The following is a 228,219-nucleotide window of genomic DNA, read 5'->3' as shown; positions in this document are numbered from 1 at the left end:
CAGCCAGCCGGAGCCGCCGGCCTGCACGAACAGAAAGCCGAAGACCGCGCCCAGCGGCACATAGCCCATGGCGACCGGCGCGGTCAAGCTGGGGATCGAAAGCGGATTCGAGGCGGTGGACATGATCGGGACGCAGGGTGGGACGGCGGGCGCGCCGGGCACGCGAGCCTACAATTATAGGGATTTCACACACGGCGCCCGTGGCCCGCGCCTGCCGGGTCACGGGCCACGGGCGCCGGGACCGGGATGGGGAAGAGGGATGGACGAATCGAAGGAATCCAGCGAGTCGAGGTGCCCGGCGCGGCCGGCGGCGTGGACGCCACCCGGGCCCTGGGCGCCGCGGGCCGGCTTCATCGGCGCGGGTCGGCTGGCGCGGGCGCTGTCCCTGGCTCTGCGGGGGGCCGGCGTTCCCGTCGTCCGGGTCGCCAGCCGTTCGGACGCCAGCGCCCGGGCCCTGGCTGAATCGTTGCCGGACTGCCGGACCGGTGATCCCGAAGCCGTGGCGCGGGATTGCGACCTGGTGTTTCTCACGTCGCCCGATGCCTCGATCGCCGACATTGCGCGCGTCGTACCCTGGCGCGCGGGCCAGGCGGTGGTGCATTGCAGCGGAGCCACTCCCGTCGCCGCGCTGCGGCCCGCCGCCGAGGCGGGCGCGCTGATCGGCGGCTTCCATCCCATGCAGGCCTTCGGCGCGGACCCGGGGGCGGCGCTCGCCAGCCTGCCGGGCTGCACCGTGGCCGTCGAGGCGGAGCCGCCGCTGGACGCCCTGCTGCACGAACTGGCTCGCCGCCTGGGCTGCGTCGGCCTGAGCCTGCCGCCGGGCGCGCGCGTGCGCTATCACGCGTCGGGCGGCTACGCGTCCCAGCACGTCCACGTCCTGTTGGCCGAGGCGGTGCGCCTGTGGCGGTCCTGGGGGGCGACCGAACAGCAAGCCCTGGACGCGCTGCTGCCGCTCTTGCGGGGCACGGTGGAGTCCCTCGCGCGCAGCGGGGTCGCGGCGGGCATGCCGGGCCCGGTGTCGCGCGGGGACGCGGGGACGGTGAGCCTGCACCGCCAGGCGCTGCAGGCGGTCGATCCGGACATGCGCGATCTGTACGATCGCCTGTGCCGCCGGGGCGTGGCCCTGGCGCGCCAGGCCGGGCGGCTGGGCGCGGCCGGCGCCGAGGGTGTCGAGCGGGTGCTGGACGCGCTCCCCGATCCCTGAATCGTGGCGGCCGCCTGGCTCGCGCCTCAGGCCAGGCGCAGCAGGATGGCGCCCAGTACCAGGATGCAGGCGCCCAGGATGCGGGACGGCCCCAGGCGCTCGCGCAGGTACAGGCCCGCGATCAGGGTGCCGAACAGGATCGATGTCTCCCGCAGGGCGGCGATGACGGCGATCGGCGCCAGTGTCATGGCCCACAGGGCGACTCCGTAGGACATCACGGACCCGAAGCCGCCCGTCAGGCAGGACCGCCAGTGGCCGCGCAGGTAGGGCGGCAGTGCGCCGGGGCGGGCGCGCAGGCCGATCAGGGTCATGGCGCATCCCTGCAGCAGGAAGATCCACAGCGTGTAGCTGGCCGGCGCGCCCGACAGGCGGACTCCGACGCCGTCCACCAGGGTGTAGCCGGCGATGACGGCGGCGTTCAGCAGGGCGAGCCGCAGGCCGGAGGACGTTCGAGGCGTGCCGGAGGGGCGCAGTCCGATGCACAGGATCCCGCCGCAGATGGCGGCGACCCCGGCCAGGGCGGTGGGATTCAGGGACTCATGGAACAGCGCGGCGGACGCCGCGGCTACCAGCAGAGGCGCGGTGCCGCGCATCACGGGGTAGCTCGCGCTCATGTCCGCGATCCGGTAGATCCGGGCCAGGAGCCTCATGTAGGCGATCTGCAGGACCAGGGATGTGAGGATGCAGGGCCAACTCGCCGCGGCGGGCGCCGGCAGCCAGGGCAGAGCGGCCAGGGCTATGGAGGCGGACGCCGCCGCGATGCCGGTGGTACTCAGCAGGGTGTCCGCGCTGCGCTTGATGAGGGCGTTCCAGCCGGCGTGCAGCAGTGCGGCCGCCAGGACGGCGCCGTAGACGAGGTCGGGCCGGACTGTCATGGAGGGAGGGCAGGGCGGTCAGGCGCCCGCCGGCGCGGCGGCCTGGCACACGTCCACCCAGGATGCGCCGGTCAATCGGGCCAGGCGTTCGGGGTCGATGCGCACGGCGCTGCGGGTGGAGCCTGCCGCCGGCATGACGACGTCGAAATCGCGCAGGCTGATGTCGCAGTAGACCGGCAGCGGCCGGGTCAGGCCGAAGGGGCAGACGCCGCCCACCGGGTGTCCGGTCAGGTCGGCGACCTCTTCGGCTGGCAGCATCTTGACGCGGCCGCCGAAGGCCTGCTTGAGCTTGCGGTTGTCCAGGCGCGCGTCGCCCCGCGCCACGACCAGGACGACGGAGTCGCCCGTCCGCAGGGACAGGGTCTTGGCGATCTGGCCGGGTGCCACCCCGTGGGCTTCGGCCGCCAGGGCGACGGTGGCGGTGCTCCGCTCCAGTTCGAGGATGTCCAGATCGGGGGCATGCTGGGCGAAGAATCGCCGGACGGATTCGATCGTCATTCAGGGCCTGTTCACACTGATCAGGGAGATCGCGTTGGGCCTGGGCGCTGTCGAGCGCGAGGCGTCCACCGCGGCAAGGCTCAATGTCTTGCGAAGATGAGTCCGGACAGCGGGCAGTTCCTGCGGACCGCCCGGCGCCTGACGAATCCGGGCCGCTTGCAAGCGGCTCGGTGGGGCGGCAACGCGGCGGGCGGCGGCACCCAGGCAACTCCGCGGGAAGCCATGAAGAATCCGTCTGCCCCGCGTTGCCTGTCTTGCGCGTATGGACATACGCGCCGCGCCGTGCGCCTCGTTCAGCCAGATTTTCATGTCTTCGCGGCTCCTTGATCGATGTGAACAGGCCCTAAAATTCCAGGGTTATTCCGTCTACCATCATAGGCATTTCAGGTGTGAAATGCTTTGAAACAATCCGGGTTCTCCGGACAGGAAAGAAAGGCGATGGCCCGATGCTGAACCTGGATGCCCGCACCTTGCTGATCGTCGAATCCTTCGTGCTGTTTCTCGTGGGGGGGCTGATGCTGCTGGCCGCCTTGCTGGGGCGGCGCGACCGCACGCTGCTGTGGATGTCGGGCGCGCTGCTGATCGGTGGGGTGGGTTTCGTGATCAGCATCGCGCGCGGGCTGCCGGGCTGGCGCGATCTCGTGATCGTGCTGTCCAACATGCTGCTGGTCACGGCGCATGCCTGCGTCTGGGCGGGCCTGCGGGTCTATGCCGGCCGGCCCGTGCGCCCGCAGGTGCTGCTGGCGGGTGCGGCGGCCTGGTTCACGCTGTGCCTGTGGCCGTGGTTCATGGACTCGGATGCCGCGCGGCTCCTGGTCTTTTCCCTGCTGGCGATCGGCTACCTCGTGGCGGCCGGTCGGGAAATATGGCCTGAGCGGCGCGGGGATGCCGGATCGGTGTTTCCCTTGCTGATCGTGTTGATCGCCCATGGTCTGTTCTACCTCTATCGCGTAGGTTCGGCCGTCCGGGTACCGGGCATGTCCTGGCTGCTGTGGCCGGATTTCGCCGTGACCATGCTGGAAGGCATCCTGTTCAGCATCAGCCTGTCCTTCGGCATCCTGATTCTGGTGCGCGCGCGGGAGGAACGGCGGTACCGCCATGCGGCCCTGCACGACGCGCTGACCCGGTTGCCCAATCGGCGCGCCCTGTTCGATCAGGGCGCTTCGGCCATGGCGCGGGCGCACCGGGAGGGCCGGGACATGGCTCTGCTGATGTGCGACCTGGACTGGTTCAAGCGCATCAATGACGAGCGCGGGCACGACGCGGGCGACCGGGTCCTGGCTCTGTTCGCCGACATCCTGCGCTCCCAGGTGCGCGCGGGCGACCTGTGTGCCCGTATCGGTGGCGAGGAATTCATCGTTCTGGCGCCGGACCTGGGGCCCCTGAGCGCCCAGGCCCTGGCGGACCGGATCCGTCGCGGCCTGGCGGAACGCACCTCCCGGACGACCGGACGCTTGAGCGTGAGCATCGGCATCGCTTGCGCGTCGGTGGCCGGCCACGAGCTCGACCGCCTGCTGGCTTGCGCCGACCGGGCGCTGTACGAGGCCAAGGCCGCGGGGCGGGACTGTGTCCGTCAGTCGGCCAGCCGGATCGCGGCCGGCCGGCCGGGCGCTCCCGCCGCGCGGGCGCGCGCCGCCGGGGCCGCCACGCCTTCCGCCGAGGTCTGAGCATGGGCGGTCTGGACCCGCGCACGCTGCTGATCGCGGAAATCCCGATCCTGTCGCTGGTGGGCGGGCTGATCCTGGCGGCGGCCCTGCTGGGCCGCCGCGACCGGACGCTGGGATGGACCGGGGCCGCGCTGCTGCTCGTCGGGGCGGGGTTTCTGCTGGGCGTGGCGGATCCGGGCGGCGCCTGGTGGCGATCGGTGGCCGGTTTCGGCGCCTTGCTGATTCTGGCGCATGCCTGCGTCTGGACCGGCTTGCGGGCATTTTCCGGGAAGCTTCCGCTATGGCCGTGGATCGCGGCCGGCCCGCTGGCCTGGTGCCTGGTCTGCCTATGGCCCGGATTCGTATTCTCGGGCATGGCGCGCGTCATTGCATATGGCCTGCCGACTCTGGCCTATACCGGAGCGTCCCTGTGGGAACTGGGGTTCGATCCGCGCGGGAAGGGAGGAAATACGAGGCTGGCGGTCCTGCCGTTCGGCATCGTGCTGCTGCACGGCGTGCTGGCCGCCGTCCGCATGGCGGCGGTGTCACTGTCGGGACCCGGGCCGGGGCGGTTGCGCTTCGATTTCCCGATGGCGGTGTTCGAGGGCATATTGTTCTTCATCGGCGTGGCTTTCGCCATCCTGATGATGGTGGGCGGGCGCTCCGAGCGGCGCTACCGGCATGCGGCCCTGCACGATGCCCTGACCGACCTGGCGAATCGGCGCGCCCTGTATGAGCGGGGCGGTGGCATGCTGCGGGAATCCCTGGCCCGAGGGCGGACCGTCGCCCTGCTGATGTGCGATCTGGATCGCTTCAAGCGTATCAATGACAGTTGCGGGCACGAGGCCGGCGATCGGGTGCTGGCCGCTTTCGCGGGCGTGCTGCGCCGTGCCGTGCGCAAGGGCGACTTGTGTGCGCGGATCGGCGGCGAGGAATTCGTTGTCTTGGCGCCGGATATGGACGTCGAAGGCGCCCTGAGCCTGGCGGCGCGGATCCGGGACCATCTTCGGGAGTGCGATTGCCGGATCTGCGAGCCTCTGAGCGCGAGCATCGGCATCGCCTGCGCGCCTCAGGACGGCGACGAACTGGGTCCGCTGCTCGCCCGGGCGGACCGGGCGATGTACCAGGCCAAGGATGCGGGCCGCGACTGCGCCCGCTCGTGGGCCGGGGATGATCCGGAGAGCGGCTCAGCCGCCGTAGCCGGGGGCGGCGGCGGGCGTGCGGGCCAGCATCCAGTCGATGCCTGACTCCCCGTGCGCCCGCAGCCAGTCGTTGGCCTGGCGGAAATGGCCGCAGCCGATGAATGGACGCGGCGGACGCAGGGCGGACAGGGGCGAGGGGTGGTTGGCCGTCAGCACTTCGACCGGGCCGGTCGGGGGCTGCATGTCCAGCAGCGCGCGCCGCGCCTGGGCGTGCGAGCCCCAGAGCAGCAGGACCTTGGGGCGAGCCTCGCGCAGCACCCGCATGATCAGGGCGTCGGTGATATGTTCCCAGCCCTTCTTGGCATGCGAGGCCGGCTGGTGGGCTTCGACGGTGAGCGAGGTGTTCAGCAGCAGCACGCCCTGGCGCGCCCAACGCACCAGGCTGTTGCGCGGCGGCTGTTCGGGTTCGCCGTATTCCAGTGCGAGTTCCTTGAACATGTTGCGCAGGCTGGGCGGCGCGGGGCAGAAATCCGGCACGGAGAACGCCAGGCCCTGGGCCTGGTTCGGCCCGTGGTAGGGATCCTGGCCGACGATCACCACCTGGACCGCGTCCGGCGGGACCTCGATCAGGGCGCGGAAGGGTCGCAGCGGGAAGATGCACGCCCCGGCGGCCAGCCGTTCGGCCAGCATCGCGTCGAGCCGGTCCAGGATCCCTTGCAGGTGGGGGGACTCCAGCGCGGATTTCCAGGCGGACGGCAGGGTGTCGATCTGGGCCCTCAGGGAACCCTGGAACGCGTTGTGCACTTCGGTGTCGGACGGGGGGAGCATGGTCGTTTGTCGGGATCGGGAGTTCAGGGAATGGGTGGGCGCCGGCCGGTCCGGCGTTTCCATGATCAGCGCGGACAGATTCTGATCAGTGTAGCCAGGCGATCGGGCAGGCGGGGATCATCCATCTGCGACACGTTGAAGCGCATCATGTTCCCGGCCGCCTGCGCCTGGCTGAAGACGTTGCCGGGCGCCAGCATCAGGCCCTGCTGCAGGCCCGCCTGCGCCAGGCGCGCGCCGTCGATGCCGTCCGGCAGCCGGCACCACAGGAACATGCCGTCCTCGGGTTCGTGCCAGGGCCGCAGGCCCAGGGCGTCCAGCAGGCGGATGGCGCGGGGGATCGCCAGCGCGAGGCGCTGGCGCAGCAGCCGCGTGTGCTGCTGCCAGGCGCCGTCGCGCAGCAGCCGGGCGATCACCGCCTGGGTCAGGCCGGCGCCGGAGAACGTCGTCGCGGTGCGCAGGTCGGCCAGGGCATCCAGCCAGTCTTCGCGCGCGATCAGGTAGCCGCAGCGCAGGCTGGCGGACAGGGTCTTGGAAAAACTGCCGACCTGGGCGACACGGTCGCGGCTGTCGTCGGCCGCCAGCCGGGCCGAGGGTCTGGACTCGAGATCGCCGAAGATGTCGTCCTCGATCAGGATCAGGTCGTAGGCGTGCGCCAGCGCCTGGATGCGCCGCGCCTTGTCGGCCGACAGCCGGGCGCCCGTCGGGTTGTGCGGCCCGGCGTTGCTGAGGTAGAGACGTGGGCGGTGTGCCTTCAGGGCGGCCTCGAAGCGGTCCATGTCCGGCCCGTCGGGCGTGTGGGGCACGCCGACGACGCGGGCGCGGTGCGCGCGCAGCAGCGCCAGGAAGTTGAAATAGCAGGGGTCGTCCACCAGGACGGCATCGCCCGGCTCGATCAGAAAGCGGCATAGCAGGTCCACGGCCTGGGTTCCGGAATCGGTCAGCAGGATGCGTCGAGGGTCGATTGCGAGGCCGCGTGTGCCCAGGTGCCGGGCGATCTCGCTGCGCAGCGCCGGCAGGCCCAGTGCGGGAGCGTAGTCCGTCAGCGGAGCGTCCGGATCGCGCGCCACCTGGCGCAGGGCGCGGCGGATGGCGTCCCGGGGCATCCAGTCGTCAGGCAGCCAGCCGCAGCCGGGCTTCAGAGCCTGGGCGCCGAGGTCCAGTGACTGGCGCGACACCCACAGAGGATCGATCTGGCGGTCCAGGCGCGGGCCGATCTCGGCCAGCGCCAGCGGAGCCAGGGGCCCGGCGACGTAGAAGCCTGCGCCGGCGCGCGCCCGGATGGCGCCTTCGGCCGCCAGCCGGTCGTAGGCCTCGACGACGGTGGACTTGGAGACGCCATGCCGCTGCGCCATGCCTCGCAGGGACGGCAGGCGCGCGCCGGGCGGCCATTCTCGGGCGGCGATGCGCTGGCGCACGAAGCGCATGATGGCGGCGGTGCGGCCCGGCGGGGGGAAAGGCGGGATATCCATGGGCGGCGGCCATCTCCGGATCGGTGGACGAGTCCGCGAGGGTTGGGGGCTGTTCACACTGAACAGTACAGTTGATTGGTATTGTACTGTACTGTATCTGGATTCCGCTTCAGGGACGAGGCATTCTGAAGCCCGCAGCATCTCCTGTACAGGACAAAAGGAAACGCGGATGAACACCACCACGCGCGGCTGGATCAACGGCATGATCGGGGTCGTGATCTTCAGCGGATCATTGCCGGCGACGCGGCTGGCCGTCCTGGGGCTCGACCCCCTGTTCGTCACGGCGGTGCGGGCCGCCCTGGCCGGTCTGCTGGCCTTGGCCGCGCTGGCCTTCATGCGCAGCCCCCGGCCCGCCCGGGCCGACCTGGGCGCCCTGCTGCTGGTGGCCTTCGGAGTGGTGCTCGGCTTTCCCCTGTTTTCCGCCCTGGCCCTGCGGACCATTACTTCGGCGCATTCCCTGGTCTTCATCGGCCTGCTGCCATTGACGACGGCGATCTTCGGTACCTGGCTGGGCGGCGAGCGGCCTTCCCGCGCGTTCTGGATGTTCGCCCTCCTGGGCGCGGCCTCGGTGGCCGGATTCGCGCTCAGTCGGGACGGTTCCGGCTCGCTGGGCGCCGACGCCCTGATGATGGTCGCCATCGTCACCTGCGGCTACGGCTACGCCGAAGGCGGCCGTCTGTCGCGTCGGCTGGGCGGCTGGCAGGTCATCTGCTGGGTGCTGGCGCTGTCGCTGCCGGTCAGCCTGCCGCTATCCGTGGTCCTGCGCCCGGCCGCGTGGACCGGCATCCCCGCGTCCGCCTGGGGCGGCCTGGCCTACGTGGCGGTCTTCAGCATGCTGGTGGGCTTCGTCTTCTGGTACCGGGGGCTGGCCCAGGGCGGCATCGCCGCCGTCGGCCAGCTGCAGTTGCTGCAGCCCTTCATGGGCCTGATGCTGGCTGCCTGGCTGCTGGGCGAACCCGTCACGCCGGTCATGCTGGCGGTCACCGCCTTCGTCGTGGCTTGCGTGGCGGGGGCGAGGTACACGGCGGCGGCCCCGGCGGCGGCTCCGGAGGCCGCGCGCTGACGGGCTCTTCGGCGCGGGGCGCCGGATTGCGCCAGACGGTTCCGGACCGATCGCGCCAGTGGCAGGACGGCCGCTCGTCCCCTATCCGGACGTGTCGGCCTTCAGGGTGGCCACGAAGCGTTGTGTGCGCGGGTCCCGCGGATTGCGGAACAGATCGGCGGACGGGCCGGCCTCGATGACCGAGCCGTCCTGCAGGAACACGGTCTGGCGGGCGATCTGCGCCGCCAGGCGCAGGTCGTGAGTGGCCATCAGCATGGTCATGCCCTCGGCGGCCAGGTCTCCCAGGACGGCGACCACTTCCGCCGCCAGGCCCGGGTCCAGGGCCGATGTGGGTTCGTCGCACAGCAGCACGCGCGGCTCGGGCGCCAGCGCGCGGGCGATGGCCACGCGCTGCTGCTGGCCGCCGGACAGGCTGGATGGCCAGGCATCGGCCTTTTCCCGCAGGCCGACCTTGTCCAATAGCCCCAGGGCGCGGTCGCGGGCGCGCTCGCGGCTCCAGCCCTTCACTGTCACCAGGCCTTCCATCACGTTCTGCACGGCGGTCTGATGGGGGAACAGCTGGAAGTTCTGGAACACCATGCCGGTCTGCTGGCGGATGCGCTGTACCGCCGGCCGCGGCGGGTGGAGTCCGGGCTGGAATGCCAGGGTCTCCTCGCCCAGCGCCAGCCGGCCCGCGTCGGGGACGTCCAGCAGGTTCACGCAGCGCAGCAGGGTGCTCTTGCCGCTGCCCGAAGGGCCGATCAGCGCGGTCACCCGGCCTTCGGGGATGTCGACATCGACGCCGTGCAGCACCTCGTGGCCGGCGAAGGACTTGCGGATGCCTCGCAGTTCGATCATCGCTGCCCCTCGGTGAAGACGGCGTGCTGCCCGAAATGGCGTTCCAGGCGCGCCTGGGCCGCCGACAGGAAGGAGCAGAGCACCAGGTAAATCAGGGCTGCCTCCACGTACAGGATCAGCGGTTCGTAGGTCACGGAAGCGATGCGCTGGGCCGCCTGGAAGATTTCGGGCACGGTGATCACCGCGGCCAGCGAAGTGTCCTTCACCAGGGCGATGAAGGAATTGGCCAGCGGCGGCACGGCCACGCGCGCCGCCTGGGGCAGCACTGTGCGCCGCAGCGCCTGGGCGCGCGTCATGCTCAGCGAATAGGCGGCGTCCCACTGACCCCTGGGGATGGCCTCGATGGCGCTGCGGATGACCTCGGCGTTGTAGGCGCCCACGTTCAGCGAAAAGCCGATCAGGGCGGCCGGCAGCGGGTCCAATACGAAGCCGACGCTGGGCAGGCCGTAGAAGATCACGAACAGCTGCACCAGCAGCGGCGTGCCGCGGATCAGCCAGACGTAGAACCGGACCAGCGCCACCAGCGGCGGCGGACCGAACAGCCGCGCGATCGCGGTCAGAAATGCCAGCAGCAGCCCCGCCGCGAAGGACAGAAGCGCCAGCGGCACGGTAAATTTGATTCCCCCGACCAGCAATGGCCAGAGGGAATCCATCATCAGACGAAGCCAGTCCGGCACGGTCGGGACTCCTGTGGATCGTGTCGCGGTGCGCGCGGGGCGGGCTTACTTGACCTTGGCGGACAGATCCTCGCCGAAATAGCGTTCGGAGATCTGCTTGTACGTGCCGTCGTCGCGCAGGGCGTCCAGCGCCTTGTCGATGGCGGCCTTCAGGGCCGGCTGGTTCTTGCGCATCAGCACGCCGGACTGGCCGAACTCGGCGCTGTCGTCGGTGGCGACGACCTTGACCTTGGCCTTGGGCTGCTGGTGCTTGAAGTCCAGGAACGACAGTTGGTCGTTGACGGTCGCATCCACACGGCCCGAGGTCAGCAGGGCGATGGCGTCGTTGAAGCCTTGCACCGGCACCACTTCCGCCCCGCTGCGCTGGGCGAGCTTGCCGAAGTTGCTGGTGATGGTGTTGGCCGAGCGCTTGCCCTTCAGATCGGCGAATGCGTGGATCGTATCGTTGTCCTCGCGCACGATCAGCGCCGCGGCCGAGGCGATGTACGGCTTGGAGAAGTCGAACTTGGCCTGCCGTTCGGGGCTGATGCCGACCTGGTTGATGACCACGTCGTAGCGGTTGACGTCCAATCCGGCGATCAGGCCGTCCCATTTGCCCTCTACGAATTCCGCCTTGACGCCCAGCTGCTTGGCGATCGCGCGGCCGATGTCCACGTCGAAGCCGACCAGGCGGTTGTCCTTGGGGTCGTGGTAGGAGAACGGCGCGTAGGTGCCTTCGGTGCCGATGCGCAGGACGCCGGCCTTCTGGATGGCGGCGAGGTCTTCGGCGGCCGCCTGGGCGGCGGGCGCGGCGGCCAGCAGGGGAAGCAGCGAGGCGAACAGCAGGGCGGAGAGTTTTTTCTTCATGATGGGTGGATGAGGGTCAATTAATTCAGTGGGTTATATGAACGCCGTGTCTTATTGTTTTTCATTCTAATGAGATGTTCTTCAAGCCGCAAAGGCTTTCAGCCTATCTGCATATCGCTCCTGGAAATATGGGTCCGCGCCGGACGGAGGGCCGCGGCCGGGTCCGAGCCTGTCGACGGCTGCGCGGCTTGACCGGCGTCAACCGGGGTGCTGGCCATGCGGCATAGAATGCTTCACATGCACTATGCGGGCAAGCGTATACGCGGATGCTTCGTCATCCACTGGCTTCTGGTCCTGGGGCTCTGGCTCCAGGTCGTCGGGCCCGTGTTCGCAGGCATTCCGTCGTCCGACCCTTTGCGGGGCGTGCAGATCGTGGCGTGCACGCCGGCCGGCATGGTGGTCATGGACCTGTCGTCCGATCCGGACGATCCGGACGGTTCCGGATCGCCGCGCATGCTCCGGACCGGCCATTGCCCGCTGTGCGCCACTACTCCCGCTCCACCGACGGCCGCCATGGCCGGCACCGCCGTGCCGGCCGCCTCCTGGGCCCAGCCCGCGGCAGGGTTCGACGAAACTCCCTGCGCCGCCAGGATTGCTGAAACCTGGGAATGGCCGCCCGCGCGCTGTCCCCCGTCCCGTTCGTGCTGAAACCCTGATTTTTTGCCGCCGGGCCGTCCCAAGGCAAAAGCGGCCCCCTCGGGGGATGAGCCGGGACGCGGGATAGTAGTCCCTTGCGGACTATCCCGCGCCTGACGAATCCAAGCAGCATGCAAGCTGCGAGGCGGGCACGAGCCGAAGGCGCGGCGTGGGGGCATTCGATCTCTTGTTTCGGGGCCACCCCGGCTTGGCGTGCCGACGGCACGCCGGCCGCGGGCGGCCCTGGATGTCTTTCAGTTTTTTCGCATATCGAGACTTTGATGAATAAGGAAACCTTGTGGGTGGCCGGGATCCCGTTTGCCCTGATGTCGCTCGGCCTGCCGCTGGCCGCGCTGTCTGAGCCCGTACGGGCGCTGTCGCCCGTGGTCGTCACCGCGCCCGCCGCGGATGAGCCCCTGGTGGTGCGCACGGACCCCAAAGCCCCGCGCCAGCCCGTGCCCGCCCATGATGGCGCGGATTTTCTCAAGAGCATCCCCGGGTTCTCCGTGATTCGCAAGGGCGGTACGGATGGCGACCCGGTGCTGCGCGGCTTTTCCGGCTCGCGCCTGGGCATCCTCCTGGACGGCCAGGAAATCTACGGCGGCTGCGGCGGGCGCATGGACCCGCCCACGGCCTACGTCTATCCCGAATCCTACGACCTCGTCACCGTCCTCAAAGGGCCGCAGAGCGTGCGTTACGGCGCGGGCCAGTCGGCTGGCGTGGTGCTGTTCGAGCGGGACGTGAAGCGCATGGAGTCCTTCGGCTGGAAGGCCGACGGCAGCCTGACGCTGGGCAGCTTCGGGCGCAACGACCAGATGGCCGACGTGCTGGTCGGCGGGCCGCAGGCATACGTGCGCGCCGGCGGCACCCGCGCCCAGGCCGACGATTACGAGGACGGCGACGGCAACCGCGTGCATTCCGAATACCTGCGCTGGAGCAGCCATGCCGCCATCGGGCTGACGCCGGACGACAAGACGCGCATCGAACTGTCCGCCGCGCTCAGCGACGGCCGCGCCGCCTATGCCGACCGCGGCATGGACGGTGCGAAGTTCAAGCGCGAGAACGTCTCGCTGATGTTCGAGCGCAAGCGCATGGGCGGCCTGGTCGATGAAGTCGAGGGGCGGGTCTACTACAACTACGTGGACCATGTGATGGACAACTACACCTTGCGCGACGTGCCGGCGGGCAAGATGAAGCCGTACATGGCCAACAATCCGGACCGCCGCACCACGGGCGGCCGGCTGAGCACCACGCTGCGTCCGGCCGAGTCGTGGAAGCTGGTCGTCGGGGCAGACGCCAAGCAGGACGTGCACCGCGCGCGGGGCAGCGGGATGCAGGCCTCCGCCGATGCCGCCGATGCCGCTTTTCTGGCGGCGCCCCGGATGGAGGACATGCGTTTCGAGCAGTATGGCGTCTTCGGCGAAAGCACCTGGTTCCTCACCGACGCCGACCGCGTGGTCGGCGGCCTGCGGGTCGATTGGATCGAGGCGCGCGACAAGCGCGTGCCTGCCAGGTCGGTCACCGCCGGGCGCAAGAACGACCGCACCCTGTCCAGCGGCTTCCTGCGCTATGAGCGGGATTATGGCGACAACAGCACCTGGTACGCCGGGTTCGGCCATTCGGAACGCTTCCCGGACTACTGGGAACTGATGAAGGGCGGCCCGGACGGTACCAACAGCGCCTTCCTGTCCACCAAGCCGGAAAAGCTCAACCAGCTGGATATCGGCACGAACTGGCGCAGCGGCCCCTTCGCGCTGTCGGCCTCGGCCTTCTACAGCCGGGTGGACGACTATATCCTCATCGACTGGGACCGTAGCCGGACCCGCAACGTCGACGCCACGGTCATGGGCGGAGAGCTGGACGCCTCCTGGCAATTCCATCCGTCCTGGCAAGGCGTGGCGAGCCTGGCCTATGTGTATGGCGAGAACCGCACGGATGACACCGCGCTGGCGCAGCAGCCGCCGCTGGAGGTCCGCCTGGGGCTGAATTATGCCCAGGGGCCGTATTCCGCGGGCATTCTCTGGCGCCTGGTGGCCGCGCAGAATCGCTATGACGAGGGGATGGGCGGCATCGCCGGCAAGGACCTCGGCCCCACCGGCGGCTTCGGCGTGCTGTCGCTGAACGCCGGCTGGCGGCCGAACAAGACCGTGCTGTTGACCGCCGGCGTGGATAATGTCCTGAACAAGACCTACGCCGAGCATCTGTCCCGGGCGGGGGTGGACATCCCCGGCAACGTGTCTTTCGTGGATACCCGGATCAATGAACCGGGCCGGGTCTTCTGGCTGAAGGCGCAGATCGCGCTGGATTGATCACGTGCCGAAAGGCGGCCCGCTCCGGGAAGCGGGCCGTCCCGGCGGACACGGGAGGCCGGCCGCCTGGTCCGGCGGGACGCTATGGCCGCGCGGCCGCGCCCGTCTCTTCGGGCGGCAGGACGATCACGCGGCCGTTCGCCAGGAAGTAGTAGATGATCCCGGCCAGGGGAGCGCCGATGAACCAGCCGAAATCCTTGATCGGGGAGAATGCCGGCATCAGCGCGACGCTCAGCGAGACGATCGCCGACGGGATCAGGGCATAAAGCGCGTACCGGCTGATCCCCTTGTTGTAGTAGTAGATCGATTCCGGCGTGGGCAGGTACATGTGCCGGACGCTGAACTTCTGCTTGCGGACCAGGAAGTAGTCGACCGCCAGGATGCCGAAGAAGGGGCCGAGCAGCGCGCCCAGGCTGCCGAGGAAGTAGCCGACGATGACCGGGTCGTTGAAGTAGTTCCAGGGAGTCACGATGATCGAGACGATGGCGGTGATCAGGCCGCCGGTGCGGAAACTGATCCGGCGCGGATTGATATTGGAGATGTCGAACGCGGCCGAGACGAAATTGGCGACGATGTTGACGCCGATGGTGGCGAACACGAAGGCCGTGGTGAAGACGTAGAACATGATCGAGTTGTCCACGTGCTCGAGCAGGATGCCTGGATCCTTGATCTGGTTGATATCCGCGTTGAGCACCTGCGCGGCCGCCGCCGTGGTGATGACCGAGGTGATCGCAAAGGCCGTCCAGTTGATCGGCAGGCCCCAGGCGCAGCCCGAGATGATGGAGCGGCGGTCCGGGGAATATCGCGAGAAGTCCGAGAAATTGAGCATCAGGGTGGCCAGTGTGCCGACCGTCTGGGCCATCGCGATCAGGATGTTCCGGACCTGTTCGCCGCCTTCCATCTTGGTGCCGTGAGGCCCGGTGAACCAGTCGAACGACCAGTCGGCCTTGGACAGGAAATAGAACATCAGGACCAGCATGACCACCCAGATGATCGGTCCGGCCAGGCCCTGGAAGTGCCGCACGGCCTCCATTCCCCGGCGCACGATGATCAACTGGATGATCGACAGGGCGAGGAAGCAGATCCAGCCGCCCACGTGCAGGTTCAGGAAACTGGCCGCGCCGTCCATGCTGAGTTCGCGGAATCCGGGAACGGCGCGCGAGAGCAGGGCGTTCAGGGCGATCGATGCCAGGTAGGTCTGCACGCCGTACCAGGCGATGGCGACGATGCCGCGCACGACGGCGGGAATATTGGCGCCCCAGATCCCCCAGGTGATCCGGCTGATGACGGGGTAGGGCGTGCCCGTCGCCTGTCCCATGAACCCCGACAGGCAGCAGCCCGCGAGGATGATGAGCGACCCGAAGAAGATGCCCAGCGTAATGTCGAACGCGGACATCCCGAGTCCGACGAACAGCCCGGCGGCCCAGGTGTAATTGCCGGCGTTGTGGGCGTCGTTCATCCACAGGGAAAAGAGCTGGTAGCCGTTCCATTTCCGGTGGGACGGATGGGAGGGCGCCAGGTCTTCGTTGTAGAGGCGGCCGGTGGGGTCCTGCGCGGCCAGCGCCTCGTTGGAGATCGCGGGTGAGGTGTGCTCGGACATGATGACATTCTCGCTAGGTTGTTCAGGCGGCCGTCGGGCAGACCTGGGGAATCGGTGGGTCCGCGGCGCGCGGGCCCGTCTTCGGGGGCTGGATCAGCAGGCCAGCGGCCAGCCGGCGATCTTCTTGGGCCGCGCCGGCGCATAGGTGCGGACTTTGGATGTGCGCAGTCTCATGCGCACGAGCCCTTCGGCCAGCGTCACGGCCGAGGCCACGCCATCGACGACGGGCGCGCCGGTCGCGGCCGCGACGGCCTCGTCCAGGCCCGCCATTCCTCCGCAGCCCAGGCAGATCACCTCGACGCCGTGGCGATCGACGATTTCCTTCGCTTTGGCGACGATGGCGGCCACAGTACGGTCGTGGTCCTCTTCCAGTTCCAGCACGCTCATGCCGCTGGCGACGACGGCGGCGCAGCGGCGGTCCAGGCCCGCGAGCAGGAGCCGGTCCTCGATCAGCGGGACGGTGCGGTCCAGCGTGGTGACGACCCCGAACTTGTGTCCGAGCAGGCCGGCCATGATGGCAGCCGCCTCGGTGATGTCCACGACGGGGACGTCCAGCGCCTCCTGGAGGCCTTCGCGACCGTGCTCGCCGAATCCGGCCTGGATCACGGCGTCGAAGGGTTCCGGGTACTTCAGGACCCGGTCCAGGACGCCGACGGCGGCGAGGTAGCTTTCCACGTTGCCTTCGCAGGATTCGGCCCCGAACATCGGGGTCAGGCCCACGATTTCGGTTCCCGGCGCGGCCGCGGCCCGGGCCGCGGCCGCGATCGCATCCGTCATGGAGGCGGTGGTGTTGACGTTGACGACGAGAATGCGCATGACTGCTCCTGGTGGAAGGAAGATCGGCCGCCGTCCGGTACGGCGGTCCGGCCGGATCGTTTCAACCGCACGTGTGCGGGAATGTTTTGCGCGGGCCGGAAGCGCCGGGAACGGAGTCTGGAATCTTATCTAACATTTCATGTTATATTTCAGATAACATTTTGCGTATAATAAATCCGCATACAATGAGAAAAAACATGGGATTAACCCTGCCATGAATGAGCGACGCACAGGCGACATGCTGCTGGCCGATCAGGCTTTCCTGGCCTTCCGGGACTTGCTGTTCCGGGGCGAGGTCCGGGCCGGCCAGCTGGTTTCGATCGCGGAACTGGTGGAAAAGACCGGCCTTCCGCTGGCGCCCGTGCGCGAGGCCGTGAAGCACGCCGAATCCACCGGCCTGGTGCGGATCCTGCCCAAGCGTGGGGTGCTGGTCATCGAGCCCACTCCCGATACGATCCGGTCCTGTTTCCACTTGCGCTGCATGCTCGACCAGGAAGGCGCCCGGATCCTGTCCGCGCGGCTGGACGAGGCCTCGATGCTGGCCTTGCGCGAGGAGCACGCCGCCGTCAGGGATCAGGCGTCCGGCGGCATCACGCCGGAACTCCAGCAATGGGCCATGGCGGTCGACTGGAAGTTGCACCTGGCGCTGTCCGGGGCGCTGGACAATCCGCTGGCGGCGGGTGTCTATGCCAGCAATTACGATCGCATCACCGTGCTGCAGCAATCGCGCCGGCTGCTGCCCGAACGCATCATTCCCGCCATGGATGAGCACTTGCGGATCATCGACGCCGTGCTGGCCGGGCGCGAGGAGGACGCCGTGCGGGCCGTGCGCGCCCATTTGTCGGGCACCCTGCGCTGGTGGGGCATCGGACTGTACGAAGAAGGCTGATCCCCGACCCCGCCCGGGTGGGCCGTCCGATATCCTGGGCGCGGTACGGGCCGGATCGGGGGCTCGGACCGGACTTGCCGTTCGGGGTGCCGGCCCGTTACATTGGTCGGTACGATCCGTGAGCAGCGTCCATGACCATCCATCCGGCCCATCTGGCGGAATCCCGCCGCGCCTTCGGCGCCGTCAGCGCGCTGCTGGTGGTCCTGATCGTGGTCACGACCCTGCGCCTGCCGGCTACGGCCAGCGACGTCAGCAATTTCCTGCCGCTGCACATGGCGCTGGAAACACTGTCCATCGTGGTGGCCTCCCTCATCTTCGGGCTCATCTGGAGCTCCCGTCATGAAACCCTGCCGGGCAGCCTTCTGTGGCTGGCCAGCGCTTTCCTGGCGGTGGCGCTGCTGGATTTCCTGCATGTGCTGTCCATTCCAGGCATGCCCGATTTCATCGCGCCCGGATCATCCGCGACGAGCGCCAGTTTCTGGCTGACCGCCCGGCTGGTCGGCGCCCTGGGTCTTCTGATCGCGGTCTGGCTTCCCTGGCGGGCCCGTCCGGTCGGCATGCCATTGGGCGGATGGCAACTGCTCGTCCTGTTGCTGGTTTTCGGGGTGGCGGTCCTGTTCTTCCGTGCTCCGGCCTGGCTGCCGCCCACCTACATTCCGGGTTGGGGGCCGACCGCGTTCACGGTCGGTGTCGAATACGGGATCGTCGCCCTGAACCTGCTGGCGGCCTCGCGGCTGCTGTGGCTCATGCGCCTGCCCCGCCGCTTCAATGCCGGCGCGCTGTTCGCGGCCGCCTGCATCATGGCCCAGAGCGAATTCTTCCTGACGCGCTACATGGGCGCCATGGACGTCTACAACCTGTTCGCGCATTGCTACAAGGTGCTGGCCTACCTCTATCTGTACCGGGCCGTCTTCGTCGAAACCGTCCAGCATCCCTATGCCATGCTGGAAGAGTCCCGACAGCGCCTGCAGGCGACCCTGGACGCTCTGCCCGACCTGGTGGTCGAAATGGACGCGCGGGGCCGCTACATGGCCGTGCATGCCGCCCAGGACATGGGGATGTCCCTGTCCAGGGCCAGCCTGAGAGGCCGGCTGGTAGAGGACATCCTGCCGCCGCAGGCCGCCGACACGGTCCTCGCGGCGCTCGGCGAAGCCGGCCGGCAGGGAATCTCGCGCGGCCGGACCCTCAGCCTGCGGGTTGGCGGCGACATCCGCTGGTTCGAGTTGTCCGTGGCGCGCAAGCCGGCCCGGACGGGCCAGGATGACCGCTATGTCGTCATTTCGCGGGACGTCACGCAGCGCCACGAGAGCGATCAGATGCTGCGCAAGTTCTCCCTGGCGGTGGCGCAAAGCCCGGTGTCCATCATGATCCTCGACGCGGCCTATCGCATCGAGTATGTCAACGATGCCTATAGCCGTCTGAGCGGCTACACCAATCAGGAACTGCTGGGACGCAACCCGGCCGACCTGTGGTCGCCCCGCATGCCGGAATCGACCGTGCTCGACGTCACCACCCGGATCGCCCGGGGCGAGCCCTGGCAGGGCGAACTGATGAGTGTCGGCAAGGCCGGCCAGGAATTCACGGAGTCCGTGCTGGTCTATCCGGTGCGCAACGCCGCTGGAGAAATCACCAATTACCTGTCGCTCAAGGAAAACATCACCGAGAAGAAGCAGGCCGCCGCCCGGATCCAGCAGCTGTCGCACTACGATCAGTTGACCGGATTGCCCAACCGCACCCTGCTGCACGAGCATTTCCGATACGCCTGCCGGCAATTCCGCGCGCTGGCCGTCCTGTGGGTCGACCTGGACCGTTTCAAGGACATCAACGATTCCCTGGGTCACCAGGCCGGCGACGTCTTGTTGCAGGAAATGGCCCATCGCCTGCGCACGGCCCTGCGGGCGCAGGATGTCCTGTCGCGCCTGTCGGGCGACGATTTCCTGGCCATCCTGCCGGGCGCCGGTCAGCAGGAAGCCGCCCGCGGGGCGCAGGCCCTGCTGGACGCCGTGGCGCTGCCGCTGCGGCTGGACGGTCAGGAAATCTTCGTGACGGCGTCCATCGGCATCGCGCTATACCCGTCCGACGCCGGGCAGCTCGATGTCCTGCTCAAGCACGCCGAGACCGCCATGTACCGGGCCAAGTCCGATGGCCGCAATGGCAGCTGCTTCTTCACTCCCGAAATGCAGGCCCGCTCCGCCCGCCTGATCGCGTTGGGCCATGCCCTGAAGCAGGCGCGGCAGCGGGGCGAGTTGCGGCTGGTCTACCAGCCGCAACTGCGCCTGTCGGAACATCGGATTTTCGGTGCCGAGGCGCTGCTGCGCTGGGATTCCCCCCAGTGGGGGGCTGTCGGTCCGGCCGAGTTCATCCCGATCGCCGAATCGTCCGGCCTGATCGTGTCTATCGGAGACTGGGTGCTGCGCACCGCCCTGCGGCAGATCCGGGCCTGGCTGGACCGCGGCCTGTCCGGGCTGGTCGTCGCCGTGAATCTGTCGGCGGTGCAGTTCGATCAGCCCGACCTGCCCGACCGGATCAGCCGGATGCTGGACGAGGCGGGCGTACCGCCCCATTGCCTGGAACTGGAACTGACCGAGGCGGCCGCCATGAAGACTCCGGAAATCGCCGCACAGAAGATCCAGGATCTCCATCAGCGCGGCATCCGCCTGGCGATCGATGATTTCGGCACGGGCTATTCGTCGCTCAGCTATCTCAAGCGCTTCAAGATCCACAAACTCAAGATCGACCAGAGCTTCGTGCGCGACATCGATTCCGACGCGGACGACCAGGCCATCGCATCGGCCATCATCCAGATGGCCCGCAGCCTGAGCATGGCCACCATTGCCGAGGGCGTGGAAACCGCCGAGCAGCTGGCTTTCCTCAGGGCCAGCGGTTGCGACGACATCCAGGGCTACCATTTCAGCCGGCCGCTGGAGCCGGACGACTTCGAGCGCTTCGTCCTGCGCTACGGCGAGGCCCGGGCCTATAGATCAGGCCCATAAATAGATTGAAATTCTGTCGATCTGATGCGATGCTTTGCGGATGGAAAAAGATGATGCAAGAAAGCTCAGTCCGGCCGAGCAGCATGAGAGGCGTCGGCAGGTGATTCGTGCGTACAAACGCGGACGAAGCAAACCTCAGATCGCCGTTGACGTTGGGCTGAGTCACACGGCGGTGAGCAAGGTGATCGCACGCTATGAGGCGGGGGGGATGCTGTCGCTGGCACCCCGTCGGCGTGGCCGTCGCCGTGGCGAGGATCGCGCACTGACCGCCGAGCAGGAACAGACGGTGTGCCGCATCATCTGCGACAAACGCCCCGAGCAGCTGAAGATGGACTTTGCGCTGTGGAGCCGTGCGGCGGTTATGCAGCTGATCGAGCGCGAGTGTGGTGTGACGCTGCATGTGCGCTCGGTGGGCAAGTATCTGGCCCGCTGGGGCTTCACCCCGCAGAAGCCGATCAAGCGTGCTTACGAGCAATCGCCCGCCGCGGTGCAAACCTGGTTGGAGGACACGTATCCGGCCATCGCCGAACGTGCCAAGGCCGAGGGCGGCGAGGTCCACTGGGGTGACGAGACGGCGCTGGTGAACACCGACGTGCGCGGTCGCAGCTATGCGCCCAAGGGCAAGACTCCGGTGGCGATGGCCATTGGCGGGACGCGGCAGAAGCTGTCGATGATCGCCAGCGTCACCAACCAGGGCAAGGCACGCTGGATGATCATTGATGGCGCGTTCAATCACGAAAAGTTGATCGAGTTCTTCGAGTCGCTGGTCCAGGATGCCGGGCGCAAGGTGTTTCTGATCCTGGACAACCTGGGCGTGCATCACTGCAAGCCGGTGAAGGCGTGGTTGGCCGCACACTCCGATCAGATGGAAGTGTTCTATCTGCCCAGTTACAGCCCCGAACTCAATCCCGAAGAACGCTTGAATGCCGATCTCAAACACGTCATCGGGCGCAAGGTTCCGATACGCACGAAGGCCAAACTACGCGCCGCTGCAGAAGAGCACATGCAAGTCGTCGCCAGCGAGCCGGCACGTGTCAAAGCCTACTTCCAAGACTTCCACGTCAAATACGCTGCGTAAAACTGTTTGAGGGCCGGATCAATAGGTGGCGCGGCACGCCGGCGATACGGTTGCCCGCGTATTCGCCGCCCTTGAAGCGGAAGTCGCTGAAGGTGTAGGCGACGCGGTAGTCGAAGGCCGCGCCCTCGCCGGGGGCGGGCAGGCTGCCGTTCAGGCCCAGTTCGATCCCCTGGTGGCGGGTGCCGCCGCGGTAGTTGTAGGTGCCCGCCGCCGTGCCGTTGGCGGTGCTGACGGACATGAGCTCGTCCTTGACGTCGCTGTGATACAGCGTCAAGGCCCAGTGCGGCGCATGGGATCCGGCGCCCAGGCGGCCCTCGCCGCCGATCTCGACGGTGTCGGCGCGCTGCAGTTTCAGGGCATTGAGGCTGGAGGTGCCCGCCGCGTCGTTCATCGGGTTGGGCAAGTTGCCTCCGCCGATGATTTCCCAGTAGGTCGGCGCCTCGTTGCTGCGGCTGACGTTCACGAAGAAACGCTGGTCCTCGGCGGGTTGCCAGACCAGGCCCAGTTTCGGACTGACGTAGTTCCAGTCCTGGTCCAGGGATTTGCCGGTGAACCGGTCGCGCGCGTCGCGGATGGCCTGGGTGAACTTGGCGTCGCCCACGACCGTCCATTGCGGCGCGACGTGCCAGGCGAATCCCAGCAGGGCGTTGCGGTTCTCGGCCCGCAGATCATAGTTGCCGTAATGGGTCTTGCGGCTGCCCGTTTCCTTGTTGACGGTGTACAGGTCGCGGTCCATGTCGCTGCGCGCCCAGTCCAGGGCGACGCGGTAGTCGATGGAACGGTACTTGCCCGCCAGCTGCCATTGCGCGCCGTAGGTCATGCCCTTGGTCGCGGTGGCCGTCATCGGATCCTGGAAGACGTCGTCGATGTTCTGGGCATAGACGCCGAAGGTGTTGTTCAGGGCCTCCGTGCCCCAGTACGTGCGGTTGGCGGCGCGGAACTGGCGCGACGTGCGGTGCGGGTTGCGTTTGTCGATGTCGATCAGACTGAAGGGAGGATTCACTTTCACCCCCTCGCCGTTGGTCTGGCGCGGATCGTGTTCCATCTGGTCGCGCGTCACGACGAACGGAATGTCCACGTCCAGATCCACGTATGACAGGTACGTCCGGTTCTCGAAGCCGTCGCCCAGGACGCCGAAATTGCCCTGCACGCTGGTGCGCTCGGAACCGGAGTGGTGGCGGTAGCCGTCGTAGGTGTCGTGGGTGACGCTCAGGCGGCCGTCCAGGTTGTCGCTGCGCAATCCCTTGGCGGCCTGGGCGCCGAAGCGCCCGAAGCTGCCGCCTTCCACGCGCACCAGGTCGCCTTCCGTGCCCGTCAGGGACTGGAAGTCCAGCTCGCCGCCCAGGGTGGTGGCGGCCGGCGACAGGGCGTTGGCGCCCCGGCGCGCGCTGATCAGGCGGGCGTTGCGCGGTTCCAGGAAGCCGATCACGAAGGATCCGTCGGCCTCGTTCAGCGGCAGGCCGTCCTGCAGCAGCATGACGCCCCGGTTCACGGGGTTGCTCTGGATGCCCGAGCCGCGGATGTTCAGGCGCGGCTGGTCCAGGCCGCCGAAGAATTCCTGGACCACCAGGCCGGGCTGGTAGTCCAGGGCGTCCCGCAGCGTGGCCAGGCGGGTTTCCTGCTGCGGTTCGATCAGGTTGGTTCCGCCGGCCACGCCGTCCAGGCGGGCGCGTTCGGTCTTCACACCGGGGTTCAGCGGCGTGGCCTGGGCGTCGCCGCTGACGGTGATGGGCTTGAGGCTCGTGACTTCCTGGGCCTGGACGGGCGTCAGGCCGGCGGCCGTCAGGGCCAGGGCCAGCGCGAGGGGTGTGCGGGCGTGTCGTGCGCTCATGGAGGTTCCTTGGTCGAAGGAGATGGGAAGGGAGTGATCGGTCTATGAATCGGCCGGCCGGTCCGGTGGCGCTCCGGCAGAGGGCTCGTCCGGGCGGACGAAGGGGGCGGACTGTTCCTGGACGCGGCCGCCGGCTACGCGCAGGATGCGGTCCACCAGGCCGGCGAGTTCCCAGGGCTGGTGGCTGATGCAGACCAGCGCGGCGCCGGTGGCGCGCGCCTGTTCGGCGCACAGCCGTCCCAGGTCGGCGCGCAGCGCCGGGTCCAGCGCGCTGAAGGGTTCGTCGAGCAGCAGCAGATCGGGTTCCAGCGCCAGGGCGCGCGCCAGGGCGGCGCGCTGGGCCATGCCGCCCGACAGCTCGGCCGGCCAGGACCGCGCGGCGTCGGCCAGCCCCACGCGAGCCAGCCAGCGGTCGCGCCGCGCGGCGATTTCGCCGGCGGGGACGCCGCCCGCGCGCAGGGCGATGTCCAGGTTGTCGGCCACGCTGCGCCAGGGCAGCAGGCGGGGTTCCTGGAAGACCAGGCGGGTGCGTCGGAAGGTATTGCGGCAGGTCCCGCCGTCCGGGCGCAGCAGGCCGGCCGCCAGGCGCAGCAGGGTGCTCTTGCCGGCCCCGCTGGGGCCGATGACGCCGATGCGCTCGCCCGGACGCACGTCCAGATGGATGCCGTCGAGCACGGCGCGCGGTCCGAAGGCCAGGCTCAGGTCGCGCATCTCAAGCATGGCTGGGCTCCTGCCAGCGGGTCAGGCGGCGCTGGACGGGTTGCAGCAGCAGGAATTCCAGCAGGGCCACCAGGCCCAGGATCAGCAGCACCCAGGCGTACAGCCGGCCGCTGTCGAAGGTGCCGCGTGCATTGGCCAGGGCGTAGCCCACGCCGCTTTCGGCGCCCAGCACTTCGGCCATGACCACCAGCCGCACGCCGCCGCAGGCGGCGATCAGCAGCGCCGCCGTCAGGGGCGCGGCCAGGGCGGGCAGGTAGATGTGGCGCAGCCGCGCCCAGGCGCCGAAGCGGTAGACCTGGCCCATTTCCAGCAGGCCGGCGTCGATCATGCGCATGCCCTTGACCGTGTTGACGTACATGCCGGGCGCCATCATCAGGACGGTGATGAAGATCACCATGCCCGATCCCAGGCCGAACCAGAGCATGGCCAGCACGACCACGACCACGGGCGGGATGGCCATCAGCAGCCAGCGCAGCGGCTCCAGCAGGCCGCGCAGGCGCGCGTCGTGGCCGGCCAGCACCCCCAGGACGAAGCCGATGCCGCAGCCCGCGCCCACGCCGATGGCGATGCGCGCCAGGCTGTCGCGGCTGTGCGCCCAGAAGCCCGGATCGCCGGCCAGGACGCCGATCGAGCGCAGGGCCTCCAGCGGCGTGGCCATCAGCATGGGCCCCATCAGGCGGGCGGCCAGTTCCCAGCCGACGAAGATCAGGACGACGCCCAGCGCGGACCAGCGCCGGGACGTGCGTGCGGCGCGGCCCGGAACCCCCTGGGCGCCGCTCATGGTCCGTAGAATCCCGCGTCGGGCAGGCGGCCGCCGACGGCTTCGGGGTTGTGTTGCAGGATCAGGCCGTAGAGGGCTTCCAGATCGGGACGCACGGATTGCGCGTCGCGGCTTTCCAGGCGCGTGACGCGGATGGAGGTTTCGATGGCCTCGACCGGCAGGAAGTCCAGGTGCTTGTGCACCAGGCGGGCGCATCCGGCCGGTTCCGCCTTGCACCAGCGCGCCGACCGGTCGTAGGCGCGCACGAAGGCCTCGCCCAGGGCGCGGTCGCCGGCCACGCCGGCATTGGCCATGATGCCAGCCTGCGGCAGGTCCGGATGGTCGGGGAACGTTCCGCGCCAGGCGTCCTCCAGGCTCTGCACGCGATGCAGCGCTGGACCGCCCTGACGCGCGTTCTGCGCCAGCAGCAGTGAGACGGAAGGTTCCGGCAGCAGGGCGCTGCGGGCCTCGCCGGTCAGGAGCAGGGCGATGGCGTCCTGGGCGTCGCGCGCATAACGGATGGCCGGCGCGCGCGCGCCGGTCAGGCCCTGCGCGTCCAGCAGGCGTTCCAGCAGCAGGGCGGGCAGGTCGCGCTGGAAGGTCGTCAGCAGCGGTTTGCCCGCCAGGTCGGCGACCGCGCGCACGTCCGGGTCGGCGCTGACGAACCACAGCAGTCCCCAGACGGAGACGTTCAGCAGGCGCACGGGCATGCCGCGATTGGCCATGATGGCGGGCAGGTTCACCGGTGTGGCGCTGAAATCGACTTCCTGCTTGGCGAGCAGCACACGCAACTGGTCCGGGCTTTTCCAGTGGCGGAATTCCACCGCGCCGGCCCAGTCCGCCAGGGCGCCGGTCTCCGCCATATGGATGAGCGGGAAGCTGACGGCGGCCGTGGGGCCGGCCAGGACCAGGCGCTCGCGCGGCGCGGCCGAGACGGACAGGCCCGCGCCCAGCAGGACGGCCAGCAGGCAGAGCCGCGCCAGGCGGTATGATGCTCGAAGGGATTCCCACATAATTGAATGCGAATTATTATCAATCGCGTATCGTCGCATCCCGAATCATCGAATGCCAATGACAAAAGTCAATCCGACCGAGGATTCTCCCGCCCGGGTGCTGGGACACCCGCTGTTCCGGGGCGCGCCGCCCGACGTGGAGCGCCTGCTGCTGCGCGATGCCGCGATCCTGCACGTCGAGGACGGGGCCGCGCTCTTCCGGGAAGGCGAGGACGCCATCGAGTACCTGTACGTCCTGAGCGGCGGCATCGAGGTGCTGCGCCACACCCAGGACGGCCAGGAACGCGTGTTCCACATCTTCCGCGCCGGGCAGTTGCTGGCGGAGACGGCCATGTTCATGACCCACGGCCGCTATCCGATGCATGCCCGGGCGCACGGCGACGCGATCGCGCTGTGCCTGAAGCGGGCCGGCCTGCAGGCGGCCTGCCGTGTCTGGCCGGACCTGTCCATGCGGCTGCTGGCGCGCCTGAGCGACCGGGTCTACCAGCGGGTCAACGAGGTGGAATGGTTCAGCGACAGCACGGCCGCGCAGCGCCTGGCCGACTATCTGCTGCGCCTGCGGCCCGGCGAAGGCTCGTCCGTGCATCTGCCCCTGACGCAGCGCCAGCTCGCGGCGCACCTGGGGGTGCGCGCGGAAACCCTGAGCCGGCTGCTGGCGGACTGGGCGGCGCAAGGCCGCATCGCCGGCGCGCGCCGGGACTGGATCCTGCTCGATCCGGCCTTCCTCGACGATCTGGCGCAGCCGGCCCGGCGCAGCTTCTGAGCGCGCCTGGGCGGCGGTGCCGCCACGCCCAGGGAACGCTGGCCGGCCGGACGTTACTACGCCATTGTTCACGTCGTGCGGCGACCCCGCCGCGCCTGGAGATTGCCGGGATGTCGATGAGGGATCCGTTCGCGCATCCGGCGCCATGGGAGAGGCCGCATCGTGTTATCCATCTTGTTGTCCCCGCCAAATTTCCCCCTGGCCATGGTCGAGAAGACCGGGGATTCTCGCTTGAGGAAACAGGCGTTGGGCACGACCGCTGTTTCGGCGGAGAAACGGAGTAGCGGAGAGACATATGGGGTCGAGGCGGGCGAAGCCCGCGTCCGTGTCCATTCCAGCACGCCTAAATGGAACAGCGGGCATGGGTTCATGAACATGTTCGACAAAAACAAGTCCGGAGGATTCGATGACGGGCGGTTTGCCGGGTTCCAGGAGCGGCGCCAAAGGCTTGAGGCCATGCGCGGCATGGACACGCTGCTGAGCCGCCTGATTGCCGGCGGCAGGACCGGGAAACACGCCGGCGAATGCCTGGACCTTCTTGACAAGTGCACCATCGGGAAGAGGAAGCCGACCCTCAAAGAGATCGACTCGCTGGCGCGCGCCTGTCTGGCGATGCTGGGCGGGAGTCGACTGGATGCCCTGCTCGATGGCCTGGGCGTCGCCGCCGGCGCCGAAGGCTGCGCGCCCGGCCGGCCGGGAAGTGATCCGGGTTCCGATCCGGCGCTGAAAGTGATCGCCGACGCCGCGAGCTGGGAGCGTGCCCGCCGCGTGTGGGAAAACCCCATATTGGATCTCCATAAGAAGGATACCGAAATCAGCATGATGGGACCCTATGAAGAGGAAACGACTTTGCGCATGCGAGAGCGGGATGAGGTTCTCGCGGCGTCATTCTTCCAAAAAATGGATCGTGCGGGAATCGAAAGGTTCGGCATCTACATAAGCGGCGTCTTGTCCGATTCCGGACTGAGGGATCTGCGGTGGACGGACCTGGAAGTTGTCGAAAAGGCGATCAGGTCCTGTCGGGACAAGAAGGCGCCCGCGCTGGAAAATTTTCTGACGCACATGAATAAAAAGGGCAATGACCTTGCCGGCCGGAGCGTGAAAGAGGTCGGCGCCAGATTGACGGACCCCGCGAAGCGCATATCTCCCGGCGGGGCCGCGGAATTCCTATCCGGTCTGAGTCTGAGAATTCAGGCCGTGGAGAAAACCCATGGTCTCGCCATGGCGCGGCTGGTGGGGGCGCGCTTGATGGCGACGGATGAAGTGTCGAAGGCACTTCGATTGCTGCGTATCCGCTTTGGCCGCGCGTCTTCAGCGTGGCAGGTTCTCGGCGAACGGAACAGCATGATCCCGAGGGGCAAGATGTTTGCTGAAACCGGCCTGGCCGGCTTGCGGACACTGCTGGGCGGCGATCTCGATAGTCACGCTCGCCGCCAGGAAGCCGTGAAGGCGCTGGCCATCCTGAGCGGGAAAATCTACGAGGAGGCGGAAAGATCCGATGGCTCCGCCACGGCCTGGCTGGCGAAGGTGCATGTGATCGCGTCTGTTGAAAGGGCGGAAGTTGATAGATTGCTGCACGATCAGAACAAGTTCAGCAGATTTTCCGGTCAATTGGAGAATCTTTCCCGGAATCTGGATGACGCCACACTGGCCTCGCTGCGTTTCGGAGACATGAGGCTATTCGGCCTGATGCCGGATCATGCCTACGAGACAATAGTTCGGGCGCGCACCAGGGAACTGGACGATCGGGTGACCGGATGTCTGCGGAAACTGATATCCGGCATCTACGCCGGCGGTCTCCCGGGCGTCAAGCCCGGCGTCCGGACGGATTTGACGACCCTGGCGGAACGGCTGTGGACTCTGGCCGGCTCGTGTCTGGGACGCGAGGAGCGGCTGACCGTCATGGGTTATACCAAGGACGATTGCCGCGAGCTGATCGCGCGGGACCTGAAGCGGGTGGTGACGGAATCGAAGAAAGAGTTGGCGAGGAGATCATGGCGCATTGCCACTGAGCGGCTGAACGATCTGAAGAGGGTCTTTGAAGAAATTTCCGAGGGACAGGAGGAGAAGAAGGCATCCGACGCGGGCGAGGAAAGGGCCATGGTGGACATGGCTCGAAGCCTGCTGAGCGGCCTCGGGGTCGCTTGCGGCATCAATGACGAGGTTCTTGGCGGCGAAAGCAGGAATGATCCGGTGCCGCGCGATGCTGCGTGAAGCTGCATGGCCTGTCGCCTCCCTGAGGGCGGTTTCTGGCGGATTCTTTCATGGAACGTCGGGCGGCCGGATGTTACTCACGCCGCGGTATGAAGCGCGGCGATCCCGCCGCGCTTGGAAAGCGCCGGGAGGCTGGTGATGGATCCAATCCTTGCTCCCGTTGCGGTGGAGACTTGCATGGTGCCTCGATTTCCTTCCCCCTCCAATATCCTGGCGTATGTCGGGTATGGCTTGGAAAGCCATGTCAACAACGACTTGAGCACTCGGGAGACAGAGAGCAGGGGGACGGCTCTGGGGCGGATCGGTGGCCTGCCGGTTGGAGTTGGTGCGCCGGATGGCGCCCGCGCCCATGCCGGTTCAAGAACGTTCCGGCGGCCTCCCGTCAGTGTGGGACTGTCCCTGACTGTGCTCGAAACGATTGGCAATGGCGCGGCTAGAGGACTGAAAGAGCGATACCGGAAGATCGAGGCCAATGCCTGCCTCGGCGCGCTGCTGAACAGCATGAAAATTTGCCCGAATGGCGAGGAGAGGCATGGGCAAGTCGAAAATAATCTGGACCGATATGCCGGATGCTTCGAAGGACGGGGGGGGGGGGCGCTGTCCTGCAAGATGAAGCATCAGCTGATTGAAGAGCATCTGGGACGGCTGGGTGATGATGAGGTGGAAGTTCTGTTTGGCCGCCTGAGCGAGTCCGACGGATATTCATCGATCATGCTCCAGGCCAATACGATCGACGAGAAACGGAAAAATATCGGCGAAGCCATAAAACTGGCGCTTGCCAGACATTCGTTCGAACGTATTGTGGCGGATCTCAATGAATGGGACGGGATAACCCCAGTGACGAGGGAAAAAGGCAGGAAACTGGAAAGTTCCTGGTCCGAATTGATCCGGAAAATGGATTGTGTGGGATCCGAAGAATTCGGCCTTTACATGGACAGTATCTTGCCCGGCAACAATCTAAAGAATCCGCGGTGGACAGGACCGGAATCCATCCGAAGCACGATCAATGCCATTGACTGGAATAGAGTATCGCCGCTAGAGAGGGCCCCTTGCCGGAAATTCCTGGGTCAGTTGGAAAGTCGCCTGCGAGCCGAGGGTGAAAGGTTGGCTCGACAATGCCGGGATGAGGTGGTCGAAAAAACGATCAGAGATCGCCCTGATTATTCCCCGAGCAATCCTCAGCACTTCCGGGAGGCGCTGGCATCAATGGTCAACGATTATGAACGGAAATTCCGAGCCATGCAAGAAGCTCGTGGCGTCGCCATGGCTGAGTGGATGAAAGCGTACTGGCCGCAGCGCATTAAAAATGCCCTGGAACCCGCAAACACCCGGCAGGCGAACAATGGCGGCCTTCGCCAACAGATAGCCGCGCGCAGGGCTGACGGGGTTGCGACGCTTGTTCCTCCTCTTCGGAGGGTAGCGCTTTCGCAGAGATTGATAAGCCGCTCGGCGTAATAAGCCCGGAAAGTACCCTGACAACAAATCGACGGACAGCCGTGTGCGGGGGCGCCGGCCATATGGTATTCACTAGGTGTGAATTGTCAATATCGGTGAGCGATTGTGACGTCCAGGCGGACATGGCAGGCCACGGCATCGCGCGGGAATTGCATGGCGCTGTTGGCGCGCTCATCAGGAAGGATGTCGGTGAAGGCAACACGCGACTGAGCGTTGCGCTCCGTTGCGCCATGGAACGCCGGGCGGCCGGATGTTACTACATTTGTAGTGATAGGCGTGGCAATTTCGCCGCGCCCGGAGGTCGCCAGGGTGCTGGATTCCGGCCTCCGCATTCAGTGCCACGGAGATTTGCCGCATGTCCCCCCCCCCCTCTCTCTCTCTCCCCCCTCTTCCGGCGGTTTCAGGAACTGGATCGTTGGTGGCTTGTCGAATTATCTCGACAGGAACCTGACTGCCCGGGAGGCCAGAGTCCAGGGGACGCTGAATGGCCAACGCTTCTCGGCCAGGCCAGGCAGTGCCCGCTATGTCGCGTCCCGTAGCGTATTTCAACAGGCCAGGGAGAAACTGGCCATGAAAGTGCTCAGAGTTATTGATAGCGAGCAGTGTGGCAAGGTGCAAGCGCGGTATCGGACGCATGAGGCCAGGCTTCGCCTGGATACGCTGCTGGGCCGTCTGGTGACTAAGACTAAATGCCGCATGGGCGACAGGAAAGTCGGCGCTTGCATGGCCGATTACGCCAGGTGCTTCGAGGGCAAGAACAAGTTGTCCGGTGAAATGAAGGTTCAGCTGCTTGAAGAGCAGCTGGACAGGCTGAGTTCGAACGATTTGAACGCTGTGCATGCGAGCCTGAGCCCGCATGATCGCAGCCTAGAGGCGACGAGTAAAACGTCGGAGGTCGTCAACGCCATGCGCAAGGAGCTTTCCATACTCAAGTTTAAAAAGTCTGTGGAGAAGATCAAGGAGATACTATCCAGTCCATCCCCCCAATCCACTGAGGTTGCCAAGAAACTGTTAGCCGAATTGATCTGGAAGATGGATCATGCGGACGTTGATGAATTTAGCCATTATCTGGATGGCTGAGCTTTGGCATGACGGCGGATTTCAAAGCTAATACGATAGCATCGTATTCGGACGTGGATGCGGATCGGATCAACTTGCTTCAGTTTCATAATAAAACAGAAGCATCTTTGCGCGCATATGCGGAATTTAACGTCTCGCCGCTCAGGAGAGGGTCGGAAATTCGTGAAATCCATGTTGTCAGGCCACCGCAATATAGCTTCGAATTTTTTAGAAAGCCTGAAGAAAAAAACGATCGGAGATCCGAATATCTGCTCTCCAGAGCGGAGATGCAAAAGGACTTTCTTCGAGAAGGAGAATGAGGAGAAGGCTCAACAAAGAGCGGGTGCGAATCGCCAGTAGGAAGCGCCGTCCGGGCGTCTTGCGCATGGAGCGTCGGATGCCCGGCGTTGTCGCATCCTGGGCCGGATGAGGCTTGGACTTCCCGCCGCGCGCTATACCCGCGCCCGGCGTGCGCGTGTCCGGTCCGTCGGCGCGGAGAAGTCTTACACTGGAAAATTCCGCACCGACTTCTCGAAAGGATCCCGTCATGGCCAAACCGCTGCGTTCCTCGAACATCACCCAGGGCGTCGCCCGGGCGCCGAACCGCTCGATGTACTACGCGCTCGGCTATACGGAATCCGACTTCGACAAGCCCATGATCGGCATCGCCAACGGCCAGAGCACCATCACGCCGTGCAACAGCGGTCTGCAGCCCCTGGCCGATGCCGCCGCCGCCGCCATCAAGGACGCCGGCGGCAATCCCCAGATGTTCGGCACGCCGACGATTTCCGACGGCATGGCCATGGGCACGGAAGGCATGAAATATTCCCTGGTGTCCCGCGAAGTCATCGCCGACTGCGTGGAAACCTGCGTCCAGGGCCAGTGGATGGACGGCGTGCTGGTGATCGGCGGCTGCGACAAGAACATGCCCGGCGGCATGATGGGCATGCTGCGCGCCAACGTGCCCTCGATCTACGTCTACGGCGGCACCATCCTGCCGGGCAGCCACTGCGGCCGGGACCTGAACATCGTCAGCGTCTTCGAGGCCGTGGGCGAGCACGCGGCCGGCCGCATGTCCGAAGTCGAACTGCACGATATCGAGACTCACGCCATTCCCTGCAGCGGGTCCTGTGGCGGCATGTATACGGCCAACACCATGAGCTCCTCCTTCGAGGCCATGGGCATGAGCCTGCCGTACTCGTCCACCATGGCCAACGTGCACCAGGAAAAGACCGACTCGGCCGCCGAATCGGCCCGGGTGCTGCTCAAGGCGGTCGAACTGGACCTGAAACCGCGCGACATCGTCACGCGCAAGTCCATCGAGAACGCCGTGGCGGTGGTCATGGCCACCGGAGGATCGACCAACGCCGTGCTGCACATCCTGGCGATCGCCCACGCCGCCGGGGTCGAATGGACCATCGACGACTTCGAGCGCGTCCGCCGCCGCGTCCCCGTCATCTGCGACCTCAAGCCCAGCGGCAAGTACCTGGTGGTCGATTTCCACCAGGCGGGCGGCATCCCCCAGGTCATGAAGCTGCTGCTGAACGCCGGTCTGCTGCACGGCGACTGCATGACCATCACCGGCAGGACCATTGCCGAAACGCTGGCCGATGTCCCTGACACTCCCCGTGCCGACCAGGATGTGATCCGCACGCTGGACAAGGCCCTGTACGCCGAAGGCCACCTGGCCATCCTCAGGGGCAATCTGGCCGAACTGGGCGCGGTGGCCAAGATCACCGGCCTGAAGAACCCCGCCATCACCGGTCCGGCGCGGGTCTTCGACGACGAGCCCTCCGCCATGGAGGCCATTCTGGCGGGGCGTATCCAGGCGGGCGACGTGATGGTGCTGCGCTACCTGGGCCCCAAGGGCGGGCCGGGCATGCCGGAAATGCTGGCCCCGACCAGCGCCCTGGTGGGCGAAGGACTGGGCGATTCCGTCGGCCTGATCACCGACGGCCGCTTTTCCGGGGGCACCTGGGGCATGGTCGTGGGTCACGTCGCGCCCGAGGCCGCCGTGGGCGGCGCCATCGCGCTCGTCGAGGAGGGCGACTCCATCACCATCGATGCGCACCGCCAGCTATTGCGGTTGAACGTGCCGGACGATATCCTGGCTGCACGGCGCGCCGCCTGGACGCCGCCCGCGCCGCGCTACACGCGCGGGGTGCAGGCCAAATTCGCCTTCAACTGCTCAGACGCCAGCACGGGCGCGGTGCTGGACCGTTTCGAGGACCGCTGAATGAACGAAGAACGACGCGCCCTGCAATTGCGAATCCGCCTCGCCCTGGGCGTGGCCGACGCTTTCGACGTCCAGGCCGAAATCGAGCGGCGGGTGGAATTCCTGGCCGAACTGCTGCGCGCCACCGGCGCCCGCGCCCTGGTGCTGGGCATCAGCGGCGGCGTCGATTCCCTGACGGCGGGCTGCCTGTCGCAGCGGGCCGTCGAACGCGTGCGCGCGCAGGGCGGGGACGCCCGTTTCGTGGCCATGCGGCTGCCCTACGGCACCCAGCTGGACGAGGCCGACGCCCAGGCGGGCCTGGCGGTGATCCGGCCCGACGATCTGCTGACCGTGGACGTGCGGCCGGCCTCGGATGCGATGCTGGATGCGGTGCGGGCCTCCGGCCAGGTGTTCCGCGACACCGCCCAGCAGGATTTCCTGCACGGCAACATCAAGGCCCGCCAGCGCATGATCGCGCAATACGCCGTGGCCGGGGCGCGCGGCGGGCTGGTGGTCGGCACTGACCACGCCGCCGAGGCCCTGATGGGTTTCTTCACCAAGTTCGGCGACGGGGCGGCCGACGTCACGCCGTTGGCGGGGCTGAACAAGCGCCGCGTGCGGGCGCTGGCGGCCGCCATGGGGGCGCCCGATGCGCTGGTGCTCAAGGTCCCCACCGCCGACCTGGAACTGCTCAAGCCGCTCAAGCCCGACGAGGACGCCTTCGGCGTCAGCTATGAGCAGATCGACGACTTTCTGGAAGGCCGGGACATCGAGCCGGAGGCCTTCGACATCATCGTATCCACCTGGCGGCGCAGCGCCCACAAGCGCGCCCTGCCGATCGCGCCCTGAGGCGTCCTCCGCCCTCGGAGCGGACGGGGCGCTGGTGCGCAGGCGCCTTCGACAGTCCCCGGCCCGTCAGGCCGGCGCGGCCATCAGCCCGGCCGCGATCTCGTAGGATCGCAGGCGGGCCGCGTGGTCGTGCATGTTGCAGGTGATCATCAGTTCGTCCGCGCCGGTGCGTTCGACGAAGGCGCGGATCTGCGCGGCGGCGGTGTCCGGCGCGTCGAACAGGCTGGACCCCAGGATCCAGACCGGCACCTTGCAGCCTTCCCCGGGCACGGCGCGCACCGGCCCGCGGCCCTCGAAGTAGTCCATCAGCTCGGCCACGTCGCGCGGGAAGGCTTCCGGGTCCGAGTCCAGCGCGCGGCGCAGCGCCCGCGCCCACGCGGATGCGCGAGGTGGCTGCCGCGACGTGGCCGATCAGCACGGCGGTGGCCGCGCTGGCGATGCCGGGCATGCCGTGGTGCTCGGCCATCCAGTAGCGCCGGTAGCCCAGGGATTCGGCGTGGCGGGCCAGGTCGATGGTGCGGGCGAAGGATTCGGCGGCGCCGCCGCCCTCGGCGATGGGAGCCAGATCCAGGACCGAGAGCGGGATCGAAGGATGCGTCATGCGGGTTCCGGCAGGTTGATGAGAGTCTGCTGCATCAGCGCCACCGGTGTCTTCTCGCCCGTGTTCAGGGCGTAGACGTCAATCTGGGCGACTGTCAGGGTCCGGCCCGCGCGTATGACCCGGCCGACGGCTTCCAGGGATTCGCCCCGCGCGGGGGCCAGCATGTTGATCTTGAATTCGACCGACAGCACCGTATGGCCCCGCGGCGCCAGCGTCAGGGCGGCGAAGCCGCCGGCGGCGTCGGCGATCGCGGTCGTCGCGCCGGCGTGGAAATAGCCCAGGTGCTGGGTCAGGTCGGGGCCATAGGGCAGGTGGATGTGCACCCGGCCAGGGACCACGTCTCCCAGGCGGGCGCCCAGGTGGAGCATCAGGCCGGAACGGTCGAAGCTGTCCCGGATGCGGGCGGGCTGGGCGGCGGGGTCCGGCGTGCCGGGCGCGGCGGTCGATGTCGTCATGGGAGGTCCTGTATAGTCGTGAGTCGCAAGAATCCCGAGATCGGAAGCAATCCTCGCTGTGCCCTACGATAAGCCATTTTCGCCCGCGCCCCAAAACCCGGCCCCTGGCCGTCGTCCCGTGCCCGGGCGGCCCGTTCCAGGCATCGGCCTGGCGGTCTGCCTGGCCGTGGCCGCCATGGTCAGCGTGCAGACCGGGGTGTCGCTGGCCGTGCCGGTGATTCACGACTACGGCGCGCTTTCCACGTCCAGCCTGCGTCTGTGCTGGGCCGCGCTGGCGCTGCTGCTGTTCGTGCGCCCGCCGCTGCGCCGCTATGGCGCCGCCCAGTGGCGGGCGGCTCTGATCCTGGGGGCCGGCATGGCCGTCATGTCCCTGGCCTTCTTCCTGGCGATCGAGCGCCTGCCCCAGCACCTGACCGTCGCATTAGAATTCTGCGGTCCCCTGGCGGTCGCCGCACTGGGGGGAGTGCGCGGCTGGCGAGCCCTGGCCTGGCCGCTGCTGGCGGCGGCCGGGATCGGGCTGCTGGTGTCGGGCGACGCGCGCGCGGCCGGCGGCGCGGATCCGGTCGGCATCGTTTTCGCCCTGCTGGCGGCGACCGGCTGGGGGGTCTACATCGTCATGATGAAGAAGATCGGCCCCGCGTTCCCCGGCCTGCAGGGGCTGGCCGTCTCGCTGGCGGTCGCGGCGCTGTTGTCGCTGCCCTTCGCGGTCGCCGAGGCCGGCACGATCCGGTTTCCCCGGGAGCAACTGGCCTATACGGCGGGCCTGGCGGTGCTGGTGCCGCTGGTGCCCTATATTCTGGAGATCAATGCCCTGCGGCGCATGCCTGCCGCCATGTTCGGCGTGCTGATGAGCCTGGAGCCCGCCGTCGGCGCGACGACCGGCTGGATCTTCCTGGGCCAGGGCATGAGCGCGGGCCAGGTGCTGGGCACCGGCCTGGTGGTCGCCGCCAGCGTCGGGGTGGTGCGGGCGGGACGTTAGCATCCTGTCCGGTTGATTCACCCGTCCCGGGAGGGCGCGCCGACGGAACGGGGCGCCGGCACGTATCGGGCGGCGAGCTTCCGGGAACTCGTCGGGCGTTTCGGTTACTGAGCCTATTCTTCTCAGACTGAGAGTCCGGGCGCTGGCCCGGGTTTGTTCGATGCGATTCCCGCTGATTCCCGCATTCCTGTCCGGTCTGCTGATCGCCGCCTGCCTGGCTGCCGGCGCCTGGATGACGGAAGGGTCGCTGCTCAAGGCCTATCGCAGCATCCTGGAATCCCGCTTCGCCATCGCTCTGGACCGCGCGGCCGAAGGCGCTACGCACGCCGCCTCGCTGGGCGTGAGCCTCGACAGCCAGGAAGAGACCCTGGGCGCCGCTTTGCGGCGCGAACTCGTTCTGGAACCCGACATTCTTGGCATGGCCGTTCAGGACGCCCGGGGCCGGCGGCTCTATGGTGAAGGCCCGGTGCCGGATCCCTCCCCGCCCGGTGTCTTGCGGCGCGCGCTCCTCGACGATCTCGGTCTGCCCATTGGGCAGATCCTGCTGCGCTATGATCCGCGCGCCCTGGAATCGCCCTCGGCGGAGATCCGCCGGGACATGCGCGGGCATGCCGTGCCTGTCGTGGCGGGCGTCGCCCTGCTGGGCTTTCTGGCTGCGCTGGCGCTTCGCGCCGGCCGCGTCGTCGATCCTGCCCAGGGCGAATCCACCCGGCGGCGTGTGCCTCTGGCCCTGGCGCTGGCGCTGATCCTGGGGGGCGGTCTGTTTCTGATCAATCACCAGGCGTTGCGCATCATCGACCGCACGCTGGGCCCCCTGATCGAGACCAAGGTTGAGTCGATCGGCCATGGCGCCCGCGCGCTGATCGGCAAGGCGCTGGATCTGGGGATCCCGCTCGACCAGATGTGGGGCGTGCCGGAATATTTCGCGTCCCTGCGGAGGCATTATCCGGAGCTGAAGCGGATCATGCTGGACACGTCGCCGGCCGCTGTCAGCGGCGCGACCGCGCCAGGGAGGCTGATCCTGCCGGTTCCGGCCCAGGGTCCCGTCGCGGCGGCCCTGGTGGTCACGCCCGATAGCCGTTACGTGGCCGCCCAGGTCCAGAGCCTCTTGCTGGATACGGCCTTCTTGGGCCTGGTCGCCCTGCTCGTCGGTTTCGAGCTGCTGTCACTGCTGATGCGGGTGGGGGTTTTCCAGCGCCCCCTTCCGATTCCAGCCGCGTGCGGCGCCGCCCCGTCGCCGGTCGAGCAGATCCGGGGGGCCCTGTTCTTCTTCACGATTGCCGAAGGACTGAACTACCCTTTTCTGCCCAGTTTGACCGAGCGGCTGTTGCCCCCCGGCCTTTCACACACCTTGCTGTTCGTCAGTTTGCCGCTCGTCGTGTTCATGGGTATTTCCGCCCTGGGGCAGATTCCGCTCGCCGTCTGGTCCGAGTCGCTGGGCCGACGCCGTGGCCTGGCGGTGGGAATCGCCGTAGCGGGAATCGGCTACGGCTTGAACGCCTTTGTAGAGACCTATTCCGGCCTGCTTTTGGCCCGCGCCTTGAGCGGCGTGGGCGTGACCCTGGTCTTCATTTCGGCGCAAGGGCATATCATCGATCAGTACGATCACGGGACCCGCACGGCGGGATTCGCCGGTTATCTGCGCACCGTCATGGTCGCCGGATTGTGCGCGCCTCCGATCGGCGGCTTTTGGGCCGAGCATTTCGGTGTCGCCCCGGCGTTTCTCACCGCCGCGGGCTTGTGTCTGACCTCTCTGTGTCTGGTATGGGCCATGATGCCTGCGGTACCGCCATGCGCCCAGCCGCACACTGTTCCCCGCCTGGTGTACGAGGTAATCGGCGAGACCTGGCGGATTCCAGGTCTGCGTACGCTGCTGCTGGGGTGCGCGGTACCGGCCAAGCTGATTCTTTCGGCCTTGTGTTCCTTCCTGGTTCCTATCATTCTGGTCGATGAGGGTCATTCGCTGGCCAGCATCGGCCGCGTCCAGATGATCCATCCGCTGATGATGATCATGTTCGTCCCGCTTTTCGCCCGCTGGGGGGAAACGTTCGGGCGTGATCCAGGATCCGGCAAGATCGCCCTGGGCGGGCTGATCGCCGGTATCGGGGTGATTCCAATCATGCTCTGGCCAGGTCTGGGCGCCATTGTCGCTTTTCTCGTGCTCCTGGGGCTGGGCCAATCCCTGTCGAGCGCTTCCCAGTCATCGCTGGTGGCCGCCTACACACACCGTGAACAGGGACAGCATTCCGCCCAGATCCGCGGGTTGTTCCGCCTGGTCGAACGCAGCGGATCGGCGATCGGGCCCATGCTCGCCGGCGGCCTGCTGAGCCTGTTCGGCCTGGCGCCCACGTTGGCACTATTCAGTCTGCTGGCTACCGGCGGCGCCCTGTACTACGGTCGTGAGCAGTGGGCTCCGCGGCCTCGGACAATCCCACATGAATCCTTCGGCGACCGCCCATGAGTACTCCCGTGCCTTCCTCTCCCTTCCGGCGGCGCCTGTTGCGCGCCGCCCTGGCCACCGGGCTGCTGGGCGGCGCTCCTTTCGTGGCGCGCGCGGCGGACCAGCGCCGCATCCTGATGATCACCTACCGCGGACGCACGGAGGTCGAGGACGGTTTCCTGGAATACCTGCGGTCGCAGGGCCGGGACCCGGACATCGTCCAACGCGACGTCGGGCAGGATATCCGCCGGCTGCCCGCCATCCTGGACGAGATTCCCGGTCTGGCTCCCGATCTGATCTACACCTGGGGCACGCCGGTGACCCTGGGGGTGGCCGGCACCTGGCGGAATCCCGACCCCTCCGGCAAGGTGGGCGGCATTCCCGTCGTGTTCGCCCTGGTGAGCGCGCCGGTGGCCGCCGGCATCGTGCCTTCGCGCACGCGGCAGGGCCGCGACGTCACCGGAGCTGTGCACGTGGTTCCCACCGACACCCAGGTCAAGGTCATGGCGGCCTATCGGGAATTTTCCAAGATCGGGCTGCTGTATTCGACCACCGAACCCAATTCCCTGGCGATCGCCGCTGAAATGGATACTGTGTGCGCCGCGACGCACCGCACGGCCATCCATCGCCATTTCCCGCTGGATGCGGCCGGACGTCCCTCCGGCGATGGCCTGGAGCGGCTGGTCGCCGAATTGCGGGTGGAGGGCGCCGAATGGCTCTACCTGGCGCCCGACACCTTCTTGGGCACGGTCTACGGCCGGGCGGTTTCCGCCAGCATCGAACAGAAACTGCCCACTTTCGGCGCCACGGAACTCGCCGTCCGGCGGTATTCGGCCCTGACCGGCCTGGTCAGCCGCTACCGTTCCGTCGGGCGGCTGGCCGCCGTGCAGGCCGAGGCCATTCTGTATCAGGGCACGCCCGCCCGCCAGATTCCCATCGAGACCCTGAAGCGTTTCGCCCTGCTGATCAATCTGCATACGGCCAAGGCGCTGGGGGGCTTTTATCCACCTATCGAAATGCTGAATTACGCTGATGTGATTACTCAGGCTCCATGGACGATGAGGGCCGTTGGATGAACCCCGTCACACTTTCCCGGTTGTGCTGGCGCCGTCTCGGTCCGGCGGACTGTGACCGGATCTTCGCCCTGCACGTCCATGCGATCTGGGGCATGGGCCCCGACCAGGTCCTGCTCCAGCGTCCCGAATTCTTCGCGGACCTGCTGGGTGGGGCGGGGCTGATCATCGGCGCCTGCGATCCGGACGGCGAACTGGTGGCCTATGGCGCGCTGCAGAACAGTCCGGATCCGGACACCCGGCCGGACATCTGGCTGGATTGGCCCGCCGATGCGTGCATTCAGAAGCTGGCCGGAGCCTCGGTCACGCCGGAATACCGGGGGCACCGCTTGCAGCGTCAGCTGATCCGCCGCCGGATCGCCCTGGCCGACCCCGATGCCTATCTTTACGTCACGGCGGCCCCGTCGAATCCGGCCAGCTGGCGCAGCCTGCTGCGTGAAGGATTCGAGATCGTGCGGTTGTGCAGAGTCTGCGGAGGCGCGCTGCGTTATCTGCTGGTCCGCCGTGCCCGCGCGCCGGCCGCGGCGTCCCGGGTGACGAATGGCGCCGTCGTCCATTTCCTCGACAGCCTGCCCATAGACGAACAGGGGCGGTTGCTGATGCAAGGCTGGCGCGGGCGGTTCCATGAACGGGTCGGCTGCGTCCTCGCGTCGCCGGAGGAGGCCCTCCGGTGAACTCCATGGATGCCGATGCGCCGCTGATGGAAATCGACCTGGGTCGCCTGGTCGACAACTGGCGGACCGTGCGTGCCCGCTACGCGGGCGCGGAGCTGGGCGCCGTGGTCAAGTGCGATGCCTACGGGCTGGGACTCGAACCCGTCGTCGTGGCCCTGTCGGCTCAGGGATGTCGGCAATACTGGACCTTGAACTTCGAGGAGGCCCACCGGGTTCGCCGGTTGGCGCCGGATGCCGAGGTTTTCGTCCTGACCGGCCTGCGCGGCGCCTCGGTGCGGGCGTGCGTGGACGAGCGCCTGACGCCCGTCCTGAATGATCCGGACGAGATCGATCTGGCCCGCCGCCATGGCGCGCTGACGGTGGCCGTCGCCCTGGACATGGGGCTGGGGCGCCTGGGCCTGAAGCCCGAGATCGTGGGTCGGCTTGCGATGCGGGGGTTGGGCGATCTTCATGTCCGGGCCTGGATCGCGCAGCCCGACAGTTTCAGTGCGCCCAAGGGCATGGGCGGCCAGAGTCTGTATGACCGCTTCCTGGACTTGATCGCGCCGTTTCCCCGGGCGGCCCGGAGTCTGGCGGTTTCGGCGAGCGTGTTCTCCCGCCCCGATCACCATCTCGACATCGCGCGCGTGGGCAGCGCCTTGTACGGTGTGGACACGACACTCACGCGGACCTTGCCGCTGCGGCCTGTGGCGCGCCTTCATGCGCCGGTCCTGCAGGTCGCGGATCTGCCGATCGGGGCCGGCATCGGTTATGACAAGCAGTTTCGCTGTCCGAGGCCCATGCGGGTCGCCACTCTGGGCATTGGCTATGCCCAGGGCCTGCCCTATGCCCTGATGAACCGGGGGGCGGTGCGTTTCGGCGCGCATTCCGCTCCCATCGTGGGCGGTATTTCAATGGGGCTGACCAGTGTGGACGTGACCGGGCTGCCGGCCGGCCTGGCCGTCCCCGGCGCCCGGGCCGAAATCTTCGGCGACCGCCAGCGGGTCGAGGATCTGGCGGCCCAGGCGGGCTTGCCCGCCAATGCCTTGCTGAGTCTCGCGGCCGCTGTGTGTCGCAAGCACTATCACGCCTTTTGTCCCGAACAGTCCCTTCTCCCCAGTCTGTAGGAAAGCCAGCCATGAGGACGCCTCTCTCCCTGATCCTGGTTCTGGCCTGCTGGGTGCTGGCCGCCGTGTTCGGCATCACGCTGCTGACCGTCGATATCGAGCAGCGGGCCATCGACCAGACCTGGAGGGTCCGCGAAGAATATATTCTCGGAAGTCTGCGCGACGGCATCGAAGCCTCTTTGGCCATGGGCCTGACCCTGGAACAGAGTTCGAGCCTGCAGCAGATGATCGAGCGGGAAAAATTCGGCGTGCCCGACATCCAGGACATCAGCATCCATAGCCGCTCGGGCCGGATCCTCTATAGCACCGACCTGGGGCTGCTGGGCTCCGCCATGCCGCCCGCCTGGGCGCCCGGCGGCGACCGCGGCTTCTGGTGCGCGGATGATCGGAATACCCGCAGTTGCGGCATCGGCCTGCGCGACGAGCTGGGCCGCGACGCGGGCGGCCTGGTCCTGGTGGCCCCGTATACGGCGCAGGCCTACAGCCTGCGGGCCTGGCTGACGCGGAGCTCGTCCGTGCTGGCAGTGGCCGCGCTGGCCTTGCTGGTGTCGATCCTGGGCGCGGTCCTGCTGGCGCGCCGGAGCTTGCGGCCCTTTTTGCTGTGCGGTCGGATCCTGAGGGGGCGGGCGTGCCCCGATGATTCCGGGGACCCGCTGATCGAAGCCGCCCGGCGGGCCCGGGAGCGTCATGTGGCCTGTCAGCGGGCGCTGGACAGCCGGATTCGGCGATTGAAGGAACTGGACCGTGCTGACTGAGCGCGCCATCCGAACCTGGCTGCGCGACGCCATCGGCGGTTTTCTCATCGTCCTGATCTCGGTCAGTCCGGCCACCGGCATCTTGCTCTGGCGCCTTCAGAACACCGTGATGGCCGCCACGCAGGACCAGTCCCGCGATCTCGCCCTTTCGGTCGGGAAAGCCCTCGGCCGGCAATTTGTCCGTGCCGGCCAGTTGGGTATTCCGCTCGACGCCATTCCCTCCATCGACCGTAGCCTGAATGATACGCTGGCGCGTGTCCCGCGATTGACACGCATTGCGTTGTATGGGAACGCCGATGAGCTCCTGGGGTCCGCTCAACGCCCCGGAGCCGGCGTACCGATACCCGTGCGCATGGAGCTGCAGGTCGGCGTGCGGCGGATCGGCATGCTCGAAGTCGTGGCCGCGCCGTCCGCCCTGGGTGATGCGCACGCGCCCCTGCTGGCCGATATGTTGCCGCTGATTTTTTCCCTGGCGTCGCTCGGGGGGGTGTGCACCGCCTTCTACGGCGCCTACCTGCGACGCCACCGGCGCCGTTTGCTGGCACTGCTGCTGGAGGCGCCCGAAGACCTCGCGCCTCCGATCCTGGGTCTTCGTCCCGAGCCGCGGGATGTCCTGGGGCAGGCTTGGTATGGCCTGCAGGAAATGGTGGCCCGGACCGATCGGCGGCGGGCCAGTCTGGCGTACCAGGTCGAGTCCTTGCTGGCCGTCGATTTCGATGGCCGCGTTCGAGCCCGACTCGCGGCCCTGGAAATTCCGCTGTCCGGGCAGGTTCCTGGTATCCGGATCGTCCCGCCGGACCGGTCCTGGCGTCTTTCACTGTGGCTGCGCCTGACCTTCGTCATCGCTCTGGGCTTTGCCTTGCTGATCGGCGCGCTGTCGGGCCTCCATGCTCTGCGCGAGCATCTGCTGCGCCAGCAGGCGGCCGATCTCGTTCAAGAGGACCAGAACGCCTTCTGGGACCAGTTTCTTTCATCCCAGACGCTGTCCATCGCCGATGATTTGCGGGCGCTGTCTCCTCATCTGGACGGTCCGGATGGCGTGACCGAATCCATGCGCGCCTGGGCGACCTCGCTGGATTACCTGGTTCTGGTCGACCCGAACCACCAGGCGCACCCCCTGAAGGGGGCCGACACCGATGCCGCGCCGCTCGACGCCGGCACGCTGGACGAGGTCCTGGCGGGCCGTCCGGCGCGGGGGTTGCGCAATCTGGGCGACAATTCGACCCTGCTGATCGCGGCGCAGAACATCCCGATGTCGGGTGGAACCTGGGCCTTGGTGGGCGGACGTGCGCTGGAAAACGCCTTGCTTCAGATCGATCCGGACGGGAACGACGAGGAATACAGCTTCCATTTTCTGAATCCCAAGGGGCATCTGGTGGCCAGCACCGGACGCGCGGTGTGGTCGCGGCTGGACTTGACGCCGTCCATGCGGCACGAGCCGTTCCAGGTGGTGGACGACGAGGACAGGATCCTGTTGCTGACGGCCACGCCCGTGTCCAGTGTCTCGGGCGGCGCGGGCGGCCTGTTCCTGAGCGTCAAGGATGTCACGACCCTGATGAAGCCCAGCCGGACGCTGGGCTGGCTGGCGCTGCTGCTGGCCGTGGGCCTGGCCATCCTGGGGGTGGCGCTGATCCAGCGCATCATCTGGCGCGGTTTCCGGCCGTTGCAGGACGCCTTGCGGACGCTGGACGAGCTCAGCGGTCCGCGGAACGAGGCCGATGAGCGGCCCGGCGGCCATCAGGATGAGATCGAGCGCCTGGGGCGCAGCATCGCCGTCTTCCGCCACAAGACCCTGCAGCTGGCGCGCGACCATGCCCAGCAGGCGCGCATCCGCCGCCGCCAGGAGGAGGTCATCGCCGGGGAGCTTCGCACCTTGTCCGAGTCCACGGACGACGCCGGTCGCCGGGAGGTCCGGGAACTGATCGATCTCCGGCCGCGGGGCGAGGACTACGAAGGTCTGCGGCGTCTGGCGGAAGTGATGGGCGGTCTGCGTCATCGGCTGGTCGCGCAGCACCGGCAGCTGTCCGATATGGTCGTCAAATTGCGCGATGCCCTGGTCACAAAGACCAAGCTGGCGGGGCTGCAGCAGGAATTGCGGATCGCCAGCGCCGTGCAGCTCAGCATCCTGCCGCGTGCCATGCCCGACGATCCGCGCATGGAGCTGGGCTGCCGGATCTTTCCTGCCCGGGACGTGGGGGGGGATTTCTACGATTTCTACATGCTCGATGAACACCATCTGGGGTTCGTCATCGCCGACGTTTCGGGCAAGGGAATTCCCGCCGCCCTGTTCATGGCCGTCTCGCGCACCTTGCTGAAATCCATCGCGTGTTTCGTCCGCCGGCCGGCCGACTGCATCCAGCGTCTGAACGCGCTGCTGGCCGCCGAAAACGAGCAGATGCTGTTCGTGACGCTGTTCTATGCCACGCTGGATCTGCGCAACGGCCGGCTGGACTACGTCAACGCGGGTCATCACGCGCCGTGGCTGATGAGCGCGGGAGGCGGGCTCTCGTCCTTGCCGCCGACCCGCGGCGTCGCCGCGGGCATCGAAGAGGAGATCGTCTACGAGCAGCAAACCCTGTATTTGCGGCCGGGCGACATGCTGTACCTGTACACGGACGGCATCACGGAGGCTTTTGATCCGGATGGCCGGATCTTTGGCGAGGACAGGCTGGCCGGCCTGCTGCGCGCGCGGCCCGCGGACGTGGCGCCGGACGCCCTGATCGATGCGGTCATCGCGGATGTGCGCGCGTTCGAGAACGGCACGGACCCGACCGACGACGTCACCAGCCTGTGCCTGCGCTATCGCGGCCGGGCCGGGGGATGACCGCCGGCGGTTCCATGACCGGGGCGCCGGCCGCCGCCCGGGCGCATTCCCGATCTCCGCCGGGGACGGCCCTCAGGCGGTTTTCATGGTCATGGTCAGGCAGTTCCATCCGTCCCGACGCTGGTAGTCGAGCGTGTCCAGATAATGCCGCATCAACCGCACGCCATGCCCGCCGGCGCCGGCTTCGTTGATGTGGGGAATCAGGGGCGGCGGATTGTGCGCCGTGGGATCGTAAGGACGCCCGTTGTCGCGTAATTCGATTTCGATGCGCTGGGCGCCGACCCGGCAGGACACGGCGATGGCCGGCGTGGAATCCGCCCTGGGCGGGTCGAAGGCATAGGACAGGACGTTGGTCAGCGCCTCGTCCAGCGACAGCGTCAATCCGAAGAGGGTGCGGGGCGCCCAGCCCTGGCGGTCGGCGATGGCCTCGATCCATTGCAGCGCGAGCGGCACGGCCTCCGAACCGGAAGGCAGAGTGAGCGTGTCGTGGCTGTCCATGGAAATGCGGCTGATCGTGGAATTATTCGGCGGCGTCGCCCCGGATGCGGGCGGCGAGGCTGCTGGCCGCGGCGGACGACGGGACTTCGAATGCCAGTATGCCGCGATCCAGCGGCCCGGCGATATGGGGAGCGGCCACCAGTTCGCGGCCGATGACCAGGGCCAGCAGGCCGCCGACGTTCTTGCGGCTGATGGCGGCCAGCCTCTCGGCGCCCGCGGGCGTCAGCCGCAGGCCGACGAAATGTCCGCCCTGGTGGTCGGACAGAGCGGCGGCCTCCGTGATGTCCTCGCGGGCGAGCACCGGGCGGGTGTGGAGATAGATCGTGCCGCTGGGGGCGTGGACCGCGACCAGCCCCTTGCCGGGTCCGGACCGGGCGAGGTAGATGGCGACCGGCTGCACGGTGCGGACATCGTTCGTGGCATGGTCGGATGCGGCCGGCGGGGTCGCCACGGGCCAGAACGCCGAGGGCATGTGCTGGCAGCCCGCCAGCGTCAGCAGGGCGGCCAGCAGGGCGGGGCGGAATGCACGAGTCTTCAGGAGCATGATGATGGCCGGGTGTGACCCTGGCGTGGTTGGGGCTGGCCGTCGCGCACCGGAGGCGGGCACATGGAAATTTCCGCCACGGGCGCGCTCATTCAGTGGCTGATCGGCGCGCGGCGCCGTAGCCAGAAACTATACACATGGACCGAGGACAAGCCAATGCCTCTTTTGCGCAATGTTGACGCCTCTTTTGCGCCGATCATCCGGCCGGTGAGCGTCCGGTTCCGGGATAAGGAACCAGTTGGCCGGTCTTGCCACTCAGCAGTGACAAGGCGTTCAGTGTTTTGAATGAAGAGGTGAGAAACATGGTGATCGGGCTCGAGCATTTCAGGCAGGCGGGCGGTGGATTTGTCGAGCGGGAAATTCTCCTGGACGCCGATAGACAAGGCGTGCACCGGAGCGGTCTGTCGGGCCTGGTTGGCCGCATCCAGGGCTGGTTTCGCTCGGCCAAGGAACAGCGGGAGCGCGTCGGGGGCCGCAAAGAGGTGAAGCGGAAATTCCTGGACTTGCTCGGGAAGACCGAGGGGGAAGATGCCGCGGCGAAGGCCCTGAATGCCTGCGGCCTGCCGGCAGGCTGGGCGCACAATGACCGTCCTCTGACCAACCACCAGGTCGGCAAGATCCTGGACAAGGCCCAGGACTACCGGCTTCGGGTGGTGCGGCATAACGAAGCCCTGCTGAAGAAAGCGTTGAACGACCTGAAGGGCGGCCATGAGTCGCGCGACCTGCGGGCGGCCATCGCCCGCGCCGTGCGGAACGATTCCCGCTATGGCAATCAGGAAATGAAACTCAGGGACATCGAAACGCTGCGAGAACAGGCCAAGGCCGAGCTGTGTGAACTGCGTATTCGGCAATGCGAAGAACGCTTCCCCGCACTCACGGGTTGGGTCCAATCCGGGCTGCGATCCTCCGTTGAACTGAATCCCGCCCGCTTGACACAGGATCTGCGTCGGGCCTATTGCGGCGACCCACAGCAGGAGTCGATCATGAAGGCGCTGGACTTGATCGACGAGACCACGGTATTGCTGGGGTGGCAGGCCTGGAACCTGAACAGCCAGGGGGATCTGTCAGCCAAACTGACGCAGTGTCATAACGAGCTGGACAGGATGAGAACGTCCTTGAACAGCGCTGGACCCCAGGGCGAGCAGCCCTCCGTACTCCGGGCGCTGTCTCTCGACATCGATCGTCAGATCGGGCTGCTGGAAGCCAAGCGCACCTATATCGATGAAATGCGCCAGATCGACCCCCTGACCGATCGTGCCGTCAAGTACAGCAACCTGATCTGGGCCGAGGCGGGTCTATGCCTGCTCGAACAACTGCAAGATGATGTCGGACAGGGCCAGCCTGCACTCGACAGGAAACAGCAAGAAGCTCTGGGGCAGGTCTGTTCCACGTGGGCGATTAAAGAAATTGACAAATACAAAAAGGCATACGAGGAGAGCGTTACCGAGCCGTCTAGTCCTATTGAGGCGCCCGGCAAGTCGAATAAGAATACGCACCCTATCGTCCAGGGCAAGCGCGACATGCAGGCGAGGCTGCGTACCCGCCTCGAGGAAGCCAGCATCCCCCGGGGCACGCTCGATAAGCTGTTCTCCAAGACCAGCCTGAAGCACAGCGAACGGCAGGCTCTGGCGCGGCTGGAACACTGGCAGCCGGTGGTGCGCGACATGCCCGTGATGCGCGACGGTGTGATGCGCACCTACAGGAGCGAGATCGTGCCGGCCCCGTTCATCAACCATCAGTTGGGCAAACAGAGCGGCAACACCGGCCGCGGGGGGGGGGTGCCCTCCGGGGTCACGGGCAGCGGTCCCCATGCCCGCAACCTCAAGGTCAGCCGCCTGCGTGATTCCAGAGGGCGGGTGATGACCACGGTGGTGGGTCACGGCGTGCTGGACATGTGGGGCATCAAGAACAAATCGCAACGTCAGGCCGCCAACAAACAAGGCGCGCGCGAAGTGCTCGAAGTCGCCCTGAACAGCAACGGCCGCCTGCGGGACGAACTGAACAAACCGACCCGGCAGCAGAACGCGCAGGCGCCCCGGCTGGTGCACGTCAGCGTCAACCTGACCTCGCCCGATACGGTGCGCGACTTCCTGGGTGTCCGGAACTATCAGGAACTCACCTACACCCGGAACCAGTTCCGGGCCTTCGAGGCCAATTCAGGCTTGAACCAGAGCCTGCTCGTGTTCAATCCGGAGCATCCCGACGAAAAACCTGGCGTAGCGAAAGTGAACGTGGACACCATCACCTTCTCGTTCGGCATCAACGCCATGGCCACCGGCGGTCTGCGGAATCTCATGCGCGTCTGGGACAACGTGCACGCGCACAACACCGCCAACATGATCAAGCTGGTGGGCGACCTGGGCGAAGGCGAATTCGGCGCCCGGGGCGCGCGGCCGGGCGGTTTCGTGGGCGAGGTCTACGATCGTTTGGAGAACGTGTACTTTAATCTTGACGACTCGCGCGGAGATCAGGCCGCGCGCCTCATGGCCCAGTTGCGCGGCCAGACCGATCTGGTGCGCCGCATGTTCACCGAGGGGGCCTTCCGCAAGGGCAATGGCGACCCGGCCAAGATGGGCCGCGAGATCCTGGTGTTGCAAAGCCTGGCCGAACAGGGCCTGAATCTGGTGAACGCCCGCGACCTGGCCGGCACGATGTCCAAGGGCTGCAAGAGCGACAAGGACCGCGGCGGCGTCACCGACGTCGAACTGAAGTCCAAGCTGATCCTGCGCGACCTGGGCGGCGAGATGAATCCCGACGAGCGCCTGGTGGGCGACGACCAGGGCGTCTACTACATGGTCAGCGCCGGTTCCGGCCAGCTCGAAAACCAGCGCTGGAACACGGGCCTGCCTGGCAGCAAGGAAGCCGGCCACCTGAAGGACCGGTTGCCCGATGCCGAGGTCCGCCAGTTTCTTTGCGGGCTGGGCAAGTTCGCCGGATCCTGATCACGACCCATGGAATCACAGGAGCGCCGCATGTCTCTCTCTTCATACCAGGCCTTGATCGCCGAACTGGGCCGGACGCTGGGCATGGCCGACATGGCGGCGGGCGAGGACGGCTACGTGGGACTCATGGTCGACGGTCACGAGATCCACATCCAGCACGAGACGGAGGACGACGAGGTCATCCTGTTCGCCCGCCTGCCCGAAGTCGATCCGGACCGCCGGGACGCGATCTACGCCATGTTGCTGGCGGCCAACCTGTTCTGGCAGGGCACGCGAGGGGCGACCTTCAGCGCCGATTTCGACACGGGCCGCGTCTTCCTGGCGGATCGGCGCGCGTGGGCGGGCCTGGATGTGGAATCGCTGTCGGCCTGGATCGAACGGTTCGCCAACGTGGCGGCCCATTGGCGCGAGCGCATCGAGGACGCCAATGACGGCGGCCCCCTGCGCACCGGCGGGAATGACCCGGACACCGGTCCGGGCACTCCGCCGGACATGCCGACCGGTGGCATGTTCGCATGAGCCGGCCCGGATATTCATCCGTGGAGCGGCCGGCGCCCTCTGGTTTTCGCCCTCTGTTCAATCGCGCCGATCCGACGTATTTTTATCAATTCATGAACCCGTGCGCCCTTGATGAGTGATTCATTCATGTCCGTCGATTCTTCCTTTATCCGCCTGATCGCCGAACTGGGTCACGATCTGGGCATCGCGGGTCTGGCGCCTTCGGACGAAGGCATCTGCCAGTTGGTGTTCGACGGCCGGCACGTGGTGCAGATGATGCATCTGCAGGCGCGCGATCTGGTCCTGGTCTCGTGCCGGCTGGCGGATCACGGCATCGACGCCGGCCAGGCCGAACGCATGGCCCGGGCCAATTTCATGCAGGCGGGCCATGGCGTGGTGTTGTGCGTCGATCCCGAGGGCCGGCCTTGCATGCAGGCGGCCCTGGGTCCGGCCGGATGCACCGCCGCCGCGCTCTGCGCTCTCCTGGAGTCCCTGCTGGATCAGGCCGAGGCCTGGCCCGGAGCCCAGGACCGCGCGACCGGCGCCTCGGGCGTGCGCGATCCTTCCGTATTCCTGCAGTCGGTCTGAGCGTGCGGTTCCCGCCCCCGCGGGCGGGGCCGGGTGCCGGCGTCGGACGCGCCGGCGGTTCAGGACGACTTCTGGATGATGCCCTTGAGCGCGTCGGCGATCTGCTTGGTGATCGTGCTCTGAAGATCGATCATCATGGTCCATTGCTGAGTTTGCTGCTGGAGCATCAGCAGGTCCATTTGCGAGATGTTGCCGTCGGCGTCCGCACTGAGATGGGTGATCGTGTCGCGCAGATTGCTTTCCTGGGAGCGCAGGCTGCTGTAGAGCGTGTCGTTGAGCGTATTGAAATTCAGGCCGCCGCCGGCGCCGGAAATGTGGAGTGCCATGATATGAGCTCCGGATGGGAAGGAAGTTAAAAGGGGCGGGCCGGCTCGCGCGGAGCCGGAGGCGCCGTGTCGTTGGCCGGCCACGAGGCCAGGATTTCGCGCGCGGCGGCGGCGGCTTCGGCGGCGGCCTGCCAGGCGGAGAAATCCTGGCGTGGCAGGCCGCCGGCCATGCGGGCGCGCAGCGATTGCTCCAGCCGGGCCGCCCGTTCGGCCAGCGCGTTCCGCAGGGCGGCCCCGCCGGGGGCGGCCAGACGGGTTTCAAGATTGGTCAGGGAGAGGGACATGACGAGATCCGTATTCAGCGCGGTACGATAGCGTGGCGGGGGCCGTCGAAGGTCAGGCGGTGTTCCTCGATGCCGGTCAGACGGTAGCGCCGGTAGATTCCCCCTACGAGTAATTTACGCCCATTTTCCAATACGATGAAGGGGGTGTGCCCGCCGATGACGCTGCGGATGCCGAAGGGCACGGAGTCGGCGGGCAAGCCGGAGTCGGGCGGAGTGGCCACGTCGAAGAAGCGGTGATTGAATTCCGCCAGGATGGCTTCGAACCGGATCGCCTGGGCGTCGTCCAGGTCGGAGGTATTGACCAGCAAGTGATGGCGGTCCCAGCTCAGGACGACGCCGCCGAGTCCGGCTTCCGCGAGTTCCCGGGTCAGGATGTCGGCCACGGCCGTGGCCGACAGGACGGCATTGTCCATGATGACGATCCCCGGAAGCTTCGCGCGCACGGCCTCGACCGCCGCCGCGCGGTCCGCGTCGCCGGCGGCGATCCCCAGGATGCTCAGGCGGCCTTCGCCGTCGTAGCGGGGTTCATATTTGACGGCATGGTCCTCCAGGGCCGCGCGGGCTGTCCGGAGCACATCGGCTTCGACGCTGACTTTCATGGCGGGCATGGGCCATATCTGTGTCAGCGCGGAGGCCAGCGCGTCGCGCTCGGCCTCGGTGCGCACCCAGCCGGAGACCTGCGCCGCGCCGTCGGACGTCATGGCCGCGCGCAGTCTGGAAGCCATGCCCAGGCGGTCGAGGGTCGCCTGGATCAGGGGCAGCGATCGCTCGGCGGCGGAGCGGGGATCGGGGCGCTCGGGGGCGGACGGGGCGGTCGGCGGCGGGGATAGCCAGGCCTGCGCCAGCGCAATGAGGATGGCCAGGCCCGCGGCGGTCAGCGCGGACGTCGTGACCCTGGATCGCCTGCGCCGGGGCGGAACGGGAGCGTGCGCGGCGGTTGCCGGGCGCGGATCCGTCCGGAGGGGGAGGGGAACAGGCTCCGCATCCTCGTCCAGGTCGGCGGGCCGGGCGTCCGGGTCGGAGACGGCGTCGGCCGAAGGGTCGTTGGCCGCCTCCGGCGGTTCCGCCCATGGATCCGAGAGGCGGGACACCGTGATCCAGATATGTCCGAGGGCGCGCGGCTGGTTGAAGGAAGCGCCTGGCGGCGCGGACGCGCCATCGTCCGCGCCGTCGTCGTCGGCGGGCGCCAGCTCCCAGCCTTCGTCGGCCAGCCGCAGGCGCGCGGCCCGCGCGGGCATGCCGGGGTCGGTCAGGATGATGTCGCAATCGGAGTCGGCGCCCACCAGGTCGTTGTGGAGGGCCGGGCAGCGCGCCTCGCGGTGCAGGCCGGAAAGCACGCGCAGTTCGAGCGCCTCGTTCATTCTCCGGGCCTCCGCTCGGGGCGCCGTCGCGCGGGATGGCGGGCGAGGGGCGCGGTCATAGTTCCACCCGGGCCAGGGGCTGCACATTGATTTCCGGGGTGAGCTCCTGGTAGGACAGCACGGGCAGTTCGTACAGGTCCTGCTCGATCATCTTGCGCAGGTAGCGGCGGATGTCCATGGAGGTGAGCAGCACGGGCTTATGGACGTTGGCCGCGATGTCGCCCACGGTCTTGCGGATGTTCTCCACCAGTTTCTTGGAGGCGCCGGGGTCCAGGGCCAGATAGCTGCCGGCAGAGGTCTGGCGGATCGCGCCGCGGACGGTTTCCTCGACGTCTGGGGCCAGCAGGTAGGCGGGCAGGATGTTCTGGCCGCTGGAGTACTTGTGGCTGATGTGCCGCTTGAGCGATATGCGCACATATTCGGTCAGCAGGACGGAATCCTTTTCCTTCTGCCCCCATTCGATCAGCGCCTCCAGCACGGCCCGCAGATTGCGCACGGAAACATCTTCGGACACCAGCCGCTGCATGATTTCGGCGATCTTCTGCACCGGCATTACCCGCAGGGCCTCCTTGACCAGATCGGGAAAGCGGTCCTCCATGGCGGTCAGCAGGAAGCGCGTTTCCTGGATGCCGATGAAGTCCGAGGAATACTTCTTCAATACGAAAGCCAGGTGCCAGGTGAGGATCTGGTGGGTGTCCAGGCAGGGGATGCCGGCGGCGGTCAGCATGGGGACGTGCGAGGCCTCGGTCCACAGCGTCGGGATCCCGGGCAGGAAGGGTTTGTCCGTGGCGTGGGGCACCTGCAGCGCCTGGAGGTTCTGCTCGGTGTCGCGCACCAGCACGTGGCCGGGCCGCAGCCGGCCCTGGGACACCGGAACCTCGGAGAGCAGGATGAGGTAGGTGTTCTCGGGCAGGGCGTCGTTGAAGCGCAGCTGGATCCCCGGGAAGGGCACCCCCAGGTCGAAGTACAGCGCGCGGCGGATCTTGAGCAGTTCCGTGTTCAGTTCGTCGGCGTCGAAGTGCCGTTGCAGATCGGCCGCCACGTCCATCATCAGCGGCAGGGTGGGGGCGAACTCGGTGCCGCCCTCGGTCCGGAGCTTGGGCGCGGGCTGGCCATCGGCCGCCAGCGCGGGGATCTCGGTGATTTCACCGGTCTTCTCGTCCACGACCTTGCGGGTATTGCGCAGCAGCACGAAGCCGATCGTCCCCACCACGGCCGCCAGGGCGAGGAAGGTGAGGGTGGGCATCCCCGGGATCAGACCCATGCCCAGGGCCACCGCCGACGCGATCAGCAGGGCGCGGGGCTGGGCCAGCACCTGGGCGCCGATGTCTTTGCCGACGTTCGACGGGCCGCCCTCGCCGGTCTGCACGCGGGTCACGATGATGCCCGCGCAGATGGCGATGAACAGGGCCGGGATCTGGGCGATCAGGCCGTCGCCGATGGTCAGGATGGAATACACCTGCACCGCCTCGCCGGCGGTGAGTCCGCGCTGCATCGTGCCGATGAGCATGCCGCCCAGCAGGTTGACCGCGACGATGATCAGGCCCGCGATGGCGTCGCCCTTGACGAACTTCATGGCGCCGTCCATGGCGCCGTAGAGCTGGCTTTCCTTCTCGACCACGCCGCGGCGCTTGCGCGCCTCGTCCATGTCGATGGTGCCGGCGCGCAGGTCGGCGTCGATGGACATCTGCTTGCCCGGCATGGCGTCCAGCGAGAAGCGGGCCGCGACCTCGGCCACGCGCTCGGCGCCCTTGGTGATGACCACGAACTGCACGATGGTCAGGATCAGGAAGACCACCAGGCCGACGATCAGGTTGCCGCCGACCACGAAATTGCCGAAGGTCTCGATGATGTGGCCGGCGTCGCCCTGCAGCAGGATCAGTCGCGTGGTGGCGATGGAAATGCCCAGCCGGAACAGGGTGGTGACCAGCAGTACCGAGGGAAAGGACGAGAAGGCCAGCGGCGAGGGCAGGTACATGGCCACCATCAGCAGGATGGCCGACAGGGTCATGTTGGTGCCGATCAGCACGTCCACCAGCGAGGTGGGCAGCGGCAGGATCATCATGAAGATGATCGAGACGATCAGGACCGCGAGGACGATGTCGTTGCGGCTGGTGAGGAGATTGACGGCGCGGTTGAGGATTTGCTGCATGAGAGCGGCTCAGGGTGACTCGGCGGGTTCGGCCTGGCGGGCGCGCAGGCTGACATAGATCCGCATGGCGGCTTCGGCCTCGTCCTCGCGTCCCAGGGCGACCAGGGTCTGGGCGCGGACCAGATGGAAAGCGCCGGTCAGGCCACCCTGGAGCGCCACGCGGTCCAGGGTGCCCAGGGCGGTTTCGGGTTTGCCGGAACGCAGTTGCGCCAGAGCCAGCGAGATGCGCAGGCGCGCGTCGGCCAGGCCCAGTGCGTCGAGCGCGGCCAGGAGCGCGGCGGCTTTCTCGGGACGGTCATGTCTCAGATAGACGTAAGAAAGCAGATCCAGCAGCGCGGCGCCGTGTTCGCCCAGCAGGTGGGCCGCGCCGGGGGGCGGAGACGGATCGGAAGGGGGACGCATCCCGTCATCCCTGATAGAGGGCGCCGCGATACATGGCGACCAGTTCGCGCAGATTGGTTTCTTCCTTGAGCAGGCGCACGGCGCGGTTGAGCGTGCGGCTGTCGCCGCCGTTCTCGGCCAGGCGGGCGAGCGCCTTCAGTGCCTCGCGCAGGGCCTCGGCGAATTGCGAAGGCATGAGCAGGTCGCGGTCGCTGATGTCGGGGCGCAGGGCCTCTTCCAGGAAACGCTGGATATTGGGTTTGTCGAGCAGCTGATCCAGCTGAGCGAGCGCGGGATCGTCGGAAGGCGCCAGATTGCGTCGTTCCGGAAGATCCTGGGCGGTCCGCTCATTCCCGCGGGTATGGACAATGGTGTCGATGCCGTGGTCGAAGCGGATGAGCCGGTTGGGTCGGATATCTGGCATGAGAGCTCCGGATTCAGGGTTCGGCGTCCAGGGCGTCGAGCCAGCGCGACAGGTATTCGAGCGCCTGGCGCAGGCGCAGCTCGGTGAATTCCTGTTCGCCCAGGCGCGTGAGCGCCAGCAGGTGCGGGGTGCCGTCATGGTCGCGCAGCGCCGGCTGCACCGGCCAGTCGTCCAGGCGGCTATGGTGGGCGTGCTTGCAGGCGCGCCGCAGCCAGTCTCCGCTGTCGTAGGGGACCGGCCGGGCGATGTAGATGAGAAGATCCGGGTCGGCCAGCTCCAGGCCCAGCAGATGATTCGATGCCGAGAGGAAGAAGGCCTGGCCCCGCGCATCGAAACACAGGTCGGAAAGACCCTCGGCCTCGCCGAATTGCCGCAGGACGGCGGCGGGGCTGCTCATTGGCGGTCCTCCTCCGCCTCGATGGCGGTGTTCAGGGCGGTCTGGATGGCGGTCACGGTGGCCTGTTTGTCATCGACGGTCGGGAACACCTGTTCGGGAAAGGCTTTCATCACGTTCTTCACGCCGGTCAGGAACGCCACCCGGCCTTCGATCGAGGTGACGCCGTGTCGTTCCGCCAGCGTCGTGAAGCGCCCCTCGGCGAGCCATTTTTCTCCTGTGATCCCCACCAGATCCCGCATCAGGCGTTCGTCGTCCGGCTCGCCCAAGCCCCTGGCGCGGAGGCCGACGGACAGTTCGGCGCATCCGTCGAGCGCGGTCACGGCGACCTCCAGCAGATACAGGTCGCGGGTGAGCGCCCGCAGCCGGCTGGTCGAGGTGGAGGGTTGCGTCGAGGACAGGTCCGCCCCCAGGGTCAGGATCATTTGCTTCAAGCCGCGTTCCGCGTGCTTGCCGCCGAATCGTTCCAGGGCCAGGGCCAGGGTCTCGCTCAGGGTGTTTTCGCCCAGGACGACGTCGCGGTAGGTGTCCTGGAAGGACTGGACGCCTTGGGCGTCGGTCGCGAATGCCCCGGCATTGCCCAGGGCATTGATCCCGGCCCGGATCCAGGGGCCGCTTTCAATTTCGAGATCGGCGAGCGCGTCTCGCAGCGACTCCAGCCGCTCGGGGTCGGCGCCTTCCCGCTCGCCTTTTTTCAGGGCGTATTGCAGGGCCAGGTATTGCTGCGATACGTCGCCGAACGCGTCCCGCGCCTGTTGCGTGGGCGCCTGCCGGTTTTTCAGCAGTTCACCGGCCAGCGCCTCGAGCCTGGACTCGGCGTCCGGATCCCGCGTCTGCCGCAGCAGCTCGACGATGTCCTCGGACCGCCGCGATTCCGCGGGGCGGTCGGGCTTGAGCTTGCGTTCGGTGTGATGCTTGTTCTCGATCTTGCCGGCCATGAACAGGCTGGCTTCCTCGGAGATCTCGTCGAGCGAGGGGGGCGGGAGGAACTCGCCTTCGAACCCGCCCGCCTGCAGGCGGGCGCTTTCCTGGGTTTGCCGGGCGCCGGCCGTGGAGCGGGTGTTCCCGGACCGCTGGCTGGAGACATTGCCCCCGGGCCGGCCGCCGCCCCGCGCGCCGCCCCCGGCCCCCCCGGTCCGCGGATTGGGGGCAGTGTTTCCGACGGAAGGCTGGCCGGACGGGATGGGACGCGGGACGTGCCCGTGGGGAGAACCGATTTGGCTCATGAGAAGGCAAAGCCTCAAAAAGCTGCTGTGAGCGGGTAGTAACAGTCAGGCGGCGGGAAGTTCCATGGAGTGGGCCTATGGGGCACCGCTCCAAGGGTTTTCCCTGATGTTTGGGGTGGGAACTCATGGGCGCCTTCTCGTTACCCACGGGGCATGACACCCAGTACGGGTGCCGACTCAACGATGAGATAAGGAGTGGTTGTCATGAGCATAACGACGGGTTTTGTTGGCGGCATGGGTCAGGTGGATTTTTCCAAGTTGGAAATATACGAGGCCATAAGGGTTGTGTTCATGGGTCGCAAGGACAGGATGGAGGCGCTTGCGAGAAGCGTGGTCGATGAAATACAGGCCGTGAACGAAAAGATGGATCTGCTGAGCCAGTTGAGAGACAAACTAGAGGCGTTTCTCAAGGAGATCAAGGGTGGAAATCCCGACGATAAAGCGGAGGACTGGAACAGAGATAAGATCAAAAGCATTGAAATACCGATCAATGACCTGATGAAAAAATTAGGTCTGGAGGGCGGGGTCGATGGGATTACGGGTCTTTCGCCAAAGGGGACCAAAGGCCAGCGCACCCCCATCCCGCCGGAGCAGAAGACACCTAACCATGATGGCATTGAGATTCAGGGCGACGGCGTGGTCAATGGCTCTGCGACCCGGGGCGCGCTCGAGCAATTGAAGGCCTATGCCGGCTCGCAGAACAGCAATCAAAGCAATTTGAGCCAGTCCCTCATGCTGAAAGCGCAGTCCACGACGAACAAGCTGACTGAGGCGAGCGATGCGTTGAGCTCCTTCCAGAAAACACAGAACGACACGAACCGGGGCATTATGGCCAATATGCGATGAGCAAAAAAAACCCTGAAGAGATCAGGCGTGAAGCCGGCGCGCTGGTCGAGCGGATGCGGCAAGTCCTGGCGGACTCCGGCGGCCTTTCCCAGGCGGATATGCAAGCGCTGGTCGCCGGCCTGAGCGAGCGGCAAAAGGCCAAGGTCGAGGCCGATCTCGAAGAGGCGATCCGTAAGGACATGGAAGACATCGAGCGCGAGGTCGCCGAGGGAATCGCGCGTCTGGGTTTTGAGTCGGCCGATTCCAGTCCCGGCGCAGGCCGCCCGCGCAAGATGCGCGACATAATCTGAGCCCGGCTCGTCCGTTCCTCTCTTCCGGAGGCGGGCGGGCTCGGTTCTGCACACATCACAGGGTGCGCGATGAGTATGCAGATCAATGCGGGATGGGCCGTGCCGGAGATGGAGTCCATCGTTGAAAATCTGATCGACCTCTGGAAATCAGGGGGAACGCTGGCGCAGGCCATGGGCCTGTGCGGCGAGGAATGCGAGGCCCTGTATGCCTATGGCTATGCCTTGTACGCTCAGGCCAAATATGGGGATGCGGTCAAGATCTTCACGCGGCTGGTGGCCCTCGATCATTTGGACTCCCGCTATCAGATGGCGTTGGCCTCGGCCATGCAGATGACCGGGCGTTATGAAGCCGCCCTGGAGCAGTACGTGATCGCGACGCTGCTGCGAGTTGACGACCCGGCTCCGGTTTTTCATTGCGCGGAATGCCTGATCGCATTGGGGCGGCTCGAAGACGCGCGCGTATCGCTGAATCTGGTCGTGGAGTCCTTGTGCAAGGCGGGTGAGCACGATGTCATCAAGGCGCGCGCCCTGGCCCTGCTCGAAGGGCTTCGGCTCGGGGCGGCCGGCCATTAGCGTGCCTCAGTGGAACGATTTTCACCGAACGGCCACCCAACCCATACCATTCGGCGCCTGCGGGCCGAGCCCCATCCTAATCTACTGGAGCCTCGTCATGACGAATCCCCTGCAATTCCACCGCCCTTCGCCGCTTGATACCTACTCCATGAACAATGCGCCATCGCCGGATCGAGTCGCCGGGGAAAGGTCGAAACAGGCCGGTATTTCTGTGGAGACCGTGCTCGAGCAGGTCAACCTCAAAACCGATGCGGATGACATCGATGGCGTCTTGCCCGCGCCCGCCGGCCATGCGCTGACGAGTAATCCTTTGGGAAGTCTCAACGGGAAAAGCGTGCTCGGCGACATCTGGGAACTGATGTCGGCGTTTCAGTCTTTCGCTCAGTTGTTGCGTGATGTGGGGTTCAAGCAGAGAACCTTCGATATGCAGGCTCAGATCACGGACTTGATGAATGCCGCCGAGGAAATCGCGCAAGCGGCCATCAAACGTTTCGTGGGGGCCTGCATTTCGGGCGGGGCTCAGGTCCTCGGCGGGCTCGTGACGATGGGGATGGGTGCCGGCGGAGCGCTCGCGGGCGCCAAGGGCATTGCGCTTGGCAAAAATCCCGCGGTCAGCAAAGGTCCCGTGGTCGGCAAAGGTCCCGTGGTCGGCAAAAATCCCGCCCAGAAACTGGCCGGTAATTCCATGGATAGCGACGGTATTGAGCTCCGCACTTTCAGTGAACCGAGCAACGTTAAGCCGTCCAGCAAAGATTTCGTCCGGGAACCGGCCAAGTCCGGTCAGGAACCGCTCCATTCCGCTCAGGAACTGGTCGCCCGGAAACCGGTCAGTTCCGCTCAGGAACCGCCCGAGTCCGGTCAGGAATCGCCCCATTCCGCTCAGGAACTGGCCGCTCGGCAGGAACTGGATACCCAGAAACTGGCCGCCCGGCGGGAACTGGACGCCCAGAAACTGGCCGCCCGGGAACTGGACGCCCAGAAACTGGACGCCCAGAAACTGGCCGCCCGGGAACTGGCCAGCAGGCAGTGGCTCAACGCCGGGACGGCGTTGTCTCATACGTCCCAAGGGGCGGGCAGCGGCCTGTCAGGCATGGGTTCGATGATGGGAGGGGGCGCGGAAGGTCTCGCGGCCGGGCATGATGCGGAGAAAACCAGGCTCGAGGCCGATGCCAAGAAGCGTGACACGGACTATGCGCAGGACAACGAGCTGGTGCAGCAGTATCAGCAGGCCATCGACGATGCGCGAGGCGCGTTGCGGACCATGGTTCAAGCCTATAACGACGCCAATCGCAGCGCGGTGCAGAAAATTTAGGAGCGTGTCCATGGCTGCGAAGATTCTCTCCTCCGGACCGAATTACGCGCCGTCGCCGGACCCGTTCGTCGAGGGTATGGGCGGCGACGAGCAGGCCGTCGGCGGTTTCACGTTCGGCAAATCCAGCGACGAACGGCCGAGGTCCGTCGATTGGGATGCGGGCGCCGGCCTGCCGAGCGACTCCAATCCCCTGGTGAATGCGCAAGGGGCGCCGAGCATCCCCGCACCCGACCCGCGCGTTCAGAATATGAGCCTCTATGACATCGGTATTTTGTTGAAGAGCCTGTCCAGCCGGGATGTGCAGGTCGAGACGCTCCAGAGAAGCCTGGAGTCGCTGCGCCAGGGGGCGGACCAAAACCTCAAGCTGCAGTTGCAGAATATCCAGGAATGGACCGATAGGTGCCATGAGGCCCAAACGCTGGGCACGTGGTGCAAGATCGCCAGTTGGGCTGGCGCGGTCCTTGCTGTCGGCGTTTCGGTTGTGGCCGTGACGTTGTCGGTCGTTCTCACGGTGATCACGGGAGGAGGCGCCGCCCCCTTGCTGGTGGTGGCGGCTGTCGGCGCCGTAGGCGTGATCAGTTCGACCGTTTCCCTGGCAAGCATGGCCTCGATGGAAGCGTTCGGAGCCGGGGCCGAACTCAGCTTCGGCAACCTGGTTCAGCAAACGGTCGGCTCGATCATGACCCGACTGTTCGGTGTCGACCCCGTGGTGGCTGAAAACGTTTGCAGGATCGTAGCCGCCATGGCGGTGCTGGCGGTGCCTGTTTTGGTTCTGTTCGAGCCCTCGCTGATCGGCAATATGGTGCAGGGCGCTCTTTCGCTGGCCGGGGTGGACCCGCAGATCGCCGCGCTCATCGGCGTGGGCGTCACGGTTGCCACGGCGCTTGCGACCGGGATTCTTCTGATGGTTGTCACGGCGGGGGCGTCCCTGGCCTCGTCGACAGCCACGGTCAGCGCCAAGGTGCTCGAGGCCGCGATGAAGGGGTTCTCCGGTGTCATTGCGGGCACTTCCGCGATTGCCTCCGGGGGCATTCAGGTGACGCAGGGCGCTCTGAACATCGCCAAGGCCAACGCGGTGAGAGAGAGCGAGGAATCGGTCGCGGATAGGCAGAGAATCGCAGCGGAGATGGTCAAAATTAATAAACGACGAGAAGAAGATCAAAATGAATTGAAGAAGCTGTTCGATCTGATTGAAGAAAGCACGCGGGCCGTCAGCGATCAGATTGCCGCCATTTCGGCGAGCATGAAGACAATCAATCAGAAAATCGCAGGCAGAATGCCGGCCTGATCGGCAGGCCGGTAACCAGGAGAACTCCATGCCCCAAGGCTCCACCGCGACCCGCGACCCGATCAGCCAGCAACTCTACGACGGGCTGAAGGCGCTGCCGTCCAGTGCCCGCCTGAACGACGCCCAGCTCGAAACGATCTACGCCCTGGCCTATGCATATGTCACCCAGAAGCGGTACGCCCAGGCGCTGCCGGTGTTCTCGATCCTCTCGATCTACGGCCCGACGCACAGGCACTATCTCGCCGGGCTGGCCCTGTGCCTGGAAAAATGCGAACGCTACGAAGAGGCCATCGGCGCGTATTCATTGCTGATCATGCTGTTTCCCGGCGATCCGCAGCCGGCTTTGCAGGTCGCGGAATGTCAGCTGAGGCTCGGGCGCGTGGACGAGGCGATCCAGGAACTCGATCGCGTGTTGCGTTGCATCGGGGAATCGGGCAGTCGATACGCCGCGCTCGAGCCGCGCGCCCGGGTGCTGCGCGACCTGGCCGGCAGGCAGGTTTCAGGATGAAACGCGCGCGCACTGCGCCGTCGGGCGCGAGTCCGCCCGGTTTTCTAGCCGCCTCTTCGGAGACGGCTTTTGTGCTTGAGGCCGCCGACGCCCATTTCCTGACCGAGGTCGGCATGCTGGCGGCCAGCCGGGGGGATGTGCCGCATGCGGATGCGATTTTCAACGCGCTGCGCCGTGCGCGGCCGGATCGCGCCTACCCCCTCGTGGGACTGGCCGTCGCGCGCCTGAACGCGGGCCGCGCGGCCGAGGCCGCCCGCCTGTTCGAGGACGCCGATTTCGTCGATCCGGAGGAACGGGCGCTGGCGCGGGCTTGGCGTGGCTTGGCGCTGCAACTGTCCGGACGCGTCGCCGAAAGCCGCCGGGCGCTGGCCGACGCCGCCGCGCTGCCGGGCGAAGGCGGTTTGCTGGCCCGGCGGATGCTGGGGCTCGACCGCGAGGTATCGGATGATGTTTGATCGAGGAGCTTGATCGTGGAAATCGCCGCGCTTTCCGCCGCCCTGGCCGTCCAGACCCCGTCCATGGCCGGCCCCGCGCCGCGCGCCGATCCGGCCGCGCTGGCAACCGAACGGTTCAACGCCATCATGAACGGGCCCGATGTCGTCGGCGCGCCGCCGGCGCCGTTCGCGGCCGCGCCGCCGGACGCCGCGCCGACACTGGGCGGCCAGATCCTCAATGGCCTGCGGGGTGTCGCGGCCGATGTCTCCGGCAGGTGGGAGGACATCGCTCGCGGCCTGGACAGCATGGGCGCGCGGCCCGCGGCCGGCGAGATGCTGCGCCTGCAGACGGAACTGCTGAAGGTTTCCGTGCAATATGAACTGGTGGGCAAGGCGGTGTCGGGCACCACCGATGATATCGATACGTTGGTCAGGATGTCTTGATGGCTCCATTCCGGTCGTTCTTGACGCATGCCCCGCTGTTTCGAGGCCCGCGGCTGGCGCTCGCCGCGCTGGTCCTGACGGTCCTGTCCGCCTGCGGGTCCAGCGTCACGCTGTATTCCTCCGCCAGCGAAGGCGAGGCCAACGAACTGCTGTCGGTACTGCTCGACGCCGGCATCCATGCCGACAAAGTCCTGGGCAAGGAAGGCGTGGCCGTCTCGGTGGACGGCGCCCAGGTGGCCCGCGCCCTGGACATCCTGCGTACCCAGGGTCTGCCGCGCGAACGCTTCGACGGCATGGGCCGGATCTTCCGCAAGGAAGGCCTGGTGTCCTCGCCCCTGGAAGAACGCGCCCGGTATATCTACGCCCTGTCCCAGGAGCTGACCAACACCCTGTCGCAGATGGACGGCGTGCTGGCGGCGCGCGTGCACGTGGTGCTGCCCGAGCGGGGCGAGATCGGCGAGGCCGCCACCCCTTCGACGGCGGCCGTTTTCATCAAGCATCGGGTCGGCTATTCCTTCGACGCGCTCAAGCCGCAGATTCGCCAGTTGATCACGCACGCCATTCCCGGCCTGACCGAGGACAGGGTCTCCATCAGTCTGGTGTCGGCCCAGCCCGGCGCGGGTCCGGAACGCGCGCTTCCCGTCCTGACGTCGATTCTGGGGTTCCAGGTGTCCCGGGATTCGGCCGGCGGACTGTGGCTGCTTCTGGGGCTGCTGGCCTGCCTGATCCTGGCCCTGGCCGGCGGCCTCGGCTACCTGCTGTGGCAAGGGGACGCGTCGTTCCTGCGCGCCGCCCTCGGGAAGCGCCGGAAGCCGGCCGCCCCCGCGACCGCGCGCGGAGGCTCCGAATGAGCGCCGCGGCCCTTTTCGGCGCGCGGCTGCTGACGTTCAATCTCTTGCCCAGTCTCGCCTTGCATCCCAGCCGGCATGCGGCGTTCGGCGCACCGGACCGGCCCGTGCCGGCGGCCTGCGCGGCGGCCTGGCATCGGCACTGGTCCGCCGCGATTCTGCGCCGCCTGGACTTGCATGAGCGTCCCGTCCTCGACGCGGACCGGCCCGAGCTGGCGCTGGCCTTGCTGCCCCCGGACCGGCTGGCCCGGATCGCGCGCCACATGGGCGCCGCGATGTGCGCGCCACGCCTGCGCCGGGCCATCGTCGGTGTGGAGGTGAGGCAACTGACGGCGGCGCTGGGGTCCGAGACGCTGGATTTCGCCCGCCACGCGGAAACCGGGCCGTGGTCCCGTCCGGCGGACGAGGAAGCTGGTTCCGCGGCGGCGCTGGCGGACCGGGTGGACCGGATCGGCCGCGCCGCCCTGCACACGATTTTCCAGGCGGCCGGACCGGAACTCGGTCTGCGGGCCGGACTCAGGCTGGAAGCCGGGCCGGCCGACGACGCGCCGGACGATATCCCGGATATTCTGGGCCTGGCCCTTGGCGTTTTAGAACGGGTCGAACCGATATGGCATTCCTCGTTTCCCGCGACGCACTGAATCCCCGCCTCCTGGCGGCGACGCCGGACCCGGCGGCCCGTGTGCTGCGCGCGGCCGACTATGCCGCGCTGGTCCAGGCGCGGGCCATGCTGGACCAGGCCGGCGCGCAGGCCGACGCCATTCTGGCGGGCGCCCGCGACGCTTTCGAGGCCGAGCGCCGCCGTGGCTACGAGGACGGCAAGCGGCAGGCCCTGCTCGACCAGGCCGAGAAAATGATCGAGATCGTCGGCCGTACCGTCGATTATTTCGCGGGCGTGGAAAACGAAATGGTCGATCTGGTCATGGCGGCCGTGCGCAAGGTCGTCGACGGCTTCGACGACCGCGAGAAGGTCGTGGCCGTGGTGCGCAACGCGCTGGCCGTGGTGCGCAACCAGAAGCAGATGACCCTGCGCCTGCATCCGGACGACGTCGAGGTGGTGCGGGCGGGCATCAACGACATCCTGGCCGCCTATCCGGGGGTCGGCTACCTGGATCTGCTGCCCGACGCGCGCCTGGCGCGGGGCGCCTGCATCCTCGAAAGCGAGATCGGCATGGTCGAGGCCAGCCTCGAAGGGCAGATCGAGGCCCTGCGGGGCGCGTTCCAGCGCATGCTGGGCAGCCGGATATAGGGCGGGCGACGGAAATGCGCCATTTCGACTACATCACCGAAATGATGGAAATCGCGCTGCAGGACACGCCGACCTTGCGGATCAAGGGGCGGGTGACGCAGGTCATCGGCACGATCATCAAGGCTGTCGTGCCGACCGTGAAAGTGGGCGAGGTCTGCATTCTGCGCAGTCCGGGCGAGGCTTTCGAGATGCGGGGCGAGGTCGTCGGCTTCGCCCGGGATGCCGCGCTGCTGACGCCGCTGGGCGACATGTACGGCATTTCTTCGGCCACCGAGGTCATCCCCACCGGGCGGGCGCATATGGTGCCCGTGGGGCCGGGGCTGCTGGGCCGGGTGCTCGACGGTCTGGGCCGGCCGCTCGACACGGCCGATTATGGCCCGCTGGAGGCCAGCAAGTTCTATCCGGTCTTCGCCGAGGCGCCCGATCCGTTGACGCGTCGCATGATCGACAAGCCTCTGGAACTCGGGGTGCGGGCGCTGGACGGCTTGCTGACCTGCGGCGAAGGCCAGCGCATGGGCATCTTCGCGGCGGCGGGCGGGGGCAAGTCCACGCTGATGGGCATGCTGGTCAAGGGCGCCGACGTGGATGTGACCGTGGTGGCGCTGATCGGCGAACGGGGACGGGAAGTGCGCGAATTTCTGGAACGCGACCTGGGACCCGAGGGGCGCCGCAACAGCGTCATCGTGTGCGCCACCAGCGACAGGTCCTCGATGGAGCGCGCCAAGGCATCCTATGTCGCCACGGCCATCGCGGAATATTTCCGCGACCAGGGTAAGCGGGTGCTGTTCCTGATGGATTCGGTGACGCGCTTCGCCCGCGCGCAGCGCGAGATCGGCCTGGCGGCCGGCGAGCCGCCGACGCGCCGGGGCTATCCGCCGTCCGTGTTCGCGACCCTGCCCAGGCTGATGGAGCGGGTCGGCATGAACCAGCACGGCTCCATCACCGCCCTGTATACCGTGCTGGTCGAGGGCGACGACATGACCGAGCCCATCGCCGACGAGACGCGCTCCATTCTGGACGGGCACATCGTGCTGTCGCGCAAACTGAGCGCGGCCAATCATTATCCGGCCATCGACGTGCTGGCCTCCACCAGCCGGGTCATGAACGCGGTGGTGACGGACGAGCACAAGCGGCTGGCGGGCCGCATCCGCGAGCTGATGGCCAAGTACCAGGAGGTCGAACTGCTGGTGAAGATCGGCGAATACAAGCGCGGCGGAGACGCCGTGACCGACGAGGCCATCGACAAGATCGACGCCATCAACCGTTTCCTGCGGCAGAGGACAGACGAGCGTTCGGCCCTGCCCGACACGCTCGAAGGCATGGCCGACATCGTCGATGGGAGGGTGGCCGCGTGAAAGTATTCGACGAACTGCTGACCATCAAGCGTTTTCGAGAGGAGCGGGCGGAACTGGCCGTGATGAAGCAGCGCCGGGCCCTGGCCGACGCCGAACGGTGCCGGGTCCGGGCGCTGGAAAGCCTGGACGAATATCGGAACTGGTCGCTGTCGCGGGAGCGGGGGCTGTACGGCGATCTGTGCGCCCGGCTGGTGCATGTGCGCGACATCGAGGATGTCATGCGCAGCGTGGCCAGCCTGCGCCAGGGCGAGCGCGATCACGAAGCCCGCGTCGACGAGGCTGCCGAGCGGGAGCGCCTCGAGGCCGAAACGTTGGACCAGCGCCGCGAGACCCATCGGGAAGCCTCGCGCCAGGTCGAGAAATTCATGCGGGTGGTCGGCCGATACGAGGCCGAGCAGTCCCTCGAACTGGAGCGTCGGGATGACCTGGAAATGGAAGAGATCGCGGCCGTGGCGCGCGACCGCGACGACTGGTCGCGGCATGACGACTATGAGCCTGAGCGATCATGAATGAACGCCGGATCGATCTGAACATCGGCCTGGGCCGGAACATGCCGGACCCGGAGCGGCGGGATCCTGGCGGTCCGCGCCGCGAGGCGTCCGACGCGGACCGCCAGGCCTTTGAGCAGGCCCTGGCGCGGGACGGCGGGGCGCCGCCGGAGGCCGCCGAGTCGTGGACCGGAGCGCACCGGCCGTTCCCGCTGTTTCCGGGTCCGGCGGCGTCCGTCGCGGCTTCGGCCCCGCCCGCCGCCCCGATCGGGCTCGCGCGGGCGCTGAACGAGGCGGCCGACCGCGTGCTGGTGGGCGAGGGCGGCGGTCGCCGCGAGGTGCGTCTGGACTTGAAGGCGGAGGTTCTGCCGGGCGTGGTTTTGTCGGTCTACGAGGAGGAAGGCCGCATGGTGGCCGCGTTTTCCTGCGCCAGCGAGGCCTCGCGCGAAACCCTCGATCATTGCGCGCAGGCGCTCGCCGACGAGTGGGCCCGGTCGCTGGCGCGGAGCGTGCTGGTGCGGGTGGGTACGGATGATCCCGAAGACCCGTGTCCGCGCGAAGCGGCCGCGGCCGTGTGATCGGGACCGTCGCATGGATGCCATGAATTCCGTCATCGCCGCGCCCGTCTCCCTGCCGGGCCTGACCGCCGGCCAGGCCCGGGCGCTGACGCTGATCGCGGCCCGCGGCGCGGATCTGCGCGTGAGTTTGCCGGCGCTCGAGGGCGCCGATGCCGCGCCCGGCGTCTGGCGCCTGAGCCTGGCGCCGGGCGCGTCGGACGCTTTGCGGCGGGCGGCGAGCCACCGGGTCGATCTGAAGTGGGCGGGCGCCGCTTTGCGGCTGCGGCTCCCGCCGGATGCCTTGACGGCCTGGGTCGATGCCCGTCTTCCGGACCTGGGGCCCGGGGATCTGCCTGAGGCGCTGCGGTCCGCCGCTCTGGAAACGCTGTTGGCCGAGGCGGTCGCGGCATTGTCTTCCTCCTCCCCCGGGGGGCCGGTTCGTGTCGTGATCACCGCGGACGCCGCGGAGTTGCCCCATGCCTGGACGCTGGTCGCCACCGCCCGGGAGCGCGGCGAGACGGCTCTGGCGGTACTGGAGGCCGACGACCTGGGGGTGATGCTGCTGGCCGATCTGTTGAGCCGCGCGCCGCCGGGCGCGGCGGATGTGATCGATGAGTCGGCCCTGCCGGTGCGCCTGCGCGCCGTGCTCGGGTGGGCCGGCCTGCCGGCCGCCGACCTGCGCGCCCTGGGCGCGGGCGACGTCGTCCTGCTGGACGAGTACCTGGTCGGCCCGGGAGGCGAGTTGTGGCTGGGCATCCCGCGGGGCCAGGGCCTGCGGGTCCGCGCCGAACAATCTTCCTATCTCGTGACCCAAGGCTGGACTTCCCTCATGACGCCGACCGACCCTTCCGCTGAAGACGCTTCGAGCTTCGACTCGATGGATCTCGATGACGATACGGAGGCCGAGCCGTCGGACTTCGACGATCATCGGGACGCCGAACCCCTGGACGTCGACGAGATTCCGGTGCGGCTGACCTTCGATCTGGGCGACCGCGTCATGACGCTGGCCGAACTGCGCCAGCTCAGGCCGGGCGCGGTGTTCGACCTGAGCCGGCCGCTGTCGGACGGCCCGGTCATGATCCGCGCCAACGGCGCGCTGATCGGCACCGGCGACCTGGTCGAGGTCGACGGCCGCATCGGCGTGCGCGTCGGCGTCCTGGGCAAGGGAGCGCAATGAGCGGCAATTTCGATCCCATCAGCCTGGCCGTCGCGCTGGCATTGCTCGCGCTGTTGCCGCTGGCCGCCGTGATGACCACTTCCTTCCTGAAGCTGGCGGTGGTGTTCTCGCTGGTCCGCAATGCCCTGGGCGTGCAGCAGGTGCCGCCCAACATGGCGCTCTATGGCCTGTCCGTGATCCTGTCCGTCTACGTCATGGGACCCGTCGCGCTGCAGGTCGGACATGAACTGCGCGCGGTCCGCGAGTCGCCGGCGCAGTCGGCCGGCGCGGCAGGCGCGGCCGGCGGCGACCAGATCGGGGCCATGCTCGACGCCGTGGCGCGCGGCGCCGAGCCCCTGCGCGCCTTCATGCTGAGAAACAGCCGGCCGGAGCAGCGGGACTTCTTCGTGCGCACCGCCCGCCAGTTGTGGGGCGAAGCCCAGGCGCGCGATCTGCGTCAGAACGACCTGATCGTCCTGATCCCGGCCTTCCTGGTGTCGGAGCTCGCGGCGGCGTTCCAGATCGGCTTTCTCCTGTACCTGCCGTTCGTCATCATCGATCTGATCGTGTCCAACATCCTGCTGGCGATGGGGATGATGATGGTGTCCCCGGTGACGATCTCCATGCCGCTCAAGCTCTTTCTGTTCGTCATGATCGACGGCTGGACGAAGCTGATCCAGGGCCTCGTGCTCTCCTATTCCTGAGGCGCGCATGGGCACCATCGACATCGTCTCCTATCTGACCCAGGCCCTGTACCTGACCCTGTGGCTGTCGCTGCCGCCGATCGCCGTGGCGGCCATCGTGGGGACGCTGTTCTCCCTGTTCCAGGCGCTGACGCAGATCCAGGAACAGACCCTGTCCTTCGCCGTCAAGCTGATCGCCGTGTTCATCACGCTGCTGCTGACGGCGCGCTGGCTCAGCGGGGAACTCTACAACTATGCCATTTCGGTGTTCGATCTTTTCTACAAGATCCGATGAGCGGGGGGCGGGACATGCACGATGGCGCGATGTATGCGGAAATCCAGGCATTCCTGGGGACCTGGGCGCTGACGCAACCCAGGATACTGGCCTTGTGCGCCATGCTGCCCTTGTTCAACCGGCAACTGCTGCCGGGCCTGTTGCGCCATGGGATTTGCGCGGCCCTCGGCCTGGTGCTGGTCCCCATGCTGGCTCCGCACTATGCCGAGCTCGATCCGGGGCTGGCGGATCTGGCGCCGCTGGTCGTCAAAGAGGTTTTCGTCGGCTTGACGATGGGCTTTCTGGTGGCGTTGCCCTTCTGGATCTTCGAGGCGGTGGGTTTCGTCATCGACAACCAGCGAGGGGCCAGCATGGGCGCCGTCATCAATCCGGCGACGGGCAATGATTCCTCGCATCTGGGCATTCTTTTCAATCAGGCGTTCCTGACGTTTTTCCTGGTCGGCGGCGGCTTTTCGCTGATGCTTTCGCTGCTGTACGACAGCTTCCGCCTCTGGGATCTGTGGTCCTGGTCGCCCGCGCTGCGCGCGGAGAACGCGCCGCTCATGCTGGATCAGCTCAGCCGCTTCATGCGGCTGGTGCTGCTGTTCGCCGCGCCGGCCGTCGTCGCCATGTTCCTGGCCGAACTGGGACTGGCCCTGATCAACCGCTTCGTGCCGCAGCTGCAGGTGTTCTTTCTGGCCATGCCCATCAAGAGCGCGCTGGCGTTGTTGGTGCTGGTGCTGTACATGAGCACGTTGCTCGGGCATGCTGACGATACGGTCCGGGACATTCCCGGTATCCTGCCCTTCCTTGACGATCAATGGAGGCTGCCGTGAGCGAAGAAAAGACCGAGCAGCCGACTCACAAGCGACTGCGCGAGGCGCGCGAAAAGGGCGACGTCGCCCACAGCAAGGACTTCACCCAGACCTTGCTGCTTCTGGCGCTGATGGGCTATATGCTGGGCAACGCCTCCAATCTGATCGAATCGCTGGAGCGGATATTGCTCGTGCCGGCGGCGCTGGCGGGCACGCCCTTCGAGCTCGCGCTCAAGACCGCGCTGGAGGCGACCCTGCGCGAGGCCCTGGGGCTGGTGCTGCCCTTCGTGCTGATCGTGCTGGGCATCGGCCTGTTCGGCGAGTTCCTGCAGGTCGGCATCGTGCTGGCCTTCAAGAAACTCATCCCTTCGGGGCAGAAGCTCAATCCCGCCAGCAATCTCAAGAACATCTTTTCCAAGAAGAACCTGGTCGAGTTTCTCAAATCGTCGATCAAGATCATCTTTCTCTCGGCGCTGGTCGCGATGGTGGTGCGCGACGCGCTGCCGCAGCTGATGTCGGTGCCGCACAGCGGCCTGGCCGGCCTGCGGATCGGCGTGGGGGGCATGCTGCGCACCCTGCTCGCCAATGTGGCGCTCGCCTATACCGTGATCGCCCTGGCCGATTTCGTCTGGCAGCGCATGCAGCACCGCAGGCAGCTCATGATGAGCAAGGAAGAGGTCAAGCGGGAATACAAGGAAATGGAAGGCGACCCCCATATCAAAGGCAAGCGCAAGCACCTGCACCAGGAAATGGCGATGCAGGGGGCTGTCCAGAGCGCGCGCAAGGCCACGGTACTGGTGACCAATCCGACGCACGTGGCGATCGCGCTGTACTACGATCCGGACGAGACGCCGCTGCCCGTGGTGCTCGCCAAGGGCGAGGGCGCCCTGGCGGCGGAAATGATGCGCGCCGCGCGCGAGGCGGGCGTGCCTGTCATGCGGAATGTTCCGCTGGCGCGCGCGCTGCTGGCCGACGCGTCGCTGGATCAGTACATCCCGAGCGAGTTGATCGAACCCGTCGCCGAAGTGCTGCGCCTGGTGCGCAAGCTGGCGGCGGAATCACCGGAGTAGAACGATGACCGTCTCACCCCATCCCCTGGTTGCGGATTATGCGGCCCGCCATGGCATCCCGGACGCGGTGCGCGCCGACGGCCGCCTCACGGCGTGGATCGACGACAAATATCGTGTGCATCTGCTGGGGGCTCGCAATGGCTGGCTGGTGATCAGCGCGCGCCTGTGCCCGCTGCCGCCGGTCGGTATGGCGCGCGAGCGTTTTCTGACGGAGATCGGTCGGAGGGCCGCCGGCATGCTGAGCCGTCAGCCCTCGGCCTGCGTGATCGATCCGGACGAAGAGGCCTTGTGGCTGCAGCAGATGGTGCGGCCCGACGCGGATGCGCAGCGGCTGGACGAGGCCGTGGGCCGGTTCGCCAATGCCCTGTCGTTCTGGACGATCGCGGCGCGGTGGGCCGCATGAACGGGCGCCGGGACGTGATGAGGGCGCCGCGCGCGGATGTCCGCCGGACCGGCTCGCCCGGACGCTGGCTGCCGGTCTGCGCGCTGACCTTGTGCCTGACGGGCGCGCCCGCGCTGGCCGCGCCCAATTGGCCCATGGCCTCCTACAGCTATTACGCCCGGAACGAAAGTCTGGAAAACGTCCTGCGGCAGTTCGCGGGCGGTTTCAGCCTGGCCCTGGAAATGGCGCCCGGCGTGAAGGGAACGGTCAACGGCAAGTTCAACACCACGACGCCGACCGAGTTCATGGACAAGCTGGGCGGGGTGTACGGCCTGAACTGGTTCGTGTATTCGGGCACCTTGTTCGTCAGCCCCGCCAGCGCCATGGTCACGCGCCCGGTGAGCGCCATGGGCAGTTCGATCACGGCGCTGCGCGACGCCTTGCGGGAACTGGGCGTGCTCGATCCGCGCTTCGGCTGGGGGGAACTGGCCGACCAGGGGATCGCCCTGGTCTCGGGGCCGCCCGCCTACGTCAACCTGGTGCGCAAGATGGTGGACGCGCTGCCCCTGGGAGCGGGCGGGCAGCAGGTGGCGGTGTTCCGTCTCAAGCACGCCTCGGTCAATGATCGCGTCGTCAGCTACCGGACGCAGAGCATCGTCACCCCCGGCCTGGCGACGGTATTGCGCAATCTGATCCTGGGATCGGGCTCGGGCGCCAACAACGAGACGCTGGCGGCGGTGGCGGCGCCGTTGCGCGAGAATCCGCCGGCGTTCGCCAGCCCGGCCGGGGACGCGGGCGGCGCGCCGGCCCCGGGGGCGGCGGGCGCGGATGGATCGGCGGCGCCGGAACCCAAGCGGCGTGCCGGCCAGGGGCAGGGGCTGAGATTCCGCGAGCCGACGGTGCAGGCGGATCCCCGCCTGAACGCCATCATCGTGCAGGACATTCCCGACCGCATCCCCATCTACCGGCAGCTCATCGAGCAGCTCGACGTGCCGAGCACCCTGATCGAAATCGAGGCGATGATCGTCGACGTGAATTCCGACAACGTCAGCGAACTGGGCGTGTCCTGGGGCGCGCGCGCCGGGAACGCCGCCTTCGGCTACGGCGACCTCGGCCTGCGTCCCAGCAACGGGCTGCCGCTGGACAGCGCCTCCGACCTGTCTCCGGGCGCCCTGGGGCTGTCCATCAGCAATGTGCTGGCCGCCCGCCTGCGCGCGCTGGAAACCAAGGGGGCGGCCAACATCCTGTCGCAGCCCTCCATTCTGACGGCCGACAACATGGGCGCTCTGATCGACCTGTCGGACACGTTCTACATCCAGACCACGGGCGAGCGCGTGGCCACCGTCACGCCGGTCACGGTGGGCACTTCGCTGCGCGTGACGCCGCGCTACATCGAGGGGGGCGCGGACCGGCGCCGGGTCGAGCTCACGGTCGATATCGAGGATGGCCGCATCCAGGACGAGCGCAAGATCGGCGCGCTGCCGACGGTGCGCAAGAGCAGCATCAGCACACTGGCCGTCGTGGACGACGGGCAGACCCTGCTGGTGGGCGGCTACAACAGCAGCCAGGACAGCCAGCAGGTCGACAAGGTCCCCGGCCTGGGCGACATCCCCATTCTGGGCATGCTGTTCTCCCGCAAGAGCAAGACCGTGCAGCGCCGCGAGCGGCTGTTCCTGCTGCGCCCGCGCGTCGTGACGATTCAGGGCGATCCCGTGGCCTCGCCTCGCCGGCCGCCGGCCGGCGGCACCGGCCCGGCCCTGAGCGCCACTTGGCCGGACGGCGGCAAGCCCATGAGCGCGGGCGAATATCTCGACCTGATCCAGGGGCAGCGGACGCGGGTACGCTTCGAGAACGTGCGCGAGGCGCCGGTTTCCGGCCCCGTGCGGGTCGGGGCGTCCTATGTGGGCTCGAAGACGCATGGCGGGGCCGCGGATGGAGCGGACGCGGAGGCGCGGGGGCCGGTCGTGCATGTGGAGGTCCGGTCGGGGCGGGACTGAGGCGGACGGGGGGAACGCCGGACGGTCAGGTGTTACTCAACGGCATGGGATGTGATGGTGATCCACGACGCGATCGGATAGCGCGAGGGTGTCGATGATGGATCCCGGTTCACATGCACGACGTCAGAGGAGCCCGCATGGTGCCCAGCATTCAACGACAGCGTTTCGACGCCGCCGAAGTCTCGACCTTCCGACGCAAGCAGTTCGCGCCTCGCGCCCTGGGGCGGGTCGGCAATCTGCGCTTCAGGAACCAGCCCGGGGCCACGCAGGGGGTGCTCCGTATCCGCGCGCCGCGACAGTTCGTCCGGTTCCTGTCCTGGGTGGCGTCCAGCGTCACGCCCGGCGGCGGGCGGCCGGCACCGCGGGACGCGCTGGATCAGGCCTATGAAAACAGTCTGCTCGTCGCCGATCTGCTGGGCAGCCTGACGGCCAGCCCCGGCGACCCGAAGGCCCAGGCGCGGATCGCCAAGGCGCTGCTCGATCTGAGCCGGCTGTCCGGAGGAGATTTGTGCCGCCTGGACGGTGGCCGGGAGTCCCTGGGCGTTTACATGGGCGAGCTGCTTTCGAAAGATCTGGAGGCCTTGTGCGGCGGCGTGCTGGGTCATCACGAATGCCGCCGGCGGGTGCTTGAACAGGTGGGTGCCGACCGGCACGGCGAGGCCGCCCAGGTTCTGGAGCAGATCGCCGCCGCTCTGGATCACGAGACCGCCCGGCGGGCGGTCCCGGAATTGCTGGCGCAGATCGGCTTCATACTGGCCGGGAGAGCCTCCGTCGATGGCCTGACCCTGCTGAAGGGGCGGCTCGTCCATCTCTTCCAGGGGCTGACCATCCTGGGGGACTGCGCGGGGGACGCCCTGCTCGGCGCGTACATGCGGACTTTGTACGACGACGAACTGAGGGCCTGGTGGGCGGTGCTGCGTCCAGGCACGCTGGATGACGTCAAGTGGCTGCTGGATATCGGGTCCGCCCAGTCCGTGCTGGATCGTTTGAGCCGGGCGCTGAGCCGGGCGCAGGGCCGGAGCGTCCGGAGCCGGGAGGATCGGAGCATCCTCGATCTGCTGGCCAACCGCGTGGAAGACACCGTATCAAGGAGTCGACCGCGGCGCGACGATGCGCGGCCGGCCCGGTATGAACAAGAACGCTCATGTCCCGCGGGATACCCCTGAGGCGCCGGGCCGACAAAGTCACGAAATAGAGTAGAGGTAGAGTTCACATCATGGTCAATATTTTCATGGCCGGCGCTTCGAAAACCGGTCCATGCAGTCCCGGTTCCGGCATTGAAGTCCCGCAGGAGGCCGGGCGGGCAAAGCCCGCGGCCGGCGTCCTGGGAAAGGGCGGCACTTCGCATTTTTTGGCGACGGCGGGCGGCGTTCCCCGGGCGGGCCTCGGCGCGCGGAACAACGAGATCGGCTGTTTCCCGCACCGGATGGCGGCGGTCAACGCCGGCCCGGCGCCGTCGCGGATGCCGAGGGCGCAGCGGTCGCTGGTGCATTCGGCACGGGGCAACAGCAGCCGCATCGGAAATGTGCTGAACAACCTGGCGCGGACGGATCGTACAGGCCATCTGGGGACCGCCAGGAACCTGGTTCAGCTCGTTGAACGGTCGGGCGGCGATCTATCCGGTCTGACCGGAGGCGAGGCATCGCTGAAGTCGCGCCTGAGTTGCTTGAGCAATGAGCAACTGCATTGCCTGCGGTCCATTCGCGACACGCCGGGCGGCCTCGCAGGCTTGCGCGGCGTGATGAAGGAATGCATGTCGGCCGATCTGCGAGAAAAAGCGGACCGCTTGCTGGGCCGGATATTGGCGCGGATCGACATCGAAGCCATGAAGCGGGCGTTCCAGGCGCGGTTGCTGGCCGTTCGGGAGTGCTTGTCCGCGGAGCCGGTCAGTCGTCCCGCCGTGAAGGACGCGCTTTCATCCTTGGTGGGTCCGGCGGACGGATCCGGGGACAGGGAACGCGCATTCCGCGCCAGCGTGGCGACCCTGAGCGACGCCGATTTGCACGCCTGGATGGATAAGGGCGGCATGCTGGATAAGGCCTGGGCCGAAGTGCGGGAGCCGGAGAAAGGCGAGCCGGACCGCGCTGCGCGGCAGGCGCTGAAAACACTGACCAGCGCTGTTTTTGCGGAGGGGTACGTGCGGGGATTTCCCTATTCAGGATAAGGGCGGGGCGTATTCATTCACGCCCGCATGTGTTGTATTGCTGGAGGAGTCAAAATTATGCCATTCCCTAACTTTTGGACTTGCAAACGTGAGGTTGCCGTCAATAATTCTCAGGTTGGTATCCCCACAAACGCGTTTTCTCGTGGCGCTCTGGGGAAGTTTGGCTACTTACCCAAACCGGAAATGGCTGGCGCCACCAAGCGCGTCCCTGATCTCAATCCGTTGCAGTGGTTCGTTCAACGCGTGTCCGATGATATATCCGGCATCGTGGCGAAGGGCGCCGGACGGCGGGCGTCGCCGAAAGAGGTGAGGGAGGTTCGCAAGAATTCCCGCCAAATTGCTAATCTACTAGGAAGCTTGACGGGTTCGATTGATAACCCAGAAGACCGAAAGCGGATTGCCCGGTCGTTGGCTGATGTGGTCGAATGTGCGCCAAAACGTCCCTCCTCGGATACGGAAAAGACGGAGATGTCCCGGCGGCGTGGCGCTCAGGAATCTCTGGAATTTTATCTGGGAAAGCTGACTAACGATGAACTGCTGGTGGTTTATGTAACTGCATGTACTGCACTGAAAGCAGAACAGCAGAAGATGAGTGATGATATTGTGCTGCTTTGCGGCAGAAGAGGGGAGGGGGAAATCAAGCTGGTGCTGGAAGAGATTGCTCAGACTATAGAATCGCAGTGCGAAAAAAGATTAGCTTCCTATCTCTATAGCTATGCTTCGTGTGGCGATATGTCTCCTTCCAAGCCGAATCAAGCGCTTGTTTCTTTATCTAGAATGCTGGTCGATAGGAAGGCTGCTGGGGGGCGGCATAATATGATCTGGCCCAAGGAGAAAATCAATGGATGGTTTAATCGACGGGTGGATGATCTGTCCGTTGATGAGCTATCGCATTATGAAAAACTTATAAATAGAATGCATTTTGAATGTGCAGACGGTAAGGAAATTAATGAAGAAGTTAAGACTGGTCTCAGTCGTATAAGAGATGCGACTGTGAAGGAATTATGGATGGCAAAATGTTTGCGGGATATGGGTATTGCAATAACGCAGGACAGCATCGACAAGATGAAAGTATTGTTTGATTCTGATTTCATAGATGATGGTCGTGTGATAACCGCGTTGTATGGTTTACATCTTTCTAGTGATTTTGATGGCTTTAAGGGTGATTTTTTTTCTTTAGACCATAATGGTTTTCTGGATCTATGTGAGTCGATTAATGTAGGGAAAGCCTTGGTTTGCATGCAGGGGGCCATAGAAGCAAGATTAAATGTGCTGTACGATATTGAGATAAAAAAATTGGTTGGGGATCCGAAAAATGGCACAGAGGGAAAACCTCTTGTTGCGATGCGTGCCCCTGAGATTGCAAGTGATTTGGCTGGGCTTTGTGACCACATATGCAGTATAAAAGGAAAACAAGAAGCGCTGTTGACGAGGGGAGGCGAAGGCGGGATTCAGTTGGCAAAGAGAGTATGCCAATTATTGGATCATCTGGATGAACGCTTAAAAGCAGTAAATGTGCAGGATGGTGTAAATGGTACGGAACTCGCTGCTTTGAACACAAAAATGGTGGAGATGGGAGAAAAAATAGAAGAGAGTATCAAAATCATCAAGAAGCTAAGTAATGGAGAGGTGAGAAATGGAAATAATCCTGATGTTGCATATAAAAACTTGGTGGTTAATTTAAAGAAAAAGTCCGATGTGGAGAAAAACGATGTTCGCAAACAAATCACAGGCTTACGGAATGCCATAGAAGAAAGAGATGTTTACGAAACGATGGCGCGCCTGTTCGTGGTAGGAAGAAGATATGCGGGCGATTGGATATCAAAAGATGATCTGGGAGATGCAACAGTATGGGCCTGCGAGGCCGTTAATAAATTATTGAGAGATGGTGATTTTATTAAAGAAATTAGTCATGAAAATCTGAGAAAATCACTCGAATTACTTCGTAAATATAATAATAAGCTACCTAAAGTTCAGCCATCTGAAGATCCGAACTCGTTTGTTGTTCGTCGGCGTGCAAGGCGCCCCTCGCCCTCGGGATCTAAAAATAGAACTGATGGTGTATCGTCTCGGCGTGAAGTAATTACGGCAGAAGCTCTTGAAGATAGATTAGCGAAATTGGTCGGGGGATTCCGCTTCAATCTGCTCATGGAACCCTTCGAGAAAATGAGTTCCGAGCGTAAGGAGCAAGGGCTGCCTTCTGAAATGATTGCTGGTTTGAAGGCCGCGCGGGAAAATCTCAAGTCCCCTTCTGAGGGAACAATCGATCGGATTAAAATTGCGAAGAATCTATTCCGTCTGGATTCTAATTTACATTCAATTCTTCCTTTATTATCAGAAGAGGAGATGCGTGATTACAAAAAACTTTCTCAAGAGTTGCGTCAACAGTTATTGGATCTAAGCAAGCTGAATTCTGTTCAATTGATAGACTTGAGATCGGCCATAGATCAAGAGCCGGATTTTGAGGTGAATACCGTCTTGATTTCTTTGCGAGAGGCGCTGGTCGCGCGCGTGGAAGAGGGGCTTGAGGGCGACAATTTATTGAGAAAGGCAATAGATGAAAGAACGTATTTCGGAGCTTTGAAGGCGCTGATCAAAGAAAATCGTGATGTAGAAAATATCTATGGATTGTCCAGGACCGAGGCATTACGTGATCTGTTCACTCGATTTAATCTATCAGTGAATTCTAGGCTGAAGGACGCGTTGGGGAAGGGCCAGTTTGATGTGGCTTTTAATATTTTAGTCAAGTTGCGTGTAGCCGTCCGAGTCATGGACGAGTCGAATGAAGAGAAACTTGCGCACATTTTATCCGCTGCATTGGATGCAGGGAACCAGGAGTTTCGGGCATCGTTGCAGGTCCAGCTTAGTGATTCAGAATCAAGGTGGCATTCGCGGGGGTTCCCGGTTGGCGAGAATTTGCAGTTCCAGGTTGGTAATTTAGTAGACTTGACGGATGATCAACAGGAACGCTTGCTGTTGCTGTTGCTGGCGATGGATGATGTATTGGCACAGAGGGTATCTGACGAAATAGGAAAGTCGTGGTTGGAAATAAGAGAGAAGGTGGGTGCCAATCTTATTAAAGTAATAGCAGGAAATGATATTTCTGAGTTGGAAGGGTTGAGTACTCAATTAGATGAATTAGATAAATTAGGCGATTCTGATGGATCGACTAGGAGAGGTTTGATTTTTGGAATTTTTAATTCATGGTTCAAGTTGATCGGGAATATTGAGTTCAATAAAAAGATAGAGGATGGTCTGACTAAGCAAGAGATTCTGATGGTGCGCGAACAAATCCGGCGAGCAGAGAGTGCGCTGATGTCTTATTTACCTCCTGTTCTGGAAAAGACGGATATAAATGTAGTGGTAATGATGCAAGATAGAATACACGAATTTCTTCTTAAGCAGCCTGTGAACGGTGTCGAGCAGGCTTTGCAGGCCCTCTCTTGCAGGAGAGGGCTAGACGGGATGGTGCCTATATCCCTGCATGATGTGATGCTCAATAGAATCAATAAAATGGATGATCTCGTGAGTTTGAAGCTCACTCCCTGGTTAAATTTCCTGGATGGCAAAAAAGAAACTCTTCCGGAAGCTGAGGCAGTCCTCCCTTCGAAAGATAAGGCGAAAGATGAGGAAGTCCTCCCATTTCCCCAAAGATTAGAAATTTTTCATAAGGAATGCGGTGCTATTTTTGAAAATGTTGGCCGTCATAATATTTCGAAATCCATCACTTTACTAATCGATGGCCACATAAGAGCTGCTTCCAGGAGTTGGGCGGAGGATTATTCGTCCAGAACAAGGATGACGAATTCGACGAGAAATACCTATTTTTCGCCTGCGCCTGCGCCTGCGCCTGTGGTTGTTGCTTCTGAATGATCTGATTCCAGGACATTCAAGCCTTTGCGGTCTTTTTCCGGGGTGGGCGCATTGATGGCATGGTGGTTCCGTATGCTGCTTTGCGTCAATATCCGGGCTGAAAAAGCAGCAGCCGAAGCAGCCGTGAGCGGGGGTGATGACCGGCGTCTTGGCCGGATCAGCGCGTCAACCCTTTTTGTTCGAGCCTGTCCCGCAGCGCCGTCCGTGCCCGGGACAGGCGGCTGCGGACCGTGCCGATGGGGATGGAAAGCAGGGCGGCGGCTTCCTCGTAGGACAGGTCTTCGACCCCCACCAGCAGCAGGACATCGCGCATACTCTCGGGGAGTTCGTCCAGGGATTCCTGTAACAGACGCAGGGTCTGGGCGCGCGCGACGGCTTCTTCGGGGGAGGCGGTGTCGGCGGCCATGTCTTCCAGGCAGCTTTCGCCGACGAAGTCATAGCGGCGTTCGGGCGCCCGGGACAGATAGTTGCGGATCAGATTGAGCGCGATGCCGTATAGCCACGTGGAAAGCTGGGAGTCGCCACGAAAGGTCTGGTACGCACGCGCGGCTTCCATGAAAGCCTGCTGGGCGAGGTCTTCGGCCTCGCTGGTGTTGCCGATATGCCGGATGATGAAGCGCTGCAGGCGGCCGCTGTGCGCCTGGACCAGATCGCGGAACAAGTGCTCGTCCGGATGGCACGCAGGATCGGAATGAGCCGCCGGATGCTCGGGGGCTGATGCGATGTCATCAGGGTCAAGAGGGAGCACCTGAGTTCGACAGTTTGACCCCTGCTTTTTGATCGAAACGCAGTAACGACGCGGCTTTCACAGAATTACAACGATAATTTTGTAATGGCACGTTATCATAATTGCGCATTGACTATACTGTGTATATGTGATTATAGTAATGGCATGTTTATCAAAGTCACCAAGTCAGGCCCCCGCCGCTATGTGCAGCTCGTGGAGGCCTACCGCGACGACGCTGGGTGCCCCAAGCAGCGCACTGTGGCGACACTTGGCCGTTTGGACCAGATGGGTGATTCCATCAAGTCCCTGCACGAAGGCCTGGCGCGCATCCTGGGCATAGAGCCTTCACCAGCGCTTGATGATGGCACCGCCCGCTTCGATTCTTCACGAGCCATCGGGGACCTTTGGGCACTGACTCAGATCTGGAAGCAGCTGGGCCTGGATCGCCTGCGTCAGGTGCTGCGCCAGCGCACCCGCCACAAAATCGACCTGGAGGCGCTACTGCGCGTCATGGTCTTTAATCGCCTGAGCGATGCCGATTCAAAGCTTGGGACCCTGCGCTGGCTACAGACCGTCAGCTTTCCCGATACCGATCTGGCATCGGTTGAGCACCAGCAATTGCTGCGCACCATGGACGCGATGGTGGAGCACCAGGCCGTCATCGATCAGGCGCTGGTCGCAGCCGTCAAACCCTTGGTAAGTGAAGAATTGTCGGTGGTCTTCTACGACATGACCACGATTCGTGCCGAAGGGCTCTCTGAGCAAACGGATGACATTCGCCAGTTTGGCAAGTCCAAGGAAGGCATCATTGCCCGTCAGTTCATGCTGGGGCTGGTGCAAACCGCTGAAGGCATCCCGCTCTATCACGAGATCTTTGAAGGCAATACGGCCGAAGTGGGGACGCTGAAGGCCTCGCTGCAAAAGGTCATGGATCGCTTCCCGGTGCGCCGGGTAATCGCCGTCGCCGATCGAGGGCTGCTGTCGATTGACAACCTCGCAGACTTGCAAGCCATGCGCCTGCCCAATGGCCAGCCGTTGGAATTCATTCTGGCGGTCCCCGGCCGACGGTACAACGAGTTTGCCGAGCTGCTCGAACCGATCAACCAAGCGGCTATCGAGAGCGACAGCCCCGAGATCGTGGGCGAACAGGCGTGGCAAGGGCTGCGGTTGGTTGTTGCCCATGATCGGTACCGGGCTGCCGAACAAACGGCCCAGCGCGATCAGAAAATTGCAGCGCTCGAAGCCCAGGCCGCCCAGTGGGTCGGCAAACTGGACGCCCAGGATGCTGGGGTACGCGGCAAAGGCCGCAAGCTCTCCGATGGTGGCGCGCGCGCCCGGTTCTATCACGCGGTCTGCGAAGCGCATCTCGCACGCATCATCCGGGTAGACCTTAAAAGTGAGCTCTTCACCTACCAGGTCAATGAAAAGGCGCTGGCCCTGGCACGCGCCATGGATGGCAAGCTGCTACTGATCACCAACGTCTGCGATCTGGCGCCAGCCGATGTGATTAGCCGCTACAAATCCCTGGCCGACATCGAGCGGGGCTTCAAGGTGCTCAAGTCCGAAATTGAGATCGGACCCGTCTACCACCGACGCCCCGATCGCATCCGGGCACACGCCATGATCTGCTTTATTGCCTTGGTGTTGCAACGGGTCATACGCATGCGGCTGCGCGAACAGCCCGTGGCCGACGTGGTCTCGCCCGAGCGCGCCTTGTCGATTCTGCGTCGCATCCAGACCCACCGGGTCGTGCTGCCGGGCGGCAAATCCATCACGGGCATCTCGACGATCGATGCCGAACAGGCGGCCATCCTGAAGAGCCTGCAGGTTGGAAAGCTCACAGCAACTGAGGCCTTCGTTAATCTGTAATGGAGCGTTTTTAAGGCGCTTCTTTATAAATCAATGAGTTGCGGTTCTAACTGTCGAACTCGGGGGAGCATGGCCATGGTAGAGCGCGCGTGTGGTGGTCCAGGTTCTACGCTGGTCCGGGCCATTTTAGTGCCATGATGCATTTTTCACAACAATTTACTTTCAGTAAATGTTTGAACTATATACGATTTAAAAATCAAGAAAAATCGTCCGCACTGGGTGGATTGCGGGCTATTTTCACGGCACGGGCGCTTGCGGGGATCGATGGAAACAGGGGACGCCGCCCGCTTGATCAGGGTTTTCCCGCGTGTCGGAAAAGGAACGCCAGCCGCCGGGGCGTCACTCAGCATGATAGAGCCGGGCGTTTCCGCCTCGTTTTGACAATGTGAGGATACCCATGGACGTAGCAAGCTTGATTTCTTTCTTTGGCCAGGAATCCGGTATCGATCGTCTGGCGCTGAGCGAGGACGGAACTTTATCCCTGGTGTTCGAGGCGGGCCCCACGCTGCACCTGGAGCATGATCCGCAGGAAGATGTGCTGCATTGCTATGTGGTGATCGGACAGGCGCCGACCGATCCGGAGCGGCGCCATGAAATTTTCCAGCGGATGCTGGCCGCGAACGTGTTCGGTTGCGATACGGAAGGCGCCACACTGGGACTGGACGAGGTGACGGGGGATCTGGTGCTGTCGCGCCGCCTGGAACTGTCGCGGGCCGACACGGCCTGGCTGCGTTCGACCGCTGAAGCCATGGTGGCGGTGTCCGTGGACTGGCAGCGCCGCCTGGATGGCCCGGCGCAGGAGGGAGAATCATTCGGTGGTGTAGCGGCGTTCGATTCGGGTGTATCGCCCGGCGATGTCTCACCCGATCTCGGGCTTCGCGTCTGATCCGATGAGGAAGTGTCGATGTGTGGTATCCAGAATTTTTCGGTCGTCGTCCATGACGCCCGGTTCGACCGGGCGGCGTTCGCGCCGGGCGCCCTGGGGGCGGTCGGCAATCTGCGTTTCAAGAAGACGCGCGATGCGACGCCGCCCGCCGCGCCCATCAATCCGCTGCGGAAGTTCGGGCTGCTTCCGCTCGAGGCGGGGCCCGCCGGTGCCGACCCCGCGCGGCGGCCGACGCGCCGGGAGCGGGCGCGAGCGTACCATGGCAGCCGCTGCATCGGCGATCTGCTGGGCAGTCTGACGGCCCGAGCCGACGATCCGAAGGCCTGGGCGCGGGTCGCCGGAATCCTGGCTCGATTCGCCGGACGGCCCGGTGACGGCCTGTCCGGGTCGTTCGGTGGCCGGGAAGCGCTGAGGTGCTACCTGGGCGAACTGCTTGAGCGGGATCTGGAGGCTCTGCGCGGCGGTCCGCTGGGCGATCTCGTCAAAACCCGGCGGCTGAATCATCCCCCGGCGACCAGTGTGTTCCGCGAGGCCGTGCTGGACGAGGTATGCCGGCTCCATGGGAATGGCAGCCGGGCCGGCCGGTGCCGCGTCCAGGCCGGCCGTATCCTGGATCAGGTCGTGCGGGCCTGCGACGAGGAAAGCGCCCGCCGGGCGTTCCAGCGGCCTGTGCGGGAGATTGGCGCGCTGCTGTCCTGGACGCCGGTCGATACGCTGGCCGTGGGGGCGCGGCTGCGCCTTCTGCGCCGCGGCCAGACTTGGCTGGGAGCTGAAAAGCTCTATATCTATGTGAACACGCTGTCCAATGGTGAGTTGAAGGATCTGCTGCGGCATGCGGACAGGCTGGATGCGGTCAGGCCGGCGCTCAATCGGGCGCTCAGAGAGGCGCCGGCTGATGATCGGGATCCTCCGGGCCTGAACGCCGCGCTGGACGCGTTGAGCGATTTGAGCGATGCATTGCACCAGGAAACCTGGAGTCGGGTGGACGGGATGGCGCCCGGTCTGATCGAGAACCTGAAATCAGTGGCGGGCGACCGGGACCCTGGCCGCATCCTGGAAGAACTGATCGATCTGGGTGAGCAGGTCGAGGTTGTGCGGGATGCATTCGAAACGCCGCCGCTGGCCCTGGCTTTGGCATTGAGCGAGCAGGTCTCCCGGGCGGTGAATCATCTGTTCGATTTGACTGCCATGAGCGGTGAGCGGCTGATGGTTTTTCGGAGACGGGTGCTGGATGTCGGATCGGAGGCTGAACGGAACTTGCGGGCGCTCGAGCCGTATTGCGGCCCGAACCGCGGCGACGGGATGGTGGCGGTCCTGGGGCGGGCCTTGGACGGGGAGATCCGGGCGCGGCGCCTGGTTACCGGGATGGGATGCCGGGTCGCGGGCGGCCGGCGAGTGTCTCAGAGGGATGGCCGAAGCAGGGCTTTCAGCCATTCCCTGGCGGTTTCGGCTGTCACCGGGTATTGATTCCGGGCGGCGGCGTCCTCGAACTTGTTCTGCATGGCTTGGTCGATGCGCCGGGCATCGACGCTGGCCGGATCGATGTTCAGTTCGCGGCAGGCGGCGTGGAATCCGGTCCCCCTGGTTGTGGCCGAATACTTCAAGCGGGTGGCGAAATCGACGCCCGACAGAACCTGGGCGGATGTCCGCGCCATTTCCACCGCGTCCACGACTGTACGCGAATCCAGAGGTTTGCCTGGCTTGGCGTCCAGGTTCAGGCGGTTGGCCACGGCGTCGGCGATGTCGGCGCCATAGCGGTTCGAGAGGGCCAGGACGAACATTCGGGTCGTGTCCACATCCGGGGAGACCCAGGCCGCCTCGCGACCGCTGGGGGTCCTGCCCGTGCCCAGCACCTGCATGGATTGCCTCGAGATGGTGATATACACCACCTCGGTGTTTTGGGCGGCTGCCTCGAAGCGATCCAGGCCCGGGATGCCCGGAGGAGGAAACGAAGCGGTTGGGTCGGTATGCATGGATATGATGAATGAAGCAATGGCGGTAGGGTGTTCACCAATCGTGAATCTTACATTTGAGTAGCCATGGTACTCAAAAGGTTCCCGCCAAAATGTACACTATAGATCAGGCCCATAAATAGATTGAAATTCTGTCGATCTGATGCGATGCTTTGCGGATGGAAAAAGATGATGCAAGAAAGCTCAGTCCGGCCGAGCAGCATGAGAGGCGTCGGCAGGTGATTCGTGCGTACAAACGCGGACGAAGCAAACCTCAGATCGCCGTTGACGTTGGGCTGAGTCACACGGCGGTGAGCAAGGTGATCGCACGCTATGAGGCGGGGGGGATGCTGTCGCTGGCACCCCGTCGGCGTGGCCGTCGCCGTGGCGAGGATCGCGCACTGACCGCCGAGCAGGAACAGACGGTGTGCCGCATCATCTGCGACAAACGCCCCGAGCAGCTGAAGATGGACTTTGCGCTGTGGAGCCGTGCGGCGGTTATGCAGCTGATCGAGCGCGAGTGTGGTGTGACGCTGCATGTGCGCTCGGTGGGCAAGTATCTGGCCCGCTGGGGCTTCACCCCGCAGAAGCCGATCAAGCGTGCTTACGAGCAATCGCCCGCCGCGGTGCAAACCTGGTTGGAGGACACGTATCCGGCCATCGCCGAACGTGCCAAGGCCGAGGGCGGCGAGGTCCACTGGGGTGACGAGACGGCGCTGGTGAACACCGACGTGCGCGGTCGCAGCTATGCGCCCAAGGGCAAGACTCCGGTGGCGATGGCCATTGGCGGGACGCGGCAGAAGCTGTCGATGATCGCCAGCGTCACCAACCAGGGCAAGGCACGCTGGATGATCATTGATGGCGCGTTCAATCACGAAAAGTTGATCGAGTTCTTCGAGTCGCTGGTCCAGGATGCCGGGCGCAAGGTGTTTCTGATCCTGGACAACCTGGGCGTGCATCACTGCAAGCCGGTGAAGGCGTGGTTGGCCGCACACTCCGATCAGATGGAAGTGTTCTATCTGCCCAGTTACAGCCCCGAACTCAATCCCGAAGAACGCTTGAATGCCGATCTCAAACACGTCATCGGGCGCAAGGTTCCGATACGCACGAAGGCCAAACTACGCGCCGCTGCAGAAGAGCACATGCAAGTCGTCGCCAGCGAGCCGGCACGTGTCAAAGCCTACTTCCAAGACTTCCACGTCAAATACGCTGCGTAAAACTGTTTGAGGGCCGGATCAATAAGATTACCAATCGTATGCTGGGATCGTTGGACAGCCTCTCGGGCGTCGGCCTGGTCGGCCCGCGGGGCGCTCCCGATCGTACCCGTGACGGCCGGGGGCGAGTGCTGTCATGCCGCCATTTCGCGTATGATGAGAATCGATTTTCCTATCCGCCCAAGCCGCCATGCCTTTTGCCATCGACAAGTCCGGAACCGCGCTTATCGTCCAGCCCGAAGGCCAGGTCAATAGCGCCAACGCCGCCGCTTTCGAGGCCGACCTTCTGGCACTGGTGGATAAGGGTGAACAGCGGATTGTGCTGGATCTGGCACGCCTGAACTATATTTCCAGCGCGGGCCTGCGGGTCGTGCTGCTGTTGGCGAAAAAGCTCAAGCAGTCGGACGGGGCGCTGGCTTTGTGCGATATCCAGCCCTATGTGCGCGAGGTCTTCGAGATCAGCGGCTTTCTCGCCATCCTGAATGTCTACGCGACCCGCGCGGAAGCCGTCGCCGCCCTGGGATGAGTCCGGACACAGGGCGGTCCCCGCGGACTGCCCTGTGCCTGACGAATCGGAGCGGCCCGCAAGCCGCGACGTGGATCAGCACTCCACCACGTTCACGGCCAGCCCCCCGCGCGATGTCTCCTTGTATTTCGACTTCATGTCGGCGCCGGTCTGGCGCATGGTCTCGATGACCGTGTCCAGCGAGACGTGGTGCCTGCCGTCGCCGTGCAGCGCCAGGCGCGAGGCATTGATGGCTTTGTTACCGCCCATCGCGTTGCGCTCGATGCAGGGGATCTGCACCAGCCCGCCCACAGGGTCGCAGGTCAGGCCCAGATTGTGTTCCATGCCGATTTCCGCCGCGTTCTCGACCTGGGCCACCGTGCCGTCCTGCACGGCGGTCAGCCCGGCCGCCGCCATCGAACAGGCCACGCCCACCTCGCCCTGGCAGCCGACCTCGGCCCCCGAGATCGAGGCGTTTTCCTTGTACAGGAAGCCGATGGCAGCCGCCGTCAGCAGGAAGTCCACCACGCCGTCCTCCGACCAGCCGGGGACGAAGGCGCGGTAGTAGCGCAGCACGGCGGGCAGCAGGCCCGAGGCCCCGTTGGTCGGCGCCGTCACCACCCGGCCGCTGGCGGCGTTTTCCTCGTTCACGGCCATGGCGTACAGGTTTACCCAGTCCATGGCGAACATCACGTCGTCCTCTTTCTTCGGGCCCGCCTTCAGCTGGGCGTACAGCGCCGGGGCGCGGCGGCGGACCTTCAGGCCGCCGGGCAGGATCTCGTCGGTGACCGGGCCGCGCAGGCCGCAGCCCCGGTCGATGGCATCGTCCATGACCCGGGCGATGCGCAGTACGCCGGCGCGGACCTCTTCGGACGGGCGCAGAGTGGATTCGTTGGCCATCATCAGCTGCGCGATCGTCAGGCCGTGCCGCCGGCAGGTATCCATGAGTTCCGCCCCGGTGGCGAAGGGGTAGGGCATCGGCGCGTGTGCGGGCACGGTCTCGTCCGTCTCGATGCTGTCCAGCGCGCGGATGAAGCCGCCGCCGATCGATACGTAGCGTTCGTCCAGCAGCGTCCCGCCCGCGGCGTCCAGGGCGATGAAGCGCATGCCGTTGGGGTGTTCCGGCATGGGTTTGACCCTGCCGGAAAAGGCGCGTCCGGGATCGAAGGCGATTGTGTGGCCGCGCCAGAGCGTCAGCCGGTGGTCGCGCGCCACGGCGTCGATCAGGTCGCCGATCGTGGCGGGATCGACCGTGTCCGGGGCCTCGCCCATCAGGCCCAGCATGATGCCCATGTCGGTGCGGTGGCCCGCCCCGGTTTCCGCCAGGGAGCCGTAGAGCTGGATGTTCAGGTCCGTCACCCGGGACAGCAGTCCGCGGGCATCCAGGTTGCGGGCGAAATTGCGCGCGGCGCGCATCGGCCCCACTGTGTGGGAACTGGAAGGTCCGATGCCGATTTTGAAAATGTCGAAGACCGACAGCGCCATGATCATCCTCCTGTGCGCGTGGGCTGCTTGGCTGGCCGCGCGGATGTTTCGGCCGGACTGTCCCGGTCTTTTCCGCGCCTGGGCGTTTTCTTTCAGATTCTAGTGATTTTGTGAATTCTGGATTGAATGAAAACGACATCAAGCAGGAACAGGAAGCTTTTTTATGGATCCGGGGTGATGAAACCCTGTCCAGGCAGTCAGGTGGTATTATCCAATTATGGAACACAAGCGACATCAAGGTTCTAAAATATGAATGAAAACGACGTTCCGATCCGGATGGGATTCGTCCTGCTGCCGCAGTTCGCCATGGGAGCCTTCGCCGCCTTCGCCGATCTGCTGGGACTGCTGGACGTCCAGACCGATACGTCCGGTCCCTGCGCCTGGGAGGTCGTCGCCGACACTTTGATCCCTGTGCGCTCGGCCAGCGGCATCCAGGTCGTGCCGACCGACCTGCTGGGCGACCCTCTGCGGTTCGACTATGTCATTGTCGTCGGCGGTCCGTTGCCGCCCGCGGCCGATGCGGGTCCGGCGCTGCCGGCCTGGCTGCGCCAGGCGGCCCGGGGCGGGCGCCATCTGGTCGGGCTGTGCAATGGGGTCCATACCCTGGCCCGGGCCGGCGTGCTGGCCGGGCATCGGTTGTGCGTCGGTGGCGATCAGTACCGCGATTTCGCCGACCGTTTTCCCGCCATCGTCCCGGAGCGGATCGTCACCGACCGGCCCTCGGTGTTCGACCGGCGCCGCATCACCTGCGTCGGCGGGGCCTCCGTCACCGATGTCGCCGTGCGTATCCTGTGCTGCCATCTGCCGGAGGCCGACGTCCGCCGCGCTCTGCGCTGCCTGCAGATCGACGCGGCCGGCGGGCGGGGCGGGCAGATCCAGCCCCCGCCGCCCGGCGTCCCGGCCGACAGCCCGCCCGCCCTGCGCCGCGCCACGCTGGTGATCGAGCAGTACGCGGGCCAGATTCCGAGTCTGGGCGACCTGGCCGATCGCCTGGGCCTGTCTTCGCGCCAGTTGCAGCGGCTGTTTCGACAGCACCTGGACACCACGCCGCAGGCCTACGCCCGCGCCGTGCGCCTGCGCCAGGCGGCCTGGATGCTGCGCCACACCGACAAGGCCATCGCCGCCATCGCCTCCGATTGCGGCTTCGCCGACTCGGCCCATATGGGGCGGGTCTTCCGTGCCGCGCACGGCATGGCGCCCGGCGCCTGGCGACGTCAACGCCGCTAAATAAATGTCCGCCTTCCCCCTCCGGACAGGGCATTCTCACGTTGCGCCAACGAAAGTTTTGCCTCGCTTGCACACGAAAAAAAATTCGTGCATAATCTCGTTTCTTCGTTAACGAAGACCTTGTTTGGGGGTATAGCTCAGCTGGGAGAGCGCTTGCATGGCATGCAAGAGGTCAGCGGTTCGATCCCGCTTACCTCCACCAAACTTTCGTTGTCGAATGTCCTGTCCCCTTCGTCTAGAGGCCTAGGACATCACCCTTTCACGGTGAGTACAGGGGTTCGAATCCCCTAGGGGACGCCAGGATTTTCTGGCACCGCTGCGGAGCGGTAGTTCAGTTGGTTAGAATACCGGCCTGTCACGCCGGGGGTCGCGGGTTCGAGCCCCGTCCGCTCCGCCAAAAGATACAGTGAAAAAAAACACTTGCACCATGCAAGTGTTTTTTTTCGGCTATTCGTAAAAGTTGGTTGAAACGGGATCAAAGCTCCCCCGCCTCGATCATGCGAATGAGTGTTGAAATGTCTGCGCCGTAGTTCTTGGGTGGCGGTGGTGCCTTGTGTTGGTCAGCCTCTTTGGGAGGCTTCATTGCCCGCACCTTTTCAAGCACAGGCAGTCCATAGCCCATCGCGTCATCTGGCAACGCTCTACCTATCTCGGCAGGCTCCGGCGCACGCTTTCTCTCGAACTTGGGCCGTGCCTGCTTGCGGCTATGGATGCCCTCGGTGAAGAGAATCTTGGCCCGCAGTGCCTCGAACGAGTAGCCACGGCCCAGCCGGTTCATGACGCGGATCAGGCTGTTCAGGCTCTCCGTGTAGGCGTTTGTGATGGGGTGCTCGAAGTAGTTGAGGATGAAGGGCTGCCAGTTGGTGAAGGCCCGGATCAGGTCGTGGAAATACGGCCTAATCTCGGGCGACACATCCTTGCTCCAAGCCTCGTAGCGCCTCAAGACGCTCTCCGGTGAGTCCGAGTCCTCGTAGATGGCGTAGAAGGCTTCCTTGAGCCTGTACGCCTCTCCCAAGGCCGGATAGTTCTTCGTCCAGCCGTCAAGGTTCAGGCGCTCTTCATCGTTCAAGGTGCGCTCGCGCTTCAAGAGCACGAAGCGGTCGTGCATCAACCCGCGCTTCTGTTTCAGCGTCAGTTCGGCACGCAGCCCTTTGCGGGCCTTCTCCATCGCGTCGTTCGCCATCCTGACGACGTGAAACTTGTCGATGACAATGGTGGCGTCTGGCAACACCGCAGTCACCGCATCGCGGTAGGGCGTCCACATATCCATCGCCACATACTGCACCTTGTCCCGGTTCGGCATCTTGAACAGGTACTTCGCCACCGTGTCCTTGTTCCGGTTGTGGAGCATGTCCACGATGGTGTTGTTCTGGATGTTCGAGACGACGCAGCGTGGCTTGTTGATGATGTGGATTTCGTCAATGCCCATCCACTTCGGCGTCTCGAAGCGGATGGTCTGCTCAAGCTCGTTGATGTAGTCGCGGAAGATGTTGCGGATCGTCCCTTCGACCACGCCGGTTTCGTCGGCCAGCGAGGTAAAGGTACGCTTCAACGCCTGCTGCCCGATCCACTTCACCAGTCGGTCGGTCATCATCCGGTTTTCGGCCAGCAGCGGCAGTGCCTGCGAGAAGGTCTTGCCGCAGGCTTGGCAGCGCAGCCGCTTGGTGTCGATGCAGATGCCCACGCGCTTCCCGTGCATGGGCAGGTCTTTGAACGCCTGCTCGCGGGTTCCCCACGAGTTCAGGCGGTCGGACTGGCAGTGCGGACAGACAGCGGTCACGTCCACCGGCTCGGCGGTGACGTGGTAGTCGTGGTCGGATTCCTGCACGCGCAGTACGCGGTACTGCGGGAGGTTCAGAATGTTCGCGGGCATTGATTACGACTGATCCCAAGCGTCAATGGTCAGAGCCGCATCGGTTGGGCAGGTGCGGATGCACTCGGGTCGCAAGTTGACCTTGCCCATCCTTATAGGACAGGATTTTTCCGGTACTTGAGCGTTGTGCAGGTACGAACTCCAACTTGGAGGGTTGTATAGGTCGGGACGGCCCGGCTCATTCAGCACGAGACGGCTGGTGAACCGCCCGCCGTACTCGGCTGCATCACGGTGCATCTTGCCCTTGAGGCGAATGACCTCATGGCTGCGCTTGTGCCGTGGCAGCGTCACGAATGGAGGGCGGCGTTTGGCTCCGGGGAACTTCATGGCTCGCATCCCTCGCCAGTATGTCCGGCGCTGGGCCGCGCCGATTGTTCAAGAATGAATCGGTTAATGGCATCCAGTGCAGCGGCTTTGCCAGCCAATGAAACTGTACCGGGGCTGTAATTGCAAAGAACCTCAGCTACGCTTTCAGATGTTTGCTGATGTTCGCCGATGCTTTCGATCACGACCGCCCTGTCAACGGCGTGCCAATCGACACGATCAGGATTAGTTGTGCTGCGAATCGTTGTGTCTGCAATTTGCCACAAGGTATAGGCGGCACCGGCTGCTCGTTCGAGCGACGAAAGCCCGCTTACACGTCGCAGAATCTCGTCGCGATAGCTGGAACCATTGGCCTGATATTCGCACTGAAGGTATGTTTCTGCCACATTGCGAACAATTTGAATGTCTGATTCTGCTGCGCGGCGCGCAGACATCATCGTCAAAACCGTTGACCATTCCGACTCACGTTGCCGAACTTCATCGGCTGTCGGGGTTCGGTTTCTTTCAGCTTGAATAACTGCCGCGCCTTGCGGATTTTGTGACCAGCCTCCTTGCTCAAGAGTATTGGCATACAACAACACGCCGCGCCTGTTGTAGACCTCTACACGATCAGCAAAGCAATGATCTTCTATCAGCCCAACCGTGACAGGCACACCCACATACGCTTCGTTGTGGGCTTTGATATTCGACCAGCGGCCAGAACCCTTGGCTGCCTTCTGCTCTTCATAGCGTCGAAAGATGCCTGCAACACTATCGTGTTCGCTTGCAGCAATGATCCGAGCAGTGATTTGATACCCTGACGATTTCAACCGGGCCATTGTTTGCGTGATAGGCCCCGCCTCACGCATGGTTCCCTCGAAGAGAATGTTCCGCCGAGTCTCAATAGCACGATCAAAAAGTTGCTTCGTCCACTGCCTTGCGTGCGGGTCGGTCAATTCAGCGAAATGTCGCTCATCCGCTTTCTGAATTTCCCTATATTGCGGATGGTAGTAGCGCAGTTCGTCCCCATTGATCGACACAACATTGCCGCCGGAGAAGTCCTGCTTGCTCGCTTCCAGCAAACCGCTTTTTCCTGCGCCGGGCTGACCACCAAGAATGATGACCTTCGGGCTATCCTGCGGAGTTGTTCCGCTGAAATGATGCGCTTCGATCTTTCTGTAGATCGCGGCGTGTTTGGCTGCCGTCAGTAGGAACTGCCGATCTGTCATGAGATCAGGCGTGCATGGGTTTCAACATCGGGGCATAGACGTACAGCGCCCGATTGATGATGTCGCGATTACTTGGTGTCAGCGCCCGGCGCTCACCAAGAACAATGTCCAACTCGTGCTCAAGCGCAGTGATGCGCTCAGAGTTCGGTTCCACCTTTTCCTGCTCGGTGTCGATCTCACAGTTCAAGTACCCGATGTACTCAGCCAGCGTTTCGGTGGCGGCTTCGAGGCGTGCCGTTTCGGCGATGGGGGAGGCAGCGTTCATGGGGACTCTCCAACACGATTTTGCGATTTTATGAGACTAATTCTATCCGTTCCAGCCCAGAATTGCAACACGATTTTACGATCTATGTTCCTAGTGCGTCGTCGTCAGCGCCTTCCGGCGCCCACACACTTTTGCGAATCCCTTTTTTTTCGTGGTGCGCCCAGCGTGGGCGCACTTCCGCGGGTGCAAGTCCCGCCATAAGTTGATCACGGTGAATGAAGCGAAGCGCAACTGCGTGAGGGTGACCGAGCGTGGGGAGGAAGCGTGGAGCGAAGCTGCGAGCCGATGGACGAGAACCGGATAGAAGACGCTGCCAAGCAGGGCGAGCGGGCTTGAAACCGCGAAGCCCTCGTGATCAAGGCGAGGCAGCGTAGATCCGGCGGTTGTGCGGCGAAGGAGTGCGTTCTTGCCTGGGGAACCCTCGCTTCATACCTGAAAGGGTAACGGCGTCGAGCCGTAGCGAGGACTCAGCAGAGGTGCGCGGATGAATTCACGCTTGCGGCAGCCATTCAGAACCTACGCCGTCTTGCGAAGCTCACCTCTCAGGGGCCACCGGTTCAGGGCACAGATGCGCCCGCTTGAGGCGAAACCCACCGATTAACAAGGCAACCGGGGATCAGTGCCCGGTTCCAATCGAAAAAAAGGCGAAAGCCGCCTGTCCATCGGGCTTGCAGCGCGGCCAATCGCGACGGGCAATCGGGTTTTTCAACGGAATCGGAGTCGGTTGGAAGCGGACATCCACAAGAGTATGCTGCCGCCCGCATGCCGCTTCCGTATGCAGTGAGTCAAGATGCAGTATTATTAAGCAACTTGATGCAAGTTGATGTTCGTTCCCATGAGCCGCCCTGTAGACGCCGAAATCAAACGAGTGACTGTCACGCTACCGCAGCGACAACTCGATGCATTGCAAATGATCGCCTCGCGCGAGGATGTGAGCGTGGCATGGCTGGTGCGCAAAGCCGTGGACAAACTGCTGCGTGAAGGACCTGACATGCCCGTGGCGAATCCCGCGCAGCCTTCCAGGAGGCTCAAGGAATGAACAACACACTGAGGCAGCCAAGCTACACGGTTGCCCGCTTCTGGCGCTGCGCTCTCCAAGTCAATCCGTCGGGCTACCAATCCAGGTACCGCGGCACCGAACACGGGCTCGACGAAGGCACCTACAACCAGCAGTTGCTCGACCACTGCCTGGCACAGGACATCAAAGTTGTCGGCATCGCGGACCATGGCAGCGTCGATGCCGTCGATGGCTTGCGCCGCTTTCTGGAGCCGCACGGCATCGTCGTGTTTCCCGGCTTCGAGATCGCGTCCAGCGAGAAAATCCATATGGTGTGCCTGTTTCCCGAAGGCACCACCAAAGACCAGCTGAACCGCTACTTGGGCCGGCTTGATCTGACGGACGTCCAGGACACGGTATGGCCCTCGGGAAAGACCTGTCTCGACCTGGCGCAAACCATCTTCGACTTGGGCGGCTTCTGGTATGCGGCGCACATGACGGGCGGCAATGGATTGTTGCGCCTCAATCAGGATGGTGGCGGGCTGGTGCACATCTGGAAGACCGAGGCGTTGGTGAAAGCCGGCCAGATTCCGGGGCCTCTGAAGGACTTGCCACCGAACTACAAAGACATCGTCCTCAACAAGAACCCCGCCTACCAGCGCGAGCATCGCATCGCGCTGCTGAACGCGAAGGACGTAGCCAAGCCGGAGGACATCGCCGATCCATGCGCCAGTTGCTGGATCAAGATGACGCGGCCAAGCTTCGAGAGCTTCACCACTGCGTTCAAGGATCCGGAGTCACGCATCCGGCTTGGCGCCCTGGCTGACACGCACTATTCCCGGCTGGAAAACCTACGCTTTCATGGGGGCTACCTGGATGGCATCAGCATCGAGCTGTCGGCGCACCTGAACGCAGTGATCGGCGGACGCGGCACCGGCAAATCGACCTTGATCGAGTGCCTGCGCTACGTGCTGGATGCGCCGCCGCGCGCGGCATCCGCTCGCCGGCAGCACGATGAAATCGTCAAAGCCAATCTCGGCGCAGGCGGTCGTATCGAACTGGAGGTCGTCTCCCGAGCGTTGCATGGCAGGCGCTATCTGGTTTCCCGTCGCTACGGCGAACCGCCCATCGTCAAGGATGAGCAGGGGCGGGTCTCCACGTTGCACCCGCGCGACCTGCTGCCCCGCATCGAGATATACGGCCAGAACGAGATTTTTGAATTGGCTCGCGATCCCGCAAGCCAGACGGCGATCCTGAATCGGTTCCTGCCGGGTGGCACTTCGCTGATCGGCGAGTTGACGGCCATCGGCAAGCGGCTCGCCGAGAACCGCGAGAAACTATTGGCCGCAACCCGGCAGAAGGATGAATTGCAGACCCAAGTCGGACGATTGCCCAAGCTGACCGAACAGGTGCAACAGTTCAAATCGCTCGGCCTGGAAAACAAGCTCGCGCTCGTGCCACTGCTCGAACGGGAACGTCAGCTTTCAAGACGGGTCAATGAAGAGCTGGATCGAGTCGGCGAAGGATTGTCGGCGCTGGAGGACAGCCTCCCGGACATGGCATTCCTCAGTGAGAAGGCGCTGGACGGGCTCCCGCACGCGCCCGTTCTCGCCGTCATGCGTGCCGCACTGGACACGCTTGGCAAGGACTTCACGACGCACCTCACCGCTCTGCGGAGGCTGCTTGCCGCAGCTTCCGCGACAGCCGAAGGTCAACAAGGGCAGTTGAAGACCCAGATCGACGCGGAATCGGAGTCCCTGGAAAAGGTCTTTTCCAGCCTGCCGGCGTTCGCTGGAAAACCCGGCCGCGACGTCGGCCGGGCATATCAGGAATTGTTGCGCGAGATCGAATCCATTCGGCCCAGCGAGACCCGTGTGGGAACCGTGGACAAGCTGCTGGCCGAGCTGGAAGCTCAGCGCAGAAATCTTCTGGACGAGTTCTATCGCCTTCGGGATCAGCGCAGTGACGAACTTCGGGCAGCCGTCAAGAAGCTCAATCGCAAACTCGACGGAAAGCTCCGGCTGAATCTGAAAATCGGTGGGCAGCGCAAGGCTTTGAAGGAGTTTCTGCTACAGGTGCCGGGGCTCGGCGAGAAAAAGCTCGCCTGGATCGAACAGGCAGGCGACGATCTGACCGTGCCCGCGCTGGTTCAGGCCATTCGCGGCGGCGAAGACGCCATCAAAACCTTGACCTGGGATTGGGGCATGCAGAACTCGGTCGTCGAAACCCTTGCACGGCTGGATCGCAGCCTGGTTCTCGAACTTGAAGAGATCGATCTTCAGGATCGCATCCTGATCGAACTGAATATCGCGCACCAGGGAGATATATTCAAACCGCTGGCGCAGTTGTCAACCGGCCAGCAATGCACGGCGATCCTGCACTTGCTGCTTCTGGAGAACGACGACCCGCTCATCATGGATCAACCGGAAGATAACCTGGACAACGCATTCATCGCCGAGCGGATCGTCACGCAACTGCGTAGTGCCAAGACGGAGCGCCAGTTCCTGTTCGCCACACACAACGCGAACATTCCGGTATTCGGTGACGCGGAGTGGATCGGCATTTTTTCTGCTTCAGATTCTCATGCGGAGATGCCGGCGCGCGCTCAAGGCTCCATCGACGTGCCGGAGATCCGCGAGCGTGTCGCCGAGATTCTCGAAGGTGGCCGGGAGGCATTCTCCCAGCGCAAGGAAAAGTATGGCTTTTGACGAGAGCAGAAGATGCTGAGAGCCGAACTGCTGGAAATCATCGCAAATGGCGAGAGCTCGGGCGTGGAATTCAAACGCGACGATATCCGCCCAGAACAACTTGCCAAAGAGATCGTCGCGCTGGCGAACCTGCGGGGCGGGATGGTCCTGCTCGGCGTCGAGGACGACGGCGCCATATCCGGCATTCAACGCGATGACCTCGAAACCTGGGTCATGGACACTGTCTTCGGCCGCTATGTCCATCCCCTGTTACTGCCGTTCTACGAGGTAATTGCCCTCGACGATGGCAAGCGTGTCGCCGTGGTCTCGATTGCCGCGGGCACATCCAAGCCCTATGTGCTCCGACACAACGGGCGCGAAGACATCTATGTGCGAGTCGGAAGCACATCGCGCCTGGCCACCCGGGAGCAGCAAGCCCGCCTGTTTGAAAGTGGCGGCATGCTGCACAGCGAAATGCTACCCGTCTCTGGCGCGGCCATTGAAGCACTCGATCGAGAACGCCTGCAGGACTACCTGTTGACGCTGGCAGGCGACCGCGCGCTGCCTGCAACCGATGATGCTTGGCTGCGTCGGATGGTCGGCCTGGGATTCATGACGGAGACAGGCGTTGCCACGCCTGTCTGCACGATTGCGGGCCTGGTCCTGTTCGGTCGCACGCCGCGTCGCTTCCTGCGTCAGGCGGGTGTGCGCTGGATGGCGTTCAATGGGCACGATAAGAGCTATCAGGCACTCGACGACATGATCTTGGACGGTCCTCTCGTCGGCCGCTTCGGTTCGCAAGGCGGATCCCGGGAGTTGATCGAACGGGGACTGATCGAAGCTGTGATGGACAGGATGCAGCCATTCATTAGTACCGAAGACGAGGCGCTGGCCGATGGTCTACGGCGGCAGCGGACATGGCACTATCCGCCAGAAGCACTCCGCGAGTCGCTCATCAACGCACTGGCCCACCGCGACTGGACCCGTGCGCTGGAGGTCGAAGTCGTATCATATGCCGACCGGCTGGAGGTTCTGAGCCCCGGCGCGCTCCAGAACTCCATGACGATCGAAAAAGTACTCGCGGGCCAGCGATCCCCTCGCAACCCGATCATCGTGGAGGTGCTGCGTGACTACGGCTACGTGGATGACCGGGGCATGGGCGTGCGCAACAAGATCGTTCCGCTGATGATCGAAGGCAACGGTGTTCACCCCGACTTTGTAGCCACAGAGGATCATGTGAGGGTAGTGCTGCCCAGGTTCGCCGCGAATCCATAAGGGCGCCCTGTCTACGATGGCAGCAAGATCGAGACGCGACCTTGGAAGGGTTGGATGATCCGTACCACGCTGCCGTGGAGAATCATCGTAGGTCCATGCTCTTTCTGAAGCCACGGATTTCCAGCCTCGTCGCGGACTGAGCGGGTCTGGCCATGCCGGACCAAAACCCCGATATCCGCCCGTGGATTCCGGTTGTTAGCGTGTTGTTCTTCTTCACGTATCCAGTAACATGCCTGAGGATGACGCCCCGGGCCGTGCATCGGCCCGCCGTCGCTGTCGTTCATCTTTCAGGGAAGGCATGAGCCCTCATACATCGCGCGCGGCATGGTCGGCGGTCCGATCCTTCTTCGGGCCGGGGGCGGCGTCAGCCGTCTTCTTCCTGTTCATGTTGATTTTCGTGCTGGGCAATGCCGCCGCCGTGCATTCCCTGCTGTCGCGTTACGAAAGTGCGCTCGATCAGGCCGTCACCCTGGACCGCATGCGCATCTCCAGCCAGCAGCTGGCGGTCCGGTCGATGCGCCTGTCGGATGGCGCCCTGGTGCAAGCCGGGCAACTCAGCCAGGAAATGGACCTGATGGACCGCGCCTTGCAGGCCCTGGACCAGGGCGGCGTCATCGACGGCCGCGAGATCCCCGCCCTGGATCAATCCGCCGCGCGCGATTTCCTGCCCCGGATCCGGCGGGACTGGGCCACCCTGCGCGGCCGGCTGCAGACCGTGCTGCTGGGTACCTATGTACGCGACGAGCACTCGGCCGATGCCCAGGAGTTGCCGCAGACCATCCAGCGCCAGTGGGTGGCCGACGACGCCGAGACCCTGCTCGACACGCTGGACGCCTGCGCCGACGTCCTGATGCCGCTGCTGCGCCAGGGCAAGGACCGCGCGCTGCTGGTGAGCGGCGGACTGGCGCTGCTGGATCTGGTCGTGCTTCTGTGCCTGTATCTGCTGCTGCGCCGCCATCTGGTCCGGCCGCTGCGCGAATTGCGGGTCGCGTGCCGCGAACTGGTCCGGGGGCATTACGACGCCCGGATCGGCTACCGGGGTCCGGGCGAGTTCGGCCAGGTGGCACGGGATTTCAACGACGGCATCCGGCAGGTCCATGACCTGCTGGCCAAGATGCGCGAGGATCAGGCCGGACTGCTGCGGGCCGACACCATTTTCCAGGGGCTGGCGTCGAACTCCATCGTGGGCATCTTCCTGGTCGAGAACGAGCGCTTCACTTTCGTCAGCCACAAGATGGCCGAGATCTTCGGCTACGAGCCGCGCGAGATGATCGACGCCATGACGCTGCTCGGCATCGTGGTGCCGCGCGAACGGTTCCTGATGGCCGAATCGATCAAGGCCAGCCAGAGCCGCCGGGATGGCACGCTGCGTTTCGAGCGCCACGGCCGCCGCAAGGACGGCTCGGAGATCGACATCGAGGTATTCAGCTCGACTGTGCGGGTGGGCGAGCAGATCTCCATCATCGGGATCGTCCAGGACATCACCGAGCGCAAGCAGGCCGAATCCTCGGCCCAGCTGGCGGCCATCGCCTACGAGAACAGCAGCGAGGCCATCGCCATCACCGATTCGGCCGGTGTGGTCATCGACGTCAATCCCGCGTATTCGCGGATGACGGGTTTCTGGCCCGACGAGATCGCCGGCGAGCTGCTGCCCCTGCTGCGGCCCGGCCGCCACAATCGCGATTTCTACGACGAGATGTGGCACGCCATCAACACCCAGGGACGCTGGGAGGGTGAATACTGGGGCCAGCGCAAGTCGGGCGAGGACTATGCCGAGCGCGTGGTCATGGACACGGCCTGGAATCACGATGGTTCGGTCAATTGCAGGGTGGCGATGCTCGGCGACGTGACCCAGAAGAAGCAGATCGAGGCCCAGATCTGGAACCAGGCGCACCACGACCCCCTGACCAGCCTGCCGAATCGCCAGTATTTCAACGAACGCCTGCGGGCCGCCGTCCAGTCCGCGGACCAGTCGGGGCAGTCGCTGGCGCTGCTGTTCCTGGACCTGGACCTGTTCAAGGAGATCAACGATTCCATGGGGCACGCGACGGGCGACCGGCTGCTGGTCGAAGTCGCCCGTCGCCTGCAGGCCTGCGCCGCTCCGGAGACCAGTTTCGTGGCGCGTCTCGGCGGGGACGAGTTCGTCGTCCTCCTGGGCGACATGTTCGACAAGGAGCGGATCGATACGCTGTGCAGGACCATCCTGGACCGGATCACGGAACCGTATCGCCTGGGCGGCGATCCTCTGCGGATCTCGGCCAGTCTCGGAGTGGCCCTGTATCCCCAGGACGCCGAGGATGCCGAGGCCCTGATGCGCCACGTGGACATGGCGATGTACGTGGCCAAGGATTCGGGCCGGAACTGCTTCCACTATTTCGACCGGGGCATGCGCGAGCGCGCGCGCATGCAGCGCGACCTGATGTACGCCCTGCCGCAAGCCATCGACGACGGCCAGTTCTTTCTTCTGTTCCAGCCCATCCACGCCTTCCGGACGGGGCGCATCGTCCAGGCCGAGGTCCTGCTGCGCTGGAGGCATCCGGAGTTCGGCGTGATCGTTCCCGCGGACTTCATCCCCTTCGCGGAGGAGCGCCTGCTGATCCGTCCATTGGGAGACTGGGTGTTTCGCGAGGCCGTCCGCCAGCTGGCGCGCTGGCGCAAGGACCTGGCGCCGGATCTGCGGCTGACGATCAATGTCTCTCCCACCCAGCTCGGTCTGGAGGACGCCGGCCTGGACACCGTGTTCGGATTGTTCGATACGTTGGGCCTGCCCCCGGATTGCCTGGTGCTGGAACTCAGCGAGCACATGCTCGTGGCCGAGGATTCCGGGATGCGGGACCGGCTGAGGCGTCTGCATGATTCGGGGCTGCGTTTCAGCGTCGGGGCCGTGTCGATCGGCATGCCGGCCCTGCTGGCGGTGCACGAACTGCCGTTCGAGACCTTCAAGCTCGAGCGCACGACGACGGAACGTCTGCTGGACGGCGAGCATGCCGCCATGGTCAGCGAGGCCATCATCGCTCTGGCTCACCGGCTGGGCTTGCGGGTGACCGCCGAGGGCATCACCCGCCAGGCCCAGTATGAAATGCTGCGCGACGCGGGCTGCGACGAGGGCCAGGGCTACTGGTTCGACGAGCCCCTGGACCAGGAAGCCTTCGAGCGGCGGCTGGGGGATCAGGCCGGGTAGCGCCGCCTCCGGGCGGCCAGCGACAGGCCCAGCAGCGCCCAGGCCAGGATCGGCGCATTGCCCCAGCGCACGTAGGGCGTCAGTCCCCGGGTGCCCTGGACCTCGGCGTCCAGGATGCCCGGCCGGCCGGGGTCGAGCGCGCCCAGCACCTGGCCGCGGGCGTCGATGACGGCGGTGGCGCCGGTGTTGGTGGCGCGCACCATGGGGCGCGCGGTCTCCAGGGCCCGCATGCGGGCGATCCACAGGTGCTGGCGTAGCGCCCAGCTGTCGCCGAACCAGGCCAGGTTGCTCAGGTTCACCAGGATGCTGGCGCCGGGCGCATCGGGGCCGTCGGGCGCCACCGTGGCGGCGATCTCTTCGCCGAAAGTGTCCTCGTAGCAGATGTCGACGGCCAGGAGCTGGCCTCCGACCGCCAGCGGCGGCTGCTGTTCCGTGCCCCGGTCGAAGTCGCCCAGGGGGATCCGCAGCGCGCGCACGAACCAGTGGAAGCCGGGAGGGATGAACTCGCCGAAGGGCACCAGGTGGCGCTTGTCGTAATGCCAGCCCTCGCCGGCCATGGACGATGGGGCGGCAGCCTGCGGACGCAGGGCAATGGCGCTGTTGGTGTAGCGGTCGCCGGCCGGAGTGGCGATGCGCAGCGGCACCCCCAGCACGAAGGTCGCGCGCATCGTCTCGGCGGCGGCCCGCCATGACCGCCAGACGGCCTCGGGCACCTGATCCTGGAAGATCGGCAGCACGGTTTCCGGCAGGATCACCACGGCGGGGCGGTCCGCCTCGCTCTTGGGGGCAAGCGCGGCCAGGCCCTGGATGCGTTCCTGGGTGGGCAGGAAGAGTTCGGGCTGGAATTTGTCGGACTGGGGTGTGGCCGGCTGGACCAGGCGCACCATCAGGGGTTCGCCCAGGGGACGGGCCCATTCGATGTGACTCCAGGCAATCCCCAGCAGCCCGGCCAGCAAGGCCAGCCCCACCACGGCGGCCGCGCCGCGGTCGTAGGCGGTATCCTTGGCGCGGACCATCAGCGCGACGGCGGCGGCGGAAAACGCCGCCAGCCAGGCCAGACCATAGACCCCGACGAATGGCGCCCAGGCGGCGAACATGCCTTCGGCGTGCGCGTAGCCGGCGTTCAGCCAGGTGAATCCGGTGAGCAGTGTGCCGCGCAGCCATTCGGCCAGCGTCCAGGCCGAGGCCCAGGCGACGGCGTTCAGGATCTGGCGCGGGGCGCGCCGCTCCGGGTGGCCGTGGCCGGCGCACAGCCAGGCGGTCAGGGCGCAGGCGCCCGCCGCGTAGGCGGCCATGGCCGCCGCGAACAGCAGCAGGGCGGCGACGGCCAGGAGCAGGGGCAGGCCGCCGAATTCGTGCATGCTGATGGTCAGCCAGTAGACGCCGATACCGAACTGGGACAGTCCGAACAGCCAGCCCAGGCCCGCCGCCCGGCGCGGGCCGGACGCCTGGAAGGTCAGGGCGGCCAGGACGGCCAGCGCGGCGATTTGCGCGAAAGGCAGGCTCCAGGCCGGCAGGGGGCCGGGCGCGAAGCAGAGCGCTTCCAGGCCGCCGGCCAGCAGCGCCGCCAGATCGCCGCGCCATGCGCGCCGCGCGGGCGGCGTCCCGGTCCGTGCCGCGGGCGTGGACTCAGGCGGCATGTTCCGAGGCGGGCGGGTGCGGATCCAGCCGCTGGATGTGCAGCCAGCGCGCCCGCTTGCCGTCGGCGCTCACGACGGTGAAGACCAGGCCGTGGCGTTCGAGGCGCTCGCCGCGCCGCGGGATGTGGCCCAGCTCGGCAGCCAGCCAGCCGTTGAGCGTGTCGGCGTCCTCGTCGGACAGATGGGCGCCGAAGGCTTCGTTGAAATCCTCGATTTCGGCGGTGCCCATCGCGCGCCAGCTGTTCTCGCCCGTGCGGAAGATGGTCTTTTCGGCTTCTTCGTCGAATTCGTCCTCGATGTCGCCGACGATCTGCTCCAGCACGTCCTCCATGGTCACCAGGCCGCAGATGCCGCCGTGCTCGTCGATGACGATGGCCAGGTGGTTGCGGTTCACGCGGAATTCGTGCAGCAGTTCGTTCAGGCGCTTGGATTCGGGAATGAAGACGGGCGGACGCACCAGGGCGCGGATGTCCAGCGCATGGTCCGCCAGCGCCAGCAGCAGGTCCTTGGCGAGCAGCACGCCGACGATGTTGTCGCGGTCGCCTTCGTAGACGGGGAAGCGCGAATGGCCGGTCTCGGTGATGGCCGGCATCAGTTCCGGCAGCGGCCGGGAGATGTCGAGCAGGTCCATGCGCGAGCGCGACACCATGATGTCGGCCACGGTCTTGTCCGCGACCGCCAGGGCACCGGAAATCATGGCATACGATTCCCCGTCGAGGACGGAGTGGTCATGGGCGGCTTCGAGGACGGCGCGGATGTCGTCGCGATCGGCAGGCGGAGCGGGGCGCAGCAGGGCCTTGAAGCGGGAAAGGAGGGAACGCGCGGGCCGGGGAGGTCGAGGCTCCGAGTCGGAGGCGTGGGGGTCTGGCATTGTCCTGGGGACGAGTGACGGATTCTGTAGCATAACCGATAAACAGCGCATGCCTATCGAATCCTATCGAATCCGTGTGCCTTGCAAGGCACGAGATGGAGCGCTGCGCCGGTTTGACGGGATCCCTGCGGGGCGAGCCGGTCGGTTCATGCCTCGAGATATGGGTTGGGAATCCCCTGGACGGCCAGGATGCGTATCTCCAGGGCCTCCATGCGTTCGGCCTCGCCGGCCTCGACGTGGTCGTGGCCCAGGGCGTGCAGCACGCCGTGGGTGACCAGGTGGGCGGCGTGATGCGGCAGGGGCTTGCCCTGTTCGGCCGCCTCGCGTTCCAGCACCGGCAGGCAGAGCACGATGTCGCCGCTGATCAGCCCCGAGGGATCGGCACCGTATTCGAAGGTCAGGACGTTGGTGGCATAGTCGCGCCCGCGCCAGGCGGCGTTCAGTGCGCGGCCCTCCTCGGCGTCGACGAGGCGCAGGGTCAGGGCCACCGGGCTGCCGGCGCGCGGTTCCGGGGGCGCCAGCGCGAAGGCCAGCGCGCGTCCCACCCAGCGCCGCAGGCGCCAGCGCGGCAGGGCCGGGGCCTGGACCGCGTACTGGACCGACAGGTTGAAATCAGGATACATGGTCGCCCGCCCGCTCGTAGGCCTCGACGATGCGGCCCACCAGCGGGTGGCGCACCACGTCGCGGCTGGTGAAGCGGGTCCGGGCGATGCCCGGCACGTCGTCGAGCACGTCCAGGGCATGCAGCAGGCCGCTCTGGTGGCCCTTGGGCAGGTCCACCTGGGACGGGTCGCCATTGATGACGGCCTTGCTGCCGAAGCCGATCCGCGTCAGGAACATCTTCATCTGTTCCGGCGTGGTGTTCTGCGCCTCGTCGAGGATGATGAAGGCGTGGTTCAGGGTGCGCCCGCGCATGTAGGCCAGCGGCGCGATCTCGATGGTCTGTTTCTCGAACAGACGCTGCGTGCGTTCGAAGCCCAGCAGATCGTACAGGGCGTCGTAGAGCGGTCGCAGGTAGGGATCGACCTTCTGGACCAGGTCGCCCGGCAGGAAGCCCAGGCGTTCGCCGGCCTCCACGGCCGGGCGCGTCAGCACCAGCCGGGACACCGATTCGCGTTCCAGGGCGTCGATGGCGCAGGCCACCGCCAGCCAGGTCTTGCCGGTGCCGGCGGGGCCGACGCCGAAGGTCACGTCGTGCTTCAGGATGGCGTTCAGGTAGTCGCGCTGGCGCGGAGTGCGCGGACGCAGGTCGGTCTTGCGGGTGCGCAGGCTCAGACTGGCGTCGTCCACCGGCGGCAGTTCGGGCAGCTCCGGCGTGTCGGCGGAGGATTCGTCCGCGCGGGCGCCCAGTTCCACCAGGCCGAGCTGCAGGGTGTCCAGGGACAGCGGAGCCCGGGCGGCGCGTTCGTGGAACCAGCGCAGCGCCCCGGCGGCCGGGCGCGCCTGGGCGCCCCGGACGGTGAAGCGGGTGCCGCGCCGGCCGATTTCCACCCCGTAGGCCTGGGCGATCTGGCGCAGGTTCTCGTCCAGCGGGCCGCACAGATTGGCCAGGTGGGTGTTGTCCGCGTCCAGTTGCAGCGAGAGCGGGCGGGCCTTGGCGGCGGATGAGCGGGCGGGGGCCGGGGCCGTCCCGGGCGCGCGTCGCGCGGCGGCGGTCGGATGGCTTTTCGTGCTCATGCGCCCACCGTGGTATCGGTCGTGACGATTTCGCCGCGCAGCGTATTGCTCAGGGCCTCGGTGATGCGCACGTCGACCATCCTCCCGATCAGGCGCGGCTGGCCGGCGAAGTTGACGATGCGGTTGTTTTCCGTGCGGCCTTTCATGTCGCGGGGATCCTTTTTCGAGGGGCCTTCGACCAGCAGGCGCTGGACGCCGCCGACCATGGCGCGGCTGATGGCGGCGGCCTGCTCGTTGATCAGGGCCTGCAGGCGGTGCAGGCGGTCGAGCTTTTCGGTTTCCGGCGTGTCGTCGGGCAGGTCGGCGGCCGGGGTGCCCGGGCGGCGCGAATACACGAAGGAGAACGATTGGTCGAAGCCCACGTGGCGTACCAGGTCCAGTGTCTTCTGGAAGTCGGCCTCGGTCTCGCCGGGGAAGCCGACGATGAAGTCCGAGGACAGCGTCATGTCGGGCCGCGCGGCGCGCAGGCGGCGGATGATGGACTTGTATTCCAGGGCGGTGTAGCCGCGCTTCATGGCGGCCAGGACCCGGTCGCTGCCGGCCTGGACCGGCAGATGCAGGAAGGGAACGAGCTTGGGCAGCCTGCCGTGGGCCTCGATCAGCCGCGCGGTCATTTCCTTGGGGTGCGAGGTGGTGTAGCGGATGCGCTCGATGCCGGGGATGTCGTGGACGTAGTCCAGCAGCATGGCGAAGTCGGCGATCTCGCCGCCGTCGCCGGCCGGCCCCCGGTAGGCGTTGACGTTCTGGCCCAGCAGGGTGACTTCGCGCACGCCCTGGTCGGCCAGGTCGGCGATTTCCACCAGCACGTCGTCGAACGGCCGCGAGACCTCGGCCCCCCGGGTGTAGGGCACGACGCAGAAACTGCAGTATTTGCTGCAGCCTTCCATGATGGAGACGAAGGCCGCCGGCCCGTCGACCCGTGCGGGGGGCATGGCGTCGAACTTCTCGATTTCGGGGAAAGAGATGTCCACCTGCGGCTGGCCGGTGGCGCGGCGCCGGTCGATGAGCTCCGGCAGGCGGTGCAGGGTCTGGGGACCGAACACCACGTCCACGTAGGGCGCGCGGCGCACGATGGCCTCGCCTTCCTGGCTGGCCACGCAGCCGCCCACGCCGATCACCAGGTCGGGGTTTTGCCGTTTCAGGTGCTGCACACGCCCCAGGTCGGAAAAGACCTTTTCCTGGGCCTTTTCGCGCACCGAACAGGTGTTGAACAGGATGATGTCGGCGTCGTCCGGGGTCTGGGTCAGTTCCACGCCCTTGGCCGCGCGCAGCACGTCGGCCATTTTCTCGGAGTCGTACTCGTTCATCTGGCAGCCGAAGGTGCGGATGAACAGTTTTTTCACGCGGCCGGGCTCCGTGGGCTGCAGCAGGTCGGCCAGGGCCTGGTCCCGGGCGGGATCGGTGGCGGGGTCTGTGTCGGAGGGGCGCGCGGACGCGACGCCGGCGCGCCGCAGGGTGGTTTCTTGCATGGTGGCTGCCGTGACGGGTTTACATCCCGGGGGCGCAGGAGTCTGGAAACCTTTGATTGTACTGTGGTTCGTGGATGCGCATCGAGGGGCGCTCGCGCCGGATGCGCGCGGAGTCCGGGGCCGGCGGAGGGAGCAGGGATTGAACCCCGGGCTCGTATCGGTTACTAACCACGCCCCCGTATTGGAAACGGCGGCTTCGACCCTGGAAACCGCATGCTGAAAGGCAATCCGCGTGTTCCGATCCGGATGGAAATGAAAATATTCATGAATCGCGGTTTTGATCGAATTTCTTCTGTTGGAGTTGATCTGTGACAAAGGTGTACGGGAGCATTCATGGCGTGTGCATACGTCAGTGGCGTGAAGAAGACATCGCGCGTTATGCGGAGTTGCTAAGCGATTCGAGCGTCATGCGATTTATCGGCAATGGTCAGACGCGCGATGGCGCTGCCGCCAGAAACGAGATCGAGCGGTTTCAGAAGGAGCTGGAGGAAAGAGGATGGTCTCGCTGGGCGGTCAGTTTCGGGGAAGATGGGCCATTTCTGGGCTATGCGGGATTCGCGCAGAAAGATGAGGGCATCGATTATGGATTGCGTTTCCTGCGCAGATACTGGTGCACAGTGCATCCCTATATAGCCACCTGCCTGGCATTACAGTACGGCTTTCAAACAGCGGGCTTTTCAGAAATCTACAGCATGCATGACGTGAACAACACGCATGCGGTATCTTTCACCAGGAACATTTTCCGCTCGGAACCCGTCGTCATTCCGACCGAGTGGGGCAATTACAATAAATTCGTCGTCAAGAAGGATCTGTACATGGAGCGGGACCAGCCGCAGAACGAGCGTCGTATCGACATGCTGATCCGGCGCCTGCGCGTCGACAAGCCGGAAACGCGAGACGCCAACGATTAGCCGCGCCCGGATCACGACTTGCCACACCATGACTCATATGAAAGATGCAAAAATGGATGAAAATCCCACTTCCATCGCCTCTCTATGCGACCACAAGGCATGGAAAAGCGGCTATCCATACAGAAAGCTCTACCTTCCATTCGGCATTGCCATCGCAATATCGAGAATCGTATTCATCACGCTGATCTGCACTACTTCCTGGCTGTTTCCCGCCGCTGTGAAGCGGTTCGTCTTCAAAATCCTGTTATGGGTTCTCGGTATACGGCTCCATTACAATCTGAGCCTGAACGACATCGGCGAACGCACGCAGGGGTGCGTCGTGGCCGCGAATCATGTTTCGGTCTTCGACCCCCTCACCGTGCTGGCGCTGCCCCATGCCACCATCATGGTGGGCAATCCGCTTCGGAAGACGAACATCATCAGCATCCTGAGCCATTTCTCGGCGCTCAAATGTTCAGGCGCCGGATTCTGGTACGTCACGGAGAAAAAGGAGTTCGTAAGACGCATCGCCCGTTGGCGGGCCCATCCCCAGGGGGTCGCGCTGTACACGACCCCGGAAATGACCATCAACAATGGGCGGGGATTGTTCAGATTCAATACCACGTTCGTTTGCCTGGGCATGCCCGTCATTCCGGCGACGCTGAAACTCTCGACGCCATTGGGCCTGAATCCGCATCCTGTCAATTCATCGGGGATCGGCATTTTCTTCCGTCTGCTCATGATGCCGTGCCTGCGCTATGAAGTCACGTATCTGGACAGGCTGGAACGGAGGGACGGCGAATCCAAGGAGATGTTTTCAAGACGCGTGCAGCAGGCCGTCGCCGCGCATCTGGGCATCCCGCCAAGCTCGTGGACGGCGGAGGACAAGCACGCTTATCGCGCGGAGTTGAAGAAGGCTCATGGGTAGACGATGACGACCCTTGATCATTCCTCTCCTCCGTCGAAAGGCCACGTAATCTTCGACTATGACCTGACGCTTCTCCCGGAGGAAAGCCCCCTGGAGATCATGAAAATCGCCATCGCGGGCAGAAAAAACAAGGAACGGATCATTCGTCATCTGGAGAATCCGCCTGGCAAAGCGGACTCCTTCATGAGCAAGCTGATCTATTTCGCCAGGATAGTCTGGCTGATCCCCAGGATAACCAGATCCCATGTGAATGAATATGTCCGGCAAAGGACGCCGCGCCTGCACCCTGATCTGAAGCGGCTGCTCGAACAGCTGCGCGCCGATGGCATCCGGACTCACGTCATATCGTCCGCATACCAGGAATGGGTCGTCCCGGTATGTTCCGCATGGGGATTCCGGAATGACGACATCGCCGCGAATAAACTCATCTGGCTCGGCCACCGGGCCATCTTCATTGGCAGCCTCGCATTGCACGGCAGGTCAGGGAAAATCGCCGTGATACGCCAATGGAAAGCCCGGGGAAAGCTGGAGGGGACCACCATCATGGTGGGAGACGGTATTGCGGACCGGATGACCTACACCGAGCGGGTCGTGGACGGTTTCATCCTGGCGGGTTATTTCTCGACGGGAAACGGGACATTGCCTGACGGAAATGCGCAGTGCGCGTTCGAGCCCGCCGCGCTCCACCAGCAGATAAGAGCCATGTTGAAAAAGGAGGCGCGCGGTTCTTCTTGATCCGGTCCATGCCGCGGGATCGGCGAGATGCGCATCATCTTCGCGTTCAAGCCCGGCCTTGACGGGACAGCTCGATAAGATGCTTTTCAAAATCGGTCCGGCCAAGCAAACGAATGAAGCCGAGCGCATACCGGATGTTCCACATGTTACGCCGTGGAGAACCCTGAAAAAGAGCCAGCCTTCTAATGCAAAAGATCAGCCAATAGCACCACTTTATCACCACGATATTCAAGCTGATGCCGAGCTTTCTTTCGTCAGGAAAAGGATATGTTTCAATGAATGCCTTGAATTTTTCCGGCTTCAGGAAAACCGTGCCGTCGCAGTGATGCGTGCTCCAGGAAAGCGCGGTGTCGAGGTGGTCCGAGGCGGCATCGAACAGGCCGGCGGCATCCCAATCGATGATCCAGCACGAGCCGGATTCCGTCCATAATACATTCTTGGGTTTCAGGTCATTATGGCAAATTGCATCGCCGGTGATCTCCCCGATGGACAGCCCCAGCTCGTTCCTGATTTTATTCACATATTGGAAAACCCAATGAAAATTGGGCATCAAGTATTTGACGAAAGGGATGGCCGCCATTCTTTTCCATGCCGAAGAATTCAAGACGGCAATTCCCATGTCCTGATATGCCCGGAATTTTTCTTGCGCGAAGCCATGATCAAAGGAAATCGCCGCGCCATGCAATCTGAGCAGATGCCCCGCAATCATCCGCACCATGGTTTCCGTGATCTCTTCGTCCGCTTTTTCCAGCCCGTCGACGAATGGATAAATCAGCAGACCGTGCGTTCCATCCTTGAGCAGCCGCTTCCCGGCTTTCGTGGGCAGCGCCGCGACGGCGGGCAATGCCGCGGCCAGTTGCGCAACGATATTCTCGTGAAATTCAATGGATTTTTCGATCAGCCGAGTGGAGGCGTTCTGCAAACGGGACAATTCATCGATGGCGATCTTCTTGATGAAAAATCTCGAATCCCCGTTTTCGATCAGGTAGGTTTCGTTGACGTCGCCTCCCGATATTTTTCTTATTTCACGGACGTCCTTGCGACGCACTCCGAAATCATGTTCGATCGCGTCCAGGTCCGTTTCTTTCAACATGAATGAATTTTCTGAAAAACCCGCGCCGGGCGCGGCGATGCATGCATCGCGCACGCGGCTCGTCCGTTTTACGGATGCGTCGGGACAATGATAGACGGAAATGAGGCGGGCAACCAGGGATTTCATGTCGTCGGCGTTGTTTTTCGACCCGTATCGCAATGAACGGCAATGGCCATGTATAAATTATTCTTCGTGATCGTCAGCATCAGTATCGGCTCGGGCATCATCAATCCTCTGATGGGGCCCATTTTGTTTTCGGATGCGGGATTTTTCGCCGGCGGGTCCAATGCGGAGCGGATACAAGCCTACTCGTTGATCATGGCCGTCTATGCCATCGGCATGATTCTGGGCAACCCGGTGTGGGGAGCGCTTTCCAACCGGCTTGGCGGCCATCGCGCATTGAACCATGCGCTGTCCGGCAGCGTGCTCGGCTTGCTGTTCTGTCTGGCGGGCTTGTTTTTTACCTCTTTTCCTCTTTTCCTCATCGGCCGCTCGATGGACGGCCTGATGGCCGGACGGCGCACCATCGTTCTGTCCATGCTCTCGTCAGGCCGCAAAGATACCGTGGATGTGTTTCGCCGAGCCGAAATGATGAATGCCATCGGTTTGCTGATCGGGCCTGTGGCAAGCGGGCTTCTCGTGGCCTCGTCCCCCGGCCTTCCTTTGCGCCATTATTCCGGGCCGCTGGTGGCCATGCTGGTCCTGCTGTTGCTCAATCTCGTCGTCATTCGCGATCCCGTCCTGGCCGCGCCAAGAAGCGGGCGGGCGCCCGGCAGCGGCGGATCGTTCGTGCTTCTCAAGCGCGCCCTTCCACGCTATTTTTCTTTTTTCATGTTCCAGCTGGGTTGGTATCTGTTTTTCTTTTCGCTGACTCCTTACATTACCGTGAATCTCGATTTTTCACCCATGATGATCGGTGTTTTTTTCTTCTCGCTGACCCTGCTTTACATTCTGGCGCTGGCCGCTTTGTTTCCTTTCTTGAAGAGGCGGCTGTCCGACGTCCAGTCAGCCTGTCTGGCTTTCATGACAGGCATCTGTTCATTGTGGAGCATGTGGCTCTGGGGCGACGACCCGTTCATTTTTCTGGCGGGAGGGGCGGGCGTCGTGACGGCCGCCGCGATTGTCACGCCTTTGTTCAGCAGCAGCATCGCTGATGCAGGCAAGCCGGCCGGAAACGGGGTCGCCTTGGGGTTTCAGAACGCACTCGTCGGATTCGCGTGGCTGGCCGCCACGTTCTCCAATGGCTACCTCACCGCGATGAGCCCGTTGGCTGCGTTTGCCTTGGCCGCTTCGTGCTTTCTCTTCGCCTCTCTGTTCATCGGATTGCTTAGCCTCGAAAAAGCAGGTTTCCGCTATTGAACGATCGTATTCGCCCAATGCGGCATTTCCAGGGTAGGCCAAGTGTTTTCCCGGTGTGGGGCCGCGCGGAGGCCTGCCGGAGCAAGTACCCCTGTCAGCGCTGAATTCCGCATGTGACTAGTGTCCTGTCTGGTGAGTTTGGTCACTTGAATTCGGATGCATGGGCTTGTCAGGCAAGGCGCAACCCGCATCGATAGCCGGTGCTATCGCGAGGATGAGTCTGGACACGGGGCAGTCCCTGCGGACTGCTCCGTGCCTGACGAATCCGAACCGCTTGCAAGCGGTGAGGTGGACAAGCAACGCAGCATGGCCAGCCCGGGCGCCGAAGGTAAGGATCGGAATTAGCCAGACAGGACACTAGCCGCAAGAGCGGCGCGGCCGCACTGGATTCCCGCAGCCGTAGTGCAAAGCTACGGGTCGGGAAAGTAAGTGACGAACAATTGCTGAGATTGAGAGATGTCGAGTGTCCGGCATCAATTTCTTGAAGTCGATTGACGGCTTCTTGAAATATGGCTTCTCGAGCCGCAGCCGTCGTTTCTAAGTATGTCGGGTCATCTCACGGCGGCGCGATGACCTCGATGATGTAGAGGCCAGTCATGCGTACCCGCCATAAGGCACTCTTGTTTCCGACTCCCTCGCTTTGAGTTCGACGTTGTTGCCGGGAGCCCGATAATAAGTCTCATTATGTTTCAACTTGGGTTCCGATTCAAGCGACAAGCAGCCTCTGAGATCCACGTAGATCAACGGACGATCAAGACGCGACAAGTCGGGTACCTTCCTAAGCCTCGAGCAGTCTTTGAGATGCATCTGATTCAACGAAGCAGGCAACGACTCCGGTAGCGTCTCAAGCGACGAGCAGCCTTCGAGATGCAGCCAGGCCAACGAAGAAGGCAAGGACCCGAGCGCCTTGAGCGACTTGCAGCCGTTGAGATACAGCATGTTCACTGAATCAGGCAACGGCTCGGGTAGCGACGTAAGCTGCGTGTTCCCAATGAGGAGAGGTTTGTTGTGATGGGTATAGAAATGGTGGTTGGCATAAAAATCTTGGATCTTAGTGGCGGCTTGTCTTATGGCATTGGTTTCTTCGGGTCTGGCGGCAGTTGCTGCATCTTCCCACGCTTTTAATCCAAGAGGTTGAAAGGTGAACTTTACAGATTCCTCCTCTTCTAGGTTCAACGAACATGTCAAGCTGCGATTCTTGTAATTGCATTGCACTTGAAATCTGTGCTGAAATCCGGGGGACACTAATTCCTTCAAGCGAAAAAAGCTCTTGGCTTTTTCTTCGTTCTCGGTTTTTTCGCTCTCACGGGGGGTTGTCTGACACAGACAAGCCGTTTCGTTTGCAGTGGTTGTTGAAAGCAGGTCAAACAGAATTTTTTTTGCCTCATCCCGATTCGTGCCGCAAAACCTGAGCTTGCCCCTGAATGACGAAGTCCTTAGTTCCAGTTAAATTGGAACTCAAGGAGTAAGAAATGACAGATTTGAGAAGGCGTGCGAAGTACACGCAGGAGTTCAAGCAAGAGAGTGTGCGTCAGGTGCTGGCGGGATCGTCAATCCGTGCCGTGGCCGATTCGCTGGGGATTCCGAAGGCAAGTTTAGGCAACTGGGTACGTCAACACGAGCTCGGGGATCTAGGCCCAGGGCCCACGAAAGCGACAGCGCCAGTCTCGGTGGAACAGATGGAGATTGCCCGTCTGAAAGCTGAGAATGCCCAGCTTCGGATGGAGCGTGACATTGCAAAAAAAGCCGCGGCGTACTTTGCGCTGGACACGCTGCAAAGTACGCCTGGATTCAAAAAATGAAAGGTCGCTGGCCGATTCGTGCGATGTGCAGGGTGTTGTGTGTCAGCGAAAGCGGCTACTACGGCTGGCAGCGTTCTGGACGTGTCTCGGCAGGTACTCGCTTGCCCGATGAACGGGTACTGGCTCACATTTGCGTCATCCACCGTGAGGTAAAGGCAGAGTACGGCTGGCCGAGGATCTATCGGGAGCTTCGGCGACGTGGGCTGAAGGTAGGAAAGGAGCGGGTTCGGTTGCTGATGAAAGCCCACGGAATACGCGCTCGCGTCAAACGCAAATATGTTGTGACGACCGACAGCAGGCATGCCTTGCCAGTAGCCCCAAATCTGGTGAAGCGGCAATTCAATCCGCCGCAACCGGACCGGATCTGGTGCGGCGACATCACGTATTTGCGTACGGACCAAGGGTGGTTGTACTTGGCGGCCGTGATCGACCTGTTCAGCCGTAAGATCGTTGGCTGGAGCCTGAAGCCGCACATGCAGACCAGCTTGGTCAAGGATGCCCTGGAGATGGCCTATTTGCGCCGCCGACCGGCACCGGGACTGATCTTCCACAGCGACAGGGGCGCCCAGTATTGCAGCCATGACTTCCAGCAGGCGCTGCGCACCTGGAAGATCCATCCGTCGATGAGCAGGAAGGGAGACTGTTGGGATAATGCGCCAACAGAGAGCCTCTGGGCGCGTTTGAAGGCCGCTTGCTTTGATGGCCGAAAGTTTGCTTCCCACCGCGCAGCCAGAGTTGCCGTGATGGACTGGATTACGTTCTACAACCACCGGCGACTGCATTCGGCACTGGGCTACACCAGTCCAATGGAATACGAAAAAATCTGGCACGCGAATCACTATAAAATCGCTGCCTGAACCCCGAACTAAGGACTACGAAAAACGGGGGCAATATCAACCAGTCCGCAATCTTTGTCCACACTCTTTCTGACAGGCTACCTATGTGATCCCTGTCTTTGGCGTTCTTGATGGCTTGGATGTGATCGTGATTGATCGTAAGATTGATTCTGGTGCCGGAGACTTGAAGTGCCATTATGGATCCTGGATGAAAAGTTCAGCAAGCGCTCGACAGCGTTCGACAGCGCTCGATGCGAGGCGCTTGTGATTGGGTAACCGATGCGGGCACTGGGTTCCATCCCCGTTTCCGCGGCCGGCGGCGAAAGAAACCGGCAGTCCGAGGGATGCCGGCTTTTCGGCGGCGAAAAAAAACCGGCAATCCGAAGATTGCCGGCGCTGCATCAGATAAAAACCGCGTCTGCGCGCAGGTCGGGAGCTCAAGGCCCCCTGTCTCATCCGAGTTCGACTTCCGGCCCGTCCTTCTTGACCGGCTTGACCAGATCCTCGCGCTTGATGCCCATCCACATCGCCAGGGCCGCGGCCACGAACACCGACGAATAGATCCCGAACCAGATCCCGATCGTCAGGGCCAGCGAGAAATTGTGCAGCGTGGGGCCGCCGAAGAAGAACATCGACAGCACCATCATCTGCGTCGAGGCGTGCGTGATCACCGTCCGGGAAATGTTCTGCGTGATCGAGGCGTTGATGATTTCCCGCACCGAAGCCTTGCGCTGCTTGCGGAAGTTTTCGCGGATCCGGTCCATCACCACCACGGATTCGTTCACCGAATAGCCCAGCACCGCCAGCACCCCGGCCAGCACCGACAGCGAGAATTCCCACTGGAAGAACGCGAAGAAGCCCAGGATGATCACCACGTCGTGCAGGTTCGCCAGGGCGCACGAGGCCGCCAGCTTCCATTCGAAGCGGATGGCCAGGTACACCATGATGCCCACCACCACGAACAGCAGCGCCATCAGGCCGTTGTGCAGCAGTTCCTGGCCGACCTGCGGCCCCACGAATTCCACCCGGCGCAGCTGCACGTCCGCGTGCTGGGCCTGCAGGGCCGACAGCACGGTGCGGCTCTGGGCGGCGGTGTCCTCGTCGGGGCGCACCGGCAGGCGGATCATCACGTCCTGCGAAGTGCCGAAGTTCTGCACCTGGAAGTCCGAGTAGCCCAGCGCGTCGATCGCGGTGCGGATCTCGGCCACCGGCGCGGACTGCTCGTAGTGGACTTCCATCACCGTGCCGCCGGTGAATTCGATCGACAGGTGGAATCCCCGGGTGGCGATGAAGAAGACGGCGGCCAGAAAAGTCAGCAGGCTGATGATGTTCAGGATCAGCGCATGCCGCATGAACGGGATGGTGCGATGGATGCGGAAGAATTCCATGATGTGTCCTGGGATGCGGGGTGGACGGGCTGGGGCGCGCGCCCGTCAGTCCTGCTTGGGTTTCCAGATCTGGCCGATGGAGATCGTCTTCAGCTTGCGCTTGCGGCCATACCACAGGTTCGCCAGGGCGCGCACACCGACCACCGACGAGAACATCGAGGTCAGGATGCCGATGCAGTGCACCACGGCGAAGCCGCGCACCGGACCGGTGCCGAAGGCCAGCAGGGCGACGCCCACGATCAGGCTGGTCAGGTTGGAGTCGAAGATCGTCGCCCAGGCGCGGTCGAAGCCCAGGTGGATGGCTTGCTGGGGCGGCAGCCCGGCGCGCAGTTCCTCGCGGATGCGCTCGTTGATCAGCACGTTGGCGTCGATCGCCATCCCCAGCGTCAGGGCGATGGCGGCGATGCCGGGCAGGGTCAGCGTGGCCTGCAGCATGGACAGCGCCGCCAGCAGCAGCAGCACGTTGAAGCTCAGGCCCAGCGTGGAGAACAGGCCGAACAGGTGGTAGTACAGGATGATGAAGATCGCGATGGCGGTGAAGCCGTACAGCGTCGAATCGAAGCCCTGCTTGATGTTGGCGGCGCCCAGGCTGGGGCCGATGGTGCGCTCCTCGATGATGTGCATCGGCGCGGCCAGCGACCCGGCGCGCAGCAGCAGGGCCACGTCGGCGGCTTCCTGGGCATTCATGCTGCCGGATATCTGCACCTGGCCGCCGGGGATCTCGGAACGGATCACCGGGGCGGTGACGACCTCGCCCTTGCCGTTTTCGAACAGCACGATGGCCATGCGCTTGCCGATGTTGTCGCGCGTCACGTCGCGGAAGATGCGCGCGCCCTTGGAGTCCAGCGTCAGGTTGACGGTGGGTTGCTGGGTCTGGTGGTCGCGGCCGGGCTGGGCGTCCTGCAGGTTCTCGCCCGTCAGGATCACCTGGCGGCGCAGCAGCAGCGCGCGGCCTTCGCGGTCGGTGTAGCGTTCCAGGCCGAAGGGCACGCGGCCCGAGGCCAGGGCGGCCGTGGCGGTGGGCGAATCGTCCACCATGTGGATTTCCAGGGTGGCGGTGCGACCCAGGATGTCCTTGGCCTTGGCGACGTCCTGGACGCCGGGCAACTGGACCACGATGCGGTCGGCGCCCTGCTGCTGGATCACGGGCTCGGCCACGCCGAGCTCGTTGATGCGGTTGTGCAGCGTCTGGATGTTCTGCTTCAGGGCGTTGCCCTGGACCTGGGTGATGGCGGCGGGGCTGAGCGTGCCGTCCACCAGCCACTGGTCGCCGGACTGGCCGGTGGTGAAGACCATTTCGGGCATGGCGCGGCGCAGGGAGTCGGCGGCCGCGTCGCGGTCGGCCTCGGTGGCGAAGGTCGCGCGCACCGACTGCTGGTTGCGCTCGACGTCCTCGGCTTTGAGCTTGGCGTCGCGCAGGGTGGTGCGGGCTTCGCCGGCCATGGAGTCGTAGCGGCTGGTCAGGGCGCCCTGCATGTCCACCTGGAGCAGGAAGTGCACGCCGCCGCGCAGGTCCAGGCCCAGGTACATGGGGTGGGCGCCCAGGGACGTCAGCCAGGTCGGCGAGGCCGACATCAGGTTCAGCGCGACCGTGTAGTCGGGGTTCTGCGGGTCCGGGTTCAGGACCTTTTCGAGCTGGTCCTTGGCTTTGAGCTGCGTGTCGGTGGAATCGAAGCGCAGCCGCACCGTGCCGACCGGACCGTTCATCTCGAAGGAGCCGGCGGTCGGGTGCAGCCCGGCCTGCTCCAGGACCTGCTCGGCCCGCGACAGGGTGTTCTGATCGACCTTGATGGCCGTCTTGGCCCCCGCGATCTGGACCGCCGGCGATTCACCGTAGAGGTTGGGCAGCGTATAGAGCACGCCGATCAGGACGGCGGCCAGAACGATGAGGTATTTCCAGAGAGGGTAGCGGTTCATGGTCGATCGGGTGGGGCGGGTCTGAATGGGGCGAGGCGCCGGACGCCGGCGCCCGCCGGGCGGATCAGAGCGACTTGATCGTGCCCTTGGGCAGCACGGCGGTGACGGCGCTGCGCTGCACGATGGTTTCCACGGCCTTGTCGCCGGACTGAGCGATTTCGACGGTCAGGTAGTTGTCGCTGACCTTGCTGATCTTGCCCAGCATGCCGCCCGTCATGATGACTTCGTCGCCCTTGGCCAGGGCCTCGACCATCTTCTTGTGATCCTTCTGGCGCTTCATCTGCGGGCGGATCATCAGGAAATACAGGATGACGAACATCAGGATGATGGGCAGCATGCTCATCAGCGGGTTCGCTTCGCCGGCGGCTTGGGCCGGGATCAGGGTCAGGGTGTCGACGAGGGACATGGAGGCTCCTGCGGGGGCTATCGGGTTTGGTGGACGGACACGAGCCGCAAGGCATCGGGCTCATGATGCTCATGAGGCTCGTATATGAAATTAACTCTTGATTGTAGCGGGATATCCGGACGGGGGCATGGTAAGGAGGCGTGTCTGTAAGGAGGCGTGTCCCGCATTCGTTTCTGCGGCAAGGCCTCGCATCGCTACTTTGCCAGGATCCATGCGGCGATTTGCCGAACGACGTCGCGGTCGAGGCCGTTGAACCCGTGGTATGCGGATGCCTGACACGGATCGCCCCTGTCCACGCCGCCCTTGAAGGAGATCAACTGGCGCCTCGGCGCGGCGTTGAGCCTGGACATCAGTGCCGGCGTCTGCGAGAAGGGACAGTACTTGCAGCCGTCTTGTTCATGGTGTGCGACCAGCACGGGCACGCGGATTCTGTCCAGCGGCATGGCCGGCACGGGACGCATCCTGTCGTCCGTCAGGATCGTGGCGGTGAGGACGATGCCGTCCGGCGCCGCCGGGCCCGTCAGCTCGGTGGCCAGGTAGGCGACGGACAGGGTTCCGCGGCTGGTTCCTGCGAGCCAGACAGGCACCTTGGCGGTGTCGCGTAGCCACGCGATGACGGCTCCGGTGTCGGCGGCATGCTGGGGTGTCAGGCGGAAGCCGCCGAGAAAAGGCGGGGCCTGCCGATCCGAAGGAGCGTCGATGACGGCCACCAGGAGGCCTTGATCGGCAAACATCCGTCGTGTGCGGACAAGGAAGTTGTTTTCGCCCCATTTCATGGCGCCGTTCGCGGACAGCTGCAATCCGCCATGGCCGCCGGGGAACAGGATGACCGCCGCTTTCGGCTCGGGCGGCGAGAGCACGAGCAGCCGCTGTGTGATCCCCGGCCTTGTGGGGATGTCGACCACTTTCTGGACGATCTGGGCCTGCGCATGGGCGTGCGCCGCTACCAGCAGCGCCATGAAGAAAAGGATGAGTTTGCGCATATTGGGCTCCCGGGCGCCTGATCCGGACGCTTCGCGAGAAGCGGCGAGCCCCGATTATAGAGCGGTGGAAGACCGTGTCCTCATTCGATGCCGCGCGCCCGGTCGCGGTGGAAGGCCTCGCGCCAGGACTCGAAGCGGTCTTCTTCGATGGCCGTGCGCATGTCTTCCATCAGGCGCAGATAGAAGTGCAGATTGTGCAGGGTGTTCAGGCGGGCGCTGGTGATTTCCCCTGCGCGTTGCAGGTGATGCAGGTAGGCGCGCGAGAAATGCCGGCAGGTGTGGCAGCCGCATTCGGGATCCAGCGGGCGGGTGTCGTCGCGGTAGCGGGCGTTGCGGATCTTCAGGTCGCCATGGCGGGTGAACAGCCAGCCATTGCGCGCATTGCGGGTGGGCATGACGCAGTCGAACATGTCCACGCCCCGGCTCACGCCCTCGACCAGGTCCTCGGGCGTGCCCACGCCCATCAGGTAGCGCGGCGCCCGGGCCGGCATGCGCGGGGTCACGTGGGCCAGCACGCGCATCATGTCTTCCTTGGGCTCGCCGACCGACAGGCCGCCGATGGCGTAGCCCTCGAAGCCGATCTCCGTCAGGCCGGCCAGGGACTCGTCGCGCAGGTCCTCGTACATGCCGCCCTGGATGATGCCGAACAGGGCGTTGGGATTGCCCAGGTCCAGGAAGGCCTGGCGCGAGCGGCGCGCCCAGCGCAGCGACATGCGCATCGAGGCGGCGGCCTCTTCGTGGGTGGCGGGGCGGTCGCCGATGCGGTAGGGCGTGCATTCATCCAGCACCATGGCGATGTCGGAATTCAGGCTGCGCTGGATGCGCATCGATTCCTCGGGCGTGAGGAACAGGCGCGAACCGTCGATGGGCGAGGCGAAACGCACGCCTTCCTCGGTGATCTTGCGCATGCCGTCCAGGCTGAAGACCTGGAAGCCTCCCGAGTCGGTCAGGATCGGGCGGTCCCAGCGCATGAAGCCGTGCAGGCCGCCGTGGCGGTCCAGGATGTCGGTGCCGGGGCGCAGCCACAGGTGGAAGGTGTTGCCCAGCACGATCCGGGCGCCGATGTCCTCCAGTTCGTGCGGCAGCATGGCCTTGACGCTGCCGTAGGTGCCCACGGGCATGAAGATCGGTGTCTGGACGACGCCATGGTTCAGCGTCAGGCGGCCGCGCCGGGCGGCGCCGTCGGTGTGCAGCAGTTCGAATCGGAGTCCGGTCATGGGTTCTGGGGCTGGTCTGCGGTGGCGAGGTTCTGGGCGGCCTCGATGAACATGGCGTCGCCGTAGCTGAAGAAGCGGTAGCGCGATTGCACGGCGTGGGCGTAGGCGTGGCGGATCGGGTCCATGCCCGCCAGAGCGGACACCAGCATCAGCAGCGTCGATTGCGGCAGGTGGAAATTGGTGATCAGGGCGTCGACGTTCGAGAACCGGTAGCCGGGCGTGATGAACAGCCGGGTGTCGCCTTCGCAGGCGCGCTCGCCGTCGCCGTCGCGGGCGGCGGCTTCCAGGGATCGCACGCTGGTCGTGCCCACGGCGACTACGCGACCGCCGCGCGCGCGGGTCTCGCGGATGCGGCGCAGGGTCTCGGCCGGCACGGCGTAGCGTTCCGCGTGCATGACGTGCTCGCTGATGCGCGCGACGCGCACCGGCTGGAAGGTGCCGGCGCCCACGTGCAGGGTGACGAAGGCCCGCTCCACCCCCATGGCCTCCAGACGGTCGAGCATGGCCTGGTCGAAGTGCAGGCCGGCGGTCGGCGCGGCCACGGCGCCCGGTTTGTCGGCGTAGACGGTCTGGTAGCGCGCCTCGTCCTCGCCGTCGGCGCCGTGCGTGATATAGGGCGGCAGGGGCACGCTGCCGTGGCGTTCCAGCAGTTCCAGCACGGGGGCCGGGAAGGCCAGCTCGAACAGTTCGTCCCGGCGGCCCAGGACCTCGGCCTGGAGGGCGTCCTCGGCGAGGATCAGGCGCGTGCCCGGGCGGGGCGACTTGCTGGCGCGCACGTGCGCCAGGGCGCGCCGGGGCTCGGTGATGCGTTCGACCAGGACTTCGACCTGGCCGCCGCTGTCCTTGCGGCCTCGCAGGCGCGCCTTGATGACGCGGGTGTCGTTGAAGACCAGCAGGTCGCCCGCGCGCAGCAGGCCGGGCAGGTCGGTGAACCGCCGGTCGTGCGGGCGGCCGGCGCCGTCCAGGTGCAGCAGCCGGCTGGCGTCGCGCCGCTCGGCGGGGTGCTGGGCGATGAGTTCGGGGGGGAGTTCGTAGTCGAACTGCGAAATGTCGAGGGAATCGGTCACGGGCGATCCGGGTGCCGGTGAGGGAGCCTCTGAATAAGTCGGGCGGCGAGCGGGCGCCGTGGCTCGCCCGAGACCGCGGATGCACGCGGCGCGAGGACTTGTTCAGAGGCTCCCCTGGGGTCCCGGGGAAGGGAAAAGTCGGGGGGATGGAAATCGGGGGTATTTTAGCGTGAAAGACAGGCATTTCTGACCGAGCGCCCCCCCAGCCATCGAAGGCTGTAAGGGCTAGGGCGGTGCGGCTCAGGCGCTGGCAGGTTGGATAAATCCGAACTTGGTCAGAGCCTTGATCCAGCGTGGAGCGTTGCGTTGAACGGATAGGGCCTCATAGTCGGTGGCGCTGTCCCGGTAGTGTTCGCCACGCTGGAGTATGAAGAAGATCGTTCGCAGTATTTTGTGGCCGATGGCGATGATGGCCCGTTTATAGCCACGGCGCACCATCAAGGCCTGGAATTTCGATTTGAAGACGGATTGAGTACGGCTAGCGGCGTGAGCGAACTCGCACAACAGGCGCCGGACATACAGATTGCCCTTGCGAACACGACCGGATTTACGCTTGCCGGCTGATTCGTTGTTGCCGGGGCAGATGCCGACCCAGGAGGCAAGACGATCGGCACTACCAAAGACATCCATGTCGGAGCCGATTTCGACCAACAGCATGGCAGCCCCGATCTGATCGACGCCGGGAATGGTTTGCAGCAGGGCCAAGGCGTTGTGTTCGGATTTCAGTTCGGCGAGCAGCCGGGTATCGAAGCGAACGATACGGGCCTCGATTTCCTCGACATGCTGCATCAGTTCATCCAGGACGAAGTGATGGCTGGCCGTCAGGTCGCCTTGCAGGGCGTCGAAGATTTCCTCGCGGCTGGCCTTCAGGCGGCGACTGGCAAGCTTGAGCACCTCCTGCGGCGCTTGTCCGGCGATGATCGCCTTGACCATGGCGCGTGCCGACTGGCCGTGCAGATCACTGACCACCACCCCCAGGCGCACGCCGCTATCGGTGAGCACCTTGTGCAGACGGTTCTTCTCGCTGGCCAGTTGCCCGACAAGTTTCTGTCGTTGGCGGGCGATCAGGCGCAGTTCCCGCAGCTTGGCCGGCGGTACAAACGAGCCGCGCAGTAATCCCGCTCGCGCCAGCGTCGCTAACCAGTGGGCATCACCCACATCGGTCTTGCGGCCCGGCACGTTCTTCACATGTCGCGCATTGACCACCTTGGCGCAGATGCCACGCGCTTCCAGTGCCGCATACGGGCTCTTCCAGTAAATGCCGGTGCTCTCCATCACGACTTCGTCGGGGCGTAGTGACGCCACCCAGTCGGCCAGTTCCCGACGGTCTCGCTTGAACGCGCCGAATTGACGTTGCTCGATGCGTGCGCAGCCGTCTGCTTCCTCGATCAGCGCACAGGCCGTGATCTGCGCCTGATGAATGTCCAGACCGATCACCCGTTTGTATAACGCTCCCAGTTCCATACCACCTCCTGTCGATTAGACTTAAGGGTGGAAGGTGGCGGGTGCCGGGACTGAACGTGCCTGAAGGCGACATGTCGCCAACGGCCTGTTTAGCGTGCGCTCTCTAGGGAAGCAATCCGGGGTGCGAGTCAGTCCGGCCGGTCACGTTAGCCGCGGGGTCGAGCCGCCAAAAACTTTTACGACCTTCACCCAACACCTTCCACCCCAAAGTCTCTTTCATCTTCAGGGGTGGTGCCTACCACCATGATCGTTAGTCTAGCGTGAAAGACAGGCATTTCTGACCGAGCGCCCCCCCAGCCATCGAAGGCTGTAAGGGCTAGGGCGGTGCGGCTCAGGCGCTGGCAGGTTGGATAAATCCGAACTTGGTCAGAGCCTTGATCCAGCGTGGAGCGTTGCGTTGAACGGATAGGGCCTCATAGTCGGTGGCGCTGTCCCGGTAGTGTTCGCCACGCTGGAGTATGAAGAAGATCGTTCGCAGTATTTTGTGGCCGATGGCGATGATGGCCCGTTTATAGCCACGGCGCACCATCAAGGCCTGGAATTTCGATTTGAAGACGGATTGAGTACGGCTAGCGGCGTGAGCGAACTCGCACAACAGGCGCCGGACATACAGATTGCCCTTGCGAACACGACCGGATTTACGCTTGCCGGCTGATTCGTTGTTGCCGGGGCAGATGCCGACCCAGGAGGCAAGACGATCGGCACTACCAAAGACATCCATGTCGGAGCCGATTTCGACCAACAGCATGGCAGCCCCGATCTGATCGACGCCGGGAATGGTTTGCAGCAGGGCCAAGGCGTTGTGTTCGGATTTCAGTTCGGCGAGCAGCCGGGTATCGAAGCGAACGATACGGGCCTCGATTTCCTCGACATGCTGCATCAGTTCATCCAGGACGAAGTGATGGCTGGCCGTCAGGTCGCCTTGCAGGGCGTCGAAGATTTCCTCGCGGCTGGCCTTCAGGCGGCGACTGGCAAGCTTGAGCACCTCCTGCGGCGCTTGTCCGGCGATGATCGCCTTGACCATGGCGCGTGCCGACTGGCCGTGCAGATCACTGACCACCACCCCCAGGCGCACGCCGCTATCGGTGAGCACCTTGTGCAGACGGTTCTTCTCGCTGGCCAGTTGCCCGACAAGTTTCTGTCGTTGGCGGGCGATCAGGCGCAGTTCCCGCAGCTTGGCCGGCGGTACAAACGAGCCGCGCAGTAATCCCGCTCGCGCCAGCGTCGCTAACCAGTGGGCATCACCCACATCGGTCTTGCGGCCCGGCACGTTCTTCACATGTCGCGCATTGACCACCTTGGCGCAGATGCCACGCGCTTCCAGTGCCGCATACGGGCTCTTCCAGTAAATGCCGGTGCTCTCCATCACGACTTCGTCGGGGCGTAGTGACGCCACCCAGTCGGCCAGTTCCCGACGGTCTCGCTTGAACGCGCCGAATTGACGTTGCTCGATGCGTGCGCAGCCGTCTGCTTCCTCGATCAGCGCACAGGCCGTGATCTGCGCCTGATGAATGTCCAGACCGATCACCCGTTTGTATAACGCTCCCAGTTCCATACCACCTCCTGTCGATTAGACTTAAGGGTGGAAGGTGGCGGGTGCCGGGACTGAACGTGCCTGAAGGCGACATGTCGCCAACGGCCTGTTTAGCGTGCGCTCTCTAGGGAAGCAATCCGGGGTGCGAGTCAGTCCGGCCGGTCACGTTAGCCGCGGGGTCGAGCCGCCAAAAACTTTTACGACCTTCACCCAACACCTTCCACCCCAAAGTCTCTTTCATCTTCAGGGGTGGTGCCTACCACCATGATCGTTAGTCTGATCCGCCGTTAGTCTGATCCGCCGGCGCTCCGGCCGGCGGGGTCGCAGGTCCGGACCGGCCATCGCATTCAGCCGCATCCCGGGCGTCCGCTTTGGATTATGCTGGCGTTTTTTGTTGGTTTTCATCGGGCGGGTGATGGCATGCGGCTGGCGGGAAGGATGATGTGGGGGTCATGGCGACTGCGGCGCCTGGGCGCGGGGCTGGCGGCGTGTCTGATCGCGAGCGTGTCGCTGGATGCCGGCGCGCAGGCTCTGCCGCCGGAGCTGCAGAAGGCCTGGAAGGCCACCAAACTGCCGCTGTCCTCTCTTTCGTTGGAAATCCGCGAGGCCGGCGGCCCGGTCATCGCCCGCGTCCAGGCCGACGAGCCGCGCAATCCGGCCTCGGTGATGAAGACCGTGACCACCTGGACCGCGCTGTCGGCCCTGGGGCCGGACTACGTCTGGCGCACCCGTTTCCTGTCCGATCCGGGAGCCCGTGTCGACGAGCAGGGCACCTTGCAGGGACCGCTCTATGTCCAGGCGGCCGGGGATCCCTGGTTCCGCCAGGAAGACCTCTGGAACATGTTGCGTGAACTGCGCCTGCGGGGGGTGAAGAACCTGTCCGAGGTCGTCGTGGACCGCGGCCGCTTCGGCGACGTGGCCATCGATCCGGGTGATTTCGACGACTCCCCCGACCGTCCCTACAATGCCAGTCCCGATGCGATGATGGTCAACTTCGGCGCGACCCGGCTGGTGTTCCTGCCCGACGCCAGGTCGCGCCAGTGGATTCCCCTGCTCGATCCGCCGACCCGCGATGTGCGTGTCGAGGGCCGGCCCGAATGGCTGGACGGCGTGTGCAAGGGCTCGCCCGCCGTGGCGGCCGACGTCCGGCCCGATGGTCCCCGGTCCGTCATCCACGTCTCCGGCAAGGCTGTCGGCGAATGCGGCGAGTTCAGCGTATACCGCCTGGCCGGCAGCCAGGACGACCATTTCGAGGCGCTGTTCCGCCTGCTCTGGCGCGAACTGGGCGGCACGCTGTCGCGCGGCATCCGTGACGGTCGCGCGCCCGCGCGGGCCGCGGTGCTGGCCTGGCACGATTCGCCTTCGCTGGCCGACGTGATCCGCCAGATCAACAAGTACAGCAATAACGTCATGGCCCGCATGACTTTGCTGACCCTGGGCGCGGAACTCAACGGCCCGGGCGCCACGCCGGATAGCGGCGGACGGGCGGTCCGGCAGATCCTGAAGAACCAGGGCGTGGACACGGCCGGCTGGGTGCTGGACAATGGTTCGGGCCTGTCGCGCCAGGGCCGCATCACGGCGCACGGCCTGGCGCAGATGCTCGACGTGGCCTGGCGCTCGCCGATGATGCCGGAATTCGTCTCCTCGCTGGCGATCTCGGGGGTGGATGGCACGGTGCGCCGCCGCCTGCGCTCGGAGGACACGCGCGGCCAGGCGCACCTGAAGACCGGCACCCTGCGCGATTCGCGCGCGCTGGCCGGCTACGTGCGCGGCGCCAGCGGCAAGCGCTACATCCTGGTCAGCCTGGTCAACAGTCCCGGCGCCGCCGCCGTGCGGCCATTCGACGATGCGGTCGTCGAATGGCTGGCGGCGCGCTGAGACATCCCTTTTCTTCCCTGCCCTTCGCGCCGAGGCGGATCCTCGGCGCCGTTGACACCTTGTTAAATCAGGCGGAAATCATGGTTGACGACGACCCGCGGCGCTTCATCCCGGAAGGCGGAGACTTCCATTACGACGAGTTTCCGTTCTACTGGCTGGTCCGAGTCCACGCCCTCTATACGCTCGAACTCGAAAAGGTGCTCAAGCGCCTGAAGACCGGCATCCCCCAGCGGCGGGTCCTGATCGTCCTGCGGCGGCACGGGGTCGTCAGTGTATCCATGCTGGCCATGCACGTGGTCATCAAACCCTCGACGCTGACGCGCATCCTCCAGCGGATGCGCGAGGCGGGGCTGATCGAGATGCGCACGAACTCGGAGGACGCGCGCGTGACGGACGTCCTGATCACCCCCCAGGGCGAGGACCTGGCCGCCCGGATCGAGGAGGCGACCCGCGGGATCTTCGTCCGCGGCTATCGGGGCCTGGATGCCGGCGAACTGGAGCGCTTGATGACAGTGCTGCGGCGCATGTTCGTCAACCTATCCGAGCACTGAGTCGGACAGGGCGTCTTCGCCGGCGGTCCCGTGTCCGCCAGGCCGTCCCGCGTGCAGGTCGATGATCTGGCGCAGCGTCTTCTTCAGTTCCTCGGCGCGGGCGAGTCCGAAGGGCTCCAGGACGCGGCTTTCGTGCTCGCGCGCCAGCTTGATCAGGCGTTCGATCGTCCGGGATCCCCGGGGCGTGATGCGCACCAGAGTGATGCGCCGATCGCTCGGGTGGGGCAGCCGCTCGACCTGGCCCTTCGATTCCATGCGGTCCAGCAGACGGGTGATGGTGGGCTGTTTAGTGACGGTGACCTGGGCCAGATCACCGATGCTGATGGGGTCGCCGTCGGCCAGGGAGGCCATCACGCGCCATTCGGACACCGAAAAGCCATGCTGGCGGACCACCTCGTGAAATTCTCCCGAAATGAGCTGGCTTGCCAGCGCCAGCAGCGCGGGCAGATAGCCGTCGACGAAGCGGGCGGTGACGGACGGGCTGGATTCCGTGGCGTGTGGCATTTGATTCCTATCGTGAACGGCGGCCTCAATTCTATGCCCGTCCGATGGCGGCCGGGCATAGGCTTAGGGTAAATCATGATAATGAATAAGTTCATTTATAAAATATAATCCGCTCCAGAGTCGTCCCTGAGAGACGGCGGATCCACGGTTCTGGAGCGAGACAATGGCTGAACGGTCGTTTGTTGCCGAAGTCGAGAAATTGCGATTGCCGGCGGGGGAGGTCTTCCGGGGCGAAGGCATCCTCGCCGTCACCAAGGCGTTGCTGGAATCCGGCGTAGCCTATGTCGCGGGTTACCAGGGCGCACCCATCTCGCACCTGATGGACGTCCTCGCGGATGCGCAGGACATCCTGGCCGAGTACGGCATCCGCTTCGAGAACAGCGCCAGCGAAGCCACGGCGGCGGCGACGCTGTCGGCGTCGGTGAACTATCCTCTGCGCGGCGCGGTCACGTTCAAGGCCACGGTCGGCACCAACGTGGCCTCCGATGCGCTGGCGAACCTGTCCTCGGGCGGGGTCACGGGCGGCGCGCTCGTGATCGTGGGCGAGGACTATGGAGAGGGTTCCTCGATCATGCAGGAGCGCAGCCATGCCTTCGCCATGAAATCCCAGATCTGGCTGCTGGACCCGCGTCCGAACTTGCCCTGCATCGTGCGGGCGGTCAAGGACGGTTTCGACCTGTCCGAGGCCAGCCATACGCCGGTCATGCTGCAGATGCGCATCCGCTCCTGCCATTTGCACGGGCAGTTCATCGCGTCGGACAACCGGGCCCCGGCGTTCTCCGTGCGCGATGCGCTGGAAAACCCCGTGCGGGACGTCGGCCGCATCGTGTTGCCCCCGGCCAGCTTCGTCCATGAAAAGGAAAAGATCGAAGAACGCTGGCCCGCGGCCGTGCGCTTCATCCAGGAGCGTCGGCTCAATGAGTTCTTCTCCGAAACGGCCGCGGACGTGGGCATCGCCTTGCAGGGCGGACTCTACAACACTGTGATCCGTTCGCTGCAGCGCCTGGGGCTGGCGGACGTGTATGGCGAGTCGAAGATTCCGCTGTACGTGCTGAATGTGGCCTACCCCCTGGTGGATGAAGAGTTCGAGCGTTTCTGCCGGGGCAAGAAGGCCTTGCTGGTGCTGGAGGAAGGGCAGCCGAACTTCATCGAGCAGAACGTCGCCTCGATCGTGCTGCAACGGCGCCTGGACATCCGCCTGCATGGCAAGGATGTGCTGCCGATGGCGGGCGAATACACGGCTGTCGCGGTGCGCGCCGGGCTGCGGGCCTTCCTGGAGCAGCACGGCTGGACCCTGCCTGGGGCCGGAGCCGCGGCCCCGCAGCCGCGGGCCGCCGCGGCTGCGGCCCAGGCCCTGGCGATCGCAGAGGCCGAAGCGGACGGCCCCGCCATGGCGGCGACCGCGGTCGCCGGGGATCGCGAGGAAGACATCCCGCCGCCCCTGAGCGAAACCGTGTATCCGCGCCCGCCCGGGCTGTGCACCGGATGCCCCGAGCGCCCCATTTTTTCCGCCATCCGGCTGGTCGAGCGCGAACTGGGAGCGCACCACATCAGCGCCGACATCGGCTGTCAGCTGTTCTCCATCCTGCCGCCCTTCGATCTGGGCAATACCACCATGGGCTATGGCCTGGGCGGGGCGAGCGCCTCGGCCTTGAACGTCGCCCCGGGCGGCGCGCCCGCCAACCGCCGCGCCATCTCCATCATGGGAGACGGGGGGTTCTGGCATAACGGCCTGACCAGCGGCGTGGCCAACGCGGTGTTCAATCAGAGCGACAACCTGACCATCATCGTGGACAACAACTACACCGCCGCCACCGGCGGCCAGGACATCCTCTCCACGCACAATACCGTCAATCCGACCCGCAGCACGGGCCACGAGATCGAGGACGCCGTGCGCGGGGTGGGAGTGAAGTGGGTGCGCACGATCCGCCGCACCTACGATACCAAGGCCATGACGGCCGCCCTGCGCGAGGCGCTCACCACCCTCTCGCATGGTCCCAAGGTGCTGATCGCCCAGAGCGAGTGCATGCTCAACCGCCAGCGGCGTGAAAAGCCGCTGCGGCGCAAGGCCGTTGCCGAGGGCAGGCGCGTCGTGCGCGAGCGTTTCGGCGTCGATCCGGACACTTGCACCGGCGATCATTCCTGCATCCGCCTGTCGGGCTGTCCGTCGCTCACCATCAAGGACAACCCCGACCCGCTGCGCCAGGAGCCCGTCACAGCCGTGGAGGACACCTGCGTGGGGTGCGGCCATTGCGGCGAGGTCGCTCATGCCGCGGTCCTGTGCCCGTCGTTCTACAAGGCCAGCCTCATCGACAACCCGACGGGCTGGGACAAATGGAAGCACCGCGCGCGCGGGGCGATCATCGCCTGGTTCCAGCGCGGCCTGGCCCGCCGCCGCGACCGGTATGCATTCTAGAGCGCCGCCGGGACGATACGACATGTATTCCGAACCGATCAAAATCGCGATTCTGGCCATGGGCGGCGAAGGCGGCGGCGTGCTGGCCGACTGGATCGTCGACATGGGCGAGGAAAACGGCTGGTTCGCCCAGACCACGTCCGTGCCCGGCGTGGCGCAGCGCACTGGCGCCACCATCTATTACGTCGAGCTGTTTCCAGGGGCGGACCGGCCCGATGCCCGCCCGCCGGTGCTGGCCCAGTCGCCCATGCCGGGCGACGTGGATATTGTCCTGGCCTCCGAACTCATGGAGGCGGGGCGGGCCGTGCAGCGTGGCTTCGTCACGCCGGACCGCACGACCCTGATCGGATCCACGCACCGGGTTTATGCGATCGCCGAGAAATCGCATCTGGGGGACGGCCGGGTCGATAGCGGCGCGCTCCAGCGGCGGATCCGCCGCGAGGCCCGGCGGCTGGTCATCTTCGACATGGCCAGGACCGCGGAGCGCAACGGCAGCGTGGTCAGTGCCGTGCTGTTCGGCGCGCTCAGCGGCGCCGGGGTGCTGCCCTTCAACCGGACCCAGTTCGAAGCCACCATCGAGCGCGGCGGCGTGGGCGTCAAGGCCAGCCTGGCGGCCTTCGCAGATGCTTTCGATCAGGCGCGGCTCACGCAAAGCGAGGCTTCGCGCCCCACCGTGCGCGCCCGGGAGGGCGGACGGCTGGAGACCCCCGATAAGCCCGCCTTGCCGGATCCGGCCGCGGTGGCGCCGCGCCATCCGCGGGTGGCGCGGCTGGTCGAGCATGCCCGCGGCTATCCGGCGGATATTCAGCCCATCGTGATCGAGGGCATCCGCCGCTGCGTGGATTACCAGGATCCGGCCTACGGGCGCCTGTACCTCGACCGGCTGGATGCGCAAATGGCGGCCCCTGGCGGGAAAGATGTCGAGATGATGCGCGAAGTGGCTCGCCACCTCGCCCTGTGGATGACCTACGAGGACACCATCCGGGTGGCCGATCTCAAGATCCGCGGCAGCCGATTCCGGCGTGTGCGCGATGAAGTGCGCGCCGCCGACGAGCAGGTGCTGTCGATCTCCGAGTACATGCACCCGCGCATCGAGGAAATCTGCGAAACCCTGCCCGCCGGCCTGGGGCGCTGGCTGTCCAGGCCGCATGTCATCCATCGCCTCGTGGCCCGCTTCACTCGTGAAGGCCGTGTGGTCGCCACCAGCTCGCTGGGCGGATTTTTCCTGCTGTATGCGCTGGCGTGGTGGGGGCGCTGGCGGCGCGTCACCCTGCGCTATGCCGTCGAGACCGCGCGCATCGAGGCCTGGCTGGGGCGCCTGCGCGCGGCGGCCGCCATCGATCCCCGCCTGGCGCTGGAAGCGGCCAAATGCCAGACGCTGGTGCGCGGCTACAGCGACACGCACGAGCGGGGCCTGCGCAATTACGAAACCATCATGACGGTGCTGGACCGCCATGCGAAGGCCCTGGCGCCCGCCATCCTGCGCGAACTGCGCAATGCGGCGCTGGCCGACGAGCACGGGCGCTTCCTGCGCGACGCCCTGGTGCGCCGGGGCTTCCCGGTCGATGGGCTGTTTGCCCGGGCCGGAAGGAGCTGTCCATGAACAAGACCATGATCGGGAGGATGTCCTGATGGCGCGCCTGGGGTATGACGATGTCGCCGTGGCCGTGCCGGTCACCGTGCCTTACCAGCGCTTCTCGAACGAAGGCGCGCACTGGTTCATCGGCCAGGCCGTGCGCGGGCTGGCCGAGCGCGGCGGCGTGGCCAAAGAGTGTATCGACGGCCTGTGCCTGTCCAGCTTCTCTCTGGCGCCCGATACGGCCGTGGGCGTCACCCAGCACCTGGGCCTGTCGCCGCGCTGGCTCGATCACGTGCCCACCGGCGGGGCGTCCGGCGTCATGTGCCTGCGGCGCGCCGCCCGGGCGGTCCAGGTGGGCGATGCCGACATCGTGGCCTGCGTGGCGGCCGACACCAATCACGTGGATTCATTTCGCCAGACGCTCGGGGCGTTCAGCGACTTTGCCCGGGACGCCACCTATCCGTATGGATCGGGGGGACCCAACTCGGTCTTCGCCATGATCACGGCGCATTACATGCGCAAGTTCGGCGCCCGGCGCGAGGACTTCGGTCGCATCGCCGTTGCGCAGCGCGAGAACGCGCTGCGCAATCCCAACGCCCTGTTCAAGAAGCCGCTGACGCTGGACCAGTACATGACGGCGCGACCGATCGCCGATCCCCTGCATCTGTTCGATTGCGTCATGCCCTGCGCCGGCGCCGAGGCCTTTCTGGTGATGAAGCGGCAGCGCGCCCTCGACCTGGGGCTCGACCATGTCCTGGTGCGGGCCGCCATCGAGCGCCACAACGCGTTTTCCGATGATCCGGTGATGGTGCGCGGCGGCTGGCGCCAGGACCGCGACGATCTCTATGCGCAGGCGGGCGTCGGGCCGGACGACATCGACCTGCTGCAATCCTACGACGACTACCCCGTCATCGTGATGATGCAGTTCGAGGACCTGGGATTCTGCGACAAGGGCGAAGGCCCCGAGTTCGTGCGCGCCAACACCCTGACGGTGGACGGCAGCTTTCCCAACAATACCGGCGGCGGCCAGCTGTCGGCCGGGCAGCCGGGGGCGGCGGGGGGATTCATGGGGCTCACGGAAACGATACGCCAGTTGACGGGTCAGGCCGGCGACCGCGCCGTCGCCGGTGCGCGGCTGGGCCTGGTGGCGGGGTTCGGCATGGTGACCTACGACCGCTGCCTCTGCACCGGCGCGGTGATTCTCGGGAGCAGCCAATGACCATGCCCCTGATGCGGCCCCCGCGCAAGAATCCGGTCCTGCGCACCCGCCAAATGAATCTGCCCCCTTGGGCACGCGGCCGCGTGGCCCTGGGCATGACGGCGGCGGCCGCCGAGGGGCGCTTCGAACTGCAGGCCTGCGATGCCTGCGGGGCCGTGCAGTACCCGCCGCGCGCCGCCTGTCACCAGTGCCTGTCCAGCCGGCTCGTCTGGCGCGGGCAGGGCGGTGATGGTGAGCTGCTCGCGGAAACGACGCTGCATCACAGCAACGACCTGTTTTTCCGTGAACGTCTGCCCTGGCGCCTGGGATTCGTGCGCCTGGATGCCGGGCCCACCGTCATGGTGCATGTGCATGGCGACGTCGGCCCCGCGCCGCGGCGGGTGCGCGTGGGGGCCCGGCTCGATCGCGCCGGGCAGGCCGTCTTGATTGGATTCCCGATGGAAGGAAGTGCGAATATGGCAGACGATCCGATGCTGCGCGAAATGGGCTGCGATCCCAAGTTCCGCAAGGTGCTGGTCACCGACGGCAAGACCCCCGTGGGGCAGGCCCTCGTGCGGGCGCTGGTGGCGGCGGGGGCCGATCTGGTCTGGGTGGGCCATGCCGAGCCCTGGAAGAGGCTGGGCGGGCTGGAGGACATCGCGGCCCTGCCGCAGGTGTCGCTGGTGCCGCTGGACCTCAGCGACAATCGCAGCGTCGTCGAGCAGGCGGGCTCCATCGGCGGCAAGGTGGATATCGTCGTCAACAACGCCGAGGTGCACCGCACGCATGGGATCGCCTCGCGGCGCGGCACCGATGTCGCGCGCGCCGAGATGGACATCAATTATTTCGGCCTGCTGCGGCTCGCACAGGCGTTCGGCCCGGCGCTCAAGGGGCGCTCGGCCGACGGCACGATCAGCGCGACGGCGTGGGTCAATCTCCTGTCGATCTACGCCCTGTCGAATTTCCCGCCGCAGGGCACCTACAGCGCCAGCAAGGCGGCGGCGCATTCGCTGGCGCAGTGCCTGAGGGCGGAAATGGCGCCGGCGGGCATCCGCGTCATGAACGTCTATCCGGGGCCGGTCGACGATGAATGGAACCAGAACGTGCCGCCCCCCAAGCTGAGTCCCGAGGCCCTGGCCGCCGCCGTCGTCAGGGCACTGAAAGAGGGGATCGAGGATGTGTATCCCGGCGACGTGGCGCAGGAATGGCTGCGGCGCTGGCGCGACAATCCCAAGGTCCTGGAACGTGAACTCTCGATGAACCGTGGCGCCTGACGGCCTGGAGAAGCAAAGCATGACATCCCATACCGATCCGGCGACGGGCGCCGAAGCCCTGATGGGGTTCGCCCGGGCCTTGCTGGGAGGCGGCATCCGCGTCGTCGACCTCACTCAGACCCTGACGCCCGAATTCCCGCAGATCGCGCTGCCGCCCGAATTCGGCCAGTGCTGGCCTTTCCGCATCGAGGAAGTCTCGAAATACGACGAGCGCGGGCCGGGCTGGTACTGGAACAACTTTTCCTGCGGCGAGCATACCGGTACGCACTTCGACGCCCCCATTCACTGGATTTCCGGCCGCGACCTGCCCGACAACTCGGTGGACACCATCCCGGTTCGCCATTTCGTGGCGCCCGCCTGCGTCATCGACTGCTCGCCGCAGGTGAAGGATGACCCGGACTACCTGCTGACCATCCGGGACATCGAGACGTGGGAGTCTTCGCATGGCCGCATTCCGGCGGGCTCGTGGGTGCTGATGCGCACCGACTGGTCCAAGCGCGCCGACCCCGGGCAATACCAGAACTACGACGAAACCGGCCAGCATACGCCGGGGCCCAGCGCCGAGGCCGTGCGCTTTCTGATCGAGCAGCGCGACGTGCTGGGGTTCGGCTCCGAGGCGATCGGCACCGATGCGGGCCAGGGATACCATCTGCGCCCGCCCTATCCCTGCCACTACCTCATGCATGGCGCCGGCCGCTATGGCTTGCAGTGCCTGTGCAATCTGGATCTGCTGCCCGCCAGCGGCGCGGTGCTGATCTGCCCGCCGCTGAAGATCGAGAAGGGCAGCGGCAGCCCCCTGCGGGTGCTGGCCCTGGTGGCGGACGCCTGAAGCAGGCGCCCGCGCCGGATGTCCGGCATTCCGTCTCCATGTTTCATAAATGAATTTTTAATGAATAAATACTTTGGTCCTTTATGAAGGAGTCCGTGATGAAGTCTCTTCGCTCCCTGCGCCTCCTGGCCGCAACCGCTTCGGCAGCGGCCATGATCGCCGCGATCCCCTCGGCCCACGCGGCCGACTACAAGGTCGGATTCATCACCTCCCTGGTGGGTCCGGTTTCCTCGCTGGGCATTCCCTACCAGAAGGGCATCCAGGCGGGGCGGGCCTACCAGTCCGAGATCGATGGGAGGAAGGTCCAGCTCATCCAGCTGGACGATGCCTCGGATCCCAGCACGGCGGCGCGCAATGCCCGCAAGCTGATCGAAGAGGACAAGGTCGATGCCATCATCGGTACGGCCGGCTCGCCAGGCGCCCTGGCCATTGCCGCGGTGGCGCGCGAATCCAGGACGCCGCTGATCTCGATCGCCCACGCCGATCTGTCGGGCGCCGAGGCCGAATGGGTCGTGACGGTGCCGCAGCCCGCCGCCCTGATGATCAGCGCCGTGGTCGATCACATGAAGCAGGCCGGCGTCCATACCCTGGGCTACATCGGCTTTTCGGATGCCTGGGGGGACCAGGTCTACGAGGCGCTGGAGAAGACGGCGCCGGCGGCGGGTATCGAGGTCGTGACCAACGAGCGTTACGCGCGCGGCGACGCATCGGTGGCGGGCCAGGTGCTGAAGATCGTCTCCCGGCATCCCGACGCCGTGATCACGGGGAATTCGGGCACGCCCGGCGCGCTGCCGTACCTGGCGCTGGCCGACCGCGGCTACAAGGGCAAGCTCTACGGTACCCACGCCCTGATCAATCCGGCCTTCATCAATGTCGCGCGCAGTTCCGTCGAAGGCCTGCTGGCGCCGACCGGTCCGGTCATCGTGGCCGAACAGCTGCCCGGAGACAATCCCATCCGCAAGGTGGCGATGGCCTATCGGGACGCGTACCAGAAGGCCAATGGCGCGCCGGCCGCCGATGCGTTTTCCGCCTATTCCTTCGACGCCTGGCTGATCTTCCTGGACGCGGCCAGGCGCGCTTCGGCCACCGCCGAGCCGGGCACGCCGGAATTCCGCATGGCGCTGCGCGATGCGATCAACAGCACCAAGGAACTGGTGGGCACTCACGCGGTCTACAACTTCCGGCCGGACACGACCTACGGCACGGACGAGCGTTCCCGCGTGGTGGTCCGGCTCGAAAAGGGTCAATGGAAGCTGGTTCCCTGATCGGCAATGGCCGGCCGCCGGCCCGGTCCGGCGGCGGCCCGCCCACGATTCCTGGAGAGACTCATGGCCTCGTTTCTGGAAATGTTCGCGGCGCCGCGCGCGCTGCGCTGGCTGGCCCTCGCCGGCGCGTCCTGCCTGTCGATCGCCGCCTGGGGGGCGGACTTGAAGGTCGGGGTGATCAGCTCGCTGTCCGGGCCGGTGTCGGCGCTGGGCATTCCCTATGAAAGGGGCGTGCGCGCCGCGCATGCCCGGATGCCCGAGGTGGCCGGCCACAAGGTCGAGGTCATCGTTCTGGACGATGCCTCCGATCCTGCGACGGCCGCGCGCAATGCGCGCAAGCTGGTCAACGAGGACAAGGTGGACGTGCTCATCGGCACCTCGGGCGTTCCCGGCGCGATGGCCATCGCCGCCGTCGCGCAGGAACTGAAGACGCCCCTGATCTCGCCCACGCCCGTTTCGCTGCCCGGGATGGAGCACGACTGGACGGTGGCGGCCTCGCAGCCGTTCGATCTGATGGTGTCGGCGGTGGTCAAGCGCATGAAGGCCGAGGGCGTCGGGACCGTGGCCTTCATCGGCTTCTCCGACGCGCTGGGGGATCTGGCCTACGATTCGCTGGTCCGCAGCGCCGGAGAACTGGGCATCGAGGTCGTGGCCAACGAGCGGTATGCGCGCGGCGACATGTCGGTCGCCGGCCAGGTGCTGAAGATCATCGGCAAGCGGCCCGACGCCGTCTTCGCGGGCAACAGCGGCACGCCGGGCGCGCTGCCGTACCTGGAGCTCGCCAATCGTCATTATTCCGGGCGGATCTATGGCACCCACGGCCTGATCAATGCCGATTTCGTCCGTGTGGGCGGCCGTTCGATCGAAGGTCTGGAGGTCCCCAGCGGACCGGTGCTGGTGGCCGGGCAGTTGCCGGCCGGCGATCCGATCCGCGAGGCGTCGATGGCGTTTCGCGCCTCGTACATGCAGCTGTATGGCGCGCCGCCGACGGACGCCTTCTCGGCCTATACCTATGACGCCTATCTCGTGCTCGCCGACGCCGCCGCGCGGGTCGGCGGGGACGCGGGGCAGCCGGGCACGCCGGCCTATCGGCAGGCGCTCAAGGACGCCATCGTATCGACGCGGGAGCTGGCCGGCACGCACGGCATCTACAACTTCGGGCGCGACAGCCGCTACGGCTCTGACGAACGCGCGGTCGTCATGGTGCGCATGGAAGGCGGACAGTGGAAGCTGGCCGCGCAGCCGAAGCCGCCGGGCCGCTGAACGGCGGCCCGCGGCGATGAAACGAAGGGATTTGACATCATGACATGGGATATCGCCCTCATCCTGGGCATCGACGGCCTGGCCAACGGTGCCATCTACCTGCTCGCGGGCCTGGGGCTTGTGCTGGTCTTTTCGGTCACGCGCGTCGTGTTCGTGCCGTTCGGGGACATCGCGGCCTTCTCCGCCCTGAGCCTGGCGGCCTTCGAGGCGGGCCGGGTGCCGCCGACCATCGGCCTGGTGGCTTTCCTGGCAGCGGCGGCGCTGCTGACGGAGCTGGGAAGCCTGGTCCGCAAGGGCGAGGGGCGCCGCATCCCCCGCGCGCTGCTGCTGTGGGGAGGGTTGCCCCTGATCCCCTGCCTGATCGCCTGGGCGGCCGCGCGTGCCGGGGCGCCGGCGCCCGTCCAGGTGATCGCGTCGGTGCTGCTGGTGGTGCCGATGGCGCCGCTGCTGGCGCGCGTGGTGTTCCAGCCCATCGCCGACGCCTCCGTGCTGGTGCTGCTGATCGTGTCCCTCGCCCTGAGCTTCCTGCTCTCCGGCCTGGGCCTGCTGTTCTTCGGACCCGAGGGCACGCGCACGGCGCCCCTGGCGATGGGCTCCCTGACGCTGGGCGGCGGGGTCGAGGTCGGCGGCCAGGTGATCCTCATGGTGGGCATGGCGATCGTGCTCAGCGGCCTGTTCTTCCTCGCCTTCGAGCGGACCGCGATGGGCAAGGCGCTGCGCGCCACGGCGATCAACCGTGTGGGGGCGAGGCTGGTGGGGATCCGCCCCGCTCGCACCGCCCTGCTGGCCTACGGCTATTCATCCCTGCTGGCGGGATTCATCGGCATCCTGATCGCGCCCGTCACCACCATGTATTACGACTCCGGCTTTCTCATCGGCCTGAAGGCCTTCGTGGCCGCCATCATCGGCGGCCTGGTGAGCTATCCGGCCACGGCCCTGGGCGCTCTGGCCGTCGGTGTGTTCGAAAGCTTCGCGTCTTTCTGGAGTGGTGCGCTCAAGGACGCGATCGTGTTCAGTCTGCTGATTCCCGTGCTGATGGCGCGCTCTTATCTGGCGCGCCACCACGAGGAAGAAGCCGAGGAGATCGATCAATGAAACTGTTCGCCTCCAGGATTTCGGTGGCGGTGCTGGTCGCCGCCCTTGTCCTCCCGCTGTTCGCGGGCACTTTCACGGTCTCGCTGTTCAATGAGATCGGCATCGGCGCCCTGGTTGCCCTGGGGCTGGTCCTGCTGACCGGCGTGGGCGGCGCGACGTCGTTCGGCCAGGCGGCTTTCGTGGGGATCGCCGCCTACGCCAGCGCATGGCTGACGACCGTCCACGGGATGTCGCCCTGGCTGGGCCTGCCGTTCGCGCTGCTGTTGACGGGGCTGTCCGCCCTGGCGATCGGCATGCTGACCCTGCGCCTTGGGGGGCACTTCCTTGCCCTGTCGACGATCGCCTGGGGCCTGTCGATCTCCATGCTGTTCGGCAATCTTGAAGCTCTGGGCCGGCATACCGGCCTGTCGGGCATCCCGCCCGTGACGATCGGCGGCTGGTCGCTGATGGAGCCGCGGGCCATGTACTACCTCGTCTGGACGATGGTCGGCCTGGCGTTCCTGTTCAGCCGCAACCTGCTCGATTCCCGTCCGGGTCGCGCCATCCGGGGACTGCGCGGCGGTGCGACGCTGCTGGCCAGCGTCGGCGCGGACGCCTACCGGCTGCGGCTGTCCCTGTTCGTCACGGCCGCGCTGCTGGCCGGCCTGGCGGGCTGGCTGTACGCGCACATGAACCGGTTCGTCAGCCCCTCGCCGTTCAGCGTGCACGCCAGCATCGAATACCTGCTGATGGCGGTGGCCGGCGGCCTGGGCAGCCTGGCGGGCGCCCTGGCGGGGTCCGGCCTGGTGCTGGTCCTCAAGAACGTCCTGCAGGATGTTCTGCCGTGGCTCACGCAGCGCTCCGGCCAGCTCGATTCCATCGTGTTCTCGGCCCTGTTCATCGCACTGCTGCATTTCGCCCGTGGCGGCCTGATGGCCTACGTGCGCCGCTGGCGGCGACGCCATGGTCCGGGCCGTCCGGCCGCGGCGTCCGAGGCGCCGGCCCGGCCACTGCCGAATCGCGCCATGCCGGCCCGGGGGACGCCGATCCTGTCGGTACAGGGCGCGGTCAAGCGTTTCGGCGGCCTGATCGCCGTCAACGATGTCAGCTTCGAACTGAACGCGGGCGAGATTCTGGGACTGATCGGGCCGAATGGCGCCGGCAAGTCCACTATGTTCAACCTGCTGACCGGCACGATCTCCATGACCTCCGGCCGGGTGCGGTTCCTGGGGCGCGACGTGTCCGGCATGCGGCAGCTCGAGATCGCCCGCCTGGGCCTGGGGCGCACGTTCCAGCACGTCAAGCTGCGCCCGCACATGAGCCTGCTGGACAATGTGGCGCTGGGCGTCCATGCCAGGACGAGGCCCAGCATCCTGCGCGCCGGATTGCGCCTGGACCGGGAGGAGGAGCGCCGGATCCTGCACGAGGCGCGGCGTCAGCTCGACCGGATCGGCCTGGGCGACCGCGCCCATGAAATGGCCGGCAGTCTGCCGCTGGGCACCCAGCGCGTCCTGGAGATCGCGCGCGCGCTGGCCTCCGATCCCGTCCTGCTGGTGCTGGACGAGCCCGCCGCGGGCCTGCGGCGCCAGGAGAAGATGGCGCTGGGCAAGCTGCTGCGCAAGCTGCGGGAAGAGGGCATGACCATCCTGATCGTGGAGCATGACATGGATTTCGTGATGAACCTGGTGGACCGGCTGGTGGTGATGAACTTCGGTTCCAAGCTGGTGGAAGGTCCGCCGGCGGTCGTGCGCGCCGACGAGCGGGTGCAGGCCGCCTATCTGGGAGGGGCCCTATGAATGCGCCGATGCTGGAGGTGGGGGACCTGCGGGTCGCGTATGGGCGGGTCGAGGCGGTGCGCGGGGTCTCGATCGCCTTGTTGCCCGGGCAGATCGTTTCGGTGATCGGTCCCAATGGGGCGGGCAAGACGACGCTGCTGTCGGCGGTGATGGGCCTGCTGCCCTCGCAAGGCATGCTGCGCTTCGAGGGGGAGGACCTGGGCGGCCTGGACGTCGAGGCGCGCGTGGAGCGCGGCCTGTGCCTCGTGCCCGAGACGCGCGAACTGTTCGGCGAGCTTTCGGTGCTGGACAACCTGCGCCTGGGGGCGTATTCGCGCCGGTTGCGGCCGCAGGCCCTGCGAGGCCGCCTGGATTCCGTGTATGCGCGCTTTCCCCGGCTGGCGGAGCGGCGTTCGCAGCGGGCCGACACCCTGTCCGGGGGCGAGCGCCAGATGCTGGCGGTCGGGCGCGCGCTGATGTCGGCGCCGCGCCTGCTGATGCTCGACGAACCGAGCCTGGGGCTGGCGCCGCTCATCGTCAGGGAGATCCTGTCGATCGTGCGCGCATTGCGCGAGGACGGCGTGTCGATCCTGCTGGTCGAGCAGAATGCCCGGGCCGCTCTGGAGAGCTCCGATTTCGGCTACGTGCTGGAAACCGGGGAGATCGCCCTGTCGGGCGATTCGGCGGCTCTTTCCGAGGACGCGCGGGTGCGGGCCACCTATCTGGGAGGAGGAACCGATGACGATGCATGACGAGCTGCCGCCCGGGCAGCGGACGGTGCCGCGGATGCTGTTGCGCCAGGCGGAGTTGTTCGGCGGGCGGCCGGCCCTGAGGCTGGGCGCGGCTCGCTGGACGCACGCGGACGCCGCGCCGATCGCCACGCGGCGGGCGGGCGCGTTGCGCGCGGCCGGCGTGGGCAAGGGGGATCGCGTCGCGGTCATGAGTTCGAACCGGGAAGAAGTCCTGGAGGTCTTTCTCGGCTGCGGCTGGTCGGGCGCCGTCGCCGTGCCGGTCAACACCGCCTCCCGAGGGCCGCAGATCGAGTATTTCCTGACCAACAGCCAGGCGCGGCTGCTGGTGATCGAGGCGCAATATCTGGAGCGGCTGGCCACGGCGGACCTGGGCAAGACTTCCCTGCGGCGGATCTGGGTGCTGGACGGCGCCGATGCGGCGGGCGCGATCGGCGAGGTGCCGTCCGGGCCCTGGCCGCCCGGCGGGCCGGCGCTGGAGGCCGAGGCGATGGGGCCGGGCGATACCCTGGCGATCCTCTACACCTCCGGCACCACGGGTCCGTCCAAGGGTGTGCTCTGCCCGCATGCGCAGTACTACTGGTGGGGCGTCAACACCTTGCGCGTCCTGGGGGTGACTCGGGACGATGTCCTGTGCACGACGCTGCCCCTGTTCCACATCAATGCCCTCAATACCTATGCGCAGGCCGCGCTGTCCGGTTGCGAGGCGGTGTTCGAGTCGAAGTTCTCGGCCTCGGGCTTCTGGGCCTCGATGAGTGCCCGCGGCGCGACCGTCGTATACTTGCTCGGCGCCATGGTGCCGATCCTGCTTGCGCAGCCGGAAGGGCCGGCGGAACGGGAGCACCGCGTCCGGATCGGGCTGGGGCCTGGAGTGCCCGCCCAGGCCGGCGAGGCATTCCAGGCGCGCACCGGCGTGCGGCTGCTCGAGGGCTATGGCTCGACGGAAACGAATTTCGTGATCGGCGCCGCGCCGGATTCGCCCCGGCGCGGGGTAATGGGCCGGGTCCTGCCCGGATTCGAGGCGCGCGTGGCCGACGAGGACGACGTGGAAGTGGCCGATGGGCAGGCCGGAGAATTGCTTTTGCGCGCCCGGGAACCCTATGCCTTCGCCTCGGGCTATTTCAACATGCCCGAAAAGACGGTCGAGTCCTGGCGCAACCTGTGGTTCCACACCGGCGATCGGGTGCTGCGCGAAGCCGATGGCGCGTTCCGCTTCGTGGATCGGATCAAGGATGCGATCCGCCGGCGCGGTGAGAACATCTCGTCTTTCGAGGTCGAGCAAGTGTTGCTGAGCCATCCCGCCGTGGCGGCGGCGGCCGTCTATCCCGTCGGTTCGGAACTGGCCGAGGACGAGGTCATGGCGGCGCTGGTCGCGCGATCCGGGCAGGAACTGGACTTGCCGGGACTGTCGGCCTGGTGCGAGTCCCGGCTGCCGCATTTCGCCGTGCCGCGCTACATCGACGTGCTGGAGGACTTGCCGCGCACCGAGAACGGCAAGATCCAGAAGTACAAGCTGCGCGAACGCGGTGTGACCGCGGCGACCTGGGAACGTCCCCAGGCGCCACGCAAGCATCGGGGTTGAGCGCGGGATGGTTGTTTTATCCTTGCGGGTGGCGAACCGTTCGCAACGGCGCAAGACGAGGGAATCCGATATGGCTGGCAGTTCGATCGAAGGGGGGAGAGTGCGCATGACCGCTCATGCCAAACATTTCCGTCTGGTGCAGTCTCTGGGCGATGATCATATCGGCCTGGAGGCGCGCGCGCAGATCGATGATCACATGGAAACCAGGATCTGGCTGCGCCTGCTGGCCTGCAGCACGCAGATCGAGCACCAGATCCGCCAGCTGCTGCGCGTGCGCTTCGCGACCAGCCTGCCCCGGTTCGACTACCTGGCGCAGCTGGACCGGCATTCGGAGGGTCTGCGCATGAACGTGCTGTCGCGCTACCTGATGGTGACCGGCGGCAATGTGACCGGCCTGACGGATCAGCTCGTCAAGGAAGGGCTGGTGCGCCGCATCGTCAATCCGGAGGACCGCCGGTCCTGGCGTGTGACCTTGACCGACAAGGGCCGCGCCGAGTTCGCGGAGATGGCCGCCGAGCACGAACGCTGGCTGGTGGAGATGTTCAAGGGCCTGCCCGTGGAGAGCCGGGATGCTCTGTACGAGCACCTGGGCCACCTGAGAGTCCATCTGGCGGATCGCCAGGCCGAGGTCGAGGCCGAAGCCGTGGCCCGCGCGCCGGGCCGGCGCGCGGGCAAGGTCCCCGTCTGATTCGGGATATTCCCTATTGATCCGCCTTGCCTTGCTCAATAGCATTACAACTAAATATATGATTTTGGATTTATTTATTTGCAAAGACGAGAGACCCGCCGCCCGTCGATAAGCTGCGGGGTGTTCCAAGCGTTCTTTTCCGCTATTTAGTTCAAAAATCAATTGAAATCGGAAATAAATTGCGCGAGGCGATCCGATGCCCCAGCGCATTCAGGCAGCAACACGACAAGCCCCGATCCATGGAGACGACAGATGACCGACACCACTCCCTTGCCCCCGGGCATCCGTTCGCATGCCGAACTGGACGAACTCTTGCGGGATATCCACGCGCGCCGACGGGAATTCGAGGCCTTGGGGCATATCCCCCAGGACATCATCGATCGCTTCAAGGCCCTGGGCGTCTACCGTGCCCTGGTCGCCGCGCGCTTCGGGGGCGACGAGTGCTCGCCCGCCGAGTTCTGCCGCCTGATCGAACGGATCTCCCAGGCCGACGGTTCAGCGGGCTGGGTCGCCAGCTTCGGCATCGGCCCGATCTATCTGTCGGCCTTGCCGGTCGCCACCCTGGAAACTCTATATGCGAGCGGGGGCGTGGATCAGGTCTTCGCCGGCGGAATCTTTCCGCCGCAGCCGGCGCAGGCCGTCGAAGGTGGGCACAAGGTCGTCGGCCGCTGGCAATTTTCCAGCGGCAGCATGGGAGCGGACGTGGTCGGGGTCGGCATCATTCCGGCCGTCAAGGACCAGGCGCCCTTGCCGCGGATGGCCGTCATGCGCCGGGACCAGATCCGGATCGAACCGAACTGGGACGTCATGGGCCTGAAGGCGACCGGCAGCAACGATCTGGTGGCCGACGGCGTCGTGGTGCCCGACGAGTGGACCTTCGTGCGCGGCGGCGCCTCGTCCCTGGACACGCCGCTGTTCCGTTATCCGGCGCTGGCGTTCGCGGCGCAGGTGCTGGCCGTGGTCGGGCTGGGCATCGGCCGCGGGGCGATCGACGAAGTCCTTCGCATGGCCGGGAACCGCAAGTCCGTGACCGGCGCTCCGAATCTGGGGGATCGCGTCTACGTGCAGCTCGAAGTCGCGCGGATCGAGGCTGAATTGCGCGCCGCGCGCAGCTGGTTCTACGAGGCGATCGACGACGCCTGGCGGGTGCTCGTGGCCGGCGGCAAGCCAGAGGATCATCTGATCAGCATGCTGCGCCTGTCGGCGACGCACGCCGCCCGGGTCGGGGCCGATGTGGCCCGCCGCGCCCAGATGCTCAGCGGCATGACCGGCGTGTACGAGTCCAGCCCGCTGGCCCAGCAGGTGCGCGACGCCCAGATGGTGACCCAGCACGCCTTCATGGGCGACATCACGTACCAGAACGCGGGCGCCATGCGCTTCGGCCTGTCGCCCCTGCCGGGCTATCTCTGAGCACGGCCCGTCCCGATCCATTTCAGGAGAACCTCATGGAAAACAAGAAACTGCTGCGCGTGTTGTTCTGCATCGGCGTCAATCAGAATTTCATGGATGGCACCGCCCAGGACATGAAAGACGTCTGGGGGGCCTTCCTGGTCATGATGCGCGGCATCCGGGACCTGCCCGGGGTGCGTGTGCTGGGCAACCTGGACGACGATCAGACCATGGTGGGGCCTTCGATCCAGTTCCCCTGGACCACCTATGTGCTGGCGGACGTCCCGGATTACGACACCGTGGCCGCCGCCTGCAACCTGTTCCGTGTCACGCCCGTGGGCGACGGCACGCACAAGCTGTGGAAATACATGCGGGTCGAAGCCCGCATCGGCCGCGAACTGATCATCGATTGACGCCGCGTCCGGCGCGTTTCCAGGAGAGACACCATGGATCAGATCGCCCTCGTGACCGGCGCCGCCCAGGGGCTGGGGTTCGCCATCGCGGAACGCCTGCATGCGGCCGGGTTCAAGGTGGCCGTCACCGACCATCGGCTGGACCTGGCGCGGCAGGCCGCGGCGCGCATCGACGCCGGGGGCGAGCGCGTGCTGCCTCTGCGGCTCGACGTCACGCGCAAGCCTGATTTCGAAACGGCGCTGGCCGCCGCCCTGGAGCGCTGGGGACAGTTGCAGGTTCTGGTCAACAACGCCGCCATGACCAAGGCCACGCCCGTGATGGACATCAGCCCCGAGGAGTTCGACGCGGTGCTGGGCACCAACCTGCGCGGCACGTTGTTCGGCTGCCAGGTCATGGGAGCGCACATGGCCCGGGCGGGGTACGGCCGCCTGATCAACATGGGCTCGCTGGCGGGCCAGAACGGCGGCACGGCCACCGGGGCGCATTATGCCTGCTCGAAGGGCGCGATCATCACGCTCACCAAGATCTTCGCAAGGGAACTGGGGCCTCTCGGCGTCACGGCCAACGCGGTTTCTCCCGGCCCGATGGACCTGCCTTCGGTGCGCGCGCTCGTCCCGCCGGAAAAACTGGAACAGATCGTCCAGGGGATTCCCGTGCGGCGCCTGGGCGACGCGCGGTTCGTGGCCGACCTGGTCGTCCGGCTGGCTTCCCGGGAAGCCGGTTTCGTCAACGGCGCCACCTGGGATGTCAACGGCGGTCTTTTCATGCGGTAGCCGCCCGGAGCGGGCGGGCCGTCCCATACCGATCATCAGGAGAACGCCGTGGCAGACGCGGAGACCTTTCGCAACGCGATGGCCATGCTGGCGGGCGCGGTCAACATCATCACCACCGACGGCCCCAGCGGTCTGGCCGGATTTACCGCGACCGCCGTGTGCAGCGTCACGGACCGGCCGCCCACGCTGCTGGTCTGCATGAACCGCTCGTCCTTCGCGCACCAGTTCTTCCAGGGCAACAGCGTATTGTGCGTCAACGTCCTCGGCGCATCCAACAAGGAAGCCCCGGCCCTCTTCGCGAATCGCGAGTTCTCGATGAGCGAGCGCTTCGATCGCGTCCAGTGGGGACGGCTCGTCACGGGCAGTCCGCTGCTCGACTGCGCCATCGTCAGCTTCGATTGCCGCATCACGAACACCAGCACGGTCGGATCGCACAGCATTTTCCTCTGCGAAGTCCAGGACGTCCGGCGCGGCACGGGACGGGGCGGCCTGGTGTATTTCAACCGCGACTACCACCAGGTGGGTTCCGATGCGCCGCCGGTCCCGCCGGCCGGGAATTGATGCGGAGGCGTGTCCGGATGAGATCGCCGCCATTTCGATTGACAGACATTTGCTTTAGAAATAAATTAAATATAAATAAACTAAATACCACGATACCAGGAGACACGAGATGAAGATCGTTTGCATCGGTGGCGGGCCGGCCGGCCTGTATCTGGCCCTGCTCATGAAGAAGCTGAACGCGCGGCACGAGGTCGTCGTCGTCGAGCGCAACCGGCCCTACGACACGTTCGGCTGGGGCGTGGTGTTCTCCGACGCCACCATGGACAACATGCGGCAGTGGGACCGCGAGACGGCCGACGAGATCCAGGAGGCCTTCAATCACTGGGACGACATCGAGCTGCGCTTCAAGGGGCGCACCATCCGGTCGGGAGGGCACGGTTTCGTGGGGATCGGCCGCAAGAAGCTGTTGAACATCCTGCAGGCGCGTTGCGAGCGGCTGGGCGTCGAACTGGTCTTCGAGACCGAGGCGGACTCCGACGACGCCTATCCGGACGCGGACCTGGTCGTCGCCAGCGACGGCATCTTCTCCAGGATCCGGGGCAAGTACGCCGACACCTTCCAGCCGGACATCGTCACGCGCCCGAACCGCTATATCTGGCTGGGCACGAACAAGCTCTACGACGCTTTCACCTTCGACTTCCGCAAGACCGAGCACGGCTGGTTCCAGGCGCACATCTACAAGTTCGACGAAAAGACCACCACCTTCATCGTCGAATGTCCCGAGCACGTCTGGCTGGCGCATGGCCTGGACAAGGCCGACCAGCGGCAGTCGATCGCTTTCTGCGAAAAACTGTTCGACGAGGGCAACCTGGAGGGCGCGAAGCTGATGACCAACGCGCGCCACCTGCGCGGGGCGGCGTGGCTGAACTTCCAGCGCGTGGTGTGCGGACAATGGTGGCTCGAGAACGCGCACGGCAGCCATGTCGTGCTGATGGGCGACGCGGTGCATACGGCGCACTTCGCGATCGGCTCGGGCACCAAGCTGGCGATCGAGGACGCCATCGAGCTCACGCGCCAGTTCCAGCTGCTGGGCGACGACACGGCGCACATTCCCGAGGTGCTGGCCGCCTACCAGGAGGCGCGCCGCATCGAGACTCTGCGCCTGCAGAACGCGGCCTGGAACGCGATGGAATGGTTCGAGGTCTGCGGCGAGCGCTACTGCGACCAGTTCGAGCCCGAGCAGCTCATGTATTCCATGCTGACGCGCAGCCAGCGCATCAGCCATGAAAACCTGCGCCTGCGCGACAAGGCATGGCTGGAAGGCTACGAACGCTGGTTCGCCGAACGGGCGCATGTGCCCACGCAGGCAGGCCGCGTCACGCCGCCCATGTTCACTCCCTGGACGGTGCGGGGCCTGACGCTCAAGAACCGCGTCGTGGTCTCGCCCATGGCCCAGTATTCGGCGGTGGACGGCTTGGTGGGGGATTACCACCTGGTGCACCTGGGCGCGCGCGCCCAGGGCGGCGCCGGCCTGGTGTTCGCCGAGATGACCTGCGTCAGCCCCGAAGGCCGCATCACCCCGGGCTGCCCGGGCCTGTACCGGCCCGAGCACACGGTGGCGTTCAAGCGGATCGCCGACTGGATCCACGACAACACCGACGCCAGGTTCGCCATCCAGATCGGTCACGCGGGCGCCAAGGCCTCCACGCGCCGGGCCTGGGACGGCATCGACCAGCCGCTGCCGGAAAGCAACTGGCCCCTGATCTCGGCCTCGCCGCAGCAGTACCTGGAAGGCGTGAGTCAGGTTTCGCGAGCCATGACGCGGGCCGACATGGATGAGGTCAAGGCGCAGTTCGTGGCGGCCGCGCGCGCCGCCGACGAGGCGGGCGCCGACTGGCTGGAACTGCACTGCGCCCACGGTTACCTGCTGTCGTCCTTCATCTCGCCGCTGACCAATCACCGGACGGACGAATACGGCGGTCCGCTGGACAACCGGCTGCGCTATCCGCTGGAGGTGTTCGAGGCGGTGCGCGCGGTCTGGCCCCAGGACAAGCCAATGTCGGTGCGCATTTCCGCGCACGACTGGGTCGAGGGCGGCATCACGCCCGCGGACGCCGTGGAGGTCGCACGCGCTTTCAAGCGGGCCGGCGCGGACATGATCGATGTGTCCTCGGGGCAGGTGAGCAAGCGGGAAAAACCGTTCTACGGGCGCATGTTCCAGACGCCGTTCGCCGACCGGATCCGCCAGGAGGCGGGGATTCCCACGATCGCGGTGGGCGCGATCAGCGAGGCCGATCACGTCAACAGCATCCTGGCCGCGGGCCGTGCGGACCTGTGCGCGGTGGCGCGTCCGCATCTGGCCAATCCGGCCTGGACGCTGACCGAGGCCGCCAAGATCGGCTACATCGGCACCGAATGGCCCAGGCAGTACCGTTCGGCCAAACAGCAGATGGAGAGCAATTTCGCGCGGGAAAAGGCCCTCCAGGCCGTGGCCGCGCGGGGGCACTGAATGAACGCCGGGAAGACGGCCGGACGCCATGCCCTGGTGACCGGCGGCGGCCGGGGCATCGGCGCGGCCATTGCCCTGCGTCTGGCCGCCGATGGCTTGCGGGTGACGGTCCTGGGCCGGAGCGGCGGGCCGGTCGAGGCCCTGGCGGCCCGGGACCCCGGGCGCCTGCACGCCGTGACCGCCGACGTGGTCGACGCGGAGCAGGTCGCCCGCGCGCTGGCCGGCGCCCAGGCGCGTTTCGGACCGGTGCATGTTCTGGTCAACAACGCCGGCCAGGCGGAAAGCGCGCCCTTCCTGAAGACCGACGCCGGCCTGTGGCAGCGCATGCTGGCGGTGAACCTGACGGGGACGATGGTCTGCACGCAGGCCGTCCTGCCCGGCATGCTGGAGAGCGGCTGGGGCCGCGTCGTCAATGTGGCGAGCACGGCCGGGCTGGCGGGCTACGCCTACGTGTCGGCGTATTGCGCCGCCAAGCACGGCGTGATCGGTCTGACGCGCGCGCTCGCGCTCGAACTGGCGACCCGGGGCGTCACCGTGAACGCGGTCTGCCCCGGCTACACCGATACCGACCTCGTGCGTGAAAGCGTCGCGCGTGTGGCGGCCAAGACCGGCCGCGATCCGCGGGATGTGCGCGCCGAGTTCGCCAAGACCAACCCCCAGGGCCGCCTGGTGACGCCCGAGGAAGTGGCCGACGCCGTGTCCTGGCTGTGCGGCGAGGGGGCGGGCGCGGTCACCGGCCTGTCGCTGCCCGTCAGCGGCGGCGAGGTCATGTAGCCCGATGGCGCGCAAGACGTGAAACAACGAGGAGAGTTCCCGATGAGTGACGACCCGATCGATCCCCGGCTTCTGGCCGGAAACCGGCGCCCCCTGGCCGGCTACCGCGCGACCCATTTCCTGTGGACGGTGGAAGGGGATGTGGCGACGATCACGCTGAACCGCCCGGAGCGCAAGAATCCGCTGACTCTCGACAGCTACGCCGAGCTGCGGGACCTGTTCCACGGCCTGAAATGGGCCGACGACGTGAAGGCGGTGGTGGTGGCCGGCGCCGGGGACAATTTCAGTTCGGGCGGCGACGTCCACGACATCATCGGCCCGCTGGTGCGGCTCAAGGCGCCGGAACTGCTGATGTTCACTCGCATGACGGGCGAACTGGTCAAGACGATGCGCGCCTGTCCGCAGCCCATCGTGGCGGCGGTGGATGGCGTCTGCGCGGGGGCGGGCGCCATCATCGCCATGGCCTCCGATCTGCGCCTGGGCACGGAGCGCAGCAAGACGGCCTTCCTGTTCAATCGGGTCGGCCTGGCCGGCTGCGACATGGGCGCCTGCGCCATCCTGCCGCGCATCGTCGGCCAGGGCCGCGCCAGCGAACTGCTCTATACCGGCCGCGGCCTGGGCGGGGCGGAGGGCGAGCGCTGGGGCTTTTTCAATCGTCTGTGCGAACCCGAGGCGCTGCTGGCCGAGGCCCGGGCGCTGGCGGCGCAGCTGTCCCGGGGGCCGAGCTTCGCCAACGGAATCACAAAGACCATGCTGCACCAGGAATGGGCCATGACCATCGAGCAGGCGATCGAGGCCGAGGCCCAGGCCCAGGCGCTGTGCATGCTGACCCAGGATTTCACGCGCGCCTACGAGGCCTTCGTGGCCAAGCAAAAACCGGTCTTCGAGGGGAATTGACGTGGCCGACCTGTCCTACCTGGAATGGCCGTTCTTCGAGCCGCGCCACCGCGAACTGGCCATGGCGCTCGACGCCTGGGCGGGCGCGCATGCCGGGGTCGCGCACGGCCCGGACGTGGATGAAGAGTGCCGCGCGCTGGTGCGCGCGCTGGGACGGGATGGCTGGTTGCGCCATGCCGTCGCGGGCACGGCCCACGGCGGCACGGGCGAAGTCATCGACACCCGGGCCGTCTGCCTGATCCGGGAAACGCTGGCCCGCCATTCCGGTCTGGCCGATTTCGCCTTCGCGATGCAGGGCCTGGGGTCGGGCGCGATCTCGCTGCACGGTACGCCCGGGCAGCGAGATCGCTATCTCGCGCCCGTGGCCGCGGGCGAGGCGATCGCCGCCTTCGCCCTGTCCGAGCCGGATGCGGGCTCGGACGTGGCCGCGATGGCCTGCGCGGCGCGCGCCGAGGGCGACGACTACGTCCTCGATGGCGAGAAGACCTGGATTTCCAACGGCGGCATCGCCGATTTCTATGTCGTCTTCGCCCGCACGGGCGAGGCGCCGGGCGCGCGCGGCATCACCGCCTTCATCGTCGATGCGGATACGCCGGGCCTGGAAATCGCGGAACGGATCGAGGTGATCGCGCCGCATCCCCTGGCGCGGCTGCGGTTCGACGCGTGCCGCGTGCCCGCGTCCCGGCGTCTGGGCGCGGCGGGCGAGGGGTTCAAAGTGGCGATGCGCACGCTGGACGTGTTCCGCACGTCCGTGGCGGCGGCGGCGCTGGGGTTCGCCCGGCGCGCGCTGGACGAGGCGCTCGGACGCGCCACCACGCGGAGGATGTTCGGCGGCGTGCTGGCGGATTTCCAATTGACGCAGTCGAAGCTGGCGCGGATGGCCACGGCGATCGACAGCGCCGCCTTGCTGACCTACCGGGCGGCGTGGCTGCGCGACCGGGGCGGCCGGGTGACGCGTGAGGCGGCGATGGCCAAGATGACGGCGACCGAGAACGCCCAGCGGGTGATCGATGACGCGGTGCAGATGTTCGGCGGGCTGGGCGTGGTCAACGGCCAGCCGGTGGAGCGGCTGTACCGCGAAATCCGGGCCCTGCGCATCTACGAAGGCGCCACCGAGGTACAGCGGCTCATCATCGCGCGCGAACTGCTGCGCCCGGCGGACGCCTGACGATGACGGCCCCTGCCGCCCCCTCGTCCGCCGCGCACTTCGCGCGCGAGTATCCGATCCGCTTCTCGCATTGCGATCCAGCCGGCATCGTGTTCTTCCCGCAGTATCTGGTGCTGTTCAACCAGCTGGTCGAGGACTGGTTCACCGACGGCCTGGGGATTTCCTATGCGCGCATGCTGGGGCCGCGCCGCATCGGACTGCCCATCGTCCGCCTGGAATGCGATTTTCGCGCCGTCGGCCGGATGGGCGAGACGCTGCGCTTCGGCCTGGCCGTCGAGCGGATCGGCGGCAAGTCGTTGACGCTGGCGCTGGAAGCCAGCGGGGACGGAATCCTGCGGGTCGCTTCGCGTCAGGTTCTGGTGTTCACGGACCTGGACACCCATCGCGCCATCGTTTTGCCCGAGGACGTCCGCGCCGCCCTGGCGGCGGCCTAGTGTCCTGTCTCCGGCGCGGCTTTCGCTTCGTTTTTTCGATAAGGAGAATTCCCATGCAAGTCCTACTTCCTCCCGGTTGGCCGCGTCCCAAGGGTTATGCGAACGGCGTGGCCGCGCGCGGCCGCATGGTGTGTGTGGCGGGCATGATCGGCTGGGATGCGCAGGGCGTGTTCCATACGGACGACATGGCGGGCCAGGTGCGTCAGGCTCTGCGGAACATCATCGAGGTGCTGCGAGAAGGGGGCGCGCGGCCCGAGCATATCGTGCGCATGACCTGGTACGTGACCGACAAGGATGAATACGTCGCGGCCTATCCGGAAATCGGCAAGGCGTTCCGCGAACTCATCGGCAGTTTCAATGCCGCGATGACCGCCATCGAGGTCGCCGCGCTGATCGAGGACCGCGCCAAGGTCGAGATCGAAGCCACGGCCGTCATCCCCGACTGAGGCCGATCATGTCCGATCCGGCTTTTCAGGAAGGGGTGGACGATGCGGCGCGCGCGGGATTGGCCCATGCGTTCTTCGCCGAGCGCGAGACGGCCAAGGTGCCCGAGGCCGCCGCGGCCTCGCCTCGCGTCATCCAGTCGATCGGGGTGGTCGGAGGCGGCACCATGGGCGCGGGCATCACCGTGGCGGCCCTGCTGGCCGGCTACCGGGTTGGCATGGTGGAGCGCGACGCCGCGGGGGTCGCCCGGGGCCGGGCCAACGTCGAGGCGATCCTGGACGGGCTGGTGACCAGGAAGCGCCTGCCGGCCGGGGATCGCGACGCCGTGCTGGCGCGTTGCGGCGGCGCGGACGATTATGCGTCGTTGCGGGCCTCCGACCTGGTGATCGAGGCCGCGTTCGAGGACATGGCGGTCAAGCAGGCCGTCTTCGCGGAGCTGGACCGCGTCTGCAAGCCGGGCGCCATCCTGGCGACCAATACGTCCTATCTGGATGTCGGCGCCATCGCGGCCGGCACATCGCGGCCCGCGGACGTCATCGGCCTGCACTTCTTCTCGCCCGCCCACGTGATGAAACTGCTGGAGATCGTCGTGCCCGCGACGGCCGGCCCCGACGCGGTGGCGAGCGCCTTCGCTCTGGCGCGGCGGCTGGACAAGATCCCCGTGCGGGCCGGGGTGTGCGACGGCTTCATCGGCAACCGGATGCTCGCCGCCTACCGCCAGGCGGCCAACGTGATGATGGAGGACGGGGCCTCTCCCTATGCCATCGACGCAGCCTTGCGCCGCTTCGGCTTTCCCATCGGGCCGTTCCAGGTCTACGATCTGGCGGGCGGCGACATCAATTGGGCCATGCGCAAGCGCCAGGCGGCGATGCGGGATCCCCGCGCCCGCTATGTGCGGGTCGCCGATCGCCTGTGCGAGCGCGGCTGGTTCGGACAGAAGACGGGGCGCGGCTGGTATCGCTACGCGCCGGGCGGGCGCGCCGGGGCCGAGGATCCCGAAGTGCTGGCCATCGTCGAGTCCGAGCGCACCCGCGCGGGCGTGGCCCCGCGGACCTTCGGCGAGGAGGAAATCGTGCGCCGCTGCGTGGCGGCGATGGTGAACGAAGGCGCGAACATCGTCCGCGAAGGGATCGCGCTGCGCCCGCTGGACGTCGATGTCGTGCTGCTGCATGGCTACGGCTTTCCGCGCCGTCTGGGCGGGCCGATGCATTATGCCGATGCCGTGGGGCTGGCGTCGATCCTGGCCGACATCCGCTCGTATGTCCGGGACGATCCCCTGTTCTGGCGGCCGTCCCCCCTGCTGACGCGGCTGGTCGAGCAGGGGCGCGATTTCGCCAGCCTGAACCGGCCCAAAAGGAGTTTCCATGCGTGAAGCCGTCATCGTTTCCACCGCGCGCACGCCGCTCACCAAATCGCATCGGGGCGAGTTCAACCTGACGCCGGGCCCGACGCTGGCCGCCTTCGCCGTCCGGGCGGCCGTGGAGCGCGCCGGGATTGATCCGGGGCGGATCGAGGACGTGATCCTGGGCACCGGCTATCCCGAGGGCGCCACGGGCCGCAATCTCGGCCGCCAGGCCGCCGTCCGGGCGGGCTTGCCCGTCTCGGCGGCTGGCCAGACAGTGAGCCGGTTCTGCGCCTCGGGCCTGCAGGCGATCGCCGTCGCGGCCGGGGCCATCGCGGGAGGCGCCCGGGCGGTGGTCGCAGGCGGTGCCGAGAGCATTTCGCTGTTGCGCCGGCCCGCCCCTGGCGAGCCGGATCCGACGCTGGATCCCTGGATCGAATCGCATTATCCGGCGCTGTATATGAGCATGCTGGAAACCGCGGATATCGTGGCGGCGCGCTACGGCATCGACCGCGAGGACCAGGACCTGTTTTCCCTCGAAAGCCAGCGCCGCGCCCATGCGGCCCAGCAGGCGGGCCGGTATGACGAGGAAATCGTGCCCTGCGCGACGATCATGGCCGTGACCGACAGGGCGACCGGAGCGGTGAGTCATCGGGCGATCACGGTCGCCGCCGATACTTGCAACCGGCCGGGCACGACTTATGAAGCGCTGGCTGCCCTGGCGCCGGTGCGGGGGGCGGGCCAGTTCGTCACGGCGGGCAACGCGTCCCAGCTTTCGGACGGGGCCTCGGCCTGCGTGGTGATGGAGGCCCGGGAGGCCGAGCGCCTGGGCCTGTCGCCCCTGGGGGCCTTCCGGGGTTTCGCCGTCGCGGGTTGCGAGGCGGACGAAATGGGCATCGGTCCCGTCTTCGCCGTCCCCCGCCTGCTGGAGCGGCACGGGCTGAAGGTCGAGGACATCGACCTGTGGGAGCTCAACGAGGCCTTCGCCTCCCAGTCCCTGTATTGCCAGCGGCGGCTGGGCATTCCTCCGGAGCGGCTGAACGTCGACGGCGGCGCGATCGCCCTTGGCCATCCCTTCGGCATGACCGGGGCCAGGCTGGCGGGCCACGTGCTGCTGGAGGGCCGGCGCCGCAAGGCGCGCCACGCCGTTGTGACGATGTGCGTCGCCGGGGGCATGGGGGCGGTCGCGCTGTTCGAGATTTTCTAGTGCGGAGCCCGATGCCCGGGGCCCGTTTCCGGTCGTCGCGGCCGCGCAGCGAGTTACACTGCATCACGACCTGCCTTCGACGACCGAGCCGCCATGCCCATCCATGAAATCCGCCACCCCCTGATCCGCCACAAGCTGGGCCTGATGCGGCGTGCGGACCTCAGCACCAAGAATTTCCGCGAGATGGCCCAGGAAGTCGGCGCCCTGCTGACCTATGAGGCCACCAAGGACCTGCCGCTGGAGCCCGTGCGCATCGCCGGCTGGGCCGGCGAGGTCGACGTCGAGAAGCTGGCCGGAAAGAAGGTCACCGTAGTGCCCATTCTGCGCGCCGGCATCGGCATGCTGGACGGCGTGCTCACGCTGATCCCGGGCGCCAAGGTCAGCGCGGTGGGCATCGCGCGCAACGAGGAAACCCTGCAGGCCCAGCCTTACCTGGAAAAGCTCGTCGGGCAGCTGGACCAGCGCCTGGCGCTGATCGTCGATCCCATGCTGGCCACGGGCGGCTCCATGGTGGCCACCATCGACATGCTCAAGCAGGCCGGCGCCCGTACCGTGCGCGCCCTGGTGCTGGTGGCCGCGCCCGAGGGCATCGCCGCCGTCGAGCGCGCCCATCCGGACGTGCACATCTACACCGCCTCCATCGACGACCACCTGAACGAGAATGGCTACATCATCCCCGGCCTGGGCGACGCCGGCGACCGCATCTTCGGTACGCGGCAGAAGGCGGATTGATCGCCGGTCTTTCGCCGACGCCCGGGGCGGTGCGGCGCGAAGGCCTGTTTCCGCCGCCGGTCCGTCCGTTCTTGATCCGCATCAGCTATCTCATGTTTTGATACATCGGGTTTGCCTGGATCGGGTAGGATGAAACTTCGTCATTCCCTCATACAGGAGTTGTCCATGGCCACTCGCAAGCAAATCGCCACGCAATCCGCGGGAGACGCGTTGATCGAAGACTTGAAGTTCAGCCTGGACCAGGCCGAAAAGCTCCTGCGCGAAGCCGCCGAGGCGACGGAAGAAAAGGCCGCCGATCTGCGCGCCCGGGCGCTGAAGGCGCTGGACCAGGGCCGTGAAGCGCTGTCCGAAACGCAGGCCAGCCTGCTGGAGCAGGGGCGCAAGGTCGCGCATGATACCGACGAATACGTCCAGTCCAACCCCTGGAAGGCCGTCGGGATCGCCGGGGTGGCCGGCCTGCTGCTGGGCGCGCTGCTGTCCCGTCGCTAGGCCCTGATCGATGGGACCGCTCGGCCGCGCGTTCTCCGACCTGGCCGCCCAGGTGGCGGCCCTGGCCGGCACTCGCCTGGAACTCTTCGGGCTGGAGGCCCGGGACGCCGGCGACCGCCTGTTGTGCCGTCTGGCGGCGCTGCTGGCGGCGGCGGTCTTCCTGCTGCTCGCGCTGCTGGTGGCCACGCTGGCCCTGGCCCTGGTCTTCTGGCCGACCGAATACCGTTTCCTGGCCCTGAGCCTGCTGGCGCTGCTGTACGCGGTGCTGGGCGCGGGTCTGGCCGGCTGGCTGATCCATCGCCTGCGGCACGACCCCGATCCGTTCGCCGTGACGGCCGAAGTGTTGCGCGAGGACGCCGGGGCGCTGGCCGGCACGGCGGAACCTCCGGCCCACGGCGGCGGTCCGTCGGGCCGCGCCGTCGCGTCCCCCCCGCAGGATGATCCGATCCCGGAGGATGTGCCATGAGCCATCGGCCCGACGATCGCGCCGCACCCTCGACCGCGGCGGACCGCCGCCTGCGCATCGAGTTGCTGCGCATGCGCGCCGGCTACGAGCGCCTGGCCATCCGGCGCGGCGCCTGCCGGCTGGCCGACGAATTGCGGCCCGAAGTCCTGGTGGCCCATGCGCGCGATCGCCTGGGATCGGTCGGGCTGGGCTGGCTGGGTGGCGGGCTTCAGGCCTTGCGCCGCTACCCTGTGCTGCTGTCGCTCTTGACGTCGGTGGTGTCCAACCGCCGGCGGCGCGGCATCGCCCTGAAGACGGCCCTGATCGCCGGCCTGGTCTGGCTGGGCAAGCGCCGGCACCACGATCCGGACGCCTGAATTTTTTGCCGCCGGGCCGCCCCAAGGCAAAAAGCGCCCCCTCGGGGGGGCAGCAAGCCGAAGGCGCGGCGTGGGGGTATTTTTTGCCGCCGGGCCGTCCCAAGGCAAAAAGCGCCCCCTCGGGGGGCAGCAAGCCGAAGGCGCGGGAATGGCTGGCCGAGGTGCGCAAGAACGCCGCCCGCAAAGCGCCGACCATGAAGGAGTTTTGCCACACCTTCATGGAGGACTACTCCAAGCAGCGCAACAAGCCCAGCACGCAGCGCGGCTATCAGGGCGTCATCGACCGTTGCATCATGAATCACCCCGGGTTTTGAGGAGGCTCCAAGCTTTGAGAGAATGGAGCCATGGTCAACAATCAAACCAAATTTTCACCTGAGATCCGTGAACGGGCCGTGCGCCTGCTCCTGGAACACCGCGACGAGTACGCGTCGCAGTGGGCTGCCGTCACATCGATTGCACCCAAGATTGGCTGCTCGCCGCATTCGCTGCTCAAATGGGTTCGGGCCCAGGAGGTGGAGACGGGTGTACGTGCCGGTATCCCGCAGGCCGAGCAGGAACGCATCAAGGCGCTGGAGCGCGAGGTCAAGGAGCTGCGCCGAGCCAACGAGATTCTAAAGACGGCCAGCGCTTTTTTCGCCCAGGCGGAGCTCGACCGCGTCCTGAAGAAATAAACGCCTACATCGATCAGCACCGAGACTTGTACGGGGTCGAGCCGATCTGCAAGGTATTGCAGGTCGCCCCGTCAGCCTACAGGCGCCATGCCGCCCGGTGTCGCAATCCAGATCTACGCAGCCACCGGGCCAAACGGGACGAGCAGCGCATGGTCGACATCTACCGCGTCTGGGATCAGAACTTCCAAGTCTACGGCGCGCGCAAGATCTGGCGCCAGATGCATCGGGAGAACATGCCCATTGCCCGCTGTACGGTCGAGCGACTCATGGGCCGCCTGGGGATCGAGGGAGTGCGCCGGGGCAAGCGGATACGCACGACGGTTCCCGATGCCTCCAAACCCTGCCCGCGCGATCTGGTGCGTCGGGCCTTCCATGCTGATCGACCCAATCGCCTGTGGGTGGCTGACTTCACCTACGTATCCACTTGGCAGGGATGGATGTACGTGGCCTTCGTCATCGATGCGTATGCCAAGCGCATCGTGGGCTGGCGCACGAGCTCGCGGATGACCACAGACTTCGTGCTCGATGCCCTGGAGCAGGCGCTCTACGACCGGCACCCCGATCCGGCCGCAGGCCTTGTCCATCATTCGGATCGCGGTTCGCAGTACGTGTCGATCCGTTATTCCGAACGGCTGGGCGAGGCGGGTATCAGCCCTTCGGTGGGGGCCACGGGCGACGCCTATGACAACGCCCTGGCCGAGACCATCAACGGCCTGTACAAGGCAGAACTGATTCATCAGCGTGGCCCCTGGAAGACCAAGGCTGCCGTGGAATTAGCCACCTTGGAATGGGTGGCCTGGTTCAATCATCAGCGGCTGCTGGAATCGATTGGCGACATCCCCCCCGCCGAGGCCGAACAACGGTACTATCAAGTGCTTGCAACACCCGCTGCTGAGGCGGTTTTACTTTAACCAAACAGCCTCCGCGATTCCCGGGGTGATTCATCATCCCGATCATGGGTCGAATGAAGGTGCAGGACGTGAAGCGCCCGGACGTGGCTGCGCTGATGAAGAAGCTGGCCTACAAGCAGGCCGAAGCCAATCGCACCTTCGGCGTGCTGCGCAAGATGTTCAACCTGGCCGAAGTATGGGGGCTGCGCCCAGATGGCACGAATCCATGCCGCCACGTCCCGATGTACCCGCCCGGCAAGGAAACCCGGCTTATCGTGGACGAGGAACTGGTGCGGATCTTCCGCCACCTGGAACACTTGGAGGCGGAAGGGCTGGAGAACTATGTCATCCCGCTGGCGATCCGCCTGCAATTCGAGTTTGCCGCCCGCCGCTCCGAAATCTGCACGCTCGAATGGGGCTGGGTTGATCTGGAGAAGCGGCGCGTCGTCTGGCCCGACAGCAAGACGGGCGGCATCTCCAAGCCCATGAGCGAGGAAGCCTATCGGCTGCTTTCGACGGCACCGCGTTGGGAGGGCTGCCCCTACGTCCTGCCATCGCCCAACGATCCGACCCGGCACATGACCCACGGTGAGCACTACGGCGGCTGGACGCGCGTGCTCAGGGCCGCAGGTGTGCCGCACGTTGGCACGCACGGCATCCGTCACCGGGCGACGACCGACATTGCCAACTCGGGCGTGCCGACCAAGGTGGGCATGAAGCTCACAGGTCACAAGACCGTGGCGATGTTTATGCACTACGTTCATACCGAGGACAAGCCGGTACGGGACGCGGCCGAACTGGTGGCGAATCGGCGGTTGGCGATTACCGGGGCATCCCGCTCTATGGAGGTGACAGCATGACAAGGAAGACGCCTGCGGCAGCGGGGAAACGCACCGCCTTACCGGCTGGCTATGCCGGCATCCACGGCGGCATCGTGGAACTGCTGGATGCGGCGCGCCAGGCAGCGGCGCGCAGTGTCAATGCGCTGATGACGGCCAGCTATTGGGAGATTGGCCGCCGAATCGTGGAAGCCGAGCAGAAAGGCAGGCGACGGGCCGGTTACGGCGAGCAGTTGATGGAGCGGCTGTCCGCAGACCTGACGGCTCGATTCGGACGTGGGTTTGGCGTCAACAACTTGGAGAGCATGCGGCGTTTCTTCCTCGCGTACTCCCAGCCCGAGATTTCCCAGACACTGTCTGGGAAATTGGGAAATGAGTTGCCTGCCGAGAAATCCCAGACAGTGTCTCGGAAATTCGACCTCTCTGAACTGGCCCAGGCCTTCACCTTGCCGTGGTCGGCCTATGTCCGGCTGCTATCGGTCAAGGATGACCATGCCCGCCAGTTCTACGAGACCGAGGCGCTGCGCGGCGGCTGGAGCGTGCGCCAGCTCGACCGGCAGATCGGCAGCCAGTTCTACGAGCGCACAGCCTTGTCCAAGGACAAAGCGGCGATGCTGGTCAAGGGTTCGGTGGCCAAGCCCGAAGATGCAGTCACGCCCAATGACGCGATCAAAGACCCGTATGTGCTGGAGTTCCTCGACCTCAAGGACGAGTATTCGGAATCCGACCTGGAAGCGGCATTGATCCAGCGTCTGGAGGACTTCCTGCTGGAGCTGGGCGAAGGCTTCACCTTCGTCGGGCGGCAGCGTCGGTTACGCATCGACCAGACCTGGTATCGGGTGGATCTGCTGTTCTTTCATCGGAAGCTGCGCTGCCTGGTCATCATCGACCTGAAGCTGGGCAGCCTGACCCATGCCGATGTGGGGCAGATGCATATGTACTGCAACTATGCCAAGGAGCATTGGGCCTACCCGGATGAGAACCCGCCGGTGGGCCTGATCCTGTGCGCGGACAAGGGCCATGCCCTGGCACGGTATGCGCTGGATGGCTTGCCGACCAAGGTGATGGCGGCCAACTACCGGACGGTGCTGCCCGATGCCGAATTGCTGCAAAAGGAACTGGAGAACACGCGGCGTCTGCTCGAATCTCGCGGAACACTGTCCCTCAAGGACGACAAGCCATAGTCGTGCGTCCCGGCGTACCGCCGTCGGGCTCGCGGGCTGCGCCCCGTGCTTCGTGCCAAATCACAGCCATTTGGCGCTGATCCCTGACGCCTCCGGCCTGGATCGTTGATCCGGGCCTGCGCGTGCTGCGCACTTGCCAACGGCGGGTGTGTGGCTGAGTGGGGTGTAGGCGGTCTTGCTGTTCCCTTCACCGTATCACGGCGTCGGGTAGCGGCGGCGCATTGCTGCGCCGCCGCCCCCTAAGAACCGGACGTGCGAGTCACCCCGCATCCGGCTCAAGCCACTCTTCAGCACCATAGGCTGGCACCGAACAGTTTGACGGAACGCTTCGAGGCTCGACGGCGGTCCAGGTTACTGGTCCATGCCGGATCGAACGGATTGGCGGCGGCAGGGACTTTGATGTGCCGAGTGATCGCCACCGTCATCGTGCGGAAGAGTCGAAGGCCGATGGTTTTGCCGTCGGCAGAGCCCTTCGTGGCGAAGTCCCCGTTCCGGTTTCCGATCGTTCGGAAGTACCGTTTCTCGATCCACCGTGCTCCTTTGGCGGGATGCCTGCGCTTTGCCCACCTCCAGAGCATGTGCCAGATGAAGTTATCGACTCGGTTAAAGGTTGTTTTCGCAGCAGAGTGGCGATGGTAGACAGCCCAGCCACGGATTACCGGGTTGAGCAGCCTTATCAACGCCGCCTGCGTGGCGGTTGCATTGCCTTTGATGATCTCCCTGACTTTGGCCAGCAACGACGTGATGCTCTTCTTCGCTGGTTTGGTCAAACACTGGCGACCGTACTTTCGCACGGTCTGGCCCAGAAAATCGAATCCTTCCGTGATGTGCGTGATCCGGGTTTTCTCCTCCGACAGTTCCAGCCCGCGTGTCGCCATGAAGCGGCGGACGGCAGGCAGGACGACGGATTCGGGCACGTCTCTCGACGCGCCTGTCACCACGAAGTCATCGGCATAGCGGATGACGTTGAGCTTGGCCCTGCGGTGTGCGCGCTCCGATCCTCCGGTGCTCGCAAGAACTGCAGCTTCCAAGCCGTCCAACGTCATGTTCGCGAGCACGGGCGAGATGACCCCGCCTTGGGGCGTACCCGCCCGGCTCTTGAACAAGGCCGCAGGCGTGCCGCACGTTGGCACGCACGGCATCCGTCTCCGGGCGACGACCGACATTGCCAACTCGGGCGTGCCGACCAAGGTGGGCATGAAGCTCACAGGCCACAAGACCGTGGCGATGTTCATGCGCTACGTTCATACCGAGGACAAGCCGGTGCGGGATGCGGCCGAACTGGTGGCGAATCGGCGACTGGCGATCACGGGCGGATCGCCGCGTTCCACTGCGGCCACGGCATGACCCCGCTGCCGCTCGCGGTGGCCCGATCAATTTGCCAGATGGTGCCTGGCGAATCCTGGGGCAAAGCCACTGCCTGCCCGAATTGTCGTGACAGCGTTGCGACAGTTCGGGCATGGGTCGTCGTTTTCTTACCTTGACTCTCATTCGTCTATAAACGAAAATGATCATGTATCAAATCGAGCACTACCTGACGGCCGACGGGCAGAAGGATCTTTACATCGAATGCTGGGCCACCTGCGGGATGGCAAAGCCAAGGTGGCGATCATCCGGCGCGTGGCCCGCATCGAGCAAGGCAACTTCGGCGATCACAAGTTCTGTCGTAATGGCGTGTGGGAGCTGCGCATCGATGTGGGGCCGGGCTACCGGGTCTATTACGCCCTGTCGGGGCAGCGGCTGGTGTTGCTGTTGTGCGGTGGCGATAAGCGCACGCAGGACACCGACATCGAACGTGCGGTGGACTACTGGCAGGACTGGCAACGGAGAACCGACGAATGAGAAGCAGAACCCATGATGAAGCGATGGCCGAGCTGTACCGCAGCGATCCGGCGCTCGCGCTCGACGTTATCAACGGCATCCTAGAAGACGGCGACCAGGCCGAACTGTTGACCGTGCTGCGCCAGCTAGCGCAGGCGTCCGGCGGCGTGCAGGCGGTGGCCGAGCAGGCACACCTGAACCCGACGCAGCTCTACCGCACGCTTTCTCCCAAGGGCAACCCAGCCTTGAACAGCCTGACCGCCATCCTCAAGGCAATGGGCCTGCGGCTGGCAGTACAACCGCTATCCACTTCGGGGCCTCCTGCTCACGTCGCCTGACCGAGCATTGGGCATGCCTGCGTGAAATCAATCACTGTGCCAGGACTGGAGGAAATCCGGAAGCGGAAAATGGCTCTCGTGGCGGCCATAGAGAAGGGCTGCGGTCGCCTTGCTGTCGTTAGCAGCGCCGAAAGTGCTGCTAACGACGGAACGGATACCTTTCACCGGATCATGCCTGCACCTCTTCAGTACGGCGCGCGTCCGTGATTGTCTTGCGCCGATTGGCCACCAGCTCGGCGGCTTCCCGCACCGGCTTGTCCTCGGTGTGGACGTAGCGCATGAACATCGCCACGGTCTTGTGCGCCGTCAGGGCCATGCCGACCTTGACCGGGATACCCGAATTGGCAATGTCGGTCGCCGAGCGATGGCGGACGCCGTGCGTCCCCACATGCGTTGCCCCCGCCGCTTTGAGCGCACGGCTTCAGCCGCCGTAATACTCGCCCGTGGTCAGGTGTCGCCCTGGATGGCGCTGCGCCAGGGCTCCTTACAAACCCAGATCCCCCCACATCTCGTCCACGCGCCGCTTGACCTCGGGCGTCATGCTGATCGGCCGGCCCCATTCGCGCCGGGTCTCGCCCGGCCATTTATTGGTCGCATCCAGCCCCATCTTGCCGCCCAGTCCCGACACGGGCGATGCGAAATCCAGATAGTCGATCGGCGTGTTGTCCACCAGCAGGGTGTCGCGCACCGGGTCCATGCGCGTGGTCATGGCCCAGATGACCTCGGGCCATTGCCGCGGGTCGATGTCCTCGTCCACCACCACGATGAACTTGGTGTACATGAACTGGCGCAGCACGCTCCACAGGCCGAACAGGATGCGTTTGGCGTGGCCCGGGTACTGCTTGCGGATCGACACCACGGCCAGGCGGTAGCTGCAGCCTTCGGGCGGCAGGTGGAAATCGACGATTTCCGGGAACTGACGCTTGAGCAGGGGAACGAAGACCTCGTTCAAGGCCACGCCCAGGACGGCGGGTTCGTCGGGTGGCTTGCCGGTGTAGGTGCTGTGGTAGATGGGGTTGCGCCGGTGGGTGATGCGTTCCACCGTGAAGACCGGGAACCAGTCCTGCTCGTTGTAGTAGCCGGTGTGGTCGCCGTAAGGGCCTTCCAGGGCCATCTCGTAGCCGGTGTCCGGCGGCGGGGTGACGCCCTCGGGCACGTCGGGGCGCCGCGCGCGCGGGTCGGTGGTTGGCAGGATATGGCCTTCGAGGATGATTTCCGCGTGAGCCGGCACCGACAGGCCGCTGCCCAGCGCGGGTGCGAGTTCGGTGCGGGAACCGCGCAGCAGGCCGGCGAACTGGTATTCCGACAGGCTGTCGGGAATAGGGGTGACGGCCGCCAGCGTGGTGGCGGGATCGGCGCCCAGCGCCACCGCGATCGGGAAGGGTTCGCCCGGACGGGCCAGGCCATGGTCGCGGAAATCCAGCGCGCCGCCGCGATGCGACAGCCAGCGCATGATGAGCTTGTTGCGGCCGATCAGTTGCTGACGGTAGATGCCCAGATTCTGGCGGCGCGCGCGCGGGCCGCGCGTGATCACCAGGCCCCAGGTCAGCAGCGGAGCCACATCGCCCGGCCAGCAGCTTTGCAGGGGCAGGGCGTCCAGATCCACGTCGCCGGCCTCGATGACGATTTCCTGGCAAGGCGGAGCGCGCAGCTGCCGGGGGTTCATGTCCCACAGGGCCGATTTCAGCATGGAGACTTTCGACAGGGCGTCGCGCATGCCCTGAGGCGGCGTGGGCTCGCGCAGCGAGGCCAGCAGTTCGCCGGTCTCGCGCAGGGCGGAGACGTCCTCGGCCCCCATGCCCCAGGCAACGCGTTTCGGCGTGCCGAACAGGTTGGTCAATACCGGGGTGCCGCAGGCCTGGCCGGCGTGCTCCGGGTGCTCGAACAGCAGGGCGGGGCCGGCGGCACGCAGGACCCGGTCGCTGATTTCGGTCATTTCCAGGGCGGTGGAAACGGGGTGCGCGATGCGCTTGAGCTGGCCCTGGCGGTCCAATTGGGCGATGAAGTCCCGGAGGTCGCGGTATTTCACGGCAGTATCGTCGATCGGTTACAGTGGCGTCGTGCCCAAGATTACCACTCCCCCCGCCTGGACGGTTTCCGGAGGTGCCCATGCGGTCCGTTCCTGAACGGCTGCGGCACGGCGTGCATGCCGTGCTGCGGCCCGTCGGCGAGTTCGTCCACGTCAGCGCCATCTACCTGGGCCTGGCCGTGCTCACCACGTTGGGACTGAGCCTGGTGCTGCCGTCCATGCGCCAGCAGTCGCAGCAGCTGCACGAGGTCGTCCTGGCGATGTTCCAGGCCGACGGGGGCGGCTATGCGTCCGATGACGAGAGCGAAGTGTCGGACTGGTCGCTGCCGCGGGCGGCCCAGGCGCCTGGCGAGGGCGCCGCGCCGCCCGCCAATCCGGCCGACGGCGCCGCCACCGATGCGGCGGTGGACACGGGCCAGGCAGCGGGTTCCGCGGACCAGGCCGACGGGGTGGGGAACGGGCGCCTGAGTTTTGCAGGCGCCCTGGCCGCCAGCCTGCGCGACCAGCCGATCCCGGGCGTGACCCAGGCTCAGGCGCATGCCCTGCGCAGTTATTTGGCGCGCAAATACCGTATTGCCAACAGCGTGGCGGGTGCCCTGATCCGGACGGCCTTCGACGTCGGCCGCGAACAGAAGCTGGACCCGCAGTTGCTGCTGGCCGTGATCGCCATCGAATCGCGCTACAACCCCTTTGTCGAGAGCGCCGTGGGCGCCCAGGGCCTGATGCAGGTCATGACCAGCGTGCACCGGGCCAAGCTGCGGCCCAGTGGCGGGCCGGCGGCGGCCTTCGATCCGGTGGTCAACATCCGCGTCGGGGCGCAGATCCTGGCGGATTGCATCCGCCGGCGCGGCGGCATCGAGGGAGGCCTGGCCTGCTACGTCGGTGCGACCGGGCCCGGCGACGGCGGTTATGGCACCCGGGTGCTGGCCGAACGCCGTCGCATCGCCCTGGCCTCGGGCATTCCGCCCAAGAACTGAGATCCTACAGCGTCCTCAGGAACGCCGCCATCCGGTCGACGGCCTCGCGCAGGCGGTCCAGGCCGGTGGCATAGGAAAAGCGCACGGTGCGGTCCGCATGGGCCTGGCCGAAGTCCAGGCCCGGCACCGCGGCGACCCCGGCCTCATGCAGCAGGCGGCGGCAGAATTCGGCGCTGCCCGACCCGAGCCCGTGGACGTCGGCAAAGATGTAGAAGGCCCCATCCGGGGGGGCGGGGACATCCAGGCCGAGCCGTGCGAATTCCGGCAGCAGATAGTCGCGCCTTTCCTTGAACGACAGGCGCCGGTGCTCGTAGACCTGCATGACCTCGGGCTCGAAGCAGCTCAGCGCCGCGTGCTGGGCCAGCGCCGGAGCGCAGATCGCCAGGCTGGCGGCCAGGCGTTCGAGGGCGGGCATCATGGCTTCGGGTGCGATCAGCCATCCCAGGCGCCAGCCCGTCATGTGGAAGTATTTGGAGAAGCTGTTGATGACCACCAGGTCGTCGTCCAGCGCCAGGCCGCTGTGCGGCGGCTCGTCGTAGTACAGCCCCAGGTAGATCTCGTCCAGGATGACGAAGCCGCCACGCGCGCGCACGGCGGCGACCAGGTCGCGCAGGGCCTCGCGCGGCATGGATGTGCCGGTGGGGTTGCTGGGCGAGGCGATCAGCACGCCGCGCGTGGCCGGCCCCCAGTGGGCGTCGATATCCTCCGGGCGCAGCTGGTAGCGGTGTTCCGCCGTGGTCGGCACCAGGCGCGTGACCCCACCGGCCGCCGTGATGAAGTTGCGGTTGGCGGGGTAGGACGGGTCGGGCATCAGAACCTCGTCGCCCGGATCGACCAGGGCCATCGCCGCCAGCAGCAGGGCGCCCGAGGCGCCCGAGGTGACCAGGACGCGCGACGGGTCCACGGTCGCGCCGAAATGCGTGCCATAGTAGTGGGTGATGGCCTCGCGCAGCGCCGGGATGCCGGCGGGCGCGGTATAGCCGCTCAGGCCGGCGTCGGCCGCCCGGTTCAGGGTTTCCAGCACGCGCGCGGGGGCGGTGAAGTCGGGCTCGCCGATCCCCAGGCTGATGATGTCGCGCCCCTGGGCCGCGAGGGCCTGAGCCTGTTTCAGGACTTCCACGGCGTAGAATGGCGCCGTGCGTTCGGTTCTGTCGGCCAGTCGGACCATCGCGCAACCTTGCAATGCTGTTCGGAATGAAAGCCCGATTGTAGTCCCGTCGCCCCTCGTCCCCGGAGCCCCGCCATGCAGTCTCCCTCGCGCCGCGCATTCCTGGTCGGCCGCCGCACGGAACAATCCCCCTGGGAGACCTTCCTGGCGCGCCTGCGCCGCGTCGCACAGGGCACGGTGCACGATTTCTCCACGGAGGCGGGCAGCGCCCGGCTGGTGCCGGGGCACATGCAGGATGTCTATCACGCTCGATCCCTGTGCCTGGAGCATGGCGTCACCCTGGCCCTGGACGGTGTGCCTTCGGCGGCGCGGCTGGACGACGGCCCTGTGCTGTGGGTCGAGCCGGGAGCCGCGATGGCGCGCTGCGAGCGTCTGGGGCCGGACGATCCGCGCTGGTTCGTGCAGCCCGGTTGCCTGATCGGCGAACTGGAGCAGGCCGGATTGCCGCAATTCCGCGACCAGCCGCCGCACCTGACGGTGGCCGCCTGGCTGGCCGATCGGCGTGGCTGCGACTGGGATCGCGGCGATACGGCCGCCAGCGGCCTGGCGCACGCGCTGGTGCTGTTGGCCGACGGCACGCAGGCCAATCTGGGCGCCTTCGGGGTGGACAACCGCAAGCCGCTGGACAACCTGCGGGTCCAGGGCATGATCCCCCGGCTGTTCGAACTCGTCTCGGCACAGCCCGCCGGCGGCCCCTGGAACGGGCGCTACCGGCTGGACGCTCTGCGGCCGGCGGCCGGCCGCACCGTCAACCTGGCCCATCTGCTGTTGGGCCACGGCGGCGAACTGGGCTGGGTCGAATGGCTGGTGTTCGACGAACGCGCCGGGCGCCCGTCCGAGAGACCCTATGAATTGCGCTACGGGCGCCGTCCGGGTCCCGGAGAGGCGGAGCGCGAGACGGACTGCGCCGTGCGCGCCCTGTTCGATCCGGACGGCGTCTTCCCGGAACGGGGACAGCGGTTCTGAGCAACAGTCTTCCGACAAGCCGGGCGGGGCCAGTCTGCCCATATGGCCCGCATGCGTCCCGCGCCATACCGCGGGCCGGCGCAAGCGGCTAGAATGGCTGGCAGCACACTCTCCTCCTACATACGTATCAAGGCTGCCTTACCATGGACGAATCCTTGCGCGCCGCGGCGCTCGAATATCACGAGCACGGCCGTCCCGGGAAAATCTCGGTCACTCCCACCAAACAGCTTTCCAACCAGCGGGATCTCGCCCTGGCCTATTCCCCCGGGGTCGCCGCCGCGTGCGAGGAAATCGTCGCCGACGGCCACAACGCCTTCCGCTACACAGCGCGCGGCAATCTGGTCGGCGTCATCACCAACGGCACGGCCGTGCTGGGGCTGGGCAACATCGGACCCCTGGCTTCCAAGCCCGTGATGGAAGGCAAGGCCGTGCTGTTCAAGAAATTCTCCGGCCTGGACGTCTTCGACATCGAGATCAACGAGCAGGATCCGGACAAGCTGGTGGATATCATCGCGGGCCTGGAACCCACCTTCGGCGGCATCAACCTGGAAGACATCAAGGCGCCGGAATGCTTCTATGTCGAAAAGAAGCTGCGCGAGCGCATGAACATTCCCGTCTTCCACGACGACCAGCACGGCACCGCCATCTGCGTGACCGCGGCCTTCATCAACGGCCTGGAAGTCGTGGGCAAGGACGTCTCCAAGGTCAAGGTCGTGGTGTCCGGCGCGGGCGCGGCGGCCCTGGGCTGCCTGGAACTGATGATGGACATGGGCCTGCCGCTGGAACACATCTGGGTGTCCGACATCGAGGGCGTGGTCTATGAAGGCCGCACGGTCCTGATGGACGAGAAAAAGGCCCGCTTCGCGCAGAAGACCGATGCGCGCACGCTGGACGACATCATCGGCGGCGCCGACGTGTTCCTGGGCCTGTCGGCCGGCGGCGTGCTCAAGCCCCACATGGTGCAGAAGATGGCCGAGCGCCCGCTGGTGCTGGCGCTGGCCAACCCCAACCCGGAAATCCTGCCGGCCGACGCGCTGGCGGTGCGCCCCGACGCCGTGATCGCCACCGGCCGGTCCGACTTTCCCAACCAGGTCAACAACGTACTGTGCTTCCCGTACATCTTCCGCGGGGCGCTGGATGTGGGGGCGACCACCATCACGCGCGGCATGGAAAAGGCCGCCGTCATGGCGATCTGCAAGCTGGCCCGGGAAGAGCAGAACGACATCGTGGCCGCCGCCTACGGCCTGTACGACGTGTCCTTCGGTTCCAACTACTTCATTCCCAAGCCCTTCGATCCGCGCCTGATCGTGCGGATCTCTCCCGCCGTGGCGAAGGCCGCCATGGACGATGGCGTGGCCACCCGGCCCCTGGCCGACCTGGAAGGCTACGCGGGCCAGCTGGAGCAGTTCGTCTACCACTCCGGCGCCTTCATGAAGCCGCTGTTCTCGGCGGCGCGCGCCATGATCCGCGAGGGCGGCAAGTCACGCATCGTCTTCGCCGAAGGCGAGGACGAGCGCGTGCTGCGCGCCGTGCAGATCGTAGTGGACGAGCGTCTGGCCAAGCCCATCCTCATCGGTCGTCCCGCCGTACTGGCCGACCGCATCGAGAAATACGGTCTGCGCATCCGCCTGGGGGTCGACGTCGAGGTCACCAATCCGGAGCACGACGAGCGCTTCCACCGGTACTGGACCACGTACTGGGAATTGATGTGCCGCCGGGGCATCACCAAGGAAATGGCGCGCGTCGAGATGCGCCGCCGCCTGACCCTGATCGGCGCCATGATGGTGCGCCTGGGCGATGCCGACGGCATGATCTGCGGCACGGTGGGATCCTATGGCAACCATCTGCGCTTCGTCGACGAGGTCCTGGGGCTGCAGCCCGGCGCCCGCACCTACGCGGCCATGAACATCCTGCTCCTTGAAGAGCGCACCCTGGCGCTGGCGGACACGCACGTCAATGACAATCCCGACGCGGCCCAGATCGCCGAGATCACCCTGATGGCGGCGGCCGAAATGCGCCGCCTCAACATCGAGCCCAAGGCCGCGCTGCTGTCGCGCTCCAACTTCGGCACCGGCAGCTCGTCCTCGGGCGAGAAGATGCGCCAGGCCCTCGCCCTGGTGCGCGAACGCGATCCCGGCCTGGAGATCGACGGCGAGATGCATGGCGACTGCGCCCTGGATCCGGCGTTGCGCGAGCGCATCCTGCCGTCCACCACGCTGCACGGCGAGGCCAACTTGCTGATCTGCCCCAGCGTGGATGCCGGCAACATCGCCTACAACCTGCTCAAGACGGCGGCGGGCGGCAATGTGGCGGTGGGGCCGTTCCTGCTGGGCGCCAACGCGCCAGTGCATATTCTGACCTCCAGTTCCACCGTGCGGCGGATCGTCAACATGACCGCGCTGACCGTGGTCGATGCCAACAAGCCTCGTCACGCCTAGGGCAGCGTCCGGCCAGCGGCTCGCGTCCGATGCGCCGTCCGGCGCCTTCGACGCGCGGCCCAGGGTCGGCCTGGTCCTGACGGGCGGCGGCGCCCGCGCCGCCTACCAGGCCGGCGTGCTCTCGGGCGTGCTGGAGTTGCTGGACACGGACCGCCGGCGGGACTTCCGCAATCCCTTCGACATCGTCTGCGGCACTTCGGCGGGGGCCATCAACGCCGCCGCCCTGGCCTGCCGGGCCCATCAGCCGCATCGCGCCGTCGATCACCTGTGCGGCCTGTGGCAGGCGCTGCGTACTCCGGACGTCTATTATTCGGACGCCGCGCGGTTGATGCGCACCGGCCTGCAATGGCTGGGCATGTTGAGCCTGGGCTGGATCCGGCCGCAATTGTCCCGCTACGCGCCGCATTCACTGCTGGACAATGAACCCCTGGCCGGCCTGCTGGGCCGCTCGCTCAGTTTTCCCCGCCTGCGGACCAATCTGGATCGCGGCCACCTGAGCGCCCTGGCCATCACCGCGACGGCCTACACCACGGGCGAGCACATCACCTTCTACCAGGCCCGGCAGTGCATCCAGCCCTGGTCGCGCACTTTGCGGCGGGCCGTGGCGGGCTCCATCGGCGTGGACCATCTGATGGCTTCCAGCGCCATTCCCTTCGTCTTTCCCGCACGTGCCATCCTGATGGGCGGCCGCACGCTCTGGTGCGGGGACGGCTCGATGCGCCAGCTGGCTCCGATCAGTCCGGCCATCCATCTGGGGGCCGAGCGCGTCTTCGTCATCGGCACCAACTACAGGGACGAAACCAGCCCCGACATCCGCGGGCTGGATCCACCGTATCCCAATCTGGCGCAGGTCGCCGGGCATACGCTGTCGAACATTTTTCTCGATGGCGTGTCCATGGACATGGAGCGCATGGAGCGAATCAATGAGCTGCTTGCACGAATCCCCGCAAATCGTTTAAAAAGCGATTCACTGCGACCCATCCATACCCTGATGATCGCGCCCAGCCGGTCCCTGGACGAGCTGGCGTTGGAGCATCTGGATGAATTGCCGGGCGCCGTGCGCACCCTGTTTCGCGTGCTGGGCGTTTCGCCGCGCAGGATCGAGCCGGGGGGCGGCGCACTGGCGTCCTATTTGCTGTTCGAATCCGGCTACACCCGCAGCCTCATTGCGCTGGGCAGGGCAGACAGTCTGAACCAGGCTGAAAAAGTCATCGCTTTTTTCAAGGAGTGGTCCGCATGAGTCCGGTCCAGATAAAAAAAATGCTTACGCAAGGCGTGGTGGATGCCCGGGCGGTGAGCGAGCAGGCAGCCCTGGAGGCCGCGGCCGAGGCCGGCCTGGCGGCCTTCGTCGTCGATTGCGACCGGGCGCGCAATCGCTCCGCCGTGTTGCGGGCCGTGGTCAAGGCCATCGATTATCCGGAGTATTTCGGCGGCAACCTGGACGCCCTGTACGATGGTTTGTGCGACACCCTGACGGATCAGAAGGAAGGCCTGTTCCTGTGGTTCCGGCACCTGCATTCCGGTGATCCCGCCCTGGCCGACGATGCCCGGGCCATTCAGGCCGTCTGCGACGACGTGGTGGAATTCGGTCAGAACAACGAACGCCGCTTCGCCTACGCCATCCAGCATGCCGGGGCGCATCCCGCCCCCGAGCCGGGCGTCGATCCTACGCCGTATTCCGGCCGCGAGGAATCCTGATTCCTCCACAAGAGTAGAAAAAACGGCGCCGAGGCGCCGTTTGCTTGTTCAGGGGGTATTTTTGCCGCCGGGCTGCTTACCCCCTACCAGTCCAGCAAGGCCGCCGCCGCCGCCGCCAGTGCGAGCCCGGCCGTCTCGGTGCGCAGCACCCGGGCGCCGAAGCGCACGCCCGTCAGGCCCCGGCGCCGCGCCAGGGCCAGTTCCTCCGGCGACCAGCCGCCCTCGGGGCCGACCATCAGCGCCAGGCTGTCATGCACATCGGCCAGGGCCGCGCGGAAATCCAGGCGGCCTGCCGGGTGGCAGAACAGCGCCGGACCGTTCACGGCCTCCAGGCAGGTTGCCAGCGGGGCGGGCGGGTGGACGATCATCAGCCGGTTGCGGCCGCATTGCTCGCTGGCCGCCCGGGCGACGGCGCGCCAATGGTCCAGGCGCTTGTCCAGGCGGGGGCCGGACAGGCGCAGGACGCTGCGTTCGGCAGCCACGGGGCGCAGCTCCGCCACGCCCAGCTCGACCGCTTTTTCCACGATCCAGTCCATCTTGTCGCCCGAGGCCAGTCCCTGGATCAGGACCAGCCGCCCGCGCAGTTCGCTTTCGACGGCCTCGTGCGCGCCCAGTTCGGCCAGGGCGCGCCGGCCTTCGATGCGCAGCGCGGCGGGGTATTGGCCGCCCCGGCCATCGAACAGGACGAGGGGGGCGCCGTCCGCGAGCCGCAGCACGCGCAGCGCGTGATGCGCCGGGGCGGGCGGCAACTCGATGCGCCCGCTGGCGGCCAGCGGGATCTCGCAGAAGAAGCGGGGATGCGACATGGCGGGCGGGGCAATGACCATTGTGCGGGTGCCGTGGAATATAAACCGGATCGGGCAGGGTGGTAAAATCCATGGCTTTGTGATTCTGTATGCGGTGAGGCCATGGCTTCGGTCGTGCGGCGCTTGCCCCCAAGACCCTATGAGCGCCTTGCCCGCCCTTGATCCCTCCATGGCCGATGCCATCCGCGTCCTGGCCATGGATGCCGTCCAACAAGCCAATTCCGGGCATCCCGGGGCGCCCATGGGCATGGCCGACATCGCCCACGTGCTGTGGACGCGGCACCTGCGCCACAACCCGGCCGACCCGGCCTGGATCGACCGCGACCGCTTCGTGCTGTCCAACGGCCATGGCTCGATGCTGCTCTACGCCCTGCTGCATCTGACCGGCTACGATCTGCCCATCGACGAATTGCGCCGGTTCCGCCAGCTGCATTCGCGCACTCCCGGCCATCCCGAAGTCGGCGTCACCCCCGGTGTCGAGACCACGACCGGCCCGCTGGGCCAGGGCCTGGCCAACGCCGTCGGCATGGCACTCGCCCAGTCGCTGCTGGCGGGAGAATTCAACCGCCCGGGGCACGAACTGATCGGCCACGACACCTACGCCTTCGTCGGCGACGGTTGTCTGATGGAAGGCATTTCCCACGAGGCCTGCTCGCTGGCCGGCACCCTGGGGCTGTCTCGTCTGATCGTGTTCTACGACGACAACGGCATCTCCATCGACGGCGAGGTCCGGGACTGGTTCGCCGACGACACCCCGGCGCGCTTCGAGGCCTACGGCTGGAACGTCCTGCGCGGCGTCGATGGCCATGACATGAACGCGATCGACGCCGCCATCGTCCAGGCGCGCGCGCATGCCGCCGCCGGACGGGGCCCGACCCTGATCTGTTGCCGCACCGTGATCGGTCGCGGCGCTCCGAACAAGGCCGGGACCGAAAAAGTCCATGGCTCGCCTCTGGGCGCCGACGAGATCGCCGCCGCGCGCAAGGCCATGGGCTGGAACCATCCTCCTTTCGAAATCCCGCGCGAAGTCTACGGCTACTGGGACGGCCACGCGCGCGGCGCGGACCTGCAGTCCGAGTGGCAGTCGCGTTTCGACCGCTACGCCGAAGCCCATCCTGAACTGGCCGCCGAGTTGTGCCGCCGCATGGCGGGCGAGCCGCCGGCCGATTTCGCCGAGCGTGCCCGCGCCTACGTCCTGTCCACCCAGGACAAGGCCGAATCCATCGCGTCGCGCAAGGCCTCGCAGCAGGCCATCGCGGCCTTTGCGGAAATCCTGCCGGAACTGCTGGGCGGCTCGGCCGATCTGACCGGTTCCAACTTCACCGACTGGAAGGGCGTCGAACCCGTGCGCCGCGCGGCCGGCGGCCCCCGGTCCGGGCGCCACATCAACTACGGTGTGCGCGAATTCGGCATGGCGGCCATCATGAACGGCATCGCCCTGCACGGCGGCTACCTGCCCTTCGGCGGCACCTTCCTGACCTTCTCCGACTATTCCCGCAACGCCCTGCGCATGGCCGCGCTGATGAAACAGCGCGTGGTGCACGTCTTCACCCACGACTCCATCGGCCTGGGCGAGGACGGCCCCACCCACCAGTCGATCGAGCACGCGGGCAGCCTGCGCCTGATCCCCAATCTCCACGTCTGGCGGCCTTGCGACACGACCGAAACGGCGGTCGCCTGGCAGTGCGCCCTGGCGCGGCCCGCCAGTCTGGGCATGGCCGTCCACGGCGGGGGGCCCTCGGCGCTGCTGTTGTCGCGCCAGAACCTGCCTTTCGTGGCCCGCGACGCCGCCACCACGGACGCCATCGCCCGGGGCGGCTACGTGCTGCGCGACATGGTGGGCGCGCGCGCCGTGCTGATCGCCACGGGCTCCGAGATCGAACTCGCCCTGCAGGCCCAGGACCGCCTGGCCGCGCGCGGTGTGGCGACTCGCGTGGTGTCCATGCCCTGCACCCAGGTTTTCGACGCCCAGGACGCCGCCTGGCGGGATTCGGTGCTGCCGGCGGGCTTGCCACGCGTGGCCGTCGAGGCCGGCGGCACGACGACCTGGTACAAATACGTGGGCACGACGGGCGCCGTCGTGGGCATCGACACCTACGGCGAATCCGCGCCCGCGGACGCGCTGTTCAAACATTTCGGGCTGACGGCCGACCACGTGGCCGCCGCCGTCGAGCAGATTTTGTAAAGGAGCTCCTTCATGACCATCCGCGTCGCCATCAACGGCTACGGCCGCATCGGCCGCAACATCCTGCGTGCCCACTACGAAGACGGCAAGAAGCACGACATCCAGATCGTCGCCATCAACGATCTGGGCGATCCCAAGACCAACGCCCACCTGACCCGCTACGATACGGCTCATGGCCGCTTCCCGGGGACGGTCGAGGTCGATGGCGACTATATGGTCGTCAATGGCGACCGCATCCGCGTGCTGGCCGACCGCGATCCGGCCAAGCTGCCCTGGGGCGAGCTTGGCGTGGACGTGGTGCTGGAATGCACGGGCTTCTTCACTTCCAAGGAAAAGGCCTCGGCCCACCTGAAAGGCGGCGCGAAGAAGGTCATCATCTCCGCCCCGGGCGGCAAGGACGTCGACGCCACCATCGTCTACGGCGTCAACCACCAGGTCCTGAAGGCCACCGACACGGTCATCTCCAACGCCTCGTGCACCACCAACTGCCTGGCTCCTCTGGTCCACCCGCTGCACCAGAAACTGGGCATCGTCAACGGCCTGATGACCACCGTGCACGCCTATACCAACGACCAGGTGCTGACCGACGTCTACCACTCCGACCTGCGTCGCGCGCGCTCGGCCACGCACAGCATGATTCCCACCAAGACCGGTGCCGCCGCCGCCGTGGGCCTGGTGCTGCCCGAACTGAACGGCAAGCTCGACGGCTATGCGATCCGCGTACCGACGATCAACGTGTCCATCGTCGACCTGTCCTTCGTGGCGGCGCGCGAGACCACGGCCGAGGAAGTCAATGGCATCCTCAAGGCCGCCTCCGAAGGCCCGCTGAAGGGCATTCTGGCCTACACCACCGAACCCCTGGTGTCGATCGACTTCAACCACGATCCGGCCTCCAGCACGGTGGACGCTGCGCTGACCAAGGTGTCCGGCTCTCTGGTGAAGGTCTCCTCCTGGTACGATAACGAGTGGGGATTCTCCAACCGCATGCTCGACACCACCGTGGCCCTGATGGCCGCGAAATAAGCATTCGGCGCACGACGACGCGGGGCGGGGCAACCCGCCCCGCGTCGTATCCAGAGCGCCCGCGGCGCGGGCGCCGTTCCCGAACCGTCTTCCGAGGCAATTCTCCATGACCATACAGACACTCTCCGGCCTGGCGCAGTCCGGCGCCCTGAAGGGCAAGCGCGTCTTCATCCGCTCAGACCTGAACGTGCCCCTGGAGCAGGGCCGCATCACCGAGGACACCCGCATCCGGGCCTCGGTGCCGGCCATCCGGCTGGCGCTGGACGCGGGCGCCGCCGTGATGGTGACCTCGCACCTGGGTCGTCCCAAAGAAGGCACGGTCGGCCCGGACGATACCCTGCGGCCCGTCGCCGAGCGCCTGGCCGGGCTGCTGGGCCGGCCGGTGCGGCTGGTCGCCGACTGGGTCGGCGGCGTGGACGTGGCGCCCGGCGAGATCGTGCTGCTGGAAAACTGCCGCTGCAATCCCGGCGAAAAGAAAAACGATCCCGAACTGGCGCGCCGCATGGCCGCGCTGTGCGACGTCTACGTCAACGACGCCTTCGGCACGGCGCACCGCGCCGAGGCCACGACCGAGGGTATCGCGCGTTACGCGCCCGTGGCCTGCGCCGGCCCGCTGCTGGAAGCCGAGCTGGACGCCCTGGGCCGGGCGCTGCAGTCCCCCCGGCGCCCGATGGCGGCCATCGTCGGCGGTTCCAAGGTCTCCACCAAGCTGTCCATCCTGCAATCCCTGGCCGACAAGGTCGACCAGTTGATCGTGGGCGGCGGCATTGCCAACACCTTCATGCTGGCCGCCGGCCTGCCCATCGGCAAGTCGCTGGCCGAGCCCGACCAGATCGGCCAGGCCCGCGCCGTCATGGACGCCATGAAGGCGCGGGGCGTCGAGGTCCCGATCCCCGTGGACGTGGTGGTGGCGACGGCCTTCGCCGCCGACGCGCCGGCCACCGTGAAGGACGCCACCGACGTCGGGCCCGACGACCTGATCCTGGACATCGGGCCGCGCACCGCCGCCGCCCTGGCCGACCAGCTGCGCCGGGCCGGCACCATCGTCTGGAACGGTCCGGTCGGGGTCTTCGAGTTCGAGGCCTTCGCTGGCGGCACCCGGGTCATCGCCCAGGCGATCGCGGAATCCGACGGCTTTTCCATCGCCGGCGGCGGCGACACCCTGGCGGCGATCGCCAAGTTCGGCATCTCCGACCGGGTCGGCTACATCTCGACCGGCGGGGGCGCCTTCCTGGAGTTCCTGGAAGGCAAGACGCTGCCCGCCGTCGCCGCCTTGCAGGCGCGGGGGAGCTGATCGCCGGGATCGAACCGGGAGCGGCCGCACTTGACCGCCCCACGCCGTCCGGTGTGTCCGTTCATATTGACCGTTCTTGACTTTCCGGGGCGGGAATGAGCGCATCCGTTGTTATCATGAGGGTTTACGTGATTCAGTGTTTACCCTCATGATGAAGATGTTTGCCGTTTCCGTCCTGGCCCTGGCGGTCGGCGCTTGCGCCCAGACGCCGACCGATTCCGCCTCGGGAGCCCCGACCGGGACCGCCGTCCGCGCCGCGCCCTCCCTGGACGGAGCCACCCTGTCCGCCTATGACTGGCGCCTGGCCGATGCCGTGGATCGCCAGGGTCGGCCGATCGCGGCCCTGCGCACGGGGCTGGAACGCCCGCTGCGCCTGTCGTTCTCCGACACGTCGCTGAACGTGCAGGGAGGGTGCAACGCCCAGTTCGGCGGCTATGCCCTCGAATCGGGCGCCCTGCGGATCGAGGGCCTGGCTGCCACGATGAAGGCCTGCGCGCCGGAACTCATGCAACTGGATGCCGGGATCGCCGCGCGCCTGAAGGGCCGCCCGGCTGCCCGGATCGAAGGCGGGGCGGAAGCGCCCCGGCTGGTCCTGACCACGGCCGGCGGGGACGTGTTGGCCTTCACTGGCGTGCCCACGCCCGAGGCGCGCTACGGCAGCCCGGGCGAGATCGTTTTTCTGGAAATCGCGCCCGAACGCGTGGTCTGCAGCCATCCCCTGATTCCCGATCAGCGCTGCCTGCGAGTGCGGGAACGCCGCTACGACGCCGTGGGCTTGCCGCAGCCGCCCGCCGCGGACTGGCAACCGCTGTACGAGCCGATCGAGGGCTACGAGCATCGGGACGGCGAACATGCCATCGTGCGAGCGAAGCGGTTCACGGACCCGCATCCTCCGGCCGATCGCTCGGCCCGGGTCTACATCCTGGACATGGTCGTCCAGCGGGGCGGCTGAGCCGGCCAAGGTTCGGAATTCAGCGCCGCAGCAGCCGCAGGCCGTTGCCCACCACCAGCAGACTGGCGCCCACGTCGGCGAACACCGCCATCCACAGGGTGCCCAGGCCGGCGACCGTCAGGACCAGGAACACCGCCTTGATGCCCAGGGCGATGACGATGTTCTGCACCAGGACCCGGTGGGTGGCGCGCGACAGCCGGATGAACCAGGGGATCTTGCGCAGATCGTCGTCCATCAGTGCGACGTCGGCGGTCTCGATCGCGGCGTCCGTGCCCATGGCGCCCATGGCGAAGCCGACGTCGGCGCGCGCCAGGGCGGGCGCGTCGTTGATCCCGTCGCCCACCATGCCCACGGCGACGCCCGGCGCGGCCAGCCCGCCGACGATCCGCAGCTTGTCCTGGGGCAGCAGGCCGCCTTCGGCGCGATCGATGCCGGCCTGGGCGGCGATGGCCGCGACGGTGTGCTGGTTGTCGCCCGACAGCATGGCAGTGCGCACGCCCAGCGCGTGCAGGGCCTGGATCGCGGCGGCGCTGTCGGGCTTGATCGTGTCGGCGACGGCATAGAGCGCCAGGGCGCGGTGTTCGTCGGCCAGCAGGACGACGGTTTTGCCTTGGCGTTCCAGGGTCTCCAGACGGGCCTCCAGATCCGGCGAGCACAGGCCACGTTCGTGGATCAGCCTGTGGTTGCCCAGAAGGTGCGATCGTCCGTCGATGCGGGCCCGGGTGCCGCGTCCGGCCAGAGCCTCGAAGTCCTCGACCGGACCGGTGGGCCCGGCGTCCAGGCCTTGCGCCACGGCGCGGGAGACGGGATGGTCGGAACGAGCCGCCAGGGCGACGGCCAGGGCGTGGCTGCGCGCGGGGTCGGTCGAGCCCAGCACCATCGCGTCGGTCAGCGCCGGCCGGCCATGGGTGACGGTGCCGGTCTTGTCCAGCGCGATCCAGCGCAGCAGGCGGCCCTGCTCCAGGTGGACGCCGCCCTTGACCAGGACTCCGCGGCGGGCCGCCGCCGCCAGACCGCTGACGATCGACACTGGCGTCGAGATCACCAGGGCGCAGGGGCAGGCGATCACCAGCAGGACCAGGGCCTTGTAGATCCATTCGTACCAGCCGCCCAGACCCAGCAGGGGCGGCAGGATGGCGATGGCCAGGGCCAGCAGCACCACCAGCGGGGTGTAGACCTGGGCGAAGTGGTCCACGAAGCGCTGCGTGGGCGCGCGCGCCGATTGAGCCGACTCGATGGCCCGGATGATGCGCGCCAGGGTCGAGTCGCCGGCGGCCGACAGGACGCGGTATTCCAGTTCGCCCGAGCCGTTGATGGTGCCGGCGTAGACCGGGTCGCCGGCCGTCTTGTCGACGGGCAGGCTTTCCCCGGTGATGGGGGATTGGTCCACGGACGAGCGGCCGGACTCGATCCGGCCGTCCAGGGCGATGCGTTCTCCGGGGCGCGTGCGCACCAGGGCGCCGAGGGCGACCTCGGCCGCGGGCATGTCCAGCCACTGCCCGTCGGGCTGGCGGACGGAGGCGCGTTCCGGGGTCAATTCCATCAGGCCACGCACGGCGCGGCGCGCGCGGTCCAGCGAGCGCGCCTCGATGCGTTCGGCCAGGGTGAACAGCACCATCACCATCGCCGCCTCGGCCCACTGGCCCAGGATCAGGGCGCCGGTGACGGCGATGCTCATCAGGGCGTTGATGTTCAGCTGGCCGTGGCGCAGCGCGGTCCAGCCCTTGCGGTAGGTGCCCAGGCCGCAGCCCGCGATGGCGAGGATCGCCAGGACCGCAGGGACGGCCCAGGGCGCCTCGACCCAGTGGGCGGCTTCGGCCGCCAGGGCGGCGGCGCCCGAGGCCGCCAGCGGCCACCAGGATCCGGGCGTTTCGGGCACCGTGCCGGATGCCGCGCCGGCCGCGCCGGCCTGTTCCGGCGTGAAACCCAGTTCGCGGATCGCCCGCAGGATGGATTCCAGCGCCCCGGGCGCATGGACGACGGTCAGGACGCGCCGCATCAGGTTGAAGTCCAGCGAGCGCACGGCGGGCAGGGCGGCCAGTGATTTGCGGATCAGGGCTTCCTCGGTGGGGCAGTCCATCTGCAGGATGCGCAGTTCGGTTCGCAGGTCGGTGCCCTGTCCGACGGAGGAGGCCAGGGGGGTGGCTTGCGTGTCCGGTCCGCCGATCAGGCTCGGGTCGGCGGTGCCGTGCCCGTGGCAGCAGCCCGCGTCCGGCGCCCGGGCATGATCGTGTCCATGGCTGTGGGAGCGGTCATGTCCATGGCTGGAAGCGGAATGTCCGCAGGCGTCGTGGCAGTGTTCGTGGGGCATGGCGGGTTCCTGTGCGGCGATCTATGATGACAGTACACACCTTGTAGCCACTACAGGGTCAAGCCCCGGGAGTCTCTTGAACGAGCCTTCCCGGCCGCTGTTTCCTTCCGGAGGACTCTCCACATGAAAATCGGCGAACTGGCCCGCGCCGCCCGTTGTTCCACCGAAACCGTCCGTTTCTACGAAAAGGCCGGTCTGCTGCCCGCGCCCGCCCGCAGCGGGGGCAATTACCGGCAGTATGGCCCGGCGCACCTGGAGCGCCTGCGCTTCATCCGCAACTGCCGGGGGCTGGACATGGCGCACGACGAGATCCGGGCGCTGCTGGGCATGATCGACCATCCGGCCCGCGACTGCGGCGCGATCAATCACCTGCTGGACGAGCACATCGAGCATGTCGATGTGCGCTTGCGCGAGCTGCAGGATCTGCAGCGGCAATTGGTCGGGCTGCGGGAACAATGCCGCGCCGCGCAGGCGGTCGACGCCTGCGGCATCGTGCAGGGACTGGCGCGCATGGAGACGGCGGATGGCCCCGCGCGCGGCACGCATATTGGCTGACGGGCCGGCATCCGGCCGGATGCCGGGTTCCTGTCACTCGGTCGTTTCAATGCGTTCCAAGATCATGGTGCGACCCCGTTCTTTCGAGAGCAGTGAAACGCCGAAGAAACACAGGCCGCCGACGGCCAGGCCGATATAGAGTGGATCCAGGCCGAAAGTGGGCACGATCTTCAAGTCGGCGAGCACCAGCGCCGTACTACCCAACACCAGGGAGGCCATGCTGCCAGCCGCGCTGGCCCGGCTCCAGACGTGTCCGAAAACATACGGGAAGAAGCCGCCCGCGGCCCGCAGGCCGAATGAGAAGATCAGCAGTGTGATGATGTCGGTGACGTTGAGCACGGCCACGATGAAGCTCAGGATGCCAACCAGCACCATGACGATCTTGGTCACCTTCATCAATTTGTCCTCGTTGGCCTCTTTGTCGATGTATACCTTGTAGAGGTCGTTGGAGAACAGCGAACCCGCCGCCAGCAGATCGCTCGATGCGCTGGACATGGTGGCCGAGATGAGCGCCGCGAAGAGCACCCCCGTCACAGCCCCGGGCAGCACATTCATCGCCATGAGGGGCAGAGAGTAATTGGCTCCCCGAGAGTTGATCAGCGCGGCGTCGATACTGCCGTTGCTCACCATCCCGTTCAGCAGCAAGCCGATCAGCGCCGGCACGAAGGCGAAGATGGCGTAGGCGATGGCGGTGAGGAAAGAAGCCTGTTTGGCGGCCTTCTCGTCGCGGGCGGAATAGTAGCGTTGCACCACTTCCTGACCGATGCTGAACGAGGCGATATACATCAACGTGATCGAGATGATGGTGGGCAGGCCGATGCCATCGATCAGGCTCCATTTGGCCTCGGGGATATGGCTGACCACATGCGTCCAGCCTCCACCGCTGGAGAGCGCGAAAGGGATGATGAGCGCCATGCCGAAGATGATCAGGACCCCCTGGACGATATCGGTGTACGACAGGGCGAACATCCCCCCCTTGACACTGTAGAGCACGGTCACCGCCGTCACTACGGCTACCGAGAGCGCGTAGCTCCAGCCGGTCATGACGCTCAGGATCGTGGCTGAGGCGATGATCTGCACGGCGGTGAACCCGACCATGGGAAGAATCAGAATGAGTGTGATGACGAGACTGTTTTTCTGGCCGTAGCGCTTGCGGAAGAATTCAGGCGCCGTCTTCACCGCGGTACGTCTGAAGATCGGTGCCATGTAGGCTAGCACCACAAAGGCGATCGCCATGGCCATGACGTACCAGAGCGCAGACATACCCCATGTGCCATAGGCTTTGGCCACCACGCCCAGGGTGGCTCCGCCGCCCACCTCCGTGGCGGCGAGCCCGCCCGCGAGCAGGACGGGCCCGAGGCGCCGGCCCGCCACAAGAAAATCATCGTTGTTGCTGATTTTTCTGGAAGACCAGAAACCGATCAATACAATGCCTAGCAAATACAGAATGACGATGGACGTCACGATGAGTTGATTGCTCATTTCAAATTGCCTCCGATGTGTGCTGATACCCGTTATGTTCGAGTTCTGAAGAAAAAGAGACCCCCTTGCGGCCAGCGAATGAGCTGGCAGCCTCTGTGGAAAGCGCGGGTCGTGTGTTTCGGCTACGGGGTCATGGCCGGCCCTGGCTCAGGTCGCCAGGCTGTGGCACAGGTTCATGTAGATGCGCTCCGCCTTGATCAAGTGCTTGAGTTCGATCGATTCGTCCGCCGTATGAGCATCTTCCTCCTTGCCGGGTCCGAGTCCGATGGTCGGAATCGCGCGCCGGCCAGCCGATTCGGATCCGTTGGTGCAGAATTGCCAAGTGTTCACCGTGACCGGCGTGTCGGCCGCTTGTACGGCGCCGATCATGGCGGCTGCCAGACGGTGATCTTCCGGCAGGAGCCAGGCGGACAGATGTCGGACCGGATCCGCTGATTTGCCGGTGTAGGCGGCCACTTCGCCTGTGCTGACCTCGATGTCGAAGTCGCCGATTCCAGCCTGACGCAGGCATTGCGCCACTTGTTCGATGACGGCTTCCTGGCTTTCTCCGGCGAGGGTTCTGCGGTCGTAGCGGAGGGTGACCGCGGAGGGAGTCAAAGAGATCGACGGGTAGGGAGTTGAGATGATGTCGGTGGGCACCAGGATGGCTTCGCCCAGCCGGTCATCCCTGGCCAGTGTCATTGCTTCCAGGGCAAGGATGGCCTTCGCCGTGTCGATGATCGTGTTGGTGCGGCCGACCTTCAGCGCGGCATGGTGGGGCTTGCCTTTGATGGTGATCAGCAGTTCGGTGCGTCCTTTCTGTCCCAGTTTGATGCACAGATCTGAAGGCTCGCAGATGACCACCGCCCGAGGCGCGCACCGGTCGAGTACGGCGCTGAGCCCATGCCCTTCAATGACCTCTTCCATGACGGTGGCCGAGACGGCCAGGCGTTGTTTGAGTCCGCCTTCTTGTGCTGCGGTCGCCACCGCGCAGAGCGCCGCCGCCAGCCCTCCCTTCATGTCGGTCGTTCCCCGGCCATAGAGGCGTCCATCCCGGATGAGGCCACCGAAAGGGTCCACCGTCCAGTGCCCAGCGGGGGGCACCACGTCCATGTGGGCGTCGAAGAGCAGGGCGATGGGTTGATCGACCGGCCCGACGATGCCGAGCACGGATCCATTCTCGTCCCGGCTGACGTCGGTGAAACCCAGTTCGAGCATCTTGCGTTGGATGAAGTCGGCCATGTCCCGTTCCTGGCCCGAGAGGCTTGGGATGCGAACCATGGCTTGCGTGAGCTCCACGACTCGGTCGGGGCGCGTGTCGGGTGAGGCATTCATCAGTCGATTTCCTGCGTCGTTGCGGATTGCCAGGGCAACTGCGCGCCGCGCTGGCCGGTGATGGGACCGTAGGCCTCGGGGCGCCGGTGCGCGTCGAAGTTGAAGGTCGTGGACTTGTAGGAATGACAGAGGTCGAGGTCGCAGCGGGCGATCGCCAGTTCGTCGCCCTTGGTGGAGCAGGCCGCCACGATTTCTCCGGATGGTGCGATGATCGCGCTGCCGCCGATCATCTCGATGCCTTCTTCCGCGCCCGCCTTGGCTACGCCGACCACCCAGGTGCCGTTCTGATAGGCGCCCGCCTGCATGACCAGGTGGTTGTGGAACATCGACAGGTCGTCATGCTCGGGGGCGGGGGGGTTGTGCACGGGGGTGTTGTATCCGAGGAGAATCATCTCCGCCCCCTTCAGGCCCATGACTCGGTAGGTTTCGCACCAGCGTCGGTCATTGCATAGCGCCATGCCCATCACGCCACCGAAAGCGGGCCAGACGTCGAAGGATGAGCCCGGCTCGAAATAGTATTTTTCGAGATGCTGGAACTGGCGCCATGGCTCGTTCGCGCCGTGCCCCGGGAGATGCACCTTGCGGTACTTGCCGATGATGGTTCCCGTGGCGTCCACCAGGATGGATGTGTTGTATCTATGCGGTTGCCCCTGCTCGAGGCTCAGTTCGGCGTAGCCGAGGTAGAAGCCGAGCTTGAGCTTGCGCGCCGCATCGAACAGCGCCCGGGTCTCGGATCCCGGCATTTCCTTTTCGTAGTAATGGTCGAAAGTGTGCCTGTCTTCCTGGTACCAGCGCGGGAAGAACGTGGTGAGCGCGAGTTCGGGGAACACCACCAGATCCATCCCCATTTTGCTGGCCTGGTGCATATGGGCCAGCAGGCGGTCCACCACCTGTTTTTTCGTCTCATCCTTAGCAATCGGACCCAATTGGGCGGCTGCGACATTCACAAAGCGTGCCATTGCATTTTCTCTTTTCTATGCGTTGAAAGTTCGTTTTCCTGACCGGTCCGTTCGGCGGGGTGTCTCATTCCTGGGCCAGGGCGGCGATCGTATCCAGGAGGATGTTCGCTCCGTTGACCAGGTCGGCTTCATGTGTGAATTCGGCCGGGTTGTGGCTGAGGCCCTTCACGCTGGGGACGAAAATCATGGAGGCAGGGCACATCAGGGCGATGATTCCCGCGTCGTGTCCGGCGCCGCTGGGCATGCGCATGACCGAGCAGTCGCGATCCCGGGCATTGGCTTCGACGCGATCGATCATGGCCGGGTCGAAGGCGATGGGGTCGAAGCGGGCCAGGGATTTGTGCTGGAGGGTGACGCCTTCCTGTTGCGCCACTTCTTGAGCGTAGGCCAGCACCTCGGCTTCCGCCTTGTCCAGGAGCGCGCGATCGGTGTTGCGGATGTCGACCGTGAAGATGACCTGATTGGGGATCACGTTCACGAGATTGGGCCGGATTTTGCAGTGGCCGACGGTGCCTACCTGATGTCCACCATAGCGGCGGGTCAGTTGACGCACGAAGTGGGTGATGGCCGCCATGGCGGCCATGGGATCCTTGCGCATGTTCATGGGGGTGGTGCCCGCATGGTTCGACACGCCGGAGATTTCGAACTCTATCCAGCAGATCCCCTGTACGCCTGTGACGGCACCGATCTGGACGCCTTTGTTCTCAAGCACCGGACCTTGTTCGATATGCAGTTCCACATAAGCGTGTGGCTTGACCGCTCCGCATTCATCCTGGCCCGCGTAGCCGATGCGCTGGAGCTCTTCACTCAGGGTCGGTCCGTCAATGGCGACGGCTTGCAGCGCCTCGTCCAGCGCCAATCCGCCCTGAAATACCAGGCTGCCCAGCATGTCCGGGGCGAAGCGTGCCCCTTCCTCGTTGGTGAAGACGGCCACCTGGATGGGGCGGTCCAGTTCGAGGCCGGCGTCATTCAGGGTTTCAACCACTTCCAGACCGGCCAGAACACCCAGATTTCCGTCGTAAAGACCTCCGGCGCGAACCGTGTCGATGTGCGAACCTGTCATGACCGGCGTAAGATCCTTGCGTCCTTTTCGCGTGGCGATGATGTTGCCGATCCGGTCGATGGATACGCTCATGCCGAGCGCCCGCATCCAGCTGGTGACCAGATCGCGTCCGGCCTTGTCGGCGTCGGTCAGCGCCAGGCGGTTGACGCCACCGTTGTCCAGTTTGCCGACTTCCCCCAGGTCCTTGATCCGGCGTATCAGGCGCTTGCCGGAAACGGACAGCTTCGCGGCATTTGCGGGCATGTTCATTGCGCGGCTCCCGTCCTGATCTCGTCGGCGGTCTTGCCGACGATATTCCGGTACAGGACCGGGTCCGTGTCGCCTTCGCTGGCGAAAAAGAGGATCCGGCTGTTCTGGTCGATCCGCAGTTTTTCGCGCCACTCGGGGTTGGCGGCAGCGGCCAGGCACCCCGCCACGCCCGCGACGGCGGACTCCCCCGCGACAATGGGGGCGTCCTGCCCGCAGCCGTTGGCGAGCAGGCGCATGACGTCCAGTGCCTCTTCGTCCGTGATGGTCATGAAGGCGTTGGCGCCGCGTGACAGGATCTCCCAGGCAAGCAGAGAAACCTCTCCGCAGGCGAGACCCGCCATGACGGTATCGAGTTCGCCTTCGATGGCGACAGGCTTGCCGGCTTTCGCGCTTTCGATCAGGCAGGCGGCCTTGTCGGGTTCGACCACGATGAAGCGAGGCCTGTCGGCACCCAGGGTTTCCCACAGGTGGGCGCATACGGCGGCTGCCAGCCCACCGACACCGCCCTGGATGAACACATGAGTGGGCTTCGGGTCGGGGCCGATTTGGTCCAGCGCTTCCTGGACCATGACGGAGTAGCCCTGCATCACATCCTTGGGTACTTCCATGTAGCCGGGGTACGAGGTGTCGGAGACTACGAAGTAGCCGTGGGCCGCGGCGTCTTCGGCCGCCTTGCGCACGGCGTCGTCGTAGTTTCCAGGCACCCGCACGACCTGTGCGCCATAGCTGGCGATGGCCTGTTCGCGGCCCGCGCTGACCGTCTGGTGAATGTAGATCACGCATTGGCAGCCGAAAGTCCGCGCCCCCCAGGCCACCGAGCGTCCATGATTGCCGTCCGTCGCGCAGGTGACCGTGATATTGGCCACTTTGTCCTTGAATTCCGCTTTGGCAAGGTCTTGGGCCTGAATATCGGTCTTGCCCGTCAGGCGGACGAGTTCGCGCATCAGGAGACGGCTGACGGCATAGGCGCCGCCGAGCGCTTTGAAGCTGCCCAGGCCGAAGCGGGTCGATTCGTCCTTGTAGTAGACGCCGCTGACCTGGAGTTCCTGGGCGAGCCCGTCCAGCGATCGCAGTGCGGTGGGCCGGTAGCCGGGCCAATGTTCGATGTCTTTCCTGGCTTGCTCGAATCCGGCCAGGGACAGGATGGATTTCAGCGAGTCCGGGTAGGGCATCGAGGCGTCCGAGGCATCTCGGTTGAGGTGTAAGACGATGCGGTCTGAAACTTGCGGATCGTTCATAAGATGTTCCTTGCTCGGCAACGAGCTCGAATGGGGAGATGGGGCACGAGGCATCTCACTTGGAGATGATGTCCTTCATGCTTTTGTGGATGCGCTCGATCTTTTGCAGCTTCCGGGCAGTGTCCTCGCCCAGGGCCGTGGCGGCGTGCGAGGCGAGGAAATTCAACAGGCTCATCGTGGCGGCGTGCGAATCGAAAAGGGCTTCGCCCTGAGTGCTGGCCTTGAAGACGATATCGCCGGCTTTGGACAGGGGTTTCTCCAGCAGGTCGGTTACGAGAGCGATTCGAGCGGCTTCCGATCTGACGTGGTCGAGCACTGCTTTCAGCATGATCGAACGGCGTCGGAAATCCATGATGATGACCAGGTCGTCGTTTGTGATGTCGGAGAGCTGTTCGGGGATGTGTGCCACATTTCCCACGAAGAGACGTACGTCAGGGCGTAGCTGCTGCAGGAGAGCGTGGAGATAGCTGGCGAGAATTTGTCCGTTTCTGAACCCGACCACCCAGATGTGGTGGGCGTCGACGACCGCTTCCGTGAACCGTTCGATCTCGTGCGTGGTGAGGGCCTGGAAGGTCTCGGCAATGTTGCGGGAGTCATTGTTGATGAATGCGGTGTAGTCCGAGTGGACGGCGTCGTGTGCGTGGTGCGACAGCCGGTTCAGGGGCGCGGCTTCGTTCATTTGAGCGCGTGCGTGCGTTCTGAACTGCTGAAAGCTTTCGAAGCCCAGCCGTTTGAAAAAGCGCACGGCCGTGGCGGCCGATACATTGGCTTTTTTCGCTAATTCGTTGGCTGAGTAGATGGCCAGCTGGTCGCCATGGGAGAGCACGACATCGGCGAGTCTGCGCTCCGCGCCGGGCAGTTCATCGATCATGGTCAGGATGGTATGTTTGATATCGGGCATTTATGAAATTCGAATTACATAACAAAGTTTTTGAAATTATAATTTCATCAAGGGGCGTAGCAAGCTGGTATTAACCCTTGGGGGGGGGTGTGGAAGTAAAGCGGGAAAGCGTGATGCCTGGATGGAATCAACGTCCGGCCGGCCTTCGTAGGGGGCGGGAATGGCGGTTCCGGCGTCCGGCCGGAACACGAGACGGGCCAATGATGCGGGACGGCTGGATGCCGGCCGTCCTAGACGGGGTCGAAGTGCGTCATCACATCCAGCACCGGCAGGTCAGCCATGACGCGGTGCCGGGCCTCGACGGCGATGGCATGGCCGGCCTCGATCGTCAGCCGGCCGTCCATTTCGATGTCAACCTCCACCCAGATCATATCGCCCATCTTGCGGGTGCGCAGATCGTGGATGCCGCGCACGCCCGGCGTGCCCAGGATGCGTTCGCGGATGGCGCATTCGGTGTCGGCGTCGGCGGCCCGGTCCACCAGGTCGTTGAATGCCTGCCAGGAGAATTTCCAGCCCATGCGCATGATCATCAAGCCCACCACCAGGGCGGCCAGAGGATCGGCCAGGGGCAGGCCCGCCAGGTTGGCGCCCACCCCCATCGCCACCACCAGGGACGAGGCCGCGTCCGAACGGGCGTGCCAGGCATTGGCCACCAGCAAGGTCGAGCGCACGCGGTGGGCGACGCGCAGCATATAGCGGAACAGCAGTTCCTTGGAGAGCAGGGCGAGCAGTGCGACGTAGAAGGCGGCCGGATGGACGACGGGAATCAGCTCGGGCGCCTGCAGGCGCTGAAAACTGCCCCACAGCATGCCTATGCCGACGGCGGCCAGCAGCACGCCGATGCCCAGCGTGGCGGCTGTTTCGAAACGCAGGTGCCCATAAGGGTGGTCGGCGTCCGGGCCTTTGCCGCTGTGTTTGTTGGCGAACAGCACCAGGCCGTCGGACACCAGGTCCGACAGGGAATGGATGGCATCGGCCACCAGGGCCTGGGATTGGGCGAACAGGCCGATCGCCAGCTGGACGGCGGTCAGCAGCAGGTTCACCCAGACGCTGACCCAGGTGCTGCGTTTGGCGGCCGCCTGGCGTTCCGGCGTATCGATGTAGGTATTGGGCAGGGGGGACATGCCCGCCAGTATAAAGGGTGGTCCTGGAGAAAGTGTGCGGTACACTGAAAACCCGGTCGGCCATACAGGATCGCGGTCCGCATGCGGCTTCATTTTCGTTCTACCCTGGCGTATTGCGCGCGCCAGGCGCGTCGGTTTCCCTGGCATTGGCTGATCGCCGCGCTGGTCGCGGTCGACGGTTATTTGTTCCTGAGGCCGTTCTGGCAGGCCATCGGCAGCGTGGGCCTGCTGCAGACTCTGCGGATCCATGATGGCGCCGGCATCACGGCCTTCCTGGATTCGGGCGGCATCGCCCAGTTGTCGCGATTGATGCTGGGCCTGGGCGTGCAAGTGATGGCGATCGGGCTGCTGTACCGCGCCCGTATCGCCTGGACCATCACTCTGCTGCTGCTCGCGGCGGTGGGCACGGTGTCTCTGTGGAATGGCCGGGGACACCTCGGCCTGCTGGTCTACACGGTTGTGCTGGCCGGAGCGCTGATCGGCTACTGGCGCCGTTTCGACCGGGCCAGCCTGACGGCGGGCAGTCTGTTCGCCGCGCTCAGCGTGATCAGCCTCCTGGTCTATGCGGTCTTCGGCGTCCTGTATCTGGGCGAGGAGTTCTCGCCGCCCGTGCGCGACCCGGTCATGGCCCTGTATTTCTCCATCGTGTCCATGTCCACTGTGGGGTATGGAGACATCAGCCCGCAGACCGACGCGGCGCGACTGTTCACGATTTCCATCATCATTCTGGGAATCACGGTCTTCGCCACGTCCATCAGCGCCGTGGTAGGGCCCTTGATCGGCGGCAACATCCGCCGGCTGATGCACGGAAGGAACTCACGCACCATGAGAAAGAACCATATCATCCTGGCGGGAGTCGGCTCCCTGGCCCAGAGCCTGTACGGCGCGCTGCGCCAGCGTGGCCATGATGTCACGGTCATCGTCCCCTCGGTCGAGGGCCATCCGTATCCGGCCGACGCCGACGTGCTGGCGGGCGACGCCTCGGAAACCGGCGTTCTGCTGCAGGCCGGCGCGGCGCACGCCCGCTATGTGCTGGCTCTGCGCCATGACGATGCGGAGAACGCCTTCATCGTCATGGCGGGCCGCGAGGCCGGCGGTCCGGACACCAAGCTGGTGGCCCTGGCGAATTCGTCCCAGCACTTGGCCAAGATCCGGCGGGTGAATCCCGATATCGTGATCTCGCCGCAGGCGCTGGGCAGCGAGATCCTGGCCCGTACCCTGAGCGGCGAATCCATCGACGAAGCCCTGATCACCCGCCTGCTGTTCGGCGAGAAGACGCCCGATCCGGCCTGATCCCTGCTCGCGCGGCGCCGATGTCGGAGGGGCGGCTGGCGTGCGTGCCGCGCCCGTGCCGGAAGCGGCGGGATCAGTGGATGCGCATGCCCGGCTGTGCGCCCGGCCAGGGTTCCAGGACGTAGATCCCGGCATCCTCGCCCTCGTCGGCGTGGCTGGCCGCCAGCACCATGCCCTCGGACACGCCGAAGCGCATCTTGCGCGGCGCCAGATTGGCCACCAGCACGGTCAGCTTGCCGGTCAGGTCGTCCGGCTTGTAGGCCGACTTGATGCCGGAAAACACCTGCCGCAGGCGGCCTTCGCCCACGTCCAATGACAGGCGCAGCAGCTTGTCGGAGCCTTCGACTTCCGTGCATTCGACGATGCGCGCGATGCGCAGGTCGATGCGGCCGAAGTCCTTGATGTCGATGACGTCGGCGATGGGCTCGCCGCCCGGGATCGCGGCCGGAGCCTGGGGCGGTTCGAACAGATCGTCGAGCAGGGCCGGATCGACGCGCTGCATCAGGTGCTTGAACGCGGCGATGCGCGCGGGCAGTTCGCCGGCGTCGGTCCAGGCGTAGGTCCGGTCGCGGCCGAACAGTTCGCGGGCGACGCGCTCGGTCAGGGCCGGCAGCACCGGCGCCAACATCACCGACAGGGCCTGGAAGCCAGCCAGGGCGCGCGAGCAGATGTCCTGCAGCGCGGCTTTTTGCGCGGGCCCGGCCTGGGCGATGCCCTTGGCAAGCACCCAGGGCTGGGCCGCGTCGAAGGACTGGTTGATCTTGTCGGCCTGGGCCATGATCCGGCGGATGGCGCGGCCGTATTCGCGCGCCTCGAAGTCGGCCCGGACCTGTTCGGCGCAGTCGCGCAGCTCGGTCCGCAGCGCGTCGGTGTCGCCGGCATAGGCCAGCGCGCCGTCGAAGTGGCGGGTGATGAAGGTCGCCGCCCGGCTGGCGATGTTGACGTACTTGCCGATCAGGTCGCTGTTGACGCGCGCGACGAAGTCGTCCGGATTGAAGTCCAGATCCTCGACGTGGGCGTTGAGCTTGGCGGCGATGTAGTAGCGCAGCCATTCGGCGTCCATGCCGATGTCCAGGTAGCGCAGCGGGGAGATCCCCGTGCCCCGGCTCTTGGACATCTTTTCGCCGCTGACGGTGATGAAGCCGTGCACGTGCAGCAGGTCGGGGATCTTGCGGCCGGAGAACTTCAGCATCGCGGGCCAGAACAGGGCGTGGAAATAGACGATGTCCTTGCCGATGAAGTGCACCTGCTCGGTGTCGCCGTCCGGCGCCAGCAGGGCGTCGAAATCCAGGCCGTTCTTGCGGCAGTAGGCCTTCAGAGAGGCCAGATAGCCGACGGGGGCGTCCAGCCAGACGTAGAAATACTTGCCCGGCGCGTCGGGGATGGGAATGCCGAAGTAGGGCTCGTCGCGGGAAATGTCCCAGTCGGCCAGATTGGCCTCGGCACCCTCGGCCGTGCCCAGCCATTCGCGCGTCTTGGCGAGGACTTCGGATTGCAGCCGGGCGGTGCCGTCGGCGCGCGTTCCCGTGGTCCATTCCTGCAGGAAAGCCACGCAGCGCGGGTCCGACAGGCGGAAGAAAAAGTGTTCGGAACTGCGCAGCACCGGCCGCGCCTTGGTCAGGGTGGAATAGGGCTCGACCAGCTCGGTCGGGCTGTAGACCGCGCCGCAGACTTCACAGGAATCGCCGTACTGGTCCTTGGCGTGGCAGCGCGGGCATTCGCCCTTGATGTAGCGGTCCGGCAGGAACATGCCCTTGACCGGGTCGTAGAACTGCTCGATCTCGCGGCTGTCGATGAACCCGGCGGCCTTCAGTGCGCGGTAGATGTCCTGGGACAGCTCGATGTTTTCCGGCGTGTCGGTGCTGTGCCAGTGGTCGAAGCGGATGTGGAAGCCGTCCAGGTATTTCGGCCGTTCGGCGGCGTAGCGGCCCACCAGCGCCTGGGGCGTGATGCCCTCGGCCTGGGCCTTGAGCATGATGGGCGCGCCGTGCGCGTCGTCCGCCCCCACGAAATGCACGGTGTGGCCCGCCATGCGCATCGCGCGCACCCAGGTATCGGCCTGGATGTATTCCATGATGTGGCCGATGTGGAAGGAACCGTTGGCGTAGGGCAGGGCGGTGGTGACGAAGATCGTGCGCGACATGGGGCGGGAGGGGGGGAAAAGGCAAAGGATTGATTCTATCAGGCGGGGTTGGGGGCGGGCGGTCTTGTCCGCTGTGGCGATGGGTCGGAGCAGGCGCATTTGCATCCGACGCAGCTTTATCGGATGCTGTCCCCAAGGGGAATCCGGGGCCGGGTAGCTTGGTGGCGATCTTGAAGGCGATGGGGTTGCGGCTGGCGGTGCGGCCGATGGGGCTTGCCGAGTCTGTGCGTGGGGGATGACTCGAATCGGCCGAAAGCAACTGTTCACACGTGATTGGATGCACCCCTAATCGGCCATGCCGATTTGACATAACATACCAATACTGGTATTTTGTACAGCAATAGTGGCGGCGCACAATGTGCTGCCACGTTGCTTTGGGAGAAAACCATGACAACACCTAAACGTGTCGCCTGGAAGGACATCGTCGCGCCACCGCTTAACTGGGCAGCCCCAAAGATATCCGACCAAGACTCCGGATCCGGCGAGGCCCAACAAGACCGGAAAGAGCAAGGCTCCGACAAGTAAGCATCCTGGCGACTTGGCTGTGGATACGTTTTGGCAGCACAGCCCCTAAATGCCGCGGCCCCTTCAGAATGCTTCTGAAGGGGCCGTTTCGGTGCACGACAGCGGTCGTTCGTCTCGGCGCCTGAAGGCAGTCACGAGACGTCCGTTGATCAAGGAATCTCGCGCATCTCGATATCCGTCACGTCCCGTTCACGAGCAGGCTGATCCCCCCGGGACCAGGTCCCGGGACGCGGCGGCATGGGCGAGCGGCGGCGTTCCGCCCAGTAGGTCTTCACGCCGAAGGGCCGGCCCTGCAGCCGGGCGACGATGTACAGCACGCCGATCGCCAGGGCGGTCGAGGCCATGAAGACGAAAGCCATCACCAGGCCGAAGAAGGCCAGGATCAGGAACAGGATGGCGCGCAGGATTTGCTGGATCAGATTCATGAGAGTTGGACTCCTGTGGCCGGAAAAGGTTGCATGCGGGGCGCGGCGGGGCGCCGGGCGGGCGGATGCGGCGTCCGGCCGGATCCGGGGGCGCCTGTCATGCCCATATTGGGGTCAATCGGCGGATTTCCAGGGGAATCCGCTATGCTTCTGGTTTCGACTGTTTTCTCCCGGACCTCTATGGCTACCACGATACAGGACATCCGCGCGATCCTGTCCAGGGTCATCAACCCCGACACCCGGAAAACGCTGGCGGTGACCGAACCCGACTTGCGGATCGCCGCCTCGGGCGACGCCTTCGACATCACTGTAACCCTGGGCTATCCCTTGTTCAATGGCGAGCAGGCCCTGGAGGCCGCCATCCGGACCGCGCTGGACGCGGCCGGCGCGCGCCTGGGCAGGCTGGAATTCCAGTCCCGGATCGTCGCTCACTCGGTGCAGCGCGGGCTGCGCACCCTGGACAATGTGCGCAACGTCATCGCCGTGGCTTCCGGCAAGGGGGGGGTCGGCAAGAGCACCACGGCCGTCAACCTCGCCCTGGCGCTGCACAGCCAGGGCGCGCGCGTCGGCCTGCTGGACGCCGACATCTACGGCCCCAGCGTGCCCATCATGCTGGGCCTGTCGGGCAAGCCGAAGAGCGTGGACGGCAAGAGCATGGAACCCATGATCGGCCACGGGCTGCAGGCCAATTCCATCGGCTTCCTGATGGACGACGACGGTCCGGCGATCTGGCGCGGTCCCATGGTGACCCAGGCCCTGACCCAGTTGCTGTCGCTTACGAATTGGCACGATCTGGATTACCTGATCGTGGACATGCCTCCGGGAACAGGCGATATTGCCCTCACCATGGCCCAGAAGGTTCCGCTCACGGGGGCGATCATCGTCACCACGCCCCAGGATCTGGCCTTGGCCGACGCCCGCAAGGGTCTGATCATGTTCCAGAAGGTAGATGTCCCGGTGTTGGGGATCGTTGAAAACATGTCCGTCCACGTGTGCTCCAATTGCGGGCACGCCGAGCCGATTTTCGGCCAGGACGGCGGCCGCCAGCTGGCGGCGACTTATCACTTGCCCTGGCTGGGGGCCTTGCCGCTGCAACTCGACATCCGCCAGGAAACCGATTCCGGCCGGCCCAGTGTCGTCGCTTCGCCCGACGGCGAGGCCGCGCGCCGCTATCAGGACATCGCCCGTCAGCTGGCCATCCATGTGGCCGGGCAGCCGCTGGACGATTCCGGTTCACGGCCCCGGGTCGTGGCGCGCACGAGCTGATGCCTGGCGACTCCCTGACCGGATTCGCCAGAGGTGTGCGTCGGGCGCTGCTCGCCCTGGGGGCCGCGGTCTGCGCCCCCGCGCTGGCCGCGCCTCCGGAAGTCATCATCGACCCGGGGGGCGCCCCGCCCAAAGTGTTACAGGCTATTACGGATGCCGTCGGCGCGATCACGCGCCTGACCGAGGATCAGGACGTGCGCGAAGTCTCGCGCCTGCGCCGGCGCGCCTGGGAGGCGGCCCAGGCCGCCTTGCGGACCCAGGGTTATTTCGGGGCGACCGTCACGCTGGACGTGACGCCGGGCGCGGCGAACGGCGGCGAATTCTGGGACATCGCGATCGACACCGGCGAACGCGCCCGGGTGCGCCAGCTCGGCCTGCGCTTCGAAGGCGCGCTCGCCGGTGATGCCTACGCGGCCCGGCGTCAGTCCCTGCGGGACGACTGGCTGCTCAAGCCGGGCATGCCCTTCATCAACGACGACTGGAGCCGGGCCAAGACCGAGCTGCTGGACGCCGCCTCGCGCCGGGACTTCTATTACGCCCGCTATGCGCAGACCCGGGCGGCCGTCGATCCCCGGGCGGCCAAGGCCGACCTGGATGTGGTGCTCGACAGCGGGCCGCCGGTGCGGCTGGGCGAACTCCAGATCACCGGGCTGAAGCGGGTGCCCGAATCCCTGATCCGGCGCTACGTGCGCTACGACCCGGGCGACGCCTACGACCAGACGCGCCTGGAGGATTGGCAGCAGGCCCTGCAGTCCATCACCTTTTTCCGTGGCGCCTTCGTCACCCTGGCCGACGGCACGCCGCCGGTACAGGGAACCGACGCCGCGCCGGCCGGGACGCGCGCCGGCGCCGACACGGCCCCGCAGGCCGCCGCCGCGCCGCCGATCGAGCGGCCCCGGGGCACCGATCCCGTCACGCTGCCCGTGCGCATCCAGGTGACCGAGGGCCCCGCCCGTTACGCCAGCGGCTCGCTCGGCGTGGACAGTGACCACGGTGTGCGGGTGGAAGGTCTGTACCGCCAGAACGTGGTCTACGGCCTGCCGGTCTGGATCGAGACCGGCGCCGGGGTCGACACGAAGCGGCAGCGCGCCTTCTTCGACGTGCACCTGCCGCCCGGCATGGACGGCGGCCAGGACAGTTTTGGCCTGCTGTACGATCATTCGGATATCGAGGGCCTGGAAACCAGCCGCGCGGGCCTGGGCTGGAAGCGCAGCCAGACGCGCAAGGCGGCCGGCGACAGCCGCGTCGAATACGAGGTCCGCTGGGGCGCCCTGGTCGCTTACGACAAGACCCGCATTTCCGGCGATTCGCGCTACGAGGTCCCGAGCTGGGCGGCCACCTGGCAATGGCTGCGCCGTGACGTGGATTCCAAGTACGATCCGCGCGAAGGCAATCTGGTCGAATTCGGCCTGGGCGTGGGCACGACCCTGGACGACGGCAAGGCCTTCTATCGCAGCAGCCTGCGCGCCCAGCAGTGGTGGCGGGTCGGCGAGCGCGACGTGCTGACCGTGCGCGGCGAGATCGGCAAGGTCTGGGCGGACACCACTCGCCTGCCGCAGGATTTCTCTTGGCGCACCGGCGGCTCGCGCAGCATCCGGGGCTATCGCTATCAGAGCATCGGTCTGGAGCGCGGCGACGCCATCATCGGTGCGCCTGTGCTGGGCGTGGCCAGCATCGAATACACGCACTATTTCACCGACGTCCTGGGCGCCAATCTGTTCGTCGACGCGGGGGACGCGGCCGAGTCCTTCGGCCAGTTCGACTGGCACCTGGGCTATGGGGCCGGCCTGGCGGTGCGCACCCCGGCCGGGCCGTTCTTCGTCGATCTGGCCTGGGCGCAGAAGGACCGCCGCCTGCGGTTGCAGTTCTCCCTGGGGATCGCGTTTTGAGGGCGCGGATCTGGCGTGGCCTGCGGGCCTTCGGACTCTGGGGGCTGCCGCCCATCGTATTGGCGCTGCTGCTGGCCATGGGTTTCGCCGCCTGGTGCGTCTCCAGTACGACGGGAACCCGCTGGCTGCTGCGCACGGCGGCGGGCCAGTTGGGCGGCGAGGTCCATGGCGTGCGCGGCACCCTGGTCCACGGGCTGTACGTCGAGGGGCTGTCGATCGCCCTGCCCGACGTGGACGTGCGCGTGGTCGGGCTGCACCTGAAGGCGCTCTGGCCGGAACTGCTGGACCGCCGCCTGCACGTCAACGACCTGTCGGCCGTGCGCGTGGACGTGGACCTGCGCACCGCGCCGTCCGCCGCGCCCGCGGAGGACGAACCCTTCCGGATGCCGGCGCCGCCGCTGGGCCTGCGGGTCGACCGGCTGGCGCTGGGGGGGCTGGGCCTGCGCATCGACGGGGAGCCCCTGCCCATCGATCTGCTGTCCGTGTCGACCGCCCTGACGCTGGACGCCCACACGGCGACCGTGACGTTGGACCAGTTGCAGGCCGCGCACCGGGACACGCTGCTGAAGTTCCAGGGCAACCTGGCCTTGCGCGGGCTGGCGGCGCCCTGGCCCTTCGAGCTCAACCTGCACGGGTCCGCCCAGGACCGCGGCGCGCAGTCGCCGGTCTGCTTGCGGCGGCTGCTAGCGGCCGGAAGCGGCGTGGGCGGCGGCGAGCCGACCGGGGACGAGTGTCGCGTCGATCTGGACTTGCGTCTGGCCGGGACCCTGCAGGCGCTGCATCTGCAGGCCCACGGCCGGGGCGAGGGCCTGGAACTGCAGGCTCGGGCCGACATCCTCCCCGGCCAATCCTTCCCCCTGGGCGCGGCGCAGGCGGACCTGCGCCTGCCGGGCGACACTCGCGTGACGCTCGATGTCGCGCCCGAGGCGCCGGAGGCGGACGGCCTGCGTCCGGTCCGCGCCCGGTGGTCCGTGCGGCAGTTGCGTCCGGATCCCTGGCTGCCGTCGGACCTGGGGCCGGCGCTGCTCAATCTGAAGGGCGAACTGCGGGCGCGCCTGGACGCCGACCAGCGCCTGCGGGATCTGGGCCTGGACCTGGTGTTCGACGGCCCCAATCGCTGGAACGGCCAGCCCCTGTCGGGCCGGATCCGGCTGGACCGCCTGTCGCGGGCGGGTGGGGCGTTGTTCGATGCGCGCGCGGCGGAGCCGGCGGATTTCCTGGGGCTTCAGGCTGCGGGACTGGATGTGGACCTGACCCTGGGGCCGGACCGGATCCACGCCGGCGGGGATGCCTCGGCGGACGCCAGCCGGCTGACGCTGCGGGCCCGGCTGCCGGCTTTGGCGGCCTTGTGGCCCGGCCTGCCGGGCGGCGCGGAACTGGATTTCGACGTGTCCGGTCCCCTGGCCAGTCACCGGGGCCGCCTGAAAGCCCGCTATGCGCCGCCGGACGCCCGGGACGGCGTGCCTGGCCTGGCGCCCATGAACCTGGACCTGGCCTTCGGGGGCGGCTGGGCGCAGGCGCAGGGCTGGCGCGGCCAGTTGACCTCTTTGCGGGCCGAGCACGCCGGCCTGGTCCTGGACAGCCGGGCGGTGGTGCCGCTGGCGCTGGACGCCGAAGGCGGCTGGCAGGTCGGCCAGGCAGTCCTCGGGCTGGCGCTGGACGGCGAATCTCTGTTCAGCCTGCGTCACCAGGCCTCGGCCGGCGGACAAGGCCATTGGGAAACGCGCGGCGGCATCGAATCACTGACTGTCACACCGGAACGCATCACCCGGCTACGGGCCTGGCTGGACCGCGCCGGCGCGCGGCAGGGCGGGGTGCGCACCGAACTGTCCGAACAGGCGCGGCGCAGCCGCCTGGACGCGAGCCTGGCCTGGAACCTGAAATTCGACGGTGCCCTGGCCGGCGACATTCATCTGGCCCGCCGGGACGGCGACCTGACCGTGCCCGGCGACGTGCCCATCCAGCTCGGTCTGGAAGACGCCCGCCTGGACATCGCCATCCGGCGCGTCGGCGACGGCCTCAGCCGCGCCGACGCCGATCTCCAGGTCCGCACGCGCGAAATGGGCCGCATGCGTCTGCGGGCCGACACGCCGATCCACGCGGTCCCGGGGGGCGGGCTGGCCTTGCGGCCGCGGGACGAACGGCACCTGCGTTTCGAGGCCGAGTCCCAGGATCTGGCCTGGCTGAACCTGCTGCTGGGCGGGGAGATGGAAGTCGGCGGCACCCTGCAGGCCGACGTCCAGGGCCGCAGCCTGCCCGACGGACGCTGGATGCTGTCCGGTCCGCTGAGCGGCGACGGCCTGCGCCTGCTGATCGCCGACCAGGGCGTGCGGCTGCTGGACGGCACCCTGCAGGCTCATTTCGATGGCACCCGGGTGCTGCTGGACCACTTGCGTTTCCCGGCGGTGCGCCGGGTCGTCCCCAAGGAATGGCGCACCGCCACCTGGATCGCGGAAAATCCGGACGCCCAGGGCGGCGCCCTGGACTTGTCGGGCGCCTGGGATCTGATCGAGAGCCAGGGTCGGGTGGACGTCGCCTTCCGGCGGTATCCGATCCTGCAGCGTTCCGACCGCTACGCCATGGTCAGCGGCGATCTCCAGGTCCGGGCGACCCTGCCGGAAATCCTCATCGGCGGCAAGATCACGGCCGACGCCGGCTGGTTCGACCTGGATATGCTCAATGCCATTCCGTCCCTGGACGGCGACGTGGTGATCCTCGAACCGGGGCAGACGAAAGCCGCCCTGGATTGCGCGGACGATCCGCGGCCCGCCGGCCGCCCGGGCGCGGCGCCGTCCGAGGGGGCCGGCCGATGCACGGGATCGCCGCCGCTGGACCTGAAGGCCGACCTGAAGATCGACCTGGGGCCGCGCTTCTACCTGACCGGCTTCGGCCTGGACTCGGGGCTGGTCGGCAGCATGGACCTGCACCTGAACGATGGCAAGCTCACGGCGCTGGGCCAGCTGCGCACCCGCGGCGGCGCCATCAACACCTACGGCCAGCACCTGCAACTGCGGCGCGGCACCATCACCTTCCAGGGGGACGTAGCCAATCCCGTGCTCGACATCCAGGCCCTGCGCACCGACGTGGCGGTGCAGGCCGGAGTTCGGGTGGCCGGCACCGCCCGGCGCCCGCGCATCGACCTGATGTCGATTCCCGACGTCAGCGAAACCGAGAAACTGACCTGGCTGCTGCTGGGACACGGGCCGGATCAAGGCGGAGCGGACATGTCGCTGCTGTTCTCGGTGGGCAGCTCCTTCCTGTCGGGTGGCGAGCCGTTCTACAAGCGCTTCGGCCTGGACGAACTGAGCATGCGCTCGGGCGAACTGGGCAGCACGGGCAGCATCCTGCCGGTCGAGAGCGTGGTGAGCGGTCTGGACGCGGGCGCCAGCCCCATCGAGCAGCGTTTCGTCCTGGCCGGCAAGACCCTGACCGACGACCTGCGGCTGAGCCTGGAGCAGGCCCTGGCGCAGACCGGCACCGTGGCGCGGCTGAGCTACCGGCTGATGCGCAACCTGCAGGCCGAGGTCACCACGGGCACCGTCAGCGGCCTGGCGCTGGTCTATCGCTGGTTCTCGATGGACTAGGGAGCCTCTGAACGAGTCATCGCGCCGCGATGTGCCTTAAAATACCGCAACTTTGAACAGAGGGCGCCCATGAGCATCAAAAACGACCGCTGGATCCGGCGCGCCGCGCAGGCCGGCATGATCGAACCCTTCGAGCCCGGCCAGGTGCGCTCGGCCGACGGCCAGCGGATCGTCAGCTACGGCACCAGCAGCTATGGCTACGACGTGCGCTGCGCCCGCGAATTCAAGATCTTCACGAACATCAACTCCACCATCGTCGACCCCAAGGCCTTCGATGAAAAGTCCTTCGTGGATTTCGAGGGCGACGTGTGCATCATCCCGCCCAACTCCTTCGCCCTGGCCCGCACGGTCGAATACTTCCGCATTCCGCGTTCCGTGCTGACCGTGTGCTTGGGGAAAAGCACCTACGCCCGCTGCGGCATCATCGTCAACGTCACACCGCTGGAACCCGAATGGGAAGGCCACGTGACGCTGGAATTCTCCAACACCACCCCCCTGCCGGCGAAGATCTACGCCGGCGAGGGCTGCGCCCAGATGCTGTTCTTCGAAAGCGACGAGGTCTGCGAGACCTCCTACGCCGACCGGGGGGGCAAGTATCAGGGCCAGCAGGGGGTCACGCTGCCCCGCACCTAGCCGCCATGAAATTTCGTTTTCCCATCGTCATCATCGACGAAGACTACCGCTCCGAGAACGCCTCGGGCTTCGGCATCCGCGCCCTGGCTTCGGCCATCGAGGCCGAGGGCGTCGAGGTCCTGGGGGTCACCAGCTACGGCGACCTCAGTTCCTTCGCGCAGCAGCAGAGCCGCGCCAGCGCCTTCATCCTGTCGATCGACGACGAGGAATTCGACGAGGATTCCCCGGAAGACGTCGCCAACGCGATCAAGAACCTGCGCGCCTTCATCGGCGAACTGCGCTTCCGCAACGAGGACATCCCCATCTACCTGTACGGGGAGACGCGCACCTCGCAGCACATCCCCAACGACATCCTGCGCGAACTGCACGGCTTCATCCACATGTTCGAGGATACGCCGGAATTCGTCGCGCGCCACATCATCCGCGAGGCCCGCGCCTACCTGGACAGCCTGCCGCCGCCGTTCTTCCGCGAACTGCTGGAATACGCCTCCGACGGCTCCTATTCCTGGCACTGTCCCGGGCACTCGGGCGGGGTGGCCTTCCTGAAAAGCCCCGTGGGGCAGATGTTCCACCAGTTTTTCGGCGAGAACATGCTGCGCGCCGACGTCTGCAACGCGGTGGACGAACTGGGCCAGTTGCTGGACCACACCGGCCCGGTGGCCGAATCGGAACGCAACGCGGCGCGCATCTTCCACGCCGACCACTGCTTCTTCGTCACCAACGGCACGTCCACGTCCAACAAGATCGTCTGGCACGCCAACGTCGCCGCGGGCGACGTGGTGGTGGTGGACCGCAACTGCCACAAGTCGATCCTGCATGCCATCACCATGACCGGCGCCATCCCGGTGTTCCTGCGTCCCACGCGCAACCACCTGGGCATCATCGGCCCGATCCCGCTCGAGGAATTCGATCCCGAGAACATCCGCAGGAAGATCGAGGCCAACCCCTTCGCGCGCGAGGCCGCCAACAAGCGCCCGCGCATCCTGACGCTGACCCAGAGCACCTACGACGGCGTGATCTACAACGTCGAGATGATCAAGGAAAAGCTCGGATCCGAGATCGACACCCTGCACTTCGACGAGGCCTGGCTGCCGCACGCGGCCTTCCACGAGTTCTACGAGGACATGCACGCCATCGGCCCGAACCGGCCGCGCAGCAAGGACACGATGATCTACGCGACGCACTCCACGCACAAGCTGCTGGCTGGCCTGTCGCAGGCCTCGCAGATCGTCGTCCAGGATTCCGAGGACCGCAAGCTGGACCGCAACCTCTTCAACGAGGCGTTCCTGATGCACACCTCGACCTCGCCGCAGTACGCCATCATCGCGTCCTGCGACGTGGCGGCGGCCATGATGGAACCCCCGGGGGGCACGGCCCTGGTCGAGGAATCCATCCGCGAAGCCCTGGATTTCCGCCGCGCCATGCGCAAGGTCGAGTCCGAGTTCGGCAAGAACGACTGGTGGTTCAAGGTCTGGGGCCCCAACCGCCTGGTGGCCGAAGGCATCGGCAACCGCGAGGACTGGGTGCTGGGTTCCGGTGACGAATGGCACGGCTTCGGCGACCTGGCCGACGGTTTCAACATGCTCGACCCGATCAAGGCCACGGTGGTGACGCCGGGACTGGACATCTCGGGCACCTTCGCCGATTCCGGCATCCCGGCGGCGCTGGTCTCGCGCTACCTGGTCGAGCACGGCGTGGTGGTGGAAAAGACCGGCCTGTACTCCTTCTTCATCCTGTTCACCATCGGCATCACCAAGGGCCGCTGGAACACCCTGCTGACCGCCCTGCAGCAGTTCAAGGACGACTACGACCGCAACCAGCCCCTGTGGCGGGTGCTGCCGGAATTCAGCCGTTCGCACAAGCGCTACGAGCGCATGGGGCTGCGCGACCTGTGCCAGCAGATCCACGAGGCCTACCGCCACTATGATTTCGCCCGCTTGACCACGCGCGTGTATCTCAGCGACATGGTGCCGGCCATGCGCCCGGCCGACGCCTACGCACGCATGGCTCACCGCGAGGTCGAGCGCGTGCCGGTCGACCGGCTCGAAGGCCGCGTCACCGGGGTGCTGCTGACGCCCTATCCGCCGGGCATTCCGCTGCTGATCCCGGGCGAGCGCTTCAACCGCGACATCGTCGATTACCTGAAGTTCACTCAGGAATTCAACCAGCAGTTCCCGGGCTTCGAGACCGATGTCCACGGACTGGCATACGAGACCGACGAGCAGGGCCGGCGGCACTATTACGTGGACTGCATTCGCGAAGGCGCCTGATCTTCGTGGGGACACGTTTCGACGCGGCGGTCGTGGGCGCCGGCGCGGCCGGCATGATGACGGCCGCCGTGGCGGCGCGGCGTGGCCTGCGGGTGGTCCTGATCGACCATGCCGGGCGGCTCGCGGAAAAGATCCGCATCTCCGGGGGCGGACGCTGCAATTTCACCAACCTGGGCGCCAGTCCCGCGCAGTTCCTGTCGCGCAATCCCGATTTCTGCCGTTCCGCCCTGCGGGCCTACGGGCCGGGCGACTTCCTGGACCTGCTGCGCGCGCATCGCGTGTCCTGGCATGAAAAGCACCGGGGCCAGCTGTTCTGCGACGATTCCAGTGAATCCATCATCCGGGTCCTGCGCCGCGAATGCGAGGCGGGCGGGGTGCATTGGCGCATGCCGTGCGCCGTCCGGACCGTGGGCCGGGAAGCGGACGGCTTCCGGCTGGACACCGACGCCGGGCCGGTCCGGGCCGCCCGGCTGGTGCTGGCGACCGGCGGCATGGCGATCCCGCAACTGGGCGCTACCGACTTCAGCCTGCGGATCGCGCGCCAGTTCGGCCTGCGCATCGTCGAGCCGCGCCCGGCGCTGGTGCCGCTGACCTTCGACGCGGACCAGTGGCGGCCTTACGCGGCTCTGGCCGGTGTGTCCCTGGAAGTGCGCCTGTCGCATGAGGCCGCCGCGGCTGATGGGGGTGGGAAACCAGGTGGCGGGAAGCGCTTCCGCCAGCCGGCGCGGGCCGAGTTCCTGGAGGACCTGCTGTTCACCCATCGCGGCCTGTCGGGGCCGGGCATCCTGCAGATTTCCAGCCATTGGCGCCCTGGCGATCCGATCCACATCGATTTGTCGCCGGGCCGCGACATGGCCGAGGCCCTGGTGGCGGCCAAGGCAGGCAGCCGCCAGACCGTGGCCGCCGCGCTGGCCCAGTTCTGGCCCAGGCGGCTGGCCGAGGCCTGGCTGTCCGCCGCTCCCGCGGCGGACAGCCAGTCGGATGCCGACGATCTGGCGGGCCTCGGAGGCCTGCGCCTGGCCGACGCGCCCGACCGCCGCTTGCGCGCCCTGGGCGAGCGCATCCATGGCTGGACATTGTGGCCCACGGGCACCGCCGGCTACAAAAAGGCCGAGGTCATGAGCGGCGGCGTCGATACGGACGAACTGGACCAGCGCAGCCTGGAATCGCGTCGCTGCACGGGCCTGTACGTGGTGGGCGAGGCGGTGGACGTCACCGGCTGGCTGGGCGGCTACAACTTCCAGTGGGCCTGGTCCTCGGGCGTGGCCTGCGGACGGGCGCTGACTGCCTGCTGACGGGAACTTCCTCTTTCGGCGGGACGGAGCCCCGGAGCCTGACTGGCTGCCTGCGGGCAGTGTGGATCCGAATTTCTCCGGGATTGTACCGATTGATTGTCTGGAGTGAGCTATTTATATTTGAGATATGTGATCACATCTCACATATATGTAATATCTCACATATAAGATCGCGGAAAATGACTGGAAAATTTTTTGATCTCAGAGGGAAAATTATCGTGATCACAGGCGCCGCCGGTGGCATAGGCAGCGTGGTTTCACGGGCGCTGGGCGAGGAGGGTGCTGTCTTGTCGCTCGTCGATCTGCCGGGGGAGAGTCTGGATGCGCTCACAGCAGACCTTCTCGAATCCGGCGTCGTGGCGAAATCGTTCGGATTGCGGGTGGAGGACAGGGTGGCCTGCTTTCTGGCGATGGAACGAGCTGAGGCTGAATTCGGCCGCGTCGATGTGCTGATAAATTGTGCAGGGGTGAACACCCGCATGCGGCCGGAAGAATATGAAGAAGAAACCTGGGACCGCATCCTGGACGTCAATCTAAAGGGCACGTTCAATATGTGCCAGGCTGTTTATCGTGGAATGAAATTCCGTGGCTGCGGGAAGATAATCAATTTCGGATCCATATTGTCCCTTTCCTCCAACGCCGTAACGTCTGCCTATTCCGCCAGCAAGGGTGGCGTATTGCAACTGACCCGTTCGCTGTCTTGCGCCTGGGGGCCTGATGGGATCAACGTCAATGCCATACTGCCCGGATGGATTGATACCCCGTTGTCCCGCCAGGCGCGTATCGATATTCCTGGACATGCCGAGCGCGTCGTGGCGACCACTCCGCTGGGCCGTTGGGGATTGCCCGAGGATCTTATCGGAGCAGTGATATTCCTGTCCGCGGCGGGTTCGGATTTTGTGGCCGGAGCGGGTTTGCTTGTCGACGGTGGCGTCACTGCACATATTTGAACCGAGGACCTCATGCGATTCGAGAATATAAGCGCAAATACGCCGGCATCCATGCTGATCGTCGAGGATGGCGATTGGGCCAAATTGGCGACTGCGGACGCGAAGCGCCTGGTCACCTTGTTCCTGTCCGCGAGGCGATTCGAAGAGAAAATCCTGCAGCTCGACAAGCTGAATCTGGTTCATGGGCCAGCCCATTCCAGCATCGGACAGGAAGGGGCGGCGGCTGGCTGTTTGGCGGCATTGCCCGCCAACTCCTTGATGAACGGGACTCACCGTGCCCATCATCAATGCGTGGCGAAGGCTATCAATGCCTTGTATGAGGACGGTTTCGACCCGGAGGCCGGCGGGCTGACTGCGCGCATGTATGAGGAAATACGGGGCCTCATGCAGGAGATTCTGGGTCTGTCAGGGGGGTGGACCGGAGGGCGTGGAGGCTCGATGCATCTACGCCGGGCAGAGCTTGGCATCATGGGGACCAATGCCATCGTTGCTGGCGGGCTCCCCATTGCCTGCGGGCATGCGTTCGCTGAAAAGTACCGGGGATCGGATAAGGTCATGGTGTCGTTCTTTGGCGACGGTGCGGTTCATCAGGGTGCAACGCATGAGTCCATGAATCTTGCGGCGCTTTATCGCCTGCCTCTGATCTTCTTCCTGGAGAATAATCACTACGCCGTGTCAATGAGCGTCGAGCAGTCGACTTACCAGACCGAGCTGCTGACGAGACCACAGGCGCATGGGATCGAAGCAGTCAAAGTCGACGGCATGAATCCCCTTGCTGTATGGCTGGCGGCGGGCTGGGCCAGGGACTATATCGCCAGGGAGCAGCGACCCGTTTGTATCCTGGCTGATGTCTATCGCTACTATCATCAGAGTTCTTCCATTCCGGGAAGTGCCTTTGGCTACCGCACTCGCGAGGAAGAGGCGGAATGGAAAAATCGCGATCCATGGCTGTTTTTCCAACGGGAGCTCCCGGCGCGCGGAATTCTGAGTGAAACTCAGCTGAAGGCCATCGACGCCGGAATTTGCGAAGCCATAGAGGCGGCAGCAGCCTCTTGTGTGGACGGAACCGGATCGAGAACGCATATTCGTGCGGAATTGTGGCCGGACCCGGCAACGGTGGATGTGAACCTGACGAGCAGTATGGAAGAGTTCCACGGCGTACATTACGCCGAGGCGGAGGACTATAACGCCGCCGACATGGAGTCCATGAGCTACATAGAGGCAATTTCGAAGACAATGGCTGCCCGCATGTCCGAGGATGAGCGCATCTGTGTCTTCGGCGAGGACGTGGCGAATATGGGCGGGGGGACCGTCGGTGCCACGCGTGGCCTGATGGATCGCTTTGCCGATCGATTGATCAATACACCGATTACCGAAAATGGCTTTTGTGGCCTCGCGACGGGGGCGGCGCTGTCCGGCTTGCGTCCCGTCGTAGAGCTGATGTACAGCGACTTTTTCCTGGTCGCCGGCGACCAGTTGCTGAACCAGGCGGGAAAGATCCGGCATCTGTTCAATGGCACGGCATCGGTGCCGTTGGTGTTGCGTACCCGTATTCCGGGCCTGGAGGGCTATGGCTCTCAGCACTCCATGGACCCTTCAGGCGTATTTGCTCTTTTCCCCGGCTGGAGAATCGTTGCGCCATCCAATGCCTTCGATTACGTAGGGTTGATGAATTCCGCGTTGCGCTGCGAAGATCCGGTCTTGATCCTTGAGCCGCAGGAATTGCACCAGCACAAGGTGCCTGTCCCTCGTGACCTGAATTACTACATTCCGCTTGGACGGGCGAAGCGTGTCAGGGAGGGGAGGCAGATCACGCTATTGGCCAGTCTGACCATGGTGGATGCCTGCGTGAAGGCTGTTGAGCAATCCGGTGTGAGTGCCGATATCATCGATTTGCGTACCTTGTCTCAGCGCGATATCGATTACCAGTTGATCGGGGAGTCCGTGCGAAAGACGGGCCGTGTGGCCATCGTCGAGCAGACGACACGAGGTGCAAGCTTCGGGGCGCTGATCGCTGACGAGATACAGCGCCGGTATTTCGACTATCTGGACCAGCCCGTGCAGCGGGTCACAGGCCGGTGGGCGCCGCCCGTCGTGTCGCGTGTACTGGAACGCGCTGCTTTGGCTGATGTAAATGATGTCGGCAAGCTGATTGCGCAGATGATGGTCGAGAGCGGCCTGTCCGGATAAGGGGGGCATCATGTTCAGTCTCGAAAAAAAGACAGTTCTCATTACCGGGGCTGCCGGCGGCATTGGAAGTGAGACGGCCCGTATCTGCGCCGGGATGGGTGCCAACCTGATATTGACGGATCTTGTTTGTCCCGAGGATCTGATGGAGGGCCTTCGAGGGCAGGGGCGTCCGGTTCGATTTCTTCCCTTTGACGTGACCGATCGCAAAGAAGTGGAACATGCCATCGAGGGCATCGGGCGTCTGGATGTTCTTGTGGCGAATGCAGGGCATTGTCCTTGGGATGATTGGGAGGATCAAGACTGGGACAGCGTTTTCCAGCGTGTGATCGATATCAATCTATTGGGTTTGATGCACATCACCCGTGCGACTCTCAGGAAAATGCGTGATGACGGTGGGGGGCGCATGGTACTGGTGTCCTCAGTGGCTGCCCGTATGGGCGGGCTGGCCGCCAGCCCGCATTATGTCGCGGCAAAAGGGGGGGGCACTCTCTTTTGTGAAGTGGCTGGCGCGCCGGGCTGCTCCTCATAATGTGATCGTCAATAGCGTCGCCCCCGGAGCCACGGAGACGGCGATGACCAGAGGGCGTGCTTTCGATGGAAATCAGATTCCTCTGGGACGCATGGCGCATCCTCGCGAGATTGCCTTGCCTATCGCATTTTTATGCTCGGATGCGGCCAGCTATATATGCGGTACAACGCTCGATGTAAACGGCGGCGTGTACATGAATTGAATGTAGGGGAATATTGAATGGATGGTGTTCTGGAAAGCCTGCTGCAAAAACAGGAACGAGTGACCGTTGCGGATCAAATATATAACGAGACGCGCCAATTGCTCATGAGCGGGGCCGTTCCCCCGGGAGAGAAAGTCACTTTGCGCGGCTTGGCGGCGGTTCTGAACACCAGCCCCATGCCCGTAAGAGAAGCCGTCAATAGGCTGGTGGCGGAAGGGGCGCTGGAAATGTTGCCCAGCCGCGGCCTTCGCGTGCCCAAGCCGAATCTCTCCAAGTTTCGTGAGATCGTGCGTATCCGCTTGTGCATGGAAGGTTTTGCGGCGGCGGAGGCGACTCGCGTGATCGATGATGAGACGGTATCGGATATTCAAGGATACGCCGATGAATTCCAGCGGCTTGGACGCCAATCGCGCATCGATGTGCTGAAAACCGTCGAGGCAAATAGGAATCTGCATTTCTGCCTGTACAGAGCGTCCGGTATGCCGATGTTGGTATCGATGATTGAAAACATCTGGCTTCAGATTGCTCCGTTATTTTCGCTCAGTATGGGTAGCAGGGACCGGAAGTCCGACAGTTGGGAGTCATTTGGCCATCATGATGATTTGCTCAGATTTCTGAGACTGCGTGACCCGGAGGGTGTCCGGGATGCTGTCGTTGCCGATATTTCAGATGCGGCTTCGTACATTGAAAAGGCTGGAAGCCTGATTGATATCTAAGGGTTGCGCAATCATGGAAATCGACGTTTTGATGCCGGCAATTGGCGCCGGCACGACGCAGGGAAAGGTTCTTAAATGGCTGAAAGATCCGGGCGATGCGGTCATGGTGGGGGATGTTCTGGCCGAGATCGAGACCGACAAGGCTGTCATCGAGCTGGATGCGGTGGATGAAGGGGTGCTGGATCGCATTCTTGTCGATGCAGGAGATGAGGAGATTCCTGTTGGCAGTGTGCTTGCCAAGTTGAAGCTGTCGCATGGTGCCGGGGAATGCATCGATGCCGTTCAATCAACTGGTCAGGTGGCTGCCTCGGTGTCGTCGGGGCAGGAGCGGGAGCAGGAGGCTTCCTCCACGGTAGCGGCATTGAGAGTATTCGCCAGCCCTTCCGCGCGCCGTCTTGCCCGTGAAGCCGGGGTCGAGCTGGATGGCTTGAAGGGCAGCGGACCTGGCGGCAGGATCGTCCGTGTCGACATCGAGCGGGTGGCCGGGCAGCGTCAACCTGTGAAACCGCTTGTTCAGGCAGGGGAACCGCATGCTTCACATGTGGGGTCGCTTTCTCCGCATACGCCGATGCGCCGCACTATCGCTCGACGTCTGGTGGAATCGAAGCGGGAAATACCGCATTTTTATCTAAGAGTGCAGTGCCGGATGGATAAATTGCTGGAGGCCAGGTCTTCTCTCAATGCCAGATCCGACCGGCACTATTCGTTGAATGACTTGCTGGTTCTGGCTGCCGCGCGAGCATTGCACCGTGTGCCCGAACTCAATGTGCGGTGGCATGAAGATGGTGTGCAGCAACATGCCCAGGTTGATATTAGTGTCGCCGTGGCCCTGGATCGGGGCCTAATCACTCCAGTGCTTTTCGATGTTGGTACAGCCGGCTTGCGGCTCATATCGACTCGTCTGGCCGACCTGGTGGTGCGAGCTCGCGAGGGAAGATTGCGTCCGGAGCAATATGAAGGTGGCTGCCTGACTGTATCGAATCTGGGCATGTTCGGTGTGCAGGAGTTCTCCGCCATTATAAATCCCCCCCAAAGCGCAATTCTGGCGGCTGGGTCCGTCGTTCGCCAGCCCGTTGTGGAGGGAGATGAGTTGCGCATAGGCAGTGTCATGACATTGACCCTGTCGGCCGACCATAGGGTAATCGATGGTTCCATAGGCGCCCGCTACCTGACCGCCGTGCGGAGTCTGCTGGAAAATCCCGTCGATTTGATACTGTAGGAATTCTCGTTGTCCGGTTTGAGTAGCTGTGTGGTGCGTGTGTTGGAAAATGCGATTTGATTGGAGATAAACAAATGGCACGACAAAAGAAAATGCATCGTTATATTTTCGGTGCTGCATTGATGTTGCTGGCTCAAGGTGTTATGGCCGAGGATATCAGGATTGGCTATAACAGTGATATGTCCGCCACGGGCTCGGCGGACTTTGGCATATCGGCGTTGGCTGGTGCGCGCCAGGCGGTGGAGGAAATCAATAGCGCGGGAGGCGTCCTTGGCAAGAAGCTGGTCATCGTGGCTCGCGATGATGTCGGTTCACCGCCAAAATCCATTCAGAACGCCAATGAATTGGTAAATAATGAAAAAGTCGCGGTCATGCTGGGGGGCGTGAATTCTGGGAATATGCTGGCGTGGCTGCATATCGTGCAGCAGAAAAAGATACCGACCATTTCTCCGTCGGCCACCGCGACTGAAATTACCAGCCGCTATAGTACGCAGCCCCAGAACTACATATTTAGAGTGTCGATGCGCGACCTTGATCAGATTACGTTGCTGGCGGCCTATGCCGCGCGGGCCAGCAAGAACGGCAAGGTTGCCATCATCGCGGATACGACGGGGTATGGCCAGCAGGGTTCAAAAGATGCGATGCATGTGCTCGGGCTCCATGGCATCAAGCCTGTCGCCGTCGAGAAATTCGGCCCTGCCGATACCGACATGACTTCGCAGCTCAACAAGATACGCGGCGCGGGAGCGGATACGCTGATCGTGTATGCGCTGGCCGATTCCAACGCCCACGTCATGCGCAGCCTGGAAAAGATCAACTATTCTCCGGTCACGCTGGCTTCCTGGGCGAATTTGAGCCCTCCATTCCTGCGTATTGCCGGTCCTGCTCTGGCCGGGAAAATGATCTTCTCCGCCTCCATTACCGAGGACTCCACACCGCAATCCAAGTCGTTGTACGAGACCATTCTGAAAAAAGAAGGAAAGTTGCCCACTTACGTGTTCGCCGCGCATGCCTATGACTCGGTGAAATTGCTGGCGGCTGCGATGGAGCAGGCGAAGACCACGGACGGGGAGAAGGTGCAGCAGGCGCTTGAAAATATGGGGAGGGTCAAGGGTGTGATCAAGGAATATGACCGTCCATTTACCCACGAGAATCATGAAGCTTTGTCCTATAAGGACTTTCGGCTGGTGCGGTGGGTGGATGGCAAGGTTGTTTCCGTGGATGACGATATCACCAGGAAAATCAAGCCGGAAGACCTGAAGCAGTAGTCACGCTGCCGGTTTCGACGTAGTGTGTAAAGGAATTTTCCGCTTGGCGGCGCCGAAGAAAGATTTCATGAGGATTGATCGTCGGTGCCGCCTTGCCCGATATCGGATACCCTGGCGTTGACCTGCAGGTGCTCCACGAACAGCCTGGCCGCCATGGGCAGGGAATCCAGCGAACGCACGCAAATGTTCAGTTTGCGTTTCGCCCAGGGTTCATGGATGGGAATCGTATGGATATTGAAGATCCGTGAATAGCGTTTGGCGAGCGTCGCCGGCAGCACGCCGATTCCAAGGCCCGAATCGATCATGAAGCACAGCGCGTCGAAGCCGGTGACCTGAACCCTGATCTTCATTTCCCGGTTGCGGCTGCTGGCGGCGTTGGCCACGATGTGATTGATCGCACTGCCGGTGTGCAGACCGATGAAGTCGTACTCGAGGGCGTCCGTGAAGCGAAAGCCGGGTTTCCCGATCAGAGGATGTCCTTTGGGCACGATCAGGCACAGGATGTCTTCCCGGTATGGCAGCACCTTGACATCGTGTTCCACATGGTGGGTGCCGGAAAACAGACCCACATCGGCGGCGTTTTCCAGCACGGACTTGATGACGGAAGAACTGATTTTTTCTTCGAGGTGCACCTGGATGTTGGGGTAGATCTCCAGGAATGTCTTGATGTCCTGGGGCAGGAACTGGGTGATGACCGAGATGTTCGCGTAGACGCGGACGAAGCCCCGCACGCCGCTTGCATACTCGTGCATCTGAATCGAAATTTCATCGAGTTCATGTAGTGCGCGCCGCGCCATGCTCAACAAGGCCATGCCCGCCATCGTAGGCTGGATGCCTTTGTTGGTTCGTTGCAGCAGGGGAGTCTTGAGGGTCTGCTCCAGCTCGCTGATGCGCTTGCTGATGGCGGCCGCGGCGATGTGTTCGCGTTCGGCGGCGGCGGCAATCGTGCCTTCTTCGAGGACGGCGACGAACAACCGTAGCGATGTGGGGCTCAGGTGCATAGGGGAACGGGTCGTTGGTGCGTCTGCTGTGTATTTGCCATCGCATTCCGCGATGGCGGCCTCATCAATGAATGCTTCGGGCGATCTGTGCCCGTTGATAGACTGATGCGAACTTGCCAGGCTTTGATGCCGGCCGCCTTACGGAAAGAAAGCAATGGAGACAAACATGCAAGCGCTAATGCGCAATGGCTCGCTTTTCAAGCAGCAAGCCTATATTAACGGCAAATGGTGCGATGCCGATTCGGGGCGTGTGCTCGAAGTCCGTAATCCCTATGACAATACCGTGCTGGGGATGATTCCCGACCTGGGCGCCGTCGAGACTGTCAGGGCCATCGAGGCCGCCGAGGCGGCCCAGAGGGCATGGGCGGCGAGGACCGGCAAGGAGCGTGGCGCGCTCCTTAGGAAATGGCAAGCGTTGATCGAGCAGAATGCGGAGGATCTGGCGCTGATCCTGACGCTTGAGCAGGGCAAGCCCTTGGCGGAAGCCCGCGGCGAACTGAACTATGCGCTGTCATTTGTCGAGTGGTTTTCCGAAGAGGCCAAGCGGATATATGGCGATGTGCTGCCACCGACTCGAGAAGATCAGCGCTTGATGGCGATCAAGCAGCCCGTGGGGGTCTGCGCGGCCATCATCGCATGGAATTTCCCCTCCGCGCTGGTGACGCGCAAGGTCGCTCCCGCCCTGGCCGCTGGCTGCTCCGTAGTGCTGAAGCCTTCCGAACTGACTCCTTACACCGCCTTGGCCCTGGTGGCCCTGGCCGAGCAGGCCGGGATTCCTCCCGGCGTGCTCAATGTGCTGACCGGTGCGCCGGCCGCTATCGGATGTGAACTCACGCGGCATTCCTCCGTCAGGAAGCTGACCTTCACGGGTTCGACCGATACCGGGCGCCTCTTGATGCAGCAAAGCGCCTCCAATATCAAGAAGCTGTCTCTGGAGCTGGGCGGCAATGCGCCATTCATCGTTTTTGAGGATGCCGACCTGGATCGCGCGGTGGATGGGCTGATGGCCTCGAAATTCCGGAATGCGGGGCAGACCTGCGTTTGCGCGAATCGGGTCTATCTGCAGGACGGCATCGCCGATGCGTTCACGGACAAGCTGACTGCCAGGGTAAGGGCGATGAGGCTGGGTAATGGTCTCGAAGAAGGCGTGGATCTTGGCCCCCTGATTGATCAGCGCGCCGTGAAAAAAGTCTCCGGGCTGGTTGAGGACGCGGTCGCCAAGGGCGCCGTGCTGCGGGCGGGCGGCAAGCTGTCGGCCGCAGGTGGGCTGCTCTATGAACCCACTGTGCTGCAGGGTGTGACGCAGGACATGCGCATTGCGCATGAAGAGATCTTCGGGCCGGTCGTGGCGCTGGCTACGTTCAGCACCGAGTCGCAGGTCCTGGCGCTGGCCAATGATTGTGAATCCGGCCTGGCGGCATATTTCTACACAGATGACCGCTTGCGGATTCAGCGGATGCTGGAAAAACTGGAATACGGGATCGTAGGAGTCAACACTGGCGTGGTATCCAACGAGGTGGGCCCCTTCGGCGGCGTCAAGTCCTCGGGCCTGGGCCGCGAGGGCTCGAAGTACGGCATCGAGGAGTTCCTCGAGATCAAGTATGTTTGCATGGCGGCGGCATGAGCACCGAATCTTTCGACTACGTCATCGTGGGCGCGGGAGCCGCCGGAGCCATCCTGGCCAATCGCCTGAGCGCCGATGGTTCCACGGTCTGCTTGCTGGAGGCCGGTCCGTCCGACTGGCATCCTTTCCTGCATATCCCGGCCGGATTCATCAAAGTCGTGTTCAACCCCGTGTATGCGTGGCAGTTCACGACGGAACCGACTGAACTTACCGCCGGCCGCCGCATTCCCATTCCCCAGGGGCGTGTCCTGGGTGGCTCGTCCTCGATCAACGGCCTGGTCTACAACCGGGGTCAGCAGAGTGATTACGATCGTTGGGCCGAACTGGGCAATCCGGGGTGGGCGTTTCGCGACGTGCTGCCTTATTTCAAGTCCATGGAGCGTCGCAGCGGCGGCAGCGACGAGTATCGGGGCCGTTCAGGAGAACTGCCCGTCAGTGACATCGACTGGATTCACCCCTTGTGCGAGGCGTTCATTCAGGGCGCGGCCCAGCAGGGGTTGCCGCTCACGGCGGATTATAACGGCGCGTCCCAGGAGGGCGTCGGGTATTTCCAGCGAACGATCGATCGAGGCTGGCGCATGAGTACGGCGCATTGCTTCCTGCGTCCGGCGCGGCGCCGCGGCAACCTGACGGTCAAGACGTCCGCCCAGGCCGCCAGGATCATCATTGAAGACCGCAAGGCACGCGGGGTTCAATACAACCATCCATCGGGTGGCCCGGTCCGCACGGTGCTGGCGGCCAAAAGTGTGATCGTGGCCTGTGGCGCCATCAATACGCCCAAGCTGCTGATGCTGTCGGGCCTCGGGCCGGCGGAGCATCTGCGGGAAACCGGCGTGCCGGTGGTGCATGATCTCGCGGGGGTGGGCCAAAACCTCAGCGACCATTATTCGGTGCGGCTGGTAGCAAGGGTCAAGGGATGCGAAACCTTGAACGAGCTGTCGCGCGGCTTGCGGCTGGGTCGGGAGATCTTCAACTGGGTGGTGAAGAAGCCCAGCATCATGGCGCTCAGTCCCTCGCTGGTTCACTGGTTCTGGAAATCCGAGCCCGGGCTGGACAAGGCCGATCTGCAGGGCGTGTTCACCCCGGCCAGCTACAAGGAAGGTTATGTGGGCCGGCTGGATGATTATCCGGGCATGACGGTGGGGGTCTGGCAGCATCGGCCGCGCAGTCGCGGGTACGTGCGCCTGCAGTCCTCGGACGCCGCCGCCGCGCCGCTGGTTCAGCCCAATTACCTGTCCGATCCGGATGACCAGCGCGTGCTGATCAACGGCGTGCGCCTCGCGCGGAACCTGTTGCGGTCGAAAGCGTTGGAGCCTTATTTCGATGGCGAGACCCTGCCCGGTGATCTGTGCCGTTCCGAGGACGAACTGCTCGATTTCGTGCGCGGCGTCGGCGTGTCTTCCTATCACCTCAATGGCACGGCACGCATGGGTCCGGCAAGCGATCCGATGGCGGTGGTCGACGCCAGGTTGAGGGTCCATGGCGTGGATCACCTTCGCGTGGCGGATTCGTCTGTCATCCCTTCGATTCCCTCGGCCAATATCTGCGCAGCCACCATGATGATCGCCAACAAGGCGGCTGACATGATCCTGGATGATTAGGCCCGGCAGTTTGCCTGGTATTGCCCCCGATTTTCACCAAGTCAAATACTGGAGACAACATGGTTGAATCTATATGCAAGACCCCTTTTATTTCCAAACTGCTGCTCGGGCTAGCCCTGGCGGGTACCGCGGCGCTGTCCCAGGCGGATACGATCAAGATCGGCTTGAACAGCGATCTGTCCGCGACCGGTTCCGCTGATTTCGGCATCTCGGCCAGGGCGGGCGCGTCTGAGGCCATCCGTGAAATCAACGCCGCTGGCGGTGTGCTGGGCCAGCAACTGGAACTGGTCACTCGCGATGACGTCGGCTCGCCGCCCAAGGCGATCCAGAACACCAACGAACTGATCAACAATATCGGTGTCAAGGCGATGCTGGGCGGGGTGAATTCCGGCAACATGCTTGCCTGGCTCCATCTGGTGCAGGACAAGAAGATTCCGACGATCTCGCCGGTGGCGACCGCGACCGACATCACTGCGCGCTACGCCAAGGCGCCCCGGAACTATATCTTTCGCGTTTCCATGCGCGACAAGGACCAGTTGACCCTATTGACCGCCTATGCGGCCAAGGCAAGCTCCGGGGGCAAGATCGCCATCATCGCCGATACCACCGGGTATGGCCAGCAGGGCACCAAGGATGCGGTCGAACTGCTGGCCTTGCATGGCATCAAGCCCGTGGCTGTCGAAAAATTCGGCCCGGCCGATACCGACATGACTTCACAGCTCAACAAGATCCGCAGCGCGGGTGCCGATGTGCTGATCGTGTATGCCCTGGCCGATGCCAATGCCCACGTCATGCGCAGTCTCGAAAAGGTCGATTACTGGCCGACGACGCTCGCCTCGTGGGCCAATCTGAGCTCTCCCTTCGTGCGCATCGCAGGTCCTGATTTGGCCAAGAAGATGATCTTCACGGCATCGATCACCGAAGATTCCTCGGCGCAGTCCAAGGCCCTGTACGAGACGTTGCTGAAGGCCAATGACGGGCGCCTGCCCACCTATGTGATGGCTGCGCATGCCTATGATTCGGTCAAGCTGCTGGCGGCCGCCATGGAGCAGGCCCGGTCCACGGATGGCGAAAAGGTTCAGCAGGCGCTCGAGAACCTGAATACGGTCAAAGGTGTGATCAAGGATTATGACCATCCCTTCACGCACGAAAATCACGAAGCGCTGTCGTACAAGGATTTCCGCCTGGTGCGCTGGCAGGACGGGACCGTCGTGTCGGTCGACGACAAGGTCACCCAGTCCCTGACGGCGGCCGATCTCAAGCAGTAAGCGCCGCTACTGCGACGTTCGCTACGGTTGGCGGCATCCTTCTGGGGCCGCCGCCGTGCTTCCCTTTCGAGTGCATATTATGGAAATCCTGCAAGCCATCTTCAGTGGTCTGGCCGTAGGCAGTGTCTATGCCTTGATCGCTTTCGGGTTCAGCATCACCTATACCACCACGAAGACCTTCAATTTCGGTCAAGGCGCGTTCCTCGCCATTGCGGGTCTGATCGGCGTCAACGCTGTCCTGCTTTACAGTCAGGGGCGGTTGACAGGCCTGCCGGCGATCACGGACATGAGTTGGGGCGCGTTCCTGTTCGCCTTGGCGGTCAGCATCGCCGTGCTGTCCGTGCTGGGCTATCTGCTCTATATCACGGCGATCCAGCATTTCGTGGGTGAACATGGCTTGTCGTGGGTGATGAGCACGATCGGCTTCGGCATCCTGGTTCAGAACATCGCATTGATGATTTGGGGGCCCGCGCCCATCGCCTTGGGTTCGCCGCTGGGCGACGGCGTGATCTCCATCCTCGGCGCCGGCATGCGGCCGCAAGAAATTTTCGTCTTCTGCGTCACGCTGGTTCTCATGGTGGTGTTCGACTGGGCGCTGCATGCCACGAAATTCGGCAAGGCCGTCCGTGCTGTGGCCTTCAGCAAATCCACGGCCAGCCTGATGGGCATCAATGCCAATGCAGTCGCCATTGGTGTGTTCGTGCTGAGTTCGGTCTTGGCGGCGATTGCCGGCGTCATGATCGCGCCGATCGCGACGGCATCCGTCTTCGTGGGCTCGCTGCTTGCGCTCAAGGCGTTTTCCGCGGCGATTCTGGGTGGTCTGGAAAATCCTCGCGGATGTATTTTCGGCGGTTTCCTGATCGGTTTGATGGAATCGACGATCGGTCTCTTCTATTCGAACTTGCGCGAGATCGCCGTCTTCGCCGTGATCATCGTCGTGCTGTATTTCCGTCCCGCAGGGCTCCTGGGCAAAGTGCAGGTGGAGAAAGTCTGATGGTCAAGAAAATCTTGCTACCGCTGTGCATTGCGGCGCTGGTTATCGGTCTTGCATATTCCGGGTTGAATGATTTTTATCTGCTGATCATTTTCAATATCGGTGTCTATCACATCGCCGCGACGGGATTCAATATTCTGGTGGGGCAGGCGGGCCAGAAATCCCTGGGTCATGCCGGCCTGTTTGGCGTGGGCGCCTACACCGTTGCCCTTCTGACGGTGGAATATCAGGTCGATCCGTGGCTGTCCTTGGTAGCCGCCATCGTGGTCTCCGCCGTGTTCGGGGTCGTCGTGGCCATCCCGGCCTTGAAGGTGCAAGGCCCGAGCCTGGCCATGGTGACGATAGCCTTCGGCTTGCTGATTGAAAAGATCGTTGCTGAATGGACGGATGTCTTCAAGGGCCAGCAGGGCTTCTATGGGATCGGCGCGCCGATGATCGGCGGCACGCCGCTCGACAGCCGGCAATGGGTGGTGGTCGTCGTCGTGCTGGGCCTGGTGTTGTATGCCATGACGTCGAGTTTGCTCAAGAGCCGTTTCGGGCGGGCGTTTTCCGCTGTCCGGACCTCGGAAATCGCAGCGCAGAGCGTCGGCATCAGCGTCCTGCGTTTCAAGACGCTCGCTTTCGTGATCAGCGCGGTCACATGCGGTCTGGCGGGCGCGCTGGTTGCGCAGCAGAATCAGTACATCAACTCCGATTTCGTGAATTTCAATCTCTCGGTCTTTCTTCTGGTGCTGGTGCTGTTCGGTGGCCGGACGCCGGCTGGCGCTTTCATGGGCTCCGTGGTGCTGGCGCTGATCGACGCATTTCTGGCTCGCTGGCCCGAAGTGCAGCACTTCGCTTACGGTGGAATTCTGCTCTTTGCCCTTTATTTCATGCCTGACGGCATCGCTGGCGTCGTGGATGCGTTCAAGCGTCGGCGAGGGCTGGTTGCCCTGGAAGATGCGGGCGATATCGATCCGGATGCCTGGTCGCGTGCTAGCCGAGCCGGTGAGGCTGCGTCCGCCGGTCCCTTGCTGGAAGTCACTGACCTGTACAAGGCATATGGCGGCGTCGTGCCTACCAACAAGGTGTCTTTTGCATTGCGGCGGGGGACGATCACCTCTCTGATCGGACCCAACGGTGCGGGCAAGACCACGACGTTGAACCTTCTGTCGGGTCTGGTGCCTGTCGATGCCGGGCGCATCGTGTTTCTGGGCCGGGACATCACGGCCTTGCCGGCCGATCGTATCGCGGCGCTGGGCCTGGGGCGCACCTTTCAGAACCTCAAGCTCTTCCATGGGCTGAGCGCGCTCGAGAACGTGATGGTGGGGCTGTACCGAGTTCAGAAATCCGGGTTCCTTGCGAATCTTCTGAATCTGCCCAGCCGCTGGCGCGAAGAAAGCGCCATCCGGAAGCGTGCGTACTCGATCCTGAAATTCTGCGAATTGGAGCGGTACGCGCACGAAGAGGCCAACAGCCTGCCCTATGGCTTGCAGCGCAGGCTGGAAATCGCCCGTGCGGTGGCTACCATGCCCGAGGTGCTGTTGCTCGATGAACCGGCGGCGGGCCTGAATCCCAGCGAGACCGATGAGCTCACTCATCTGATCGTCAAGCTCAAGGAGCGCGGCCTCACCATTCTGCTGATCGAACACCATATGGACCTGGTGATGGCGATCTCGGATCATATCGTCGCATTGGACTACGGCACCAAGATCGCCGCTGGCGCGCCCGAGCAGATCCAGCGCGATCCCAAGGTGATCGAGGCCTATCTTGGCGCGCCCGCATAGGAGTCGACAATGAACCATTTGCTGGAAATCAAGGATCTCTCCGTCAATTACGGCGCCGTTCATGCACTCAAGGGGGTGTCGCTGCATGTGGATCTCCACGAAGTCGTCACGCTGATCGGCGGCAATGGCGCCGGCAAGAGTACATTGATGCGGGCTTTGTCCGGGATCGTGCCGTCGGCGGGCGTCATCCATTTCGAGGGCGTCGACATGCGTCCAGTCAGCGCGCATCGACGCGTGGAAAGAGGCATTGCGCATGTGCCCGAAGGCCGTCAGGTATTTCCCGATCAGAGCGTGCACGACAACCTGATGCTGGGCGCTTATCTGCGCAAGGAAAGCGCGCAGCAGCTTTCCAGTGAGATCGACCGGTATTTTCAGATGTTTCCGCGTTTGGGCGAGCGCCGCCATCAGGCGGCGGGCACGCTGTCGGGCGGTGAACAGCAGATGCTGGCCATCTGCCGGGCATTGATGAGCCGTCCCAAACTGCTGATGCTCGATGAGCCCTCCCTCGGACTGGCGCCGCTGATTGTCGCGGAGGTATTCAAGATCATCAAATCCTTGCGCGATGAGGGCATGACGATCCTGCTGGTGGAGCAGATGGCCAATCAGGCCCTGGCGATTTCCGATCGTGCCTATGTGCTCGAAGTGGGATCGATCGTCATGGAGGGGAGCGGCCAGGAACTGTTGCGCAGCGACAAGGTCCGTGAAGCGTATTTGGGTAAACAGAAGCAGTGAGCCATTCATGTCCAAGCCATTAGAAGGGATTCGCATCGTCGAGATGGGTCAGTTGATCGCGGGTCCGTTCGCGACCAAGATGCTGGCCGAATTCGGTGCCGAAGTGATCAAGATTGAACCGCCTGTCAAGGGAGACCCGCTGCGCAAATGGCGCTTGTTGCACCAGGGCACTTCGGTGTGGTGGGAAGTACAGTCACGCAACAAGAAGTCCGTCACCCTGGATTTGCGTCAGGCCGAAGCGCAGGATGTGGTGCGCCGTCTCGTGTCCGATGCCGATGTGGTCGTCGAGAATTTCAAGCCGGGCACGCTCGAACGCTGGGGGCTGGGCTGGGAGGACCTGCGCAAAGTCAATCCTCGCCTCGTGATGCTGCGCGTATCGGGGTACGGGCAGACCGGGCCATACCGCGATCTGCCGGGGTTCGGCGCGATCGGGGAAGCGATGGGGGGGTTGCGGCATCTCAGCGGGGAACCTGGCCGTACGCCCGTTCGCGTCGGGATTTCGATCGGCGATTCGTTGTCGGCCCTGCATGGCGTGATTGGCGTGCTGCTTGCCTTGCGTGCGCGGGATTTGCCCGGTGGTACCGGCCAGATGATCGATGTGGCGTTGTACGAGTCCGTCTTCAACATGATGGAAAGCCTGTTGCCGGAATATTCGGCCTTCAATGTGGTCCGGCAGCCTTCGGGCAGCAGCCTGCCGGGGATCGCCCCGAGCAATGCCTATCTGTGCGGCGATGGCCGATACGTGCTGATCGCCGGGAACGGCGACAGCATCTTCAAGCGTCTGATGCAGACCATCGAGCGCGAGGATCTTGCGACCGATCCGGAACTGGAAGGCAATGACGGGCGTGTGCGCAACGTCGATCGGATCGACGCCGCTATTTCAGAATGGACTGCCCGGTTGCCGCGGGACGAAGTCATCAGCCGGCTCAACGCCAGCCAGATACCGGTAGGAAGGATCTACGACATTGGCGATATCGCCGATGATCCTCATTATCAGGCACGGCAGATGATTCTGGATGCCGATCTGCCCGACGGCACGCCCATCCAGGTGCCGGGCATCGTGCCCAAGCTCAGCGGCACGCCGGGTGAAATCCGCAGCCGGGCGCCGGCCCTGGGCGAGCACACCGCGGAAGTGCTCGGGGCGCTCGGCGTGGATGAGGATACGTTGGCCGATTGGCGTGCGCGCGGGCTTGTCTGAGGCGCATGCGATATTTGAAAAGGATAGAGGGATCGAATCGATATGCGAAAGAGCGGCAAACGACTGTATGTCCAGGAGGTCGCCCCGCGCGACGGCTTTCAGAACGAAAAGCAGTTCATCGCGACCGACGATAAAGTGGCGTTCATCGATCGTCTGTCGGACTGTGGTTACGCCAAGATCGAGGTGACTTCCTTTACATCTCCCAAGGCGATCCCCGCCCTGCGGGATGCGGAGGAAGTGATGGGCCGGATACGGCGCAATCCCGATGTGATCTATACGGTGCTGGTGCCCAATGTGCGTGGGGCCGAGCGTGCGGCGGCCTGCGATGTGGACGAGGTGAATCTGGTCATGTCCGTCAGCGAAACGCACAATCGCGCCAATATGCGTATGACGCGTGAGCAGTCCTTTGCCCAACTCAGCGAGGTCATTCGGGTGCTGCGCGGTACCCGTACGCGTATCAATGTCTCTCTGTCCACATCATTTGGCTGTCCCATGGAAGGCGATATCGACGAGGCGTTCATGTTCGATCTGATGGATCGCTTCGTTCAGCAAGGCGTTGCGAGCTTGACGCTATGTGATACTACCGGCATGGCCTATCCCACGCAGGTTGGCTCGATCGCGGCGCGAGTACGGCGGCGATTCGGCAGCCTCGAACTGGTGATGCATTTCCACAATACGCGAGGGATGGCGCTGGCCAATACGATGGCCTCGCTGGAGGCCGGGATTGATCGTTACGACGCATCGCTGGGTGGCCTGGGCGGCTGCCCTTACGCGCCCGGGGCCAGTGGAAACGCATGCACCGAGGAACTGGTGCACATGCTCGACCTCATGGGCTACGACACGGGCATCGACATGGAAGGGATCCTGGGTGCGGGCGCGCTGCTCCCGGGTCTCGTGGGGCATGATGTGCCCAGTCAGATCTTGAAGGCGGGGCTGCGTTCCAAGCGGCATCCCGCGCCGACCTGCCAGTAGGGTGGCCGGGGACGATTGCCGGGTTCCCCCGATTGTTTCGAGCCCCCGTTTCAGAGTATGCTTCACCCTTGCTGTCACCCGATGCGGGTGGGAGAGCGCCGCCTTGCGCATCGGGCGGCCGCCGAAGGCGCAATTCGCCCGGAATCGCTCAGGCACCCCGTACCATTCGCATGATGCCGTCATCGCATCGCAGCATTCTGGAGAGACCCGCCCCCTGATCCGGGCGCGGGCGCCGAAGGTGAACCCCCTGCAGTGCGGGGCAACTCTCAGGCAAAAGGACAGAAGGGCGCTGCCGGCATTTCACGCCGCCCTTTTTTCTCGTCCGGAGTTTCCATGCCCGCGCAAACCCCCCTGTACGAAACCCACGTCGCCCTGGGCGCCAAGATCGTCGATTTCGGCGGCTGGGACATGCCCCTGGCCTACGGCTCCCAGCTCGAAGAACACCACGCCGTGCGCCGCGCCGCCGGCATGTTCGACGTGTCCCACATGCTCAACGTCGATGTGACCGGCGAACGCGCCCAGGACTTCCTGCGCCACCTGCTGGCCAACGACGTGGCGCGCATCGCCGGCCAGCCGGGCAAGGCCCTGTACTCCTGCATGCTGCGCCCCGACGGCGGGGTGATCGATGACCTGATCGTCTATTTCTTCGCCCCGGAACGCTGGCGCGTGGTCGTCAACGCCGGCACGGCGGACAAGGACGTCGCCTGGATGCGGGAACAGGCCGCCGCCTGCGGCGTGACCATCACCCCCCGGCGCGATCTGGCCATGGTGGCCATCCAGGGCCCCGCCGCCCGCGAGGCCGTCTGGTCCGTGCATCCCGACTGGAAGCCCGCCACCCAGGATCTCAAGCCTTTCACCGGCACGATGATCGACGAGAACACGCTGGTGGCACGTACCGGCTACACCGGCGAGGACGGCTTCGAGATCGTCCTGTCCGCCACCGCCGTCAAGGTTTTCTGGGACGCCCTGGCGCGGGCCGGCGTGCGGCCTTGCGGTCTGGGCGCGCGCGACACCCTGCGCCTGGAGGCCGGCATGAACCTCTACGGCCAGGACATGGACGAGACCGTCCATCCCCTGGAGTCCGGCCTGGCCTGGACCGTCTCCATGAAGGACGAGTCCCGCGATTTCATCGGCCGCGCCGCCCTGGCATCCGCCTCGAAAGCTCGCGAGCTGGTCGGTCTGAAGCTGCTCGACCGCGGCATCATGCGCGGCCACATGAAGGTCCGCACCGCCCAGGGCGAAGGCGAGCTCACCAGCGGCTCCATGGCGCCCACGCTGGGTTTTTCCATCGGCCTGGCCCGCGTGCCGGCCGGCTCGGCGCCGGGCGACCGGGCCGAGGTCGAGATCCGCGGCAAGTGGCTGCCCGCCGAAATCGTGCGCCCGCCCTTCGTGCGCAACGGCAAGGCCATGGTCTGACCGCGCCCGCGATTCCTTTCCCTTCTTCCATTCTCCACCACTGACAACGGGGTACATCATGTCCATTCCCAACGACCGCAAGTACACGGCCTCCCACGAATGGGTCAAGGCCGACGGCGACTGCTTCCTGGTCGGCATCACCGACGACGCCCAGGACCAGCTCGGCGATCTGGTTTTCGTCGGCGACGTCCAGGTCGGCGCGCATCTGGCCGCAGGCGACACCGCCGCCGTGGTCGAGTCCGTCAAGGCCGCCTCCGACATCTACGCGCCGGTGGCCGGCGAGATCGTCGCCTTCAACGAGGCCCTGAACGACCAGCCCGCCCTGATCAACGAAGCCGCCTACGAGCAGTGGATCTTCAAGATCAAGCCCGACAACGCCGCCGATCTCGATGGCCTGCTGGACGCCGCCGCCTACGAGGCTCAGACCTGATCCGCGGCGCGCCCTTCATTCCCTGATTCACTCGGTTTCACCCCGGAGATCCCCATGCTGCGCGATTCCGCCACGCATTCCGAATTCATCGCCCGCCACATCGGGCCGTCCGAAGCCGACCAGCGCGCCATGCTGGCGGCCATCGGCACCTCCAGCCTGGACGCCTTGATCCGCGAGGTCGTGCCGGAAAACATCCTGTCCGAAGCCCCGTACCTGGACCTGCCCGGTCCTTTGGGCGAGGTGGAAGCGCTGGCGGACCTCAAGACCATCGCCGGCCGCAACCAGGCCCTGCGCAGCTACATCGGCCAGGGCTACTATGGCACCTATGTGCCGCACGTGATCCTGCGCAACATCCTGGAAAACCCCGCCTGGTACACCGCGTACACGCCGTACCAGCCGGAGATCTCCCAGGGCCGCCTGGAAGCCCTGCTGATCTTCCAGACCATGATCGCCGATCTCACGGGGCTGGACATCGCCAACTCGTCGCTGCTGGACGAGGCCACGGCCGCGGCCGAGGCCATGACCCTGGCGCGCCGCGTCTCGCGCGTCAAGTCCGACCGTTTCTTCGTATCCGTTCACGTCCATCCCCAGACGCTGGAAGTCCTGCGCACGCGTGCGGCCGGGGTGGGCATCGAACTGGTGGTCGGCGACGAGGCCGACGGCCTGCCCGACTGCTACGGCGTGCTGCTGCAGTATCCGCACAGCCTGGGCGGCGTGGCCGACTACCGTGCCCTGACCGAGCAGGCCCATGCCGCTGGCGCCATCGTCGCCGTGGCCACGGACCTGCTGGCCCTGGCGCTGCTGGCGCCTCCCGGCGAATGGGGTGCCGACATCGCGGTGGGCTCGGCCCAGCGCTTCGGCGTGCCCATGGGCTACGGTGGCCCGCACGCCGGCTTCATGGCTTGCAAGGACGCCTACAAGCGCAACCTGCCCGGCCGTCTGGTGGGCGTATCCCAGGACGCGCGCGGCGAGCCGGCCCTGCGCCTGGCGCTGCAGACTCGCGAACAGCACATCCGCCGGGAAAAGGCCACATCCAACATCTGCACCGCGCAGGTGCTGCTGGCCGTGATGGCCGCCATGTACGCCGTGTGGCATGGTCCCCAGGGCATCGCCCGCATCGCCCGGCGCGTGGCCTCGCACACCGGCCAGCTGGCCGGCGCCTTGCGCGCCATGGGCCTGAAGGTCCGCAACGACACCTTCTTCGACACGCTGCACCTGGAAACCGGTGTTCGCACCCAGGCGGTGCTGGACGCGGCGGTGGACGGAGGCATGAACCTGCGCCGCGTGGACGACACCCACGTCGCCCTGTCGCTGGACGAGACCGTCGGCGTCCAGGACATCGAGATCCTGGTCGGCGCGCTGGCGGCCGGCATGGGCGTGACGCGCATCGCGCCCGATTTCTCGGCCGGGATCGACGGCATCCCGGCGGCCCTGCGCCGCCAAGGCGCCATCCTGGCGCATCCGGCCTTCTCGCGCGTGAAATCCGAGACCGACATGCTGCGCTACCTGCGCGTCCTGGCCGACAAGGATCTGGCCCTGGACCGCACCATGATCCCGCTGGGCTCCTGCACCATGAAGCTCAACGCCACGGCGGAAATGATCCCGGTGACCTGGCCCGAATTCAGCCACATGCATCCGTTCGCCCCGGCCGGCCAGGCGCAGGGCTACCAGGAAATGATCGAGCGCCTGTGCGCCGCGCTGTGCGAGATCACCGGCTACGATCGCGTCAGCCTGCAGCCCAATTCCGGCGCCCAGGGCGAATATGCCGGCCTGCTGGCGATCCGCGGCTATCATCAGGCCAACGGCGAGCACCAGCGCAACGTCTGCCTGATCCCGGCCTCGGCCCACGGCACCAACCCGGCTTCGGCCCACCTGGCGGGCATGGAGGTGGTGGTCGTGGCCTCGGATGCCAATGGCAATATCGACATGACCGACCTGCGCGCCCGCATCGCGCAGGTCGGCGACCGGCTGGCCGCGCTGATGATCACCTATCCGTCCACGCACGGCGTGTTCGAGACCACGGTCACCGAGATCTGCGACCTGATCCACGAGGCCGGCGGCCAGGTTTACCTGGACGGCGCCAACATGAACGCCATGGTGGGCGTCGCCCAGCCGGGCCGCTTCGGCTCGGACGTGTCGCACCTGAACTTGCACAAGACCTTCTGCATCCCGCACGGCGGCGGCGGCCCGGGTGTCGGTCCGGTGGCGGTACGCGCGCATCTGGCCCCGTACCTGCCCGGCGTGGTGGGCGAGGACGGCCGCCTGCCGGCGGGCCAGTCCGGTCCGGTGTCGGCCGCGCCCTACGGCTCGGCCAGCATCCTGCCGATCTCGACCCTGTACATCATGATGATGGGGGCCGAAGGCCTGCGCCGCGCCACCCAGGTGGCCATCCTCAACGCCAACTACCTGGCCGCGCGCCTGGCGCCGCACTATCCGATCCTGTACGCCGGGGCCAATGGCCGGGTGGCGCACGAGTGCATCCTGGACATCCGCCCGATCAAGGACGCCAGCGGCATCGGCGCCGAGGATATCGCCAAGCGGCTGATGGACTATGGCTTCCACGCTCCCACCATGAGCTTCCCGGTGGCCGGCACGCTGATGGTCGAGCCGACCGAGTCCGAAGGCCTGGACGAGCTGGACCGCTTCGTGGATGCGATGGTCGCCATCCGCCAGGAAATCGCCGCCGTCGAACGCGGCGAGCATCCGGCCGACGACAATCCGCTGGTCAACGCCCCGCATCCGGCCGCCACGCTGCTGGTCCAGGACTGGACGCATCCGTACACCCGCGAGCAGGCGGCCTTCCCGCTGCCCGGCATGGCGGCGCGCAAGTACTGGCCGCCGGTCGCGCGGGTGGACAACGCCTGGGGCGACCGCAACCTCAGCTGCGCCTGCCCGCCGGTGGAATCCTACGCCGCCGAGCCCGTCACGGCCTGACCTCCGTTCCCGGCCCGGCGTCTGACGAGACCCGGGCCAACCGCCTGCCCCACCCGGCGAGTTCCGTATTGCACGGACCGCCGGGTTTTTTTGTCTCGCCCTGTGTCAGCGCGGCAATCGGCATAGGGCGATGGGACCATCGCCGATCCGGGGCTAGATGTTTTCGATGTACAGTGCTTGACTTAGAGTGCACTCTAACTTCTAGGATCTACCCATGGAATCTCATCTGACCATTGATGAAGTCGCCAAGCGCACGGGCCTGACGGCCCACACCTTGCGCTACTACGAACGTGTCGGACTGATCGCACCGATCGGCCGCGCGTCTGGAGGACAGCGGCGCTATGTGGCATCGGACATGGCCTGGATCGAATTCCTGCTGCGGTTGCGGACGACGCACATGCCCATCGGCAAGATGCAGGCGTTCGCAAAACTACGTGGCGTTGGGGGCGCGACGGTGCCGGATCGTCGCCGGATGCTGGAAGAGCACTTGACGGAGGTTCTTTCGGAAATCGAGGTGATGCGCC

General features: G+C 65.4%; 196 protein-coding genes, 3 tRNA genes, 8 pseudogenes, 2 riboswitches and 1 other annotated feature (1 of these 210 only partly in view). Of the genes and pseudogenes, 142 read left to right on the top strand and 65 right to left on the bottom strand.

The features are described from left to right. On the bottom strand, window positions 1-123 hold the start of the coding sequence (locus ACTPOE_RS14920; RefSeq protein ID WP_458873030.1) for an AzlC family ABC transporter permease. Its footprint begins 567 nt before the window's first position; the window shows 123 of its 690 coding nt (coding positions 1-123); its start codon is at window positions 121-123; its stop codon lies off the left edge, out of view. A 136-nt stretch (window positions 124-259) separates the two neighbouring features. Here ACTPOE_RS14920 and ACTPOE_RS14915 point away from each other — a divergent pair, with 136 nt between their 5' ends. Then, window positions 260-1,204 carry a Rossmann-like and DUF2520 domain-containing protein gene (locus ACTPOE_RS14915; protein WP_458873029.1) on the top strand — a complete coding sequence of 315 codons (945 nt, stop codon included), beginning with the start codon at window positions 260-262 and terminating at the stop codon, window positions 1,202-1,204. A gap of 26 nt (window positions 1,205-1,230) precedes the next feature. Here the strand turns inward: ACTPOE_RS14915 and ACTPOE_RS14910 are convergent, their stop codons facing one another. Continuing rightward, entirely contained in the window at window positions 1,231-2,079 is an 849-nt protein-coding gene (locus ACTPOE_RS14910) for an EamA family transporter (RefSeq protein WP_458873028.1), read from the bottom strand. An 18-nt stretch (window positions 2,080-2,097) separates the two neighbouring features. Further along, entirely contained in the window at window positions 2,098-2,577 is a 480-nt protein-coding gene (locus tag ACTPOE_RS14905; protein ID WP_458873027.1) for a YbaK/EbsC family protein, read from the bottom strand. Window positions 2,578-3,023: 446 nt separating this feature from the next. On the opposite strand from ACTPOE_RS14905, the gene ACTPOE_RS14900 reads away from it, so the two are divergent. Both ACTPOE_RS14900 and ACTPOE_RS14895 read left to right on the top strand, forming a co-directional pair. After that, window positions 3,024-4,244: a GGDEF domain-containing protein gene (locus tag ACTPOE_RS14900; protein WP_458873026.1), complete on the top strand. Its 1,221-nt coding sequence runs from the start codon at window positions 3,024-3,026 to the stop codon at window positions 4,242-4,244. A gap of 2 nt (window positions 4,245-4,246) precedes the next feature. After that, window positions 4,247-5,470, top strand: a complete 1,224-nt coding sequence (locus ACTPOE_RS14895) for a GGDEF domain-containing protein (RefSeq protein WP_458873025.1) — start codon at window positions 4,247-4,249, stop codon at window positions 5,468-5,470. Here the strand turns inward: ACTPOE_RS14895 and ACTPOE_RS14890 are convergent. Together ACTPOE_RS14890 and ACTPOE_RS14885 are read right to left on the bottom strand one after the other, a co-directional pair. Further along, a complete protein-coding gene (locus ACTPOE_RS14890) occupies window positions 5,411-6,193 on the bottom strand; it encodes a uracil-DNA glycosylase (protein WP_458873024.1) in 783 nt (260 codons plus the stop codon). The two genes, ACTPOE_RS14895 and ACTPOE_RS14890, sit on opposite strands and share 60 nt — an antisense overlap. A gap of 65 nt (window positions 6,194-6,258) precedes the next feature. Continuing rightward, window positions 6,259-7,662, bottom strand: a complete 1,404-nt coding sequence (locus ACTPOE_RS14885; protein ID WP_458873023.1) for an aminotransferase-like domain-containing protein — start codon at window positions 7,660-7,662, stop codon at window positions 6,259-6,261. Window positions 7,663-7,831: 169 nt separating this feature from the next. Between ACTPOE_RS14885 and ACTPOE_RS14880 the strand changes: the two genes are divergently transcribed. After that, the gene (locus ACTPOE_RS14880) at window positions 7,832-8,725 is read left to right on the top strand and encodes a DMT family transporter (RefSeq protein WP_458873022.1); all 894 of its coding nucleotides are present in this window, start codon (window positions 7,832-7,834) and stop codon (window positions 8,723-8,725) included. A gap of 81 nt (window positions 8,726-8,806) precedes the next feature. On the opposite strand, the gene ACTPOE_RS14875 is transcribed toward ACTPOE_RS14880, so the two are convergent. From ACTPOE_RS14875 to ACTPOE_RS14865, 3 genes are read right to left on the bottom strand one after another with little or no spacing between them, the layout of a single operon-like run. Next, window positions 8,807-9,562, bottom strand: a complete 756-nt coding sequence (locus ACTPOE_RS14875) for an amino acid ABC transporter ATP-binding protein (RefSeq protein WP_458873021.1) — start codon at window positions 9,560-9,562, stop codon at window positions 8,807-8,809. After that, window positions 9,559-10,239 carry an amino acid ABC transporter permease gene (locus ACTPOE_RS14870; protein ID WP_458873020.1) on the bottom strand — a complete coding sequence of 227 codons (681 nt, stop codon included), beginning with the start codon at window positions 10,237-10,239 and terminating at the stop codon, window positions 9,559-9,561. The genes ACTPOE_RS14875 and ACTPOE_RS14870 overlap by 4 nt, the downstream gene beginning before the upstream one ends. Before the next feature lie 45 nt (window positions 10,240-10,284). Next, on the bottom strand, window positions 10,285-11,085 hold the full coding sequence (locus ACTPOE_RS14865) for an amino acid ABC transporter substrate-binding protein (RefSeq protein WP_458873019.1): 801 nt from the start codon (window positions 11,083-11,085) through the stop codon (window positions 10,285-10,287). 228 nt (window positions 11,086-11,313) lie between these two features. Between ACTPOE_RS14865 and ACTPOE_RS14860 the strand changes: the two genes are divergently transcribed. Continuing rightward, entirely contained in the window at window positions 11,314-11,733 is a 420-nt protein-coding gene (locus ACTPOE_RS14860; protein ID WP_458873018.1) for a DUF2946 family protein, read from the top strand. Between the two features lie 269 nt (window positions 11,734-12,002). Then, window positions 12,003-14,030 carry a TonB-dependent copper receptor gene (locus ACTPOE_RS14855; RefSeq protein ID WP_458873017.1) on the top strand — a complete coding sequence of 676 codons (2,028 nt, stop codon included), beginning with the start codon at window positions 12,003-12,005 and terminating at the stop codon, window positions 14,028-14,030. 82 nt (window positions 14,031-14,112) lie between these two features. On the opposite strand, the gene ACTPOE_RS14850 is transcribed toward ACTPOE_RS14855, so the two are convergent. Both ACTPOE_RS14850 and ACTPOE_RS14845 read right to left on the bottom strand, forming a co-directional pair. Beyond that, the gene (locus ACTPOE_RS14850) at window positions 14,113-15,630 is read right to left on the bottom strand and encodes an NCS1 family nucleobase:cation symporter-1 (protein ID WP_458873016.1); all 1,518 of its coding nucleotides are present in this window, start codon (window positions 15,628-15,630) and stop codon (window positions 14,113-14,115) included. A gap of 93 nt (window positions 15,631-15,723) precedes the next feature. Continuing rightward, window positions 15,724-16,446 (bottom strand): aspartate/glutamate racemase family protein, encoded by a 723-nt coding sequence (locus ACTPOE_RS14845; RefSeq protein WP_458873015.1) that lies wholly within the window; start codon window positions 16,444-16,446, stop codon window positions 15,724-15,726. 214 nt (window positions 16,447-16,660) lie between these two features. Between ACTPOE_RS14845 and ACTPOE_RS14840 the strand changes: the two genes are divergently transcribed. The 3 genes from ACTPOE_RS14840 (at window position 16,661) to ACTPOE_RS14830 (ending at window position 21,406) form a co-directional block, all read left to right on the top strand. After that, window positions 16,661-17,335 (top strand): GntR family transcriptional regulator, encoded by a 675-nt coding sequence (locus ACTPOE_RS14840; protein WP_458873014.1) that lies wholly within the window; start codon window positions 16,661-16,663, stop codon window positions 17,333-17,335. Window positions 17,336-17,466: 131 nt separating this feature from the next. Beyond that, window positions 17,467-20,328: a bifunctional diguanylate cyclase/phosphodiesterase gene (locus ACTPOE_RS14835; RefSeq protein WP_458873013.1), complete on the top strand. Its 2,862-nt coding sequence runs from the start codon at window positions 17,467-17,469 to the stop codon at window positions 20,326-20,328. Window positions 20,329-20,368: 40 nt separating this feature from the next. Next, window positions 20,369-21,406: an IS630 family transposase gene (locus ACTPOE_RS14830; protein ID WP_458870376.1), complete on the top strand. Its 1,038-nt coding sequence runs from the start codon at window positions 20,369-20,371 to the stop codon at window positions 21,404-21,406. Here the strand turns inward: ACTPOE_RS14830 and ACTPOE_RS14825 are convergent. From ACTPOE_RS14825 to ACTPOE_RS14810, 4 genes are read right to left on the bottom strand one after another with little or no spacing between them, the layout of a single operon-like run. Next, a complete protein-coding gene (locus tag ACTPOE_RS14825; protein WP_458873012.1) occupies window positions 21,390-23,237 on the bottom strand; it encodes a TonB-dependent receptor domain-containing protein in 1,848 nt (615 codons plus the stop codon). The genes ACTPOE_RS14830 and ACTPOE_RS14825 overlap by 17 nt on opposite strands. 42 nt (window positions 23,238-23,279) lie before the next feature. After that, the gene (locus ACTPOE_RS14820) at window positions 23,280-23,957 is read right to left on the bottom strand and encodes an ATP-binding cassette domain-containing protein (RefSeq protein WP_458873011.1); all 678 of its coding nucleotides are present in this window, start codon (window positions 23,955-23,957) and stop codon (window positions 23,280-23,282) included. Then, complete coding sequence (locus ACTPOE_RS14815) at window positions 23,950-24,738, bottom strand: ABC transporter permease (protein ID WP_458873010.1); 789 nt, start codon at window positions 24,736-24,738, stop codon at window positions 23,950-23,952. Before ACTPOE_RS14815 ends, ACTPOE_RS14820 begins: the two co-directional genes overlap by 8 nt. Beyond that, the gene (locus tag ACTPOE_RS14810) at window positions 24,735-25,730 is read right to left on the bottom strand and encodes an ABC transporter substrate-binding protein (protein WP_458873009.1); all 996 of its coding nucleotides are present in this window, start codon (window positions 25,728-25,730) and stop codon (window positions 24,735-24,737) included. Before ACTPOE_RS14810 ends, ACTPOE_RS14815 begins: the two co-directional genes overlap by 4 nt. 58 nt (window positions 25,731-25,788) lie before the next feature. On the opposite strand from ACTPOE_RS14810, the gene ACTPOE_RS14805 reads away from it, so the two are divergent. From ACTPOE_RS14805 to ACTPOE_RS14795, 3 genes are all read left to right on the top strand, one after another. Then, on the top strand, window positions 25,789-26,493 hold the full coding sequence (locus tag ACTPOE_RS14805; RefSeq protein WP_458873008.1) for a Crp/Fnr family transcriptional regulator: 705 nt from the start codon (window positions 25,789-25,791) through the stop codon (window positions 26,491-26,493). Window positions 26,494-26,862: 369 nt separating this feature from the next. Continuing rightward, window positions 26,863-28,707: a hypothetical protein gene (locus ACTPOE_RS14800; RefSeq protein WP_458873007.1), complete on the top strand. Its 1,845-nt coding sequence runs from the start codon at window positions 26,863-26,865 to the stop codon at window positions 28,705-28,707. Window positions 28,708-28,884: 177 nt separating this feature from the next. Next, window positions 28,885-30,162 carry a hypothetical protein gene (locus ACTPOE_RS14795; protein ID WP_458873006.1) on the top strand — a complete coding sequence of 426 codons (1,278 nt, stop codon included), beginning with the start codon at window positions 28,885-28,887 and terminating at the stop codon, window positions 30,160-30,162. Between the two features lie 101 nt (window positions 30,163-30,263). Here ACTPOE_RS14795 and ACTPOE_RS14790 read toward each other — a convergent pair. After that, window positions 30,264-30,368 (bottom strand): annotated as a pseudogene (locus ACTPOE_RS14790) (IS481-like element IS481 family transposase); the annotation flags it as partial. 217 nt (window positions 30,369-30,585) lie between these two features. Here ACTPOE_RS14790 and ACTPOE_RS14785 point away from each other — a divergent pair. The 4 genes from ACTPOE_RS14785 (at window position 30,586) to nadE (ending at window position 34,285) form a co-directional block, all read left to right on the top strand. Then, window positions 30,586-31,242, top strand: coding sequence for a hypothetical protein (locus ACTPOE_RS14785; protein ID WP_458873005.1), 657 nt, complete (start codon window positions 30,586-30,588; stop codon window positions 31,240-31,242). A gap of 8 nt (window positions 31,243-31,250) precedes the next feature. Continuing rightward, window positions 31,251-31,541, top strand: coding sequence for a hypothetical protein (locus ACTPOE_RS14780; RefSeq protein ID WP_458873004.1), 291 nt, complete (start codon window positions 31,251-31,253; stop codon window positions 31,539-31,541). A 227-nt stretch (window positions 31,542-31,768) separates the two neighbouring features. Beyond that, complete coding sequence (gene ilvD, locus ACTPOE_RS14775; protein WP_458873003.1) at window positions 31,769-33,457, top strand: dihydroxy-acid dehydratase; 1,689 nt, start codon at window positions 31,769-31,771, stop codon at window positions 33,455-33,457. After that, window positions 33,458-34,285, top strand: a complete 828-nt coding sequence (nadE, locus tag ACTPOE_RS14770; RefSeq protein ID WP_458873002.1) for an ammonia-dependent NAD(+) synthetase — start codon at window positions 33,458-33,460, stop codon at window positions 34,283-34,285. Window positions 34,286-34,495: 210 nt separating this feature from the next. Here nadE and ACTPOE_RS14765 read toward each other — a convergent pair. Together ACTPOE_RS14765 and ACTPOE_RS14760 are read right to left on the bottom strand one after the other, a co-directional pair. After that, window positions 34,496-34,886: pseudogene (locus ACTPOE_RS14765) on the bottom strand (LLM class flavin-dependent oxidoreductase); the annotation flags it as partial. Then, entirely contained in the window at window positions 34,883-35,341 is a 459-nt protein-coding gene (locus ACTPOE_RS14760; protein ID WP_458873001.1) for a PaaI family thioesterase, read from the bottom strand. The pseudogene ACTPOE_RS14765 and the gene ACTPOE_RS14760, both read right to left, overlap by 4 nt. Window positions 35,342-35,459: 118 nt before the next feature. Here ACTPOE_RS14760 and ACTPOE_RS14755 point away from each other — a divergent pair, with 118 nt between their 5' ends. The 7 genes from ACTPOE_RS14755 to ACTPOE_RS14725 all read left to right on the top strand — a co-directional run bounded on the left by ACTPOE_RS14755 (window position 35,460) and on the right by ACTPOE_RS14725 (window position 45,192). Further along, entirely contained in the window at window positions 35,460-36,320 is an 861-nt protein-coding gene (locus ACTPOE_RS14755; RefSeq protein ID WP_458873000.1) for an EamA family transporter, read from the top strand. Window positions 36,321-36,480: 160 nt separating this feature from the next. Continuing rightward, entirely contained in the window at window positions 36,481-38,781 is a 2,301-nt protein-coding gene (locus ACTPOE_RS14750) for an MFS transporter (RefSeq protein WP_458872999.1), read from the top strand. Beyond that, window positions 38,778-39,836 carry an ABC transporter substrate-binding protein gene (locus ACTPOE_RS14745; RefSeq protein ID WP_458872998.1) on the top strand — a complete coding sequence of 353 codons (1,059 nt, stop codon included), beginning with the start codon at window positions 38,778-38,780 and terminating at the stop codon, window positions 39,834-39,836. Before ACTPOE_RS14750 ends, ACTPOE_RS14745 begins: the two co-directional genes overlap by 4 nt. Beyond that, complete coding sequence (locus ACTPOE_RS14740) at window positions 39,833-40,507, top strand: hypothetical protein (RefSeq protein WP_458872997.1); 675 nt, start codon at window positions 39,833-39,835, stop codon at window positions 40,505-40,507. The genes ACTPOE_RS14745 and ACTPOE_RS14740 overlap by 4 nt, the downstream gene beginning before the upstream one ends. A gap of 5 nt (window positions 40,508-40,512) precedes the next feature. Continuing rightward, window positions 40,513-41,613, top strand: a complete 1,101-nt coding sequence (locus ACTPOE_RS14735) for an alanine racemase (protein ID WP_458873503.1) — start codon at window positions 40,513-40,515, stop codon at window positions 41,611-41,613. An 11-nt stretch (window positions 41,614-41,624) separates the two neighbouring features. Continuing rightward, entirely contained in the window at window positions 41,625-42,368 is a 744-nt protein-coding gene (locus tag ACTPOE_RS14730) for a hypothetical protein (RefSeq protein WP_458872996.1), read from the top strand. After that, window positions 42,358-45,192, top strand: coding sequence for a PP2C family protein-serine/threonine phosphatase (locus tag ACTPOE_RS14725; protein ID WP_458872995.1), 2,835 nt, complete (start codon window positions 42,358-42,360; stop codon window positions 45,190-45,192). Before ACTPOE_RS14730 ends, ACTPOE_RS14725 begins: the two co-directional genes overlap by 11 nt. 72 nt (window positions 45,193-45,264) lie before the next feature. Here the strand turns inward: ACTPOE_RS14725 and ACTPOE_RS14720 are convergent, their stop codons facing one another. Both ACTPOE_RS14720 and ACTPOE_RS14715 read right to left on the bottom strand, forming a co-directional pair. After that, window positions 45,265-45,690 carry an ATP-binding protein gene (locus ACTPOE_RS14720; protein ID WP_458872994.1) on the bottom strand — a complete coding sequence of 142 codons (426 nt, stop codon included), beginning with the start codon at window positions 45,688-45,690 and terminating at the stop codon, window positions 45,265-45,267. Window positions 45,691-45,712: 22 nt separating this feature from the next. After that, a complete protein-coding gene (locus ACTPOE_RS14715) occupies window positions 45,713-46,234 on the bottom strand; it encodes a SecDF P1 head subdomain-containing protein (protein ID WP_458872993.1) in 522 nt (173 codons plus the stop codon). Between the two features lie 302 nt (window positions 46,235-46,536). Here ACTPOE_RS14715 and ACTPOE_RS14710 point away from each other — a divergent pair, with 302 nt between their 5' ends. From ACTPOE_RS14710 to ACTPOE_RS14700, 3 genes are all read left to right on the top strand, one after another. Then, a complete protein-coding gene (locus ACTPOE_RS14710) occupies window positions 46,537-49,176 on the top strand; it encodes an inositol phosphate phosphatase SopB (RefSeq protein WP_458872992.1) in 2,640 nt (879 codons plus the stop codon). 30 nt (window positions 49,177-49,206) lie between these two features. Next, a complete protein-coding gene (locus tag ACTPOE_RS14705) occupies window positions 49,207-49,695 on the top strand; it encodes a type III secretion system chaperone (RefSeq protein ID WP_458872991.1) in 489 nt (162 codons plus the stop codon). A gap of 126 nt (window positions 49,696-49,821) precedes the next feature. Then, window positions 49,822-50,262 (top strand): CesT family type III secretion system chaperone, encoded by a 441-nt coding sequence (locus ACTPOE_RS14700; protein WP_458872990.1) that lies wholly within the window; start codon window positions 49,822-49,824, stop codon window positions 50,260-50,262. Between the two features lie 59 nt (window positions 50,263-50,321). Here the strand turns inward: ACTPOE_RS14700 and ACTPOE_RS14695 are convergent, their stop codons facing one another. The 8 genes from ACTPOE_RS14695 to sctW are packed head-to-tail and all read right to left on the bottom strand — an operon-like array spanning window position 50,322 to window position 56,810. Further along, window positions 50,322-50,588 carry an EscF/YscF/HrpA family type III secretion system needle major subunit gene (locus ACTPOE_RS14695; RefSeq protein WP_458872989.1) on the bottom strand — a complete coding sequence of 89 codons (267 nt, stop codon included), beginning with the start codon at window positions 50,586-50,588 and terminating at the stop codon, window positions 50,322-50,324. Window positions 50,589-50,614: 26 nt separating this feature from the next. Next, complete coding sequence (locus ACTPOE_RS14690; protein WP_458872988.1) at window positions 50,615-50,872, bottom strand: hypothetical protein; 258 nt, start codon at window positions 50,870-50,872, stop codon at window positions 50,615-50,617. A gap of 14 nt (window positions 50,873-50,886) precedes the next feature. After that, complete coding sequence (gene sctD / locus ACTPOE_RS14685; RefSeq protein WP_458872987.1) at window positions 50,887-52,233, bottom strand: type III secretion system inner membrane ring subunit SctD; 1,347 nt, start codon at window positions 52,231-52,233, stop codon at window positions 50,887-50,889. Window positions 52,234-52,288: 55 nt separating this feature from the next. Further along, window positions 52,289-54,385 (bottom strand): type III secretion system export apparatus subunit SctV, encoded by a 2,097-nt coding sequence (gene sctV, locus ACTPOE_RS14680; protein WP_458872986.1) that lies wholly within the window; start codon window positions 54,383-54,385, stop codon window positions 52,289-52,291. A gap of 9 nt (window positions 54,386-54,394) precedes the next feature. Then, on the bottom strand, window positions 54,395-54,787 hold the full coding sequence (gene sctY, locus ACTPOE_RS14675; protein ID WP_458872985.1) for a type III secretion apparatus assembly chaperone SctY: 393 nt from the start codon (window positions 54,785-54,787) through the stop codon (window positions 54,395-54,397). Between the two features lie 4 nt (window positions 54,788-54,791). Continuing rightward, window positions 54,792-55,190: a type III secretion apparatus assembly protein SctX gene (gene sctX / locus ACTPOE_RS14670; RefSeq protein WP_458872984.1), complete on the bottom strand. Its 399-nt coding sequence runs from the start codon at window positions 55,188-55,190 to the stop codon at window positions 54,792-54,794. Between the two features lie 13 nt (window positions 55,191-55,203). Further along, complete coding sequence (locus ACTPOE_RS14665; RefSeq protein WP_458872983.1) at window positions 55,204-55,587, bottom strand: type III secretion system chaperone family protein; 384 nt, start codon at window positions 55,585-55,587, stop codon at window positions 55,204-55,206. Then, complete coding sequence (sctW, locus tag ACTPOE_RS14660) at window positions 55,584-56,810, bottom strand: type III secretion system gatekeeper subunit SctW (RefSeq protein WP_458872982.1); 1,227 nt, start codon at window positions 56,808-56,810, stop codon at window positions 55,584-55,586. The genes ACTPOE_RS14665 and sctW overlap by 4 nt, the downstream gene beginning before the upstream one ends. A gap of 204 nt (window positions 56,811-57,014) precedes the next feature. On the opposite strand from sctW, the gene ACTPOE_RS14655 reads away from it, so the two are divergent. The 24 genes from ACTPOE_RS14655 (at window position 57,015) to ACTPOE_RS14540 (ending at window position 79,416) form a co-directional block, all read left to right on the top strand. Further along, window positions 57,015-57,656: a hypothetical protein gene (locus ACTPOE_RS14655; RefSeq protein ID WP_458872981.1), complete on the top strand. Its 642-nt coding sequence runs from the start codon at window positions 57,015-57,017 to the stop codon at window positions 57,654-57,656. After that, entirely contained in the window at window positions 57,653-57,946 is a 294-nt protein-coding gene (locus tag ACTPOE_RS14650) for a hypothetical protein (protein ID WP_458872980.1), read from the top strand. Before ACTPOE_RS14655 ends, ACTPOE_RS14650 begins: the two co-directional genes overlap by 4 nt. A 69-nt stretch (window positions 57,947-58,015) precedes the next feature. Continuing rightward, complete coding sequence (locus tag ACTPOE_RS14645) at window positions 58,016-58,519, top strand: SycD/LcrH family type III secretion system chaperone (RefSeq protein WP_458872979.1); 504 nt, start codon at window positions 58,016-58,018, stop codon at window positions 58,517-58,519. A 97-nt stretch (window positions 58,520-58,616) separates the two neighbouring features. Beyond that, window positions 58,617-59,831, top strand: a complete 1,215-nt coding sequence (gene sctB, locus ACTPOE_RS14640; protein ID WP_458872978.1) for a type III secretion system translocon subunit SctB — start codon at window positions 58,617-58,619, stop codon at window positions 59,829-59,831. Between the two features lie 10 nt (window positions 59,832-59,841). Further along, window positions 59,842-61,119, top strand: a complete 1,278-nt coding sequence (sctE, locus tag ACTPOE_RS14635; RefSeq protein ID WP_458872977.1) for a type III secretion system translocon subunit SctE — start codon at window positions 59,842-59,844, stop codon at window positions 61,117-61,119. Window positions 61,120-61,147: 28 nt separating this feature from the next. Continuing rightward, window positions 61,148-61,627, top strand: a complete 480-nt coding sequence (locus tag ACTPOE_RS14630) for a SycD/LcrH family type III secretion system chaperone (RefSeq protein ID WP_458872976.1) — start codon at window positions 61,148-61,150, stop codon at window positions 61,625-61,627. Between the two features lie 71 nt (window positions 61,628-61,698). After that, complete coding sequence (locus ACTPOE_RS14625; protein ID WP_458872975.1) at window positions 61,699-62,082, top strand: hypothetical protein; 384 nt, start codon at window positions 61,699-61,701, stop codon at window positions 62,080-62,082. A gap of 15 nt (window positions 62,083-62,097) precedes the next feature. Continuing rightward, entirely contained in the window at window positions 62,098-62,505 is a 408-nt protein-coding gene (locus tag ACTPOE_RS14620) for an EscI/YscI/HrpB family type III secretion system inner rod protein (RefSeq protein ID WP_458872974.1), read from the top strand. Next, on the top strand, window positions 62,505-63,356 hold the full coding sequence (gene sctJ, locus ACTPOE_RS14615; RefSeq protein ID WP_458872973.1) for a type III secretion system inner membrane ring lipoprotein SctJ: 852 nt from the start codon (window positions 62,505-62,507) through the stop codon (window positions 63,354-63,356). Before ACTPOE_RS14620 ends, sctJ begins: the two co-directional genes overlap by 1 nt. Beyond that, window positions 63,353-63,994 carry a SctK family type III secretion system sorting platform protein gene (locus ACTPOE_RS14610; RefSeq protein ID WP_458872972.1) on the top strand — a complete coding sequence of 214 codons (642 nt, stop codon included), beginning with the start codon at window positions 63,353-63,355 and terminating at the stop codon, window positions 63,992-63,994. The genes sctJ and ACTPOE_RS14610 overlap by 4 nt, the downstream gene beginning before the upstream one ends. Then, the gene (locus ACTPOE_RS14605) at window positions 63,964-64,602 is read left to right on the top strand and encodes an HrpE/YscL family type III secretion apparatus protein (RefSeq protein ID WP_458872971.1); all 639 of its coding nucleotides are present in this window, start codon (window positions 63,964-63,966) and stop codon (window positions 64,600-64,602) included. The genes ACTPOE_RS14610 and ACTPOE_RS14605 overlap by 31 nt, the downstream gene beginning before the upstream one ends. Before the next feature lie 14 nt (window positions 64,603-64,616). After that, window positions 64,617-65,957 (top strand): type III secretion system ATPase SctN, encoded by a 1,341-nt coding sequence (gene sctN / locus ACTPOE_RS14600; protein ID WP_458872970.1) that lies wholly within the window; start codon window positions 64,617-64,619, stop codon window positions 65,955-65,957. After that, window positions 65,954-66,466: a type III secretion protein gene (locus ACTPOE_RS14595; protein ID WP_458872969.1), complete on the top strand. Its 513-nt coding sequence runs from the start codon at window positions 65,954-65,956 to the stop codon at window positions 66,464-66,466. The genes sctN and ACTPOE_RS14595 overlap by 4 nt, the downstream gene beginning before the upstream one ends. Beyond that, complete coding sequence (locus tag ACTPOE_RS14590; protein ID WP_458872968.1) at window positions 66,463-67,023, top strand: hypothetical protein; 561 nt, start codon at window positions 66,463-66,465, stop codon at window positions 67,021-67,023. The genes ACTPOE_RS14595 and ACTPOE_RS14590 overlap by 4 nt, the downstream gene beginning before the upstream one ends. Window positions 67,024-67,045: 22 nt before the next feature. After that, window positions 67,046-68,179, top strand: a complete 1,134-nt coding sequence (gene sctQ / locus ACTPOE_RS14585; RefSeq protein ID WP_458872967.1) for a type III secretion system cytoplasmic ring protein SctQ — start codon at window positions 67,046-67,048, stop codon at window positions 68,177-68,179. Next, a complete protein-coding gene (gene sctR / locus ACTPOE_RS14580; protein WP_458872966.1) occupies window positions 68,176-68,862 on the top strand; it encodes a type III secretion system export apparatus subunit SctR in 687 nt (228 codons plus the stop codon). Before sctQ ends, sctR begins: the two co-directional genes overlap by 4 nt. Before the next feature lie 7 nt (window positions 68,863-68,869). After that, on the top strand, window positions 68,870-69,136 hold the full coding sequence (sctS, locus tag ACTPOE_RS14575) for a type III secretion system export apparatus subunit SctS (protein ID WP_458872965.1): 267 nt from the start codon (window positions 68,870-68,872) through the stop codon (window positions 69,134-69,136). A gap of 14 nt (window positions 69,137-69,150) precedes the next feature. Further along, window positions 69,151-69,951 (top strand): type III secretion system export apparatus subunit SctT, encoded by an 801-nt coding sequence (sctT, locus tag ACTPOE_RS14570; RefSeq protein WP_458872964.1) that lies wholly within the window; start codon window positions 69,151-69,153, stop codon window positions 69,949-69,951. Continuing rightward, window positions 69,948-71,000, top strand: a complete 1,053-nt coding sequence (gene sctU / locus ACTPOE_RS14565; RefSeq protein ID WP_458872963.1) for a type III secretion system export apparatus subunit SctU — start codon at window positions 69,948-69,950, stop codon at window positions 70,998-71,000. The genes sctT and sctU overlap by 4 nt, the downstream gene beginning before the upstream one ends. 4 nt (window positions 71,001-71,004) lie before the next feature. Beyond that, complete coding sequence (locus ACTPOE_RS14560; RefSeq protein ID WP_458872962.1) at window positions 71,005-71,403, top strand: CesT family type III secretion system chaperone; 399 nt, start codon at window positions 71,005-71,007, stop codon at window positions 71,401-71,403. Then, window positions 71,400-73,379 (top strand): type III secretion system outer membrane ring subunit SctC, encoded by a 1,980-nt coding sequence (gene sctC / locus ACTPOE_RS14555; RefSeq protein ID WP_458872961.1) that lies wholly within the window; start codon window positions 71,400-71,402, stop codon window positions 73,377-73,379. The genes ACTPOE_RS14560 and sctC overlap by 4 nt, the downstream gene beginning before the upstream one ends. A gap of 113 nt (window positions 73,380-73,492) precedes the next feature. After that, window positions 73,493-74,545 carry a hypothetical protein gene (locus ACTPOE_RS14550; protein ID WP_458872960.1) on the top strand — a complete coding sequence of 351 codons (1,053 nt, stop codon included), beginning with the start codon at window positions 73,493-73,495 and terminating at the stop codon, window positions 74,543-74,545. Between the two features lie 50 nt (window positions 74,546-74,595). After that, window positions 74,596-75,543 (top strand): hypothetical protein, encoded by a 948-nt coding sequence (locus ACTPOE_RS14545; protein ID WP_458872959.1) that lies wholly within the window; start codon window positions 74,596-74,598, stop codon window positions 75,541-75,543. Window positions 75,544-75,600: 57 nt separating this feature from the next. Then, window positions 75,601-79,416 (top strand): hypothetical protein, encoded by a 3,816-nt coding sequence (locus tag ACTPOE_RS14540; RefSeq protein ID WP_458872958.1) that lies wholly within the window; start codon window positions 75,601-75,603, stop codon window positions 79,414-79,416. A gap of 157 nt (window positions 79,417-79,573) precedes the next feature. On the opposite strand, the gene ACTPOE_RS14535 is transcribed toward ACTPOE_RS14540, so the two are convergent. Then, on the bottom strand, window positions 79,574-80,077 hold the full coding sequence (locus ACTPOE_RS14535) for an RNA polymerase sigma factor (protein ID WP_458872957.1): 504 nt from the start codon (window positions 80,075-80,077) through the stop codon (window positions 79,574-79,576). A gap of 231 nt (window positions 80,078-80,308) precedes the next feature. Between ACTPOE_RS14535 and ACTPOE_RS14530 the strand changes: the two genes are divergently transcribed. The 3 genes from ACTPOE_RS14530 to ACTPOE_RS14520 all read left to right on the top strand — a co-directional run bounded on the left by ACTPOE_RS14530 (window position 80,309) and on the right by ACTPOE_RS14520 (window position 84,365). Beyond that, window positions 80,309-82,012, top strand: coding sequence for an IS1634 family transposase (locus ACTPOE_RS14530; RefSeq protein ID WP_458870344.1), 1,704 nt, complete (start codon window positions 80,309-80,311; stop codon window positions 82,010-82,012). Between the two features lie 397 nt (window positions 82,013-82,409). Further along, window positions 82,410-82,898, top strand: coding sequence for a type III secretion system chaperone (locus ACTPOE_RS14525; RefSeq protein WP_458872956.1), 489 nt, complete (start codon window positions 82,410-82,412; stop codon window positions 82,896-82,898). An 18-nt stretch (window positions 82,899-82,916) separates the two neighbouring features. Beyond that, window positions 82,917-84,365, top strand: coding sequence for a hypothetical protein (locus ACTPOE_RS14520; protein WP_458872955.1), 1,449 nt, complete (start codon window positions 82,917-82,919; stop codon window positions 84,363-84,365). Here the strand turns inward: ACTPOE_RS14520 and ACTPOE_RS14515 are convergent. Next, the gene (locus ACTPOE_RS14515) at window positions 84,299-84,871 is read right to left on the bottom strand and encodes a BspR family type III secretion system anti-sigma factor (protein ID WP_458872954.1); all 573 of its coding nucleotides are present in this window, start codon (window positions 84,869-84,871) and stop codon (window positions 84,299-84,301) included. The genes ACTPOE_RS14520 and ACTPOE_RS14515 overlap by 67 nt on opposite strands. A gap of 158 nt (window positions 84,872-85,029) precedes the next feature. Between ACTPOE_RS14515 and ACTPOE_RS14510 the strand changes: the two genes are divergently transcribed. Both ACTPOE_RS14510 and ACTPOE_RS14505 read left to right on the top strand, forming a co-directional pair. After that, window positions 85,030-86,067 (top strand): IS630 family transposase, encoded by a 1,038-nt coding sequence (locus ACTPOE_RS14510; RefSeq protein WP_458870376.1) that lies wholly within the window; start codon window positions 85,030-85,032, stop codon window positions 86,065-86,067. Between the two features lie 187 nt (window positions 86,068-86,254). Next, window positions 86,255-86,590: an STAS domain-containing protein gene (locus tag ACTPOE_RS14505; protein ID WP_458872953.1), complete on the top strand. Its 336-nt coding sequence runs from the start codon at window positions 86,255-86,257 to the stop codon at window positions 86,588-86,590. Window positions 86,591-86,665: 75 nt separating this feature from the next. Here the strand turns inward: ACTPOE_RS14505 and ACTPOE_RS14500 are convergent, their stop codons facing one another. Continuing rightward, window positions 86,666-88,054, bottom strand: coding sequence for an L-serine ammonia-lyase (locus ACTPOE_RS14500; RefSeq protein ID WP_458872952.1), 1,389 nt, complete (start codon window positions 88,052-88,054; stop codon window positions 86,666-86,668). Between the two features lie 249 nt (window positions 88,055-88,303). Here ACTPOE_RS14500 and ACTPOE_RS14495 point away from each other — a divergent pair, with 249 nt between their 5' ends. The 4 genes from ACTPOE_RS14495 to ACTPOE_RS14480 all read left to right on the top strand — a co-directional run bounded on the left by ACTPOE_RS14495 (window position 88,304) and on the right by ACTPOE_RS14480 (window position 89,678). Further along, window positions 88,304-89,281 carry a GlxA family transcriptional regulator gene (locus ACTPOE_RS14495; RefSeq protein ID WP_458872951.1) on the top strand — a complete coding sequence of 326 codons (978 nt, stop codon included), beginning with the start codon at window positions 88,304-88,306 and terminating at the stop codon, window positions 89,279-89,281. Window positions 89,282-89,407: 126 nt separating this feature from the next. After that, window positions 89,408-89,483, top strand: a tRNA-Ala gene (locus ACTPOE_RS14490). Window positions 89,484-89,505: 22 nt separating this feature from the next. Beyond that, window positions 89,506-89,581 (top strand) — tRNA-Glu (locus ACTPOE_RS14485). 20 nt (window positions 89,582-89,601) lie between these two features. Further along, window positions 89,602-89,678: transfer RNA gene (locus ACTPOE_RS14480), tRNA-Asp, on the top strand. A 78-nt stretch (window positions 89,679-89,756) separates the two neighbouring features. Here the strand turns inward: ACTPOE_RS14480 and ACTPOE_RS14475 are convergent. From ACTPOE_RS14475 to ACTPOE_RS14465, 3 genes are all read right to left on the bottom strand, one after another. Further along, a complete protein-coding gene (locus ACTPOE_RS14475; RefSeq protein WP_458872950.1) occupies window positions 89,757-91,154 on the bottom strand; it encodes an ISL3 family transposase in 1,398 nt (465 codons plus the stop codon). A 323-nt stretch (window positions 91,155-91,477) separates the two neighbouring features. Further along, window positions 91,478-92,686 (bottom strand): zeta toxin family protein, encoded by a 1,209-nt coding sequence (locus tag ACTPOE_RS14470; protein WP_458872949.1) that lies wholly within the window; start codon window positions 92,684-92,686, stop codon window positions 91,478-91,480. A 4-nt stretch (window positions 92,687-92,690) separates the two neighbouring features. After that, complete coding sequence (locus ACTPOE_RS14465) at window positions 92,691-92,951, bottom strand: hypothetical protein (protein WP_458872948.1); 261 nt, start codon at window positions 92,949-92,951, stop codon at window positions 92,691-92,693. Between the two features lie 835 nt (window positions 92,952-93,786). On the opposite strand from ACTPOE_RS14465, the gene ACTPOE_RS14460 reads away from it, so the two are divergent. The 4 genes from ACTPOE_RS14460 (at window position 93,787) to ACTPOE_RS14445 (ending at window position 101,091) form a co-directional block, all read left to right on the top strand. After that, on the top strand, window positions 93,787-93,990 hold the full coding sequence (locus ACTPOE_RS14460) for a ribbon-helix-helix domain-containing protein (RefSeq protein ID WP_458872947.1): 204 nt from the start codon (window positions 93,787-93,789) through the stop codon (window positions 93,988-93,990). Further along, complete coding sequence (locus ACTPOE_RS14455) at window positions 93,987-96,656, top strand: TrlF family AAA-like ATPase (RefSeq protein ID WP_458872946.1); 2,670 nt, start codon at window positions 93,987-93,989, stop codon at window positions 96,654-96,656. Before ACTPOE_RS14460 ends, ACTPOE_RS14455 begins: the two co-directional genes overlap by 4 nt. 12 nt (window positions 96,657-96,668) lie before the next feature. Then, a complete protein-coding gene (locus ACTPOE_RS14450; RefSeq protein ID WP_458872945.1) occupies window positions 96,669-97,910 on the top strand; it encodes an RNA-binding domain-containing protein in 1,242 nt (413 codons plus the stop codon). A 298-nt stretch (window positions 97,911-98,208) separates the two neighbouring features. Next, on the top strand, window positions 98,209-101,091 hold the full coding sequence (locus ACTPOE_RS14445) for a bifunctional diguanylate cyclase/phosphodiesterase (RefSeq protein ID WP_458872944.1): 2,883 nt from the start codon (window positions 98,209-98,211) through the stop codon (window positions 101,089-101,091). Here the strand turns inward: ACTPOE_RS14445 and lnt are convergent. From lnt to miaB, 5 genes are all read right to left on the bottom strand, one after another. Further along, entirely contained in the window at window positions 101,079-102,731 is a 1,653-nt protein-coding gene (gene lnt, locus ACTPOE_RS14440; RefSeq protein ID WP_458872943.1) for an apolipoprotein N-acyltransferase, read from the bottom strand. The two genes, ACTPOE_RS14445 and lnt, sit on opposite strands and share 13 nt — an antisense overlap. Continuing rightward, window positions 102,721-103,602 (bottom strand): HlyC/CorC family transporter, encoded by an 882-nt coding sequence (locus tag ACTPOE_RS14435; RefSeq protein ID WP_458872942.1) that lies wholly within the window; start codon window positions 103,600-103,602, stop codon window positions 102,721-102,723. Before ACTPOE_RS14435 ends, lnt begins: the two co-directional genes overlap by 11 nt. 146 nt (window positions 103,603-103,748) lie before the next feature. Then, the gene (gene ybeY / locus ACTPOE_RS14430) at window positions 103,749-104,225 is read right to left on the bottom strand and encodes an rRNA maturation RNase YbeY (protein ID WP_458872941.1); all 477 of its coding nucleotides are present in this window, start codon (window positions 104,223-104,225) and stop codon (window positions 103,749-103,751) included. Beyond that, window positions 104,215-105,279, bottom strand: a complete 1,065-nt coding sequence (locus ACTPOE_RS14425; RefSeq protein ID WP_458872940.1) for a PhoH family protein — start codon at window positions 105,277-105,279, stop codon at window positions 104,215-104,217. The genes ybeY and ACTPOE_RS14425 overlap by 11 nt, the downstream gene beginning before the upstream one ends. Beyond that, complete coding sequence (gene miaB / locus ACTPOE_RS14420; protein ID WP_458872939.1) at window positions 105,276-106,748, bottom strand: tRNA (N6-isopentenyl adenosine(37)-C2)-methylthiotransferase MiaB; 1,473 nt, start codon at window positions 106,746-106,748, stop codon at window positions 105,276-105,278. The genes ACTPOE_RS14425 and miaB overlap by 4 nt, the downstream gene beginning before the upstream one ends. A gap of 308 nt (window positions 106,749-107,056) precedes the next feature. Between miaB and ACTPOE_RS14415 the strand changes: the two genes are divergently transcribed. Genes ACTPOE_RS14415 through ACTPOE_RS14405 form a run of 3 tightly spaced genes read left to right on the top strand, consistent with a single transcriptional unit; the run spans window position 107,057 to window position 109,301 of the window. After that, window positions 107,057-107,659 carry a GNAT family N-acetyltransferase gene (locus ACTPOE_RS14415; RefSeq protein WP_458872938.1) on the top strand — a complete coding sequence of 201 codons (603 nt, stop codon included), beginning with the start codon at window positions 107,057-107,059 and terminating at the stop codon, window positions 107,657-107,659. Between the two features lie 52 nt (window positions 107,660-107,711). Further along, a complete protein-coding gene (locus ACTPOE_RS14410) occupies window positions 107,712-108,566 on the top strand; it encodes a lysophospholipid acyltransferase family protein (protein ID WP_458872937.1) in 855 nt (284 codons plus the stop codon). Between the two features lie 3 nt (window positions 108,567-108,569). Beyond that, entirely contained in the window at window positions 108,570-109,301 is a 732-nt protein-coding gene (locus tag ACTPOE_RS14405; protein WP_458872936.1) for an HAD family hydrolase, read from the top strand. A gap of 46 nt (window positions 109,302-109,347) precedes the next feature. Here the strand turns inward: ACTPOE_RS14405 and ACTPOE_RS14400 are convergent, their stop codons facing one another. Continuing rightward, window positions 109,348-110,520, bottom strand: coding sequence for a phosphotransferase (locus ACTPOE_RS14400; RefSeq protein ID WP_458872935.1), 1,173 nt, complete (start codon window positions 110,518-110,520; stop codon window positions 109,348-109,350). Window positions 110,521-110,568: 48 nt separating this feature from the next. Here ACTPOE_RS14400 and ACTPOE_RS14395 point away from each other — a divergent pair, with 48 nt between their 5' ends. Then, complete coding sequence (locus ACTPOE_RS14395; protein WP_458872934.1) at window positions 110,569-111,753, top strand: MFS transporter; 1,185 nt, start codon at window positions 110,569-110,571, stop codon at window positions 111,751-111,753. Between the two features lie 594 nt (window positions 111,754-112,347). On the opposite strand, the gene ACTPOE_RS14390 is transcribed toward ACTPOE_RS14395, so the two are convergent. Further along, window positions 112,348-112,929 carry a hypothetical protein gene (locus tag ACTPOE_RS14390; protein ID WP_458872933.1) on the bottom strand — a complete coding sequence of 194 codons (582 nt, stop codon included), beginning with the start codon at window positions 112,927-112,929 and terminating at the stop codon, window positions 112,348-112,350. A gap of 296 nt (window positions 112,930-113,225) precedes the next feature. On the opposite strand from ACTPOE_RS14390, the gene ACTPOE_RS14385 reads away from it, so the two are divergent. Further along, a protein-coding gene (locus ACTPOE_RS14385; RefSeq protein ID WP_458869997.1) for an IS3 family transposase occupies window positions 113,226-114,412 on the top strand; the annotation gives its coding sequence in 2 pieces (ribosomal slippage) (window positions 113,226-113,490 and window positions 113,490-114,412; 1,188 coding nt in all). 431 nt (window positions 114,413-114,843) lie between these two features. On the opposite strand, the gene secF is transcribed toward ACTPOE_RS14385, so the two are convergent. From secF to ACTPOE_RS14345, 8 genes are all read right to left on the bottom strand, one after another. Then, on the bottom strand, window positions 114,844-115,779 hold the full coding sequence (secF, locus tag ACTPOE_RS14380; protein ID WP_458872932.1) for a protein translocase subunit SecF: 936 nt from the start codon (window positions 115,777-115,779) through the stop codon (window positions 114,844-114,846). 45 nt (window positions 115,780-115,824) lie between these two features. Continuing rightward, window positions 115,825-117,696, bottom strand: a complete 1,872-nt coding sequence (gene secD / locus ACTPOE_RS14375) for a protein translocase subunit SecD (RefSeq protein WP_458872931.1) — start codon at window positions 117,694-117,696, stop codon at window positions 115,825-115,827. A gap of 64 nt (window positions 117,697-117,760) precedes the next feature. Beyond that, window positions 117,761-118,102 (bottom strand): preprotein translocase subunit YajC, encoded by a 342-nt coding sequence (gene yajC, locus ACTPOE_RS14370; protein ID WP_323025322.1) that lies wholly within the window; start codon window positions 118,100-118,102, stop codon window positions 117,761-117,763. Between the two features lie 194 nt (window positions 118,103-118,296). Continuing rightward, window positions 118,297-119,085, bottom strand: coding sequence for an alpha/beta hydrolase (locus ACTPOE_RS14365; protein ID WP_458872930.1), 789 nt, complete (start codon window positions 119,083-119,085; stop codon window positions 118,297-118,299). Between the two features lie 80 nt (window positions 119,086-119,165). After that, window positions 119,166-120,302, bottom strand: a complete 1,137-nt coding sequence (gene tgt / locus ACTPOE_RS14360; protein ID WP_458872929.1) for a tRNA guanosine(34) transglycosylase Tgt — start codon at window positions 120,300-120,302, stop codon at window positions 119,166-119,168. Then, window positions 120,299-121,369: a tRNA preQ1(34) S-adenosylmethionine ribosyltransferase-isomerase QueA gene (gene queA, locus ACTPOE_RS14355; protein WP_458872928.1), complete on the bottom strand. Its 1,071-nt coding sequence runs from the start codon at window positions 121,367-121,369 to the stop codon at window positions 120,299-120,301. Before queA ends, tgt begins: the two co-directional genes overlap by 4 nt. A 240-nt stretch (window positions 121,370-121,609) precedes the next feature. Next, a complete protein-coding gene (locus tag ACTPOE_RS14350; protein WP_458870713.1) occupies window positions 121,610-122,833 on the bottom strand; it encodes an IS110 family RNA-guided transposase in 1,224 nt (407 codons plus the stop codon). A 331-nt stretch (window positions 122,834-123,164) separates the two neighbouring features. Next, window positions 123,165-124,388: an IS110 family RNA-guided transposase gene (locus ACTPOE_RS14345; protein ID WP_458870713.1), complete on the bottom strand. Its 1,224-nt coding sequence runs from the start codon at window positions 124,386-124,388 to the stop codon at window positions 123,165-123,167. 399 nt (window positions 124,389-124,787) lie between these two features. On the opposite strand from ACTPOE_RS14345, the gene dacB reads away from it, so the two are divergent. After that, complete coding sequence (gene dacB / locus ACTPOE_RS14340) at window positions 124,788-126,245, top strand: D-alanyl-D-alanine carboxypeptidase/D-alanyl-D-alanine endopeptidase (protein WP_458872927.1); 1,458 nt, start codon at window positions 124,788-124,790, stop codon at window positions 126,243-126,245. An 80-nt stretch (window positions 126,246-126,325) separates the two neighbouring features. Continuing rightward, window positions 126,326-126,796 (top strand): MarR family winged helix-turn-helix transcriptional regulator, encoded by a 471-nt coding sequence (locus tag ACTPOE_RS14335; RefSeq protein WP_458872926.1) that lies wholly within the window; start codon window positions 126,326-126,328, stop codon window positions 126,794-126,796. Here ACTPOE_RS14335 and ACTPOE_RS14330 read toward each other — a convergent pair. After that, window positions 126,782-127,300 carry a MarR family winged helix-turn-helix transcriptional regulator gene (locus tag ACTPOE_RS14330; protein WP_458872925.1) on the bottom strand — a complete coding sequence of 173 codons (519 nt, stop codon included), beginning with the start codon at window positions 127,298-127,300 and terminating at the stop codon, window positions 126,782-126,784. The two genes, ACTPOE_RS14335 and ACTPOE_RS14330, sit on opposite strands and share 15 nt — an antisense overlap. A 163-nt stretch (window positions 127,301-127,463) precedes the next feature. On the opposite strand from ACTPOE_RS14330, the gene ACTPOE_RS14325 reads away from it, so the two are divergent. The 32 genes and pseudogenes from ACTPOE_RS14325 to ACTPOE_RS14170 all read left to right on the top strand — a co-directional run bounded on the left by ACTPOE_RS14325 (window position 127,464) and on the right by ACTPOE_RS14170 (window position 160,471). Continuing rightward, a complete protein-coding gene (locus tag ACTPOE_RS14325) occupies window positions 127,464-129,716 on the top strand; it encodes a thiamine pyrophosphate-dependent enzyme (protein ID WP_458872924.1) in 2,253 nt (750 codons plus the stop codon). Window positions 129,717-129,738: 22 nt separating this feature from the next. After that, window positions 129,739-131,319: an indolepyruvate oxidoreductase subunit beta family protein gene (locus tag ACTPOE_RS14320; RefSeq protein ID WP_458872923.1), complete on the top strand. Its 1,581-nt coding sequence runs from the start codon at window positions 129,739-129,741 to the stop codon at window positions 131,317-131,319. A 28-nt stretch (window positions 131,320-131,347) separates the two neighbouring features. Then, on the top strand, window positions 131,348-132,514 hold the full coding sequence (locus ACTPOE_RS14315) for a thiolase family protein (protein ID WP_458872922.1): 1,167 nt from the start codon (window positions 131,348-131,350) through the stop codon (window positions 132,512-132,514). Further along, window positions 132,511-133,767, top strand: coding sequence for an SDR family NAD(P)-dependent oxidoreductase (locus ACTPOE_RS14310; protein ID WP_458872921.1), 1,257 nt, complete (start codon window positions 132,511-132,513; stop codon window positions 133,765-133,767). Before ACTPOE_RS14315 ends, ACTPOE_RS14310 begins: the two co-directional genes overlap by 4 nt. A 19-nt stretch (window positions 133,768-133,786) precedes the next feature. Beyond that, window positions 133,787-134,596, top strand: coding sequence for a cyclase family protein (locus tag ACTPOE_RS14305; RefSeq protein ID WP_458872920.1), 810 nt, complete (start codon window positions 133,787-133,789; stop codon window positions 134,594-134,596). Between the two features lie 98 nt (window positions 134,597-134,694). Then, a complete protein-coding gene (locus ACTPOE_RS14300) occupies window positions 134,695-135,861 on the top strand; it encodes an ABC transporter substrate-binding protein (protein WP_458872919.1) in 1,167 nt (388 codons plus the stop codon). Between the two features lie 63 nt (window positions 135,862-135,924). Continuing rightward, window positions 135,925-137,124, top strand: coding sequence for an ABC transporter substrate-binding protein (locus ACTPOE_RS14295; RefSeq protein WP_458872918.1), 1,200 nt, complete (start codon window positions 135,925-135,927; stop codon window positions 137,122-137,124). Window positions 137,125-137,163: 39 nt separating this feature from the next. Further along, entirely contained in the window at window positions 137,164-138,219 is a 1,056-nt protein-coding gene (locus tag ACTPOE_RS14290) for a branched-chain amino acid ABC transporter permease (RefSeq protein ID WP_458872917.1), read from the top strand. Continuing rightward, a complete protein-coding gene (locus tag ACTPOE_RS14285; protein WP_458872916.1) occupies window positions 138,216-139,994 on the top strand; it encodes a branched-chain amino acid ABC transporter ATP-binding protein/permease in 1,779 nt (592 codons plus the stop codon). Before ACTPOE_RS14290 ends, ACTPOE_RS14285 begins: the two co-directional genes overlap by 4 nt. After that, window positions 139,991-140,725 carry an ABC transporter ATP-binding protein gene (locus ACTPOE_RS14280; RefSeq protein ID WP_458872915.1) on the top strand — a complete coding sequence of 245 codons (735 nt, stop codon included), beginning with the start codon at window positions 139,991-139,993 and terminating at the stop codon, window positions 140,723-140,725. Before ACTPOE_RS14285 ends, ACTPOE_RS14280 begins: the two co-directional genes overlap by 4 nt. Next, window positions 140,712-142,304 carry an ATP-dependent acyl-CoA ligase gene (locus ACTPOE_RS14275; protein WP_458872914.1) on the top strand — a complete coding sequence of 531 codons (1,593 nt, stop codon included), beginning with the start codon at window positions 140,712-140,714 and terminating at the stop codon, window positions 142,302-142,304. The genes ACTPOE_RS14280 and ACTPOE_RS14275 overlap by 14 nt, the downstream gene beginning before the upstream one ends. Window positions 142,305-142,410: 106 nt before the next feature. Further along, window positions 142,411-142,992 (top strand): MarR family winged helix-turn-helix transcriptional regulator, encoded by a 582-nt coding sequence (locus ACTPOE_RS14270; protein ID WP_458872913.1) that lies wholly within the window; start codon window positions 142,411-142,413, stop codon window positions 142,990-142,992. A gap of 252 nt (window positions 142,993-143,244) precedes the next feature. Then, complete coding sequence (locus ACTPOE_RS14265; RefSeq protein ID WP_458872912.1) at window positions 143,245-144,402, top strand: acyl-CoA dehydrogenase family protein; 1,158 nt, start codon at window positions 143,245-143,247, stop codon at window positions 144,400-144,402. A gap of 35 nt (window positions 144,403-144,437) precedes the next feature. Next, window positions 144,438-144,794: an IacB protein gene (locus tag ACTPOE_RS14260; RefSeq protein ID WP_458872911.1), complete on the top strand. Its 357-nt coding sequence runs from the start codon at window positions 144,438-144,440 to the stop codon at window positions 144,792-144,794. 33 nt (window positions 144,795-144,827) lie between these two features. After that, a complete protein-coding gene (locus tag ACTPOE_RS14255) occupies window positions 144,828-145,568 on the top strand; it encodes an SDR family NAD(P)-dependent oxidoreductase (RefSeq protein ID WP_458872910.1) in 741 nt (246 codons plus the stop codon). A gap of 48 nt (window positions 145,569-145,616) precedes the next feature. Then, on the top strand, window positions 145,617-146,129 hold the full coding sequence (locus tag ACTPOE_RS14250) for a flavin reductase (protein ID WP_458872909.1): 513 nt from the start codon (window positions 145,617-145,619) through the stop codon (window positions 146,127-146,129). 109 nt (window positions 146,130-146,238) lie between these two features. Further along, window positions 146,239-148,578 carry a bifunctional salicylyl-CoA 5-hydroxylase/oxidoreductase gene (locus tag ACTPOE_RS14245; RefSeq protein WP_458872908.1) on the top strand — a complete coding sequence of 780 codons (2,340 nt, stop codon included), beginning with the start codon at window positions 146,239-146,241 and terminating at the stop codon, window positions 148,576-148,578. Next, complete coding sequence (locus ACTPOE_RS14240; protein ID WP_458872907.1) at window positions 148,579-149,352, top strand: SDR family NAD(P)-dependent oxidoreductase; 774 nt, start codon at window positions 148,579-148,581, stop codon at window positions 149,350-149,352. It begins immediately after the preceding gene. A 42-nt stretch (window positions 149,353-149,394) separates the two neighbouring features. Further along, window positions 149,395-150,249: an enoyl-CoA hydratase family protein gene (locus ACTPOE_RS14235; protein WP_458872906.1), complete on the top strand. Its 855-nt coding sequence runs from the start codon at window positions 149,395-149,397 to the stop codon at window positions 150,247-150,249. A gap of 1 nt (window position 150,250) precedes the next feature. Then, a complete protein-coding gene (locus tag ACTPOE_RS14230) occupies window positions 150,251-151,417 on the top strand; it encodes an acyl-CoA dehydrogenase family protein (RefSeq protein ID WP_458872905.1) in 1,167 nt (388 codons plus the stop codon). A gap of 2 nt (window positions 151,418-151,419) precedes the next feature. Then, entirely contained in the window at window positions 151,420-151,851 is a 432-nt protein-coding gene (locus tag ACTPOE_RS14225; protein ID WP_458872904.1) for an acyl-CoA thioesterase, read from the top strand. Window positions 151,852-151,904: 53 nt separating this feature from the next. Then, window positions 151,905-152,297 (top strand): RidA family protein, encoded by a 393-nt coding sequence (locus ACTPOE_RS14220; protein ID WP_458872903.1) that lies wholly within the window; start codon window positions 151,905-151,907, stop codon window positions 152,295-152,297. Between the two features lie 44 nt (window positions 152,298-152,341). Then, a pseudogene (locus tag ACTPOE_RS14215) lies at window positions 152,342-153,667 on the top strand (3-hydroxyacyl-CoA dehydrogenase); the annotation flags it as partial. Then, window positions 153,660-154,844 (top strand): acetyl-CoA C-acyltransferase, encoded by a 1,185-nt coding sequence (locus ACTPOE_RS14210; protein WP_458872902.1) that lies wholly within the window; start codon window positions 153,660-153,662, stop codon window positions 154,842-154,844. The pseudogene ACTPOE_RS14215 and the gene ACTPOE_RS14210, both read left to right, overlap by 8 nt. 93 nt (window positions 154,845-154,937) lie before the next feature. Next, window positions 154,938-155,576: a uracil phosphoribosyltransferase gene (gene upp / locus ACTPOE_RS14205; protein ID WP_458872901.1), complete on the top strand. Its 639-nt coding sequence runs from the start codon at window positions 154,938-154,940 to the stop codon at window positions 155,574-155,576. Between the two features lie 165 nt (window positions 155,577-155,741). Next, window positions 155,742-156,065, top strand: coding sequence for a DUF883 family protein (locus ACTPOE_RS14200; protein WP_458872900.1), 324 nt, complete (start codon window positions 155,742-155,744; stop codon window positions 156,063-156,065). Window positions 156,066-156,075: 10 nt separating this feature from the next. After that, window positions 156,076-156,531, top strand: coding sequence for a phage holin family protein (locus tag ACTPOE_RS14195; protein WP_458872899.1), 456 nt, complete (start codon window positions 156,076-156,078; stop codon window positions 156,529-156,531). Continuing rightward, window positions 156,528-156,887 (top strand): hypothetical protein, encoded by a 360-nt coding sequence (locus ACTPOE_RS14190; protein ID WP_458872898.1) that lies wholly within the window; start codon window positions 156,528-156,530, stop codon window positions 156,885-156,887. Before ACTPOE_RS14195 ends, ACTPOE_RS14190 begins: the two co-directional genes overlap by 4 nt. Before the next feature lie 140 nt (window positions 156,888-157,027). Further along, window positions 157,028-157,183: pseudogene (locus ACTPOE_RS14185) on the top strand (integrase); the annotation flags it as partial. Between the two features lie 48 nt (window positions 157,184-157,231). Then, window positions 157,232-158,469 (top strand): IS3 family transposase gene (locus tag ACTPOE_RS14180; protein ID WP_458870381.1). Its coding sequence is split into 2 segments (ribosomal slippage): window positions 157,232-157,514 and window positions 157,514-158,469, totalling 1,239 coding nucleotides; the frame shifts between segments, so codons are not numbered across the junction. Then, window positions 157,513-157,629, top strand: a sequence feature (AL1L pseudoknot). It overlaps the preceding gene by 117 nt. Before the next feature lie 32 nt (window positions 158,470-158,501). Next, a pseudogene (locus ACTPOE_RS14175) lies at window positions 158,502-159,308 on the top strand (tyrosine-type recombinase/integrase); the annotation flags it as partial. After that, window positions 159,305-160,471, top strand: a complete 1,167-nt coding sequence (locus ACTPOE_RS14170) for a PDDEXK nuclease domain-containing protein (protein WP_458872897.1) — start codon at window positions 159,305-159,307, stop codon at window positions 160,469-160,471. The pseudogene ACTPOE_RS14175 and the gene ACTPOE_RS14170, both read left to right, overlap by 4 nt. Before the next feature lie 287 nt (window positions 160,472-160,758). On the opposite strand, the gene ACTPOE_RS14165 is transcribed toward ACTPOE_RS14170, so the two are convergent. Further along, the gene (locus tag ACTPOE_RS14165) at window positions 160,759-161,529 is read right to left on the bottom strand and encodes a group II intron maturase-specific domain-containing protein (RefSeq protein ID WP_458872896.1); all 771 of its coding nucleotides are present in this window, start codon (window positions 161,527-161,529) and stop codon (window positions 160,759-160,761) included. 46 nt (window positions 161,530-161,575) lie between these two features. Here ACTPOE_RS14165 and ACTPOE_RS14160 point away from each other — a divergent pair. The 3 genes and pseudogenes from ACTPOE_RS14160 to ACTPOE_RS14150 form a co-directional block, all read left to right on the top strand. Beyond that, a pseudogene (locus ACTPOE_RS14160) lies at window positions 161,576-161,818 on the top strand (tyrosine-type recombinase/integrase); the annotation flags it as partial. Between the two features lie 222 nt (window positions 161,819-162,040). Next, complete coding sequence (locus tag ACTPOE_RS14155; RefSeq protein WP_458872895.1) at window positions 162,041-162,313, top strand: type II toxin-antitoxin system RelE/ParE family toxin; 273 nt, start codon at window positions 162,041-162,043, stop codon at window positions 162,311-162,313. Further along, on the top strand, window positions 162,310-162,630 hold the full coding sequence (locus ACTPOE_RS14150; RefSeq protein ID WP_458872894.1) for a helix-turn-helix domain-containing transcriptional regulator: 321 nt from the start codon (window positions 162,310-162,312) through the stop codon (window positions 162,628-162,630). Before ACTPOE_RS14155 ends, ACTPOE_RS14150 begins: the two co-directional genes overlap by 4 nt. Window positions 162,631-162,799: 169 nt before the next feature. Here the strand turns inward: ACTPOE_RS14150 and ACTPOE_RS14145 are convergent. Beyond that, window positions 162,800-163,096, bottom strand: a pseudogene (locus ACTPOE_RS14145) (tyrosine-type recombinase/integrase); the annotation flags it as partial. Window positions 163,097-163,114: 18 nt separating this feature from the next. Then, a complete protein-coding gene (gene ubiD / locus ACTPOE_RS14140) occupies window positions 163,115-164,659 on the bottom strand; it encodes a 4-hydroxy-3-polyprenylbenzoate decarboxylase (protein WP_458872893.1) in 1,545 nt (514 codons plus the stop codon). An 80-nt stretch (window positions 164,660-164,739) separates the two neighbouring features. Here ubiD and ACTPOE_RS14135 point away from each other — a divergent pair, with 80 nt between their 5' ends. Beyond that, complete coding sequence (locus tag ACTPOE_RS14135; RefSeq protein WP_458872892.1) at window positions 164,740-165,636, top strand: lytic transglycosylase domain-containing protein; 897 nt, start codon at window positions 164,740-164,742, stop codon at window positions 165,634-165,636. Window positions 165,637-165,640: 4 nt separating this feature from the next. On the opposite strand, the gene ACTPOE_RS14130 is transcribed toward ACTPOE_RS14135, so the two are convergent. Then, complete coding sequence (locus tag ACTPOE_RS14130) at window positions 165,641-166,804, bottom strand: pyridoxal phosphate-dependent aminotransferase (RefSeq protein WP_458872891.1); 1,164 nt, start codon at window positions 166,802-166,804, stop codon at window positions 165,641-165,643. A gap of 75 nt (window positions 166,805-166,879) precedes the next feature. Between ACTPOE_RS14130 and ACTPOE_RS14125 the strand changes: the two genes are divergently transcribed. The 4 genes from ACTPOE_RS14125 to ACTPOE_RS14110 all read left to right on the top strand — a co-directional run bounded on the left by ACTPOE_RS14125 (window position 166,880) and on the right by ACTPOE_RS14110 (window position 171,906). After that, window positions 166,880-167,770, top strand: a complete 891-nt coding sequence (locus tag ACTPOE_RS14125) for a hypothetical protein (protein ID WP_458872890.1) — start codon at window positions 166,880-166,882, stop codon at window positions 167,768-167,770. Window positions 167,771-167,913: 143 nt separating this feature from the next. Continuing rightward, complete coding sequence (locus tag ACTPOE_RS14120; RefSeq protein WP_458872889.1) at window positions 167,914-170,208, top strand: NADP-dependent malic enzyme; 2,295 nt, start codon at window positions 167,914-167,916, stop codon at window positions 170,206-170,208. Next, a complete protein-coding gene (locus tag ACTPOE_RS14115; RefSeq protein WP_458872888.1) occupies window positions 170,183-171,448 on the top strand; it encodes a patatin-like phospholipase family protein in 1,266 nt (421 codons plus the stop codon). The genes ACTPOE_RS14120 and ACTPOE_RS14115 overlap by 26 nt, the downstream gene beginning before the upstream one ends. Next, entirely contained in the window at window positions 171,445-171,906 is a 462-nt protein-coding gene (locus tag ACTPOE_RS14110; protein WP_458872887.1) for a barstar family protein, read from the top strand. Before ACTPOE_RS14115 ends, ACTPOE_RS14110 begins: the two co-directional genes overlap by 4 nt. An 83-nt stretch (window positions 171,907-171,989) precedes the next feature. On the opposite strand, the gene ACTPOE_RS14105 is transcribed toward ACTPOE_RS14110, so the two are convergent. Continuing rightward, window positions 171,990-172,712: a 16S rRNA (uracil(1498)-N(3))-methyltransferase gene (locus tag ACTPOE_RS14105; protein ID WP_458873502.1), complete on the bottom strand. Its 723-nt coding sequence runs from the start codon at window positions 172,710-172,712 to the stop codon at window positions 171,990-171,992. Between the two features lie 139 nt (window positions 172,713-172,851). Here ACTPOE_RS14105 and tkt point away from each other — a divergent pair, with 139 nt between their 5' ends. From tkt to ACTPOE_RS14085, 4 genes are all read left to right on the top strand, one after another. Then, on the top strand, window positions 172,852-174,897 hold the full coding sequence (gene tkt / locus ACTPOE_RS14100) for a transketolase (protein WP_458872886.1): 2,046 nt from the start codon (window positions 172,852-172,854) through the stop codon (window positions 174,895-174,897). Between the two features lie 12 nt (window positions 174,898-174,909). After that, window positions 174,910-175,920: a type I glyceraldehyde-3-phosphate dehydrogenase gene (gene gap, locus ACTPOE_RS14095; RefSeq protein ID WP_458872885.1), complete on the top strand. Its 1,011-nt coding sequence runs from the start codon at window positions 174,910-174,912 to the stop codon at window positions 175,918-175,920. A 106-nt stretch (window positions 175,921-176,026) separates the two neighbouring features. Then, a complete protein-coding gene (locus ACTPOE_RS14090; protein WP_458872884.1) occupies window positions 176,027-177,214 on the top strand; it encodes a phosphoglycerate kinase in 1,188 nt (395 codons plus the stop codon). Window positions 177,215-177,371: 157 nt separating this feature from the next. Next, a complete protein-coding gene (locus ACTPOE_RS14085) occupies window positions 177,372-178,166 on the top strand; it encodes an META domain-containing protein (RefSeq protein ID WP_458872883.1) in 795 nt (264 codons plus the stop codon). Between the two features lie 19 nt (window positions 178,167-178,185). Here ACTPOE_RS14085 and ACTPOE_RS14080 read toward each other — a convergent pair whose 3' ends face one another. Next, on the bottom strand, window positions 178,186-180,477 hold the full coding sequence (locus tag ACTPOE_RS14080; RefSeq protein ID WP_458872882.1) for a heavy metal translocating P-type ATPase: 2,292 nt from the start codon (window positions 180,475-180,477) through the stop codon (window positions 178,186-178,188). A gap of 123 nt (window positions 180,478-180,600) precedes the next feature. On the opposite strand from ACTPOE_RS14080, the gene cadR reads away from it, so the two are divergent. Next, the gene (cadR, locus tag ACTPOE_RS14075; protein ID WP_458872881.1) at window positions 180,601-181,032 is read left to right on the top strand and encodes a Cd(II)/Pb(II)-responsive transcriptional regulator; all 432 of its coding nucleotides are present in this window, start codon (window positions 180,601-180,603) and stop codon (window positions 181,030-181,032) included. 33 nt (window positions 181,033-181,065) lie between these two features. On the opposite strand, the gene ACTPOE_RS14070 is transcribed toward cadR, so the two are convergent. The 7 genes from ACTPOE_RS14070 to ACTPOE_RS14040 form a co-directional block, all read right to left on the bottom strand. Next, window positions 181,066-182,514: a sodium:solute symporter family protein gene (locus ACTPOE_RS14070; protein WP_458872880.1), complete on the bottom strand. Its 1,449-nt coding sequence runs from the start codon at window positions 182,512-182,514 to the stop codon at window positions 181,066-181,068. A 147-nt stretch (window positions 182,515-182,661) separates the two neighbouring features. After that, window positions 182,662-183,828 (bottom strand): YgeY family selenium metabolism-linked hydrolase, encoded by a 1,167-nt coding sequence (locus ACTPOE_RS14065; RefSeq protein WP_458872879.1) that lies wholly within the window; start codon window positions 183,826-183,828, stop codon window positions 182,662-182,664. Continuing rightward, window positions 183,828-184,787: an N-carbamoyl-D-amino-acid hydrolase gene (locus ACTPOE_RS14060; RefSeq protein WP_458872878.1), complete on the bottom strand. Its 960-nt coding sequence runs from the start codon at window positions 184,785-184,787 to the stop codon at window positions 183,828-183,830. The genes ACTPOE_RS14065 and ACTPOE_RS14060 overlap by 1 nt, the downstream gene beginning before the upstream one ends. A 64-nt stretch (window positions 184,788-184,851) precedes the next feature. Then, on the bottom strand, window positions 184,852-186,099 hold the full coding sequence (locus tag ACTPOE_RS14055) for an allantoate amidohydrolase (RefSeq protein ID WP_458872877.1): 1,248 nt from the start codon (window positions 186,097-186,099) through the stop codon (window positions 184,852-184,854). Then, the gene (locus ACTPOE_RS14050; RefSeq protein ID WP_458872876.1) at window positions 186,096-187,337 is read right to left on the bottom strand and encodes a diaminopropionate ammonia-lyase; all 1,242 of its coding nucleotides are present in this window, start codon (window positions 187,335-187,337) and stop codon (window positions 186,096-186,098) included. Before ACTPOE_RS14050 ends, ACTPOE_RS14055 begins: the two co-directional genes overlap by 4 nt. Window positions 187,338-187,392: 55 nt before the next feature. Next, window positions 187,393-188,238 carry a MurR/RpiR family transcriptional regulator gene (locus ACTPOE_RS14045; protein ID WP_458872875.1) on the bottom strand — a complete coding sequence of 282 codons (846 nt, stop codon included), beginning with the start codon at window positions 188,236-188,238 and terminating at the stop codon, window positions 187,393-187,395. Window positions 188,239-188,468: 230 nt separating this feature from the next. Next, a complete protein-coding gene (locus ACTPOE_RS14040; RefSeq protein ID WP_458872874.1) occupies window positions 188,469-189,362 on the bottom strand; it encodes a cation diffusion facilitator family transporter in 894 nt (297 codons plus the stop codon). Between the two features lie 81 nt (window positions 189,363-189,443). Between ACTPOE_RS14040 and kch the strand changes: the two genes are divergently transcribed. Beyond that, window positions 189,444-190,655 (top strand): voltage-gated potassium channel protein, encoded by a 1,212-nt coding sequence (gene kch / locus ACTPOE_RS14035; protein ID WP_458872873.1) that lies wholly within the window; start codon window positions 189,444-189,446, stop codon window positions 190,653-190,655. 73 nt (window positions 190,656-190,728) lie between these two features. Here the strand turns inward: kch and metG are convergent, their stop codons facing one another. Beyond that, entirely contained in the window at window positions 190,729-192,798 is a 2,070-nt protein-coding gene (gene metG, locus ACTPOE_RS14030) for a methionine--tRNA ligase (RefSeq protein ID WP_458872872.1), read from the bottom strand. Between the two features lie 84 nt (window positions 192,799-192,882). Between metG and ACTPOE_RS14025 the strand changes: the two are divergent. Then, window positions 192,883-193,037, top strand: a pseudogene (locus ACTPOE_RS14025) (helix-turn-helix domain-containing transcriptional regulator); the annotation flags it as partial. 435 nt (window positions 193,038-193,472) lie between these two features. Here the strand turns inward: ACTPOE_RS14025 and ACTPOE_RS14020 are convergent. Further along, window positions 193,473-193,748, bottom strand: coding sequence for a hypothetical protein (locus tag ACTPOE_RS14020; RefSeq protein ID WP_458872871.1), 276 nt, complete (start codon window positions 193,746-193,748; stop codon window positions 193,473-193,475). A gap of 180 nt (window positions 193,749-193,928) precedes the next feature. On the opposite strand from ACTPOE_RS14020, the gene apbC reads away from it, so the two are divergent. From apbC to ACTPOE_RS13955, 13 genes are all read left to right on the top strand, one after another. Then, window positions 193,929-195,014, top strand: coding sequence for an iron-sulfur cluster carrier protein ApbC (apbC, locus tag ACTPOE_RS14015; RefSeq protein WP_458872870.1), 1,086 nt, complete (start codon window positions 193,929-193,931; stop codon window positions 195,012-195,014). Then, on the top strand, window positions 195,014-196,903 hold the full coding sequence (locus tag ACTPOE_RS14010) for an autotransporter assembly complex protein TamA (protein ID WP_458872869.1): 1,890 nt from the start codon (window positions 195,014-195,016) through the stop codon (window positions 196,901-196,903). The genes apbC and ACTPOE_RS14010 overlap by 1 nt, the downstream gene beginning before the upstream one ends. Further along, window positions 196,900-200,487 carry a translocation/assembly module TamB domain-containing protein gene (locus ACTPOE_RS14005; RefSeq protein ID WP_458872868.1) on the top strand — a complete coding sequence of 1,196 codons (3,588 nt, stop codon included), beginning with the start codon at window positions 196,900-196,902 and terminating at the stop codon, window positions 200,485-200,487. Before ACTPOE_RS14010 ends, ACTPOE_RS14005 begins: the two co-directional genes overlap by 4 nt. Before the next feature lie 69 nt (window positions 200,488-200,556). Next, the gene (dcd, locus tag ACTPOE_RS14000) at window positions 200,557-201,120 is read left to right on the top strand and encodes a dCTP deaminase (RefSeq protein ID WP_458872867.1); all 564 of its coding nucleotides are present in this window, start codon (window positions 200,557-200,559) and stop codon (window positions 201,118-201,120) included. A 5-nt stretch (window positions 201,121-201,125) separates the two neighbouring features. Then, window positions 201,126-203,390 (top strand): Orn/Lys/Arg family decarboxylase, encoded by a 2,265-nt coding sequence (locus ACTPOE_RS13995; RefSeq protein WP_458872866.1) that lies wholly within the window; start codon window positions 201,126-201,128, stop codon window positions 203,388-203,390. A 5-nt stretch (window positions 203,391-203,395) separates the two neighbouring features. Further along, window positions 203,396-204,685, top strand: coding sequence for a BaiN/RdsA family NAD(P)/FAD-dependent oxidoreductase (locus ACTPOE_RS13990; RefSeq protein ID WP_458872864.1), 1,290 nt, complete (start codon window positions 203,396-203,398; stop codon window positions 204,683-204,685). A 179-nt stretch (window positions 204,686-204,864) separates the two neighbouring features. Next, the gene (locus tag ACTPOE_RS13985; RefSeq protein WP_458872863.1) at window positions 204,865-205,635 is read left to right on the top strand and encodes an SDR family NAD(P)-dependent oxidoreductase; all 771 of its coding nucleotides are present in this window, start codon (window positions 204,865-204,867) and stop codon (window positions 205,633-205,635) included. Between the two features lie 12 nt (window positions 205,636-205,647). After that, window positions 205,648-207,825, top strand: a complete 2,178-nt coding sequence (locus ACTPOE_RS13980; protein WP_458872862.1) for a dehydrogenase E1 component subunit alpha/beta — start codon at window positions 205,648-205,650, stop codon at window positions 207,823-207,825. A 10-nt stretch (window positions 207,826-207,835) separates the two neighbouring features. Then, window positions 207,836-208,354, top strand: a complete 519-nt coding sequence (locus ACTPOE_RS13975; protein ID WP_458872861.1) for an SDR family NAD(P)-dependent oxidoreductase — start codon at window positions 207,836-207,838, stop codon at window positions 208,352-208,354. Further along, window positions 208,287-208,556, top strand: coding sequence for an SDR family NAD(P)-dependent oxidoreductase (locus ACTPOE_RS13970; protein WP_458872860.1), 270 nt, complete (start codon window positions 208,287-208,289; stop codon window positions 208,554-208,556). Before ACTPOE_RS13975 ends, ACTPOE_RS13970 begins: the two co-directional genes overlap by 68 nt. A gap of 17 nt (window positions 208,557-208,573) precedes the next feature. After that, entirely contained in the window at window positions 208,574-209,272 is a 699-nt protein-coding gene (locus ACTPOE_RS13965; protein WP_458872859.1) for a GntR family transcriptional regulator, read from the top strand. A 13-nt stretch (window positions 209,273-209,285) separates the two neighbouring features. Next, complete coding sequence (locus ACTPOE_RS13960; RefSeq protein ID WP_458872858.1) at window positions 209,286-210,491, top strand: dihydrolipoamide acetyltransferase family protein; 1,206 nt, start codon at window positions 209,286-209,288, stop codon at window positions 210,489-210,491. 74 nt (window positions 210,492-210,565) lie between these two features. Next, window positions 210,566-211,759 carry an ABC transporter substrate-binding protein gene (locus tag ACTPOE_RS13955; protein WP_458872857.1) on the top strand — a complete coding sequence of 398 codons (1,194 nt, stop codon included), beginning with the start codon at window positions 210,566-210,568 and terminating at the stop codon, window positions 211,757-211,759. 65 nt (window positions 211,760-211,824) lie between these two features. Here ACTPOE_RS13955 and ACTPOE_RS13950 read toward each other — a convergent pair whose 3' ends face one another. Further along, window positions 211,825-212,760, bottom strand: a complete 936-nt coding sequence (locus ACTPOE_RS13950) for a LysR family transcriptional regulator (protein WP_458872856.1) — start codon at window positions 212,758-212,760, stop codon at window positions 211,825-211,827. A gap of 166 nt (window positions 212,761-212,926) precedes the next feature. Between ACTPOE_RS13950 and ACTPOE_RS13945 the strand changes: the two genes are divergently transcribed. The 12 genes from ACTPOE_RS13945 to ACTPOE_RS13890 form a co-directional block, all read left to right on the top strand. Then, window positions 212,927-214,384 (top strand): NAD-dependent succinate-semialdehyde dehydrogenase, encoded by a 1,458-nt coding sequence (locus tag ACTPOE_RS13945; protein WP_458872855.1) that lies wholly within the window; start codon window positions 212,927-212,929, stop codon window positions 214,382-214,384. After that, window positions 214,381-215,985 carry a GMC family oxidoreductase gene (locus ACTPOE_RS13940; RefSeq protein WP_458872854.1) on the top strand — a complete coding sequence of 535 codons (1,605 nt, stop codon included), beginning with the start codon at window positions 214,381-214,383 and terminating at the stop codon, window positions 215,983-215,985. The genes ACTPOE_RS13945 and ACTPOE_RS13940 overlap by 4 nt, the downstream gene beginning before the upstream one ends. 59 nt (window positions 215,986-216,044) lie before the next feature. After that, window positions 216,045-217,253, top strand: a complete 1,209-nt coding sequence (locus ACTPOE_RS13935; RefSeq protein ID WP_458872853.1) for an ABC transporter substrate-binding protein — start codon at window positions 216,045-216,047, stop codon at window positions 217,251-217,253. A 79-nt stretch (window positions 217,254-217,332) separates the two neighbouring features. Next, window positions 217,333-218,247, top strand: a complete 915-nt coding sequence (locus ACTPOE_RS13930) for a branched-chain amino acid ABC transporter permease (RefSeq protein WP_458872852.1) — start codon at window positions 217,333-217,335, stop codon at window positions 218,245-218,247. Beyond that, the gene (locus tag ACTPOE_RS13925; protein ID WP_458872851.1) at window positions 218,247-220,013 is read left to right on the top strand and encodes a branched-chain amino acid ABC transporter ATP-binding protein/permease; all 1,767 of its coding nucleotides are present in this window, start codon (window positions 218,247-218,249) and stop codon (window positions 220,011-220,013) included. Before ACTPOE_RS13930 ends, ACTPOE_RS13925 begins: the two co-directional genes overlap by 1 nt. A 9-nt stretch (window positions 220,014-220,022) precedes the next feature. After that, a complete protein-coding gene (locus tag ACTPOE_RS13920; RefSeq protein ID WP_458872850.1) occupies window positions 220,023-220,745 on the top strand; it encodes an ABC transporter ATP-binding protein in 723 nt (240 codons plus the stop codon). 7 nt (window positions 220,746-220,752) lie between these two features. After that, window positions 220,753-221,943: a CaiB/BaiF CoA transferase family protein gene (locus tag ACTPOE_RS13915; protein ID WP_458872849.1), complete on the top strand. Its 1,191-nt coding sequence runs from the start codon at window positions 220,753-220,755 to the stop codon at window positions 221,941-221,943. A gap of 42 nt (window positions 221,944-221,985) precedes the next feature. Then, window positions 221,986-222,915 carry a hydroxymethylglutaryl-CoA lyase gene (locus ACTPOE_RS13910; protein ID WP_458872848.1) on the top strand — a complete coding sequence of 310 codons (930 nt, stop codon included), beginning with the start codon at window positions 221,986-221,988 and terminating at the stop codon, window positions 222,913-222,915. 78 nt (window positions 222,916-222,993) lie between these two features. Further along, a riboswitch (glycine riboswitch) is annotated at window positions 222,994-223,090 on the top strand. Between the two features lie 12 nt (window positions 223,091-223,102). After that, window positions 223,103-223,207, top strand: a riboswitch (glycine riboswitch). Window positions 223,208-223,248: 41 nt separating this feature from the next. Then, the gene (gcvT, locus tag ACTPOE_RS13905; RefSeq protein WP_458872847.1) at window positions 223,249-224,331 is read left to right on the top strand and encodes a glycine cleavage system aminomethyltransferase GcvT; all 1,083 of its coding nucleotides are present in this window, start codon (window positions 223,249-223,251) and stop codon (window positions 224,329-224,331) included. A 58-nt stretch (window positions 224,332-224,389) separates the two neighbouring features. Continuing rightward, entirely contained in the window at window positions 224,390-224,761 is a 372-nt protein-coding gene (gene gcvH, locus ACTPOE_RS13900; RefSeq protein ID WP_458872846.1) for a glycine cleavage system protein GcvH, read from the top strand. Window positions 224,762-224,815: 54 nt separating this feature from the next. Next, on the top strand, window positions 224,816-227,695 hold the full coding sequence (gene gcvP, locus ACTPOE_RS13895; protein WP_458872845.1) for an aminomethyl-transferring glycine dehydrogenase: 2,880 nt from the start codon (window positions 224,816-224,818) through the stop codon (window positions 227,693-227,695). 214 nt (window positions 227,696-227,909) lie between these two features. After that, a partial coding sequence (locus tag ACTPOE_RS13890; protein ID WP_458872844.1) for a MerR family transcriptional regulator occupies window positions 227,910-228,219 on the top strand: 310 nt, incomplete at its 3' end.

This window comes from Castellaniella sp. WN, from assembly GCF_054457555.1.
This window is presented reverse-complemented; position numbering and strand designations above follow the sequence as displayed.

Bases quoted from the DNA above. Each gene is read 5' to 3' on its own strand.
- ACTPOE_RS14915 (WP_458873029.1), top strand. From the start codon at position 260: ATGGACGAATCGAAGGAATCCAGCGAGTCGAGGTGCCCGGCGCGGCCG.
- ACTPOE_RS14910 (WP_458873028.1), bottom strand. From the start codon at position 2,079: ATGACAGTCCGGCCCGACCTCGTCTACGGCGCCGTCCTGGCGGCCGCA.
- ACTPOE_RS14905 (WP_458873027.1), bottom strand. From the start codon at position 2,577: ATGACGATCGAATCCGTCCGGCGATTCTTCGCCCAGCATGCCCCCGAT.
- ACTPOE_RS14900 (WP_458873026.1), top strand. From the start codon at position 3,024: ATGCTGAACCTGGATGCCCGCACCTTGCTGATCGTCGAATCCTTCGTG.
- ACTPOE_RS14895 (WP_458873025.1), top strand. From the start codon at position 4,247: ATGGGCGGTCTGGACCCGCGCACGCTGCTGATCGCGGAAATCCCGATC.
- ACTPOE_RS14890 (WP_458873024.1), bottom strand. From the start codon at position 6,193: ATGCTCCCCCCGTCCGACACCGAAGTGCACAACGCGTTCCAGGGTTCC.
- ACTPOE_RS14885 (WP_458873023.1), bottom strand. From the start codon at position 7,662: ATGGATATCCCGCCTTTCCCCCCGCCGGGCCGCACCGCCGCCATCATG.
- ACTPOE_RS14880 (WP_458873022.1), top strand. From the start codon at position 7,832: ATGAACACCACCACGCGCGGCTGGATCAACGGCATGATCGGGGTCGTG.
- ACTPOE_RS14875 (WP_458873021.1), bottom strand. From the start codon at position 9,562: ATGATCGAACTGCGAGGCATCCGCAAGTCCTTCGCCGGCCACGAGGTG.
- ACTPOE_RS14865 (WP_458873019.1), bottom strand. From the start codon at position 11,085: ATGAAGAAAAAACTCTCCGCCCTGCTGTTCGCCTCGCTGCTTCCCCTG.
- ACTPOE_RS14860 (WP_458873018.1), top strand. From the start codon at position 11,314: ATGCTTCACATGCACTATGCGGGCAAGCGTATACGCGGATGCTTCGTC.
- ACTPOE_RS14855 (WP_458873017.1), top strand. From the start codon at position 12,003: ATGAATAAGGAAACCTTGTGGGTGGCCGGGATCCCGTTTGCCCTGATG.
- ACTPOE_RS14850 (WP_458873016.1), bottom strand. From the start codon at position 15,630: ATGTCCGAGCACACCTCACCCGCGATCTCCAACGAGGCGCTGGCCGCG.
- ACTPOE_RS14845 (WP_458873015.1), bottom strand. From the start codon at position 16,446: ATGCGCATTCTCGTCGTCAACGTCAACACCACCGCCTCCATGACGGAT.
- ACTPOE_RS14840 (WP_458873014.1), top strand. From the start codon at position 16,661: ATGAATGAGCGACGCACAGGCGACATGCTGCTGGCCGATCAGGCTTTC.
- ACTPOE_RS14835 (WP_458873013.1), top strand. From the start codon at position 17,467: ATGACCATCCATCCGGCCCATCTGGCGGAATCCCGCCGCGCCTTCGGC.
- ACTPOE_RS14830 (WP_458870376.1), top strand. From the start codon at position 20,369: ATGGAAAAAGATGATGCAAGAAAGCTCAGTCCGGCCGAGCAGCATGAG.
- ACTPOE_RS14825 (WP_458873012.1), bottom strand. From the start codon at position 23,237: ATGAGCGCACGACACGCCCGCACACCCCTCGCGCTGGCCCTGGCCCTG.
- ACTPOE_RS14820 (WP_458873011.1), bottom strand. From the start codon at position 23,957: ATGCTTGAGATGCGCGACCTGAGCCTGGCCTTCGGACCGCGCGCCGTG.
- ACTPOE_RS14815 (WP_458873010.1), bottom strand. From the start codon at position 24,738: ATGAGCGGCGCCCAGGGGGTTCCGGGCCGCGCCGCACGCACGTCCCGG.
- ACTPOE_RS14810 (WP_458873009.1), bottom strand. From the start codon at position 25,730: ATGTGGGAATCCCTTCGAGCATCATACCGCCTGGCGCGGCTCTGCCTG.
- ACTPOE_RS14805 (WP_458873008.1), top strand. From the start codon at position 25,789: ATGACAAAAGTCAATCCGACCGAGGATTCTCCCGCCCGGGTGCTGGGA.
- ACTPOE_RS14800 (WP_458873007.1), top strand. From the start codon at position 26,863: ATGAACATGTTCGACAAAAACAAGTCCGGAGGATTCGATGACGGGCGG.
- ACTPOE_RS14795 (WP_458873006.1), top strand. From the start codon at position 28,885: ATGGTGCCTCGATTTCCTTCCCCCTCCAATATCCTGGCGTATGTCGGG.
- ACTPOE_RS14780 (WP_458873004.1), top strand. From the start codon at position 31,251: ATGACGGCGGATTTCAAAGCTAATACGATAGCATCGTATTCGGACGTG.
- ilvD (WP_458873003.1), top strand. From the start codon at position 31,769: ATGGCCAAACCGCTGCGTTCCTCGAACATCACCCAGGGCGTCGCCCGG.
- nadE (WP_458873002.1), top strand. From the start codon at position 33,458: ATGAACGAAGAACGACGCGCCCTGCAATTGCGAATCCGCCTCGCCCTG.
- ACTPOE_RS14760 (WP_458873001.1), bottom strand. From the start codon at position 35,341: ATGACGACATCGACCGCCGCGCCCGGCACGCCGGACCCCGCCGCCCAG.
- ACTPOE_RS14750 (WP_458872999.1), top strand. From the start codon at position 36,481: ATGCGATTCCCGCTGATTCCCGCATTCCTGTCCGGTCTGCTGATCGCC.
- ACTPOE_RS14745 (WP_458872998.1), top strand. From the start codon at position 38,778: ATGAGTACTCCCGTGCCTTCCTCTCCCTTCCGGCGGCGCCTGTTGCGC.
- ACTPOE_RS14740 (WP_458872997.1), top strand. From the start codon at position 39,833: ATGAACCCCGTCACACTTTCCCGGTTGTGCTGGCGCCGTCTCGGTCCG.
- ACTPOE_RS14735 (WP_458873503.1), top strand. From the start codon at position 40,513: ATGGATGCCGATGCGCCGCTGATGGAAATCGACCTGGGTCGCCTGGTC.
- ACTPOE_RS14730 (WP_458872996.1), top strand. From the start codon at position 41,625: ATGAGGACGCCTCTCTCCCTGATCCTGGTTCTGGCCTGCTGGGTGCTG.
- ACTPOE_RS14720 (WP_458872994.1), bottom strand. From the start codon at position 45,690: ATGGACAGCCACGACACGCTCACTCTGCCTTCCGGTTCGGAGGCCGTG.
- ACTPOE_RS14715 (WP_458872993.1), bottom strand. From the start codon at position 46,234: ATGCTCCTGAAGACTCGTGCATTCCGCCCCGCCCTGCTGGCCGCCCTG.
- ACTPOE_RS14710 (WP_458872992.1), top strand. From the start codon at position 46,537: ATGGTGATCGGGCTCGAGCATTTCAGGCAGGCGGGCGGTGGATTTGTC.
- ACTPOE_RS14705 (WP_458872991.1), top strand. From the start codon at position 49,207: ATGTCTCTCTCTTCATACCAGGCCTTGATCGCCGAACTGGGCCGGACG.
- ACTPOE_RS14700 (WP_458872990.1), top strand. From the start codon at position 49,822: ATGTCCGTCGATTCTTCCTTTATCCGCCTGATCGCCGAACTGGGTCAC.
- ACTPOE_RS14695 (WP_458872989.1), bottom strand. From the start codon at position 50,588: ATGGCACTCCACATTTCCGGCGCCGGCGGCGGCCTGAATTTCAATACG.
- ACTPOE_RS14690 (WP_458872988.1), bottom strand. From the start codon at position 50,872: ATGTCCCTCTCCCTGACCAATCTTGAAACCCGTCTGGCCGCCCCCGGC.
- sctD (WP_458872987.1), bottom strand. From the start codon at position 52,233: ATGAACGAGGCGCTCGAACTGCGCGTGCTTTCCGGCCTGCACCGCGAG.
- sctV (WP_458872986.1), bottom strand. From the start codon at position 54,385: ATGCAGCAAATCCTCAACCGCGCCGTCAATCTCCTCACCAGCCGCAAC.
- sctY (WP_458872985.1), bottom strand. From the start codon at position 54,787: ATGCGTCCCCCTTCCGATCCGTCTCCGCCCCCCGGCGCGGCCCACCTG.
- sctX (WP_458872984.1), bottom strand. From the start codon at position 55,190: ATGCCAGATATCCGACCCAACCGGCTCATCCGCTTCGACCACGGCATC.
- ACTPOE_RS14665 (WP_458872983.1), bottom strand. From the start codon at position 55,587: ATGAGCAGCCCCGCCGCCGTCCTGCGGCAATTCGGCGAGGCCGAGGGT.
- sctW (WP_458872982.1), bottom strand. From the start codon at position 56,810: ATGAGCCAAATCGGTTCTCCCCACGGGCACGTCCCGCGTCCCATCCCG.
- ACTPOE_RS14655 (WP_458872981.1), top strand. From the start codon at position 57,015: ATGAGCATAACGACGGGTTTTGTTGGCGGCATGGGTCAGGTGGATTTT.
- ACTPOE_RS14650 (WP_458872980.1), top strand. From the start codon at position 57,653: ATGAGCAAAAAAAACCCTGAAGAGATCAGGCGTGAAGCCGGCGCGCTG.
- ACTPOE_RS14645 (WP_458872979.1), top strand. From the start codon at position 58,016: ATGAGTATGCAGATCAATGCGGGATGGGCCGTGCCGGAGATGGAGTCC.
- sctB (WP_458872978.1), top strand. From the start codon at position 58,617: ATGACGAATCCCCTGCAATTCCACCGCCCTTCGCCGCTTGATACCTAC.
- sctE (WP_458872977.1), top strand. From the start codon at position 59,842: ATGGCTGCGAAGATTCTCTCCTCCGGACCGAATTACGCGCCGTCGCCG.
- ACTPOE_RS14630 (WP_458872976.1), top strand. From the start codon at position 61,148: ATGCCCCAAGGCTCCACCGCGACCCGCGACCCGATCAGCCAGCAACTC.
- sctJ (WP_458872973.1), top strand. From the start codon at position 62,505: ATGGCTCCATTCCGGTCGTTCTTGACGCATGCCCCGCTGTTTCGAGGC.
- ACTPOE_RS14610 (WP_458872972.1), top strand. From the start codon at position 63,353: ATGAGCGCCGCGGCCCTTTTCGGCGCGCGGCTGCTGACGTTCAATCTC.
- ACTPOE_RS14605 (WP_458872971.1), top strand. From the start codon at position 63,964: ATGGCATTCCTCGTTTCCCGCGACGCACTGAATCCCCGCCTCCTGGCG.
- sctN (WP_458872970.1), top strand. From the start codon at position 64,617: ATGCGCCATTTCGACTACATCACCGAAATGATGGAAATCGCGCTGCAG.
- ACTPOE_RS14590 (WP_458872968.1), top strand. From the start codon at position 66,463: ATGAATGAACGCCGGATCGATCTGAACATCGGCCTGGGCCGGAACATG.
- sctQ (WP_458872967.1), top strand. From the start codon at position 67,046: ATGAATTCCGTCATCGCCGCGCCCGTCTCCCTGCCGGGCCTGACCGCC.
- sctR (WP_458872966.1), top strand. From the start codon at position 68,176: ATGAGCGGCAATTTCGATCCCATCAGCCTGGCCGTCGCGCTGGCATTG.
- sctS (WP_458872965.1), top strand. From the start codon at position 68,870: ATGGGCACCATCGACATCGTCTCCTATCTGACCCAGGCCCTGTACCTG.
- sctT (WP_458872964.1), top strand. From the start codon at position 69,151: ATGCACGATGGCGCGATGTATGCGGAAATCCAGGCATTCCTGGGGACC.
- ACTPOE_RS14560 (WP_458872962.1), top strand. From the start codon at position 71,005: ATGACCGTCTCACCCCATCCCCTGGTTGCGGATTATGCGGCCCGCCAT.
- sctC (WP_458872961.1), top strand. From the start codon at position 71,400: ATGAACGGGCGCCGGGACGTGATGAGGGCGCCGCGCGCGGATGTCCGC.
- ACTPOE_RS14550 (WP_458872960.1), top strand. From the start codon at position 73,493: ATGCACGACGTCAGAGGAGCCCGCATGGTGCCCAGCATTCAACGACAG.
- ACTPOE_RS14545 (WP_458872959.1), top strand. From the start codon at position 74,596: ATGGTCAATATTTTCATGGCCGGCGCTTCGAAAACCGGTCCATGCAGT.
- ACTPOE_RS14540 (WP_458872958.1), top strand. From the start codon at position 75,601: ATGCCATTCCCTAACTTTTGGACTTGCAAACGTGAGGTTGCCGTCAAT.
- ACTPOE_RS14530 (WP_458870344.1), top strand. From the start codon at position 80,309: ATGTTTATCAAAGTCACCAAGTCAGGCCCCCGCCGCTATGTGCAGCTC.
- ACTPOE_RS14525 (WP_458872956.1), top strand. From the start codon at position 82,410: ATGGACGTAGCAAGCTTGATTTCTTTCTTTGGCCAGGAATCCGGTATC.
- ACTPOE_RS14520 (WP_458872955.1), top strand. From the start codon at position 82,917: ATGTGTGGTATCCAGAATTTTTCGGTCGTCGTCCATGACGCCCGGTTC.
- ACTPOE_RS14515 (WP_458872954.1), bottom strand. From the start codon at position 84,871: ATGCATACCGACCCAACCGCTTCGTTTCCTCCTCCGGGCATCCCGGGC.
- ACTPOE_RS14510 (WP_458870376.1), top strand. From the start codon at position 85,030: ATGGAAAAAGATGATGCAAGAAAGCTCAGTCCGGCCGAGCAGCATGAG.
- ACTPOE_RS14505 (WP_458872953.1), top strand. From the start codon at position 86,255: ATGCCTTTTGCCATCGACAAGTCCGGAACCGCGCTTATCGTCCAGCCC.
- ACTPOE_RS14500 (WP_458872952.1), bottom strand. From the start codon at position 88,054: ATGGCGCTGTCGGTCTTCGACATTTTCAAAATCGGCATCGGACCTTCC.
- ACTPOE_RS14495 (WP_458872951.1), top strand. From the start codon at position 88,304: ATGAATGAAAACGACGTTCCGATCCGGATGGGATTCGTCCTGCTGCCG.
- ACTPOE_RS14475 (WP_458872950.1), bottom strand. From the start codon at position 91,154: ATGCCCGCGAACATTCTGAACCTCCCGCAGTACCGCGTACTGCGCGTG.
- ACTPOE_RS14470 (WP_458872949.1), bottom strand. From the start codon at position 92,686: ATGACAGATCGGCAGTTCCTACTGACGGCAGCCAAACACGCCGCGATC.
- ACTPOE_RS14465 (WP_458872948.1), bottom strand. From the start codon at position 92,951: ATGAACGCTGCCTCCCCCATCGCCGAAACGGCACGCCTCGAAGCCGCC.
- ACTPOE_RS14460 (WP_458872947.1), top strand. From the start codon at position 93,787: ATGAGCCGCCCTGTAGACGCCGAAATCAAACGAGTGACTGTCACGCTA.
- ACTPOE_RS14455 (WP_458872946.1), top strand. From the start codon at position 93,987: ATGAACAACACACTGAGGCAGCCAAGCTACACGGTTGCCCGCTTCTGG.
- ACTPOE_RS14450 (WP_458872945.1), top strand. From the start codon at position 96,669: ATGCTGAGAGCCGAACTGCTGGAAATCATCGCAAATGGCGAGAGCTCG.
- ACTPOE_RS14445 (WP_458872944.1), top strand. From the start codon at position 98,209: ATGAGCCCTCATACATCGCGCGCGGCATGGTCGGCGGTCCGATCCTTC.
- lnt (WP_458872943.1), bottom strand. From the start codon at position 102,731: ATGCCGCCTGAGTCCACGCCCGCGGCACGGACCGGGACGCCGCCCGCG.
- ACTPOE_RS14435 (WP_458872942.1), bottom strand. From the start codon at position 103,602: ATGCCAGACCCCCACGCCTCCGACTCGGAGCCTCGACCTCCCCGGCCC.
- ybeY (WP_458872941.1), bottom strand. From the start codon at position 104,225: ATGTATCCTGATTTCAACCTGTCGGTCCAGTACGCGGTCCAGGCCCCG.
- ACTPOE_RS14425 (WP_458872940.1), bottom strand. From the start codon at position 105,279: ATGAGCACGAAAAGCCATCCGACCGCCGCCGCGCGACGCGCGCCCGGG.
- miaB (WP_458872939.1), bottom strand. From the start codon at position 106,748: ATGCAAGAAACCACCCTGCGGCGCGCCGGCGTCGCGTCCGCGCGCCCC.
- ACTPOE_RS14410 (WP_458872937.1), top strand. From the start codon at position 107,712: ATGGATGAAAATCCCACTTCCATCGCCTCTCTATGCGACCACAAGGCA.
- ACTPOE_RS14405 (WP_458872936.1), top strand. From the start codon at position 108,570: ATGACGACCCTTGATCATTCCTCTCCTCCGTCGAAAGGCCACGTAATC.
- ACTPOE_RS14400 (WP_458872935.1), bottom strand. From the start codon at position 110,520: ATGAAATCCCTGGTTGCCCGCCTCATTTCCGTCTATCATTGTCCCGAC.
- ACTPOE_RS14395 (WP_458872934.1), top strand. From the start codon at position 110,569: ATGTATAAATTATTCTTCGTGATCGTCAGCATCAGTATCGGCTCGGGC.
- secF (WP_458872932.1), bottom strand. From the start codon at position 115,779: ATGGAATTCTTCCGCATCCATCGCACCATCCCGTTCATGCGGCATGCG.
- secD (WP_458872931.1), bottom strand. From the start codon at position 117,696: ATGAACCGCTACCCTCTCTGGAAATACCTCATCGTTCTGGCCGCCGTC.
- yajC (WP_323025322.1), bottom strand. From the start codon at position 118,102: ATGTCCCTCGTCGACACCCTGACCCTGATCCCGGCCCAAGCCGCCGGC.
- ACTPOE_RS14365 (WP_458872930.1), bottom strand. From the start codon at position 119,085: ATGCGCAAACTCATCCTTTTCTTCATGGCGCTGCTGGTAGCGGCGCAC.
- tgt (WP_458872929.1), bottom strand. From the start codon at position 120,302: ATGACCGGACTCCGATTCGAACTGCTGCACACCGACGGCGCCGCCCGG.
- ACTPOE_RS14350 (WP_458870713.1), bottom strand. From the start codon at position 122,833: ATGGAACTGGGAGCGTTATACAAACGGGTGATCGGTCTGGACATTCAT.
- ACTPOE_RS14345 (WP_458870713.1), bottom strand. From the start codon at position 124,388: ATGGAACTGGGAGCGTTATACAAACGGGTGATCGGTCTGGACATTCAT.
- dacB (WP_458872927.1), top strand. From the start codon at position 124,788: ATGCGGCTGGCGGGAAGGATGATGTGGGGGTCATGGCGACTGCGGCGC.
- ACTPOE_RS14335 (WP_458872926.1), top strand. From the start codon at position 126,326: ATGGTTGACGACGACCCGCGGCGCTTCATCCCGGAAGGCGGAGACTTC.
- ACTPOE_RS14330 (WP_458872925.1), bottom strand. From the start codon at position 127,300: ATGCCACACGCCACGGAATCCAGCCCGTCCGTCACCGCCCGCTTCGTC.
- ACTPOE_RS14325 (WP_458872924.1), top strand. From the start codon at position 127,464: ATGGCTGAACGGTCGTTTGTTGCCGAAGTCGAGAAATTGCGATTGCCG.
- ACTPOE_RS14320 (WP_458872923.1), top strand. From the start codon at position 129,739: ATGTATTCCGAACCGATCAAAATCGCGATTCTGGCCATGGGCGGCGAA.
- ACTPOE_RS14315 (WP_458872922.1), top strand. From the start codon at position 131,348: ATGGCGCGCCTGGGGTATGACGATGTCGCCGTGGCCGTGCCGGTCACC.
- ACTPOE_RS14310 (WP_458872921.1), top strand. From the start codon at position 132,511: ATGACCATGCCCCTGATGCGGCCCCCGCGCAAGAATCCGGTCCTGCGC.
- ACTPOE_RS14305 (WP_458872920.1), top strand. From the start codon at position 133,787: ATGACATCCCATACCGATCCGGCGACGGGCGCCGAAGCCCTGATGGGG.
- ACTPOE_RS14300 (WP_458872919.1), top strand. From the start codon at position 134,695: ATGAAGTCTCTTCGCTCCCTGCGCCTCCTGGCCGCAACCGCTTCGGCA.
- ACTPOE_RS14295 (WP_458872918.1), top strand. From the start codon at position 135,925: ATGGCCTCGTTTCTGGAAATGTTCGCGGCGCCGCGCGCGCTGCGCTGG.
- ACTPOE_RS14290 (WP_458872917.1), top strand. From the start codon at position 137,164: ATGACATGGGATATCGCCCTCATCCTGGGCATCGACGGCCTGGCCAAC.
- ACTPOE_RS14285 (WP_458872916.1), top strand. From the start codon at position 138,216: ATGAAACTGTTCGCCTCCAGGATTTCGGTGGCGGTGCTGGTCGCCGCC.
- ACTPOE_RS14280 (WP_458872915.1), top strand. From the start codon at position 139,991: ATGAATGCGCCGATGCTGGAGGTGGGGGACCTGCGGGTCGCGTATGGG.
- ACTPOE_RS14275 (WP_458872914.1), top strand. From the start codon at position 140,712: ATGACGATGCATGACGAGCTGCCGCCCGGGCAGCGGACGGTGCCGCGG.
- ACTPOE_RS14270 (WP_458872913.1), top strand. From the start codon at position 142,411: ATGACCGCTCATGCCAAACATTTCCGTCTGGTGCAGTCTCTGGGCGAT.
- ACTPOE_RS14265 (WP_458872912.1), top strand. From the start codon at position 143,245: ATGACCGACACCACTCCCTTGCCCCCGGGCATCCGTTCGCATGCCGAA.
- ACTPOE_RS14260 (WP_458872911.1), top strand. From the start codon at position 144,438: ATGGAAAACAAGAAACTGCTGCGCGTGTTGTTCTGCATCGGCGTCAAT.
- ACTPOE_RS14255 (WP_458872910.1), top strand. From the start codon at position 144,828: ATGGATCAGATCGCCCTCGTGACCGGCGCCGCCCAGGGGCTGGGGTTC.
- ACTPOE_RS14245 (WP_458872908.1), top strand. From the start codon at position 146,239: ATGAAGATCGTTTGCATCGGTGGCGGGCCGGCCGGCCTGTATCTGGCC.
- ACTPOE_RS14240 (WP_458872907.1), top strand. From the start codon at position 148,579: ATGAACGCCGGGAAGACGGCCGGACGCCATGCCCTGGTGACCGGCGGC.
- ACTPOE_RS14235 (WP_458872906.1), top strand. From the start codon at position 149,395: ATGAGTGACGACCCGATCGATCCCCGGCTTCTGGCCGGAAACCGGCGC.
- ACTPOE_RS14225 (WP_458872904.1), top strand. From the start codon at position 151,420: ATGACGGCCCCTGCCGCCCCCTCGTCCGCCGCGCACTTCGCGCGCGAG.
- ACTPOE_RS14220 (WP_458872903.1), top strand. From the start codon at position 151,905: ATGCAAGTCCTACTTCCTCCCGGTTGGCCGCGTCCCAAGGGTTATGCG.
- ACTPOE_RS14210 (WP_458872902.1), top strand. From the start codon at position 153,660: ATGCGTGAAGCCGTCATCGTTTCCACCGCGCGCACGCCGCTCACCAAA.
- upp (WP_458872901.1), top strand. From the start codon at position 154,938: ATGCCCATCCATGAAATCCGCCACCCCCTGATCCGCCACAAGCTGGGC.
- ACTPOE_RS14200 (WP_458872900.1), top strand. From the start codon at position 155,742: ATGGCCACTCGCAAGCAAATCGCCACGCAATCCGCGGGAGACGCGTTG.
- ACTPOE_RS14195 (WP_458872899.1), top strand. From the start codon at position 156,076: ATGGGACCGCTCGGCCGCGCGTTCTCCGACCTGGCCGCCCAGGTGGCG.
- ACTPOE_RS14190 (WP_458872898.1), top strand. From the start codon at position 156,528: ATGAGCCATCGGCCCGACGATCGCGCCGCACCCTCGACCGCGGCGGAC.
- ACTPOE_RS14170 (WP_458872897.1), top strand. From the start codon at position 159,305: ATGACAAGGAAGACGCCTGCGGCAGCGGGGAAACGCACCGCCTTACCG.
- ACTPOE_RS14155 (WP_458872895.1), top strand. From the start codon at position 162,041: ATGCTGGGCCACCTGCGGGATGGCAAAGCCAAGGTGGCGATCATCCGG.
- ACTPOE_RS14150 (WP_458872894.1), top strand. From the start codon at position 162,310: ATGAGAAGCAGAACCCATGATGAAGCGATGGCCGAGCTGTACCGCAGC.
- ACTPOE_RS14135 (WP_458872892.1), top strand. From the start codon at position 164,740: ATGCGGTCCGTTCCTGAACGGCTGCGGCACGGCGTGCATGCCGTGCTG.
- ACTPOE_RS14130 (WP_458872891.1), bottom strand. From the start codon at position 166,804: ATGGTCCGACTGGCCGACAGAACCGAACGCACGGCGCCATTCTACGCC.
- ACTPOE_RS14125 (WP_458872890.1), top strand. From the start codon at position 166,880: ATGCAGTCTCCCTCGCGCCGCGCATTCCTGGTCGGCCGCCGCACGGAA.
- ACTPOE_RS14120 (WP_458872889.1), top strand. From the start codon at position 167,914: ATGGACGAATCCTTGCGCGCCGCGGCGCTCGAATATCACGAGCACGGC.
- ACTPOE_RS14115 (WP_458872888.1), top strand. From the start codon at position 170,183: ATGCCAACAAGCCTCGTCACGCCTAGGGCAGCGTCCGGCCAGCGGCTC.
- ACTPOE_RS14110 (WP_458872887.1), top strand. From the start codon at position 171,445: ATGAGTCCGGTCCAGATAAAAAAAATGCTTACGCAAGGCGTGGTGGAT.
- ACTPOE_RS14105 (WP_458873502.1), bottom strand. From the start codon at position 172,712: ATGTCGCATCCCCGCTTCTTCTGCGAGATCCCGCTGGCCGCCAGCGGG.
- tkt (WP_458872886.1), top strand. From the start codon at position 172,852: ATGAGCGCCTTGCCCGCCCTTGATCCCTCCATGGCCGATGCCATCCGC.
- gap (WP_458872885.1), top strand. From the start codon at position 174,910: ATGACCATCCGCGTCGCCATCAACGGCTACGGCCGCATCGGCCGCAAC.
- ACTPOE_RS14090 (WP_458872884.1), top strand. From the start codon at position 176,027: ATGACCATACAGACACTCTCCGGCCTGGCGCAGTCCGGCGCCCTGAAG.
- ACTPOE_RS14085 (WP_458872883.1), top strand. From the start codon at position 177,372: ATGTTTGCCGTTTCCGTCCTGGCCCTGGCGGTCGGCGCTTGCGCCCAG.
- ACTPOE_RS14080 (WP_458872882.1), bottom strand. From the start codon at position 180,477: ATGCCCCACGAACACTGCCACGACGCCTGCGGACATTCCGCTTCCAGC.
- cadR (WP_458872881.1), top strand. From the start codon at position 180,601: ATGAAAATCGGCGAACTGGCCCGCGCCGCCCGTTGTTCCACCGAAACC.
- ACTPOE_RS14070 (WP_458872880.1), bottom strand. From the start codon at position 182,514: ATGAGCAATCAACTCATCGTGACGTCCATCGTCATTCTGTATTTGCTA.
- ACTPOE_RS14065 (WP_458872879.1), bottom strand. From the start codon at position 183,828: ATGAATGCCTCACCCGACACGCGCCCCGACCGAGTCGTGGAGCTCACG.
- ACTPOE_RS14060 (WP_458872878.1), bottom strand. From the start codon at position 184,787: ATGGCACGCTTTGTGAATGTCGCAGCCGCCCAATTGGGTCCGATTGCT.
- ACTPOE_RS14055 (WP_458872877.1), bottom strand. From the start codon at position 186,099: ATGAACATGCCCGCAAATGCCGCGAAGCTGTCCGTTTCCGGCAAGCGC.
- ACTPOE_RS14050 (WP_458872876.1), bottom strand. From the start codon at position 187,337: ATGAACGATCCGCAAGTTTCAGACCGCATCGTCTTACACCTCAACCGA.
- ACTPOE_RS14045 (WP_458872875.1), bottom strand. From the start codon at position 188,238: ATGCCCGATATCAAACATACCATCCTGACCATGATCGATGAACTGCCC.
- ACTPOE_RS14040 (WP_458872874.1), bottom strand. From the start codon at position 189,362: ATGTCCCCCCTGCCCAATACCTACATCGATACGCCGGAACGCCAGGCG.
- kch (WP_458872873.1), top strand. From the start codon at position 189,444: ATGCGGCTTCATTTTCGTTCTACCCTGGCGTATTGCGCGCGCCAGGCG.
- metG (WP_458872872.1), bottom strand. From the start codon at position 192,798: ATGTCGCGCACGATCTTCGTCACCACCGCCCTGCCCTACGCCAACGGT.
- ACTPOE_RS14020 (WP_458872871.1), bottom strand. From the start codon at position 193,748: ATGAATCTGATCCAGCAAATCCTGCGCGCCATCCTGTTCCTGATCCTG.
- apbC (WP_458872870.1), top strand. From the start codon at position 193,929: ATGGCTACCACGATACAGGACATCCGCGCGATCCTGTCCAGGGTCATC.
- ACTPOE_RS14010 (WP_458872869.1), top strand. From the start codon at position 195,014: ATGCCTGGCGACTCCCTGACCGGATTCGCCAGAGGTGTGCGTCGGGCG.
- dcd (WP_458872867.1), top strand. From the start codon at position 200,557: ATGAGCATCAAAAACGACCGCTGGATCCGGCGCGCCGCGCAGGCCGGC.
- ACTPOE_RS13995 (WP_458872866.1), top strand. From the start codon at position 201,126: ATGAAATTTCGTTTTCCCATCGTCATCATCGACGAAGACTACCGCTCC.
- ACTPOE_RS13985 (WP_458872863.1), top strand. From the start codon at position 204,865: ATGACTGGAAAATTTTTTGATCTCAGAGGGAAAATTATCGTGATCACA.
- ACTPOE_RS13980 (WP_458872862.1), top strand. From the start codon at position 205,648: ATGCGATTCGAGAATATAAGCGCAAATACGCCGGCATCCATGCTGATC.
- ACTPOE_RS13975 (WP_458872861.1), top strand. From the start codon at position 207,836: ATGTTCAGTCTCGAAAAAAAGACAGTTCTCATTACCGGGGCTGCCGGC.
- ACTPOE_RS13970 (WP_458872860.1), top strand. From the start codon at position 208,287: ATGTCGCGGCAAAAGGGGGGGGCACTCTCTTTTGTGAAGTGGCTGGCG.
- ACTPOE_RS13965 (WP_458872859.1), top strand. From the start codon at position 208,574: ATGGATGGTGTTCTGGAAAGCCTGCTGCAAAAACAGGAACGAGTGACC.
- ACTPOE_RS13960 (WP_458872858.1), top strand. From the start codon at position 209,286: ATGGAAATCGACGTTTTGATGCCGGCAATTGGCGCCGGCACGACGCAG.
- ACTPOE_RS13955 (WP_458872857.1), top strand. From the start codon at position 210,566: ATGGCACGACAAAAGAAAATGCATCGTTATATTTTCGGTGCTGCATTG.
- ACTPOE_RS13950 (WP_458872856.1), bottom strand. From the start codon at position 212,760: ATGCACCTGAGCCCCACATCGCTACGGTTGTTCGTCGCCGTCCTCGAA.
- ACTPOE_RS13945 (WP_458872855.1), top strand. From the start codon at position 212,927: ATGCAAGCGCTAATGCGCAATGGCTCGCTTTTCAAGCAGCAAGCCTAT.
- ACTPOE_RS13940 (WP_458872854.1), top strand. From the start codon at position 214,381: ATGAGCACCGAATCTTTCGACTACGTCATCGTGGGCGCGGGAGCCGCC.
- ACTPOE_RS13935 (WP_458872853.1), top strand. From the start codon at position 216,045: ATGGTTGAATCTATATGCAAGACCCCTTTTATTTCCAAACTGCTGCTC.
- ACTPOE_RS13930 (WP_458872852.1), top strand. From the start codon at position 217,333: ATGGAAATCCTGCAAGCCATCTTCAGTGGTCTGGCCGTAGGCAGTGTC.
- ACTPOE_RS13925 (WP_458872851.1), top strand. From the start codon at position 218,247: ATGGTCAAGAAAATCTTGCTACCGCTGTGCATTGCGGCGCTGGTTATC.
- ACTPOE_RS13920 (WP_458872850.1), top strand. From the start codon at position 220,023: ATGAACCATTTGCTGGAAATCAAGGATCTCTCCGTCAATTACGGCGCC.
- ACTPOE_RS13915 (WP_458872849.1), top strand. From the start codon at position 220,753: ATGTCCAAGCCATTAGAAGGGATTCGCATCGTCGAGATGGGTCAGTTG.
- ACTPOE_RS13910 (WP_458872848.1), top strand. From the start codon at position 221,986: ATGCGAAAGAGCGGCAAACGACTGTATGTCCAGGAGGTCGCCCCGCGC.
- gcvT (WP_458872847.1), top strand. From the start codon at position 223,249: ATGCCCGCGCAAACCCCCCTGTACGAAACCCACGTCGCCCTGGGCGCC.
- gcvH (WP_458872846.1), top strand. From the start codon at position 224,390: ATGTCCATTCCCAACGACCGCAAGTACACGGCCTCCCACGAATGGGTC.
- gcvP (WP_458872845.1), top strand. From the start codon at position 224,816: ATGCTGCGCGATTCCGCCACGCATTCCGAATTCATCGCCCGCCACATC.